The following is a 190,889-nucleotide window of genomic DNA, read 5'->3' as shown; positions in this document are numbered from 1 at the left end:
CGTCATATTTGGCAAGAGTACCTTGAGGAAGCAGATCATCTTCGTCATCACAAAGAGGTAAAAACGATATATGCGAAACGCAAAGAAACGATTGAGCGTGTATTTGCAGACGCAAAAGAAAAGCATGGTATGCGTTGGACAACGTTAAGGGGACTTAAAAAATTGTCGATGCAGGCGATGCTTACTTTCGCTGCCATGAATTTGAAGAAAATGGCCAACTGGATATGGAAAGGTCCGGAAATGGCCTAGTAGATGAGGATGAGAGAGGTCAGCATACACCCAAAAAGGTAAAAAAGTAAGAACAAAATCAAAAGGGGTTCGGAATGTGACCATTCCGAACCCCTTTTGTCTACAATCTGAATGCAGAATAATAATTCTGCATTTTTTCATATATTTATTTTGTCCTGTTTTATTGAAAGTCATCTTTATTTGCTGATATAGGAGAACCAGTAGAAGTGTGAGTATTCATCCAATTCAACGATACTTGCGAAACACTGGACCAATTTGGAATTTGGGCTTGATGCTGTTCGACCCAGCTCATGCAATATTGCGGGTCAATACTATATTCCTCGCATCCTGCTAAAAATGCTTGAATAGTCTCTTCCGTACAATTTTGCCAGGAACCACATGTATCAACCCAAACCTTTTCCATTTTAGACTGTACGGTTGGATCATTTACAAAATGACTAAATTGATTTTCATTCGTCATTGATTGTACCTCCTTTTTGAATATGGACAACATCATTAAGTATGTCCAAGGTTCTCTAAATCAAACGATTGAAAAGAAAATAGCACTATCAAAAAGGTTTTTTACAAGAAGTGTTGAAATACATATTTGAGGATCAAAAAAGGGGTGTAGAAATGAGTAATATTGTTTTAGATGTAAAAGACTATATTGGATATGTAACGCTTAATCGGGCGGAAGCGATGAATGCTTTTAATTATGATACTTTATGTGAGCTTGCAAATGTAGTGGAATCTATTAGGTCGAATCCTGAAATCAGGGTAGTAGTTTTTCAAGGGGCTGGCGAAAAAGCATTTAGTGTAGGAGCAGATTTGAAGGAAAGAAAAACACTTTCTGAGCAAGAGGTGCGCCGAAATGTATATAAAATCGGGGAAGTTTTTTCTTCCGTTGAAAAACTGCCGCAGCCTACCATTGCGGCAATGAATGGCTACGCGTTTGGCGGCGGGATGGAGCTTGCGCTTGCCTGTGATTTCCGGATTGCTGTGAGTGATGCAATAATGGGGCTGACGGAAACAAGTCTTGCGATTATCCCTGGTGCAGGCGGAACACAGAGACTCCCACGTTTAATCGGAGAAGCGAAGGCGATGGAGCTTATTCTAACAGCCAAAAGAATGACGGCGGACGAAGCTTATCATTATGGTGTTGTAACAAAAACTGTTGAGCGGGAGCATTTTCATCAAAGTGTGAACGAGTTTGCTAACAAGATTTTGGCTAATGGACCAATCGCTGTTCAACAAGCAAAGTTTGCCATTAAAAACGGAATGAATGCGGATCTTCAGACAGGACTGGAAATAGAAAGAAAAGCATATGAAATAACCATTCCGACGGAAGATAGGATTGAGGCATTACAAGCTTTTTCAGAAAAAAGGAAACCTAATTTTAAAGGGAAATAATCTATTTTCGCGATACTATCAAAAAGTATCGCATTTCTTCTGTTTATAGAAATTTTCCCCTTGTGATTAAAAATAGTCTCAGATAAAGAAGGATTGAATATATAGAAGTATGACTAATTTATCCTGAGGGTGAACAAATGAAGGCAACAACTTTTATACATTCAAATGAATTCTTAAGGTATTGTGCAATAGGTGACTCGCTGACGGTTGGAATAGGCTCTACCTATTTTATAAAAGGGTTTATCACGAAATATTTGTGGCTATTGAGAAGATCGCAGAACTTGCCCATTGTTCCGTATATATACGGGAGAAGCGGAGCAACCACTGCAAATATTTTGAAAATGTTGCAGCATCCTTTTGTTAAGGAAGGAATCATTCGTTCAAACATTATTACGATCACGGCAGGCGGGAATGATCTTATTGATGCTGCACAAGTCTTCTTGAAAAATAAAAATGAAAAGGATTTTTTTCTCGCTGTTGAACATGGAAAAAAGAACCTGGCCACCATCATTGATACGATATTAAAAATGAAGAATGGCGGGGTGCCATTTATCATTCGAATGATGAATCTGTACGATCCATTTGAAAATATCCCTGGGACAGATAAATGGGTGGAAGCTTTTAATCTGGGGATTGAACAGCTTTCTTCTCCACCGGCTATAAAGGTAGCAAATGTACATGACCGTTTTAAAGGAAGGACGAATGAATTATTGGCAAATGACCATGTTCACCCGAATAATAGGGGGTATGAAGTAATCGCTGATGCATTATTTGAGCTCGGGATTGATCCATTATAAGGGCAAGCATATATCTTGTCCTTTTTGCCGTTTTCATAATATCCACATTAAATCCCACATATGTTGGGTATATTTTTACTATAACTTTAAAACTTACTAAAAGCTGTTCTATTCCACGCGATTTTTTCTACATTTATATAAGAGGACAAGAAGGGAGGAGTAGCTAATCATGTTAAGAAAGTGGGCTTTTCGTGCCGTAATCGCTTATTTGCTTTTTGGTATATTGATGTATGTGTATCTATTTTTCATAGCAAATTCTACCATTCCTGCGGATTTAAAAGGGACAAGCGTCGACCCATCTACTTTTTTAAATGGCAGAGAGTTAATGCTTAGTGAGGAATACTCCAAAATAAGGAATTTGTTATTTTTTCTTTCGACTCCATATGAATGGCTCTTTTATTTTCTGGTGCTAATCTTTGGAGTTTCAAGAGGGTTTGAAAGATGGGCAAAAAATACATCCAGATTTCATATTATCCAATCCGCAGTGTTTTTGTTTTTGTTGTATCTTTCAGCTTATCTTGCAACGTTTCCACTGGAGTTTATTTCGTATAAGTTTTCCAAAATGTATCATATCTCTAGGCAAACTTTTACCGGATGGATGAAGGATGAGGTAATTGATTTCTGGGTAAATTTAGCCACTATGTTCATTATTGTGACGGTTCTTTACGCCTTAATGAGAAAATTTAAGAAGAAATGGTGGATTCCGGCATGGCTTTTATCGATTCCATTCACTATCTTTATGATGTTCATCCAGCCGGTTGTGATCGACCCCCTATATAATGATTTTTATCCGCTTAAAAATAAGGAACTGGAGGCAAAGATTCTTGTCTTGGCAGATAAAGCAAATATACCCGCCAAACATGTTTATGAGGTCAATATGTCCGAAAAAACAAATTCCCTTAATGCATACGTGACCGGGATTGGTTCTAACGCCAGGATAGTTTTATGGGATACAACCCTCAATCAATTAAATGATAAAGAAATTCTATTCATTATGGCTCATGAGATGGGGCATTATGTCGAAAAGCATATATATTTTGGGATTGCAGGATATTTATTACTATCCTTAGTTGGGCTATGGCTGACTTCCATCTTGATGAATAAAATTGTGAGTAATAAGGGTGAACAATTAAAAATTAGCGGTGTTTCTGAATTAAGCTCATTGCCTTTGTTCTTACTTATCATTTCCATCTTACTGTTTGCAGTCAGCCCTTTAACAAATTGGGTTTCACGCTATGAGGAAACACGCGCAGATCGCTATGGAATTGAAATGACGCATAATCAAAAAGCGGCTATTCAAGCATTTCAGGATCTGACCAAATCGGGGTTAAGTCAAGTAAATCCACCTTTATTAGTAAAAATTTTTCGTTATGATCATCCGACCATGTTAGAACGGATGGAGATGATTGAACATTATCGGTTTAAAAAGAATCCATAAACACGGCAAACGAAATACCCTCTGGAAATATCGCCAGAGGGTTTTTTCTAAGAAGTTATAAGTTGTTTGTCTTTTAAATTATTTATCGAATATAGACTTTGTCTAGCGCAAGCAGCCATTGGCTAGCGGATTTCTCCGTCTCCCCGTACTTTTCTACGAGCCGAAGCGTTCTTCAAGATCCTTCAATTCATTTGTCAATTTCATAAATTGCTCTTTTTCTTTTTTATCTAATGCATCATCAATTTCGCGAAGGATTTGTTCCTTTTGCCTCTTCAAAATTAATTCGTTTAAAATCATATCTGAGTAAATATGCATCATCCATTTTTCATTTTGTAGCTGTGTCATCGCATAATCCTTCATTAATTCTGTGTAAGATTTCTTTTTTTCCATCGATGATCACCTCTTCTGCTTTTAAATATTATAGCAGAAAAGAATTGGCTAATCAACAGAACAATTGTAATTTTCTGATAAAGGACACTGCAGCTGTCAATTAATAAGAGACATATTTCGGTTAAATTCAACATTTCTCTCTGGAAAGTTCTGATTTTTTAGAAAAAATAAATGACAAAATTGGAAGTACATGCTATTATAGGGTTGTACATGGAAAATATTGTAGAAAGGAAGCGAAATTATGGGAGAGAAAAGTTCATTAATTGAAGAATATGAAATCAATCCTTATACAATGGCGATTATTCCAACACAATATGGATCGCGAACCTATACAGAGGTTTTGGAATCGCAGGATCGTTTTATTTCACCATTTAGACCCATTGACATTGTCAAGAAAAGCTGTGAATACTTCGGGGCGTCCTATTTAGGAAGGAAAGAAGGGACCAAGCGTCTTATAGGTATTACACATAAAGCACCCATCATCGTTGACCCCCATACATCAATTTATCTATTTCCTACGACATCACCGACAAATCCGCATTGTATTTGGATCTCACACGATCATGTAATGAAACAGGATAAGGCAAGCTCTAATTCTACTGTGGTTACATTCCGTAATAAACAGACATTGACTATTCCTGTATCTATTAGTTCCTTTGAAAATCAAATGTACCGAACATCCCTGCTACGTATCAGATTTACCCAGCATATTCAGCATATGGAGAAGAGAATCGGTCAGCCGAAAAGCTTTATCATGCAATTAGAAGCATCTGAAAGAAAGCGAAATTATGAATTAAAAAATGATCATTTGCTGTAAGGAGGAGGAGCAATCAGAGTTAAAGATTGCTCCTTAAGCCTCTTTTGGTGTATTTAGTGAAGGATTTAAAAAGCGTTGATAAAGGTAGTATCTTAGTAATTCTTCCGTACGATTTCTGAGCCTTGGATTAAAATAATTATGATGCTCCTCATATCCTTTGTACAAAAACATATACATAGTAAAGGTATCATCTGATTGGAGCCGCTCTACTTTAATTTGATGCTTTCTCATATATCGTTTAACCTCTGCCAGTTCTTTCTGGATGAATCTCATGGTCTCCTCAATCCATTCAAGATATGGTTTCTTTAATTTAAAAGGACTTTTATCAATTATGGTTAAGTCACGATTTAATACCGTCAAAACCATAGGCAGATAAATTGCCTGTTCGATAATATCACGATCCTGATCAGGTATTTTTGTCATCTATAATCCCTCTTTTCTAATATAGAACACATGTTCTTATTATATATTACTTTATTCCCAGTATGTATTTCAAGTGACACAAAGAATAAAATTTTTTTATTATATATTATTAGTCCAGTGAGGTCTGTCTAGCACAAGCTGCCTATCGGCTAGCGGATTTCTGCCATCAGATAAAATTACAGTTCAAATTTTACTCGGTGAAATTTGAAGTGCGGAGCTCCGCGCTTTTCTAATTTTCCCTTCTTATTTTTAATCCATACAAATCGGTGTAAGTGTTATTTTAGAAATATTTTTAATTTTGGAAGGGAAAATGTTTTGGGTGTCGAAATAAATAACATGGTGATAACATTTGCCGATATTTTGGCGGCAATATTTTTATAGTGGAAGGTGATAGGGAATGGAAAAGAGACAAGGTATTCAAGCACAGGATTTATATGAATTAAAGTCAGTTACCGATCCGCAGCTTTCTTCCAATGGAAAAGATGTTGTATACACACAAACACATATTGATCGGGAAAAAAATGAATATGTATCCAATTTATATTACGTAAATGTGGAGGAAAAACAGCCCGTACAATGGACGTTTGGAAATCATCGCACCAATTCGCCGCGTTGGTCTCCAGATGGAACCAAGCTGGCATTTGTTTCGAATCGTGAAGGCAAACCGCAAATCTTTTGTTTAACAAAGAGTGGCGGGGAAGCAAAACAATTAACTTTATGCAAAAATGGGGCAGGGAGTCCTGTTTGGTCACCATGCGGGGAAAAAATAGCATTCTCGGTAACGCTCGGCAAGGATGAAACGATTCATGATCGCGAAAGTGAAGAAAAGGAAAAGAAAGAATTAAAACCGCTTATCGTAGAAAAAATGAAATATAAATCAGATGCAAGTGGATTTTTAGATTTAGATCAGTATTCACATATCGGTATTGTAAATGTAGAAACAGGAGAAGTGGAGCAACTAACCACTGGCGAGCAGGATTACCACTTAGGTTCATGGTCGCCTAATGGAAAGTATATTACATATTCGGCAGATTTAGCGGAGGACAGAGATTTTTCCTTTAACTCCGACATCTTTTTATACAATATTGCAACAAAAGAAACACAGCAAGTAACAAATAGTACAGGCGGATTTTGGCAAACCTCATGGTCTCCAAACAGCCGATATCTTTCATTCCTTGGAAGTGAACAGGAGTTTAAAAATGCGACGCATTCCAAAGTATGGATTTATGATGTCGAGGAGAAAAGTCTAAATTGCTTTACCAGTGATCTAGATGCGCCGGTTGGTGACTATGTAGCAGGTGATTTCCAGCAAGGAGCGACGATTCCTGGCGTTCAATGGGCGGATGATAATGAAAGCTTTTATTTCATCGTTTCGGACCATGGAAGCACCCATGTCTATTATGGAAATCTTTCAGGTGAAATTTACCCTGCTTTGCATGAAGCTCAACATGTATATGGATTTAGCTTAAATAAACAAACACATCAAGCAGTTGTAGCAATCAGTAAACCGACACTACCCGGTGAACTTTTCTTGGCAAACCTGCAAACAGGAGAAGTGGAGCAGCTGACACATACAAATGATGTATTCTTAAAGGATAGAGAATTATCAGATGCCGAGCCAATTGAATACGAAAGTGCAGAAGGCTGGAAGGTTCATGGCTGGATCATGAAACCTGCAGGCTTTGAAGAAGGCAAAAAGTATCCATTAGTACTTGAAATTCACGGCGGTCCACATGCCATGTACGCGAATACGTACTTTAATGAATTCCAAGTATTGGCGGCTCAAGGATTTGCTGTATTATTTGTGAACCCTCGAGGCAGCCACGGTTATGGCCAAAAATTCGTAGATGCGGTACGCGGTGATTATGGCGGCAATGATTATAATGATTTGATGGCGGCTGTGGATTATGCATTGGAAACATATGATTTCATTGATAAAGAGAGATTAGGGGTAACAGGAGGAAGCTACGGTGGTTTTATGACGAACTGGATTGTGGGACATACAGATCGTTTTAAGGCTGCAGTTACACAACGTTCCATTTCCAACTGGATCAGCTTCTACGGAGTAAGTGATATTGGCTACTATTTCTCTGAGTGGCAAATTCTTGCAGACTTAAATGATATTGAGACACTTTGGAAGCATTCGCCGCTTGCATATGCTAAGGATATTAAAACACCGCTTTTAATCCTCCATAGTGAAAAGGATTATCGTTGTCCGATTGAGCAAGGAGAACAATTATTTATTGCATTAAAACGTCAGGAAAAAACAGCGAAATTTATCCGTTTTCCTGAATCCAATCATGAGCTTTCAAGAAGTGGAAAGCCAGAACTGAGAATAAACCGATTGGAATATATTAGAGATTGGTTCTTGCAATACGTTTAAAATAATGGGTAATAACCGATTCTAAAAAGTAACCTCAGTTTTAACAAGAGGTTACTTTTTTTCTTGGAGTACATAATAAAACTTTTTTGTGTTGGTAATTCCATAGAGGAACCTTTTTACGTGTATAAAACCAGAGATGGAAGAAATCATCCACTCACAAAATGCTACTTATTGCGATTAAGCTTTTTTGGAAAAAGAGCCGTATTCTGCCTAAACTCCGTCATGCTTATATGCTATACTTCACATAGGAAATATTCTGATACATAAAGAATAGGGGAAATCAGATGGATTTTCATACTTTAAAAGATTGGTTCACTGTAGAAAATATTATGCATTTAATGGAACAATATCGCTCGCTAGGTCCATTACCGGGTATTTTATTCATTGTATTAGAGGCGTTTTTCCCCTTTATCCCATTGTTTTTAATCGTCATGGCAAATGCGAATGCTTTTGGATTTTGGCTAGGCTTTCTAATTTCGTGGATTGGCTGCAGTATAGGAGCGATTCTCGTATTTTTAGTCATCCGTAAATTTGGAAAAACGAAAGCACTTGCATTTCTTTATAAAAATCAACAAGTGCAAAAGGTGATGAGCTGGGTAGAAAGACATGGATTTGGTCCCGTATTTTTAATGATGTGTTTTCCGTTTACTCCTTCAGCAGTCGTGAACATAGTGGCAGGTTTATCAAGAATCAGCATTTTACAATATACACTGGCTGTGTTCGCAGGAAAAATGGTAATGGTATTCTTTATCAGCTATGTCGGTTATGATATTTTCTCATTGGTGAAAAAACCTTTAAGAACTGCAATTGTACTTGTTGCAATCTTTATTTTATGGTTAGTTGGAAAAAGAATAGAAAAAAGATTAGCGAGAAAAACGGAAAAGGAACAAAGACAGGCTTAACGATTAACTGCCTCTCTCCCAAATATAAGTTGAAATGTGATAAAATATTTTAAAAAGTCAGTTATTAACTTCGGGGAATAAATAAAATACTATAAGTTTTTATTCTATAATGAAATTACAAGATTAACTTGCCTAGCGCAAGCGGCTGTCGGCTAGTGGATTTCTCCGTCCCCTCCCTGCGATAAGTCAACATTAGTTCGTGAGCAACCTCAACACGGTTGCCTTTATCTCAGTCGAAGACTACGAAATCCATATGCCGATGAGCAAGGCGCATGCGCATTGCTAAACTATCAATGAAAGAGGGGAGGATCATTGAATACGAAACTTACCATCGTAGATACAAAATTGATGCCGCCGCTGATAAAAAAGACCCATATTCGTAAGTCTTGCCTCATGAGAAAACTAAAAACGTCAGTTCAATATTCCTTAACGATTGTTCATTCCGGTGCTGGGTATGGAAAAAGCTCTGCTTTGAGTTTATACATTCATGATGTCAGACAAAATTTTTGCTGGTATACCATATCGGGAAATGATGATGATATTATTCCTTTTGTAACCTATATCGTTTATTCTTTAAGAAAGCGCTATCCTTTTTTGGGTGCAGAATTAATGGAATATATGAATACAATGGATAAATATATTCGAGATGAAGAAATCTATTCCCTTTGTGCTTTGTTCATTAATGAAATATCCCATATTCAGAATGAAACGATTTTAGTCCTCGATGATTTTCATTTAGTAGACCATTCTTTTACTATAAATCAATGGCTTGAAAGGGTAATCGAACATTTACCGGGTTTCTTTCATATTGTCATTTCTACTCGAAATAAACCAAAATGGAATCTATTAACAAAATGGAAAGTATCCGGAAAAGTATTGGAGATTTTGGAAGAAGACTTAACCTTAGATAAGGAAGAGGTTGAACTGCTTTTTCAAGATTTTTATGGGCTGGAAGTGGAGGACACGCAACTTCAATCCATTTTTCAATTAACCGAAGGCTGGGTGATTGCACTTAGCATGATTGCCGAGCAAATAGAAAAAGGCACATCTATCCAAGAAATTTTACATTATCATCATTCTTCCATGGAAGAATTGTTTCACTATTTAGCAATAGAGGTTTTCTCGAAACAATCTCCCATTATTCAAAGCTTCCTTGAACAGACCTCCATCTTCGAAGATATTACACCTCAAGTTTGTGATGAAATTCTGGGAATTCAAGGTTCAGATTTAATGCTGGAACAACTAGCAGAACGAAATGCATTTCTGCATAAAATTTGGGGAAGCAAACAATATCGCTTCCATGCACTATTTAGGGCATCCTTGCAAAAAAAATTAAAAGAAGAGCAGGCAAGCCTTTATCGGCAGCTTCATGAACGCTGTGCTAGATACTATGAAAAAATAAATCTATGGGAACAAGCCGTTTACCATTACGAACAAATACATCTGTTTGAGCCGATTGGCTATTTGTTGGAAAAAAACGCGAATGATATGTTACAAAGCGGACGCTTGGAAAGCTTGTATGAGAAATTAAAAAAATTACCGGATGAGGTTAAGGATCGGTACAAAATATTATGGTTTTACGAAGGAGAGGTTCTTAGGTACCAATCCTTTTATGAGAAAGCGGAGAGATGTTATCAGCATTTAATTAATGCTTCGGTTGGGAATGATCATTTGAACTTAATCGGAAAAGCGTATGAGGGGATTGCCAAAATTTATCTGGACACGATACAACCTGGAAAGGCAGAGAGATTTTTGCAATTAGCCATAGAGGCAACGGAATCTCACCCTGATGCAGAAGAATCAGAGAAGCAGCATTTGTATTTTTTAATGGCTGAAAATTTCGTTAACTCCGGTCAGGCAAGCAAAGCGGAAAAGTATTACGAGAAAGGAAAAATGCAAAACCAGCAGCTTCATGATGGAAATTTGGATGCGCGGCTTTATTTGCGAACGGGCAAGCTGGAAATGGCAAAACGAGTGCTTACAGGACGCCTAAGTACTGAAGTGAGCATCTTGCCAAAATCACATAGAGAAACAGATATTCTGCTTTCTTTCATTGAAGCATGTATGGGAAATGCTGAAAAAGCAAAAGAGTTGGCGCAACGAGGAATCGAAAGGGGTATCCGCTATAAAAGCTCCTTTGTAGAGGCATGCGGCTGGATGAGGATGGGAAGTGCTGTTCAAATACTTGATCAATATGAAATCCAGCTTGCTGAACAATGCTATATGACCTCCTTAAAAATGATGGAGGAAATGAAAATTTCTCGCGGAAAAGCTGAGCCATATATGGGATTATGTATTTTATACAGCCGCATAGGAGAGTATGAGAAGGCAAAAGAATTTGGAAAAATGGCATTGGAGGAGACGGAAAAGGTTTACGATTTATGGTTGTCTTCCTTTATCCAACTATGCATGGGAATAGCCCATTTTTTTAGTGATGAGCTTGATGATGCAAGAAGGTTTTTAAGCGATGCAAAGGAAAACTTCGTGCAATGCGGGGATCCGTATGGGCTGATGCTAACAGAGCTTTGGAATGCATTCCTAACTTTTGAAACGAATGAGGAAGAACAGTTTTATAGTGCTATTTCTTCCTTTCTAAAGGAAGTCCAGCTTGGAAACTATGAATTTATTTTTTTGCGAAAAACCCCGTTTAGCCCAAAAGATTTACAATCTATTATGCCATTACTTATAAAAGCGAAAGAGTTGAATGTACATTCTGCCTTTACATACAGAATTTTAAAGGAAATGGGATATGAAGAATTAGACTCACATCCTGGATATACCTTAAAAGTAGAAACACTTGGAATTTTTAAAGTGTGGCTAGGAGATAGATTGATTGACGAAAAAGACTGGCAACGTGGAAAGGCAAAGGAATTATTTCAATTTTTTCTTACCCATCGCGGGAAGTGGTGGAGTAAGGAGGAAATTTACCAAAAGATTTGGCCGGATGCAGACGATAAAAGCATGGACCAAGAATTTAAAGTACTATTAAATGCATTGAATCGGACCTTAGAACCCCATCGCAAGGCAAGGGCAAATCCATTTTTTATCCACCGCCACAACAATACTTACTGTTTAAATCCGAAAGCGGTTATCGATGTGGATTTCATTCAATTTGAGGAATGGATATATGCTGGATTGGATGAAAAGTATCCCAATAAGGCTAGGAATATATTAAAAAAAGGACTAGAGCTTTATAAAGGGGATTTTTTGTCTGAAAGACGTGATGTTTGGTCCACTACAGAACGGGAAAGGTTACTAACCGTTTTCTTACGAGGGGCTGAAAAAATGGCCCAATTATGTGTGCAAAACAATGATCCGAATGAAGCTATTATTTGGTGTGAGCGAATATTGAAAATGGATTCCACTTGGGAAGAGGCTTACCGGCTTGTTATGTATTGTTATTATCAGAAAAATAACCGGCCACAGGCGATAAAATGGTATAAAAAATGTGAAAGTATTCTAATGAACGAATTAGGGGTAGAGCCAATGGAACCGACAAAAAGGATATTTGAAATGATATTGATAGGTTCTGAAAGTTTTTCAATATAGGTGTACAGTCTGGAAATAATATTTACAAAGGTAAGTCCATTATCAGTAAAATTTTTAATGGGGCTTGAAGTGTGTATAGATCTTTAATTTAGTAGCTGAAAATTTCCACTATATGGTTTAATGGCAATAACAGTATTACAGCAAGGTGAGAAGTGGTAACCTCCAATAATTAAAAAGGGGTGCTACTGTTGATTACTTAAAAACGCACTAAGTTGATGAAAGGATTCAACTCTCTAATCGTTGCAGTAACGCAGTTAGATACACAAAAAAGGCACCCCGACCTTAACCAGATAAGGTAAGGTAGTGAAGTTACTCTTCTAATGCTTGCTGGTAGCTTGAAGGTAGATTACGTACATTAACTAATAAGGTGAACTAAATAATATCATTTTAATTTCTTTCAAAGAATGAAGAAACTGAAGATATAAACAAATATTCTTGATAAGAAAGACAAATCATAATACGTTTCGTAAAAAAATATATACTTACAAATATATTAAAACATACTCCCTCGTGATTCGATTCGGTACCTTTAGTAAATAAAGCCTATTTTATTTAATTTTATAAAAATTTTACCAATTCAGCCAATTTTATGTTAAAATTCAATTATAAATGATAAGGACGGTGATAGATATGTAAATATTAGCTTTGGATCCAATCCCCTTTACCTTCCAAATAAATATATACAAAAGCATTCTTATTTAACTACATAAAAATTCATCCTCTAAGAAAAGAATGATGTTGACTCAATTTTAGACTAAGGTATAAAAACCATTCAGTCAATTGTCGGAAGGTTGCAGTGTAACTGACTATTTTTTTGTAAAAAATCATATGTAAGTGGGGATTCATGAATTATTTAGTTTATGTCTGTGTAATTAGTAGCAATTTCTTTTAGGTACCTTTTTATTTCCTTTCTAATTTTGTTCATCTATTGCCTCTTATAAAATATCTTTTTCAACTTCTAGTCTCTACTAACTTTTCTTGTCATTTACTTTTCGTTCTAGTGAATTAATAGTTCTTATAAACCTATTAATGAAGACAAACTAATAAATATTACTTTATATGTTTAAAAAAAGAGGGAAGATTATAATATGAAAAGACTATTTTATTCAATTTGTGCATTGTTAGTTTTATTTATGCTGTCTTCGTCTTATAATGCTTTTGCCGATGAAAAGAATAACAAATTGAAGAAGGAGAAAGAAATTACAGATATAGATACTCTTTATGAAAGAGCACTTAATGGAATCACAGATAATGAAGAAATTGATGGACAATTAAATTCAACAGTTATACTTTCAGGAGATAAGGGGACTTTTTCTACAAATGATGTATTAAGTACTACACAAAAACTAACATCTGAACAAACAGATGAGAGCTTAGAAGAAAGTTTTGTCACTACATCTTTTGCAACACTAGATTTAAATAATGACGATAATATGTTCAACATTCAAGCTACTGGGGATAAAGGGGATGATAATTTCGACACTCCATCAAAAAGTGTAAAAGCTTATTCACGTATATATTATACTACTAGTACTAAAAATTCATTAACCCATTATGCAATAACTAAAGTTACTGGCGGTTGGACCAGTTATGATCCATATGTATTTTTTTAAAACACCAATGTTACAATTGCACAGCAAGGAAAAACCTTTTATACAGGATGTTCTAAAAATCTTTGCGGCGAACAGATGACAACGAAATCCGTAAGTGGTTCGACATTTTGATACTACGTCAAGAAAATAGACACAGATTTTTCTACCGCGCTTTCGCTTGGTTGCCTTCATAAAAAAGTTTAAATAAAGTGCGATTTAAACTTTTTTATGAAGGTAAAATCAAGCTGCAGATTTTCTATACATTCGCTCAAATTCATTCGGCGTATAGTATCCCAACGTTGAATGGATCCGCTTTGAATTGTAAAAGAACTCGATGTATTCGAACAATGATTTCTTCGCTTCTTCTCTAGTTTTATATTTTATTTGATACACTAGCTCACGTTTAAGAATACCGTGAAAGGACTCGATACAAGCGTTGTCATAACAGTTTCCTTTTCGGCTCATGCTACCAACCATATGGTATTTTTTTAATAGCTTTTGATATTCAGAAGAAGCATATTGAACACCTCTGTCTGAATGATGAATAACACCTTTTCCGGGTTTTTGACGCTTGTAAGCCATCTTTAATGCAGAGATAACCAATTCCTTTGTCATGGTTTTGCCCATTGCCCAACCTATTATTTTACGAGAATATAAATCCATTACACTTGCTAAATACAACCAGCCCTCATTGGTCGGGATATAAGTTATATCCGTTACCCACACTTGGTTTGGTTTACAAGGTTTAAATTGTCGATTTAAGACATTTTCACTTACTGGATGTGCATGTTTCGAATTGGTCGTAGCCTTGTATTTTTTGACTATACAAGACTTCCATTGGTTCTTTGTCATAATACGTGAGACCGTACGCACACTTACTTTTACGCCACGACTATTGAGCGTTTTAGCAATTTTAACACTGCCGTAACGTTGCTTGAATTCTAGGTGGGTCTGTAAAATCTTTTGTGATAATTTCTCGTGTTGTTTCTTCCTGTTACTTATCGGTTGTTTTAACCATTTGAAGTAACCACTTTTAGAAACTCCCAGAACGCTGCACATCTTCTCCACTCGGAATTGGGAGCGATTTTCATGAATGAATTCATATTTTACCGAGGGCTTTTTGCGAAGTAGTGCATCGCCTTTTTTAAAATTTCATTCTCCTCCTGTAGATCACGAATTTCTTTCTGAAGGGCCCTTAATTCAGCTGATTCTGAGGAAAAAGATTTTACAGCTTTAATCTCTGGTTGTTGGCCGTATTTCTTCAACCAGCTATATAAAGTATTTTCATTGACCCCCACTTCTCTAGCAACTTGAGCTACAGACTTATGGTTTTCATTGATATACTTAACTGTTTCAATTTTAAATGCCTCTTCGTATCGATTGCCGTTACCTCTTGCCATCCTGACACACCTCGTTATAGTTGATATTTTTATTATAACAATCTGTGTCTACTATTTAGTCTAGCATCATTTTCATATACATCACCAATGAATAGTTGGATTCCTATTGCTTACCATGCTGATTTATTCAATTTATTTACAAAACAAACAGCAACTCTGTATGACAGCAGTTCATCATGGAATTTTACTTTTGAAAATAGGTTGCCATAAAGATCATTTATTTTAAATAAGACTTTATTTAAAAAAGGGGGAATATTTAATATGAGAAAACTATTTTATTCAATTTGTGCATTGTTAATTTTATTTATATACTCTTCATCTTTTGATACTTTTGCCGTTGAAAAAAGTAATATTTTGAAGAAGGAGAAAGAAATTACAGATCTAGATACACTTTATGAAAAAGCACTTAATGGAATCACAGATAATAAAGAAATTGATGAACAATTAAAGTCAACAGCTATACTTTCAGGAGATAATGGGACCTTTTCAACAAACGATGTATTAATTACTACACAGGAATTAATATCTGAACAAACAGATAAGGGTTTAAAAGAAAGTTATGTTACTACAACCTTTGCTAGTGTAAACCTTGATGAGTTAAGAAAAGAATCTAATATTCAACCCTTTGCCGATAGGGGGAAAGAGGATTACGACCCAACTGGAAGTGTTAAGGCTTATTCACGTATATACTATGACATAACTACTAAAGATGGGCAAACACATTATGCAATAACTAAAGTTACTGGAGGTTGGACCAGTTATGACGCATTTATATCTTTTAAAAACACCAAAGTTAAAATTTCACAGACAGGAGCTACTAAGTACAGTGGGTGTAACGCAGGGTTCTGCGATGATCAAATAGAAACTAAAACTGTAAGTGGATCCACCTTCTCATATACATCTCCAATGACAAGTTGGAAACCAGTTGTTAATACTACTTATACTATGATAGGGGTAAAACAAACAGCAACACTTTATGACAATAGTTCATCATGGAATTTCACTTTTGACAATATATTATTTAGATAAGCCAATATATTTCTTGGGTTTAAATTCTTTAAACGGGGGCCGGGCCAACTATGAATCATCATTCTTTTGAAGTTAAAATGAAGAAGATTTTATTACCGATTGGATGTCTTATATTATTGTTTATACTTGGGGCATGTACGAGCGATAAAAGTTCAAGTCCGTCAGAATTTAAAAAGCAATATTTTGAAGGAAAAAGCAATAATTGGTATGTAAAAATGGAATACGAAACGGATAGTTTTATGCGTTACGTCATCTCTTATATTGGAGAAGGAAAAAAACCAGTAAATTTTAAATATGAAATATATCAACCTCAAAACTTCCCAACTTCCGGGGATGGCGAATTTAAAAACGAAGATGAATTTGAAATTAATGAAAATTGTGGTGGGCAATGTGGTTCACTACCTAAAAGTATTCCGATTCAAATTCAATGGGATGGGAAAAAAGAAAAAGTAGTAATTAAGAATAATAAATAGAATTTACCAATAAGAGCATTTGTCCACTGAAATGTTCATGTTTGGTATTGATCGCAATCACTTACACCTAATCGGGTTTTCTATCTGGAGCTTTTCTAAAGTATGAAAAAAGTCCAATTTCTCTATTTAATACTGGGAAATTGGACTTTTAAATTTTTATTGCCAAAATGGTGTATTTTTGGCATTTCAAACGCTGACACGTCCGGGGTGAGAGTATTTCTATCTATCGTAAGCAACTAGAGGTAAATTTGTATTTTAAATTCACTCATCCTTACGTCAGTGGCGAGATACCACTGCTTTTCTTAATTGTAACTACTGTGTAACTCTCTCCATATACGATGAAATCACGGAAAAAGCTTTATTTTGTAAAAAATACTGGGGGGAGAAATTTGAAAAGGTCAACAAAAAGATTTTCGGTACTAATTAGTATTGTAATAGCTGCTTTATTATTGACGACTGCCTGCAGCTCTAATAAAGCAAGCGGGGGAAAAGATGACAAAGGAACCATTAAGATTGGGGTTCTTGCATCTTTAACAGGCGCCTTAGAATCCTATGGGAAGCAAACGAAAAATGGTTTTGAAATGGGGCTTGATTATGCAACAGATGGAAAACGGGAAATTAATGGGAAGAAAATTAAAGTAGTTTATGAGGACACTGAAACAAAGCCTGAGGTTGCAGTAAAAAAAGCAACAAAGCTGTTAGAAGAAGATAATGTGGATTTTCTTGTCGGATCATCTAGCTCAGCAGATACGTTAGCTGTGCTGCCTTTAGCAGAAGAGTATAAAAAAATCATGATCGTAGAACCAGCTGTTGCAGACAGTATTACAGGAGCAGATTTCAATAAGTATATTTTCCGAACAGCAAGAAACTCCTCCCAAGATGCGGTAGCGGGCGCAGCTGCGATAGCAAAACCAGGCGTGAAAATTGCTACTCTTGCACCTGATTATGCTTTTGGGCGTGACGGTGTTGCTGCTTTTAAGGAAGCGGCTGAAAAACTTGGGGCGAAGGTTATTCGTGAAGAGTATGCAGATCCTGCAGCTACAGATTTCACCTCTAATATTCAAAAAATTATAAATGCAAAACCGGATTACTTATTTGTAGTATGGTCTGGTGCTAATTCACCTTGGAAGCAAATTGCCGATATGAAGGTTCAGGATAAAGGAATTAAGATTTCTACAGGTGCACCAGATATTGCAGCATTATCCACCATGGAACCGCTTGTAGGAATGGAAGGATTCTCCGTTTACTACTATGATCTACCGAATAATAAGATAAATGAATGGCTCGTTAGCGAGAATAAAAAACGATTTAACGGAGAAGTTCCTGATCTTTTCACACCTGGCGGAATGAGTGCAGCCATTTCCATTGTAGAAGCATTAAAGAAAACTGATGGAAACGCAGATAGCGACAAGCTAATCAAAACAATGGAAGGCATGAGTTTTGATACACCTAAAGGAAAAATGACCTTCCGTAAAGAGGATCATCAGGCACTCCAAAGCATGTACGCGATAAAACTAGAGAAAAAGGATAGAGTACCATATCCTGTTCCGGTACTAATCCGTGAGCTATCGCCTGACGAAACAGCGCCTCCCATCAGGGTTAAGAAATAAAAATAACAGGAACTTCGGAAAAAAGTTTCCGGAGTTCTTCTTTTAAAAGATTGGATCTAAAAAGTTCCAAAACGAGGTTATTTTGCGTGTCAATTCGTTAATTATGTCTGCTTCAGCGCCTATGGGCTAGCGGATTTCTTTGAGGACGGTGACAAAAGTGGCAAACATTTTAGAAACAAAGCAGCTAACCATTCAGTTTGGGGGGCACCTTGCAGTGAATGAGGTGGATTTCTGCGTTGCGGAAAAGGAATTTAAATCTATTATTGGACCGAATGGTGCAGGGAAAACAACTTTCTTTAATCTATTAAGCGGACAACTTACTCCAACAAAAGGAAGTATTCACCTTAAAGGAGAGGATATCACCTCTATGCCCCCACCGATGAGAACAAGAAAAGGGATTGGAAGATCCTTTCAGATTACGAATGTATTCCCTAATTTAACGGTGTTAGAGAATGTAAGATTAGCAGTTCAATCGCAAATGGCGATACGGTATCAAATGTTATCTCATTTTAAAAAATATAAAAAAGTAACAGAGAAGTCATATGAATTGCTTAAGCAGGTTCTTTTAGAGGATAAGGCGAACGCATTAGCAACAAATTTAGCCCATGGTGAAAAACGAAAGCTTGAAATCGCCATGCTGTTAGCACTTGAAACGGAAATTTTGCTGCTCGATGAACCAACTGCAGGAATGTCTCTGGAAGAGGTTCCCGCGATTTTGAAGGTAATTCGAAATATTAAGGAGGAAGGGAAAAAAAACATCATTCTAATTGAGCACAAAATGGATATGATTCTCGATCTATCAGATTCGGTGACCGTTCTTTTTAATGGCACACTGCTCGCGGATGGTACTCCTAAGGAAATAATGGAAAATGAGACCGTTCAAACAGCATATTTAGGAGGTATGCACAATGGACACTCTGCTTAAAGTAGAAAATCTCCAAACTTATATTGGACAATATCATATTTTACAAGGGATTTCCTTTGAGGTGAAAAAAGGGGATGTAACGGTTTTATTGGGCAGAAATGGCGCCGGAAAAACGACAACATTACGCAGTATTATGGGGCTGAATCCTCCCTCACAAGGAAAAGTATGTTACAAAGGCAGTGAAATACAGGGATTGTCAACCTATAAAATTGCAAATCTAGGGATTGGTTATGTTCCTGAGGATCAGGGAATTTTCAAGGATTTAACCGTTGAAGAAAATATGAAAGTAGCGATGAAAAAACAGGATACAGAAACGTTGGAAAGACTGGAATGGATCCTTCAGCTATTTCCTGACTTGAAAAAGTTTTGGAAAAAGCCTGGCGGATTATTAAGCGGCGGACAGAAGCAAATGCTATCAATCGCTAGGGCGTATTTAAATAATAATCAACTATTGTTGATTGATGAACCGAGTAAGGGCCTCGCACCGATTATGGTAGAAAAAGTAATGGAATCGATTTTAGAAATGAAAAAGCAAACCACGATTGTATTAGTGGAACAAAATTTTATGATGGCAAGTACACTTGGAAATCGTTTTTTTATTATCGATGATGGCAGGACCGTATATTCGGGAGGGATGTCAGCATTAAAAGAGGATGAGCAGTTAAAAAGAAAATACTTGGGAATTGCATAAACAGGAGGTGAGTCCTTTCATGGCATTGTTTTTGAATTTAATGATTAATGGTCTTGCTACTGGTATGCTTGTGTTTTTACTGGCAGCAGGGCTGACGCTAATTTTTGGTTTAATGGATGTATTAAATTTTGCTCATGGTGGTTTTTTTGCCTGGGGTGCTTTCAGTGCTGTTTGGCTTTATTCCTTATCAGGCAGCTTTTTTGTGGCAATTTTAGGTGCACTTGCGACAGGAATTATTTTGGGAATCATTACGGAAAAAGTCATTATTAAACCTGTTTATGGAAACCATATTCAGCAAATTTTAATAACATTAGGATTTATGCTGGTTCTTACAGAATTCATTAAAGTGGTTTGGGGGCCGAATCAAATGGCTGCAAAAACCCCGCAAGTTTTAACCGGAAGCTGGGAACTGGGGAATGTCATCCTTATTAAATATCGGGTTTTTATTATTATTGTTGCTTTAATTGTGTTTACCTTGGTTCAAGTTGTATTAAAGAAAACAAAAATAGGATTAATCGTTCGTGCGGGAGTTATGGATAAAGAAATGGTGCAGGCACTCGGCATCAATATAAAAAAAGTATTTATGTTTGTATTTATCGTGGGGTCAGCAATGGCTGCTCTTGGTGGTGCTTTAATGGCTCCTTATTCTGGAGTTGTTTATGCAGAAATGGGGATGGAATATGCAATTTTAGCATTTATTGTCGTTGTTATTGGCGGAATGGGAAGTTTTTCAGGTTCATTGTTCGCGGCAATATTAGTCGGCTTATCCGGTTCATTCATGGCATATTTCGTTCCAGATCTTTCTCTTGCCGTTAATATGCTATTGATGGCCATTGTCCTAATCTTTAGACCACAAGGCTTGTTCGTATCTAGGGGGTGAAAAGGATTGAAAAGATTAGGAAGTATCTCACAAATATCCCTCATCATTATCTCTGTTTGTTTAATGGTAATTCCATTTGTTTATGAATCAAGAAGTACGCTGATTTTATTAACACAAATCTTTATTTTTGCTATTTTTGCGATGAGCTATGACATATTGCTTGGATTTACTGGGATTGTTTCATTTGGTCATGCTATGTTTTTCGGAATTGGAGCCTATACAACCGGGATTTTACTCCAGCGAACTGAACCGACAATGGGGCTTTTTCTCCTATCTATAGTCGTTGGAATAGTAATTTCTGCAGTGGTAAGTTATATCGTCGGGCTAATGACACTACGGCTAAAAAGTCATTTTTATGCGATGCTAACCTTGGCTTTTGCCAGTCTTTTTCAGGTTGCTTCCGAAAAATGGCGCACCCTTACATTTGGGAATGATGGATTTACTTTCAGAATTCCGGAAGTACTGATTGACCGAACAACATTTTATCTCATTTGCCTTGTCCTAATGATCATCATTTATTGTGTGCTCCAGCGTTTTACGCATTCTCCAATGGGAAGTGTTTTACTTGCTATCAGGGAAAATGAGCAGCGTGCAGAATCTCTGGGCTATAAAGTGCTTCATTATAAGATAATGGCAAGTATTATTTCAGGCGTTACGGCATGTCTTGCCGGTTCTTTATATACCACATCCTTACGTTTTGTGAATACGAGTGTATTTACAATGGATACTACGTTAGATGCATTATTAATGACCATTATCGGCGGCGTTGGTACATTGCTCGGACCTGTAATCGGTGCGGGATTAATTGAAATTGCCCATCATTGGTTAAGCGGTTTGGCAGAAAAGTACCCAATATTCGAAAGATGGATTATCTTCTTTGGGATTATTTATATATTAGCAGTTATGTTTTTTCCAAAAGGGATTGTTGGGTCCATTCAAGGATGGAAGGCTGAAAAGCGTGTTAAAAGGGGAGCCAATGTGAAACAAGAGAAGAAAATAGCAGGGTAATGCGAGGTGGTAAGAATGAAAATCGGAATATTGAGCACAGGGATTTATATTCCAGAACAGTTTATAACAGGAGAAGAGATTGCAAAACGTGCAGGAATCCCACCAGAAGTGGTAGAAATGAAAATGGGAATCAAAAGGAAGCCTATCCCTGGAGACGAGGATCATACATGTCAAATGGGCATTCTTGCTGCTAAGCAGGCAATTGATAGGGCAGGCATTGATCCTAAAGATATTGATCTCATTATCTATATTGGGGAGGAGCATAAAGAATATCCGTTATGGACTGCTGCAATTAAAATGCAGGAGGAAATAGGAGCTTACCATGCTTGGGCTTTTGATGTGGCTCTGCGCTGCGGAACAACAATCATGGCCATGAAAGTAGCGAAAAGCATGATGATGGCGGATCCTGCTATTCAAACCGTGCTTTTAGCTGGAGGTTATCGTAACGGAGACTTTATCGATTACGGAAATGAGCGTACAAGGTTTATGTTTAATTTAGGTGCCGGCGGCGGGGCAATGCTTTTACAGAAAGGATTAAAGAGAAATATTTTATTAGAATCAGAGATTATGACAGATGGATCTTTTTCGGAAGATGTAGTCGTAACAGCGGGGGGCACAAAGCAGCCAATCACATATGAAGTTTTAGAAAAGGGCCTATACAGGCTTGATGTTCTCGATCCGGAAGGAATGAAACGCAGACTGGAACAAAAATCGATGGATAATTTTTTGAAGGTAGTTCGCGGGAGTCTTTATAAAAGCGGATATACGGAAAAAGATATTAATTATGTCGCTATGCTCCATATGAAGAGATCTGCACATCAATATGTGCTAAAGGAACTTGGATTATCGGAGGACCAGTCTATTTATCTTGAAAATTATGGACATATTGGGCAGATCGATCAAATATTATCTTTAGAGCTGGCAGAAAAGGAAGGAAAACTTCACGGTGGGGATATTGTTGTTTTAGTAAGTGCAGGAATTGGATATGCATGGGGAGCAACTGTTATTAAGTGGGGAAACAGTTTAAATAAGGGGGAATAAGGGATGACTGTTGTGATGAAAAAGGTTGAATTGCCAAATGGAGAAACATTGAGTTACCGGGAACGCTCAGGTGGTGAAGAACTAGTATTACTCATTCATGGGAATATGACCTCCTCCAAGCACTGGGATGTCCTAATCGAGAAAATGGATTCTTCCTATAAGCTTATTGCTTTGGATCTTAGAGGCTTTGGAGATTCAACCTATAATAAACGAATAAATGGCATTAAGGACTTTTCAGACGATGTGAAGCTGTTTGTCGATGCTTTAGGGCTCAGCGATTTTACTATTATAGGATGGTCAACAGGTGGGGCTGTTGGGATGCAATATGCTGCGGACTATCCTGATGATTGTGGGAAGCTTATCTTGTTAGCATCAGCTTCTACACGCGGGTATCCTTTTTTCGGAAAAAAGGAAGATGGAAGCCCGGATTTTGAAAGACGGTTGGTCAACATAGAGGACGTCGAACGAGATCCCGCAACAATTGCTGTTCAAGCTGCATATGACAATAATGATCGTGAATTTTTAAAAGCACTTTGGAATGCATTGATTTATACACATAATCAACCAGATGCATCCTTGTATGAAGAATATGTCGATGATATGAGAACCCAAAGAAACTTAGCAGATGTGTATCACGCCCTGAATACATTTAATATAAGTCCTGTTCACAATGGTTTAATCGAGGGTACCAATAAGGCTGCAGCCATCCAAATCCCAGTTCTTATTTTACGAGGGGAAAGGGATTATGTGGTAAGTGATGAAATGACAAAAGAAATTATTCAGGACATAGGGGATAATGGAAGATTTGTCGAATTAAAGGATTGTGGACATTCTCCATTAATCGATAACTTAGATTTATTAGTGGATACAGTGGAACAGTTTTTACAGGAGTAGGAGGAAATGAATATGCGTTTAAATGAAAAAGTAGCTATCATTACCGGCGCTGCAGGAGGAATTGGTTTTGCTGCAGCGCAAAAATTTGCAAAAGAAGGGGCAAAGGTTGTCATTGCGGATTTTAATGAGGAAGAAGGAAATGCAAGAGTAGAGGAATTAAAGGCTCATGGACTTGAAGTGAAATTTATTCAAGTAGATGTATCAAATCGCGAGAGTGTCAATCAAATGGTATCGGAAGTGCTGGAGACATACGGTAAAATTGATGTTTTAATCAATAACGCGGGTATTACAAGGGACTCTATGCTGGTAAAAATGAAACAAGAGGACTTTCAAAAAGTACTGGATGTTAATTTAACTGGTGTATTCAATTGCACGCAAGCAGTCGTTCCAACTATGATTGAACAAGGAAAAGGGAAAATTATCAGCACATCTTCTGTAAGCGGGGTATACGGGAACATTGGGCAAACTAATTATGCCGCAGCGAAAGCCGCTATTATTGGGATGACAAAGTCATGGGCGAAGGAGCTTGGGCGCAAGGGAATCAATGTGAATGCAGTCGCACCGGGATTTACGGAGACCAATATGGTTGCAACTGTTCCGGAAAAGGTGATTGATTCCATGAAAGCAATGATTCCTTTACAACGTTTAGGGAAACCGGAAGATATCGCAAATGCTTATCTATATTTAGCATCGGATGAATCCGACTATGTTCATGGTACTGTTCTTCATGTGGATGGCGGGATTATGATGTGAAAATGAGGACCAATCTTAAATGATTGGTCCTTAAATATCCTTTTTTACTTTTTATATGGAAGTAGATTTATTAACTTGAGAGCATACCGGACACCTGTTCCGTTATATGTGACAAAACGGGCTAATTCCCTATGTTTGCGGACAGAGGATCCGTTATTTAGCAAAAAAGTAGTTTTTTCCTTGTGTTTTTACATGAATAACGGAACCAGTGTCCCCTTAATCCTTAAAAGTAGGGCATTTAATCAAAATTACGGATTCTGAGTCCGCTTAAAATATTGTAGTTCCATTTTTATAATGTTTTTCTAAAAATTCCTTCAAGATTCCTTTATGACTTCCGATCATTTGAGCTGGTAATTCCTCAGGTTTAAAATATTGAAGCTGTAGGGATTCATTTTGATCCATGGTTATATTTCCTTCCACCTTATTTGTGTAATAAGCAACTGTTACAACATAAAACTCATCACCATTTTCAGCGACGGCAAAGTGGTTTGCACCGGAATATACATTAATCAGGTTTAAATCATGGACTTTTAAGCCTGTCTCTTCCAAAACTTCTCTGCAAGCGGTCTCTTCGACGGACTCTGCCAGCTCCATTAAACCACCGGGAAGTCCCCATACCCCATTCGGATATGTACGCTGCTGCATTAGAATTCTTTTTTGTTCATCTAAAATTATTACCACTGCACCAACAAAAATAAGCGGCCGATGCCCAACAATAGCTCGTAAATCTTCAATATAACCCATTTTATTACTCCTTATTTTCGACTATTTATGATTAGTATCTCATGTTGTAACTACTTTGTAACTCTTCTTTTTACAATAAAAAGAAAGAGAGAAGGGAGAGTCAGCGGTGGAATTGGATTGGATTTCAAGTCGGACACGATTAACGCCTAATAAAATGGCATTAATGGATGTTACTAATGATACATCTTTAACATATAGCGAATTAAATGAAAGAGCAAACAAATGGTCAACCTTTTTTGCGGAAAAAGGGATTGAAAAAGGTGACAGGGTTACATTGCTTGCTTCTAATCAAAAAGAAGTTTTTGAGATTATGTTTGCGTGCGGCAAGCTAGGAGCGATTTTTGTTCCTCTTAACTGGAGATTATCAGTAGATGAATTAAATTATATTCTTGAAGATTGCAATCCTAAACTTCTTCTTTATAACGAAAAATTTTCAGAAACTGTTTCACATTTAAAAAATGTAAAGAACAACTTTGCATTGAGGGATATTATACAATCAGATATAAGAATAAGTCAGCCATTTGACATTTTGCTTACAGAAACAGATCCATGGCTGATGATTTATACAGGGGGAACAACAGGTAAACCAAAAGGGGTTATTTTATCCCACCAATCGATTATTTGGAATGCGATTAACACAATTATCAGCTGGGGATTAACGAGTGAAGAGGTTACCCTTAACTATCTCCCGTTGTTCCATACTGGAGGAATAAATGCCTTATCTGTTCCAATTTTAATGAATGGTGGAACGGTAGTGATCGGCGATCAGTTCCATGCTGAGGAGGCTGTTCATTACTTAAATAAATATAAGTGTACGATAGCATTGTTTGTTCCGACCATGTACCATATGATGGTCGGAACGAAAGGATTCCAAGCATCAACGTTCCCAAGTATGAAGGTCTTTCTTTCCGGAGCAGCCCCATGTCCTTTATCCATCTATGAAAAATTTTTTGCGAAAGGACTGCCATTTAAAGAAGGTTATGGTTTAACAGAAGCAGGGCCGAATAATTTTTTCATTTCTCCTAATGATGCAATATGGAAAAAAGGTTCTGTAGGAAAACCGATGGCGTTTAATCAAATTAAGCTTATAAAGATAGATGGAACGGAAGCAGGTACTGACGAGGTTGGCGAAATTCTTATTAGGGGGAAACATGCTTTCAAGGAATATTGGAATAATCCAATAGAAACAGCGGAAGCCTGGAAGGATAGCTGGCTTTATTCAGGCGATTTAGGAAAAAAAGATAGGGATGGTTATTATTATATTGTCGGCCGTAAAAAGGATATGATTATCACTGGCGGAGAAAATGTGTATCCGCTTGAAATTGAGCACTGGTTATGTGAGCACCCTGATGTGGATGAGGCAAGTGTCGTGGGACTATCAGATGAAAAATGGGGTGAGCGAGTGACTGCATTTATTGTCTTGAAAACTGACCGAATTGGAAAGGAAGAAGAGCTGAAAATTCATTGCTCTCAAAAATTAGCAAAATACAAAATCCCGAAGGAGTTTGTATTTTTGCAGGAATTGCCAAAAACGCATGTCGGGAAAATTGACAAAAAGTATTTAAAGGAACAATACGAACACAATTGGAAGAACGCTTAGTATTAGGCGTTCTTTTTAAAACGTAAGAAAAAATGAAACATTTTCGCCACAAAAACAGTTAACAATATTAGCAATTCCAATCCTCAATATTTTAAAATTATATTATGACCAAGAAAATGGAGGAAAATATATGAACAACCATGAAATTGATTACAAAATTTATGGCGATGATATGCAATTTGTCGAAGTGGAGCTTGATCCCGGGGAAACAGTAGTAGCAGAAGCGGGAAGTTTAATGATGATGGAAGATAATATTCATATGGAAACAATCTTTGGTGACGGCTCCAATAGTTCTTCCGGTTTAATGGGCAAGCTTTTTAGTGCGGGAAAAAGAATGCTGACGGGTGAGAGCTTGTTCATGACAACCTTTACGAACGAAGGATATGGTAAAAACCATGTTTCCTTTGCTGCTCCGTATCCGGGAAAAATCATTCCAATGGATTTAAGTGAATTAGGCGGAAAAATTGTGTGTCAAAAAGATGCTTTTTTAGCGGCAGCTAAAGGAGTATCGGTCGGCATTGAATTTCAAAGAAAGATTGGAACAGGCTTCTTCGGCGGTGAAGGCTTCATCATGCAAAAGCTGGAAGGAGATGGCTTGGCATTTATTCATGCTGGAGGGACGATACATAAAAAAGACTTAGCACCTGGTCAATCGCTGCGTGTTGATACAGGCTGCTTAGTAGCAATGACAAAGGATGTTGATTACAGCATTGAATTTGTGAAGGGAGTAAAAACCGCATTATTCGGAGGCGAAGGACTATTTTTCGCTACCTTAAGAGGACCGGGCACAGTTTGGGTACAATCCCTTCCATTTAGCCGTCTTGCTAGCAGAGTATTTGCAGCAATGCCGCAAGTTGGCGGTTCGAAGGATGAAGGCAGCGTAGCGAAAGGATTATTTAATTTATTTGATGGTGATTGATGAGTAGGGCGATAATAGCCCTATTTTTTTTATGTTTAGGAAATAGAACTTTTGTTCCATTGTATTGCTTCAGATAGTAATAATTGATTTTTCTCTGTCTTTATCCAGTTAGCATAAATACTTCTAGTAATAATTTTTCCATATTTGTTCAAAATACCTCTAAAAGGAGGTTATTTACTTGAATCATGCTAAAGCATTTATCTTAAAATTTATTGCTACATTTGTTGTTTTGTATATTATTCTTGGTGTAGTATACAACATGGCGTTAAGAGATGTTTTCTTTATCTCATTAGTTTTAGGTGTAGTTGCATATATCTTAGGTGATTTGTTTATTTTACCTAGAACAAACAACACAATGGCCACCATATCTGATTTTGTCTTATCTTTAATTGTGATTTGGGTATTAGGTAAGGCTTTAGGATATGACCGAAATTTATTATTAATCTCTTTCATTAGTTCTTTGGTCGTCACTGTATTTGAATTTTTCTTCCATATCTATGTTGCCAAGTTATTTGATACCGGTAGAGAGCGAAGAGATGAAATAAACACAAATCAACGTAATTTGAAATATCAAACAGAGACATCAGAAGAAATTTACCCAGTTAGTCCAAATCAGGATAATGATACAGATAAAGACAGATAAGTAATCCTTCTAATACCCAATTTTATTGGGTATTTTTTATGGAAGTGAAATCGAAGGATTGTCTGAAGAAATTTTAAGCATGGATCCATGTCTTATGATGTTCTGTCCTATTAGAGTCTTGCTGCATCATTTCACAGTGGATAAGGGTATTACTATTTTTGTCAAAGACGACGAAATCTGTACGTTAACGCAGCGTCGTCACGCAAAAAACATCCGATAAAAAATTCCGTAACTCTGGAATAATTCCGGGAATACGGAATAATTGTTCTGTCAAATTTCCGAGTTTTCGGAATCTTTAACGATCCTTTTACCTAATATAATAATTATTCTCATATTTCACCCTGAATTTTACGATTGGCATAAAAATTGCATATTAATTATGAGCTGGGAGTTAAGCAGTGGAGGTGAATGTATCACTGAAATGTAATCGCTTTCTGAAGAGCTGTTAATCACGAATCTTAGGGAAAATTTAACTTAAAAAGGGGATATCTGATGGAAATAATTATTATTCTTTTAGCACTCGGCCTTTTAATGTTTGTTGCGTACCGAGGCTTTTCGGTCATTTTATTTGCTCCGATTTGTGCGTTGTTTGCTGTCTTATTAACGGATCCTAGTCATGTTTTACCGTTCTTTTCTAATGTCTTTATGGAAAAAATGGTTGGGTTTATCAAAAATTATTTTCCTGTCTTTTTACTTGGCGCCATTTTTGGAAAGGTGGTCGAAATGTCCGGACTTGCCGAATCCATTGCAAAAACAATCGTCAAGATCGTTGGAGCAAAAAGAGCTATTTTTGCTATCGTCCTTTTAGGAGCCATTTTAACCTTTAGCGGAGTAAGCTTATTTGTTGCTGTTTTTGCCATCTATCCATTTGCAGCCCATTTATTTCGCGAAGCCAATATTCCGAAGCGCTTAATTCCAGGTACGATCGCACTCGGCTCTTTTGCCTTTACGATGGATGCTTTACCAGGGACACCGCAAATTCAGAATGTTATTCCAACCTCTTTCTTTAAAACCGATATTTATGCGGCGCCAACCCTAGGGATTATTGGATCTATTTTTGTCATAATATTAGGTCTTTTATATTTGGAATCTCGAAGAAAGAAAGCAGAAAAAGCTGGGGAAGGCTATTTAGGTTTTAAGAATGAAGAATTAGCTGCTGCGAAGGAATCTGGTTCTCCTTTAGCATATGAACCTAATTCGATGCCTGATTTACAATCAAACACATCTGTTGCCCGTCAAATACTGGCCTTTGTTCCATTAGTACTAGTAGGAGTTATGAATAAAGTATTTACCATTTTCATTCCAAAATGGTATCCTAATGGTTTTGATTTTTCCGCTATCGGTTTGAAGGCGTTTGGAACGGTTGATGTATCTGCGGTTGCGGCCATTTGGGCGGTAGAAATGGCATTGATCGTTGGGATTATTTCAACCATTCTTTACGATTGGAATAAAGTGAAGACTAATTTTAAAGAAGGACTTAATACCAGCATTGGCGGGGCATTATTAGCAACCATGAACACTGGTGCAGAGTATGGATTTGGCGGAATCATCGCTGCCTTACCGGGATTTACTTTAATCAGCAACGGAATATCACATACTTTTACAAATCCATTAGTGAATGGTGCCGTTACTACGACTACATTAGCAGGTATTACAGGATCCGCTTCCGGAGGGATGGGAATTGCGCTAAGTGCGATGGCAGATAAATATAACGCAGCAATCGCCCATTTTAATATCCCGCCAGAAGTAATGCACCGTGTCATCGCAATGGCATCAGGCGGTATGGATACGCTCCCTCATAACGGAGCAGTTATAACTTTACTAGCCGTAACAGGATTAACACATAAACAATCGTATCGAGATATTTTTGCTATCACGATTATCAAAACACTTGCAGTATTTTTTATTATCGCACTTTATAGTATAACTGGTCTTGTCTAATAGAAAATTTCAAATAAATTAATCATCTTAAGGAGGAGCTACAGTGGAAAATAATTTATCTGGAAGAGTCGCTTTTATAACTGGTTCAGCTAGTGGAATTGGTTTAGAAATTGCGGAAACCTTTGCACGTGAAGGTGCTAAGATTGTTATTTCAGATTTAAATGAAGAAAAGAGCGATACAGCAGTTCAAAAACTTAAAGAGCAAGGATACTACGCCACCTCTTTTCCATGCGATGTAACAAATGAAGAGAAATTAACCGATGCACTTGACCAAACGATAAAGGAATTTGGCAGACTAGACATTCTTGTCAATAATGCCGGCTTACAGCATGTTTCACCGTTAGAAGAGTTTCCTACAGAGAAATTTGAATTAATGATTAAAATAATGTTAACGGCCCCTTTTACAGCTATTAAACATGTATTTCCGATTATGAAAAAGCAAAAATTTGGGCGGATTCTTAATATGGCCTCAATAAATGGATTAATTGGATTCAGCGGTAAAGCAGCATATAATAGTGCGAAGCATGGGGTGATTGGTCTTACGAAGGTAGCAGCGTTGGAGGGAGCGGAATACGGAATTACTGTTAATGCCTTATGTCCCGGTTATGTTGATACCCCGTTGGTTCGCAATCAGCTGCAAGATTTAGCCAATACGAGAAATGTCCCTTTTGAAAGGGTAATTGAAGAAGTAATCTTTCCGCTAGTCCCGCAAAAAAGACTGTTAGACGTTTCTGAAATTGCGGATTATGCAGCCTTTTTGATAAGTGAGAAAGCAAGAGGGGTGACAGGTCAAGCGGTTGTACTAGATGGTGGCTATACGGTACAGTGAAAATTTGAAAAATAAAAAAATTCTCCCCTCCTTTGCTATAATAGTTAATATAAAATCTTGAACGGATGGGGAGAAATACGATGAATTTAGGAATCGGCAGACTTCCATTTAAGTGGCTGGATGAAATCGTCAATCTTGCAGCTGAAAGAATTGTCGTTGTTGATCGCGACGGTATTATTCGTTATATTAATCCAGCTTATTGTGAATTTCTTGGAACAACAGTTGAGAAAGCAACGGATCAACCGGTACAGGATATTATCGAAAACTCACGAATGCATATTGTAGCGAAAACTGGTCAGGCTGAATTAGCCGCAATTCAGCCTATCAATAACAGTGAAATGATTGCAAATCGCTATCCTTTGTATATAGAGGAAGAATTAGTTGGCGCCGTAGGAACTGTAATGTTTAAAAATCCTCAAGAGTGGTGGGAGTATTCGAAGAAAATCCAGCCAATCCTCGATGAACTAAACTATTATAAAAACAATTTTGAAAAAGGGTTAACTAGTAAATATACATTCTCTGATTTAATTGGGACAAGCCCCGAATTTATAAAATCTAAAAAGCTAGCTGAAAAAATATCGGTCAATCATTCAGCTGTATTATTAATAGGAGAATCGGGAACCGGCAAAGAATTATTTGCCCATGCCATACACCAAAATAGTCCAAGGCAGCATTTCCCATTAGTCCGTATTAATTGCGCTTCCATACCTGAACATCTGCTGGAATCAGAATTATTTGGATATGAGGAAGGCGCTTTTACGGGAGCGAAAAGAGGAGGAAAAAAGGGAAAATTTGAATTAGCAAACTATGGAACTATCTTTTTGGACGAAATAGGTGATATGCCATTAGCTATGCAAAGCAAACTGCTTCGGGTTTTACAAGAAAAAGAAATCGAACGGGTAGGCGGGCAAACACCGATATTTATTGATGTAAGAATTATCGCTGCAACTCACCGAAATTTAGAGAAAATGGTAGAAGAGGGTAAATTCCGTCAAGATTTATACTATCGGCTAAATGTGATAAGAATTGAGATTCCGCCTTTAAAAAATCGAAAGGATGATATACCCGCAATCGCAACAAATCTCCTAAGAAAACTAGAAAATAGATTCCATCGGCAAGGGGTGGAAATGTCTTTCGAAGTCTTAAACAAACTTATGAACCATAAATGGCCGGGAAATATACGCGAATTAGAAAATGTGCTGGAACGTGCCATTAATGTTTTAGAGGGTACCAACAAAATAGAAATGAAACATCTCCCATTATATTTACAAGACGATCAAATCTATATGAATGGATATCAGGTTTTACATAATGAAAATAGTCAAAATAATATAGATGGAATCGAAACTGTTCGTCCATTAAAAGAAACACTAGCCTTTGTGGAAAAACAAGCTATTTTAAAAGCCTTGAAAATTACAAACGGAAATAAGCAAAAAGCAGCAAAGCTATTAGGAATCGGAAAAACAAAATTATATGATAAATGTAAATGGTATCAAATTAAGTAGCATGAAAGGTTGTGCTACTTTTTCTTTTTGAAAAAACATTGAATAGGTTAAAGCGATCCTCTTTTTAGCAGCAAAGCAGGTAAATCGATACTTCATGATCGTTCTGTTATTATTGTGGTTTTAAAGGAAAAATAGTAATCTATTAATAAGAATATATGTTCTGATACGTATTATATCCAGTATTTTTCTCAAATATTGGCGGATGATTATATTATAATAGATACATATCTAGGAACGGTTTGTTTTGAGAGGAGATGAGTAAATATGTCTGTTCGTTTTGTGATTGGGCGTACTGGTACGGGAAAGTCGAAGCTTTTTATGGATGAAATAACGGAAAATCTTAAAGAATCCCCTAGTGGAAATCCGCTTATTTATATTGTTCCGGATCAGATGACATTCTTATCGGAATATCGTCTCATTAATACCCCGGGATTAAAGGGGATGATTCGAGCTCAAGTATTTAGTTTAACGAGGTTGGCTTGGCGAATTTTACAAGAAACTGGCGGTATCAGCAGAACGCATATTTCTAGTGCCGGCCTCAATATGCTTATTCGCAAAATAGTGGAGGATAAGAAGGACCACTTGAAGCTTTTTGGACGAGCAGCAGATAAGACAGGTTTCATTGAACATGTAGAAACGATGTTAACGGAATTCAAACGATATTGTATTAAGCCGGAAGAACTTGCAATAGAAAATCAGGAAGCACCTAATTCATTGAAGGATAAATTACATGATTTAGAGTTGATATATCACCATTTTGAAGAAGCATTACAGGGAAAGTATCTAGATACGGAAGACTATATGAGGCTATTAGCGGAATCTATTGAAAAATCTACTTATCTACAAGATGCAGAAATATATATTGATGGTTTTCACAGCTTCACCCCGCAAGAATATATGGTGATTGGCCAATTGATGAGGGTCTGTAAACGGGTTTCTATTGCTTTAACACTTGACCAGTCATTTCGCACGGAGGAACCGGATGAATTACATTTATTCCGTATGTCTGGAGAGGCATATCAAACACTCTATAAAATGGCGCTGGATGTGCAGGCAGGGGTAGAGGATGATGTTCTTCTTACTTATCCACATCGCTATGAAAATAGGAGTATCCAGTACTTAGAATCTGTATTTGAGAAAAGGCCAGCAAGACCATTCTTAGAGGATACAAAGATGCGTATTTTCCATTCTGCTAACCGCCGGGCGGAAATAGAGGGGATTGCACGAGAAATCCGCAGGCTAGTAAGGACAAAAGGCTATCGCTATATGGATTTTGCTATTCTAGTTCGGAACGGACAAGATTACCAGGATGTGATGGAGACGGTTTTCTATGACTATGAAATTCCTTATTTCATTGATCAAAAGAGACCAATGTTTCACCATCCTTTAATAGAATTGATTCGTTCAACTATAGAAACTATTAATAGTAATTGGCGCTATGAGTCCGTGTTTCGCGCAGTAAAAACCGATTTGCTGTTCCCATTAGAAAGTAATCATCATGACCTCCGAGAAAAAATGGACCGTCTTGAAAACTATGTAATTGCTTATGGGATAAAAGGTAATAAGTGGGTAAGCAAGGAAAGATGGGTATACAGAAGAATCAGGGGACTTGAATTAGAAAATGTTCCCCAAACAGATGCGGAAAAACAGATGGAACATGAGCTAAATGAATTGCGTTTATTTATTTCAGCACCTATAAATCGATTATCCAGACGGTTAAAAAATGCGAAAAATGGACAAGAGCTCTGTGAAGCCCTATTTCTCTACTTAGAAGAGCTTGATATCTCTGCTAAACTAGAAAAACTCTGTGTCCTAGCGGAAGAAAAAGGCGATCTCGTATCAGCCAGAGAGCATGATCAAGCTTGGAACGCCGTTATCGATTTAATCGATCAATTTGTTGATATATTCGGAGAGGAAAGCATTTCCCTAAAGGAATTTGCTCTCATAATGGATGCCGGATTAGAGGCTATGAGGTTTTCACTCGTTCCGCCTGCAATTGATCAAGTTCTTGTTGCGAACCTTGAATTATCTCGGCTTTCAGATATAAAAGCAGCATTTGTTATTGGTCTTAATGATGGGGTAATGCCGGCAAGAATGAGTGAAGAAGGAATATTAGCTGACTCAGATCGTGAAGCCTTACTTCAAAATGGAATTAAGATAGCACCTAGCAGCAAAACAAGGCTTCTTGATGAGGAGTTTATTGCCTATAAAGCATTTACGACACCTTCCAATTATTTGTACTTGTCCTATCCCTTAGCAAATGAAGAAGGCAAAGCATTATTGCCATCACCATATTTGAAAAGAATGAAGGAGCTCTTTCCGAATGCACAAGAAACGGTAGTTGTGAATGATCCATCTGAAATAAATTTCTCAGAACAGCTAGAATATGTCTCTCATCCAAATACAGCTATAGCCTTTTTAACTTCACAGCTGCAGCAAAAGAAACGCGGGTACTCTGTACCAGATTTTTGGTGGGATGTTTATAACTACTATATAAAGAGTGCAAAGTGGAAACAGCCAACGGTCCATATCTTATCGAGCCTTTTTTATCAAAATAAAGCTAAGCAGATAACGGAAAAGACATCTAAGGAACTTTATGGTGATAAAATTTTAGCAAGCGTATCAAGGATGGAGCTTTTCCATGGATGTCCGTTCTCACACTTTGCTACACATGGACTGAAACTGAGAGAAAGACAAATATATAAATTGGAAGCACCTGATATCGGTGATTTATTTCACGGTGCATTAAAATGGATATCCGATGAGATTAGGAAGCACGGATTATCATGGTCTTCTTTAACAAAGGATCAATGTAATGCTTTAGCTAAAGAGGCGGTTGCATATTTGGCTCCTAAGCTCCAGCATCAAATCCTTCTTAGCTCTAACCGCCATCATTATATTAAACGAAAGCTTGAGCAAGTAATTGGACGTGCTTCCCTTGTGTTAAGCCAGCAATCGAAGCAAAGCGGCTTTGTACCTATTGGGATGGAGCTTGATTTCGGCGCTAAGTCTGAATTGCCTCCTCTAACCTTTACGCTGAGGAATGGAACAAAAATGGAATTGCAGGGGCGTATTGATCGTGTTGATAAAGCAGAGGATGACAATGGGGTTTATTTAAGAGTAATTGATTATAAGTCAAGCGCTCGAACTCTGGACCTGACAGAAGTGTATTATGGACTGGCATTACAAATGCTTACCTATTTAGATATTGTAGTGACAAACTCCAAAACTTTAGTAGGTACAGATGGTGTACCTGCCGGAGTATTGTATTTCCATCTCCATAATCCGATTGTTAAGAGCAATAAAATTTTAACACTGGAGGAAATAGAAGAAGAGATTTTCAAGAGCTTTAAAATGAAGGGTTTAATGCTAGACGATGCAAACGTGGTTAAATTAATGGATCAATCATTGGAAAGCGGCACCTCAAAAATTGTATCTGCAGAGTTAAAAAAGGATGGAACATTATCAGCTCGATCACAGGTTGCTGGAAAAGAGGATTTTAAAATCCTTCACAACTATGTTCGAAATCTTTATGAAAAATCAGGGAATGCCATTTCTTCCGGTGTTGTGGATATAAATCCATATCAATTGAAAAAACGAACACCTTGTGAATTTTGTTCGTATAAATCCGTTTGCCAATTTGATCAATCTTTAGACGATAACCAATACAGAATTTTAACACCAGAAAAGCCTAATGATTTGCTGAATTTAATTCGAGAGGAGGTTTTGAGTGGTGAAAACAATTATTCCAATTAAGCCTGTAGATTCCACTTGGACGGATGATCAATGGAAGGCCATAATGGCAAAGGATCAAAATATATTAGTTGCCGCTGCAGCCGGATCTGGCAAAACTGCTGTACTAGTGGAAAGAATCATTCAAAAAATCATCGCTAAAGATGATCCGATTGATGTTGATCAATTACTAGTAGTAACGTTCACGAACGCTTCTGCTGCAGAAATGCGTCATCGTATTGGTGAAGCGTTGGAGAAGGAAATAGAAATCGATCCGACCTCAAACAGGTTGAGGAGACAGCTGACATTGTTGAACAGGGCGTCTATTTCCACACTGCATTCGTTTTGTTTGGAGGTTATTCGCAAATATTATTATTTAATAGATATAGACCCGGGTTTTCGAATTGCCGACGAAACAGAAAGAGAGCTGCTTCGGGACGAATGTTTAGACGACTTATTTGAAACGGAGTATGGAAAAGAAAATAATGAGGCTTTCTTCCATCTAGTGGATACTTTTACCAATGACCGCAGTGATGCTGCGTTGCAGGAATTAGTTTGCAAATTGTATGATTTTTCACGGTCTCACCCAAATCCGGATATATGGCTCGATCAATTAGTAGAAATGTATGATGTTTCAGAGGGCATGGATATTGATCAACTTCCGTTTATGGAAGCACTTCGTTTTGATATTTCCTTGCAACTTGAAGGAGCTAAAGGAATGCTCGAGGAAGCATATGAAATGACGAAGCTGCCCGGGGGCCCTGCGCCTAGAGCGGAAAACTATTTGGATGATATTGAAGTCATAAGTAAAATCTTGAAAGTGACTGGCGGTTCTTGGAATCAGCTTTATGAAGCAATGAATAATTGGTCATTCGGGCGGGCAAAGCCATGTAAAGGCGATGAATATAACAAAGACCTAGTAAAAGAAGCGGATGATCTAAGAAAAAAAGCGAAAGAAACAATAGAGAAAATTCGTGATGAACTGTTTTCGCGTAAACCTGAGTATTTCTTAAAAGATATGCGCGAGATGAAAGATGTTATTTTTACCCTCGTTTTGACAGTAAAAGAATTTGCCAAAAAGTTTGAGCAAATGAAAATGGAAAAAGGAATGGTGGATTTTACAGATATAGAGCATTACTGTCTTGGCATATTAGGAAAAATGACAGAAACAGGAGAGACCTTAGAGCCGTCTGAGGCAGCGCTTGATTATCGCAACCAATTTAAAGAAGTGTTAGTGGACGAGTATCAGGATACGAATATGGTACAGGAGACCATTTTGAAACTTGTCACTCGTGTAGGGGACGAAAATGGAAATTTATTTATGGTTGGCGATGTTAAACAATCCATTTATCGCTTTCGATTAGCTGAGCCGAACCTTTTTTTAAATAAATATAACCGATTTTCCCCGTCGGGAGAAAACACAGGATTAAGAATCGATTTGTCCAAAAACTTCAGAAGCAGACAAGAGGTATTGGCAGGAACAAATTATCTCTTTAAACAAATCATGGGGGAAAATGTTGGGGAAATAAATTATGATCCTCAAGCCGAGCTTGTAAAGGGCGCTTCATATCCGGAAGATTCCCAATATCCGATAGAATTGGCTTTTATAGATCTGGAAGATAGTAAAGGCGATGATTCGGAAGAGTACACGGAAATGAATGATGAGTTTGATAAAATAGATTTAGAGAAATCTCAGCTTGAGGCGCGTTTCATGGCGCAGAAAATTAAGAAACTAATAAGTGAACAAAAGGAAGTATTCAATCCTAAAACGGGCACCTATCGACCAATTCAATATCGGGATATTGTTATTTTACTTCGTTCAATGTCGTGGGCCCCAGAAATTATGGAGGAGTTTAAGTTAGCTGGAATCCCGATATATGCAAATCTTTCAACGGGATATTTTGAAGCAACAGAAGTGAGTATTGTTATGTCTTTGTTGAAAGTGATTGATAACCCATTTCAGGACATTCCTCTTGCAGGAGTGTTAAGATCTCCTATTGTTGGGTTAGATGAGGAACAATTAGCAACGATTCGTATTCATTCAAAGCAAGGGACATATTATGAAGCGCTTGTATCATTTTTAAAAGAGAGGCCGACAGAAGAAACGGAAGAGATATATGAAAAGCTCAACCGCTTTACCAAAAAGTTAAGTATTTGGCGAGATAATGCAAGGGTGGGTGCCTTAACTGACTTAATCTGGCAAATATATCGGGATACTCATTTTTATGACTTTGTCGGTGGATTACCTGGAGGGAAGCAACGACAGGCAAATCTGAGATCTTTATATGATCGTGCTAGGCAATATGAGTCAACCTCTTTCAGAGGCTTATTCCGATTTTTGCGGTTTATCGAAAGAATGCAAGAAAAAGGAAATGATCTTGGTGCTGCAAGAGCAATAAGTGAACAGGAGGATGTGGTCCGAATGATGACCATTCACTCCAGTAAAGGATTAGAATTTCCAATTGTCTTTGTTGCCGGTTTATCGCGAAAATTTAACATGATGGATATACAGCATTCGTATTTATTTGATAAAGAATTTGGATTTGCGTGCAAGTATATGAATGTTGAGAAAAGAATTACCTATCCATCATTGCCTCAGCTTGCTTTTAAAAGAAAGAAAAAATTGGAAACTTTATCCGAGGAGATGCGTGTTCTTTATGTCGCATTAACGAGGGCAAAGGAAAAGTTATATTTAGTCAGCACCTTAAAAAGTGCTCAAAAATCGATTGGAAAATGGAAAAAGAATGGATTACATGTTGATTGGCTGTTGAAGGATGACGTAAGAGCAAGAGCAACATCCTATATTGATTGGATAGGACCTGCATTAGTTCGTCATCATGATTCACCACTTGCTGATGGGAAGGAATGTTTGGTAGAGGAAATCTGGAACCATCCATCAAAATGGAAAATTATGATTCATTCAAAAAAAGAATTCATGCAAATGGAAACGGTACAGGCTGAATCGTTGAATTGGAAAGAAACGGTGAAACATGGAGAGGCTATGAGCATACAGACGGAAAATAAAGAACAAATTTACAAAAGGTTGGATTGGTCCTATTTCCATGCTGCTTCCACAATTAGACGTTCGAAACAGTCCGTTTCGGAAGTGAAACGTATGTATGAGGTTCGCGACGATGCTTCTAGTTCGGAAGTAGTGAAAGCTTTTGAAAAGCCAATATCCGGACGTCCGAGATTTATGCGGGAGAAGAAACTTTCTCCAGCTGAAAAGGGGACGGTATTGCACATGGTAATGCAACATGTACCATTACATGAAATGCCGACGATTCATTCCATTGAAATACTACTCGAAGACATGGTGAAAAAGGAGCTTCTCACAAGTGACCAAATTAGTGTGGTGGAGCCGGAAAATGTCGTTCGATTTTTTGAAACAGAGCTAGGACAGCTAATGTTAAAATCGAAAATGGTAAAAAGGGAGGTTCCTTTCAGTTTAGCAGTACCTGCTTCTGAAATGTATCAAGATCATACATTAAAGGATGAGTCTATCCTGATTCAAGGGGTTATCGACTGTTTGATAGAAGAAAAGGACCATATTATTTTGCTTGATTATAAAACAGACGGAATTTATGACCGATTTAAAGGTGGTTTTGAGGAGGCAAAGCCTGTTTTGGAAAAAAGATATAAAACGCAGCTCGATTTTTATGAAAAAGCCCTGCAGGACATTTTACAAAAGTGCGTAAAAGGCAAATATCTTTATTTCTTCGACGGCGGCCATCTCTTACAGTTGGGATAAGGGGACCTGTCCCCCATTCCCACGAAAAAAAAGGCTTTGATCACATGAGGCAAAGCCTTATTAATTATTTCCGATGATCGGTTGATCCAGTACTGAATAATTAAATGTAGTATTTAGGCTGAGAAAATTATTGTTTATGACTATTACTCCTGTTGTAAAAGCTCCTGAACCAGAGGATATTTTTGTATTTGATTTTGGAGAAGTAAAGGCAGAATCTCCGAATTGCGTAACTCCGCCGCTCATATTGACAATCTGTAATGGCCCGATAATTGCAGGCATGAAAAACATCCTTTTTCATTTAGTCTTCATGTTCCACATACTATGCGGAAAGTTTCAAGGACGTTCTCCTTCATGAGTGCTTTTTAGCTGACGAACATGATGTGTTCTTGCTTCTAGATAAGCATCTCCAATAGTGCCTATTTGAAAAAGAGAAGCGGTGGATATACCGATAATTCTTACACGATCAACTTTAATTACTGGGTCAATGTTATAACGGTGAAATTGTATATTTTCGGTAATTGGAGGAATCGGAATCAATTCACTAAAAATAGGGAAGTCCTCAAAGGAAGCTTCAAATCCAAAAAATAATTCTTCCTCGCGTTGGACGGCAAAGGCTCTCGAATTTGCTTTAATATGAGTGGTATCGCCTACATGAACATTCGAGCTAAAAGCGACATCATTAATTTTACATTCCTGAACGACAGAACTTCTAATTCCTTCCATTTCGCTTATCCTCTTGGAACAAATGGCACGAAAGGTCCAATAATAAGCGATTCTGCAGGTGTATCAAATGTGGAGGCCTGCTGAATACTTTCTGCATCTCCGATAATAAAAAGGGAAGAGCTGGCAATCCCGATAATTTCAATATTTTCAACATGTAATTCTCGATTAATAACATTAAGTTCCATTCGAATTTCCTCCATTCAAGTTGTTTGGAAGCTTGGAGATAAACATAAAGACTGCCTGATCTATATCAGCCTTCATTTTTTGATAAACTTGGTTTAATAAATCTTCTTTGGATGTATTACCAAGATTTTGCCCGGCCAGGATATTAAGATAATGATCCACTCTTTGCGGAATTTGTTTCTGGAGATCATCAATAATAAAATCTTGATATTGCTGATCCAGTGTCATTCCTAATTGTTGTTCAGTGTCATTAATAACCATGTGTATATCGTTTCCTGCATAATGATTTAGTTTACTTATTAGTTCTTGTCTAAAATCGGGGTCTGAAACTATTGGTGGGTTATGCGGATTATTTTGAGGTATATCCATATCCTCAATGGTTTCCGTTAAGTCTGCTGGATTTAATCCGATGTTTAAAGTACCATCCAATTTTTCAATTTTTAATTGATCAAATTTATATTCTAATCTTTCCACATTAATGGGAGGCTTTTCTTTTAAAGCTTCCACCTCTTTTTTCAATTCCTTCAGCATTTTTTCAAATCGGGATATTTTTTTTTCTTGATGATGGATATATTGATAAAGTTGTTGTATATATGCATGAATATCTACCATTGTGATAACCTCTCTTTTTATCAATATTTATCCCTTTAAAAAAATAAAGGATGTATAATGAAATCAACCCTAAGACGGTAAGGTGTTTCTATAAGCAATTTTTTATCTAGGCCCTCCGGAAGTTTGAAATGGTACCACAAATGTAGTGGGCTGTCCTCCAGTAGTTGTTGCTGTGCCGGGAGTCGGAGCAGGTCTAATAAAACCTCCAGTATTATATAAATAGGAAGCTGGTTTAATGATCCCTGCACTCCCAATCTGAAAAACGGAAGAATTGGAAATACCTCCGATTTTTATCATGCGAATTTGAATAGTTTGTTGTAAATAAATTTTCATGGGTACCACCTTTTTGTGCAAGTATAGAATTGTATTAAAATGTTTTTATATAAATTATTTGACTAGTGTAGTCTTTATCTAGCTTCGGAGCCTATCGGTTGGCGGATTTCTGCGTCTTCTCCCTACGATAAGTCAACATTGACTCGTGAATTACCTCGCTGTGATTCCCTTGGTCTCGCCTGCGACTACGAAATCTGCACGCCGATGAACAAGGCCCTTACTTTGTGATTAGAAATTCAAATAATTTCCTTGATCTAATCCGTCTATGTCAAATGTATTAGTCGCCGATTGCTGATTTTGAATCGTTAACGTTTCTCCTGTGTTAAATGATCCCGCGCCAGCAAACGTTTTAACAGATGCGTTTGGAATAATTTGAAATACATCACCAATATTAAATACACCGCTCGAACCAATATTCATAATTTGAACGGCACCAACAAATCCAGGCATCACCGTTCACATCCTTTTGATTTAAATTTATTGCGTAGAAATAGGCATTTCACTTATATTCCATATCATATGAGTGATTTAATGAAAGGTGATTAATTAGCCTAAATGTACATCACGTTGTAAAATGGAATGGTGAATAAATAATAATGCATGAGGTAAAAATATGAAGTTGCAAATGGAACCGTTACATAAAGAAAAAAGAATTTCCACTTTAGATGTATTAAGAGGAATCAGTCTTTTGGGAATTGTGATTGTAAATATAATTTCTTTTAATGCGCCTGTCCTATACTATAATCCATATGAATGGTGGAAGGATGGTGATGCAGCGGTTTACAAGTGGGTTGAAATTATATTTCAATCAAGCTTTTATCCCATCTTTGCGATGATGTTTGGATACGGAAGCGGTATTTTACGTGATCGAATAAAGGAGAAAGGACTAACCTTTTCAAAAATATATATAAAAAGGTTACTATTCTTGTTATTGATAGGGTTACTTCATGCCTTTTTAATTTGGTCTGGCGATATATTGGCAAATTACGCAATATACGGAATGCTGTTAATGGTTTTATTAGAATTATCAGGAGAAGTGCTTATGATCAGCGGTATTATGCTTTTTCTGATTCCAAATTTATTGTTCATTTTATACATATTGGTAAATGCGCTAATCGATCCGAATACGACATTAATGTATGCAGATATTGCGAACGTAAATAAAGCTTTCAACGCGTATACCACAGGAAGCTACTGGGAAATCACGAAGCAAAGGGTGGAAGATTGGACAGCTGTAAATGGATCATCTAATCTTTTTTTCTCCGTTTTCTCTATCTTGCCCTTAATGATGATTGGAGCCGGTGCTTCTAAAATGAAATGGCTACAAAATGCAAAAACACATAAGCGGAAATGGTTGTTCCTTTTTATCGTATCTTTTATCGTAGGAATCTTTTTAAAATCCTTGCCAGTAATAATTGATTCTAATCTTGCTTTTAAGCTTGTACAACAATCAATTGGGGGAACGATTTTTAGTTTTGCGATTGTGGCTTTCATTGTTCTGCTGATGACGAATCGTATTTGTGAAAAGATTTTACGGCCAATAGCAGCGGCAGGAAGAATGTCTCTGACGATTTATTTAGTTCAATCGATTGTAGGGTCGCTGATTTTCTATCATTATGGACTTGGCTTGTATGGAGGGCTTACTCTGCTATCCTGTGTAATGATAGGGATATTTATTTATATTATTCAAGTGATTTTAGCGGAAATTTGGTTTATAAAGTTTCAATATGGTCCATTGGAGAAAGTATGGCGTATGGTAACATACGGGAAAAAATAATAGAGGAATTCACTGAAAAAGGCAGAATATTTAACAATAAAATAATAAAATTAAAGGTGGAAATAGTATGAAGCTGTTAACATTTAAAAAAGAAAACAAGGAACAATTTGGAGTGCTGAATGAGAGCACGGGAGATATATTAAATGTTTCTCAGTTAGCATTAAATGGCCATCCATCCTTACCTGCCTCCATACTAGAGGCAATTGAAAAAGGCGACCAATTTATTATGAATATGAAGGAATTAATGGAGAAAGAAGATTTATCCTCTTTTTATGAAAATGTGGATTCCATTGAGTGGCTTTCCCCAATCCCGAAACCTCAAAAAAACATAATGTGTGTAGGGAAAAATTATCGTGATCATGCGATTGAAATGGGGAGTGAGGCAGATATTCCTAAGAATGTCATTGTCTTTACGAAAGCGCCAACTACCGTTACCAGTCATTTATCAGAGGTAGAATCCCATAGTGAAATTACCAATCAATTAGATTATGAAGGTGAGTTAGCTGTCATAATTGGAAAGAAAGGACGAAGTATAAGCAGGGATGAAGCGCTTGAATATGTATTTGGCTACACGATAATTAACGATGTAACTGCACGCGATATTCAAAAGCGTCATAATCAATATTTTATCGGTAAAAGCTTAGATGGAACATGCCCAATGGGACCTTGGATTGTTCATCATTCTGCAATAGAAAACCCGAATCAATTAAATATTGTTACAAAGGTGAATGATGAAGTCCGCCAAAATTCTAATACAAAACATTTCATTTTTCCAGTCGAAGAAATTATCTCTGTACTTTCAAAGGGAATGACGCTGGAACCAGGTGATATTATTGCTACTGGAACGCCAGCAGGTGTAGGAAATGGGTTCAATCCTCCGAAATTTTTAGCATCTGGAGACAGAATCGATATAATAGTTGAAGGAATAGGAACTTTGACAAATGTGGTAAAATAATCTGTAAAATATATCTATTGATCTGGCATTATGATAATATTGGATGAGTCATATAATGCTTATTAATAAAAAAATGTTAGGAGGTTAAAAAATGCTTACTCGTACAGATGCCCATGTCACTACTTGGGTCATTGCGATTATTCTTTTTATCGTGGCATTGCTTTTACATAAGGCTGGTAGAGAAAAGGCAGCAAAAATCGTTCATATGATTGTTCGCCTATTCTACATTTTAGTTATTATTACTGGTGCGTTACTGTTCTTCAATAACCAATCCATAAATCCGGGACTATACGGTGTTAAATTACTTGTTGGATTACTTGTTGTCGTATTAATGGAAATGATTTTAGTAAGAACGGTGAATAAAAAAGGTACCGGACTTTTATGGGTGTTGTTTATCATATTATTTCTAGCTGTACTTTATATTGGATTAAGGTTGCCAATGGGCTGGCATCCATTCGCATAAAGAGGAAGTCGCTCTGGAATGAGCGGCTTTTATTTTTGGGTAAATATCGACAATATATTACAAATATATTACAATAATAATAGTATGAATATTTTAATTATTGTCAAGTCAAGGTGGTGAGCAATTTGGCAAAATCGTTTCAGTCTTTATTCGAAAATCAATCTCAGCTCCAGTCATTTATCGAAGAAAACGAACTTCCGCAGTATCCTGTTTTATGCGTTCACATATCCGCCGGTAAAATGGATTTAACAGAAATCGGGAATCTAATTACATCTATTAAGCATTTACTTCCACAAGCTGTAATTGTGGGATGTAGTTCTGCTGAGAAGATATTACATAATACTATTCTCTCCGATAAGCCTGTGATCACTTTCACCACCTACGAGAAAACAAAAGTCCATTCCGTAATTCTTGAAATGAACAATAAAATAGATTTGCTAGCAATTGTGGAAAAAATAACCGCAGAATATGTAACCTCTGAAACGAAGATGATACAGCTATTTACCAATCAGAAATTAGGGGATATTGACATTATATTAGATGATTTTCACAGGCTGAACCCCGATGTCTTCATCATTGGTTGTAATACCTCTGATCTAATAAAGGATAATTCCTATATATTCACGGATAAAGGAATAGTGAATAATGGAATAGTGTTTCTATTATTTGATAATCAGGATTTGCTAATTGAAACAATGGAAAATGGAGAGTGGTCAGAAATCGGCTTCTCTTTTAAAGTTACAAAAGCTAAAGGAAATTTATTATATGAAATAAACGGAAAGAAGTCTCTACATATATTGAAACAGTACTTGGGGAAACCGTTTATTCAGCGTCTCCCTAGTTCAAGCTTTCATATTCCATTTTTAATCTATCGAAACGAAAGAAAACACATTGCTTTTATTCGTAATGTCTATGAAGCAAGTACGATTGAATTATCTATCCCTGTTATAGAAGGGGACAGGATATCATTTGCGATTCAAAATTTGGAGGAACTATTTTCGACCTCTCAAAAGGGGTTAAAAAGGCTGAAAAAAAAGCCAGCGGACACCATTCTTGCTTTTCATTGTGCTTATAAAATAGATGGCATGGAGCATCTAATTAAGTATAATAGAGAAGTTTTAAAACAGAATGCTCCTGTAACAGATTTTTATTGCTATGATGATATTGGATATCGATCGAAAAATCAGCCTAAACCATTATCACCATCATCTATTTATTTAGCGATATCCGAATCAAATGCAGTGAATAAGCTGATGCCAGAGAATCCATTTATAATACCCGCTGCAACACATTCCATCACAGCATTAACAAATCTTGTCAATGAAACGGCAAAGGATGTTAAAATATACCAAGAGAATTCCAGGAATTTGGAAGCCTACTATCATGCTTTATATGAAAATAATATGGATGTAGCTTACACACTGGATTTAAAGGGTAACTTTACCAGTGTAAATCAATCCTTTGAAAAAGCAATAGGATATACGTCGGCCGAACTAAAGGGAAAAAGTTCAATAAGGCTAGTTACGGATAATGATATCCCAAAGGTAAAACGTCATTTTCGCAGAACAATTAGCGGAAAAATACAATACTATAAGGTAAGTATAAAAACTAAAATGGACAGAATAGAGTCTTTTCATATTAAAAATATCCCAGTTATGGTGAATGGTGAATGTGTAGGTGTATTCGGAATTGGGAGGGACATTAGCGAAAATATAAGATTTGAAGAGAAAATTTCGCAGCTGGCAAACTATGATGAAGGAACAGGATTGCCTAATCGAACAAAATTTAATGAAATTTTGGAAGAAATGCTGCGAAGGGCAAAGAAGAAGCGGCGTGCTCTTGCTATTCTTTTTTTGGATATCGATCGCTTTAAAATGGTGAATGACACATTAGGGCATTATGCAGGGGACTTAATATTAAAAGAACTTGCAATTAGGATGAAGAATGAACTTTCTAATGGTGCTTACCTTGGTAGATTTACTAGTGACAAGTTTAGTATTTTATTAACGAAGGAATCAAATCCGGAAGCGATCATTCAAATCGGAAAACAGTTATTAAAGCTGGTGGAGAAGCCTTTTTCTTATCAAAAGAAAGAATTTTTCCTCAGTGCAAGCATTGGGATTAGCATGTATCCTTATGACGGTGATCAGAGTGAGCATTTATTGAAAAATGCTGATATAGCCTTAAGTCGAGCAAAATTACTAGGTGGAAATGGAATGGTCTTTTTCTCCGATGAAATGAATCAGGAAACACTTCATCGTGTGGAGATGGAGAGTCAATTAAGAAGGGCGATAAAAAATAATGAATTATTTCTTACCTTTCAACCAATTATTGACAGTTCAAGTCATCAAATGAAATCCTGCGAAGCGTTAATTCGGTGGAAGCATCCGGAACGGGGAATTATCCCACCATTTGAATTTATCCCGCTCGCAGAGGAAACTGGACTCATCCATTCAATAGGAAAATGGGTGCTGAAAACAGCTTGCAAACAAATGAAAGAGTGGCATAATGAAGGGTTGACAGATGCTAGTATTTCTATTAATGTTTCCGCTTCGCAATTTCAAAATAGATGGTTCATAGAAGATGTAAAAAATGCTCTGGCTTATTCTGACCTGGATTCCAAATATCTACATCTTGAACTTACTGAGTCTGTAATGTTGAATGATTCCATTAAAACGATTGATACAATGCATGCCCTGCGGAATATTGGGGTAAAAATATCGATTGATGATTTTGGAACTGGATATTCATCCCTAAGTTATTTACGCCATTTGCCAATTCATCTATTAAAAATAGATAAATCATTTATACAAAATTTAGATGTTCAAACCCCGGATTTTGCTATTGTTCATTCTATTATGACGATGGGGCAAGGACTTGGACTCGAGGTTATTGCAGAAGGCGTCGAGACAGATAAGCAGTTTGCTATTTTAAAGAACATGAACTGCCATTATATCCAAGGGTATTTAATTGAAAAACCAATGGATTCTGCCCGAATGAAAGAGTGGCTGCAAAATTATCGTTATATTGGTCAAAAATAGCGAAAACGTCTATCTTGAGATAGACGTTTTTTATAAATTTGAGACTTTTTCAACAATCGTTCTTTTCCCTGTACTTAATGTAAATTCAAAACGATCTTGGCACTCTTGTTCGTATGTAAAATGATGCTGTACATTGCAAATGCATTCTCCATTGTCGAATATCAAAAAATTAACGCCGTTTCGGTTTTCCTCTTCATCAAGATAGGATAATTGATTATGACCATAAATACAATCATAAATGGAGAAGTCCAATAGGTTCAGGTTATAAATAAAATAAAATAGTACATCGTCCGTGAGTTCATTTAATAATATTTCCAAAGCAAACGTAATTTGTTTTCGTATTCTAATTTTCATTTTATCTTGGAGGAAAAGAGTGGAAGTAGGCAAAGTGATTTTTCCATCCTCCTCTAATATACCTCTCAACCACTGATGCCTATGGAAGATTTCTACCTCTTGCAAGGAATATTGCTCCAGCATAAACGCTTCATCAGTTTCTTCATCAAAGAAAACCCACTGATCATTGATGTTCTCAATACTCCCGGTGATAAAGGCACGATTTTGGTTTTTGATTAGATGATTTCTTTGCTGTTGGTCCATCGATTACCCTCCATTCGTCAACCTTGCTATATATTCTTTGTTGACAAAGCGAGGGTAATTCATACCTCTATTTCTCTTGTGGTCAAATAAAAGTCAAAGAATATGTAGATATTTAAGAATTAACTTTAGAATTGTTTGACTATCTGTACTATTAAGGGATAATCTTATTTCATGAGGCTATTTTTTAGGAGGAACGGGGTATGTTGAAAAAGGTTTTAGCATTTTGCATCATTCCGTTGCTCATTTTTTGTGCAGTACCTGCGAATGCTGCGGGAAAAGAGCAACGAGATTGGCAGAGTCAAAATGTGTACTATTTAATCGTCGACCGCTTTAATAATGGGGACGATTCTAATGATTACAACACGAATACAAAAAAAGATTTAAGTTTTCAAGGCGGCGACTTTCAAGGGATTATCGACCGACTCGACTACATAAAAGATTTAGGTTTTACAGCCATTTTACTAAATCCCATTTTCGATAATGACTCAAATGGCTATGCCGGTGATCGAATAACCAACTTCTTTAAAACGGACGAACATTACGGATCCATGAAAAAATTTCAGCAGCTTGTGAAAGAAGCTCATAAGAAAAAGATGAAGGTCATGCTCAATTTTGTAACAAATCAAATAAGTCCTGATCATCCATGGGTTAAGGATCCAACAAAAAGCGATTGGTTAAAAGGTAAAACCAAAGATGGCATGATTGTCTTAAATCAAAATAACCCGGATGTGAACCAATACTTTATTAAAGCAGGAAAATGGTGGGTACAAAAAACGGGCATCGATGGTTATTATTTAAGTAATGTAGAAGATGCACCAATCAGCTTTTGGAAGGATTTCAATTCTGCAGTTAGATCGGTGAACAAAGATTTTTTCTTACTGGGCGATGTCCATACTAATAATGTCAAGACGATCAAAACATACGAACAGGCTGGATTTGATGGTTTTTATGATAATCCTCAGAATCAGCCATTGCGAAATGCATTCTCAAATATTAATGAGTCTGCAACGTCTTTGATGGATATAGTGAAGAAAAACAAACATACATATAATTCAGACACAATAAATGCAATTTATTTTGATAATCCATATATGACGCGCTTTACACGTGACATGGTGAACGCTAATAAATATCCAGGCACAAGATGGAAGCTTGCATTAACGTATATGTATACGCAGCCGGAGATGCCTGTTATGTATTATGGATCAGAAATCGCGATTGATGGCGGAAATGCACCTGAAAATCGCAAAATGATGAATTTCCGCGCGGATAAGGACCTTATGGACTATATGACGCAAATTTCCGATTTAAGGGCGAAAAACCCGGCACTGGTAAAAGGGACATTCACACCGCTTTATGATAAAAATGGAATGACCATTTATAAAAGGGAATATAAGGGCGATATCAACATCGTTGCAATCAATAACACAAATTCCACTCAAGGTATTTCCATTGATGCTTCCCAGTTTAAGGGGGATAAAGAATTGCACGGACTTTTGGAAGGCGGAATTATCCGGACAGATAATGGTAAATTTAAGCTTGTTCTCGAACGGGAAACCTCAGAAATATACAGAGTGGTTGATAAAACGGGAATTAATTTCGGCTTCATCAGCGTATTAGTCATTGTTTGGGTTCTTTTCTTTGCTTTTATTATTGCTGCGAAGAAAAGGGGAAAACGAAATGCCAATTAAATAACAGAAAAAGAGGTTGTCTTCAGTGTTTATACACTTTAAGGGTAACCTCTTTTTCATTCTATATTTTATCCATTTACAATCGTTCCGCCATTCACATGAATCATCTGCCCCGTTACATAGCTGGAATCCTCTGATGCTAAATAAACGTATGCTGGTGCAAGCTCATATGGCTGTCCTGGTCTTCCAAACGGCACATTTCCACCGAATGTTTCGACTTGTTCCTCAGGGAATGTAGAAGGAATAAGCGGGGTCCATATAGGTCCAGGGGCAACACCGTTCACGCGAATTCCTTTTTGTACTAATGAGAGAGCTAATGAGCGGGTAAAGGTAACAATTGCACCTTTTGTAGCCGAATAGTCGATTAACTGCTCATTCCCTTGATATGCTGTAATGGAAGCCGTATTAATGATTGCACTTCCCTTTGAAAAATGGGGAAGGACAGCTTTTGTCATGTAAAAGAATGAAAAAATATTCGTTTGAAAAGTTCTTTGTAATTGATCAGCTGTTATATTCAAAATGCTTTGCTGTGGGTGCTGTTCTGCGGCGTTGTTCACTAGAATATCTACTTTTCCAAACTGATCTACCGCTTTTTTTACTGCATCCATGCAATGCTGTTCATCACCGATATCTCCTGGGATAAGAAGACATTCCCGATTTTCTTTTTGAATCAGCGTTAATGTTTCCTTCGCATCGTCATGTTCGTTTAAATAACAAATGGCAACATCGGCGCCCTCTTTAGCAAAATAGAGTGCAACAGCCTTGCCAATCCCGCTGTCCCCACCTGTAATAATCGCTGTCTTTCCAGCTAATTTTCCGCTCCCCTTATAACCAGGATTCATAGATTTTGGCAAAGGATTCATCTTCGATTCAGTACCCGGCTGTGTATTTTGATGTTGTTTCGGCATCGTTTTTTTCGGCTGATTTTGTCCAGTACTCATCATTTCAACTCCATCCTAGATGTAATCTTCCATTATTCTTTACATATAGGAAATAGTTATGAGTGAATTCTTGCATCAAAAAAACAGGTGGGACCCACCTGTTTCTATCGGTAATTTACAAACTGTACATCTATTGTTAAATCTGCTTCTCTTATTGCTGCAATAATTTTTTGCAAATCATCACGGCTTTTTCCAGTTACACGAACTTGGTCATCCTGTACTTGGCTTTTTACCTTAACTCCGCTGTTTTTAATAATAGTATTAATCTTTTTGGCGTTTTCCTTATCAATGCCTTGAATCAGCTTTGCACGTTGTCTGACAGTTCCTCCTGAAGCATTTTCCACTTTCCCGTAATCCAGATTTTTCACGGGTACACCGCGTTTAATTAATTTGCTGAACAATACATCCTTTACTTGACCCAATTTGTACTCATCATCGGAAACTAGAACAAGTTCTTCTTTATCTAGTTTAATATCACTTTTACTTCCTTTAAAATCATAGCGTGTTTGGATTTCCTTCAACGCTTGCGTTATCGCATTTGTAACCTCCGAAAAATCAACTTGGGACACGATATCAAACGAGCTTTCTTTTGACATAATTAACCTCCACCGTTACGTAATATTAACAATATTATAGACAAACGAATGGAGGGAAACAACTTTTTTGCGGTAATCACGATAAATAAAAAAAGACAAGGAATGTTCCCTGTCTTACAAGTGATTGGTTTTCTTTGAATATTGGTGTTTTCCAGCCTTGCGATTTTTTTCTCGCATCATATTTTTTTCGTGTCTTAGAGCATTGTTGTCTTGTGCTTTTTTATCATTATCAGATGTATGCGACATGAGATGATTTCCCCCTTCAAATTGTACATCCTTAATATGACCAAGGCAGGAGAATTTTATGAGCTAACGGCGCTTATTCAAAAAGAAAACCGCTAATGTTCCAGGTCCAGCATGAGAGCCAACAGCAGACCCAATGATATTGATATAAAACTCTTTTACTCCAAAACGCTCTTCAATTAAATTCTTTAGGTTCAAAGCAGCTTCTTCATCATCCCCATGGCAAATTCCGATACATTGATCCTGTAGTCGCTCGCCTCTTTCCCCCATCAAATCAAGCATCCGCTGAAGTACTTTTTTCTTTCCTCTTAATTTTTCAAGTGGAATAAGCTTTCCGTCCTCCACATGAAGAAGCGGTTTAATATTTAAGAGTCCGCCTAAAAACGCGGAGGCTTTCGATAATCTTCCGCCCTTTGCGAGATAATCTAGATCATCTACTGTAAATAAATGCTCCATATGTTGGCTGTTAAAAATGGAAGCTTCAATAATTTGTTCTTTTGTTGCATTTGCCTTTAACATACTGGCAGCATTCTTTACTACGAGTCCATAGCCGACTGAAGCACACTTGGAATCAATGATCGTTAAATCTAAATCGGGGTACTCCTCTAATAATTGTCCACGCACCATTTCAGCTGTTTGGTAAGTTCCTGATAATGCAGAAGAAAAAGCAATGTATATCCCTGTTTGTTTTGATTTAGCAAGATCAGTAAATACCTGCTCAAATACCTCCGGTGATGGCTGGGAGGTTTTCGGAACCTTACCTGAACGAATTCCATCAAATATCTGTTTCGGATTAATAGTTTTAATATCTAGATATTCCTTGTCATCCATGTAAACATTGAGTGGAATTAAAGTCACATTATTTTCTTCAAAAAATTCGAGTGGTAAATCACATGCACTATCAGCAAACAACTTAATAGCTGTCATTTCATTTTCACCTAAGCTTTCGATTTATATTTCCTTTAATTTTATCTATTTTGCCTAAATTTCACAATCGTTTTGGTATGAACTTCCTCTAATTAGGTGAATAGTAAGAATGAGGAGGATTTTTTTATGAAAAAGGAACTTCTAATAGAACATGGTAAAAAAATAGTTGTCGTTCTAGTAGGTGCTATTTTAAATGCATTTGCCATGAACTATTTTTTAAAACCAGCAAATGTCTACTCCAGTGGGTTTAGTGGAGCTGCACAGCTTTTATCCAATATTTTTAACCAATATACTCCATTACATTTGTCGATGGGATTGCTTTTGTTAATATTAAATATTCCAGTTGCCATCCTTGGATGGCTAAAGGTCGGAAAGTTATTCACATTGTATAGCTTTGTGTCCGTCGTTTTAATGTCTGTCTTTTTAGAGATTATTCCCGTACATAAAGCTTCCGGAGATATTCTGTTGTATGCAGTATTTGGAGGCGTCCTGACTGCAATTGGTGTCGGAATCACATTAAAGTTCGGAGCATCGACAGGTGGCCTCGATATTATTGCTATGGTTTTATCAAGGATGAAAGATAAACCGGTTGGAATTTATTATTTTGCTTTAAATGCAGTCATTATTGTAACAGCGGGATATTTATACGGATGGGATAAAGCACTTTATACGCTTGTCTCATTATATGCATCGACAAGGGTTATTGATGCTATCCATACACGCCATCAAAAATTAACGGTCATGATTATTACGAAAATTCCTACAGAGATGAAGAAGGCCATCCATGCTAAGCTTGTGCGCGGAATTACATTAATTCCTGCTAAAGGAGCGTTTTCAAATGAGGATCGGGAAATGTTAATGATTGTCATTACTCGGTATGAATTATATGAGATGGAACATATCATTAAAGAGGTAGATCCAAATGCATTTACAAATGTTGTGCAAACAGCGGCAGTTTACGGGTTTTTTAGGAAGGATTAATTTCGGAAGGATGGAACATACTATGTGGTGAGATTTTTCCATTTTTGGAAGGGAGATCACCATGAAAAAAATTCTTCGTTTTCTTTGTTTGATGATGTTAGTTTTACCTGAATTTGCGTATGCCACGGGGGAGGATAGTACTTCTATGGTATCATGGGATGCTAAACTAAAGGCCTATGCTGATCATTTGGAAATAAAATTAATTGTTCGGAATAATTCTGATAAGGATGTGAAATTGGAATTTCCGACAAGTAAGCTATACGATTTTTCTATAATGGACGGAAAGAGAGAAGTTTTTCGTTTAAGCAAAGGAAGGTTTTATTTACAAGCATTTCAATATGTAAATATACCAAGCGGAAAGGAAAAAGTCTGGACCATTAATTGGGATTATAAAAGCAATGGACAAAGAATTTCTTCCGGAAAATACACTTTAATAGCAGAATTATTGCCATCTAAAATAAACGGCATTCCTAAATCCACACAATATGTAACGAAACAAGAATTTACGGTGCCTTCTTTGCATGACATCCAAATCGAAGGCAGGGCTGGAAATTACACCATTAAGGGTGTATTAGAGGATTCTAATGAAAAATATTATTATACAGTTGATGATGGGCATCGAATTATATTGAAGAAAAAAGCCATACGAATTTCTGGGGATACAAACACATTTCAAATTACACTTCGTCTTCCACATGAAATTTTTGCACAGAACGAGTCACTGATTTTTTCCATCTTTAATTCAAAAGACGAACCGATTTTTATTCAAAATCTAAAAAAATAGCTGCCAAAAACCGGCAGCTATTTCAATTGTTCTAACTCATTTTGCATTTCACTTAATTGATTTTGCTCGGCAATGGTAGAATTTGCGAATGCGGAGGAAAGTGCATTCTTTGCCTTTTGCATCGCTTGTTCATCATTAGGAGATCCTTTTGCTCTTTCAACAAAAAACTTAGCTTGTTGAAATAACCTATTTGTCATTATTCGACTCCTCCTAATGAAGATTCCTTCATGAACTCTAGCTGACGTTCTTCTGCTTCAGCATATGTGGATCGGTATGGAAAGCGCTCATCATGCTTGGATACTGCATCTTTTCCTTGCTGAACAAAACGTTTCGATTTGTTTCTTTTACCCAAACGAAACACCGTCCTTCGCTAGAATTAAACGAATAAAGATCCGTTCTTTAAATAGTATGGATTTCACACCGCATTCAAATCAGGTAAAAAAATGGAATGATTGTTATTTAAGCTTGAAAAATTCTTCCAAAAATACAGAAACTCCGTCTTCCATATTGCTTGCAGTAACATGATTTGCTAAATCCTTAAGCGGCTTAATGGCATTGCCCATTGCGACGCCAATTCCCGCATATTCAATCATTTCAAAATCATTGTCCTCGTCACCAAAAGCAATAATATTCTCCTTAGGGATGTTGTAATAATTGGCAACTCTTTCAATGCCATTTGCTTTACTCAATCCGTATTTAACAATTTCAATAATATGCCAAGGTGCGCCCCAACGTCTATGGTCAATCACTTCAGCATGAACATCTGACAGAGTCGCGCGAATTTTTGGTACATCTTTTTCTTCAGCATGGATTAATAATGAAGTTGGATTATCCTGTAGGAAGGAAAGTAAATTTCCTGTTGTAACTTTTGGACTTTCATAATGGAATATTTCCAATAACTTTTCATCATGATAGTGCAAATAGACATGGTCCAGTACTTCCGCAATAATATTATGGATATTATATTGATGACAAGTGTCGACGATATCTTTTGCAATATCAATACCAATAGGTTGATGGTACATGCCCCAATCTGCTTCTAATGGATGATGAACAAATGCGCCATTAAAATTGACGATAGGGGATTTCAAGTTTAGTTCCTGATAATATCTTTTACTGGATCTAAATGGTCTCCCGGTTGAAATCATGACAATATGGCCTTGCTCCTGAAGCTTATTTATAGTGCGGGCATTTCTTTCCGAAATGTTTTTGTCATCTGTAAGAAGGGTGCCATCCAAATCTAAAGCAATTAAGTGCGGTCGTTGTGACATTTGATTTCTCCTTTGCTGATTCTTATCTTTGGGAAAATCCAAGTAAATTTGATAAACTGTCTTTGGGAAAGGCTCTTTTCTTAGTGCTGCATGTGTAGAATGAAACTCATTTTTTATAAGTGAATGCCTTTTTAAGAAAAGATGCCCTAAACTAAATATACAATTTAGCCAATCGAAATATTAAAAAAATGTTTGTAGTTTCAATATACTAAATAATAGTAATAATTAGAAGGAATATGTGTCAGAAGGAGCCATCACTGTGATTCAAATACAAAAAGAAATGATAGAAGATATACCAGTTTTACATGTTGGGAAGGATCAGGTTTTTAAAGAAAAAGCCCCTCTTGTAATTTTTATTCATGGGTTTGAATCAGCAAAAGAGCATAATCTTCATTACGCCTATTTATTAGCTGAAAAAGGTTTTAGAGTAGTTTTACCTGAAATTTTGTTTCACGGTGAAAGACAGACAGAATCGTCTCAAATGGAAGTGTTGTTTAAATTTTGGGAGATTATTTTAAAAACAATCCATGAAATTAATGTAATTAAGAATTATTATGTGAAAAGCGGTAATACAGACCCAGATAGAATTGGACTAGTTGGAACGTCCATGGGCGGGATTATTACATCTGGTGCCTTAACAAAATACGATTGGATTAAAGCGGCAGTTATTTTAATGGGAAGTCCAAATTACGAGGCATTTGCTCTTGAACAAATTCAAAAATTAAAGAATAACGGCATCAAAATTCCACTGACCGATAAGGAATTGCAGGACCAAATATCCGCTTTGGAGGAATATGATTTAAGTAAACATTTAGAATTAATTAAGATGCGTCCTATTTTATTCTGGCATGGTGTAAAAGATAACATGGTTCCTTACCAGCCTACATATGATTTTTATAAAAGGATTCAATATTTGTATGCTGAAGCTCCAGAACGATTAGAGTTCATAACAGATAAGAATTCAGGGCATAAGGTTTCTAGAAATGGCTTGTTGAAAACAGTGGATTGGTTTGAAAGATGGCTTTAAAGATGTTTAATTTCTTTTTTTACGTCAAGTTTGCTATGATATGATTAAAGATATGAAGGAGTGAATTAGAATGGATGAGGAACTAAGAGAAAGTATTCTTGGTGCTTTAGAACAAGTAATTGACCCCGAGCTTGGAATAGATATTGTCAATCTTGGGCTTGTATATGATTTAGATTTAGATGATTCTGGGAAATGTACAGTTACTATGACATTAACTGCAATGGGATGCCCGCTAGCTGGTGTTATAGTTGACCAGGTTCAAACGGCACTGCGGGATTTACCTGAAGTGAAGGAAACAGAAGTGAACATTGTCTGGAATCCGCCATGGTCAAAAGACCGCTTGTCTCGTTATGCAAAAATCGCTTTAGGCATTAGCTAAGCCCTTTTCTTAATTTGAAAACTTAAAATAACAGCCTTTTTTGGGTTAAAAATAAATAAAATTTATTCAAAACGATGCCTTGTAATCAATTCGGTTTAGGATTTATTACAAATGAAGAAGGCAAAAACAATGAAAAAAACTGCATAAGCTAAAATGGAAAAAACATACGCTTATGTCCCTTCTGAAATGATGCAAAATAGTATTGACGCTACTTTAAGGAGGGAAAACCGTATGGGACAACGACGCCGATTTCATTCCGGAGATAAAGCTCCTAATAACGGAGTGTATGTGGAAGTTGGAGAAAATGGCAGTATGGTGATTAATCCGAAAAGTATCAGACTAAAAGCGGGAGATCATTTCCCGGAAACCTCAAATGATGAGCGTCATTGGACATATAAGCGCAAACCTTAAGCCATCCTGATTTGGATGGCTTTTTGTATGGACTGATGTGTTTGACTGTATTATTTTGAGTAGTGCTTGAATTATTCGGAGAAGTGCTTGAATTATTCCAGGAAGTGCCTGAATTAATTATATTTCACATAATAAACGAATAATTTTCCGGAAACAATTTGTGAGGTTATTGAAACATTATTGATAATCCATATGTAAAACACATAAGCAACCTACAATTTTGCTCTTTGGTAATATATAGCATAAAATAAACTTAACATTATTCACACTTGGGGTGATGAAAAAGTGGATATAAATAAAATGACATTTTCCGTACAGGAAGGCTTGGCGGAAGCCCAACAAATTACAAATAATCTGCAGAATCCGGAGGTAGATATCGTCCATTTATGGAAAGCACTCGCGGAAAAAACGGATAGCTTGTTGGTTAGTATTTATGAAAGAGCAGGCATCGCCAAACAGGATTTGGAAGCCTTAATAGATGAGATAATAAAGAAAAAACCAAAAGTATCCGGCACTAGTACCGGAGGGCAATATCTATCATCCAATTTACAAAAGCTATTTTTAGATGCCGAAAAGGAAGCAAAACAATTAGAGGATGAGTATCTTTCCGTAGAACATTTAATTCTTGGATTAACGAACCAACAACATAATGAGATATCCAGTTTTTTAATAAAAAAACAAATAACGAGAGATAAATTACTTTCGGAAATCATGCAAATAAGGGGGAATCAAAAGGTGACATCACAAAATCCGGAAAGCTCGTATGATGTTTTGAAAAAATATGGACGAGACTTAGTAGCTGCTGTTAAAGAGGGAAAAATTGACCCTGTAATAGGAAGAGATAGTGAAATACGCAATGTAATCCGAATCTTATCAAGGAAAACGAAAAATAATCCTGTTTTAATTGGCGAGCCTGGTGTCGGAAAAACTGCGATTGTTGAAGGTTTAGCCCAACGTATTGTTAGAAAGGATGTACCGGAAGGGTTAAAGGATAAATCGATTTTTGCCTTAGATATGGGATCTTTAATTGCTGGAGCTAAATTCCGAGGTGAATTTGAGGAGAGACTGAAAGCAGTTCTTCAGGAAATAAAAAAGAGTGAAGGCCGTATTCTTTTATTCATTGATGAATTACATACCATTGTTGGAGCTGGTAAAACGGAAGGTGCGATGGACGCAGGGAATATGTTGAAACCGATGCTTGCAAGGGGAGAACTTCATTGTATTGGTGCGACGACCCTAGATGAATATCGCAAGTATATTGAAAAAGACCCGGCCTTGGAAAGAAGATTTCAACAAGTACTGGTACAGGAGCCAACGGTGGAAGATACTGTTTCTATTTTACGCGGGCTTAAGGAACGGTTCGAAATTCATCACGGTGTAAATATTCATGATCGTGCTTTAGTTGCGGCAGCAACATTATCCAATCGCTATATCACCGATCGCTTTTTGCCAGATAAAGCGATTGATCTTGTTGACGAGGCATGCGCAACGATACGGGTAGAAATAGACTCAATGCCTAGCGAATTAGATGAGGTAACAAGACGTGTGATGCAGTTGGAAATTGAAGAAGCTGCACTGAAGAAGGAATCTGATGAAGCGAGTAAGGAACGTTTAGCAATTTTGCAAAAAGAATTGGCGGATTTCAAAGAAAAAGCGGATGCGATGAAAGCGAAATGGCAAGCTGAAAAAACTGAATTGTCAACAATTCAGGAAAAACGCGAACAGCTTGAAAAACTGAGGAGACAACTGGAGGAAGCAGAGAACGATTACGATTTAAATAAAGCGGCTGAATTACGTCATGGGAAAATACCAGCAGTAGAGAAAGAACTGAAGGAGTTAGAGGGTACACTTGCAGAGCATAAAGGAGAAAATAAGCTTTTACGTGAGGAAGTCACGGAAGAAGAAATTGCTGACATCGTTGCCAGGTGGACGGGAATACCGGTTTCCAAATTAGTGGAAGGGGAAAGAGAGAAACTTTTGAAACTAGAAAGTATCTTACATGAGCGAGTCATTGGACAGGATGAGGCAGTTCGTGCTGTGAGCGATGCAGTGTTGAGAGCTAGAGCTGGGATTAAAGATCCAAATCGGCCAATAGGTTCCTTTATTTTCCTCGGACCTACGGGTGTTGGAAAAACAGAGTTGGCAAAAGCATTGGCACAAGTGCTATTTGATAGCGAAGAGCAAATGATTCGAATCGATATGTCGGAATATATGGAGAAGCATGCTGTATCCAGACTAATTGGGGCGCCTCCAGGATATGTAGGTTATGAGGAAGGCGGCCAATTAACGGAGGCAGTTAGAAGGAAACCTTATTCCGTTATTTTGATGGATGAAATTGAGAAGGCACATCCGGAAGTATTTAATATTTTATTGCAGGCATTAGATGATGGGCGAATTACCGATTCTCAAGGAAGAACGGTCGATTTTAAAAATACCGTAATCATTATGACATCCAACATCGGATCCGCCTTCCTGTTGGAAAGAGAAAATAACGAAAATGAAATTGATGAGGGAACGAAAGAAAAGGTATTAAAACAACTTCGTGCATCCTTTCGACCTGAGTTCTTAAATAGAATCGATGATATTATATTATTTAAGCCATTGAACATGAAAGATATTAAAGGAATAGTTTCGAAGCTAATCGATGAACTTCAAAAGAGATTGAGCGATCAATATATAAATCTTGAAATGACAGATGAAGCAAAAGGCTGGATCGCAACTTCTGCATATGATCCAGTCTATGGTGCCCGTCCATTAAAACGATTCATTCAACAACAAATCGAAACAAAATTAGCTAGGGAAATTATTGCAGGTCATGTTCATCCCCACAATACAATTGAGATAGGATTAAATAATAATCAAATAAAGGTTTTCATAAAAAAATAACCTCGCGATTGCGAGGTTGTTTTTTACTCTTCTGTAGCAGGTGAATTAGGAATAACAGATGACAGGATAAAAATCATAACTGTTACGACTACGCTTAAAATCGACATAGTACCAATAGAATATTGAGTATCAGTCATTGCACTTCCTACATATCCTAACATTTGTACAAGTAGAAATGTCCAGAACAAAGTCCAAAAATATTTCATCTATAACACCTCAAATCTGCTGAAATTTATGTATATGAAAAATATTATTATCCGCTTACATCTTATCATAGCTTCTCACATTTAGAAAGTGAAAATTCTAGGAAGTTTTAAGCTTAATATTTCATGAGTTGCCCTTTGTCTAACACCATAGGCTATCTTCCAGAGGATGAGCAAGGCGCTTTTCTTTTCTTATTTTCTGCCCAATTATGGAATAATTGGGCTTTTCTCCTTACATTTTTTTAACGCTGGGAATACATTGTATTGAAATATGACAAATGCCTTAGAGGAAAAGAGGCAATGTTTTGTATTTACTTTTAAGGAGAAATCTTTATGTTTAATGAAACATTTCAATTCGAACAAGAGTGGTGTATGATTCACTATCCCGAAAAACCAAATGGTTTTGCTATTTTCATTATTGGTGACACTCAGCATTATGTGAATGATGAAACAAGTTTTTGGTTAGAAAACAAAGGCAGGGAAATGATGATAAGTGCATTTACAAACGAAGGATATTTGGTTTACTATTCCAATCTTTTTGGACGTAATTGGGGAAATGATATTGCAGTAAAACATGCTTTTCGATTATATCAATATATAATTCGTCAAGAAATATTAAATAATAAGATTCATGTTTTAGGGGAGGGAATGGGAGCATTGGCGGCAATTAAGCTAATTCCGTTTTTAAAGGAGAATATAAGGTCCCTTGTATTAATCTCTCCTTGTGTATCATTAGAAGCGCATATGAATCAAGAGCAAAGACGAAAGTTTTTTTATAAAAAGTTGCTCAGAGAAGTACAATTTGCCTTTCAACAACAAGGAGAAGGAAATCCGGAAGAGTGGCAAGAAGATATTACAACTAATCTAGTCGAAATGAAGAAAGGCTTGTGTATTTTTCAAAGGATTGATAATAACAGCTATAAAAGTCAAACAGAACGATTAAAGGAAATAATGGAGCAACGAAATAGGAATCATTCTCCATCAACATTCCATTTTGTTTTATCTGATCAGCAAATGAATATGACGAATAAATTGATTTCTTTTCTAAAAGAACAAGAAAACGACTTGTAAATATTCATGAAATAAATATGTGTGCATACGATACATGTATATGAAAGGGGGAACAGGATGGAAAGTACAATCGTTTGTGGTGCAATGCATTTTGTCGGATTTGAAATTTGTAAGGAACTATTAAATCGCGGATGCAGTGTTATTGCGATAGATAATGAAGAGCAGGCAGAAAGATTTCATTTGGAAAAATGGTTGGAAATCGGGAGAAATGCTAATTTAATGCGACTATCAATAGAAGAAATAAGGGATGAAATAGATTCTGAGACAGTTTGTTTTATCCCTTTTATTGATTTTCTACGGTCTTCTGAAAAAATGAATGATTTACTAAATACTGTTGAAAATCTAATTCAAATGGAAAACATTACAGAATATCACATCATTTATCCAAGTCAATATTATCATTCATTTTCAGATATGGATAAAAGAAAATTGCATACAATTTTTCAAAAAAACAATAGAATAAAAAAAGTGGTAGAATATTATGCTCCGACTTTATATGGTCCGTGGCAGCCTAATACTTATTTATTTCAGCAATTGATTGAAGGGAAACCGACAGATGATTATTTAGATGATCAGCGGGATGCTATTTTTATTGAGGATGCTGTAAAAGAAATTGTAGGCAATACGAAAGCAACTGAACATGGGCAAAGCTTATTGCTGAGAAATGTGCAATCTGATACTTGGCGGAATTGTATCCTTTTTCTAAATGAATCCTTTTCAATGCCCGATGAAAAAAAAATGATCGATAATAGTGATATACAAATAATAAATGTTAAAGAACAGCGTTCCTATCAAGAAGGATTAATCATGCAAATGGAGTGTTTTAAACGATTTTATGAATGACACTTCCCAATTTGTGCTTTCAAGGGTAGAATAAAGTGGAAATCTAACCATTCATTCTGATAGAATTTGTAGGTGGAAATTTCTTATTTTTACTTCGGCATAATATTTAGGAAATTAATTTTTTGGACATGGTGAGAATATGTTGCAACATAAATAACTAGCAATATTGTGTGCATATTCATTTGGTCAGCTTATAATGAAATGCAAACAAAAATAAAGCTTATAACAAATGCCGTTAAAAGCTTGAAAAGGGTATTAAAAAGGGAAAACTTCCAAAAGATATGGCAGGAGGAAAAAGCTCAGATGAACCAAGATAAATCATTGGAATTTATGCAAATAGCAATGAAATATTTACCTGAAGCAAAAGCAAAACTTGATGAAGCGGGAATTGAATTATCCTTTGAAATGTTGTCTCCTTTTATGGAACTATTTACAAATGTCATGAATGAAGCGTATGAATTAGGAAAAAAGGATGCATTAGAGGAATAGTGAAAAAGATAAAAATCAGCAAAAGAATGCTGATTTTTATTCTTTTTCTTTCTGTATAAAACTTTGAATCATTGGTGCGACTTTTTTAAACATAGGTTTCAGTTCATTTAAAGAAACAATTAATTGATCTACATGGGTCATTAATTCATCCATATTAACATTGCTCAAATGTTTATTATTAAGAATACTGTTTAACCATCCATCCATCTGAGGTGAATCATTTGTTGCAGGCTGGCTGCGATTTTGCCGGTCATTACGATTTTGGCGGTTTCTATTCCCAAAAAACATTGAATCGAATGGATGTACTGGCCGTGTATTTTGTTCTTGTTCTTGTCCTTGTTGTTGTCCTGTTTCTGCTTTCATTTCTTCACCAGTCTGATTAAGTTCCTCCTCACTCATCAATAGACACCTCCTATCATGATACGATATGCATAAATTTGATTGGGAGAATAGACGATTGACACAGGTAAACTATCAGAGTGACAAAAATGGGTCGTCCTGCTATAATTAGTAGCAGGTCATAATAATTGATACTTAATTTTTTATCGCTTTTGAAGCATCATAAGTACCATTAGGGTTTAGATTATGAACAGTCTTAGAAAAGACGGTTTAATAATATTTTCGCAGAAAGAAGGGAAGGCAACTATGAATGCAGGAATAATTGGCATTGGTAAGTATAGTCCAGAAAAGGTATTAACGAATTTTGATTTGGAAAAAATGATGGACACCTCAGATGAATGGATTCGAACTCGTACTGGTATAGAAGAAAGACGAATTGCGTCTGATGATATAAATACTTCGGATATGGCTTACGAGGCAGCCTTAAAGGCATTGGAAAATGCAAATTTAACAGCTGAAGATATTGATCTCATACTAGTAGCAACAGTAACACCAGATATGCCCTTCCCATCTGTAGCTTGCCTCCTCCAGGATCGTCTCGGTGCAACGAAAGCAGCAGCAATGGATATTAGTGCTGCTTGTTCGGGATTTATGTATGGAGTTGTAACAGCAAAACAGTTTATTGAAACCAATACGTATAAACATGTGTTAGTCATTGGTGTTGAAAAGCTTTCGAAAATCACAAACTGGGAGGACCGAAACACGGCTGTTCTATTTGGAGATGGTGCTGGTGCAGCTATTATTGGACCTGTATCAGAAGGAAGAGGAATATTGGCATTTGACTTAGGTGCAGCTGGTGTCGGAGCAAAGCATTTATACGAAAATGAGCATGGTCATATTATTATGAATGGCCGTGAAGTATTTAAGTTTGCAGTAAGACAAATGGGAGAGTCCAGCGAAAAGGTAATTGAAAAAGCAGGACTAAAAAAGGAAGATGTAAATTTCCTAATCCCGCATCAAGCAAATATCCGCATTATGGAATCTGCAAGACAACGCCTTGAACTCCCTATTGAAAAAATGTCTAAAACAGTTAATAAATATGGGAATACCTCTTCGGCCTCCATTCCAATCTCACTTGTGGAAGATGTAGAAGCAGGAAGAATTAAAGAGGATGATGTAGTAGTTCTTGTTGGTTTTGGCGGTGGCCTTACTTGGGGTTCAATAGCTCTAAGATGGGGAAGATAAGATTACTAATAAGAAGATTAAATGGAAATTTGGAAAATATAAAAATCTTCTTGGGTTATATAAAAAGGAGATGGATTTAAAATGAATAATAGACGTGTTGTTGTAACAGGTTTAGGAGCAGTCACTCCTGTGGGGAATGATGTAGAGACTGCTTGGAAAAATATTCTTGCGGGAAATTCAGGGATTGGTCTATTAACAAGACTAAATCCAGATGATTTCCCTGCAAAAGTGGCTGCGGAAGTAAAAGATTTTGATATTGAAAATTTTATTGAGAAAAAAGAAGCTAGGAAAATGGATCGTTTTACACATTATGCTATTGCAGCTTCCATGATGGCTGTGAAGGACGCAGATTTAACGATCAATGATGAGAATGCTTCACGTGTTGGAGTTTGGATTGGTTCAGGGATTGGCGGAATGGAAACATACGAAAATCAATTGCGAGTATTCATGGAAAAAGGATACCGTCGCGTGAGCCCATTTTTTGTTCCAATGATGATTCCTGATATGGCTGCAGGACAAGTTTCTATTTTTCTTGGTGCAAAAGGGATTAACTCTTGTACAGTAACGGCTTGTGCAACTGGAACAAACTCAATTGGAGATGCATTTAAAGTTATCCAACGTGGAGACGCTGATGCTATGATAACAGGTGGTGCTGAAGCGCCAATTACCAATATGTCTGTTGCTGGCTTTAGTGCCAATAAAGCACTTTCTACAAATCCGGATCCAAAGACAGCTAGCCGTCCTTTTGACTTAAACCGCGATGGTTTTGTCATTGGCGAGGGGGCTGGAATCATCGTTCTGGAAGAATTAGAACATGCCTTAGCACGCGGTGCGAAAATTTATGCTGAAATCGTTGGTTATGGCGCGACAGGTGATGCTCATCACATCACAGCACCAGCACCAGGCGGTGAAGGCGGAGTTCGCGCTATGAAAATGGCTATTAACGATGCAGGGTTAAACCCAGAGGATATCGATTATATTAATGCCCATGGAACAAGTACAGATTACAATGATAAATTTGAAACAATGGCAGTAAAAACTGTTTTTGGCGATTACGCTTATAAATTACCGATAAGCTCAACAAAATCCATGACAGGACACCTCCTTGGCGCAGCTGGCGGTGTAGAAGCAATATTCAGTATTTTAGCGATAAAAGATGGTATTCTTCCTCCAACTATTAATATTGAAACTCCTGATCCAGAATGTGATTTGGACTATGTGCCAGGTGAAGCTCGTAAGCAAGAAATTTCTGTTGCCATGAGTAACTCTTTAGGCTTCGGTGGTCATAATGCAACGATTGTATTTAAAAAGTTTGAGAAATAAATCGTTAAAGAGATAGGTTTTCACAGCCTATCTCTTTTTTTGTGCAAAAACATATACTGTAGTGGATAGGGAGGTGTTTAAAAATGGGGTAATAAGGACGGATAAATGGTTAGAAGAATCTTTTAACACTCCGGAGGAAATTTGTTCAAGAACAAGAGGAACCTCCAATTTAAGAAAAGACCGTGGTTTCTATCAGTATTTAAAAAGCTTCGGAATGTACCAGCCTTCCAGTTTTAATAAAAATATTTTTGAAGCATTAAAAGAAGGGTCTTACTGGCAAAAAGTAAATCGATTATATGAAAAATATAAAAACTTATGGAATGGACCTGAAGTTAATATATATATATTCCCTATAAATGGTGTAAATCGCCAATTAATGAGGCAAACAAATGGAAAATCAGGTGTTACATTTGAAAAAAATCTGTATTTATTTCTTTCTCCTCTTCAAGATTTGAAGGAGTTGGAAGCACTTTTTGTCCATGAATATCATCATGCAGCAAGAATGAATAATCTTCAAAAGATGCCTCTTGACTACACATTATTGGATTCGCTTATACTGGAAGGATTAGCAGAAACGGCAGTGGAAGAGTATTGTGGTGAAAAATATCTTGCCGAATGGACAAGAGGCTATTCTGAAAAGCTATTAAAGCGATTTTGGAAAAGTGATTTTAAAGAAAGGTTAATGATTAACAGAAGAAATTGGATGCATGATGATCTTCTTTTCGGCAGAAAATTTGTTCCAAGAATGATGGGATACGCGCTTGGGTACAAAATCATATCTGAGTATAAAAAGAATCATCCATTCTCCATCGAAAAAACATTAGCAACTCCCTCAGAAAACTTGCTCATAGACGATTTTTTAGAATAGAAGACAGCGAGGAAAACTAAAAACACGCCAAGCTCTAAGCTTTAAGCGGACACAGAATCCGTTATTTTTAAAAAGTGGCCTAATTTAAAGGTTAAGCGGACACAGAATTCGTTATTTGCAAAAAAACAGATGAAAATCACTGTTTTTTAACATAATAACGGAACGTGAGTCCGGAATCATACGGAAATAGACCATTTTGTCACGCATAACGGAACTGGTGTCCTCTAAAATTATGTTTATAGGAACATTAAGAGTATCTTGAACAATAATTTCCAAATGAACAATAATGTCGAAGGAATAATTTAACTCCTTGCTGCCTATACTGTTTGATAAACAGTTATGAAGCGAGGGGTTAATCAAATGCTGTATCTTCATGATGTATGGGTAAATTGGTTCGAAGGGGAAGAAAATGGTTACAATGTATGCCATTTTCACGAATGGCGTCGAGATGATGTTATTGAACTATTAGATCAAGTTCCACTGCTGCTGATTGAGTCCGTATTGTTTGAATACATAGAGAATGATTTAGGAGAGCTTCCACAAGGACTACTAAATGATATTTATCAGAAAGCCTATTTACGAAAAAATCATGAACGAATTCAGGTAGATTATTGTTTTGTCGTAACAGATGGCAAAGGGATATTAGCAGTGGATACAATCGGTTATCAAATTCCGATTCGTAAAAGCCGTTTAATTCCAAGACAGGAACAGTTAGTATATGATATGATTCAAGACCATGAACCAATCTCTTATAAATTTGAAATAAAGAAAAATGAAAAGGGATATCATATACTTTCCCCTGAGCCATTTTTAATGAACGGATTAACAAGAAAGGAAAGACAGTTAAAACAGCTCCTTTTTATGGCATTAGACCAGTTATATTCGTCCAAAAATACAGCAGAGATTCGTTATTGGTACACTGAATGGGCACCAGAATGTTATCAGGAAATTCAAAGTATGAAATTTGAAACAGTATGGGAGAGACTCTATACAGAGGTAAAGCTTGGCTGGTCAGAAAAGCATGCTAATCTATGTGAAAACCTGATTAAAGGACAGCCATTCTTTGAAAAACTTTGGGAGATGGAAAATGGCTCCAAAAGTGAACTCCTATAGATGAAAAAAAGAACTGGACAAGCTTCCAGTTCTTTTTTTATCGTTGTGCGCCCGGCATGGGTGTAGTCTCTAGGGTGAAAGTCCCGAACTGTGAAGGCAGAAGTAGCAGTTAGCTTAACGCAAGGGTGTCCGTGGTGACGCGGAATCTGAAGGAAGCGAGCGGCAAACTTCCGGTCTGAGGAACACGAACTTCATACAAGGCTAGGTATCATTGGATGAGTTTGCAATACAAAACAAAGTCCTTTCTGCCGAAGGTGATACAAAGTAAATGAAGCAGATAGATGGAAGGAAAGATTGCACTCTTACCCGGGGAGGTCTGGTTGATACGCCAAGTACACTTGGTAACCTATCTAGTAATGGATAGCTGAACAATCAGAAGTCAGCCGAAGTCGTAGTACTTGGTTTGCTCGAGAGAATCAAGGAAGGACTGAACCATTTTAGGAGAACAAACACTCGGCAAACGGTTCTTTATGTATGAAAGCAGAAAATTCTTACGGAACCTACCTGAAAGGAAGAAATGGTGAATTCCATGGGGGACTTCGGGAGGGCTTAGTAAAGAACCCACTTAATGAGAATGTATTGTTCACGTAGAAAGGATAAATCTCAATGTTAATGGAACGAATGCTGTCACGGGAAAATCTTTTACTGGCATTAAAGCGAGTAGAAAAGAACAAAGGAAGTCATGGAGTAGACAATATGTCCGTAAAAGACCTACGAAGACATATTCTCGAAACGTGGGATACACTTAAAACATCCTTAATGGAGGGTACTTATCAACCTTCTCCTGTCCGTCGGGTTGAAATCCCAAAACCGAACGGTGGAGTAAGGTTATTAGGTATCCCAACCGTGACAGACCGTTTCATCCAACAGGCGATTACTCAGATTTTAACCCCTATCTTCGACCCGACTTTTTCAACACAGAGCTATGGTTTTCGACCAAACAAACGAGGTCATGACGGTGTTAGACAAGCGAAGAAATATATCGAAGAGGGATACCGATGGGTAGTCGACATGGACTTGGAGAAATTCTTTGATAAAGTCAATCATGATAGATTAATGCGGACTCTATCCAAAAGGATTCAAGACAGAACGCTCCTATCACTAATTCGGAAGTATCTACAGTCTGGCATTATGATTAATGGAGTCATAACGAAATCCGAGGAGGGTACGCCCCAAGGTGGACCATTAAGTCCTTTACTCTCCAATATCGTTCTAGATGAACTAGACAAAGAGTTAGAAAAGAGAGGGCACAAGTTTGTCCGATACGCAGATGATTGTAATATCTACGTAAAATCGAGAAGAGCCGGAGAGCGAGTAATGGACTCGATTACTACTTTCATTGAATTTACTCTAAAACTAAAGGTGAATCGAGAAAAGTCAGCTGTAGACAGACCTTGGAAAAGAAAGTTTTTAGGTTTTAGCTTCACATTTCATAAGAAACCGAAGGTGCGGATGTCAAACCAAAGTATTCAACGTGTCAAGAAACGGATACGAGAATTAACTTCAAGGTCAAAACCAATTCCAATGGATTATAGAATAGAGAAGCTGAATCAATATTTGATTGGCTGGTGCGGATATTATGCATTAGCAGATACACCCACTATTTTCAAAGAATTAGACGAATGGATTAGAAGGCGTCTCAGAATGTGCCAATGGAAAGAATGGAAGAAACCAAAAACCAAAGTAAGAAAACTCATTGGATTAGGGATTCCAAAAGAGAAGGCATACGAATGGGGAAACTCTAGAAAGAAATATTGGAGAATAGCCAGAAGCCCAATCCTACAGAAAACCCTCACAAACTCCTATTGGGAGATGCGAGGGCTGAAGAGTCTTTATGTGAGATATTCTCAACTACGTCAGACATAAATGGAACCGCCGTATACGGAACCGTACGTACGGTGGTGTGAGAGGTCGGGGGTTAGTCACCTCCTCCTACTCGATTTCTACCTAACCCCATAGCATTTTCCATCTTCTTTAGCATTTTTTTTGCTACTGTATTTGCTTTTTCTGCACCCATATCTAAAATATCATCTAATTCTTGAGAGTCGATTAGGGAATAATATTTCTCTTGAATAGGTGTTAAAGCTTCCATTACAACATTTGCTAAATCCCGTTTAAAATCACCATATCCTTTTCCTACATATTTTTCCTCTATCTCATGAATAGGCAGACCGCCTAAGATGGAGTAAATGGAAAGTAGATTGGAAATTCCAGGTTTATTTTCTTTATCGTATTTTACAACCCCATCCGAATCTGTAACAGAGCTTTTAATCTTCTTTTCAATCGTTTTAGCATCATCAAGCAAGGAAATATATCCCTTTGAATTTGGATCCGATTTACTCATTTTCTTGGTTGGATCCTGTAAGGACATAATTCTGGCACCAACTTTCGGGATGCTAATCTCCGGAATGGTAAAAATATCATTATATTTTTTGTTAAATCTTTCTGCTAAATCTCTCGTTAATTCCATATGCTGTTTCTGATCTTCGCCGACAGGCACCAAATCGGTTCCGTATAGGAGAATATCAGCAGCCATTAGCGGTGGATATGTTAATAGTCCTGCTGAAACGGCTTCCTTTCCTGCTGATTTATCTTTAAATTGAGTCATTCTTTCCAGCTCACCGATATAGGCAATACATTGAAGCATCCAACCTGCCTGGGCATGTGCAGGCACTTCGGATTGAATAAAAAGGGTTACTTTATTCGGATCTAATCCAACCGCCAAGTATAATGCTGCAAGGCTTTTAATATTTTTGCGTAATTGTAAGCGATCCTGAGGAACTGTAATGGCATGCTCGTCTACAATGCAAAAATAACAATTATATTCTTCCTGTAAATCAACAAATTGTTTTAATGCTCCGATGTAATTTCCCAGAGTGATCGTTCCGCTAGGTTGAATACCTGAAAATATTGTTTTCATAAAGTTCCCTCCAAATTTTTAAACTTTTTAAATATTTCATTCTTATACATAATAATAGAGAATTAATGCGAAAGCCATTAGAAGCAACATTATTAGAGCGTTATAAAACATAGGCTTATAATTAAATGTAATTAGCTCTGAAACTGGCCTCATTTCATCAAGTTCTTCCTTTGATAACTTATTTTTATTAAACACCCGTCTAAATCCTTCAGCAGTAACATCGAAAAATCCAGTATTAAGAATGAAGATTGATATGGATATAAATAGTAGAATTCCCCCAATAATGAAAGAAATATTTATATATTGAAGCAATCCAATAGCGTGGTATCTAATAAAAGATAACAGAAACACTAATATTTGTGATGGAAAAAACCACCAAACAAGTCTTTTTATCAAAAATATCACCTCTATAGTAAAAGAATAAATAGTATGGAACAAATAATCAACTAAGTAAGTAATGAGGGTAGAAATGCAATAATTTCGCTATTTCACAAAATTTAATTAACCAAATGACAACTGTTAAATCGTATATAATTTGGTAAAAATAGGCGCTTAAATATTTTGAATTTTATTTTTTTAATATAATTTATGTACAAATTCAAAAAAAAATGTATAATAGACAATGTAGAAAGTTTTCAGAAAAATAGGAAAAGGGAGGAAGATTATGAGAAAGACAAAAGGTAGATTAGGAATTCTACTTGCACTGTCATTAGTTCTAAGTATGATTCTTGGAGCTTGTGGAAGCAAAAGCTCTGATAGTAGCAATTCTAGTGCATCTAAAGGTAATGCAAGTGGTAAAGAAGTTCTGAATATTATGGAATCTGCAGAAATTCCGACAATGAATACTTTTATGGCACAAGATGCCGTATCCTATAATGCAATGAACCAAGTATTCGAGGGATTAATGAGACTTGGCCAAGATGGAGTAACTCCTGTACTTGGTATGGCTGCAGAAAAGCCAACTGTAAGTAAAGATCAAACTGTTTATACTTTTAAACTTCGTGATGCAAAATGGTCTAATGGAGATCCTGTAACAGCAAACGACTTCGTTTATTCTTGGAGACAAGCAATCGATCCTAAAAATTCATCACCATATGGTGCATATATGATGGGCGGCGTTATCAAAAACGCTAGCGAGATTGCAGCGAAAAAGAAAAAACCTGAAGAGTTAGGTGTTAAGGCAATCGATGATAAAACTTTAGAAGTAACATTGGAACATCCTATTGGATACTTCGAATCATTAATGACATTCCCGTTATTCTACCCAATGGATCAAAAATATATTGAATCTAAAGGGAAAGAATACGCTTCTAACAGTGACAACATGGTTTACAACGGTCCGTTCACTTTAACAAAATGGAACGGAACTGGAGATTCTTGGACATATGAAAAAAATCCAAACTATTGGGATAAAGATTCTGTAAAACTTTCTCAAATTAATGTAAACGTAGTTAAGGATCCTGGAACAGTTATCAACCTATATGACACAAATAAACTTGACTGGGGTGTACTGAGCGGTGAATATGCGGCTCAATACAAAAGTAATCCGGATTATAAAGTATTATCCGATCCAAGTGTTTACTACCTTAAATTCAACCAAGAACGTTCAAATCAAAAAACTGCTCTAGCTAACACAGATATTAGAAAAGCAATTTCAATGGCATTTGATAAAGAAGCAATGGCAACAACCATTCTTGCAAACGGTTCTACCGCTGCGAATGGCTTGTATCCAAAAGATTTCCTTAAAACTCCAGGCGGGGAAGATGTTCGTAAAGCAAATGGAGATTTAGTGAAATATAACGCAAAAGAAGCTAAAGCTCTTTGGGAAAAAGGTTTAAAAGCAATTGGCAAATCCAAAGTGTCATTAGAATTATTAAGCGGCGATACGGATTCTGCTAAAAAAATGGATGAATACCTAAAAGGTCAATTAGAAAAGAATTTACCAGGCTTAACTATTACATTAAGCGAACCGCCATTTAAAGTTCGTCTAGACCGTGATAATAAACAAGATTACGATATTGAATTTGCTGGTTGGGGTCCAGATTATCTTGACCTATACACATTCTCTAACTTGTTCCTAACTGGTGGAGATCAAAACAGAATGAGCTATTCTGACCCTGAGTACGATAAGTTAGTAAACGATGCCTATTCTAAACTAGGCAAAGGGGTTACGAAAGATCAATATTTCCAAATGCAATTAGATGCTGAAAAAATTCTTATCCAAAAAGATGCAGCGATTGCTCCAATTTATCAAAAAGCAATTGCCGTTTTACAAAAACCATATGTAAAAGGAATTGTAAAACATCCATTTGGTCCTGATTACAGCTACAAATGGGCATCTATTCAAAAATAAATTTATGTAACAAGTACAGATGGAAAGAGAGTATATAAACAGATGTACTCTCTTTTTCCCTACTTTAAAATTGTCGAACTTTGACGAATTTTTAATTTTTATTGAAGGTTTTTTAGGAGGTGCAGTAATGGCGAAATACTTTGTCCAACGTGTTATTTATATGATTATTACATTATTTCTCATCGCTTCGATCACGTTTTTCCTCATGAAGCTAATGCCGGGAACTCCTTTTAACGCTCAGGGAAAATTATCACCTGAACAGATTCACATTATGAATGAGAAATATGGATTAAATGATCCAGTGCCTGTACAATATGCCCATTATATGTTGAATCTATTAAAAGGTGATTTAGGTACTTCTTTCCAATTAGATAACCGCGATGTTTCCACCCTTATTGCCGAACGTATCGGACCATCCGCAACTTTAGGTATTGAAGCATTAGTTTTTGGTACTATAGTCGGTATACTCTTAGGTGTATTGGCAGCATTGAAACAAAATACTTGGTTAGACTACGGAAGCACTTTAATCGCTGTTATTGGAAAATCGATACCATCTTTTGTATTTGCAGCCGTTTTACAATTATGGATTGGTGCAAAGTTACAATGGCTACCTGTTGCTTATTGGAACGGATTTTCCTACACGATTCTTCCGTCAATAGCATTGGCCATGTTCCCAATTGCGATTGCAGCAAGGTTCATGAGAACCGAAATGATTGATGTGTTAAGTTCCGATTATATCGTTTTAGCAAGAGCAAAGGGTGCAAGTGCCTTTGAAATTGCCTTCAAACATGGATTTAGAAATGCATTAATTCCATTGATTACGGTTATGGGACCGCTTGCAGTTGGTTTAATGACAGGCTCCCTTGTAATTGAAAATATTTTCTCAATTCCGGGAATTGGGAACCAATTCGTTCAATCGATTACCACAAATGACTACGGAGTCATTATGGGTACAACATTATTATTTGCCATTATGTTAGTCGTCATCATTTTAATCGTCGATTTATTATATGGAGTGATTGACCCACGTATCCGTTTATCGGGAGGGAAAAAATAATGATAGTAGAAGAAAAAATTTCAGCAGAACAATTTCAACCCGCCCATATAGATGCAGCAAAAGGGGAAGTTATTGAAAAGCCAAGCTTATCATTTTGGCAAGATTCATGGCTTCGTGTTCGTAAAAATAAGGGTGCTATTGTGAGTCTGGTTTTGCTTGTATTATTAATACTGATGGCATTTATTGGGCCGCATATAAACCATTATGGATTCAATAATCAAAACCTTACAAAATCTAACTTGCCTCCACGTATTCCTGGAATAGAAAAACTTGGGATCTTTGACGGAACACAAAACGTTGGAGGACAAAAAGTAAATCTTTACGAACAAAAGGGCATCAAGGATTATTATTGGTTTGGAACAGACTCATTAGGACGCGACCTTTTCACACGTGTTTGGAAAGGAACACGTATTTCCTTATATATAGCATTTCTTGCTGCAGCAATTAATATGGTTATTGGTGTTGCATATGGAGCTATTTCCGGTTATTACGGCGGCAAAGTAGATAATGTTATGCAAAGGATTATCGAAGTATTATCCGGTATTCCTGATCTAGTTGTCGTTATCCTCATGATATTAATATTGAAGCCGGGGATCTTATCTATTACAGTTGCTTTGAGCATTACCGGTTGGGTTGGTATGGCCCGAGTCGTTCGCGGGCAAATCCTAAAGTTGAAATCTCAGGAATATGTATTAGCTGCAAAAACATTAGGAGCTAAAGATGGAAAGATTATTTTCAAACATTTAATTCCTAATATGGCCAGCGTTATTATTATCAATACAATGTTTATCATTCCGAGTGCTATATTTTTTGAATCTTTCTTAAGCTTTATTGGTTTGGGTCTTGAAGCACCTAAAGCTTCATTAGGTACCCTAATTGAGGACGGATATAAAGTGTTAAGATTCCTTCCGTATCAAATGCTATTCCCGGCTGCTATTTTGAGTATTATTATGATTGCGTTCAACTTATTAGCCGATGGTCTTCGTGATGCACTAGATCCGAAGATGCGTGATTAAAAGTGGGGTGAAATAAATGGGAAAAATATTAGAAGTAAATGATCTTCATATCTCATTCCATACCTTTGCTGGTGAGGTCCAGGCAATTCGCGGTGTCAACTTTGAATTAAATGAAGGCGAGACACTTGCAATTGTGGGAGAATCTGGGTCTGGAAAGTCTGTAACCACAAAGACAATCATGAGATTATTACCTAGCCATAATTCCGAAATTAAATCGGGTGAAATATTATTTGAAGGTAAAGATATAACGAAATTATCCGATAAGGAAATGCAAAAAATTAGAGGAAAAGAAATATCTATGATATTTCAGGATCCAATGACATCGTTAAATCCAACTATGACAGTTGGAAAACAAATCATGGAGCCTTTGATAAAACATCAAAACCTAAGTAAGAGTGAAGCAAAAAAACGTGTCATAGAGCTTTTGAAAATGGTTGGTATTCCGAAAGCAGAGATTCGTTTTAAACAATACCCTCATCAATTTTCAGGCGGGATGAGACAGCGTGTCGTTATTGCAATCGCACTTGCTTGTAATCCTAAAATCCTTATTGCAGATGAGCCTACCACAGCACTTGACGTAACTATTCAGGCACAAATATTAGAACTAATGAAGGATTTGCAGAAGAAAATTAACACTTCCATTATCTTTATTACACATGATTTGGGAGTAGTGGCAAATGTGGCTGACCGTGTAGCGGTTATGTATGGCGGAAAAATTGTGGAGGTTGGAACGGTAGATGAGATTTTCTACAATCCTCAGCATCCATATACTTGGGGATTAATTAGTTCGATGCCTAGCTTGGATACAGATGATGAAGAATTATATGCAATACCTGGTACACCACCGGATTTATTACATCCACCAGTTGGCGATGCCTTTGCACCTCGTAATGCATATGCGATGAAAATCGACTTGGAGAAGCAACCGCCAATGTTTAAAATATCTGAAACTCACTATGCAGCAACATGGCTATTACATCCAGATGCACCAAAAGTAGAGCCGCCTGCTGCAGTTAAAAAACGCATGCGTAAATTTCATAATGAGGCAGATACCTCTCTGAATAAGGAGGTCGTAAAGAATGTCTAGCAATGAAAAATTATTAGAAATAAAACATCTAAAGCAATATTTTAATAAAGGAAAAGCAAATGAAGTAAAAGCTATTGACGATATTTCATTTGATATATATAAGGGAGAAACGCTGGGACTTGTTGGTGAATCCGGATGCGGGAAATCGACTACAGGCAGAACCATTATTCGGTTATATAACGCGACAAGTGGAGAAGTACTATATAATGGTGAAAATGTTCACGCTAAAAAATCCCGTTCTGAATTAAAAAAATTTAATCAGAAAATGCAAATGATCTTCCAGGATCCACAAGCATCATTAAATCCTAGAATGAAGGTTGCAGATATTATTGCGGAAGGTATCGATATACACGGTCTAGCAAAGTCTAAAGAAGATAGAATGAATAGAGTTTATAAGTTACTTGATACAGTTGGTTTAAACCGTGAACATGCTAACCGGTATCCTCATGAATTTTCTGGTGGACAGAGACAGCGTATTGGAATAGCACGGGCATTAGCAGTAGAACCTGAATTTATTATTGCCGATGAGCCAATTTCTGCGCTGGACGTGTCCATTCAAGCCCAAGTTGTTAACTTATTGAAGAAACTTCAAAAAGAAAAAGGGTTAACCTATTTGTTTATTGCCCATGACCTATCTATGGTGAAATATATTAGTGACCGTATCGGAGTTATGTATTTCGGAAAATTAGTAGAACTAGCTCCTGCTGATGATCTTTATAATAATCCGTTGCACCCGTATACACAATCATTACTTTCAGCGATACCACTTCCGGATCCTGATTATGAGCGTTCTCGCGTCAGAAAAACGTACGATCCGAAAATCCACCAATACGCGGAGGGTGAAGAGGTAAAAATGCGGGAAGTTGCACCTGGACATTTCGTTTATTGCTCAGAGAAGGAACTAAAACAATATAAAGCTTTATATAAATAAAAAAAAATCGATCCTTTTGGGTCGATTTTTTTCATAATTAGGCAAAGCATGTTCGTTTTTTTTAAGGAAAGTACTTTTCAACAAGTAAATAATTTAATAAGTTTAATTTTATCTAGTGTAAGCAGATATCGTGCGTACGGATTTCCTCCGTCTTCTCGCTACGATAAGTTAACATCAGTTGAAAATGGAAGTGCTATTTTCACTTGTTCGTGAACTACCTCACTGTGTTTTCTTTATCTCGAGGTGAGCGACTACGAAATCCGTACGCTAGTGTTGCGGCGCTTACGCTTTTTTTATAACCCAGGAAATTTCGACAATTTTCAAATATTAAATGAAATTGAGAATCATTTTAAGGTTATTTTAATGTTTAGTGTATATAATATGTTTAACGTTAACGAAAAGGAGGTATATATACCTAAGGCAAATTCACAAAAAAGCCATGTTTTTATGATGGTAACATCAATTTTTCAAAAAATATATTCATGGAAGTCCAAATAGTGTATAATACATAATATAGATTTCTTTATTAAAGTAATTTTAAATTAAGAATGGTAACCGGAATTGGTGAATCATTAAATAATATAAGGAGTGTGGAATGATATATGGTAACATTATACACTTCACCAAGTTGCACATCATGTAGAAAAGCAAGAAGCTGGCTAGAAGAAAATAATATTTCATATAAAGAACGCAATATTTTTTCAGAACCACTTAGTCTTGAAGAAATTAAAGAAATTCTTCGAATGACAGAAGATGGTACAGATGAAATAATTTCTACAAGATCTAAAACTTTTCAAAAGTTAAATGTAGATTTAGAAACATTGCCTTTACCAGATCTGTTTAACTTAATTCAAAAGAATCCTGGTCTACTTAGAAGACCGATCATTTTGGATGAAAAAAGATTACAGGTTGGATATAATGAAGATGAAATTCGGAGATTCTTACCTCGTAAGGTTCGTACATTTCAGCTGCGTGAAGCTCAAAAGCTTGTTAACTAATAATTGCAGACTTTGTCTACTAAATAACGCCTTTTATTCATGAGAATAAAGGCGTTTTCTGTGTGCAAAGATTGATTGGAAATGCGGAAATAATACTGCATTTGCATATACTTTAGGAAAGCGGGTAAACTGTTCCTAATTTGTTTAAAAAGGGTATTTTGATTTTCATTTTTGCTTCTCGTATACTTTATCTAGCCATAATTATTTTCGGCACATTCCTAAAAATAGGTCTTATAAGGTATCTGTCTATAAAAACAATTTTAGGCATTTTATCTTGAAAATTTTCTGAATTTCCGTTAAAATAAGCAGAATAATATTTCATTCTAATCAATAGGGTAAGACCGTTCACGCAATATGTTTAAAATCCAAAAGCCGATGTTCATTTGTTACTTCTTGTCATTTGATATAAATCCAAAGTAGGCTTTATTTCGAGACATCTTTTCTTATCAAGTAAATTCAGTATTAACCAAATAAGGTTTTTACCCAGAATAGCGTATACAAAAGCAATATAGTTTAAGAAAAGAGCTATAGGTAGACGCGGATTTTTTTAAATTGGAAGTAATTTTATTTCCATTTATCACACTTTTATCATAGAATAAGAGTACAAGGTGTAAACATTTTTAATTCACGTCATAACTAATCTTTATTAGGTAAGATGTCCGTTCAACACTTTTAAATAGAAGGGAGAGTTGATGTATGGATATCGAAAGAATTAATGAAAATACTGTCAAGTTTTATATATCATATTTGGATATTGAAGAAAGAGGCTTTGATCGCGAAGAAATTTGGTACAATCGCGAAAGAAGCGAGGAATTATTCTGGGAAATGATGGACGAAATTCATCATGAGGAAGAGTTTGTTCCAGAAGGTCCGCTTTGGATTCAAGTTCAAGCAATGGAAAAAGGTTTAGAAGTGCTTGTTACAAAGGCTCAGCTCTCAAAAGATGGTCAACGATTTGAACTTCCTATCCCTGAGGATAAGCTAAAAGACTTTCCTATCAATGAGCAGATTGAAGAATTTTTAGACGAACATTTTCAAACGAGACCATTGCAGGAAAATGATGATGATTTATTAGAGTTTATGGTATCATTTAAGGACTTTGAGGATGTCATTTCACTATCCAAAAGAAACGGCCTGGATAAGTTAAAAACTAAATTGTTTTCCTATAATAACAAATATTATTTATATGTTGAATTTATTGATGAACTTTTCGAAGAAGAGGATATTGATAATATTTTAAGTATTTTACTCGAATATGGAGAAGAATCAACATATACTGTACATCGTTTAGAGGAGTATGGAAATACCGTTATTGACAGAAATGTTTTTGAAAAAATAAATGAGTACTTTAAATAAAATCAAAATCCGATTTTTTTAGAAAATCGGATTTTATTTTTTGGGGGAAATATAAAGTTTAACCATGTGAATAACTTTTGAAAAAAATATCTATGACTAATTTCAGCGCTTGCGCATTTTTTTTTTGATTTTTATAAAGGAAAATAAGCATGTTTATGGAATATAGATAAGAAAGGAGGGATGTAATGCTTACCGCATTAACAAAAGAAGGAAAAGTGTATAATTTAGCGGGTTGTAAGGATGATTATCATTTAGATAATCTAAAAAAGAAAGTCCAATTTTATTGTCCTGTTTGTCAGGAACCGGTTATTTTACGAGCAGGCAGTCAGAAAATTCCCCATTTCTCACATCAAAAATCCTCTAATTGTGCATCAATATCAGAACCGGAAAGTTTACGACATATGCAAGGAAAAAAAGATTTATATTTATGGCTTGTAAATCAAAGGTTTAAAGTGTACTTGGAAAGATATTTGCCAAGGTTAAAACAGCGACCGGATATTTTGTTCAATAAAAATGGGAAGTGGTTTGCTGTTGAATATCAATGCTCACCTATTTCGATAAAATTATTAACTCAGCGCACAAATGGTTATGCAAAACATCATATTTCTCCAATTTGGATTATGGGTGGTTATCCTTTTCAGCATAGAAAGGATGCATTTTTTCAACTAAGTGATTTTCATTGGTCTTTCATTCAAGCAAGTGAAAAAATTGGTCTTACCCTTTTCAGTTATACCCCTCATTCTCGGTATTTCCATTTCTTAAGCAATATATCTCCGATTTCTTCAAGAAAAGTCCAAGGTACTTACACAAAAATATCTCTTGATCATATGACATTCCCCATTCTTTTATCCAATACAATATCGCAAAAACAACCAATCAATGCATATTGGTTTTTACAAAAACGAAAATGGCTTCAGAATAAAATTATATATAGTAAGGCCTTTCAGGACCCATTTTTAATATCTTTATATGAGTGTAATAGTCATCCTTCGCTATTGCCACCTGTTATTGGATTGCCTGTAGATTATATGGGTGTATGCAAAACACATCCAGTTGTTTGGCAATTTTATATTTGGCATGACTGTTTACGTTTTTTAAAAACCGGGGATCGAATGACCTTTAAACAAGTGCGTAATGCGATAGAAAGCCGGAAAAGAAGCCAGCATATCCAATTTAGATGCCTTCCTTTTGTACCAACTTCCTATCAAAACAGAATGATTTATCTGTATTTACAAACGCTAGTACATTTTTCATATTTAAAAGAGGTAAAGAAAGGGACATTTGTACTGCATAAAATGATAACCTTTCCAAAAAATATGGAAGAAGCACTTCTTTTTGATAAAGAATTTCTTCATGAATTGGACGATAAATGACGTAAAAACAGCAGGAATTTTGTAAAAGATAGAGAATTTATTACTGTAAGGATTTTTCGTATCACGAAGGAATGGAGGAAAGACTATGACAAATGAAACAGCTACTGTAAAATCATTACCTAGTCGAAAAGATATACCGGAAGAATTAACTTGGAGATTGGAAGATATTTTTCCAACAGATGAAGCATGGGAACAAGAATATCAAAAGGTGAAAGAGTTAACGGGTGATGCCCCTAAATATAAAGGAAAGCTTGGAGAAAGCGCAAATGATTTATATGAAGCACTTAAGTTTCAAGATAATGTCTTTGAAAGATTAAGCAAATTATATACATATGCACATATGCGTTATGATCAGGATACAACAAATTCTTTTTATCAAGGCTTAGATAGTCGAATGAAGAGCTTGTATGCGGAGGCTGCTAGCTTATTTGCATATGTTGTGCCGGAAATTCTCTCAATTGATGAAAATACATTGAAAGAATATCTGAAAGAAAACAAAGATTTACAGTTATATGAACACTCCTTGGAGGAAATTAATCTCCAAAGACCGCATGTGCTTTCTGCAGAACAAGAATCATTGCTTGCCAGTGCATCAGAAGTAATGAATGCATCAAGTACTACATTTGGGATGTTGAATAATGCGGACTTGGAATTCCCTACTATTAAAGACGAAAATGGCGAAGAGGTGGAAGTAACACATGGACGTTATTCCCGCTTCCTTGAAAGTCCAGATCAAAGAGTTAGACACGATGCATTTAAAGCAGTATACGAAACATATGGTAAATTCCAAAATACTTTTGCCAGTACATTGAGCGGCCAAGTAAAGAAGGATAATTTCAATGCAAAAGTTCGCCACTATGACTCAGCAAGACATGCCGCTCTTTCCAATAACAATATTCCTGAGAGCGTATACGATAATCTTGTAAATACTGTAAATAAGAATCTTCATCTTCTTCATAAATACGTTAAACTTCGCAAAAAAGTGTTAGGTGTCGAGGAATTGCATATGTATGACCTTTATACACCATTAGTTAAAGAAGTTGAGATGAAAATTCCTTACGAGGAAGCAAAAGAAATCGTATTGAAAGGCTTACAACCACTTGGAGAAGATTATTTGAATGTATTACGCGAAGGATTTGAAAATCGCTGGGTAGACGTCGAAGAGAACAAAGGGAAGCGCAGTGGTGCATATTCTTCCGGTACTTACGGAACAAATCCATATATCCTAATGAATTGGCAGGATAATGTTAATAACCTCTTTACACTCGCACATGAATTTGGACATAGTGTGCATAGCTACTATACAAGAAAAACACAGCCGTATCCTTATGGAGATTATTCCATCTTTGTAGCAGAGGTTGCATCAACTTGTAATGAAGCATTATTAAATGACTATCTTTTAAAAACAATTGATGATGAAAAGAAACGAATTTATTTATTAAACCATTATCTTGAAGGGTTCCGTGGAACTGTATTCCGCCAAACTATGTTCGCAGAATTTGAGCATTTAATCCATCAAAAAGATCAAAATGGGGAAGCACTAACTGCCGAATTGTTTACGAAGGAATACTATGAATTAAATAAACGTTATTTTGGAGAAGAAGATGTTATTATTGACGAGGAAATTGGATTAGAATGGTCCCGAATCCCTCATTTCTACTATAATTATTATGTATATCAATATGCTACAGGTTTCAGTGCTGCAACAGCTCTAAGCTCGCAAATTTTAAGTGAAGGTGAACCTGCAGTAGAACGTTATTTAGGATTCTTAAAGGCGGGTAGCTCCGATTATCCGATTGAGGTATTGAAGAAAGCCGGTGTCGATATGACTTCAGCTGAACCTATTGAGGCTGCGCTTAAAGTCTTTGAAGAAAAATTAAATGAGTTAGAACAGCTGCTTTCTTAAGGAAAAGCGGAAGTGCCTTGCTCATCGTCGTATGTATTTCGTAGTCGCTCACCACGAGTTTAAAGGAAAACGTGCTGAGGTGTTCACAAGCTGGTAAAATCGGCACTTCAAATTTTATGTTGACTTATCGTAGGGAGGATACGGAGAAATACACTAGCCGATAGGGCTGCAGCTAGACAAAAGACTAATTAGCCAGGCATATAGCCTGGCTAACTTAATGAAAACCTCGAAACGTATTGCGCCCATTAAGGTGAACTAGCAACAAAAATAAAGATAAAAATAAAATGGGAGAGGTAATATAGATTGGAATCAGCTTCATTAAACCAAGGATATTAAGAAAGAAACTGAAAAATATAAAAAGTATAAGGAAGAATACTGTGTACTTTTTCATAACCGTTTCACCTTTCACATGTAGTATTTTAGTAGTATATGAAACATGCCCCTATGGTGAAATATATTCTCATTTCCGGCATTATATAACAGGATTTTGACAATATTGTGAAACAATTAACAATCCCTTGCATCATTCTGCTTTAACGTGCTATAGTATAGATGTGAAGTTGATCACAAGCAAACATATACCCCTTTGTTTGACCGTGAAAAATTTCTCCCATCCCCTTTGTTCGTGTTGAAAAAGGCCTTGCATTTGCAAGGCCTTTTTCTTATGCAGAAAATTTGCAGCGTCTTCTAATGAAAAATAGATAAAAAAGAATTTGGCGCAAGTTGCCAAATTCTTTTTAATCGATAAACTTCCAAAACGCCCCGTATTTACCTGGTATTTTTTGAATCTTTTGTTGTAGTATCCACTTTTTGAGCTCTTTTTCGACCTCTGCAATAGTCATATTGTATACGACAGCAATCTCTTTTGATGCCACTACACCGTAATACTTAAGAAACCGTTCAATTGGCGGAAGGGGGGCAGGCTCTGGTTTTTCCCCTAATAACTCATAAATAATTTGAACGTATACTTCATATGGATAAAGACCACTTATTTTTAATCCTTCATCCTCAATATTTTCATTGAAAAATACGAGTGAGGGAATTTCAGTTACTTCCATTTCTGATGCAATTTTCAAATCACATTGGAAAGCCTTTGCTGCACTTGAAGAATGAATATCATTTATGAATTCCTCAATATCAAGATTAACGCTTTTGGCACATTCCACAAGCACATCCATACTAGAAACATTTTGTTTTTTTAAAAAAATTAATTCCTGTATTTTTCGCAAAAAGCGCATGCCAGCACGTTTACCTTGTAATTCAGCGGCTTTAATAGCAATAGATGCGAGATACGGTGATGAAATGGGATTATCAAACCAAAGGCTTCCATCACAGGACATGCCCGTTCTGCTTGCTGTTTTCTCCCAAAGCTGTGCGATCGATTCATGCTTTTTCGCGCTAAGATTCAGTGTTGAAAGTTTACCACTTAATACATGTCTTAGTCTGAAAAAAGACCCATATTCTATAAATAGTTTCTTCATAATTGGTTCCAATGCCCAACATTCGGGACATAAAGGATCGACAAAAATATATATTTCCAAAGGTTTCTTGTCTTGGTTACACAATTCAAGCATATTTATTTCAGTTTTAAAATCTTTCAATGTTCCTCACCTTTAGTTGTGTCAGGTGTGTTCACCATATGTTGTGCCGTTAAGACTAATCTCGAAAAAAATTGTTCCCGAATTGGTCCCTCTAATTTGACCTCGTCCATTGCTGCACTCATACAGGATAACCATGCTTTAGCACGTTTTGGTGTAATCTCATGAGGTAAGTGTCTTGCTCGCATCATGGGATGTCCGTGCTCATTTGAATAAAGAGTTGGTCCGCCTAAAAACTGTGTTAAAAATTGTTTCTGTTTTCTCGCCACTTCAGATAAATCCTCAGGAAAAATGGGAATTAAATCTGGATGTCTTGCCACTCTGTAATAAAACGCATCGACTAATTTGTTTAACGTTTCTTCCCCTATGATGTCATACGGTACTATACGCTTCTCTACCATATGATAATTACCCCTTTTATTAACGGCTCTTTTCATATACTTTATTGCTGCTTTGTCGAAAATCAAAAAATTTCTCCGGGTAAGATAGAATAACTTTTTATAAGAAATGATACCCCGAAATGAAACGTTAGAAAAAAAGCAGCATTTGTATAGAAAATAACCTTAATAGTTGTATTATGTATACTTATTTTAGCAATGACCTATTAATAACACAAACAAATAGCTTATAATTGTTTTATTTTTTACAAATATCTATACGTTATACTTTCTTCAAGGAAATTCAAATCATAAAAAATACCGCTGCACAATTGTTACAGCGGCTATACTAATTGACTGGTTATACGTCTGACATAATTTTGTGTTTCCTTAAATGGAGGTACTCCATTATATCGTTCGACATTACCTGGACCGGCATTGTATGCTGCAAGAGCTAATACGATGTTTCCATCAAATTTGTCCAGCATACTCCTTAAATATTTTGATCCTGCATCAATATTTTCAGCCGGGTCAAATATATTCGTCACACCGAGACTTTTGGCCGTAGATGGCATTAATTGCATCAATCCGGAAGCACCGGAACTGCTAACAGCTTTTGGATTAAAATTTGATTCTTGTTTAATAACGGACTTTATTAGATTTTCGGGCAAGTCATATTTATTCGCTGCATTCTTAATAAGGCTGTCCAGATCTTTGGGAACACTATCATTATTTTCGATTGTGTTTAACAACGGAAGAGTATTAATATAATTGGCAGGGGATGATAATCCACTTATTGTATTCATACCCGTTGAGGAATTGTCCGATAAGTCTTGTAATGCATTAGCTAAAAGCTCTTGAAATAATGAACTGCTGTTATCTTCTGTTGAAGCTAGTGTGCTTGCAGACGATAGATTTTGCAAAGCTTGTAGTTCCATTATCGTTTTAAGCTGATTTACATTCATCTTTAAAGTGCCTCTCCTACTTTTAGAATAGAACATTTAATTTTTTTCGTTAAACTCGTGAGCATTGTTGTATCGCCATAATCATACAATTGTCGGATACATAAAATTAATGTCCATTTTTTCATTTCTTGTACTCTCGATAAAATCTAATAACTTTATTTTCCGATAGTCTAAGGGGTATTTGAAAATGCTCCAGTAATTTGCGAAAATTTTCTTCCCCCTTATTCTTATCTGTTACTTCATATTCTATCTCATAATCCTCTTTATTTAAATAGGAACTATAGTCAAAAACTAATAATCCCCCTAAATAAGCAATTTCAGCCCTTTTGGTAGTTAGACTTCCGAAGCAAGAAAGGGTGTTAAAATCAATATTTAAATCTGTTAATGTATTTTTCACTTCACCATCAGGGAGATAGCCTGTTTCAATCATTTTTAGTGCTGCTGGTTCTTCAAGATTTTCATTTGTTTCCCAATTACCATCCTTCACAGGCTGTTTTAAAGTCAGCTCATAATCCCCTTTCTTTTTTCTGATTCTGAGAGCACAGCTTATATTTTTTATGTCAAACTCTGGAGTATCAAAATAATAGTTTTTTTGTATGACCATGTCTTCCTTTTTGATGTTAAATTCATGAATCAATTTCGTGAATTCGTCCACTGTCACTAGGTTTTTAAATTCGATTTCCAATTCACTGCTCATAAATGATTAGACCCCTTTAATAAAAATTTCCACGCAATAACCGTATTTTATCAATGCTAATATTTCATTCGCAATAACCAAGCATTATAAGATATAATAAATGTTGAAAAAAAGGGATTGGGAGTCTTAGATGTCAATATCAAATACATAAGGTTGTAAGAGCCTGCACTGCTCTTAAAAATTCAACTATAGAATACATCGCTTGGAAACAAGAAGGGGGTTATGCCTAATGAATCATTGGGACCAATTTCTAGCTCCGTATAAGCAGGCAGTAGATGAATTAAAAGTAAAATTAAAAGGAATGAGAACACTTTTTGAACAGGAACATATACATTCACCGATAGAATTCGTCACCGGCCGAGTAAAACCAATATCAAGCATACTTGATAAGGCAACGCAAAAGAAGATACCGCTTGACAGATTAGAAGCAGAAATGCAGGATATAGCTGGCTTGCGTATGATGTGTCAATTTGTGGATGATATAAAAAAAGTTGTTTCTCTTTTAAGATTAAGAAACGATTTCAAAATAGTAGAAGAACGAGACTATATTACTAATAAAAAATCAAGTGGTTATCGGTCGTATCATGTTGTCATCGAATACCCCGTCCAAACAATTCATGGTGAGAAAAAAATACTAGCTGAGATACAAATACGAACATTGGCAATGAATTTTTGGGCTACCATTGAGCATTCCCTAAATTATAAATATCGTGGTCAATTCCCTGAAGATATAAAAATGCGCCTGCAAAGAGCTGCAGAAGCAGCATTTCTTCTAGACGAAGAAATGTCAGAAATACGAGAAGAAATTCAAGAGGCACAGGCTTTTTTCACAAAAAATAAGGAAAAAAATAAATCGGATAAGGAAAGCAGGAATTAAAAAAGGCTCTTTTCTAAAACTAGACGAAGCCTATATTTAGATTAAGAATAAATGAAAAAATGACCTGAAACTCAGTCTACATTAGGATTTATAACAATGTACGAAAAACAACGATCAATACGAATACAGTATTTCGAATGAATAGTTGTTAGTTTGGAAGGAAGGTGTAATTACTTGAAATTTTCAATAACCTCAAAAGGAAATGCACAATCAAATGCATTAATGCACAAAATTCGTACATATTTACAGGATTTTGGTTTAACATATGATGAATCGCAGCCTGATATTGTAATTTCCGTGGGCGGAGACGGGACGCTTCTTTATGCCTTTCATCGTTACAGCTCAAGATTAGATAAGACGGCATTCGTTGGAATTCATACAGGGCATCTTGGTTTTTATGCAGATTGGGTTCCAGATGAAATTGAAAAACTGGTAATCGCTATTGCTAAAACCCCTTATCAAGTGGTGGAATATCCGACTCTTGAAGTGATTATTCGATATCAACACGGTGGAAAAGAAACAAGATATTTGGCTTTGAATGAATCTACCGTTAAATGTGTGGAAGGTACATTGGTAATGGATATTGAAATTAAGGGTCTGCACTTTGAACGATTCAGAGGAGATGGTCTCTGTGTTTCCACCCCATCAGGCAGCACCGCTTATAATAAAGCCCTCGGTGGTGCCATTATCCATCCATCATTGCAGGCCATTCAATTGGCGGAAATGGCATCGATTAATAACAAGGTATTCAGGACAATCGGCTCACCATTGATTTTGCCATCGCATCATACCTGCACATTAAAGCCTGTTCGAGATCAGGATTTCATGATAACGATTGATCATTTAACATTGCTGCATAAGGATGTAAAATCCATTCAATTCCGTGTGGCGAATGAAAAAATCCGGTTTGCAAGATTTCGTCCATTACCTTTTTGGACAAGGGTACATGATTCTTTTATTGCAGATAAAGATCAATAAAATATTGATTTTGCGGGCCCTATTTTTTCACTTTAGACAGATAGTGGATTTCGCAAAGATGATAACAGTGGAGGGGTCCTGTGGCACCATTTAACTTACACTGGGTAATTGAGGAGAAAGACGCTGATAAATGGATCAAACAATTTTTGGCGGAGCACGAAATTTCCCGGAGAGCATTAACAGATATTAAGTTTAACGGCGGGAATATTTCGGTAAATGGGAAGGAAGAAAATGTTCGATATAAGCTGAGAACTGGAGATAAATTAGATATTGTTTTCCCGCCGGAAGAGCGAAGCGAGACATTGGTAAGTGAAAATATACCATTAAACATCGTTTTTGAGGATCCATCCATTCTAGTTATTGATAAGCCTCCTTATATGAGTACCATCCCTTCGAGGGAGCATCCGACAGGCAGTTTAGCAAATGCATTAATGGGCTATTATGAGAAGCAATCCATTGAATCATCTGCCCATATAGTTACAAGGCTGGATCGAAATACGTCTGGGTTGGTACTCATTGCGAAGCATCGATATATTCATCATCTATGCAGCTTGTTACAGCAAAAAAGGCAAATCAAACGAACATACCAAGCATTAGCAGAAGGTTATTTTACAGACAATTTCGGAACAATAGAAGCTCCAATTGGGAGAAAAGAAACAAGCATCATTGAAAGGGAAGTCAGGCCGGACGGTCAATATGCGTGCACTCATTTTGAAGTGCTGGAACAGCATGTGGGTTTTAGCCATGTGAAAGTGTGGTTAGATACTGGAAGGACACACCAAATTCGTGTCCATATGTCCTATATCGGTCACCCTTTGTTAGGGGATGACCTATATGGTGGGAACACAACTCAGTTTACAAGACAAGCATTGCATTGCAGTGATTTACACTTTATACATCCGATAACGAAAGAGGAAATGACGTTTCACAGTGAAATTCCGGAAGATATCAGGCCGTAATGTAAGCAGCACTTTTTAATTAGTGCTGTTTTTTTTATAAAAAAACTAAAAGGTAAATACCTCAGTTTCAGTTCTGAGAATGTACATTCGAAGCCATATTATGGAAATTAACTGGGATGTTGGAGTTATGAAGGACCGGGTATTGATAGAAAACAAGGGAAGTGTCCTTCATCAGGGCTATGAAGGACAAGAAATAGAAAGAAAACAAGGGAAGTGTCCTTCACGGGGTTATGAAGGACAAGAAATAGAAAGAAAACAAGGGAAGTGTCCTTCATCGGGGCTATGAGGGACAAGATAGTGATAAAAAACAAGGGAAGTGTCCTTCATCGGGGTTATGAGGGACAAGATAGTGATAAAAAACAAGCAACGTGACCTTCATCGGAGTTATGAGGGACAAGAAAAAGATTGAAAATAAGCGAAGTGTCCTTCACGGGGTTATGAAGGACACTTCGTGTGGGAAAATGATCGGGTATGATGATAGATAGGAAAATGTTCATCGCTGCCTTCTTAATTAAGAATCAAAATGGTTAAATTTCTCACCAACAAACGGCAAGGAAGATGGCACAGAAATTGTTTCCATCTCCGGGTACTTAAGGGCAGTCAATTTTCCTCCAAAAACCGCTCCCGTATCGATATTAACTGTATTACGGATAAACCTTGGTTCTAAAACCGGTGTATGTCCATAGACAATGGTTGGTTTACCATTGTACAATTTTGCCCAATCTCTTCTTACAGGTGAACCATCCGGGTGTTTTTCCCCTGTAATATCTCCATAAAGAACAAACGTTTTTACTTTACTATTCATTTTTCCAATAAAATCTTCACGAATTCCAGCATGTGCAATCACAAGCCTGTTATTATCTAACAGCAAATAGAGTGGTGAGTTTTCATACATTTCCACAAAAATATTTCTGTAGTGTTTTTTTTGTTGATCAGTACATGCAGATAACTCCGCAACAGTTGTTTCAAGTCCATGGGTTACTTGCACCTTGTTTCCTAAAAAATACCGATATAGTTTATTGCAGTGATTTCCCGGCACATAATATGCTTGTTTTTCTTTCCACAGCTGGTAGACAATATCAATTACCTTTAGCGACTCCGGGCCACGATCCGTTAAATCACCCACAAATCCAAGACAACGGCCGCTTGGATGAACTGGAATCCCATCCTTCCAGACATAACCTAACTGTATAGTTAATTGATGAAATTCACTAAAACAACCGTGAATATCCCCGATAATATCCATTTTCATATGAATCCTCCTTCCCATGGGTAAAATAAATTTGAAAAATGAATAAGGTTATTATTAGCCAAAAGTAAAGAATCTTGTTAGGATAGAAACTAACAATTTTTTTAATTGTGTTTTAGCCGAATAGGGATAATTTACGAATAATCATTTCGCGGTGATTATCACCGGAACTGGCGGAATAATCACCAGAACTGGCGAAAATAACACTAGAAATAGTTATAGCAATGGCTCGGCAGGCTAAATGAAATTAGCGGCAAATTTAGGGAATTAACGGCTATTTTTTCCCATTCGGCTCAGGTTAACTCTTGATATTAGAGTTGAATTATTTTAGAAGGGAGATGAACAATGGCACATACATCTGTTGCTTCATTATTGATTGTAATTGTGGCTGCGTTTTTAACGCCAATCCTTTTACACCGATTAAAACTATCCTTTATACCTGTCGTAATCGGTGAAATTATCGTAGGGTTAATTATTGGAAAAAGCGGGTTCGATATAATTGAAAAAGACACTTGGCTTAACACATTATCCACTTTAGGGTTTATTTTCTTAATGTTTTTAAGTGGAGTTGAAATAGATTTTTCAGCATTTGTAAGCAGAAAAAAGTCAGTAACATTGCCGAACGGGAAGAAAGAACCAAACCGTTTAAAGGTAGCTATTATTATCTTTATCGGCATATTTATCGTTTCTGTTATTCTATCCTATGTATTTGTCTTTATCGGACTAATTCATAATGCATTCCTTATGACATTAATTATATCCACTATTTCACTTGGTGTTGTAGTGCCAACCTTGAAAGACGCACATATTATGAAGACTGGAATAGGACAGATTATCTTATTGATAGCTGTAATCGCAGATTTAGTTACGATGATTTTATTGGCAGTCTTTGTTTCTCTCTCAGGCAAAGAAACAAGCAATATGTGGCTATTATTGATTTTGTTTGCAGGTGGAGTTCTGTTATATTTTATTGCAAAGGGATTTAAAAAAAGATCCTTATTTAAAAAGCTTTCCACAGGAACAGTGCAAATAGGAACAAGAGCTATTTTTACGCTAATTATTATTTTAGTTGCGTTATCGGAATCTGTTGGAGCAGAGAATATTCTTGGTGCCTTCCTAGCGGGGACACTCGTGTCCTTATTATCGCCAAATCAAGAAATGGTTCGGCAGCTTGATTCTTTTGGATATGGCTTTCTCATCCCGATTTTCTTTGTCATGGTTGGGGTAGATTTGGATTTACATTCCATGCTGAGTGATCCAAAATTGCTAATGTTTATTCCACTTTTAATGATTGCCTTTTTTATTTCGAAAATTTTTCCGGTCCTGCTTTTAAAAAAATGGTATGATACGAAAACGGTTGTATCCTCTGCATTTTTGCTGACCTCGACCCTTTCGTTGGTCATTGCGGCAGCCAAAATTGCGGAACGTATAGGAGTTATTTCGACAAGCATGAGCGGTACGCTAATATTAGTGGCAGTCATTACATGCATTATTACGCCAATTATCTTTAGAAAGTTATTTCCAAAAGAAAATATTCAAGTACGCAAATTGAAGGTTGCGCTTGTCGGGGCAAATCAATTGACCATGTCAGTTAATAGGGAATTAAAATCATCCTTGTATTCGCCAACCTTGTATCACACGAAATTAGATAAAGCGGAAAATCAAATTGCTGATTCCCTATTTGATGTCATTGAAATTGAAAATTATGAATCAGATTCACTGGAAAAGGCAGGGATATTTGAAGCTGATATTGTCGTTATTATGACAGGAAATGAGGAAATTAATTCTGAATTAGCAGGGATTGCTAAGCGCAAGGGGGTTGAAAGAGTGATTGCCCGTATTGAAAGTCCAAGTCTTGAAGAATCAACGACGGAACAGGGGGTAGAGTTTTTTTCTACATTGCTGTCCACACAAGCATTGTTACGGGCATTCATTGAATCACCGGATATAATCAATTTATTAACTAATAAAGAGACATCGCTATTTGAAATCACGATGTTAAATCACGAATTTGAAGGAATGACATTAAGAAGGTTCCCATTCACAGGAGATATTATTTTCGTACGGATATTCCGCGGAAATGACTCTATTGTGCCGCATGGGGATACACAGTTGCATTTACATGATCGTTTAATTATTACAGGTTCAAAAGAGTATGCAGATGAACTGAAGCGGGAGCTTGAATTTTGCGAGTAATACGATGAAATTGAATAAATTTAGGGGTGATTTTGCGTTCAGGGAGAATAGGGAAATACACATATGAGTGGATTTCTCCTGACCAAATCACCCTAAAATAAAAATGAAGTGTTTCAAATATAGTAACAGCTGCTAAAACCAGGTATAATATAAAGAGAAACATAATATTTTGTTGGAGGATAAAATGGAAGATTTATTAAAACTAAAAGATAAAAACATTGTAGTCATGGGTGTTGCAAATGAACGCAGTATAGCATGGGGAGTAGCACAGTCTCTTCACAATGCAGGGGCAAACTTAATTTTTACATACAGATTGGAACGTTCACTAGGAAAATTAACTCAACTGCTTGAAAAATATAATTATCCTAAAAGCTTGGTTGTTCAATGTGATGTAAATAATGATGAGAGCGTTCAAAATGCTTTTAATGAAATTGGTGAAAAAGTAGGAGTGATCCATGGTGTTGTTCATTCCGTTGCCTTTGCTCATGCGGAGGATTTAAAAGGTGATTTTATTGATACTTCCAGAGAAGGATATGCATTTGCGCAAGATACTAGTGCCTATTCATTAGTAGCTGCAGCTAAGGCAGCGAAGCCTTATATGACAGAAGGCGGTTCTATTGTTACGATGAGTTATCTTGGGGCTGCTCGTGCAATACCAGGGTACAATGTAATGGGAGTAGCAAAAGCAGCGCTTGAATCCTGTGTAAAATATTTAACATTTGATTTAGGAAAAGAAAATATCCGTGTTAATGCTATTTCTGCGGGACCAATTCGTACGCTTGCTGCAAAAGGTGTACCTGGATTTAATGACATTATGAAAATGATTGAAGAAAAAGCACCATTAAAGAAAAATGTTACGGCGGAAGAAGTCGGAGATATGACAGTTGCTTTACTCAGCCATTTATCAAGAGGGGTAACTGGTGAAGTGATTTATGTAGATTCAGGTTATAATATTGTAGGATAAAAAAAAACCTCCATTTCACATTTGAAATGGAGGTTCTTTCTTTATTAATACGCTAAGCTGAATAACGCTTTTATGTGAGATAAGTAACGGATATTACTTGCTTCTTTCATTAGTGATGCTGGCATACCTTTAAGAGGTATATTGTTTGCTCCGATTGTAGCAACAGCATCTTTGCGTCCCAAGCTAGCTAAAGTACCCGAGTTTACTTGAGTAAATGTCTTCATTGCTTTGTTTTCTAAATAAGCATATAAGTTATAGCCTGTTTGTTCTCCCATTTGCCAAGCAATTTGAGCTGTTGGAGGGTATGGACGGTCGCCATTTGCAGGGAAGACAACAGCGCTGTCACCTACAACAAATACGTCGTTGTGGGAAGTAGATTGCAGATATTCGTTTACGGTAGCACGTCCACGGTTTACCTCTAATCCGGATTCTCCTACAAGTGGATTTCCTTGAACTCCACCTGTCCAAACGAATGTATTGGATACAATTTTTTGTCCGTCCTTAAGTTCAATTGTATTACCTTCAACGTTCGTTACTGGTAGTCCAGTTAAGAATTGAACACCGCGATCTTCAAGGCTCTTAGTGGCGCGTTCAATTAAATTTTCCGGTAATACTGGAAGAATTTTTGGACCTGCTTCAACTAGAAGTAGTTTAATTTCTTTTGGATCGATACCATACTTACTTGTAAGTGTTGGGAGTTTATCTGCGATTTCACCAACTAGTTCAACCCCAGTTAAACCGCCTCCGCCAATAAGGATAGTTGCGTCTGCTTCATTTTTTGTTTTTGCGTATTCTTGAAGGCGTCCCTCAATATGGCTTTTAATCTTATTAGCATCAGCTGCAGATTTTAACACCATGCTGTTTTCTTCTAATCCTGGAATACCAAAGTATGCCGTTGTACTTCCTAGTCCAACAACAAGTGCATCATAAGTTAATAGTTCGCCATTAGATAGCTTTACTTTTTTATTATCAACATTAAAAGATTCTACTTTTGCGATTTTAAGATCAATGTCTTTTCCTTTGAAAAGTTTATCTAGAGGCAGAGCAACTGCTTCTTGAGTAGCGCTCCCTGCAGCAAGACGATGTAGTTCTGTAATGATTTGATGTGTAGGATATTGATTAATAACAGTCACTTGTGCTTGATCTTTATTTAAATACTTGCGAATATTCAATGCCGTAAGTAGGCCGCCATAACCTGCGCCTAAAATGACAATTTTCTTTGACATAGTTTCTCCTCCGTCCTTAGTAATAAAATAAGAAATTAGTTATTGGATTTCTCTGCTGTAACTTTAAGATAAGCATCAACAAAACGGAAAAGTTTTTGTGCTTGTGGATCTTTGAGCATTCTTAGCAAACCAAATAGACCGATAGTTTCATTACTAACTTCTGCACGGTCTTTTGCTTCAATCACAGTAGCTGCAACACTTTTTGCTGTGTCTTTTACTGGTTCTGCAATTTCTTTAATTGCTCCAATCGTATCGCTCTTTAAAATTTCATCTGTAGCAACTTTTTGCACAAAATCAAATGATGTTGTAAGGAAACTCACCATTTCTGTTAATTTTGGGAGTTGCTCCACTAATGTGTTCAATGATTCTTGAACTTCCGGCTTTAATAATTGATCCAGAATATCTAATTTTTCCTGGCTTACCGTTACGTTTTTTGTTTTTGCATTTTCAACTACTTCTGCCATAACCTATTCTCCTTTACACTAAGTTTTATAAACAGTTAAAATAATGTCCCATTGCATTATACCTCTTATTTGCAAAAGGGAAAAGTATATCGAACGAATTACTTGTGAAATTTGTTCATTTTCAATTTTAAGGGAGAGATAGTATGCGCATTCATTATTTATATTGTTCCATTTCTACTTTCATTAATGCGAAGAAGGATGGATTTATTAAACAAAAAAGTCATTAATCAATAAGGATTCGGCATATTTATATAAGCAGATGATGAAAAAAGAGGGGAAAAACCGTGATCAATTCTTGGCTTGTATTGTTTTTATTTTCCTTAGCAGCTTTCCGCCTCACTCGCCTGCTTGTATATGATAAAATTACTGCATTTATTCGAAGCCCGTTTCACGAAGAAGTAGATGAAACCGATGAGAATGGTACAACGGTTACATACATTAAAATAAAGGGAAGTGGTTTGAGATCATGGATAGGTGAATTATTAAGCTGCTATTGGTGTACAGGAGTTTGGTGCTCCGCTTTTATATATATATTATGGTTAATTGTACCTGCTATAGCACAACCTCTCATTATTTTATTAGCAATCGCCGGTCTTGCAGGAATTTTCGAAGCGGTGCTAACCAAATTCATGGATTGACAATACGAACTACAAGTTTCTTTCCTTCATATAATGGCTAATGGTATAAAACAACAGGAGAGGATGACGACCGTTGAATATGAGAAAACCCATTATCAGAACTCCAGCAATGCCCCCATATGCAAGACCATTGATTACAACGCCTACTGTAAAAAAAGTAAAAAAGAGCGGCTGTGGCTGTGGAAAGAAAAAAGTAAAGTAAGCAGGCAAATAATATATGCCTGTTTTTTTATTTTTTAGAAAAACGAGTGAGTGAAACCTAAGTGAATTCATTAAAGCGACAATTCGCATCCGTTATTCATAACTCCACTCGCAAAGAGTCACAATCCTTCAAGCATTGTTTTGATTAAAAAGATCCTCCTATATTTTCCACTCTGTCCGTTCTCATAAAATGTTGATTTCTGCTAAAAATAATCTTTAGACAATTGATTCTATAGGAGAGGAATGCGGTATGAACAAAGGATGCAAGCACATTTTTATCATCTTTTCCGTCCTGTTGTTATTAGTTGGCTGCAGTAATCAAAACGATAATAAGAAAAGCAGCATGGCCTTAATTAAAACTACTCAGCCAACTCCGGTGAAGCTTAGCAATAAAAACAATGAGACACTTCCAGTCAAAGTAAAAAAAGAAGTAGCAAATATAAAAGAAATCTATGATGTTGCTGTAATCGAAGGAAATAAAACAATCTTAGTAGCCTATAAAGTCAAACATTTATATCGTTTTCGTATGAAAAGTATTGAAAAGAAATTAACGGATCGATTAGAAAAAGAGTATCCAAATGAAAAATTTGTTGTATCCAGCGATTATAAAATATTTCTGGAGGCTGTCCGATTAAGGGAGGCACTAAAAGCCGGAAAGATTTCCAAAAAGGATGCAAGAAAAAGATTTAACGACATCGTAAAATTAAAAGAAGAATTAACATAGAAAGTGTGAGTGTATATGGCCAATAAAAACAAAACAAAAACACCAGAACAAATTCAATATGATCAATTACAAAAAAAACATGAACTGAAAAGACCAGTATTAAAAAATTGTATTCGTGCCTTTTTTATTGGAGGGATTATTTGTTTAGTAGGACAAGCTGTTACATATTTTTATATCTACTTTTTCAACTTTACAGAGCAGACTGCTGGAAATCCAACCGTTGCAACGATGGTTTTTCTTGCCATGCTGTTAACAGGCTTTGGTGTGTATGACCGAATGGGACAATTTGCAGGTGCCGGAAGTGCAGTGCCGGTAACAGGATTCGGCAACGCCGTCATCTCTTCTGCCATCGAACATCGAACAGAGGGGTATGTTCTTGGAGTTGGGGGAAATATGTTTAAATTAGCCGGGTCTGTTATTTTGTTTGGTGTCTTTTCCGCTTTTATTGTGGCCTTGGTTAAAACCGTCCTTACCATGTGGGGGGGATTGTAATGTTAAATGGTGCACAAACATGGGTCTTTAATAGCAAACCTGCCATTTTATCGACAGGTGTAGTAGGAGGGCCATTTGAAAAAAACGGAAATCTTGCCAATGATTTTGACAAATTTCATGAAGACCTATGGATGGGACAGGATTCCTATGAAAAGGCGCAACGAATCTTAATTGAAGACGCTGTAGATATTATTTTAAAAAAAGAAGGGATAAAAGAGGAGAAGGTTCAATTTTTTATTACCGGTGATTTAATTAATCAAATAACCCCATCAAGCTTTGCTGCAAGAACGAATCAAATCCCTAATCTAGGCTTATTCAGTGCATGTGCTACTTCGATGGAGGGGTTAGCCTTATCCGCCTTTATTATTAATTATCAAGGTGCAAATAAAATTATTACTGGAGCATCCAGTCATAATGCTTCTGCAGAAAAGCAATTTCGTTATCCTACAGAATATGGCGGACAGAAACCCCCTACAGCTCAATGGACAGTTACAGGTGCAGGGTTTGCGCTAATTGGTTCAGGAAATGAGGCTGCAGAAAAACCGCACCCAAGAATTTTATCTGCTACTATTGGGAAAGTAATTGATTTAGGAATATCTGATCCCTTTAACATGGGCGGGGCAATGGCTCCTGCGGCAGTGGATACGATTGAGAGACATCTCCAGGATCTTCAAATTGATCCATCTTATTATGATCTAATTGTGACGGGAGATTTAGCTACCATTGGAAGAAATGTCGCATTAGAGCTTTTTGAACAAAAAGGTATTCCAATTAAGGAAGAACAATTTAAGGATTGTGGGTTACTCATTTATAAAAAGGATCAGCCAGTACAATCAGGAGCGAGCGGTCCGGGGTGTTCAGCTACCGTCCTTTACGGTCATCTTCTAAACCAGATGAAGAGCGAAAAATTAAAAAGGATTTTAGTGGTAGCAACAGGTGCGTTACTTTCACCCCTTTCCTTTCAACAAAAGGATACTATTCCATGTATTGCACATGCGGTTGCGATTGAATATTTATAGGAATTCAAAAAGAAAGGGTGAACATTATGCTTGCAATGTTTTTTTGGGCATTTGTCATTGGCGGTATTATTTGCGTGATTGGTCAATTATTATTCGATGTCGCCAAATTAACACCAGCACATACTTTAAGCTTACTTGTTTCCATTGGTGCGATACTTGCAGGTCTTGGCTTATATGAGCCACTCATTGATTTTGCTGGTGCAGGTGCCACTATTCCAATCACTAGCTTCGGAAACTCACTAGTACAAGGAGCTATGAATGAAGCAGGAAAGCATGGACTGGTCGGTGTTTTGACAGGAATGTTTGAAGTAACCTCCTCAGGTATTTCTGCTGCAATTATCTTTGGCTTCATTGGGGCATTGTTATTTAAGCCAAAAGGATAAAGAAATGTAATTGTTGTTAATGGAAAACCCAAAAGCCCATACACATTTATCCCGCGTTTCATACTCTATAACGAGTAGAAAAAAAGCGAGGTGAGGTTGTATGTTCGGTTATGGAGGATACGGATACGGCGGCTGCTGTGGATATGGATACGGCGGCGGTTATGGCTGCGGAAACACTTTTGTTTTAATTGTTGTGCTGTTCATATTGTTAATTATTGTTGGAGCATGTTTTTGCTAAACAATGGTCCTCATAAAGATGGAGTAAAACATAGTGGTTTTGCTCCATCTTTTATGTAGAAAATAAATTTTTCACTTTCAAAGATCTCCAAGCTCGGATTTCTCCGTCTCCTCTTACCATAACTACCTCACCTTATTTCCCTTTATCTCGAGGTGAGCGCGAAATCCGTACGCTGATGAGCAAGGGCCTATCACATTTCTATATTGTCCGCCTTTTTCTTTCACCATTTATGAATTTCTTACATAACATAATGTAGTTGAAAGGGAGGGCGAGACGTTTATGGATAATCCTTTATTTAAAAATATTGAAAAGAAAACAGGCGTAAATATGAAGGAAATCTTAGAATTGGCGAACTCTTTGCAAAATGCCAATTTTAAGGATGAGAAAACAGTTCGAAGTATTATTCATAGAGTATCAGAAATTGCAAATAAGAAGGTTCCAAAGGAATTAGAAGATAAATTGGTAAAATCTATTACACAAGATGGAAAGAATTTAGATTTTAACACATTATCAAAAATGATGAATACTCCTAAAAAGAAATAATTTATTTCTAAGGGCTTGCCAGGTCGCAAGTCTTTTTTTCTTTTCCATCACATATACTTTAATATGCATCTATTCAAAAGGATGAGGGAAAAATTGGGCTATATCTTGCCAATTACGCAATATTCGCCGCCTGGAAGGAAAATAGAGAAGGAACCATTGAAATTATTTCCATCCGAACGGCCAAACCTTCTATTTCAACCATATAAGCACACTGCTTATATGGCTACGGAAAAGAAGGAAAACCACATCTATAGCGAAATGATAGTTTCTGTTGAACAATATTATAGATTAACTGGAAAAGGAAAACATATAAATGTATTAAAATAAAAAAAATGCCTAAAAAGGCATTTTCTACAATGATTTCTCCATTGTTTTGTGAGGAATTCCAGCATCAAGAAATTCATCGGATACTACTTCATATTTTAATTTTTCATAAAATGGAATGGCATGTGTTTGAGCATTTAATTTTAATCTAGTTAATCCCTGTTCAGAAGCGTGCTGTTCGATAGCTTCCATAATGATTTTCCCCGCACCTTTTCCTCTGTAGGAAGAGAGAATACAAATTCTCTCTACTTTTCCTTTTCCATCTACTACTCTAAAGCGGCCAGCACCTATCGGCTTATTATCGTCATATAATACAAAATGATCTGCTGCATCCTCGTACTGATCAATTTCCTCTTCTTCGGGAACCTGTTGCTCCTCTATAAATACAATTTTTCGAATCGTAAATGCGTCCTTTAGTTCATCCTCTGTTGTCACTTTAACGATGTTCACTTCATTTATTCCTTTCCTAAATGATATGTTTCATATACGGTCCAAGAACCATTATCAAGTTGATATAAAAGGTGAAAGCGATCGATAACTTCTTCATGGTCTATACCAAGCATTCTTAATTGACCATAAATATCGGAATGTTCATCACTGGATAGCTTTTGTCCAATCGTAATATGTGGAACAAACGCATATTCCGATACTGCGTCAGGTAATAATTCTTCTAAATTCTTTTGTAAATTCTGTAATTCAGATGTAGGCTCCACTTTGAAATAAATTGTATTATTAACTGGTTGAAAGGAACTTACCTTAGAAATCTTTAATGGAACGGGCCGGTGATTTTTTGCAATCTGATTTAGTTTTTCAGAGTAAGTTGCAATTTCTCCATCAGATAATTCAAAAGCGGCTTTCAGTGTTAAGTGTGGAGGAATAAGAGCATAGTGAGGATCGTAACGCATTCTGTAAGAATTGGCGAGATCTTGTAGTTTTTTAGATGGGAACATAACTATTCCATATTTCATTAGTTTCAACCTCCTTATTCTTTACGAACATAATACTATTATAACAAATTTTCTAAATTTTTTATATAGCCAAATAGGCACACAAAGATTAAAACATGTATTTCAAAGCTCTCTTTAAATCCGGTTGCCAATATTTCCAGGTATGTTCCCCATCAAATTCCTCATAAAAAACCGAAAATTTCTTTTCCTTAAACAATTGGTGTAGTTTTCGGTTTGGAGTAAGAAAATCCTGAACTTGCCCATTTGTCGTTTTTACTTTTGTTTCGCCTTTTCCAATTATATGATAGACAGAAAGTAAGGATGGATCAGGGTGTTGTTCCACTGTCTCTAGCACTTTTTCATCCACCATAGGGGATTGTAAAATAACCTTTCCGAAAATATTAGGGTATTTCGCCGCCGTTAAAAGAGATACAGTCGCAGCTAATGAATCGCCTATTAGCACTCTTCCCATTCCCATATGAAAAGTTGGAAATTCTTTATCTAAATAAGGTACAAGTTCATGAGCAAGAAAACGTATGTAAGCTTGATTTTGTTCTCCATCCGGATGGTATTTCTTACGGCGATCATGTACATTTTGATAAGGAATCCCTACTATTATCAGGTTTTCTATCTCATGGTTCTCCAATAGCTCATCTGCAACTCTGGCAATTCTTCCAAGCTGAAAATAATCCTTCCCATCTTGGGCAATTAATAGATGATATTTATATAATGGCGAAAAGGTAGCAGGGAGATAAATAAGGATAGTTAAGCTTTCCCCTAATTCTTTACTTTCAAACGTAAGTTCTTTAATAGTACCTCTTGCTTGTGTCATTGCTGTAATCCTCCATTTTATGGTGTATAAGTTAATGGCTATATTTTATCATAATTCGCAAGCAAACAATTAAAAATTAAATACGATAACCTTCCTTAAACTTTTCCGAAAGGCACTTTTCCATTTAAAGGCTGACAACCATATAACTATTGGTTCCTTTAATGGCTGAGGTTGTATTACTCTATAAAAAGGTAATTTAAAAAATAAGAATGGATAGGATAATTAATCCTGATATTATTTTATACTTCCGTAGTATTTTTTAATGTAAAAAAGATATCATATTTGGTAATGTGGCTAATATTATATGATGAATATTTAGCCACATTACCGGATCCTTGGGGATATTTCCAATACGGATGGTGGAAGCTTGGGTATTCAGGAATTTTAGACATTGTATTTTTGATCATTTTAGTAAGATTTTCCAAATGGATGTGTCGGGTGGGAGATAAGATGCATTTGTCCAATGGACTATTAAATGGCGGTAATAAATTATTGCCGTAAGATACAAACTAACCTTTGTTTACTATTTACATCTTGGATCATTCATTATTAATCGCTAATTTGTTCCGGAGTAATTCTCTGTTTTGCAGGATTCTTTTATCATTTGGACGATATTGAAAGGCTTTCTCATTATGTTCATAGGATTTTTGAAAATCACCTAAATAATAGTAGCAAACACACATTTGTAAATGCGGATACCAGGTATAATAGGCTGGGTAAGAAAAGCTCCATTGATCTGAGTCCGGCGGAAGTTGTGTAGCAAGTCCATACCAAAATACAGCGGTACGGTAATCTCCTTTTCGCTGAAAGTTATACCCTATTCGACTGCAGCTTTCCGGCCTAGGAGTCTTTGAAAATTCAAATGATTGGAATAAACTTTTTAGTTCATTTTCGGAATCCCCAAGGAATAAATAACAATCAGCCTTGTTAATACAGGCATAAAGCTTATCCTCAATCCAACCTGATGTTAATTCGATATTCTTATTGTAATTTTCTATTGCTTTTTCATAGTGACCGTTTTCTCTTAGTTCATTCCCATAATAGAAATAGTCTCTAGCTGTAAAAATGTCTCCTCTTTCAATCTTACTTTGATAAATATTTAATGCTCTTCCAACGGAATGCCGAATTTTTTTATGAGTAACGGAAATATCAGAATTGATGATTTTTCCATAGACATCAAGATACTGATGACAATCGCCCCGCCACTTATAATACTTATCTCTTTTCACTAATCGGTTTCTTCGATAGCGCAATGTTACGTTCCCGTATTCGTCGGTACCAGCATCATAATACATGGAAACGGAATCAACTGAAGGATCCAGTGATTGTTTTAATTCCATTAATTTTTTTTGATCTTCTTCCAATATTACATCATCGGCATCCAGATATAGAATATAGTCCTTTGTGGCATATTTAAAGGATTCGTTTCTTGCTGCAGCAAAATTTCCTATCCATTCAAAGAAAAAGACCCTGTCCGTATATTCTTTTGCAATTTCAACGGTTCGATCTGTAGAACCGGTATCTACGATATTGATTTCATCCACAATGTCTTTAACACTATCAAGACATCTTGCTAATACTTCTTCTTCGTTTTTAACTATCATACATAAGCTGATAGTGATCAACTAAAGCACGCTCCTTTGTAAAAATTGTTTAAGGTCTATATAGCATACTCATAAACACTTAAAATGTTTGGATAATGCACTTAAAAACTAGAAACCTTTTATATTAGTGAAAGAGATAGCCAATAGGCTACCTCTTTCAACATATTAACTAATTAAGCTAATTTTTCAATTTGAATATGAGCGTTTGTTCCAGTTGATAGTGATAAAGCTACACCAGTAACGACGATGGAAACTGTAACTGGAGCAGTTGTTACATTGACGATTGTTTCTCCAATTAATGGTGCCCCAACCGCCGCAAGTGCGAAGTCACCTGAAACAGGAGTTCCATTGACAGTAATTTCAGCACCGCCAAGTAGGCTTACTGCAGTTGTATATAAGATGAATCTCACAGAGTAAAAACCAGGAGCATTTAAACTAAAGGTTGTTGTTGTTGGTTGGGTTATATCGGTTCCGAATGATGTTTCTGGTGTATTAAATGGTACAGCTCCACCAACACCGACCGTAATACCTCCTTGATTTCGTGCACTAAATCCAGCTGCTAAGCCTGTACCTGTAGCTCCAGTTGGTCCTGCTGGCCCGGTAACACCTGCTGGTCCGGTAGCACCTGCTGGTCCGGTAGCACCCGCTGGTCCCGTAGCACCTGCTGGCCCGGTAGCACCTGCTGGTCCCGTAACACCCGCTGGTCCCGTAACACCTGCTGGTCCGGTAGCACCTGCTGGCCCCGTAGCACCTGCTGGTCCGGTAGCACCCGCTGGTCCTGTAGCACCTGCTGGCCCGGTAGCACCCGCTGGCCCCGTAGCACCTGCTGGTCCCGTAGCACCCGCTGGTCCTGTAGCACCTGCTGGCCCGGTAGCACCCGCTGGCCCCGTAGCACCTGCTGGTCCTGTAGCACCTGCTGGTCCGGTAGCACCCGCTGGTCCGGTAGCACCTGCTGGTCCGGTAACACCCGCTGGCCCGGTAGCACCCGCTGGTCCGGTAGCACCTGCTGGCCCCGTAGCACCTGCTGGTCCCGTAACACCCGCTGGTCCGGTAGCACCTGCTGGCCCCGTAGCACCTGCTGGTCCTGTAGCACCCGCTGGTCCGGTAGCACCTGCTGGCCCGGTAGCACCTGCTGGTCCGGTAGCACCCGCTGGTCCTGTAACACCTGCTGGTCCCGTAACACCTGCTGGCCCGGTAGCACCTGCTGGTCCTGTAGCACCTGCTGGTCCCGTAACACCCGCTGGTCCGGTAGCACCTGCTGGTCCTGTAGCACCTGCTGGCCCGGTAGCACCTGCTGGTCCCGTAACACCTGCTGGTCCCGTAACACCTGCTGGCCCTGTAGCACCTGCTGGTCCGGTAGCACCCGCTGGTCCGGTAGCACCCGCTGGTCCCGTAGCACCCGCTGGTCCGGTAGCACCCGCTGGTCCCGTAGCACCTGCTGGTCCGGTAACACCCGCTGGTCCGGTAGCACCCGCTGGTCCGGTAGCACCTGCTGGTCCGGTAGCACCCGCTGGTCCGGTAGCACCTGCTGGCCCTGTGGCACCTGCTGGTCCGGTAGCACCCGCTGGTCCGGTAGCACCTGCTGGTCCCGTAACACCCGCTGGTCCCGTAGCACCCGCTGGTCCGGTAGCACCTGCTGGTCCGGTAACACCCGCTGGTCCGGTAGCACCCGCTGGTCCTGTAGCACCTGCTGGCCCTGTGGCACCTGCTGGTCCGGTAGCACCCGCTGGTCCCGTAGCACCCGGTGTTCCTGGAGGTCCCGCTGGTCCCGTAGGTCCTGCCGGTCCTGTAGCACCTGGAGGTCCCGCTGGTCCCGTAGGTCCTGCCGGTCCTGTAGCACCTGGAGGACCTGTTGGCCCTGTAATTCCCGGTAATCCAGTATTTGTTGTGTCTAATAGTTGAATATCGTCTACTAAAATATCTGCGCTTCCTGGAAATGGCAGTTTATTGATGACAACAAGTGCTTGAGTTGTCCCTAAAGGAGCTGGACTTGTTTCATGATAGATTTCGAGCCAATTGTCATTATCTGCTGAAGGAAGAGCGCCAGGCGGAATATTATCTATTAAACTATAGCCAAGGTAATCTAGAGCATTATCATAAAAAACTACGAGAAGTGCTACAGGTGGAGATGGGTCAGAACCAACTTTTGCTAATGAGGCAAGAAATTCAAAACTTTCACCAGGATTCGCATCTACAAATTGTACTAAATAGGAGTTAATATCCCCGCCAGCTAACCTGGCAGAATAATAACCTGAATGAGAAAATTCAGTGGTTATGGCAGCATTCTCTTCCAGCCAATTATCAAGGGATCCATCTTCAAAATCTCCGTTTACAATAAAATTTCTTATAGCCAATTTTCTTCAACCTCCTTTACAATGTTGCTTCTTCTTTTTAAAGTTTTATTGGGTGATACGGTTATAATACTGATTTATCTTTAACAAATATGAACCTTTAGTAATTCTCGGCGAGCTAATATCAGCTTTGTTTAACATTATCTTTAAAAAGAAGAAGCTTACCACATACTATGGAACTATCGAACTTATCGTATCCACCATTGTTTTAAAGCAATCACACATTTATTTAAGATTTTGAGACTGTCATCACAAGTTTTGATAAAATTGGTATAAAAGTCCAGGTGAGTGATAAGAAGTACTATAAAAATATGTTTCACCTAAAAAAAGGAGTCACGTAAGAATGAAAAAAAATTCTTATGAGACACCCTTTTCATTAAGCCAGTATTAAATTTTTTGTCCATCACCAAGTTTAATAACTCTTGCATTTCCTTCAAAAGTACCGGTCACATTCCTTGTATCAAAAACTAGTGATGCATGAGTTAAAATTTGCTCTAAAGGTATTTTAGAGTGATCAGCCAAAATAATGACACAATCAGATTGTGATAAAAGACTATCTGTTAAATCAACACTTGTAAATAACTCATCTCCAATTTTTATAGAAGGAATATATGGATCATGGTACAGAACGTTTGCACCTTTTTGCTTCAATTTATCGATAATCAATAAGGATGGTGAATCACGGGTATCTGCTACGTCCTTCTTGTATGTTATGCCATAAATTAAAATAGTAGAGGAGTCAAATGGTTTCTGGTCTCCCAGCATTTCTTCGGTCCTATTTACAATATAGTCTATGATTTTTTGGTTAGTTGAATCGGATAATAAAATAAATTCACTATTAGTATTTAACTGTTGTAATTTCCATTGAAGATATAGCGGATCAACAGGAATGCAGTGTCCGCCAATACCGGGACCAGGGTAATATGGTGTGAATCCATATGGTTTCGTTGCAGCAGCTTCTATAACTTCCCATATATCGGTATTTAACATATCACTTAAAATCGCCATTTCATTTATAAAGGAAATATTAATAAATCGATAGGTATTTTCCAATAATTTCGTTAACTCAGCTGCTTCAGATGTAGAGACTGGTACTACTTTTTGATATATGTCGCCATATAAAGAGAGGGCTTTATTTTTACATTCATCTGTTATTCCACCAACAACTTTTGGTATTTCATCTACTTTATATTTTTTGTTTCCCGGGTCAATTCTTTCTGGTGAATTTGCCAAGTAGAAATCGATTCCTACTTTTAAACCGCTTTTTTCTAGGATTGGCAATAACACTTCTTTTGTTGTACCTGGAAAAGTGGAGCTTTCTAAAATAACTAATTGGCCCTTTTGGAGTCTCTTTTGAATAGCCTCTCCGGCACTTACGATAAAACGTAAATCAGGCTTATGCTCAGTAGTTAGTGGTGTAGGCACACAAATAATAATTGTGTCCACTACTAATAGCTCATCAAAATTGGTAGTTGCTTTAAAGCGATTGCTCAGATTGGCTTTTTGTAGTCGATTATCAGTAATATCTCCTATATAGCTCTTCGCATTATTTAAGGAAGTAATTTTTGCTTCATCTAAATCAATCCCTATAACATCATATCCCTTTTCCACAAGCATGATAGACAACGGAAGTCCTACATATCCTTGACCAATCACGGCAATTTTATTGTTCATTAACCTACCACCTCGTTTCTAAATATAAATTCCTTTTACACTATTCAAAGAATGGGAGGCAGGGATAGACAAACAACACCAAATGTGGAAAAAAGGCAAATGCATTGATTTAAGTGTCATAGAATGCACTAAAGGGACAAATAACTAATAGGGCGTTTGCTGATAGAGCAAATATAAATATAGGTTTTTAAATCATTATGGGGAGAAAGTATAGAAAAACAAAAATATAGTGTTTCCTGCCGTGACTTTATATAATATCCGCTCATAAATTATGGAGAATATAAACTTTTTACTAATTAAAATGATCCTAATGGCATGAGTTCATTATGGACCAAGATTATTTTATGTAGAGTCAGGGAGATGAATTATGATTAATCTAGTAGACTTAGGGCGTCAATTTCAACATGTTAAAGAGGAAATCTTACTTGAGATTGAGAAGGTAATTGACAGTGGTAACTATATCTTAGGATCGAAGGTGGAAGAACTTGAGAAAAAAATAGCGGAGAAACTAAATGTTACAGAAGCTGTTTCCGTCGCTAATGGTACAGATGCGCTTGTGCTTACATTAGAAGCACTTGGAATCGGTAAAGGTGATGAAGTCATCACAACGCCATTTACGTTTTTTGCAAGTGCGGAAAGTATATCACGTATCGGGGCGACACCTGTTTTTGCAGATGTGAATCCACATACATTTAACCTTGATCCTTCTGATATAGAAAAAAGAATTACTTCAGCGACAAAAGCAATTATTCCTGTTCATTTATTCGGGCAACCTGCAGACATGGACGAAATAAATAGCCTGGCTAAGAAGTATGGTCTTCTGGTTATTGAAGATGCTTGTCAGGCATTCGGATCCACCTATAAGGGAAAACCTGTAGGAAGTCTTGGAGATGCAGCTTGTTTTTCCTTCTTTCCGACGAAAAATTTAGGAACGTTGGGGGATGGGGGAATAATTACTACCTCTAATGTAAAACTTGCAGAAAATCTCAGGAAACTGCGCGCACACGGAACAACAAAAAAATATTATCATGACAGGATTGGGTATAATAGCAGATTAGATGAATTACATGCAGCTATTTTACTTGTAAATTTAAACAAAATAGAGGAATGGAATTCCAAGAGAAGAGAATGGGCGGAGCGTTATAAGAAATTCCTTTCGGGTGCCGCTCATATCCAATTACCAATGGAAGAAAAGGATCGGAAGCATATTTATCATCTGTTCTGCATTAGGTCCAAACAACGTGAACAAATAATGAAAGCCCTCAAAGCTCATGACATACAAACGGGAATCTACTATCCGTGCTGCCTCCATCTACAGGAAGTCTATAAAACCTTAAATTACCAAGAAGGAGATTTTCCTGTAGCGGAATCTTTATCTAATGAATTATTTGCCATTCCAATGCATCCTTATTTAACAGAAAGCGAGCAGGATTATATTATTTCCATTCTTCTTCAGGATGGAGGTAACTAAATGAATATTCGGTTTGGCTTAGTTGGTTGCGGGTTTATTTCAAAAAATCATTTGCATGCATTATCGAAATGCAAACAAGCACAGTTATCTGCTGTAAGCGATATTGAAAAAGTAAGAATGGATGAAGCAGTCAAATATTATCAATCGGAAGTAAATTCACTGGAATATGTTCAATGTTACGAGGATTATGAGGAAATGCTGAAGAGTCCAGAAATAGATGCGATTATTATCGCTACTATTTCCGGTTTTCATTATGAAATGTGCAAAAAGGCTCTTCTTGCCGGTAAGCATGTCATTCTTGAAAAGCCGATGGCATTATCAATAGAGGATGCAGACAATTTAATAAAAATCGCAAAACAACAAAATAGAAATTTGATGATATGTCACCAACTGCGATTTCGACCTATTATGAAAAAAATTAAATCTGTCATTACGGATGGGAAAATAGGTAAGCCGATTTTGGGAGTTGCCTCGATTCGAATTAACCGTTCCCTAGACTATTATAAATCTGCATCATGGAGAGGTAGCTGGGAAACGGATGGAGGTATGCTTATTAATCAAGGGATACATTTAGTCGATTTACTTCAATGGTTTTTAGGTGATGCAAAGTCAGTTTATGGTGAAATTAGCAGTCATACCGATGTAAAGGAAACAGAGGATGTGGCCGTTGGCATTATACAATTTCAAAATCAAGCGAAAGGAATGGTTGAGGCAAATATAGTTACTCAGCCTAATAATCTCGGATATTCATTATCTATTTTTGGAGAAAAAGGAACGATTTCTGTGGATGGCCGATCATTAAATAAGATTTCGCGGTGGTATATCGAAGGAGAGGATGCAGATCCCGCTGCTTTGTCTAGTCTCTTAGAGGATACGAATGAAGAGGTTTATATGTATGAGAATTTTATAGAATCAATAAATGACCAGGAAAAAAGCCTATTAATAGATGGAGCCGAAGGAAAAAAAGCCTTAGAAATCATTTTTGGCATATATGAATCATCGCGAATCAATAAAACGGTTTTCCTTCCACTTGAATCATTCTCCACTGCAGAAATGGCTAGAAAGGAGGAAACTGAAATATGAAGTTCACAAATGTTTTAGTAACTGGAGGAGCAGGGTTTTTAGGTTCACAGCTCGTGAAGAAATTACTGCCGATTAGTAACCATATATATGTAATCGATGATCTTTCAACAGGGAATAGGGCTGCAGTTCCGCTGTCTGAAAAAATAACTTTTTATGAGGATAGTGTAACGAATGGACGTATTTTAGAGGAAGTATTGCCAAAGGTGGAATATATTTTTCATTTCTCCTGTAAAAATCTCGTTCTTTCTGTAAAGAATATGGATGATGATTTTCATACGAATCTGTACGGCGGTTACTTGCTGCTCCAAAAGGCACAAGAATTTTGCCCTAATCTAAAGAAATTCGTCTATGCATCTACTACTTCCATCTATAGTGAATCTCCTATTTTGCCAACACCTGAATCCTATTACAATATTAAACTCCCATATGCGGCAAGTAAATTCTCGATGGAGCATTATTGTCATGTGTATTATGAAATGTATCAAATGCCAATCACTATTTTGCGTTTTTCCAATGTTTACGGACCTGGTCAGCTTTCATCGAATCCATATTGCGGAGTGGTGGCAAAGTTTTTCGAAGCTGTGGAACATAATGAATCGATGATTATCTATGGAGATGGAACGCAAACAAGAGATTTCACCTTTGTAGAAGACGCCATGGATGCCGTAGTAATCGCTGCTAGTTCGGAAAAATCAATCAATCAAGTATATAATGTTGGAACAGGTGTAGAAACGAGTGTATTGGATCTTGCTAAGGCAATTAAGAAAGTGACAAACCATGAGAATATTAAGTTGAAATTTGAACCAAAACGAAGAGTGGATGTAGTACAGCGCCGTTGTATACATGCTGAGAAAATTAAAGAAGAGTTGCATTGGCATAACCGCCATTCGTTAATTGATGGGTTAGTAAAAACCTACATTTGGCTTAACGGTGGTGAGGATTAAAATGAAAATATTTCATGGCACTATTGAAATCGCAGGTCAGATGGGTATTCTTAGTAGTGCATTAAAGAAAAAGGGGTATTATTCCATAGGCTATAATACCTTTCATAGCTATCTTGGTTATGAGGATTGCTTAGTTAATACGGATCAACCCGGAATCGAAGAAAAGTTTGAAGAAATTATTGACACCTTTGATCTTTTTCATTTTCACTATGGCAGCTCACTTTTCACCGATTTATCAGATCTGCCAGAGCTTAAGAAGAGAAAGAAGAAAATGGTTATGCATCATTGGGGGAACGATGTGAGGTTCCATGAGCAAGCAAGAATTCATAATCCATATGTTTACACAGGAGATTCGCCTCCGAATGAAGAAATCCATGAAAAGCTGATGAAAATTACTCCATATATTAAAGATGCAATTGTCCAGGACTACGAAGTTTATGATTATGTAAAGGACTATTACGAAAAAGTTCATGTGTTGCCGATTGCCATAGATTTAAATTTCTTTCAGCCGAGTTATCCGTCTTTAGAAAAAAAACGGCCAGTTTTGTTACATGCTCCAACTAATCGAGAATTTAAAGGCACGATTCATGTTGAAGAAGCAATTGAAAAACTGAAAAAAGACTATGACTTTGATTATGTAATAGTGGAAAAAATGAATCATGAGGAAGCGATAAATCTTTATAAGGATGCGGATATTATTATTGATCAATTCTTATGTGGATCTTATGGACTTTTTAGTGTAGAAGGAATGGCCCTCGGAAAACCCGTTCTAGCTTATATTCGTCCAGACCTTGCAGCAAAATTTCCATCCAATTTACCTATCGTAAATAGCAATCCGGATACATTATATGATAATGTAAAATTCCTTCTAGATCATCCCGAATTACGCCAGGAATTAGGGATAAAAGGGAGGAAATATGTGGAGAATGTCCATTCACATGAAGTAGTGGTAGAGAAATTACTCGATATTTACTGCCAATTAGAGGTATAAAATCCGCCATATAAAATGAACAGTGCACGAGAGGGTTAAAATCCTCTCGTGCACTGTTTATTTTGTAAAAGTTTATGCGGGGAAAGCAGCAGTCGGATAAACCGGCGTATAAGTCTTTCTGGTAAAGGAGTATAGAGCAATGTATTCATCAAGATTGTTTTCATAAATTTCACGCATTGTTTGGTTTGGAAACTGATATACCAATAAGCTCTCATTCATATAATTATTGTAAATTCCATAATTTAGATAGTCGTATAAATGTCTTTCTTTGAACATATCACCTTTCCCAAAGAAGATTTGCATTCCTATACGATAATAATTTGCAAAGACAGTTGAATTGGCTATCCATGAAAAATCATGGCCGGAATTTCCATAGAAATTAGGATTTGTGCATGATGCATCAAAACCAAATTCCTTCCAATCCACACACCCGCAAGAACCGTACTGTTGTAACCACAAGGATAGCAACCCATTACTGTGGATGAAATTGTTAACATTTTTCACAAGGTTTATATCATTGCCACTTATAGAAACCCTTTGCCACACGAAGCCCTTAAAGGTAAGGAACTCATGAAGTGATGTAGATTGGTCCCACATATTTTGAAAAGAGGAAATCCACCATTTTACCGCTTCTTCTCGATCCTCCTCATTTTTGAAATTAAGTTCTCTGCCATCTACTAATCCAAAATTAGTTTGGGATGGATTTGGATATGGGATTGTTACCCATATATCTGTTTTAAAACCAGGCTTTGTATTGATAGCAAGAGCATCTAAATTATAGTTACTTACAAATAAATTATTGAGAGCAATTTGCCAATCTTCTTTATCTGCCAATTCGCCAAAATCTGCATACATTGGGTGAATATAATGGCCTTCTCTCCCGTTGATTGGATTGAAAATGAATCCTCTAAACAATCGATCTGCTGAACGACCATTCACTAAATATGACTGATAAGGTTTTAAATCTGTCGTTGACCATAGAACTTTACCGGTATCTGAATTTTCCCCGTAAGGTAAAACACATATGTGATTTTGGATGCCGAGCTCCTTAGCGGTCATATATCCGTTTTCCACCAAAAAATCCCTCCATTTATTTAAATTCCGTATAGTATATGTAAGGAAATATGAATTCGTATAGTCACTACTCTATTAGTGAATTCAACCAAACAAAAATTTATGTCATGAATACAATATAGAGGAAGGAGAGATCAATATGAAAATAGTTCATGCACCTACTGAAATAGCAGGTCAAATGGGAATTCTAACCCAACAATTAAGAAAAGAAGGTCACAAAGTAGCTGGATTCAACGGGTTTCACACTTTTCTAAATTACAAAGAGGGCATCATTAACACAGATGGATTTGAGGTATTGAAAGAATTCCAATTCCTCTTAGACAATGTGGATATTTTCCATTTTTATAACTCTAACACGTTTTTAACGGATTTTATTGATATTCCTATGTTAAAAGCAAAGGGAAAAAAATTAGTGATGCACCATTGGGGCAGCGATGTTCGTAAAGATGGAATGGTAAAGGAATTAAATCCATACCCGCTGCCGCCAACTTATTACACAGATGAAGAAATAGATAAGCAGCTTACGTTTCTTTCACAATATATTGATGTAGCAATAGTACAGGATTATGAGGTATATCAATATGTAAAAGATTATTATAAAAAGGTATTTATTCTGCCACTTGCTTGTAATGTAGATGACATTCAACCTGCCTATCCGTTAGTTACGAACAATAATCCATTAATCATTCATGCGCCGACAAATCGAGAATTCAAAGGTTCGGATTATGTAGAAGCAGCTATAGAAAAAATTCAAGGGAAAGCTCCGTTTACGTATCAAGTTCTGGAAAAGGTATCGCATGAAACTGCGATGCAAACTTATATGAGCTCAGATATTATTATTGATCAGCTGTTATGCGGATCTTATGGCATGTTAAGTGTAGAAGCCATGGCTATGGGGAAACCGGTGGTTGCTTATATTAGAGACGATATAAAAAGTCATTTTCCTGCGGATCTTCCAATCGTTCAAGCTACCCCTGATAATCTTGATGAAGTATTGTTGAATTTAATTCAAAATCCGACATTGCGAAATCAAATTGGTATTGCAAGCAGAGCATATGTTGAAAAGAATCATTCTGTTAAAAACGTTGTAGATGAGCTAATCAAAATTTATGAACAACTATAAAAAAATATGGTCATAAATTCATAGGTGAAAACTAATTTGCTTTGGTAGTTAAAAGGAGAATGTTCATGGTTAACAAATCTGTGCGACTAGGAAATAATGTAGAGATAGGGGAAAATGTAGTAATCGAAGACAATGTATTTATTGGTGATAATGTTGTGATTGGGCATAATGTAGTGATCAAAAAGGATACGATTATCGGAAGTGGAGTCCAAATTGGTGATTTAACTATATTGGGAAAATCAACTTCTTCGAACAAAAAAATGGCAAGGAAGCCTGAAAAAAACCTTTCTCCTTTAGTCATAGAAGAGGATGTTACAATTGGATGCAATAGCGTCATTTACCGTAATGTTCAATTGAAAAGAGGAGTGTTCGTAGGAGATTTATCAAGTATCCGTGAAAAGGTGGAAGTAGGGGAAGATAGCATTGTCGGTCGTAATGTAATGGTCGAAACCAACACTCAAATTGGCCAAAGAGTGACGATTCAAACTGGCTGCTATATTACTGCTGACATGAAAATAGAAGATGATGTATTTATTGGTCCTTGTTGCTCGAGTTCGAATGACAAGTATATGGGTATGGGAAATTTTGAACATCAAGGACCAATCATCAAGAAAAATGCAAAAATCGGAAACAATGCGACGTTGCTGCCAGCTATCGTTATTGGAGAAAATGCTATTGTTGGAGCGGGAGCAGTCATTACAAAAGATGTTCCTGCAGGTAAAACCGTTGTTGGTAATCCAGGAAGGATCATTCGTTAACGCCTAAAGTTTCATATATTTTTTTGCCATATATACAAATAAAAAAGTCATCTGAAGAGTATGCCCTAAATTTTTTTTTGTAACTTATTGTTTAGATAGAGATTGGTAAATTTCGAGTACTTTCAGGCTATTTTTGTTCATGTCGTGATATGCCTCTGCATATTTGCGCCCTTTTATGCCGATTTCCTGCAACTGATCTTGGTTTTTTAATATACTTTCCAATACTTTTGTAATCGTATCCGGATTTGCTGAAATGATCGGTAAATCATTTGGATAGTTCTCTTTCATAAAATCACTAATCCAGCATATGACCGGCTTTCCCATCGCCATAGCTTCCACTGCTAAAAGCCCGTAACTTCCTATATGAAGCTGGTCAATAATTAAATCTGCTTCTTGATAAATTTTCATCGCCTCTTGATGGGACATTCCTTGAATTAATCGAAAATCAAAATGGTATTGTTTTTTTAGAGTGTCAATAGCTTTCAAAATATACTGTGTTCCTTTTATATAAGGAGAAGTAGGGGCATGAACAATTAGTGGTTTTTGACTTCTCTGATTTCGTTTGATCGGAACGTATGAGTCTAAATTAATCATTGATGGTATAACAAATACATTTTCATAGTAATCTTTCACATATTGATACAATTCCATATCTGGAACAATGCAGTGCTTAATAGAATCAGACAAACTTGTTAACATATAGTGTATCTGATTTTCGTTTTGATTTTTAACTAGACTATACGGATTGTTTTCCATTGCTTTAGATAATAATCGTATATCACTTCCCCAATGTTGCATGATTACAGGTTTTTCATATTTTATATATAATGGGAGGTCGGAGTAATCAAACGTCATGCTTGTGCCGAAATGGAAATGAAAGAGATCAAATTGTGGGAGAAATTGTTCAGCAAGTTTTTTTTGTTGTTGATTTAATAATGGAGAACTTCTAAAACCAAGCAAAGACCATTCATAGTCCGACTGGTAATTTAAATAATATGGATAATAATTCAACGTTTTGGAGTAAACGCCTATCTTTGATAAAGCGTCCGATAATGTATTCATTTGATTAGCAATTTCAATTGTTCCTTGCATGACTCTAAGCAGATGATTTGAAGATTGTGATGCTGTTTGTGGGTTAATTTCATCTTCATAAAGATTTGCAGGAATAATATTGGTAAAATTTTTATTTTCGAAGCCAAGCTTGCTTAACTGCTGAAAGTAATGATCAGCTTCCTTATTCCTCCCTAGAATCTTTAAGATGTCGCTCATCAATTTGTTCAAGCCAGGGTCATTTGGAAAGTCATAAAGTCCTCTCCATAACCAAAGCCAGGCATTATCAAAATTTTTTATTTTAATGAAATACAATGCGTTCAAAAAATAAACGTCGGAAGTTGATTTAGCATTTTGTTCTAATTGATCAATCAGTTGTTTAACCTTTTCTAATTCCTCTTGTTCTATTAAGTTTATAATTTTTTGTTTCATTTCCTCCATCTGTTTCTCACCTCTTGACATGTTAAAACATAAGGAATATATAATATACTTTTATCATATGAACAGGGGATGTGTATCGAAACGGTGAAGTGACATATAGAGCTTAATTTAACTTTTATTCACAACTGATGACCATATAAACCCCAAAAAAAATAACTCCCAGAAAATGTTTAGGGAATTATTCAACGTTTTATAATCCAAACTCTACCGGTTGGTTAATATTTGACTCCAACTCCTTACGAATCGTTTTCCTGTTGTTTAATTTTAAGTCGTGAATATTGCTTTAAAGATTAATGGATATATAGTAAAAAATAATAGTATATAGAAAGAATTATCCAATTATCATTGACATTTTTGGATTACCAATATATATTAATAATTACCCAGTAATAATATGATGATTCTGTAGCTCAGCTGGGAGAGCACCACCTTGACAGGGTGGGGGTCGCTGGTTCGAGCCCAGTCAGAATCATACACAAAACCCTGGAACCATAACGGTTCTAGGGTTTTTCATTTTCGTTGATATTCTACAAAAAGAGCATTTAATGACGAATTGTTGACGAAATATTTAAATGCTCTTTTTTTGAGGTGAAAAAACATTGTCCAATTTATTCGCTGCTTCCTTATCTGTAGTTTGAAGAGCATACCCATAAGTGTCCATAGTAATTCGAATATCAGCATGCCCGAAACGTTCCGAAATGATTTTTGCATGTACCGATTGATTAAAAGCGTAGCTGAAGTATGGCGTAAATCATTTAGTCGAATATACTGAACCTTCGTACGCTTAATAAAACTTCTCCAATCACGTTGTAGGTGTGGAAGGGAAGAAGTGCATACCCGTCTTCTTTACAAAAAAACCATTCAAGTTCTTTTTCAATTCAACTTTCACCAGATCTTAGTTTTTCAATGAGTATGAAACTTTTTCAATTCTTCAATTGGAAGGCGGTATATATACAATACGTTTAGATTTTTTGACTTTGTACCTTTAATAAGTGGCCTTCCGTTTTCACCTTTAACAATTACCTGTTTAATATTTATTGTACCTTTTTCAAGTTCAACATTGGCCATTCGAGTCCTAGCATTCACCACGTCTTAATCCAGCCGCTAAAGCCAAAGTGATGAAGATTCTCCAATAAAAAAACTCGTCTTGAACAAGAGTAAAAAGTTGTTAAACTTCTTTTTCATTGTAAACATTTGCTTCATGATCCTCATTATCTTTTGGCCTTTTTTCCACAGCTACTGGATTATATTTAATAATTCTCCAGTCAACGGCGCGCTGAAAAACGTTTCTTAATGCTATATAAATGTATTGTTTAGTTCCTACTGAAATAGGTACATCTTGCCCATCTTTTCTCTTGATTTGATTAAGAAAATTAATAATGTGAAATGGTTTTACTTGATCTAACGTTTTTCCTCAAAAACCGGCAATATGTGATTGCGTAAATTAAATTTATAATTATCTAATGTACCTGAGAAAGTTCATCTTTTGCATACCTGATTTCCCTCTCCTTTACGAATTCATATTTGTGAATAAATACAAGTTAATCGCCTCATTGTAGGCATGTTCTGTTAATGGTTTAATAGAAACTCCAACCATCGGAAGGAGGTATAAAACTTTTAAAGTATAATTTTATTTTCTTATTCCTTCAATTTCACAAGTGGCTATACATCGACATGTTTATGTACATCTAGCATAAGAAAATAACTCGTAAATTTAATTTAGGATGGTAAAACTAAGAAGAAACGTTAATCTTCTCAAAAAAATAATATGAAAAACAAACGTTTCCAGCTTTATCAATTTAATATTTATATTTCGCGTAAATGGAGTTTCTCCTTCAATTAAAGGAGTACATCTTTTTTCGCGTACCATTAAAAAAATATTTGAGTTAGATTAGCCAAGATTTACTTTTGTACCTATATAAAATTTTGGTTTTCAGTAGAGCAGGAAATAATGGTATGTGGACAATATGGATTATCCATTTTTAATAAACCAAGGCAAGATGATGTTTTTGTATTTTGCAACCATCCAAATAAATAAAAAGGAAACTAATAATGCAACTACTAACCCAAGCAATTTCTTAAGGTCTTTGATTAACATACAAATTCCCTTTAAAAAAGCATATTAAAAAGCTAGGATTCCTCTTGACAGCCTATTATTATATCATGGGAGGCTACCTTATGAGACTAAAAGACATGGAAATTAATCCTAGTACTATGAAACTAGAAATTGATATAATGGAACAAAAGGGAAGCTTTTCCATAGTTGTTTGTGACGGGAAGGCTAGGATTGGTCCTCTTCTGGAACATGGTAAAACGAAGATTATGACATATCAAGGAAAGATTAAGCGGATGAAGTGGGATGAGGGGGAAGAGTTTTGATTTTCAGCAATGCAGAAACGTACAAAAAATATTATTTACCTGTAAATATAGTGATTACATTTTTATTAATATGGAGTTTATATAAATTGCATTATTTTCATTTTTTTATAGGGATAATATACTTTTCGTTCATTATTTATCAAATTTTTTTCCTTTACAGAAAAAAAGGAGATTTTAACTCTATTAGATTTTTTTTTAAAATAATGAGAGAAATTACTTTCTGTCTATGGTTTTCTACAGCTTTTATTTATTTTAATACAACAGATAAGGTTTGGGTATGGCTAAATATATCTTTATGGTTTCTAATTTTAGCTATTTCCTACCAATATATAAGAATAATACTAAATACTTGGTGGAAATACCTAATCTTGTTTTTTTGTATGTTTTTTATCAATTTTTTCATTGCGGGATTAGGGTTAATTATTCTCCAAGAAGCGTATAAAATTAGTGATAGAGACATGTTTACTATTATTTATGTGTTAACGATATTTATACCGATACTATTAACTAGTTTGGAGACGGATGAATTAAGATTAAAAGTTATAAAAGTTGCAATTTACGCTTGGGTAGCTTTAATTACTTCCCTTTCTACAATTGTCTTTTTAATTAAAGACGATGTGGAAAAATTTATTTATAAAGACGTTATTCTTAATGAATTAAATATTAGAGATGAAAGGCATCTTGAAGATATCTTAAAAAACAAAAAAAATGTAGAACAATTTGAAAAAATGATTAATGAAATGAATTTATCAGAAAAAATTACTTTAAGAGGTGAGTCAGGAAGCTATTTGTCAAGTAAAGAAATCACTAGAAATATAATTTTGCAATTTAAAGAACAAAGTAGTGCATGGACTGAAATGTTATTTTCATTATTCTTTTTACCACATATTATTGGTGGGGTCTGGTGTACCTTTGTCGTAGAGCTGAAAGAAAAAAATATTTTTTTTAGTGATATGAAAAATAAAAATATTTAATGTAGATTCGAGTGGAATTATTATTTAAATAATTTGATGCAGTACTTGGAAAAAAATGTGTTAATAAACGACCTAAAATTTAATGATAAATGGGATGAGGGGGAAGAGTTTTGAACTTTGTCTTAGGGTTTTTTGTAAACTGGACTGCAATTGGAGCAATAGCTTCTGCAATAGCCTCCACAGCAGCTTTAATAACTATCATCATTTCAATTAAGCAAAGTAAAAATAAAGATAAGGAAAAACATTATGGTGCTCAACCATGGTTTCATGCAACATCGATTGAACGAATGGGAGAAAAAGCTCCAGTAAAAATTATCGTTTTAAATGATGCTACGCCCACTATTAAAATTGATAAAGTTGAAATGATTGTAAAGGAATCTCAAGAAATAATAGAATTAAAATATAAGTATTTAAAGAAATCGGATCGTTTTATTGAAACAGGAAAATGCTTTGGAATAGAAATTCCGAACAAAGTATCACTCTTTGGAAGAGTAGCTTTTATTGAAATTCACTTTACGAATCTATATAAAAAAAGTATGGTCGCAAGTTCTCCGGAATTTGAATTTTATGATAGAGAGGGAATGGACACTCTATTATATATTAAAAAAGAAGGATTTTTGTACAAGCCTTTTAGTAATTCAATTAAATAATATGTTCTATCAGTCAACTGGAGGACACTAAACGAACGCAATTTAGTGTTTGTTTGGTGTCTTCTTTTGATGGTTGTTTTGAAATAGAATCTAGTCCTATATAACTAGTGTTTGATATAGTAGTAATATAGGGGAGTATTTCCATATGATATTGTTTGTTAGGAAGGCAAGAATAGTCCCATTACCGGAATCCCGGAATATGGTGAAACAAAGATTATTACACATCAGGGGAAGATTAATCGTGTGAAGTGGGATGAGGGGGAAGAGTTTTGAAACTATTAAAAAAGCTACTTAAAGAGGCAGAAGGATCTTCTGAATTAATATTTAGGAAAGTATTTCATGATGAAAAATCGAAGTTCGATGTCTATGATGGTGTAATTAAAGGATTTTTTGAAGATATGATCAAAAAGACAGAGGGTATTAGTTTTTTTGATTGAAAATGATAAAGTAGTTTTCAACTGATTCAATTGCCAGAAATATTCTGGAGAACTATGTATATTTGAAAACAATATTTTCTAATATTATAAACTATATGCATCATGGCCGGTAAATAGAATTTTGATGAAGAATCCCACCTTTCGGTGGGGTTTTTAAATTATTATAAATATCTCCGATATATTATTTGGGGGTGTTGATTTGGAAAAGATTGATTTTAGTCCATTTCATGGACAAATGAATCATATGGTTTTACAACTTACTCTATTATTAGGAATTCCATTAGTTATAGGATTAGTTGTTAAATGGATTCTCAGAATAATTAAGATACCAAACAGTATATCAAATATAATTTCAGTTCTAATATTCTTATATGTGTTTATTAAAAATATTGGTATTGTACTGGGATAATATTTGAAGGGAAATATCTCCTTTTGACAGAATCATATACAATGAAAAGCCCTAAACCTTTATTTTTAAGTGTTTAGGGCTTTTCATTTATCCATTACAATGCATTGTTTATTTTGTTCTAACTTACATATCCAGTTGTAATAAAATAGCAGTATCAGTAGTAATATTGGATCCACAATAGCAGATAGCCAGAGCTTCCACCAACCATTATGAAAGTATGCCCAAGGTTCAGGAATTAAAGTTATAGCCTCATATAATAAAATGAATCCTACAAAAATGAAAATATACATAAAGCGGATAAAATGCTTTTTCTCAGATGGATACCAGTTCAAAAACATTAAATTAACCGGGGGAACGATAAAAAGATGAGGAAGGAGTCCTTTCCAGTCTATTCCTTTCCCGAAATACCAATACCCGTGATATTTAAATTCAACGAATATATCGAAAGTTTGTTGGAAAGCAATCGTAAACATCCATATATGGACTATTTGACTTCTACTTAGTTTTTTATTAGTTAGGAATGCAGTTAAATTGAATGTAATAATAGCAATAGTTAATCCTATCATAAAATAATCCTTTTTACTTTTAGCATGGACCATTATGGAGAAATAATACAATTAATTCATCAACTAATATTTTGTTCTAATGGAGCACCAGTACATTTTAGGGTGAATGAACCGGATACTTGAGTTCCTTTAAAAGTAATTTCAGTGACTTTTTATAATATAATGCCAGGAATGGGTACTAAAAAATACTTAAGAGTAAAATAGTTTAAAATTAGGCCAATCACAATTTAATTAACATACGTTTCATTTTGATCTAATTTTCGTAACTAGCCACAATAATACAAACAAAATAGGAATGTAAATATACCCCAAGAAAAATCCCAAATCATTAATGATCGAATTTAAAATATCTATTTCCGATCTGGTTTTTATAACTATACATCCAAATAAGATAAGAGTACATAAAATGGGTACGCTATATTTTAGATTTAATTTAATCGTTCTTTTAAGTAATCTACCTGCACACCAAATGGACAAACAAATACTAGGTAATATAATTAAACACCAGTTTGCTATTCCGATGAATTCAAAACGCTCCACAACTGGTAATTTTACAATTTTATAAGCAGTTAAAGTTGGCCAAATTTCCTTTTTCAGTTCTGTTTGCGCAAAGAAAGCAAAGGTAAGGAAGGTCGTGAATAAATATAATATGGTCGTAAAGATGATGGAAAGTTGTCCCCATTTTCTTGCCTTATTTGGGCTTTTTATATATGGATAGAAAAGCAAGAGTGTCTCGTAACCCGAATTTGCTAATGACATGTTTTCGGCTGACTTCATTACATCACCCAGGGAATGATCAAAAACAGGTAAAAAGTGCCGGAAATCAGCAAAGTGAAGAGTAAATCCCTGGATAAATATAATATAGAACGGAAGAACGAAGGAAAAAAAGCGATTCCAACGATTGTTCGGATACCTCCGTGAATAATATAGATACATAATAAAAGATAACCGGCCGCAAACCAAAAATTACTTAAATTAGGGAACATCCAGACCTGTACGAATTCAATATAATTCCTTAAGATGGTTATCGCATACCATAAAAAATAAATAGCAATTAGAATATTGATAAGATTACCCAACCATTTTCCAAAAATTGTCCAATGAATATCACACATATCTCCATTTACCAATTCTAATTGTTTAAACATAAACCACATGATGATATTCATTGTTACTCCTGCAATAATTACCGATAGCCAAGCATCATATCCGGCAAAGAGAGCGATAAATTTTTGAAATCCCAGTATTCCTAAGCTTATTTGCATAGATTGAATAAGAAAGAAAATAAGAAATGGCGAGAATTTTATGTACTCAGGAATCGTTTGCGGCTGCATTTAGCTACCTCCAGCAGGTAAATCTTTATTATTTTGTCCGCACGAAGGTTAGTGTTACCAATTGAAGGGGAAATATGAGGAAAGAGCATATTAATATAGGAAATAACCGTGAAAGATAGAAAGTGTCAAAAAACACAATTCATTGACGTATTTTGTACGTCTTCGGATTGTGTTTTTAGAAATCATTCGGGCTTACGAGAATAGTGTCCGTGAACCATAGCCCATTCATTTTGATCGTTTTCATAGAAAACATCCGTTTCGCGTCTATGTGCTTCCCAAGGTGAAAGTTTTCTTATCTAATTGGATGAGACGGTTGACGGCAAGTTGGAACCGGCATGCGAGGAAGTAAAGTTGGTAACAGACATCATCGGTACCACATTTTTGGACAATGACGCATTTACCATCTGCGTATCATTATTGACAAGGTTTAAAGTTCCATCTTCGCGTCTATATGAAAAATGGCGGAGAAGTGTTACAGGGAATCTCAGGTCGGGACTTGCAGCCAAACTAGTCGTGAACAGCACACCATTCGTAACGAACAAACCTTTGTCCAATAAAATTCCCTGGTTAATGACAAATATTTTTGGCAAGATTATATATAAATAAATTCTACTCCTTAGACGAAAAAAATATAAACACAACTAAAAGAGATAAATACCATTTTAAAGGGTTTGCATTAATTTATAATGGAAAAAATTATTTTTATTAATAAGCAAATAAAAAGTCCAATTGGCATCAGAAATTGGTTAAGCATGTTGCAAATAACGTTTAAAGTAACGATTGGAGTGAGTACCAATGACAACTATCTTTGAAGCTGTAAAAGATTTTTTACAATTGAATTTGGATAACGAACCTAAAAATCCTTTACATGTTGGGGAAGTAATGAGTTGTTGGTATTATTTAGCCTTAATGGATGAAGCCACAATATATATCCAAATTGGACTAAATACTACAAGTGATGATGATGTCCTAAAAATTTTAAAGGAAAGCTTAAAGCAATGTGATACCCAGGGGACAAGATTTAAAGACTTCATGAAAAAGGAAGGGATACATCTTCCGCCAACTAGTGAGCAACGTCCAAACTCTGACCCAAATGGGGTTCCACTTGGAGTAAAACTTACACATGATGAAATCATGAATGGTTTAAGCATTAAGACTGTAGCGGCCATTACTACGTGTGCTACTTCTTTAAGTCAAAGTATTCGAAATGATGTAGGCGCATTATTTACACAGTGTATGTTAGAAAAAATGAAATTTGGATCTTCATTAAAGGATTTAATGCGAAAGCGAGGATGGATAAGAGTTCCTCCATATTATTATGCACCCGGACTACCAAAACAGTAGTACACATTATTTTATGTAATAGAGGCTGGGACATAACTAGCTTCAAATAGTGAGAAAGGTGAATTTGAGGGAACTCAAATTCACCTTTCTCTATTTTTGCGTTTAAATTTTCTATTACCTTAGTTGTTTGGCAGTGAATTTTCTTAAATTCACTGCCATTAACGCAAGGCCCATTTCGTTTTCTACCTTCGATTTTCCTCGTACAGAAAATCGAGCGAAACGCAAATTAGCCTTCAAGAATCCAAAAACTGGTTCCACATCGATTTTGCGTTTTCGATAGATGGCACTCGTTTTCTCTTCTGAAAGCTTCGCTCTTACATATTCTTTTTGCTGTTCCCATTTTTCATTCACCATTAGTTTTCGATTGTTGCCTTCTTTTGCTTTTGTACAGGATGAACGGAATGGGCATCCCGAACAGTCTTCGCACTCGTAGATTTTGAACTTCCGTTGGAAGCCTGTACGGTCATTTCGGACTGAATGATATTGATATTCAAGACGTTTCTGATTAGGGCATGTATAGGTATCTGTTTCTTTATCATACTTCCAGTTGTCGGGATTAAAAGTGTTTTGTTTGTACTTTTTCTTTTGTTCCTTCAAATACATATTATATGTAATAAGTGCTTCTCGTTTTCTTTTCAAAAGGATATCATTAAAGTTTTGTTCACTACCATAACCTGCATCTGCGGCAATGTGTTTCGGTAACTCGAAATAATGCTGCTCGATCTCATCTAAAAATGGAATTAACGTACGCGTATCTGTTGGGTTTGAAAATAAACTATAGGCAAGCGCGTATTGGCCCTCCGTTGCGATTTGTACATTGTAACCAGCTTTCAATTGTCCGTTTTGCATATAATCATCTTTCATTCGCATAAATGTCGCATCTGGATCTGTTTTAGAATAGCTATTACGCGTGCCAAAGATTTCAATGTCTTGTTGGTATTTCTGTTTTCGCAGGACAAAATCAATCAACTGTTTTCGCACTTGTTTTGGGTATTTCCGTTCATTTCTTAAAGCTTTTCGTTCTGGAACGTCTGATGATGCTTCTATTTGTTTATCATACTCGGTTACGACATCGTCCACTTTTTGAACCAATTGAGCGAGTTCTTCCAATGATAACTGTTCATCGCTTTCACGTTCCATTTCAGGTATAATTTCATTTTCAAGCAGTTCATTGTATAGCTGGTTTGACTTTTCAATTAAACTTTGATGATATTTCTCAATCGATTTCTTCCAGACAAACGTAAATTTATTCGCATTCGCTTCAATCTTTGTACCATCGATAAAAACCGCTTCTTGATCGATAAGTTTTTCTTCGATCAATTGGCAACGAAATTGGACGAAACATTGGCGAATTAAATCTTTCACTTCTGATTGAACACGGAATCGGTTGATGGTGCGGTAGCTTGGTTGATAACCTTGAGCTAACCACATCATACGGATACTGTCTTTTAATAGGGCTTCCATTTTGCGTCCTGAAAAGATAGATTGCGTGTAAGCACATAAGATAATTTTAAGCATCATGCGTGGATGGTAGGCAGGGCAGCCATTATTTCGCAGAAATGGTTCGAACGCTTCAAGAGGGATGCTTTCAACTAAATGATGGACATGGAAGGCAATATCATTTTTTTGTAATTTTACTTCTAAATCTAAAGGCAAAACTAATTGATTCATGGTATAATTTTTAAACATAAGGATCCTTCTTTCTGTATAATTTTGTTGTGGTGACTTAATTTTATCAGAAGCGGTCCTTATTTTTATTCAAAAAATAATCAAAGCCGGTGAAATTTTACTTGTCGTAAAATTTCACCGGCTTTTTCATCTCAGAGGCGGGTTTTGTCCCAGCCTCTTTTCGTTTAAAATAGGTTATTCAGATTTTAGTAAATCATTTAATTCTTGGATCATAATTATAATCAATTATTTATTATTTGCTTTTTTACTTTCAAGCCGAAATAGTAGTTCGTTAGCCATTCTTTTATTTAATTTAAGCGTCTTGTTGTTTCCTATTTTATCCGCATATTTTTGAATCTTATTCATTTGTGTTATAGTTGGCGGCTGTGTTTCGATGAGTTTCTGATAATTTTGATATGCTACTTTCACTGCTGTATCAGGTGTCAATAAGTCAATGGTTTCGTAAATGGCGTTAACTGCATTGTCATATCCCACACCGAATCCCCCATCGGTTCCAAAGACAAATTTATCCGGATATTTTTCCATCAAAGGTATAAAGTCTTTCAATTTATATTGACTTGATTCATCATACTTTGTATATCCTGCAAAAAAGTCAATATAAAGATTATCATATTTTGCTAGCAGTTCCTTAATTCGATCTGGAGAATTTGCTACATTCGCATGTCCAAAGATGATATTTGTTTGAGGGTGTTCTGTTAATGCCATTTTTAAACCCTCAATAGGTGCTCCTCCCGGTGGATCGATATGAAGTAGTACCGGTACTTTATATTTTGCGGCGAGGTTATATATTTCACCTAAATTACCAGACGTAGGGTCCTCACCTTTCCAAGGCAGGATAGAAACAACAGGTGAATAAGTGGATGCTGCCGCAAGTTCACCAATCGCCAAGTACCCTTTTTCTAAGTTATCCTTCGTATATTTGATTCCCTCTTTATCATAAATATTAATTCCAGCAAAGGAAGGATATATGAGATCAGGCCGTAGTTTAAAATCATCCCAAGCTAAGCGATCTGTATTCATTGCGGCAGGCTCAGAAATATTTCCGAATATAACGGTTTTATCTACGCCTAGTTCCTCATATGTACTAGTTGGAAATTCAGATGCTTGATGGTTGTGGACATCTATTAATGGTAAGTCTTTGTATACCTTATATAATGGTTCATCTGATTTTTTATTTTTTCGCATTTCTTTTACTTTTTCTACCATATTTTCATCTGGCTTATACTCCGTTACAGTAACAATATTCACTTTCTTTTCAACATATTGATTCCCATCTACTTTATTATCACACCCATATAATAAACAACAAGCCAATAAAGAAATTGAAAACCCTCTTTTTAAACCATTCCATTTCATAGTGAAAAGCCCCCTTTATATATTTTTTTGCAAACGTTCCCGAAAACTTAAAAAACACCTACCTCAACCATATGAAGCTATTCTTGAAATATATTAACTATGTAATTTATTTAAATATTATTATAAGTCATTTCATTTTGCAATTCACTTTACGAAATAACTTTTAAAGGGTAGATTAAGAATAAAGATAATTGGGAACGTTCCCTGATTAAATAAAGGAATGAGTAATTATGACGAAAGCATCCATAAAAGATATTGCAAGAAAAACCAATCTTTCAACGAGCACAGTTTCAAGGGCTTTAAATTCTCAGTATGGAGTAAGTAAACAGACTCGTATTAAGGTGATGGAGGCGGCTAAAGAATTAGGGTATGTACCGAATTTATTAGCAAAAGAATTGGTTCATAATAAAAGTAATTTGGTTGGTTTACTTATTAAGGACAGTACTATGGGGGAAGCACGTCCAGCTTTTTTTGAAATGCTCCCATATATTAATAAAACATTAGCGCTTTATGGTAAGAATACCATCATATCAGCAATTGATCCTCTTAGTATGGAGGACAATGAGCTGGAGACCATTATTAAGACGCGAAATTTATCTGGTCTAATTATTTTTCCGGGTCTTCAGTATAAATCAATTTTAAGTCAAATAAAGAAATCAACGCTTCCAATTGTCATTATTGAGGAAGATCTAATGTTAAAGCATTGTTCTTGTATTGGAACAGACGAATACCATGGTACTGAGTTAGCGGTTAAGAAATTATTTCAATTGGGTCATAAAGAAATTGGCTTTATTAATGGACCTGATAATATTGGTATATGTCAAAAAAGACTAATAGGGTTTAAGAATGCTTTAGAAAAGTACGGATTGCAATTTAAGGAAGAAAGAGTGATTTATAGTGACTTTTCGGGTATTGGTGGTGGAGAAAGTGCTTTATCGTTAATTAAAGCTGATTCCTCTATTTCTGCTATTTTCTTTGCGAATGATTTAATGGCAATGGGGGGAGTATCCACTTTAACTGAACAGGGTTTTAATATTCCAAAGGATATATCTATTATTGGCTATGATGGGTTGTATATGACGCCTTATTACAATCCTTCGTTAGCAACCATTAAAATTAATAATCAAGAATTGGGAATCAAAACTGTAGAGGTATTGATAGAACTTATAAACGGGGGAAAAGGAAAATCTTTATCCATCAAACCAACTTTTCAAGATGGAAAGTCAATTAAGTCGTTAATATAACAATTTTATAAGAAAATTTATATAAACAAAGAGTATTGATAATGGTGCCAACCCCCCCCAATGCATTTAATCGTAACCTCATTGGGGGGCAAAATATACAGACAACCTATATTTTTAAAACTTCCTCGACAGTAAAAGAAACACAAGGAATGCATTCTGAGGTAACGGTATCTCCTGCATCAAAAATATGGAGTAGTTCATATGGATGGTTTTGTGCTGTGAGGACATATTGTTCAATGGTCAAGTTAAAGGGATCGACAATCCAGTATTCCGGAATACCAAAACCTGCATAGCTTTCCCTTTTGACTGTTCGATCTCGCTTGGCGCTATTTGGTGAAAGAATTTCAATAACTAAATCGGGTGGCCCAACAACTGCATGCTCCTCAATAATGTGCTCACGGCTGCGATGAATCATTAGAATATCCGGCTGTCTCGTTTCATTTTCCGATAGAATTACATCAACAGGGGCATACATTACGATATACTCGTTCTCGCATGTATCAACCAACCTTCGTTCTAAACGTTGACTCAAGCGTTGGTGAGTCGTCGAAGGTGAAGGCTTAAGTTCGAGTTGTCCGTGAATAATCTCGTATTGGTTGCCGTCTTCCGGTAATTGATAATAATCTTCCACCGTCCAACCTGTTTCTTTGACGATGTTGTGTTCAGTACGTTTCTTTTCTTTCATTCAATTTTCCTCCCTATTAGATGGTTTTATTTGAGTCTAAATGGTAGGTTATTTTAAATAAATTATCGCATTTATATAACCCTCAAGCAATCATCCTTTGAGAGAAATACATAAGAGTAGACGTTGAAAGAGGAATTTTTCCTGAGATGCAGTTCGAACTAAAAATAAATTTTTTTTTTTGGGACCGTATGGTTTTATAAATAATTTCCGTCTTATATAGTGAATAGATATTATGAGAGGTTGACAATGAACAAGAACGAAGAATTATTTTGTGGGATATAACGACGGTTGAAATGGAAGATGGTTACATTGTAAAACACAAGAGCTATTATTTTTGCAAGGAATTCCTTTCTTTGGCAGCAAAAGAGCTTAAAGTGAGACTGGACGAAGATAATGAGTTATTTGGACATCAATGGTAGGTTAGATAAAAAATGAACCTTGGGTGGACCAAGGTGGGGGTCTTTGGAAAGAGTTTGCAGTTATGGACCCTGACGAATATTGTAATGCATTTGGTGGTACAAATGGACAAAAAGATTAATGGTAAATTTAGTTTTTAATGCAATATTAGGAACGGGGCATTCCTTAACAGGGGATGCTTATTCTTATTTTATAAACAAGTTTTTTTTATAAAAAAGTACAAAACCCTTGTTACTTCTTAAAGTTTAAACGAATAGGTTGTAGATTCCCAATGCTTAGAGCTCGTTTTTTTCTTGCCATTCAATCCTATTTTTTTGAGTTCCTTTCCTATCATCATATTAAAAAATCCATGCCCAACCAAAACCACATTATTATGTTCTTTGGCACATTCAACTAAAAACGCTGAAGCTTTTTTTGCCCTTATTTTAGCATCTTTTAAGGACTCGCATCCATTTGAATAACCGCTAAACCAAAGACATCTCAAAATGGCCGCCCAAATATTTGGATATAATTTTAATCCCACTAATTTTGCTAACGGAATAGGTAATTCTGTTTCACGAAATAAAGGGTCTGAAATAGCTGATATGTTGGGGTTTAATAACTTGGCGGACTCAACAGCCCTTTTCAAATCACTCGTCAGGACAATATTTGCTGTACCTATTTTTTCAAGAGTTTCCGAAGGGTAAGATTTCTCTTCAAACACTCCATTGCTGTCATATTTTTCAACCCAATTTTTAAAATCCTGACAAGCTATTGGTTTATTTTCAATCCACAAAGATTTACCATGCCTTACTAATGTAATTTCCATATAAGACTCCTATTATCCAGTTCACTCATCATTTATTAATTCCTTTTCTAGTAGGCTAACATGTTAAAAATTATAATGCTACTCAGAAATTGCACATTCAATAAAACCAATAATTACAGTGTGAACATAATAAAAGATTGATAATTTATATTTAAAACGAAATAAAGGTGGAAAAAATGCATAAAATTTTTATTTTGCTTAAAGGGAAGACCCAAACTTTTCACCCTTTAGTTTGGGTACTGCTATTTGGTACATTCATTTCAAGAGCAGGTTTTTTTATGAGTATCCCTTTTTTAGGGATCTATCTTCACGAAATTAAGGGGTATGATAACTCAATTACAGGAGCAATTTTAGGGATAAGTTTTTTTATTAGTACTTTCAGTAGTTTTTTAGGGGGAGCATGGTCGGATCGTTTTGGAAGATTTCCAGTAATAATTGTTTCCATGTTACTATGGTCGATGATGTTTATAGGATTTGTTTTCGCAAGTGAAATATGGCAGTTCTTTTTACTAAATGCACTTAGTGGTTTTTGCAGAAGTTTATTTGAACCTACTGCACGAGCCTTATTAGTGGATGTAACTCCTACAGATAAGAGAATAGATGTGTTTAATACACGATATTTTGCCATTAATATTGGCGGTGCAATTGGACCTTTAGTTGGTCTATCTCTAGGATCCTCCAAGAATCCGCAGATGTTTTTCATAACAGCCATTATATTCTTTATTTGTGGGTTATTGCTTATTATTAGCAAAACAAAGTTTACTTTTTCCGAAAATAACATATCGCATTCCGAAAAATTCACTCTCAAAAGCAGTATGAGAATAATTGCATCGGACAAAGTATTTAAGTTCTTTCTTATTGGAAATATATTTACAACCGGGGCATATGCACAATTAGATACTACACTTTCTCAATATTTAGGTACAGAAAATGTCGGTGTTTATTCCTTTCTATTTGCTGCTAACGCAATAGCTATTTTAATTCTGCAATTTCCGATTGTTAAAATAATGAAAAAATATCAACCTCTAACAGCATTAAAATTAGGCAGTTTTCTTTTTGCTTTAGGCATTTCTGGATTTGGTTTTTCAAACTCTATGATTTTATTGGTTCTATCTGTCGTTTTTTTTACTGTAGGGGAAATATTATGTTTTATCATTGGTGATGTTTTAATTAGCGATATTGCCCCGAAGCATTTAAGAGGAGCGTATTTTGGAGCCTCAGGACTGCAATTTTTTGGTCAAAGTGCAGGAGCATGGTTGGGAGGGATGTTACTAAGTATTTTAGGAATAAATAATGGAATCTTGATATTTGGAATCCTTTCAATATTAACATTGAGTGCATATCCTTTCTTTCAGCATGGGGAAACTCTTCTAAAAAAGGAAGTAGATATAAGGCAAAATACTAAAATTTCATAATACAATACATCATTCAAAAAATTATAGGAGGCTTAAAATGCAAATTTATAATTTTAGCAAGGATAATGGTAAAAAGATAGGAATATTTAATTCGAATTTTATTATGTCCCGAATTATTGAAACGAATAAAGGTGCGCACATAGGATGTATGTATTTGGAGGAAAATGGGATAATTGGTTATCATCAAGCAACCATTCCCCAACTTCTTTTAATTTTGGATGGAGAAGGATACGTATGTGATGAAAAAAAGGAATATTTTAAGGTACGATCCGGTGACTCTATATTTTGGGAAAAAAATGAATGGCATGAAACAAAGACAGAAACTGGTTTAACTGCAATTGTCATTGAAAGTGAAGAATTAAACCCATCACTGTATATGCCAAAAAAACATTGGGACGTTTCTTCTGTGTCTTTTTAAGAAACAGAAGAAACGTCCAGGTGTATTCCAAGATGAGCTGGGGTATTAGCAATGAAAAAGAATGAATATACTTTCCGAATGAATAAAGTAATCGATTATATTAATCAGAACTTGGATTCCGACCTATCCTTACAAGCATTAGCAAGAATTGCAACTTTTTCCCCATACCATTTTCATCGGATTTTTAAAGTGGTTGTAAGCGAATCAGTACATGATTTTGTAAATCGATTACGTATGGAAAGAGCAGCGAAATTATTAAGACATCAAAAGAGCCAAACTGTAACAGAAATTGCGCTTCAATGTGGTTTTTCCTCTGCTTCAACTTTTTCAAGATCTTTTAAAGAGTATTTTGGAGAATCTCCAAGCCAATATAAAAAGACAGTGCCTAAAGTTTTCCAGAAAAATAGCAAGAATTGCAAAGTGTTTAGCAAGAATGGGAAAGAATCAAGTGCAAACTTTTTATACGATATACATAGAAAAGCGGATGAATCAGGAGTGGCTCATATTCATCGTAATAGATTTATAGTGGAGATTTGTACCCTTCCAGATTTTTATATTGCATATGATAGGATCCTACATGGGTTCAATAAAGGAATCTATAGCGAACGTATTACAAATGCATTTGAAAGGTCATTTAACTGGGCTGAAGCGAATGAGTTATTAACCTCTCATTCCAAAGCTATTGGGATATTATATGACAATTTTGATGTAACCACCTCATTAAATTTTAGATATGATGCTGGGGTATCGATTAATCAACATGTGGATTTGTTAGATGGAGAAATTGCTATTCAAAAAATTAGTGGTGGCAAGTATGCGATTTGTAGGGTTGAACGCGAAAATATAAATAGTCAGTCATTCAATGTGGCGATTGCAGAGCTCGGTCAAGCAGCTGATTTTTTATATGGCGAATGGTTACCCGACAGTTTCTATCAATTAGAGGATAAGCCATGTATAGAAATCTATCATTCCGCTAGATCTGATTCAAAAATTACGATTGATTTTTGCCTGCCAGTCATTCCGCTTTGAATAAAGCGCTTTTCGAAAAAACTTGAATAAAGGTAGGGAGAGATGAAGAATGACAGTGTACTATAAGGGATCTGGCCAGTATTGCTATGCAAATTCATTGGCTATGGCATTATCAAAAGAAGAGGAGTACGATCCAGGTTATTTAGAATGTTTAACAGGCGTTGCTATAAGTGCTTTTCTTACTGAAGATGGTTTACCGTTTTTTAGTAGTAAGTTCAATGCACCGGACAAAGGAATTAATCATGCACTCGACCATTTAGGCTACAATTATACTCACTATTTCAGTAAAATGGATGATAGGTTTGAAGGGGACAAGGCTTTTCAGGAGCTGGAACTACTTATGGAGAGCGGCCCAGTGATAGTAGGGCCAGTAGACATGGGGAAATTAGTATATATACCAAATCATGCTTATTTGGGTGGTGTAGATCATTATATCGTTGTTCACTGTGTCGATCGAAATAATGTCTACATACATGATCCTACTGGATACCCATATATGAGTTTAACAAGGGAAGAATTTATGAGGGCATGGAAAGCTGAAAGTATTGAATATAAAATGGGCTCCTATTCAATTTGGGGAAATTTTGAGAGAATTAGTTGTCCTTCTCATGAAGAACAATTTTTAAAAGCGGATAAGCAAATAAAAGATAATTTGTTGGTGGAAAAAAGTGCAAACGACGAAAATGTCGGTCCAAAATCTATTCTAAAAATTGCCGAAATCATTTCGAAAGGAAACTTATCTGATTCTTTAAAAGGACATTTATCCTTCTTTAGCCTTCAGTTAGGTGCCAGAAGGTGCTCCGATTTTTCTGCATTTTATAAGCCTTTTGATAAAGAGAGATGTTTGATCAAAGATTTGCAGGGACTGCACTTTGGATCTGCTCATGTAGCCTTAATGAGAAAGAACTGGAAACAAATGTGGGAGGATTTAAGAATGATTGCTGATTTAGAGGAGCAATTTCAGGAAAAGTGCATGCAGGTAAGTGTCTGACAACTTCATTTATACGTTTAATCAAAATCTATAATAGGAGGTTTCATCATGTGGAAAAAAATAGAATGTGTTGCCATTTATTCAGAGGATATTGATCAATCAATCGAATTCTATACAGCATTGGGTCTTATTAAAGCTTGGGATACCTTCCAAGATAGTGAGCAACGATTTAGAATAGTAGGCATGAGTTTTCCTGAGGGAGATTCGCAATTAGTGTTAAAATCTAATCCCGATCTAAAATTTATAGAGACGGAGATTATGGTAGAAGATGTATGCACCCTTTATGAAAAGTTAAAAGAAGTTAATGGAGTGAATTGGATCAGACCTCCTTTTTCAAATCCGCTTGGGGGGCATGTAGCTGTTATGGAAGCTCCGGATCGAAATGTATTTGTACTAGTTGGGAAATGAAATTAAGCGTGAACTGCACCCGAATTGTTAAGCAAAAACAACAATTCGGGTGCAGTTTTTATGACTAAAGATGCAATGAAAAAAATTATCGTTATCATTCGTTTCTATTTAAATAGTGGGAGTTTTAAGGGTGTAATCAGATTTTGCTAACCCTTTCCGCTTCTTTTTTAAATATCTTTCAGTCAATGAAAGATTAATGATTATGGAAATGATGATAGCAAGCGGAAAACCTACAGAAAATCCTAGATGAAGTAAAAATACAGTAATAGGCATTAACAGCCGGAAAGTAACAAAAACTAATGTGATTGCATAGCTGCGTATCATCCATCTTTGATGACTTTGAATTTTCCTTTCTCGAATCCTTTTCAAACCGATAAATGTTGTTGCGAACCAGAAGATATCAAGAATGAGAAATCCAATAGTACTCCCAATACCGCCAGTCGCATAAAAAGCAAGGTATATTCCAACTGGAACACTTAGGAAAATCGATGTGACATAAATCTTCCCAATCGACCGATGTATGTGGATATTTTTGCGGCTCTTTTTTAATAATTGAAATGGGCCAAGGATTAAAGCAATAGCACCTGTAACAATGTGAAAGTAAAAAAATATCCTCCATGTATTAAATGAAAACTCCGGGTTTTCAAATTTTCCGGATACAATACCTGCTTTTCGTGAATCGTTAAAGCCGTACGCAAGTAAAATATACCCGACAAAGGCTAGAATGCCTAAATAACAAAGCAAAACAGCCCAACTTAATTTGCGTTTGTTCAAATTATGTCCTCCTTTTGGAAATGGCGTTCATCATTTATCTAAATACCTTTGAAAACCAATATATTATTATATAAGGTTCAACCCGTCCTATATGCACTTAAAGTATTGTGTATTTTTATAAAACTTATAGACAAAAATGCATGTAATTACCCCCCAGTTGTTAAAGAAGGGAGGTTGCGCTTTTTTAACTTAAAAATTCTGTTACTAATTCATTTACGATATCTTTTTGCTCTGCGGGCAAACAATGAGAACTATTCGGAATTAATTTCGTTTTAATTTTAGGGAAACCGGATGCATTCTCAATGGCTTTTTTGGTTGAAGAATAGACAACTTCTTGCTCGCCGATTAATAAAAGCGTCTCTGGTTTTAACCGCTCAATATCCTTTCTGTCAAAAACTTTGGGCACAACCCTTAATTGAATCTTTCCATATTTATATCCGTTTAGAAATTGTTGATACAGTATCTCATCAGGTTCATTTCCCTTGGCAAACATCCAATTATATAAAACCCTTATAAAGAAAGAGTTACGAAACCATAATGATGGAAATAATTTAATAGGGAATTTCCAATTTAAACTAGCGAAACTCATAACGGGTGAAAGCAAAACTAATTTTTTTATACGGTCAGAATGTAAACTGTATTGTAAGGAAATCCAGCCTCCCATCGAGTGACCGACTAGGAAAATATCATTTAGTTGTAAGGCATCAAGTACTTCATTTAACCAAACATCAATATGTTCAGCAGAAGAAATTGGTTTCGTGCATTCGCTTTTTCCAAAGTCCCCAATTATATCAATAGCAAATACTCTAAAATTTTGACTCCAAAAAGATGCATTCGCAAACCACATGGTTGAGCTTACCGTCATACCGTGAATTAATACAAGGGGAGGGGCATCTTCTGGACCACAAGTAATGACATGCGTTTTTCCGAAAGAAGTATCAATATAAAAACTTTCGGTTTTAACTTTCCATTGTTCTAGTGATCTATCATAGGTCTCATAATAAATTCGTTTCTTTTCTTCATTTTTAAATACAAAATAGGACATATTACACCCGCTTCATCAATTTATATTTACCATTCATTAATCCTTTATCTAAAAGGCTAACCTTTTTAAAATTATGATGCTCTTCAGAAATTGTTCTTTTTAAAAAAGCAATAATTACAAGGAGAAAGTAATAAAAAATTGATAATTTATATTCATAAAAATACTTAAGCGAAAAAATATTGTTTCGAAAAGTAAAGGGGAAATAAAAATGTTCTTTCTCCATATATTAGCATTCGTGTTACCTCTTGTGTTTCTTGGATACCAAATGGTAATAGATTTTGTGAATTTATATCCCTTTAATGATATTCATTCTCGGGATAAGCGGTTACGTAAATACGAAGTATTAGGAAATTATCCGCCACTTGTCGTTATCGCAGCATGCTTTTACTCTAATAGCGTGATTTGGCATTGGGTAGGTTTTATCATGACCAGTATTATAATGGTTATGCATTTATTTGCATGGTGGATTCCTTATTTTACAGGATTTCCGAACCAAGTACGCACGGATTATGAAAAATACTTCAGTGAAACATTTAAGTTTTTACCTGCAATAAAAAAACATATCATTCCAGATGCAGAGCATGTTGGAGTTGGGGTGCTTTTGTCCGCCACTTTGGTAGTTCAAAGCATTTATTTATTCAGCTAACATTGTAGATAGAATTAACGAAGCCCCACAGTGTAAAATTCACAGTGGGGTATGGTATATATGGCCAAATCCTTTATTGGATTGACCTCGATTGATCATTTCCGAAGCCATGGTTGAACCAATCCACCATATATTCATAAAAGGTAGAAAATTCGTTATTTAAAGGAGGAATTTCGATGAAAAAAATCGGTGTTGGAATTATTGGAGCAGGCGGTGTTGGGAAAAGGGTATTGGAAGCTTTCCTAAAACATCCAAAAGTATTTATCGTAGGGATCTGTGATGTGAATGAAAAAATATTGCAGGAATTATCAGAAAGTATTGGGGAGGTTCTCCTTAGTACGAACCATCTCGACATCATAGAAAACGAACAGATAGATTTAGTGTATATAGCGGTACCACCAAAATATCATTATCCAATCGTAATGGAGGCTCTTGAAAATAATAAGCATGTGTTATGTGAAAAACCATTGGCGAATTCCCTTCAAGAGGCAGAGGCAATGTGGAAGACTGCGGATGAAAAAGATTTGGTGCATGCGATGAATTTTCCTACTTATTACCGAAATGCATTTAAAACAATGAATCAAATCATCGAATCAAATCGTTTAGGTACCATTCAACGGATTCAAGTGAAGTCTCATTTTCCGGATTGGCCAAGGGAATGGCAAAAAAACAATTGGATTAATACGAGAGAACAAGGTGGCTTTATAAGGGAAATAATGCCACATTACATCCAATTAATTCAGCATCTATTTGGGAGAATTCAAGATCTTCATTCAATTGTTACATTTCCTGAAAACTGTAGACAATCAGAAACGGGATTGATTGCAACAGGACAATTAGAAAATGGTATACCTTTAATTTTTGACGGGCTAAGCGGAACAGCTGAAAATGAATTGATGGAGTTTACGATTTATGGATCATATGGAATTGTGACATTAAAAGATTGGAACAATGTTTTTTTTGGAGAAAAGAATCAAGCTTTAACAAAAATAGAAGACATAAGTCCAATTAATCATCTTCTTGATTTAGTAGACAATGTATTGAAAGCGATTAATGGTGATCCAGCAACCTTAGTTACTTTTAAAGAAGGATATGAAGTTCAAAGAATCCTTGAAAATTTGTTAAGTTACAAAGAAACAGAATTGCAAACTATATAATGTAATCGACCATTTTTGTTTTTAACTAATCTAAGATGCAAGTCGAGAAATAGATAAGTATAACTTATAGAAACATATTGATATTTTAAAATTTTCTTACTCAACTTTTAGCATTGTGATGATCATTAGAAGGAACCAATTTACTTTATTTTAACCAAACTAGACAGATAATTGTTCTATTTACAATAAAAATTAGGATAGGAAAGAAAGCGTAATTGTAGTGAGGAAATATAAAAAAATGATAATTTATCATTAATGACTAAATATATAGGTGGGAATAAATGAATAAACTTTTCTGACTGACTAAAGGAAAAAACCGGACCTTTCACCCTTTGGTTTGGGTACTGTTATTTGTTACTTTCATTTCAAGAGTAGGCTTTTTTATGAGTATCCCTATGATCTATCTTATGAGATAAAAGGGTATGACAACTCAATTACAGGAGCCGTTTTAGGGATAAGGGGGAACATATGTCTAAAAAGGAAATGCACTCGAAAATTATCTTCCTTGAGGGTTTACCATCTACTGGGAAATCAACAAATTCAAGAATACTATTATCTCAATTTGAAAGCAATGGATATCACGCGAAATGGGTTCATGAAATGGCGAGACCGCATCCAACCCTTTTCTTTTATGAATCATGTTTAACCTATAATGAGTACCAATCGCTAGTTCAGAGATATCCAAATAGCTCCAATATATTAAATCGAGTAAAAAGAACAAGAAATAAATATATTGCATTTGATTTATTAGAAATAGAATGGAATAGATTCCTTGATGAAGAAGTGCTGCACGCATTAAAGCAATTTGATGTATGGAATTTTCCATTAGAAAAGTACATAGATGTTGCATTGGATAAATGGGAGGATTTTGCCCAGCAAATTAGAAAGCAAGACCAAATTATATTGTTAGACAGCAGTATTTTTCAGTTTCAAATTTATACCTTTTTATTGGAAAATGCATCATTTTCACTTCTTGAAACATTTCTATCCAAAATTTATGGTTTATTAAGAGAATTTAACCCGGTTCTTATCTATTTTTATAGGGATAACGTTAATGACACCATTACCTATATGGAAGAAGACCGAGGAATACAATTTTTTATAAATATATGGGAAAGAGATCAACATCTGCCTTATTATCAAAACCGTCCAAAAGGCGCTAATGGATACAAGGAATTTTTACGAGATTATCAGAAAACTGCGGAAAAGTTGTTCGAGATATTTCCATTTAAGAAGCTCCCATTTGAAATATCTGAGGGCAATTGGAGCAAATATGTACAAATGATTCTTAGTGAACTTGAAATCATACTTACGGAAATATCTGTTTCTTCGCTACCTGTGGGAAAATATGTGAATGAAGAACTTGGGTTTGAAATTAGGTTAGAAGGTTCCTTTATGATTGACCCAACTGGAACACGTAAGTGCCTCTATAAAAAAACGGAAAATGAGTATTACATAGAAAATCTCCCTGTTATTCTTTATTTAGAAACACCGGATAAACTAGTGATAAAGGGAGAACAATTATGTGACCGATGGACAACACTAGGATTGGTATATAGAAGAATTGACTTTTAAAAGTCATACAAATTAAAGAAAGGAGGTAGGCACGTAATATTTTGGTTTATCGAGGAAGGCTCATCGCCTTTAATGAAATAACATTTACAAAAAAATTTTTGAAAATGACAATAAATCTAGTTGGAGTGAAAACATGGTAAAACTAGTAAAAGTTCTATCAGAACAAAAACCTATCTTGGAAAACCTTATGCAATTTTATATCTATGAATTTAGTAAATATATTCCTGAAATTACTTTAGAGGAAAATGGATCGTATAAACCCTTTGATTTAGATCCATATTGGGAGAGCCCAGATTTACATCCTTTTTTCATAATGCTCGAAAATGAATATATTGGTTTTGCTTTAATTGAAAGTGAAAAAGATGGTCACCCGAATACAGTAAAGGAGTTTTTCATTATACAAAAATACAACGGAAAAGGATTTGGCAAAAGGGCGGCCATTCAGTTATTTCAGATGTTCCCTGGTAGTTGGAAGGTAACACAAATTGCTAAGAATTATCCTGCTCAGGCTTTTTGGAGAAGTGTCATCTCCGATTTCACGAATGGGGACTACACAGAATTCTATGATGAAAATAGAAAATCCGTACAAAAATTCATTGTTTAAGTCTCTATTCATAAACTTTGTTGCTTTTGGGACAAAGATACGAAAATCTATATGATTATTCAACAAAGGCATAAGAGGCAATGAAAGAAGATATTGAGACACGGAAAGCGGAAAGAAAAAAACTTAATAAACTGCATGATGATGTTTTAATCAAAAACAAGGGGAAATTAAAAAACAAAAAGCTAAACAAAAGCCTAAAGGACGTTAGATTGATGAATTCAACAAAAATAACAATTCTTAGGAATTAATTAATGCAATGTTAAATTTAAAAAGTCGATTTCTGTACGTTAAGGAATCGACTTTTTATTTTGAAGTTTTGTTATAATTCTTTTTATATAGGTCACCAGAAAATTAGCTTCTAGAATTCTAATGATTCCCCTTTTTCATACCGAACAAATCGCAGAATAGAAAAAGGTTCTCCATTGTTTTTTTCATTCAAAGCTTTTATCATATCCCCTACTGTTTTGTCTGGATCCATGACGAAATCTTGTTCTAATAAACAACTATTTTTGAGGTACTTCTTTAGTTTTCCCTGTATAAATGTTTCAAGTATGTTTCCGGATAAACCCTCATTTTCTGCTAAAGTTTTTAGAATAGCTTTCTCTTTATTTAAAACATATTCGGGAATTTCCTTCTTATCCAAATATTTTGGTTTTGTTGCGGCTATATGCATTAGCAACGTTCTAATAAAAGATTTAATTTCAGGGTTGAAGAGTGCATTAAAAGATGTTTCCACCAATACACCAATCTTACCCTCCGTTAAATAATCATCATGGATATAGGCATGAATCACACCATTTCCAGCTGCCTCAAATCTTGTAAAGCGTTTAATCATTATATTTTCGCCGAATGTATTTACCAAATTATGAAGCATATTTTCTACTGTTTTGTCTCCCGGTAACTTTAGTGAAAGTAAACAGTTTAGATCATCTGGGTTCTTTTCAGCTACAAGTACGGTTATTTCTTTTACAAAATTTCTGAAACTGTCATTTTTCGCTACAAAATCTGTTTCGCAGTTTACCTCTATCATTGCAGCAATTCTTTGATTCGGAGCAACATAAGCATGTACTAGACCTTCTGAAGTTGTACGACCCATTTTTTTGTTTGCTGTGGAGAAACCCTGTTTTCTAAGAATCTCAATAGCCCCGTCTAGATTTCCGTTTGATTCAATCAAGGCATTTTTACAATCCATTATTCCTAACCCTGTTTTTTTCCTTAATTCTTTAACTAAAGATGAACTTATAATATTATTCATCGCGCTTTCCTCCTTTTTTTATTGAACAGTGGTCAATAAAAACCAAAAAATTAAATTTGTTGATTTTTTATTAAAAAATCAACAAATTGTTCTGCAATAGTCATTCCGCGGTCTAAAAACTGCTCACTTCTAAGATGGTATGAGACAAAACCATGAAGTGAGACAAATATGAAATAAACTTCTGAAGAAATAACATTAAACTTCATTACTTCATCTTCAAATCTTTTGTAACTATCTAAAGGGGCAGAATGTAGTAAGAATGCGTCCTCTTTTGTAATAAACATAATTTCATAATGGTGTGGGTACTTAAAGCCAAAGTCCACAAATCCTAATAAAATATCCTTTAGACTATGTTCATCACTAACAATATTTTCCATTATTGAATCGAGTAAATTAAACCCTGCCTGGAGCAGTTGATTAAATAATTCAATTTTGTTTTTAAAATGATAATAAATTGCACCATGACTGCATCCTAATTCTTTAGCAATATCACGCATGGAAACCTCTTGAAATCCTTTTGCCGAGAATAAATTGCGAGCGGCATTAAGAATTTGTTCCTTTGATAATTCTTTTTCAACTGATTTTCTTGGAGACATTAAATCACCTTCTAATTTTTAATTGACCACTGTTCAATAATATAATGACTTGCGTTAACTTTGTCAAGCACCGAAAATACCTAAACTTAATGTGTCTTTTTTTTATTGAAATAAGTGGGAGGGAAATCTAGGTTTTATAGCGACTCAACAGGTTCAAATTTTTTAAATCTATAAAATACTTTGCAACAGTAATCACCATTTATTTTAAAAAATAAACAACAATTTCTAAAGAGAAAGCCCTTAGAAAAAGTGTAAAAATATTATCATCATCTCCCTTAAAAGGAAGGAGAAACGGTATGATGATAAATAATACTAATCTAAAACAATATATAAAGGAAATGATGGATTTTACAAGCATTCCAAACAATGTTTATGACCCAAATCAAATAAGAAATAATGCCGAATTCTTAAAGTCCATTATGGAAAGAAAAGGAATAACTACGGAACTGTTGGAAACACCTACAAATCGGCCTCTAGTATTCGGGGAATTAATTACTCCAGGTGCAGAGCAAACCATTTTAATTTATAGCCATTTTGATGGGGTTCCGGTTGAAGAAGAGTCATGGAACTCTCCACCTTACAAACCAGTTCTAAGAAAAAGCTTAGATGGTGAATCATTGAACATTGAAGACATTCCGAGTAATAACATCCAAAATTATAGAATTATTGGTAGATCTATTGCAGATTCAAAAAACTCCATTATTGCATCGCTAGTAGCAATTGACATACTTCGTCAAGAAAACATTTTTCCTAAGATTAATATTAAATTCCTTTTTGATAGTGAAGAGGAAGTGGAATCCCCAAGCCTTAAAGAACTTCTATCTTTACACGAAGATAAAATGAAGGCGGATTTGGTTATCTCGGCTTCAGGAGAAACTCATCAAAGTGGTTTGCCAACAATAGAGTTAGGGTTTCGAGGCATCTTACAATTTAATATAAGTGTATATACGGGAGCGGTAGACTTACACAGTGGCCACTTTGGAAACTTCCTTCCTAATGCTGCTTTTCAACTTTCCACTCTTATCTCCTCCATGAAGGATGAAAAAGGGAAGGTATCTATTAATGGGTTTTATGATGATGTGACTCCAATGACCGCAATAGAAAAGAAAATAATAAAGGAAATACCACAGATTGAAAACGATATAAGAGGTATGTTTGGTATCAAAAAACCTGAAATGGATGGGTTATCCCTTCAGGAATTAATTAATCTGCCAACCTTAAATGTTAGAGGTTTATCTGGAGGTTATGTTGCGGAAAGTGGGAGAAATATTATTCCAAGCCAATCCACGGCTGAATTCGATGTCAGGCTTGTGAAAGGAATGGATCCTGATATAATCCTTCATTTAGTAAAGGTTCATATTCTTGAGCAAGGGTGGACTTTAATGGAAGAAAACCCTACTTTAGAAGATTTGCAAGCTCTCGGTAAGATTGCAGTGGTAGAACAAAAAGCTGGATTTCCTGCAACCAAAACGAGTTACGATTCAAAAGAAGCACAATATGTAATAAACGCAGTTAAAAAAGTTTTTGGAAATGATATTGTCATCATGCCAACGGAAGGAGGAAGCCTGCCACTGTACATTTTTGAAAATATTAATATACCAGTGATTGGCTTACCTACATCTAATTTTGATTGTAATCAGCATACTCATAATGAAAACTTACGAGTGGACTTCTTTAAAAGAGCCGTTGAAACCTTTCTTTCCTTGTATACATGTTAATGGTGTATTTTTAGGATTTAAATTTCAAAAAAGTTAAATATGAGTAAAAAAAGGTGACGGTATCCCTTAAGGTAAATCTTTTGATCACTCGATAACGGACCCATGTTTGAAGGGGGATCAGGTCGCATTGTAAAAATTGTTCTATTAATTAAAGCAATTTTTAATGAGCGGTGTATATAAAGTACTGATACATTTATAAAGAAAAATTATTCACTTCTATACAGTATGTATTGGCAAAGTCAGGAGGAGGTATTTCAATGAACACTAATATCATAAATAATCAAATGGAAAAAGAACTAATTAAGTACCACAGATGTGCAGAAGTAGATATTGATTTAGTTTTTTCCGCATTCTCCAAAGGATTTTCGGATTATATTATTAAAATAGAAATGCCAAAAGAAACATTTATAAAGAACTTTTTTGGACCTGAAGGAAATAGCCTGGAACACTCATTTATGGCTACTTATGATGGCGAACCAATCGGTGTCATCCTTGGCGGTATAAAACACTACGAGGGCATTAAAACCATGAGGTGTGGTGCCTTGGCTGTTAGCCCTGATTTTAGAGGAGAAGGAGTAAGTAAAAGGCTTTTTGAATTGCATAAAGAAGAAGCACTCAAACATAATTGCAAGCAGCTGTTTTTAGAGGTAATTGTTGGAAATGATCGAGCTATTAATTTTTATAAAAGACTCGGTTATGAAAAGATATATAATCTTTCTGTTTTCTCCTTATCTGATCCATCCCAATTACCAGAGGCGAAAATACTGGAAAATGTCGACTTCAAAAAAACGAGTTTCATTGATTATGAGAAAGCAGCAGTGAATTGGGACTATCATATTAATTGGCAAAATGATGTGGACTATATTCGATTAGCTGAAAATTATCATTTCTATGGTGCTTATGTGAAAAATGCAATTGTCGGGTGTTTATGTGTCAGTGGTACCGGAAGAATTAGCTTTTTAATGGTGGATAAAGACCACAGGGGATATGGTATTGGCATCGCTTTATTAAATCAAGCCAAAGCGGATTTTGATTTAAAGAATATGACGACATCTTTTCCGAATAACAATAAGCTAGAAGGTTTTCTTAAGCGCTTAGGATTTAAAAGAAATAATCTAGCACAATATGAAATGTACTATATTTTATAGTGGACTTTTCTGTACTTTAAAAATAACAATGCTAACTCAAAATAGATGGGCGGAAGTATTACTATGAAATTAATGGTTGGAGTCATTCTTATTTTAATAAGTGTTGTGCATGTTATATATGGGGAGAAAAAATTAGTAAAGGAATTAATGGTTTTAAAAGCTGATAACAGTTTAATTGGGTCTTTAAGAGTAATGTCACTACAAGGTGGTGTTTTACTGTTATTTGTAGGTTTAATTGAATTAATGATCTATATCGGTGCCATTACGCTTTTCGGAATTTCCAGATTTTTTCCCCTTGGAATCATATGCTTAAATGTAATTTGCTGTTTAATCGTTTCTATTTTTAAACATCGCGAATTAATAAAAGCGATGATTCCTCAACTATTAATCTTTTTTATTATTATAATTATCCAATTATTAAGTATTCGTTAATTGAACAATCTTAAATGTGAGAGTTTATATGGGGAGTGGATTGCCCGCCTCCATTTTTTGTTTGTTATCAGGATACTTATGATTAAACTTTCAGGTTGATTTCTTTAATAGAGCGATTAATACTATCCTCTCTAAATATATGACCTTTAAGAATAAAAAGGATGTGAAAAAATGACTCATAATAAATCTGCCTTGTTGACCATAGATTTACAGATGGGGCCATTATGGGGCACTTTTAAAAAGGAAGAAGTCATGTGTTCAATGAAAAATTTAATACAGAAAGCAAAAATAGAAGAAGTTCCAATTATTTATACTCAACATGAAGAACCAGCTGGAGGCATATTAACCCGAAATTCTCCATATTGGCAATTTGTGGACGGTGTTTCTCCCAGATCGCAAGATATAGTGATTAATAAATTGGCAACGGATGCATTTAATCATACAAAACTGCAAGAAATACTAGGGGAGTTGGAGGTAACTCATTTAGTTGTAATGGGTGCAAGAACGGAATATTGTGTAGATACTACATGTAGAGCTGCCATATCATTAGGCTATGATGTTACATTAGTAAAGAATGGACATACAACCGTGGATGGAATAATTCCAGCGGAGGAAATAATGGATCATCATAACTATCATTTAAGCACTATTGGAAGCCCTGATCGTAAGATAAAAGTGGTGAAAGAATGTGATATTGAATTTTTAAAACAGCAATGAAATATTTAGATAATACGGAGTGAAATGATGAAGGGTAGGACAATTTATAAAAGCGCTGAAGGGAAAACATACATTGTCGGGCACTATGAAAATTATATGCAATCATTTAAATTTGATGTTGAAAGGTACTATATTGACACAAGCTATGGAAAAACTCATGTTATTGTATCTGGTCCAAAAGTGGGAAAGCCTATATTTATATTCCAAGGTGGGAATTGTATAAATCCAATGACTTTATCTTGGTTTTCGTCGCTTACAGATGAGTATAGAATATATGCCCCAGATACAATTGGTCATCCCGGATATAGTGAAGAAATTAGGATTTCTGCGAAAGATCATAGTTTTGCGCAATGGATCCTAGAATTAATGAACCATTTTAATGTTGATCAAAGTGCCTTTATCGGTCCATCCTATGGGGCGGGAATTATTTTAAGATTGGCAGCCTTTATGCCAAATAAAATAGATTGTGCAATATTAATTTCTCCAGCGGGAATAGGTTTAGGATCTAAATTGAAAATGATGAAAGATGTCTTATTGCCTTTAGTCTTATATCACGTTACCTCTTCAGAGAATTATCTTAATAGTATTGCAAAAGCATTATCAGATAATAGAATGAAAGAAATAGATAAAAAAATTATTGGCGATATATTCAAATATACCAAGCTTGAACAAGAGATGCCCAAATTGACGGAAAAAAAGGAGCTCGTTCATTTCAATTCTCCTACTTTAGTTATTTCGGGAAAAAGGGATATTTTTTTTCCAGACAAAAGAATAAATAAAATTGCTAATGACATTATCCCAAATTTGATAGATTTAAAATCCTATGATATGGGTCATTTCCCTTCAGAAGAATACCTAGTAAAAATAAATAGCGATATAAAAAAGTTTTTGAAAAAACATAATTAAAATTAAACATTTATCATAAATTTTATATTAAATATTAGGTCCCTAATATCTTTAATAAAAATAAGTAAGTAGGTGTTTAAAATAGAATGTGAATTTATTGAAAAACTTACACAAAATCAGATAATAGATTTACATCATTTATTTCAATTGGAATGGTGGACAAAAGGGCGCAATTTAAACGATGTTAAACGAATGGTTGATAATTCTGATATAATTGTTGCCTATTGCTTACCCGAAACGAACGAACTGATTGCTTTTGCAAGGGTCTTAACTGATTATGTCTATAAAGCTTTGATTTTTGATGTAATGGTAAAAGAATCTTATAGAAAGAAAGATTTAGGTCGAAGATTGGTAGATAAAATTATGAAGCATCCTTTATTAAAGGATGTAAAGCATTTTGAATTATATTGCAAATTAGAAATGCTGCCGTTTTATAGAAAATGGGGGTTCACTGAGGGTATTGGCGAAGTAGTTTTTATAAGAAAGGAAAATTATTAATCTTCCTCAAAAAACATCCAACCAACACATTCAACCAGTTAAATAGGGGAATAAAAAAATGGCGTATAATTATCCATACGTCATTTTTTTAATTCACTTAACAAGTGAAGCTGTGTTTCTTTTCTTCAAGTTATCTCTCCACTGCAAATAAATATACTCCCTATAACAAGCGAACAAATAGAAAATATATTCATATAGATGAATTGATTAATTTTTTTATAATGAAAATTTGTTTATGAAAATGTATAATGTATTTGTAATATTAGGAAAAACAAGTGGGGGAATGCGTCCTGAGGTATGTGAATTTAAAATTACCCAACACAAAGCTTATGTTGTCCCGTTTTGATTCATATTCATCAGACCCAGTTGAACATGATCATGGGGATGATTATCAAATTACCATCCCATTAGAGGGAAGTACTTTTTTGGATCAGAATAAAGTAGTAAATAAAGTGGAATCAAGCAAGCACTTTCTAACATTTCCCGGAGAAAAACATTTTCATTTCACAGAAGAAGATAAGAGTCGGATATTGTTAGTAAATATAAATAAGCATTTTCTTGATCACGTTGTTTCAACAAAATTGAATAATCATGTAAATGATATAGAATTCTTTAACCAAATTGATTACTCCTCTGAGAAATTAATTAAAACTGCGGATGAATTAATTAAACTTAACCTCTTTGATAATAATCATCAAATTCAAACAGAAGAATTGGAATGGGAACTAGCGGAAATATTTTTATCCATTCAAAAAGGATCTCACTCGGAACTATGGGAAAAGGAGTACATGGTAAATTGCAATCCAATTATAAAAAATGTCATTCATTATATGGGGGAAAATTACCATAATGATTTATCATTAGATATCTTGGCTGATCACTGTAAGATGAGTAAGTTTTATTTAATCAAGCTCTTTAAGGAAGTTCTAGGATGCACACCAAGCCAGTACCTATTAGGAATTAGATTGGAGCATGCTAAACATCTATTACTAAAATCGGATTGGGATATTACAAAAATATGCTTTGAAGTTGGATTTGGAAGTCTAAATACTTTTGAAAGAGTATTTAAAAAAAGATGGGGGATTACCATTTCGGAATTTAGAAAAAAATACAAGATTTGAACGTATTTTTCAAAAGCGTGTTAATACTAATATGGGTTTACTTGTGAGGTGCAATGCGGTAAATAGCTGGCCAAATCAAATAGCAAATCACATAAAATTCACAGTATATTTCAAAGTCAAAAGGCTTAGAGATGCCAATATCTCTAAGCTTTTTTATATTTTATTTTTTTCACGAAATCACCTGAAAGTTGTAAAAGTTCATTAGATGCTAAAGCGAGTTTGATAAATAGTAAGCCCGAAATATAAAAAAATAGCGCACCTTTACGGTACGCACGACGAATAGCCAGCCATCTGATATTTTTTTCGGATAGTTGGCTATTTTGCACATGTGGCTTGGATATTTTCTGACCAAGGCATGTAGTTATGTAAAAGATCCGACTGCTGGTGAATTGGTAAAGTTGGCAGCTCTGTTAGTAGCTTGACTAAATATTGATAAAAATCGATACCATTTGCTTTTACTGTTTCAGCTAAACTTAGACAAATAGCGTTCGCTTTTGCACCTGCTTCGCTTACAGAGAACAGCCAATTTTTGCGACCGATTACGTTGGGACGAATCGCATTTTCAGCAAGATTATTATCGATTTCTAAATGGCCATCATCAAGAAATGCTTTTAATCCTTCTGCTCGGCTCAACGTATATTCAGCTGCTTTCGCCAACGCATTTTTACCGAAGAACGGTGAGCGATCAATCCAAGCGAAAAATTCATCTACGATGGGCTTCGATTTTTCTTGTCTTATTTGTTGGCGCTCTTCTGGCGAAAGGTGTTTAATTTTACGCTCAATCTGATACAACCGGTCGCAGTAATCGACGCCTATTCGCCCGTTTTTACTATCAGCTTTTAACCAATAACGCCTCGTGTGCGCCCAGCAGTTGGCGAACTGCACGTCAGGTAAATGACCGTAAGCTGAATAGCCATCGCAAATCACCGTTCCTTTGAACCCGGCTATCAAATCTTCTAATACAGCTCGACTTCTAGATAAGGCGCTTTTGAAAAGGACAATGATAGGACCTTGACTTGGTACGCTACGACATACCCAGTTATAAGCGTTCGATTGACCGGATTTTCCGTCGGAACGATTAATGATTTGCGCATAGGTTTCGTCCACATGGAGCACTGACTTGGCTGTTAGTACTTGCTTCATCAAATCATAAATTGGTTGAAGCCAATCTTCGGCAGCGCGAATAACCCAGTTAGATAGGTTCTTATCATTTGTAAGTAGACCATATCGTTCCCATTCTTTCACCTGGCGGTAAAGAGGCAAGTACTGAATAAACTTATCGTAGATAAGTTTAGCCAAAACAGTTGGTCCTGCAATGCTACGTTGAATGGCAGTTTGCGGTGCTTTCCCACGCTTGATTTGTGCTTTTTGAGTGGTATCTTTTTTGCACACCGTGCACTCATAGGCATGCTCGATATGTTGCACACGCTTCATTGTAGCTGGAATGAATTTTGCTTCTTCACGTGCTATTGTTGTACCTACTTCTGTCATTTGATGAAGACAACAATCACATAGCGTATTAGCTGGATGATGGTGAATTTCTTCTATCTCAATATTGTTGCTAAATGAATCGTTTCTCTTTTTCTTTGATACTTTACGGACAACGGTATAGCTAACTGTTTCTGTGCTTTGTTCTTCTGTCTGCTCAGAATCGTTAAAAGACGGATCGTCTTCAAATAAAGAGCCTTGACCGTCTGGTACTTAATACTTTGATTTTTCTGATTTAGAACCATATAAAGCTTTGGTTAATTGACGAATTTGTTCGGTTAATGCCTCGTTCTGTTTTAAGGCCTTATCGAGTTTTTCCGAAAGCCTATTGTTTTGTTGATTGGAATTGGTCAATTGCGTTTCAAGAAGCTGAATTAATTTTTCATATTGTGCCCCATTATTTGAAGAAACATTAACCATTCGTCTCACCACTTTTCGCCCGTTTTCGTTACTTATAGTATACCATTTGGGACAAAAAAAATGAAGCTAAAAACGGCTGTAAATCAATGTTTTGATAGATTTAGAACGCCCCTTTCAGTGATGATTTTATTGCTTTTGGCTGCTGAATGGATAATCCTTCTAGGAGCCAGCGAACCTCCTTTTGTGAAAGATTGCGTACTTCGTTTTCATCCTTGGGCCATTGTAGTTTGCCGTTATCCAAACGCTTATAAAGCATGGCGAAGCCATCACCATCAAAGTATAAACATTTGTAACGATCTTTACTCCATCCAGAGAATAAGAAAATGGAATCGCCGTATGGATCCAGTTTGAATGTATCTTGAATCAGTGTGGCAAGGCCATCAATTCCTTTACGCATATCGGTTTTTCCACAAATAATGTAAATGTTTTTGACATTTGTATAATCGTGCTTCACGTATGTTTCAACTCCCTCATAATGGTTCGAATTACGTACTCATCTACGCCGCTATGAAGGGAGATTTCAACGTTTGCCATTTTGATTGTGCAAATGCTAGTTAAAGATTCTTTTGGAGAAGTGGGTGGTAAATCCTTTTTACTTTCGGTATGAAGTGTGACGGGGACGATGGTTAATTTTTGTTGTGGCATAGAAAAAGCACCTCCTTTGATTGATATAAGTATCATACCAAGTGGTGCCATATGTTTGAAATGCGTGGTTTGAATGGGGGCTTACTGTTAAAACAAGATATTATAAATTCAATATTTGAATTTGCAAAAAAAAAAAGGTCGAACAACGAAAATTATCATAATTCTTTGGAATTAGAGTATCAAAGAAACAAACGGCGTGTAACAAATCCTTCCCCAAAGGAAGTAAAAGTACCTGTACACTGGAAAGTCGATAGAAAGCACAATCCTTATTATGTGTTAAAGCATTACAAGAAAATAGGTACCTCGATATTTAACAAGCTAATTAATGGTGAATATAAAACACACCAACCTTATATAAACTATGTTGATAAAAAAGGTGGTGGAAAAAGAGAAGTATATATATTCCAAATACCGGATGAAGCGGTATCCAATTATTTTTATAAAAAACTATTAAGTAAAAACAAACATAGATTTAGCTCGTTCTCGTATGCCTACAGAAATGACAGAAATGTACATTATGCGATAAATGATATTGGACTTGATATAAAATTAAGCCCCAGAACATTTGTAGCCGAATTCGATTTCAAAGATTTTTTTGGGTCGATTAATCACGATTATTTATTTGATCAATTCAATCAAAATGGTTTTTTAATAAGTGAATTTGAAAAAGGTATTATTAAGTTATTCTTAGTAAATATGGTAAAGGGAAAAGGTATACCCCAAGGAACATCCTTATCACTTTTTCTAGCAAATATGGCATGCTGGAAGTTGGACAAAAAATTAGAAAAAGAAGGTTTAAGATTTGCAAGATACGCAGATGATACAATTATTTGGGCAGATGACTATGGAAAGATAACTAAATCATTTGAAATAATTAATATGTTTTCTACAGAGGCAGGGGTTAAAATTAACGCTCTTAAATCTGATGGAATTAGTATCTTATCTAAAAAGAAGGAATGCCTTCCGAGCTAGCTTCTTACAAGCATTATGTAGAATTTTTGGGGTATAAGCTTTCGAATGAACATATCAGTATTAAACCTTCCTCTGTTAATAAGATAAAAAAACAAATAAGCTATATTCTTTATAGAAACTTAATTCAACCATTAAATGGGGAAACTCTTAAATCGGTCATGATTCCAGGAAATGACGAAGATAGGGACTTTGTAACTGCTATAATGCAAATTCGTCGTTATTTATACGGTAATCTAAATGAGAGAATGCTTAGAAATTATCTTAATGGATCTTATAAAAGATTAAGATTTAAAGGTATTATGAGTTTTTACCCATTGTTAGATGATGAAGACCAGCTAAGGTACTTAGATAAATGGCTTATCTCTACAATTCTAAATACGCTAAAAAAAAAGAAAAAAACTTCTACTTAAGTGGGGGCACTTAAGGGATGATCAATTCCCGTTTAATGTTAACTGTAATGATTTGATACAAGAATGCAAGAGTAGAAGAATTAAAGGCAAAAAAGGAATAATGGAAATACCGAGTTTCTTAAGAATATATCAAGCAATAAGAATGAATGTCATTACCGTTGGGATTGAAAGGACAATGAATCCAGATTCTAATTCCTACGATTATTAATAACTATTTTCACATCTAAGGAGCAGTAAAAATTTTGTTGACCGGCTATTTTTGATAACGATTAAAGGATACATATTTAGAAGATGCAGCACAGAATGCGTATGATAAACTTTAATCATTTGTTTTTAATTCCAAAGAAGATGTGTACGGATTATCAAATAAACTAAAGCAATTGCTACTCTTATTATCAGAAGTGGAGAAAAAGTTTAATATGAGTTCTGGTCACCAAACTGGTCACACACTAAAAAAAACATTAAAATATACGAGGAAATGAAATAACATTAAACAATCCCCAAACCCTTGATATCAGTAGGTTTGGGGATACCTTGAGAAATTAGCGGTAACTTACAAATGTGAATTGACAGGGTGGGGGTCGCTGGTTCGAGCCCAGTCAGAATCATACCAAATGATGAGCTATAAACCTTGATACTATAAGGTTTATAGCTTTTTTAATATCTTTTCATCATCATTGGTAGAGTGCTCTGGCAGTTTCAATCCTGTATGCGTTACTGTTAAAGAAGCTATAGATCTGTTCCATGGCATCTATAAAGATGGCCTAGAGGCGTTGCAACAAGCATTCTTAGATTGACCGATAGAAATCGATTTAGAAAGAAAGGTTACTTGACTTGAGAAAAATCTAAATCTTTAACATATCGTCTTTTATTTAAGTAAATCTAGAGATATCAAAGCAGCCAAGCGCTTTTAAAAAAAAGCCTTGGCTGTTACATGTTTCGGGTACAACAGCTGTTTTACAGATTTCCTTATATGCATTAGGGGGCAGCTTTATGTGTAAAGTCAAATAAAAGATAAGAAATTTTAGTTCAGTCGGTAGATTGAAACCAGCATTTAACAGTTGACTAAATGAACTGTAAAGTTTAAAGTTACAGTATGTTGTTGGAAATAAATTTGCCATCGCTTGTAAAATTTAGTTAAACAAATGCCTTATCGTGAAGTTAAAGTAATTTTATTGAAGTAGAATTGTAAATCAAATAATATTAATAAAATATGAATAGTTCAGCTGAGAATAAAATAAATATTGTTGAATAGATAATAGTACGTGTTTTTGATTGTGAACTGTAACTTTTTTTAATACATTTAAATACCCCATTCTTGAAACAGTCTGGCAGTGTACATTTGACAAAAAATATTAAAGGAGCGTGTAAAAATATGGTAACTCTATTTACGACCCCAAGCTGTGGTTCATGCCGGAAAGCAAAAGCCTGGCTCGAGGAACATCATATTGATTATATTGAAAGAAACATAGTAGCAAGTCCTATTACTGTTGATGAACTTAAATCGATTCTTCGATTAACAGAAGATGGGGCTACCGAAATTATTTCGACTAAATCCAAAACTTTTCAGGAATTAAATATAAATATTGAGGAACTTTTGCTTAATGAATTCTATAATTTAATAATCGAGTACCCTCTAATGTTACGTCGGCCAATTATCCTAGACGAAAAAAGATTACAGGTTGGTTATAACGAGGATGAAATTCGTAAATTTTTGCCTCGTAGGATTCGAACATTTTTGAGCATTGAATTGCAAAAAATGGTTAATTAATAAGTAATATACTTTGAGGTAAATTTTTTTGAAAGGAGGAAGAAGGAGATGATTGAAGTATTTGTTACAGTTAAATATAAAAATAGTAATTATCATACAAATGTCATTGTGAGTAAAGAGACGATGTGGCCAAAAATTAGACAGTTGGCAGAAGAACAAGTTAAGAAACAATGGAATCTTTAAAAGTTTATTTTCAGACTTAAAAGCAAAGATAAAGATAAAAAGGTTTTTTGAATCAAATTATTCAAAAGTAATTAAATACAGCCTGAGCATAGGTGAGCTAGAATGAGATATAAAGGAATTTATTTCTTCATTAAGAATAATTCATATATATCTTAACGTTTAACAACCTATCTGTAATATTTACTGCTACAGTATGTTATTATATAAGAAAAAGTACTTTTCAACGTATAAAGTGATTAGCAATTTATATCTTAGGAGGAAAACCATGAACAGCGATTTTACACTTGCCATTCACAGCTTAACTTTTCTAGCTTTACAGCCAGACCGCATGTCAACAAGTAATGCTATATCAGAAAGTGCATGTGTTCACCCAGTACGCATTCGCAAAGTGCTAAGTTTGTTAAAAAAGCACAAGTTTATACAATCAAAAGAGGGGACTGGCGGCGGGTTTATTTTTGTTTTGGATTTAAGTGAAGTTAATCTCTGGGATATTTATAAGATAACCTCAGAGGGTGCTTTGCAACCTAAGTGTCCTGAAGCAAATAATCAGTGTATTGTGGGTTCGAATATGCAAAAAGTCCTGTTTACTATTTTCTGCGGTGCTGAAGAACATCTAGGGGAATATTTAAAGAACTATACATTGAAAGAGGTTGTTGATCTTATCAATCAAGAACGGTAAGCGGCTTGATTGTAATAATTCCGAGAAGTTCTTATTGCTTAAATGTAACGAAAAATATTACAGTTTTATTTGGTTTGTATGCCTTGCATGCTGTCACTAAAATTTCTTAATAAAATTCAACTAAAATCATTTTTTAGAAGGTGGAAAAGTATGATGTCAAATAATAATCCCGTTTTAAATATAGGAGATTGGGTTCGAGGAAAATCAAGTGAGGGTGAATTAATAATTGGTTACATTGAATCACTTGATACTATAAGGGGAGTAGTTAAGGTAACCGTTGTTAAATGTGATAACAAAGACACGATAACCAAAACCATTTCAATTTTAAGTAAACACGTTAAAAAACTACCTGATTCAAAGGCAATAAACAAGGAACAAATCCGTTTTCTAATAGACTTGGCAATATTAACAGGAGATGAAGAGTGGTTTATGGCGCTTTCTTCAAAATTAAACTCGATGAAACAGCTCGTTGATGGAATGCTGTGAAATCTTTCAATAAATATAATCTCTTTCGGTATTTTTAGTTACGGAAAAAATCAATGGTATGGTTAATTTTGTCTGCACTAGGATTTGATTTTGTTTAAGGTCATTAATAAAAGGAGCAATGAAAATGGCTATTACTAATTAGGATCCAGAAATATATGTCGAATTTATTAAAGAAGGTTTTACAATTTTTCTTTAGTTGTATTTATCTTAATAATGTTTATAAACGGTTTTTATTTAAATGACTTCTCCTTAGTTTTGATAATACTTAAAAATATGCAATACAGAGTAAATACCTGCTTTTAAAGTGGGTATTTTTTTTTGAAAATAGTTAAATCTACCATAATTGGGGGGATTTATTGAAAAAGAAAAACTTAAACGCCTAACTGTTCACGCTTAATACATACGATTTCAGAAATTGTGCAAGTAATTAGCTGTTATTTGATTTACTTATTAGGGTAATCCGTTTATGATTGCTCTTCCGTCCTTAGGACAAACTGTTTTTTAAGAGCAAATTCAAATGTTAAGAATTCTTAAGGATTTTTGCTCCTTTTTCTTCAGATTTGGATTTTAAAGTATGATTATAAATTAAAATCCATGGAGTGATTAAAAATGAAGCGATGGTTATTTTTATTTCAATATATAGTTAATCCAAGAACAGTAGGTGCAATACTTCCTAGTTCAAGGTTTCTTGGAAGTAAAATGGTAGAAAGAATCAATTTTAAGAATGTTAAATATATTGTCGAGTATGGACCAGGAACAGGTGTATTCACGGAAAAGTTGCTTGAAAAACGAAATCCACAGACCATTATTTTATTAGTGGAAAACAATAAAGAATTCTATTTATTGTTGAAAGAAAAATTTAAAGAAGAAAAGAATTTATTCATTGTAAATGGATCTGCTGAAAATATTGGTAAGTACTTAAAGGACTATCGTATTCCTTATGCGGACTATGTTATTTCTGGTCTTCCTTTTGCAAGCTTGCCAAAAAACGTTTCCATAAAAATTTTAATAAATACCGCGAAAATCTTAAAAAAGGATGGAGAATTCATTACTTTCCAATACACTAAACTTAAGAAAGCGTTTATTGAACAGTTTTTTACTAAAATTGATGTGAAAAGAGAAATTAGAAATTTGCCGCCAGCATATGTCTTTAACTGTTCTAATCCACAAAATAATTGGGAGGGATAAAATGGAGTCTAAAATTCTTATTGTTGATGACGACAAAGATATTAGAAATCTTATTTCCGTTTATTTGGAAAATGAAGGTATGTACACTCAAAAGGTAGAGGATGCTATTGAAGCTTTAAAACTATTGGAAGAAAAAGAGTTTGACCTCATTATATTGGATATCATGATGCCCAACATGGATGGCATTGAAGCGTGTATGAAGATTAGGCAAGAACGAAATATGCCTATTATCATGCTTTCTGCAAAATCGGAAGATATAGATAAAATACAGGGGCTAGCTTCTGGTGCCGACGATTATTTATCAAAACCATTTAACCCATTAGAATTAATTGCCAGGGTAAAATCCCAATTAAGAAGATATAAAAAATACAATACAGAAACAATCAACACCAAAAATGTCATTGAAATTGGTGATTTGACCATAAATACAGATACTCGACAAGTGTGGGTTCGGGGGAAGGAAGTAAGGCTTACTCCAAAAGAATTTGAGATACTTGAACTTCTTTCCAGAAATAAAGGAATTGTTCTTAGTGTCGAAAAAATATATGAAAGAGTATGGAAGGAAGACTTTTTTAAATCTGACAATACAGTGATGGTCCACATTACAAAAATTAGAGACAAAATAGAAGAGGATCCTAAACATCCCATTTATATCAAAACAGTATGGGGAACAGGATATAAAATATGAAGAGATTTGGAAATAAGTTAATAGTAAAGCTTCTTGTTGCGATAGCAATTAGTTTTGTTGTTTCATTATGTATGATGACCTTGATTACTTTTTTTTACGTGTATCTGAGTAAGAAAAATGAAGCGACAGAACATAGTTTACTTATTAGTTATTTATTAATGTTACTTCAGTATTCGGTTGGCATCTTTACTTTTATTGTAGTTTTTTTGTTAATGGTTCGGAAAAAAATAGTATATTTGAAACGCATTTCTGAAAGTGTTCACCAAATTGCAAATGGAAAACTTGGCTTGGCCATTAAACTTGAGAGTAGGGATGAATTGACTCAGCTTGCACAAAATATCAATTACATGTCCAATCAGTTAGAGAATAAGTTTGAACATGAAAGACAATTGGAGAGGGCAAAAAATGAACTTATTACAAATGTTTCCCACGATTTAAGGACGCCATTAACATCCATTATCGGATATTTGGATTTATTAAAAAAAGAACAATACGCAAGTAAAGAACAATATCAGGAATACCTTGAAACTATTTATTCAAAATCGAAAAGATTGAAATACTTAATTGACGAACTATTTGAATATACTCATTTATCGAGCCCAGATGTTTTGTTAAACCTAAATGAAGTAGACTTATCAGGTTTATTAGAACAAATAGTTGGAGAGTACATTCCAATTTTTGAAAATGAACAATTAAGTATTCAAAAGTCAATAACAGAGGAAAATGTACCTGTTTTTATGGATATTGAAATGATGGTTCGTGTGTATGATAATCTCTTTATGAATGCGATAAAATACAGTATGAAACCATCTGAAATACAAATAAGTCTTGACATATTTAGCAGCAAAGCAATTTTGAAAGTATCAAATAGAGCAAAAAAGCCTCCTGTAGAGGAAGTGAATAAATTGTTTGAAAGGTTTTTCAGAGGGGATAAAGCAAGAAAAGATAATCAAGGATCCGGACTTGGACTTGCGATCTCCAAAAGAATTGTTGAACTTCATAATGGTAGTATTCATGCGGAATATAAAGAAGGTTGGATGAGCTTTATTATTGAACATCCAATACATTTATAATGGCTTGTGGGATTAAAAGTTCTATAAGCTTTTTTTCTTAATAAAAAAACTTAAGAATCCTTAAGAATTTTATGGAGTGTTTCTTCATTCTCATTGCTTATCATGAATGTATGGAAAGCGAGGAGAGTGAAGAAATTGAAAAAGAAAATTTTCATTGTAGCTATATGGATTATAGCATTATATATATTTAAGCAATTTCATTTACTGTCACTGGATATGAGTGTGTTAAAAGAATTTATATCTGGAAATAGCAAGTATGCAATGTTGCTATTTATTGCTCTGTGGATAGTGAGGCTGTTTATGTTGATACCAGGTGCAACTCTAATGTTTTTAGGGGGAATATGCTTCAATCCATTACTTGGTTTTATATTATCAATGGTTGGCATGGTTTTAAGTGAAACCTTAGTTTATATTTTCTCAAGAGTTTTTTCCAGTGAAAGAATCAATCAGTATTTAGAGAGTAAATATCCACAATTAAAAACTTTATTGGAGACTTACAGTTATAAGTTTTTAGCACTGGGAATCATTTGTCCAATAGCACCATCAGATGCAATATGTTTTTTGGCTGCAGCAGTTGGGTTAAAATATTCTACTTACATTTTAACCATCATTATTTCGAATATCCCTTTAATGATATTATATAGCATTATTGAAATCAGCCTTAGTGAGTCTTTAGTGGGTATAGTCTTAATTATCATATCGTTTGTTTTGATTGCAATTGTATCTATAAAAATTTGGAACAATCTTAAGCAGATGCAAAAAATATAGCTGCAATAGTGTTAATGCAATAACACAGCTGCAGGGACGGGATGCATGGAGGTTCTGAAAGAATAAGAAAACAAGGGAAATTGACAATATTCACATTTTGCATGGATAATATTATAGAAGAAAAAAGAGAACGTAATAAAAAACTACTGGAGAGAAAACGTCATGGCTATTCATTTTATTAAATTAACTGACCCTAATACTAGTGTTGTAGAAGTATTCAATAAATGGGAAAACGACCCAGCCTTAAAGGTGTTAACTCGTCCTAACAAAAATAAATCCGAATTGGAACGTCAAGAAAAAATAACCGTGGATGACTTATCAAAACGCTTGGAAAACCAACATATTTTCCTAATTTATCTGGACGACCAATTGATAGGTGAAATGAATTACATGGTTGATCCGAGCCACCTCTACAAAAAAGAGCCTGGGACTGCTTGGTTAGGTATTACAATTGGTGAGTCCATAGGACGAGGGAAAGGTATAGGCTATGCAGCCATTCAATATTTGGAGGAGCAAATAAAGGAAAGCGGAATGAAACGTATTGAATTAGGTGTATTTGAATTTAATATCCAAGCGCAGAAGCTTTATCAGAAGCTGGGCTACAAGGAAATTGGCAGGATCGAAGACTTTACATTTTGGCAGGGCAAAATGTGGAATGATATTCGGATGGAGAAGTTTGTATAAAATCAAAAATGCCTCGGTGAATTATCTTAAAAATAATAAATTATGTTAAACAATCAGTATACTCAGTGTTTAAAGAAGGAAAAATAAAGAATTACGTAAAGCTGTCATTATTTAATTTTTTGGACCCGCTTATTGTTGTTGTCTTTTATATCAATTAATTTGCAGATTCTGATTGTTTGTCCTTGTAAGGGGTTCTGCATCAAAACGCGAATAGTGGACGTGTTTTGATACAGAATCCCCTTATTGTAATATGTGGGCATATAATTTGAAAAGTAATCCAAAAAAAATACAAGTCTCCTGTACTTAAATCATACTTTGCACAGGGGCTTGTATGAAAATCAGAAATGCTAAGTAAAATTCATTTATCAACGATATGGCTTTTCGGAAGTGTTTGTACGAAAACATCTATAAACATTGGAATCCACGTCCTATTCTTATTAATGTTTATCTTTTTCATTTGCCACCCTTTGTTGTACTAAATCAGTTATCGATTTATTCAGTCGTATCAAATACTCCTCGAATTGTTTGCAGTCGTTTTCTGGCCAATTAGCCAATAGATCACGATAAAGTTCTTTACGTGCTATTCTGACTTCATGAAATATTTCATGTCCAATGGGAGTAACCTCAAGCAGGCTGATTCGACCATCTTTTGGATCTGGAATGCGGCGAATATATCCTTTGGATACTAAAGCAGCGGCCTGTCTGCTCACTGTTGAATTATCCAATTGAAATTTGTCCGCTAAATCGTTAATTCCCATCGGTCCACTCTCCTCCAGCTCCGTTAATAAGCGAAAAGCGGAACGATCTAGCTGACCTATTTTTTCATCTTTTCTTCTTGCAAATTCTATATGTAAGACAAGCTCACTTATTGCGGATTGAATATTATCAAATGTATCTTTTTCCATATTATTAACCTCTCACATAGTCAATTTTGTCCCTTCAAGATTAATCAAGGTTTCACTTTCATTATAATATGTTTTTTTATTTTTTCTAATAAATCCTACACTTGACTGTAACAAAAAAAGGTGTATAATGCAAATAGTTGTATGTTGAAAGTAGTTGTATTATACAATTGTTGTATTATGCAATATATTTTTTATTTACTATTTCCTTAATTAATATATATCAAGAGAGGTGTTTGCATTGTCAAATCAAATACATGCGGATCAAGTTCCAATGGAACCGCGTCGAAAAAAAGGCAGTTTTCGTCAACCGAAGGCAACTTGGGCGGTAGCCTTTGCTTGTGTGGTTGCGTTTATGGGCCTTGGCTTAGTTGATCCGATATTGACGTCCATTGCAAAAGAATTGCATGCAACAGCCAGTCAGGTTGAACTGCTATTTACAAGTTACATGCTTGTAACAGCTGTCATGATGCTGATTACTGGTGCAGTGTCAAGCCGTATCGGTCCAAAAAAGACATTGCTTTTCGGACTTTTAATCATTGTGATTTTTGCAGTATTAGCGGGATTATCTAGTACTGTTACGCAAATTATTTGGTTCCGCGGCGGATGGGGCTTAGGAAATGCGTTATTCATCGCAACTGCCTTGGCAGTAATTGTAAGTGTCTCCATAGGCGGTACTGCAAAAGCAGTTATCATTTATGAAGCATCGATTGGTCTTGGATTATCCGTTGGTCCATTACTCGGCGGATGGCTTGGAGGAATTACTTGGCGTGCGCCATTCTATGGAGTAGCGATATTGATGGCCATTGGATTCTTAGCTATTTTATTCTTACTGCCGAACATTGCAAAACCAAAACAAAAAAGTTCCATTCTTGATCCAATTCGTGCATTGCGTTTTCCGGGTCTACTATCAATGGCTTTTACAGCTTTCTTTTATAATTATGGTTTTTACACATTATTTGCATATACGCCGTTTGTATTAAATATGAGTGCCATGAATCTCGGCTTTATATTTTTCGGCTGGGGTATTGCTTTTGCCATCTTTTCTGTTTTTGTTGCACCACGAGTTGAAAAAAGGTTTAATTTGCGTCGAATCATGTATCTAATGCTATTCCTTATCGCATTAGACCTACTCGTAATGGGCTTAACAGTGGCTTCCGGCAATCCGACCATTCATGTTTTGGGTATGAACTGGTCTGCGCAAGCCATGATTATTGTGGCGGTCATTATAGCAGGAATTTTTATGGGAATTAACGGTACATTAGTCACAACGGCTGTTATGGAAGTTGCACCGGTAGAACGTTCTGTAGCTTCTGCTGCATATAGTTTTGTCCGTTTCTTAGGGGGAGCAATCGCACCATTTTTGGCTGGAAAGCTCGCAGAATGGTTTAGCCCAAGCGTTTCATTTTACGTTGGAGCAATTGTAATGGCTGTTGCTATTATTGCACTTTTTTGCGGAAGAAAATATGTTGGTGCAAAGGAAGCAGCCCACACAACTAATGAAAAAATGGATTCAAGTGCACAAGTTGCTGATGAGTTGGAAGCAGCAGTGGGTATTGAAACGGTTAGTCAACCAACCACTAACAGTTATGCTGAAAATAATGCCGATTTTGATTTCCGCAAGGCTATCCAAGAAATCCAACGGGGAACGTTCCGTTCAAGTGGTCACAGGGAAAATGGGGACGGAATTATGAATGATCAAGAATTCCGCGAAGCTCTTCGTGCATTTATGCAAAATGAAAAAATAGCAAATGCAGACGAACCTATGGATGATAAAGTTTTTCGTGCTGCTCTTCGGGAGATGCAGAAAAACTCTTACAAATAAATTTAACGGAGGAGAAACAACAATGAAAATTTATGTCGTATTTGACAGTGAAAATGGACATACAGAAGCATTAGCAGAAGCCATTTCCGAAGGAGCTCGAGGTGTTGATGGTGCAGAAGTTTTTGTAAATCATGTAAGTAATGCGAACGTCAGAGACCTTGAAGATATGGATGCCATTATTTGGGGATGTCCCGGTCACTTTGGCACCATAAGTGCAGGATTAAAAGCTTGGATTGATAAATTAGGTTATCTTTGGGCTCATGGAAAATTAGTAGGAAAAGTAGGTGCATGTTTCTGTACAACTGCCACTACTCATGGAGGAATCGAGGCTACAATGCTAAATCTGATTACTCCAATGCTTCATCAAGGAATGATAGTCGTTGGTTTACCTGGGAATATTCCTGAAAATGCGGTCTATGGTTCCTATTACGGAGTTGGTATTTCATGCCCGGTTGATGAATCAGACGGCATACTTACAAAAAATGATATAGCTTTAGGAAAGGCTCTAGGAAAACGAGTAGGAGAAATAACTAAAAAGCTTGTTGGGGCGCAGTCACCTGTGGTGCGATAAAAACTTAATTAATCCCATGATGAAGGTATGAGAGGAAGGATAGATATGTATAATAAAATTTTAGTAGCATTTGATGGCTCAGCTGCTTCTGCGCGTGCCCTTCACCATGCAGCAAAATTAGGGAAAACCGTCGGAACGGAAAAACTGACGATTTTGCATGTGAATAGAGAGATTCCAATGCCGGAACCAGCTCTAAATATCGATTTGGATCAACTGTTAGATGAGGAAAATCAGGAAATATTAACTCCGGCAATCCAATTCCTTTCAGAATCTAACGTTAATTATGAGGTTCATACATTTCATGGCGAACCGGCTCATGTGATTATCAACTATGCTTCAGAACATCATTACGACGTCATTGTGATGGGAAGTAGAGGAAAGGGACTAATCAAGGAAGCACTATTAGGCAGTGTAAGTAATAAAGTGGCACATTCCGCGCATTGCCCTGTACTTATTGTAAAATAACTATTAATGAGCCAATGGAGAGTGCAGAAAACGGCACTCTCCATTTTTTTACCCCTATACAATAAACTATTATTTTCTAACTTACATATCCAGTTGTAATACAATAACAATATCAATAGTAATATTGGGTCCAAGATAGCTGATAGCCAGAGCTTCCACCAACCGCCATGAAAGTATCCCCAAGGTACGGAATTAATGTTACAGCCTCATATAATAAAATGAATCCCACAAAAATGACAAAATAACCTCTAATATTTTCTGGTTCTCCAGTTAGAACTAAATCACCCATTGGAGTTTTTTGAAGTGCTTGAACAAATTTCCAGAAAATCATTTGATATTAAGAAAAGAGACTATAAATCTGTTAGAATAAGGAAATCGTTTCCCCAGTGCGGATAGATTTTCTGATATTCATAACAACTGATAATGCTTTTTTTGCTTCATTTGGACCAATAATAGGTGGGGTGTTGTTGATAATCGAGTGAATAAAATGTTGAATTTCAGCCTGTATGGGTTCAATAGGAGGGACTTTAATGGTTTCGATGGAATTTTCAATTTCGTTAAAGGTTTGTAAATCGGAAGCTGTTTTTTTATAGATTTGCAGTTCTCTAGTAATGTAATTTGCAGTAATTACACGTTGTTTTTCTGTAATAGACAATGTTCTTAAAGATTCTGTTGAAACCCGATTCGCGATAAGATTGGCTATGACTCCATTTTGAAATGTTAATAGGACATGTACGATATCCAGGTGTGTTTGATTATTATCGGAGAATGATCCCTTTGCAGTAATGCTCCGTAAATCACTTTTCACCAAATTCAAAATAATGTCTATGTCATGAATCATCAAATCAAGTACGACATCAACATCAAGATTTCGTTCTGTTTCGGAAAGTCTTCTTGCTTCTATACTTATAATGTTTGAATCATCTATGGAATTATTAATAATTTCAATAACTGGATTAAACCTTTCGATATGTCCAACTTGAATTATGCAGTTATTATTCTTACTGTTTAAGGCGATTAGCTTTTCGGCTTCTTCCAATGTATTTACAAAAGGCTTTTCAATTAAAATATGTTTACCACTCTTAATTGCTTTTTCAGCATATTGATAATGAAATGTTGTTGGAACAGCGATAATGACAGCATCAACTGCAGAAAGCATTTCGATGTATGAGGAAAAAGGAGTAACGCCATAGGAGACTGCTACTTCTTTACATTTATCTGAATCAATATCATAAACTCCAATAAATTGACTACTTTTTAATAAATTGACTACTTTGCAATGATTTCTTCCCATGTGGCCAACCCCAGCAATACCAATTTTAACTTGCCTCAAAAATTCTCACCTCTCATTATCAATGATATACATTTCTTTTTAGCAATTCTAAAATTCCGAATAACATTTTAATAATCATACATGATTAAGTGCAATGTATTTAATTCAATTTGCTCAATAGTTGAGTATTCCTTAAGCACGAAATTCTCACACGATTTTAAATCATTTTATTCGAACTATTTATGATGGAAACGCTGTAAGTCCAATTGTGTTTGAAAATGTGTTAATACATAATAACACTGGCAATTTATTAAGCACATTTATCAAATCATTACTCTTATGTTCTTTTTTTAGCATTTTTTCGAAGAATAATAATCATTTATTTTTTGATCCAGTTGTTTAATGAGTGCTTGTTCTTTCTGTACATCAATATTCCGGTAATGATGTAAATTTCCGGGCTGTTTGTCCTTTTCATCTGCTAAAGTTATAACTTTTTGTAATGGAGTTAATTCAATTTCCCCTTTTGGAAGCGCTGATTCTGTATGAAATAAAATAGCATGTGCAATTTCTTTTGCTGCATATTTGTCTTCCCCTAAACGAACCAATAATTTGTGTGCTCTCTCAGCGCCTTTAATCGGGTGGATATCATAATCTCGATAAAGTTTATAATCCCATTTTCCATTTCTATACCATTCATAATGTCCAATATCATGTAAAAATCCCGCTTTAGCTGCCCAATCAGGTCGAACGCTGTATTTCTTTGCGAGATGAAAAGAATGGTAGGCTACGGAAATAGCGTGAGCCATACCTGAACGTCGAATATATTTTTGTGAAATAGGATGATTATAAATATCTATTAAAGTAACCAACTATTATTCCTCCTTTAAAACTAGTAATTAAGGCTAAATTATCGATATATTATCATCTCTGCATACGAAAATCAATTCCATATATTAAGAAAAAATTGTTCTTGTACAGCAGTTTAAAATAGGTTACCATTATAGAGGTAACCTGTAAAGAAAGGAGTTAGAATATGGATAAACGTGTATACTTATTAACCATTGTTTCGTTTGTTGTAGGAATGGTTGAATTAATTATTGGTGGTATCTTGGATTTAATCTCAAAAGATTTACATGTAAGTTTAGGAAAAACAGGATTTCTGATCACCATATTTTCACTCGTATATGCAATTGCAGCACCCGTGTTATTAACCCTCACATCGAAAATAGAACGGAAGCGTTTAACGATTGCAGCACTATTTGTATTTTTAATAGGGAACGTTTCAGCTTTTATTAGCTCGTCCTATAGTATGTTATTAATTGCACGGATCATTTCTGCAGCAAGTGGATCTTTGCTTGTAGTATTATGTGTAACAATCGCTTCCAATATTGTTACTGAAAGATATCGTGCTCGTGCAATCGGGGTAGTATTTATGGGAATTAGTGCTTCCCTTGTATTGGGAGTTCCAATTGGGTTGATATTAGGAAATGCTTACGGATGGCGAGCTCCGTTCATTTTAATTTCCGTGTTAACCGTGCTATCTATGGCAGGGGTGTATTTCTTTATGGGGAAAGTAGAGCCAAAATCTTCTATCCCAATCAGAAAGCAATTACGGACGCTAAAAAATAGAAAAATACTTTTTGCCCAATTAACTTCATTTTTATTTTTAGCAGGTCATTTAACATTGTATGGATATTTTACTCCATTCCTGAAAACGGCTTTAGGTTTGAATGGAACATGGGTTAGTATGGTCTATTTAATTTTTGGTATTGCAGCAGTCGTTGGAGGAGGATTAGGGGGATGGCTTGCAGATCGATTTGATCTTAAACTAACGATTATTGGTGTAATTATTATCTTTGGCATATCTATTATTTTGATACCTTATACAACATTTGCTTTTCCGTTGTTTCTAGTAGTAATGATCATCTGGAGCATGCTAAGCTGGGCGATTACTCCAGCTATGCAAAGTTATCTCATAGAGCTTGCGCCTGAAACTTCTGAGATCCAGCAAAGTTTAAATAATTCGGCTCTTCATTTTGGGATTGCATTTGGTTCTTTGGTAGGTGGAATGGTAATTGAACAAACAACAGTGGAGCACAATGCAACCATAGGTGGTGTGTTTATCATTTTTGCCTTAGGAACAGCGGTGATCTCTATGGTTAAAGGTAAAAGTGCATCCAATGTAACCATTGAAGTCGCGAATAAAACCAAATAAATTTCTTTTTAAAATTCAACCAAGGAGGTGAACCCATTACAATTAGACTTGCTTTAATTTGTAATGGTAAATTCATGAGTGTTCATATAAATGCTAAACAAGGTGACATTGCAGAAAATATTCTATTACCTGGTGATCCTTTACGTGCAAAATATATTGCAGAAACCTTTTTAGTGGATGTCATATGCTATAACAATGTCCGAGGAATGTTAGGATTTACAGGTGTATATAATGGAAAGCGTGTTTCCGTACAAGGTACAGGAATGGGTATCCCATCCATCTCCATTTATGTTAATGAGTTAATTCAGAGCTATGGTGTGAAAAATTTAATTCGTGTCGGAACATGCGGGGCTATTCAAGAAGATGTTCAAGTCCGAGATGTAATCTTAGCAATGAGTGCATGTACCGATTCTAATGTGAATCGTGTTACATTTCCTGGTATTGATTTTGCTCCATGCGCAAATTTTGATTTATTAAAAAAGGCGTACGAAGCAGGATTAAAAAAAGGTTTACACTTAAGAATGGGAAATGTCTTTACAGCAGACGCATTTTATCGAGACAGTATGGAGATAGTAAAAAAATTAGCGTCATATGGAGTTCTCGGTGTGGAAATGGAAACAACAGCATTGTATACACTGGCTGCAAAATTTAAAGTCAATGCATTATCTATTTTGACGGTGAGTGACCACATCTTCACTGGAGAAGAAACGACTGCAGAAGAAAGGCAAACCACCTTTAATGACATGATTCTCATTGCACTGCAAGCAGCAACAGAAGAATAACGATTAAAAACGAATATTAAGCTGAATCAAAAATCTTTTGAATAAGATTTTGATTCAGCTTTTTTAATTATTATTTTAGTACCGTAGTTTCATTAGAATATTTCTTATTTCCTCATCATTCATCAATAGGTCAAAATGTTTTTCATTGATTTTTGCCAGTGCAACATCATGATAGAAGAATTCAGTAAAGACTTTGATAAATGGTTTAGACATTGTTTTTAGTGCTTGCCACGATTGATTTTCCATCCCTGCAAAGATGACTTCTTTATCATCAATAATAATTAGGCGAAATCTTTCTAGCGTTTGATGTTCAACAGCAGGAATTAGAGTGTGTATATGGGATAAATTTGTTTCCAAATTACCTACTACAAGTACTTCCACTTCGACACCATTTTCTTCTTTATCTTGTAAGATAGGCAAATATTCAATTATGTCATCTTTCCAACCTGAAATGAGAATAGATTTTTTTGCTTCTTGAACAAGTTGGTTACTTTGAGCACGAATCGATGATTCCATTTTTAAGCTCCAAACATGTTCATCGTAAAAAGTTCTTTTGTATGTATTATTTTCTAATTGTTTCACATTATCTTGAAATTCGGATGTGAGTTTGTTGATAACAAGCGGTAATGGAAGTGCAGTATATAGTTTTTTCTTTTCGGATATAGAATCCAGCACCATTCCTTTTTCAATTAGTCGTGAGATTACTTCATATATTTTTGCTTTTGGAACCCCAGAATATTTAACAATATTAGTAGCATCCATAGGATCCTCACTAGAGGCAAGAACTTCGAATACTTGACTTTCGTATTGCGAAAAACCGAATTTTTGTAGCATATTTCCTCCTAAATAATTGTATATAATAAGACTTTTGCATTTATTGTATCTACTAACCATAATAAAACAAAAAATAAGCTAATTCCATTAAACAAATGATTTGAAAGTCAGGGCAAAGGGTTAATCATAATATGAATTACATATTATTTCCATGTGAGAGTAATCGTTTCAAGGAAACTACTAGACAAAAATTATTTTGCAATTAGCTTTCCGAAATAATTTATAAAGGGTAAATTAAGATTATAAACGATTGGGAACGTTCCCTAAAATGGATAAAAGAATGGGTGATGATGAGGAAAGTATCCATAAAAGATATAGCAAGGGGGCAAATTAATATGTTTATTGAAGAACGATTAGCAAAATGGGTGGACTCATATGAAAGAAATGGCTATTTGCATGGTTCCATTTTAGTAGCATCACATGGAAATATTCTTTTAAACAAAGGGTTTGGTATGGCAAACTGGGAGCATAAGGTACCTAATAAACCTACAACAAAATTCCGTATTGGCTCTCTTACAAAAGCATTTACAGCACTTGGAATCTTTCAATTGCATGAGAAAGGGAAATTAAGTATTAACGATTATCTTGATAAGTACTTTCCTGATTTTCCGCACCATAATCAAATAACTATCTTTCACTGTTTAACCAATACGTCAGGAATTCCCAATTACACTAGCTTTCCAGATTTTTGGTTCACAACTATGCGATTACCCATGACATTACAGCAAGTGATTGACTCGTTTAAAAATCTTGAATTAAACTTTGTACCGGGAAGCAGATTTGAATACTCCAATTCTGGGTACGCATTATTGACGGCAATTATTGAAAAGGTTTCGGGTATGAGTTATGGGGATTACATACTAGAAAAAATATGCCGACCTCTTGGTATGTATCAAACAGGGTGTGATGATGGAAAAAAGATTGTTCCAGACCTAGCCTCTGGATACACCTTCTGGGAAAAACCAGTACATGCAGCTTATGCCGATTTAACTTCCCCTCTAGGTGCATACGGTCTATACTCCACTACAGAGGACTTACTCCTTTGGGACCAGGCGTTAAAATCATCTCAGATCCTTAACAAGGAATTGATGGAGAAAATGTTAACGCCGAATCTTCAATCATATGCTTGCGGCTGGGTGGTTTCTGAAAAAATGGGCAGAAAATGTTTCCATCATTATGGAGACATTAGCGGATATTGCAGTGATTTTTTTAGATTTGTAGATGATGAAATTACGATTATTTTCTTAAGTAATATGAACGTTACTCCGGTATCCCATTTAACAAATGAAATGGCAAAGCTTATGTTTGAAGAAGAGGCATCGCTTCCGGTTCCAGCTGTACCGATCAACTTTACTAATAAGAAAGGGTTGGAAGGGAAATATTTTATAGAAGATGATCGAAATCTCCTGTTCGATATTTCTATTAAAGATGGAAAACTTTATTTAACGATGTCCAAAATGTACGGTGTATTATATAAATTTAAACTTTTACCTGTATTTTCTGAATTAACCAAAACGATCTTTATGACTGAAATGATCAATGAAATGCTTATTTTTCATACTTCCGTAACTGGTGAGATAGAATACGTAGAGTATACTGATTATTATGGAAATAAATATAACCTTATAAAGGGAAATAGTATTGATTTGAAGTAATAGTATAACGGAGGGGACATATATGAAAATGATAAAAACAGAAAGATTAATTTTAAGGGATTTGTCATATGGGGATGCGGAGAATATCGAGGAATTGGCAGGGGACTATGATGTAGCGAAAACAACATTAACTATTCCACACCCATATCCAAAAGGAGTTGCCCAAGAATTTATTGCTTCTATGAAGATCGCAGAAAGCGAAGGAAAAGTTGTTATATTTTCCATTGAAAGAAAAGAAGATTCCTCTTTCATTGGGATAATTAATATAAATATACAAAAAAATTATCATCGTGGAGAACTTGCATATTGGATTGGGAAACCGTATTGGGGAAAGGGCTATGGTACTGAGGCAACAAAAGCGATTATAGAGTACGGGTTTGAAAAATTGGATTTAAACAAGATATTTGCCACTTCTTTCACCAATAACCCCGGATCATGGAGGATTATGGAGAAATGCGGTTTAAAACACGAGGGGATATTGCGTCAACATGTTAAGAGATTAGGAGAATATATTGATCTTACATATTATGGACTCTTGAAAGACGAATATCTTAATACTAACAAGTGACAAAGACCCCTTCTGAAAAAAAGGGATTGTAAAAAAAATCAAATGTTACTTTATCATAAAATCATAAGTCATCTGTTATACCTTTAGCAGATAATCAGCATTAAAGAGCGAAAGCCAGAGTAATAAAACTCTGGCATTTTATATAACTTAGACGTCACTTGAAAATTGTATATACTGAATCCATTGGAACAAACTTGAATAAATTTCCTTTTTAAAAGGAATTAAAAAGTCATTTATAGAAATACACAGTATAGCAAATCTAGTTTGTTGATAACTGGAGGATTTTGATGAATAAACTATCTTTACTCACTCCGAATCTTCAAAAATATGGTGATCATCCACTATATTTACAATTGTTTTTATTCATTAAAAATGAAATAGAAACAGAAAAGCTTTTAGAAGACACACGTTTACCATCTATTAGAAATTTGGCTGATTATCTTTGTCTCAGTCGTAATACGGTCGATCTTGCTTATCAACTATTAATACAAGAAGATTTTATTCGATCAGTAAAAGGAAGTGGATTCTTTGTAAATAAAGTTCATGAGCATAAGAAATTTTCTCAAGGATCCATTCCATCTTTGAATAATCCACCCATACGTTATGATCTTTATCACAAAGCTGTTGATTATAATGAATTCCCCTATACAACTTGGAATCAAATTGCAAAAACAAATTCCTTACTAAGTGGTTCGGATGACACTCATGTGATGGACCCGAAAGGAGAAATCTATTTAAGAAAAGAAATAGTCAAATATCTTTATTCGACAAGGGGACTACATTGCACTCCTGATCAAATTGTGATCGGAACAAGCTCTACCCAATTATTACAAATTCTTTTAACATTAACAAACCCTATGCCACATGGAGATACTGTAGTTTATTTTGAAGATCCTGGATATGATGTAGTCCGTAATTTTTTTATTCATCAAGGCTTTGAAATCAAACCAATTAGAATAGAAGCTGACGGTCTATGCATTGAAGATTTAAAGAAGCATCAGTCAAATGCATTTCTCTACACCAGTCCGTCTCAACAGGTTCCATTAGGAAGCATAATGTCCCTATCAAAAAGACAAGCGTTAATGAAGTGGGCAGAACAAAATCAAGTTTATGTGATTGAAGATGATTATGATTGTACTTTTATCTATGAACATTCACCCATACCAGCTCTTCAAAGTTTCGATCAAAATGAAAAAGTGATTTATTTCGGAGGATTCTTTCGAATTCTCTGTCCTGAAATCTTATGTAGTTACATGGTACTACCACCTCATTTATTAATAAAATATAATTTGACAGTGGCCACCTATTCAATGCCTGGAATTTCAATTCATCTGCAGAAGCAATTGTATACCTTTATGTCAGAGGGGAATTTATATAAGCATACTAAGAAAATGAAGATGATTTATCAACAAAAACATAAAAGAATAAATAAATTAATTGAACAGCATTTTGGACCTGCTGTAAATGTTATCGACACAGGAGCAGGAACCCATTTGATTCTTGAGCTATTGACAAAAGGGATAGAAGAAGAAGATGAGTTGGTTCGGTTAGCCATAAGTTCAGGTATTTATATAATATCTACGAAAAAATACCGTTATCGGTATATACCTGAAAATCCACAATTTTTATTACACTATGGCGGCTTACAAATGGAGGAACTTGAAGGAGCTATTGTTCTCCTGAAAAATGTTTGGTCAATAGAATATTAAATAAGGGAAGGGTGTCACCTTCTTTTTTTGTATTTGGAACTAAAGAGGTACAATTTTTTTGTATTCATATATTAATTGTACCTTTTTAAATAAAATAAATATTGTTACCATTTACATAAATTTAAGACACTAAGAAAGGTGGAGCATGTAATGAAGGATTTCGCTATGGAAGACACTTACCAAATACTAAAACAGTTAGTGGAAATACCCAGCCCAGCAGGAAATACTTTTGAAATTATATCTTTTATTGATGAATATTTACATGCATTGGACATTGAAACAAAACGGAATAACAGAGGAGCTTTAATAGTAACTTTGCCAGGGAAGGACACACATCATCACCGCTTAGTAACAGCCCATGTAGATACATTAGGTGCTATGGTTAAGGAAATCAAACCCAGTGGTAGGTTAACCATTGATTTAATCGGTGGTTTGACTTTTAATTCCATCGAAGGGGAAAACTGCAAAATAGAAACTTCTTCAGGTAGGGTCTACACAGGAACCATTTTAATGCACCAAACTTCACTACATGTTTACAAGGATTCTGCAAAAGCAGAAAGAAATCAAGCAAATATGGAGATTCGAATCGATGAAAAAGTAACAAATGCGGATGATGTGCGGTCATTAGGGATTAAAGTGGGAGATTTTATTTCGTTTGAGCCAAGAATGGAGCTTACCCCATCAGGTTTTATAAAGTCCCGGCATCTTGATGACAAAGTATGCGTAGTAATAATGCTTCAATTACTAAAGAAACTTCATAAGGAAGAAATCTCTTTACCATATACCACTCATTTTCTTTTTTCTAATAGTGAAGAAATTAGATATGGAGGAAATGCAAGTGTCCCATCAGAAACAGTGGAATATCTTGCGCTTGATATTGGTGTTATAGGTGACGGCCAAGCATCTGATGAGTATACCGTCTCAATTTGTGCCAAAGACTCTAGTGGGCCATATCATTTGGGTTTAAGGAAAAGTTTACAGCATCTCGCAGAAAAAAATAATATCGCTTACAATCTTGATATTTTTCCTTTTTATGGATCAGATGCTTCCGCTGCTATCTATGCTGGACATGATATTGTTCATGGCTTAATTGGGCCAGGAGTAGATGCCACACATGCTTATGAGAGAACACATTTATCGTCCATTCAACATACATCTTCTTTACTCTTTTACTATTTACAATCCAATTTGATGGAAAATGATAGGAAGTAAAATTGATAGGAAAAACATTATTTTCTAAACACTTATTAGGGATTACATGCTAAATATTTCTTACTAAAGACGGATTTGGATATTACAAGAATATGCTTTGAAGTTGGGTTTGGTAGTCTTAATAAATATGAACGAGTATTTAAAAAAAGATGGGGGATAACTATCTCGTAATTCAGAAGAAAATACAAAATTTGATTTGATTTTTCAAGAGCGTGATTCAATCAGCCACGCTCTTTTTATATTTTTACAAAAGAGTTAATAGTGTCGATTTAGAAATCAATTATTCTAATTTTACATTAATTACTAAAACCTTTAACAAATAAAATAATAAAGCAAACCATTTTGGAGAAGGTAAGTTTGGATTAACTAACAATGATTTATAATTTGATATCGCTTTGATTTCCTTTTCTTACTTTCAACTTAATCAAAGCAAGCAACAACAATATTAAAGGAATGAGCGCTCCCATAAGAATATTTAAAGGGACATAGGACTCAAAAAGAAACGAATTAAGTTCAGCGAAATTTTTAATAAACAATATAGTTCCTACACCAATTAACCATGCTAAGGGAATAATTAGTGGCTGATAGGAAGGTAACTTAAGACTTTGGGCGAGTCCCAAGCAAAGCCCGTAAAAGAAGACAGAAATGCGAATCATCAAGCCTACCGTCCAAAAAAGCACTGCAATGACATCAAAACGGTTTATAACGTCGCCGGAACTTATGTATTTTACCTCTGAAAAAGTTGGAAAGGTCATTTTTGCTGCCTCTACAGGACCAAACAAAGCTATAGGGCCGGTAACTGGACCAAGAAAAAATATACAAGTTACAACCGCAGCCCAAATACCTGTCTTCACTAACTTTTTAGGCTGTTGGACATAAGGAAGAATCATACCTAAAACGACAAATTCTCCAAACCAGCCCATTACGGATAAGGAACCCTTTCCAACTGGCAGGTAACCGTTACCGAAAATAGGAAGTAAATTGGTGTAATCCTTTTTTTCACCCATAGTTAAGAATACTACCGCAATTGCAAAAATGACTAATACAGGCAACATGATTTGGTTGAGTCGACTGAGTGTTTCCAATCCGGAGTAGACAATATACGCTGTGAGTAAGATGATAACAATAATAAAGGCCGGAAGGGGAGTATCTGGCATAATTATTTTATAAGTCTCTCCATACAATCTGACTGCTAATGTAACCATCAGAAAAAAATAGAGTAGATATAATACTCCAATTATTTTACCAACCCAGGAAAAATGGTGAAATAGAATTTCAACAAGTGTCAAACCCGGAAAACATTGTGATAATTTAACAATGGATAGGATTCCTATTAAACCAAGTATGGTGCCGATAATTGTTGCCATCCAACCATCTTGACGACTTTGTTGGATGACAACGGTAAGCAATATTAAATGTCCGATGATTGTTAAAGAGGTAATGGCCAGCATAGCTGCTTGTATATTTGAAATTCGTCCTTTTTCAATCATTGTAATATTCCTCCATTTCCTGTCCCAAGAGGGCTCAACCTATTAAGAAAATAAGCAAGGGAAGGGGTGTTTTCATTGTAAATAGCCATTATTCCACCGATCATGGCTATTGCCATTATGACGATCTGTACCCACATCGTTTTTCGATCGCCTTTTTTCCAGACGTAGAAAAGTTGAAGTCCAGTCGTAACAAAAATAAGAAGTATTAATATTATGCTAAATAATATTTTCATCGCCTACTTACCTCGATTCATTTGCTTTACTTGGTTCCGTTGTAAGTCCATAGCGGGAAATATTTGCATCAATGTTAAGAACGACGTTCAAATTTTTCAACCCACCATTTCTCCAGGATGCTGATAGCTTGTCCCATTCGGATGGATGTTTACGGTATATGGCTTTTCCAAATCCAAATATATCGGTTTCCCAATTTTTTTGAGCTAATAATAGGGTTTGGGTTACTTCTTCCTCTATTTTTTCACGAAAATAACGGTTTAGATCTTTCATCTGGTGCGGATTAAGTTTTTTATTTTTACATGAAATCTCCATTATAGTAGCATCCGCTTTTATTTTGACTGTCATTTTTTTGTTATCGTTCGATGGAATCATAGATGAATCAGAATTTTGAATTTGCAATTTGATTGAACCATTGTCGGAGTGATTAGTGCAATCTATTTCCTCACTAGAATTTTTCATCTTACCGCGAATCCACATTAATCCTTTTGTCTCACTTTCATTTAAGTAACCGATTAGTTTACTTCCTTTAAAAACAGCTGTATCTTGTAATTTTAATACGTCATGTTGTGACTCCTTTGTTTGTTGAGAGGACTTTATGCTTTTAAGGGATTTTTTTTGATTTTTATTTGTATCTGTATCTGTATCTGTATCTTGATCTAAAGTCATATTTATTACACCAGTTATTGGATCTATCGTATTACTGGTCATGCTTTCCGTAAATTTACTTAAATCTTCCACTGTTTTTGTACCTGAAAAGATGTTGTTCTTGAATAAATCATACATTTCTGTACCAAGTGTTGGATTAAAGTTTGGAGCTGCTTTAATCACATTTTCAGCTAGACCCTTTGTTACAAAAAAGAGTATATTTGGCCGAAACTCGTTCTCCCTTTTAAAGAAATCCAAACTCTCTTCCATTCCCCCTTGAGCGGCCTTTTCTCCAAATACGACGACATTGACATGACCAAGATATATTTTATCTGCAATGGTACTCGAGAGCTTTTCCATGGCATCATACAATGTTTTACCGCTAGCCGATTCAACAAGGAAACTATCCTCTTTATCTTCACGTACTGTTGACTCTTGCGGAAATAGGTTGTTAGGTTTAATTACAGCAACAGATAAAACGATTTCACTCTTTTCATTCTGATCCACTCCTATAGCATTAATGATAGCTATATTGTTGATTTCCTTAGAGCTCCAGCAACCACTGAGCAGAAATGTAATCAAAAAACATAAAAAGATTTTAATAGAGGTTTTGGTTTTATTCATGGTCTTTCTCCCCAATTTTTGGTGAATTTGCTTTATTGACACTGCCGGCACGGTCTTGATTCGTAATATCTAGTCCTGGTGACCGAGTATCCATAGCCCACCAAGGTGCCCGAATAAACACGTCTTTCCATCCTTCTTTACGTGCTGGAGAAACAGGGGAAAAATAGGGAACCCCAAACGAGCGTAAGCTGATTAAATGGGTTAATCCAAACATTAAGACTACAATTATTCCCATAAATCCGAATAAACCTGCAAAAAATAAAATGGGAATTCCACAATACCGAATTAGCTGTTGAAAATCGTAAGATGGAAATATAAAGGACGTTAAAGCAGTCACTGAGATGACGATTGACATTACTGACCCAATTATTCCTGCTTGAACAGCAGCTTGACCAATAAAGACTAGGCCTAGAATCGTAACCACAGATCCTCCAAATACTTTTGGCATCCGTATACCTGCCTCCCGTAACAATTCAAATGTAATCAACAGGAAATAGCTTCAATCATAACTGGATAAGGCAATGCCTCTCGACTAGCAGCAATTCGAATTAAAAAAGGAGTCTGTAATAAATCTTGATGAAACGAGGTTAAAGCAACATAAAAAGCAGGAAGAATTAACGTAACAAATAATCCTAAAAAACGAACCCATCTAACAATCGTAGCTACAAGTGAGCTATCATAATAATCATCACTGGAATGGAAAAATTCCACGAACATTACTGGCACCAATAAAGCAAAAGGTGTTCCATCAATTAATATTGCAACTTTCCCATCTAATAATTGTCCGCATACACGGTCAGGTCGTTCTGTACTTAAAACAGTCGGAAATGGAGACTTAGGTGAATCCTTTATCATAGATTGAATGTAATGACTTTCTAAAATCCCGTCTATTTTAATTTTCGATAATCTTTTTTTAACTTCATCTACAATATCTTTATTAGCTATGCCGTTCATATAAACAATACTGAGATTTGTTTTTGTTTTTTCACCTAGAATAAGATTCTCTACTTTTAGGGAAGGTGACTTTATTTTTTTACGTATTAGATTAAGGTTTTGATCAATATCTTCAATAAAACCTTCCTTGGGTCCTCGTGCAGTACGTTCTGTTGTAGGTTCTGTAATATTTCTTCCTATTTTATTTTTGGTATTGAATATGTAAAATTTCTTTATTCCGTCTATTAAAAGAAGGGAATATCCAGACAAGATTTTATATGAAGCTTGCTCTAATAAATCTGTATCTTCAACTTTAACCCATGGGAAAAGGGTAGAAATTATCTTTGAGGGCGAATGATAATTTGTGTTGTTAGCCAAATAATGATGGATATTTTTTTCTATCTCATCAAGGGATTCTTGGTTTACTAAATCCGAGATATAAATCAAATATGCCTGTTCATTTAAAATACTAAGCTGTTGGAAGACAATATCATCATTATTTTGATATATGTGCTTTAAAACTTTTATATTTTCGCCAAGAGTTTTCAATTACATCACCTCCATTTACATAGGTTTCACCTTTTTTAAGGAAACATTCTAAGTTTTTTTAAATAAATAAGGAATTTGCTAGTTAGGATGATGATAAGCAAACCAGATATTCTCCAGCTTTTAGGGATTTAAGGCTCTTGTCCTCATACAAAGAAGAAAAAAAGTTAGGTATGAAAAAATAAAAACCCTTATGCTGCTCCGAGACCTAAAAGTTGGATAGTATTAATTCAACTAATGGGGGGTCACATCGTTGCGTAAGGGTTTTTATCCTTTTTATTACAAACAAACGATTTATTGCATGTCTATAAAACAAGTTCCTATTGATAACTATTTTAAAATTAAGCATTACCAACTGTTGGCTGTTCGACTACACTAGTATCCAGTGTATTATTAACACTAATTAATTGGTTGCTAATGTTAAATGCTGCAGTATCTCCGCCACTTCCGCCAATCGATTCTTTTGTTGCTGTTTTTGGAGAATGCCATGCTAGATCTCCAAATTGGACATTGGCGGTACCTGCAATATTAAAAATTTGTATAGCACCTAAGAAAGCTGGCAATAATATCAGTCCTTTATAACTTTTTTATATGCTATTCAAACCATTTGATATATGAATAGGCGAATATCCTTTATATTTGAAAGAGGTGAATAACTAGAAGCCCCCAACAAATTTTTCACTATTTATTACCCTCTATTTCTTGATCGGCAATGCTTGAATTTAGTGTCTTATTTAAACTTAATAAATTGTTGTTTATGTTAAGGCTGGCAATATTTCCGCCACTTACGCCGTTTGTATTATTGGTAGCTTCTTTCGGAGAAAGCCATTTGGTATCCCCAAAATGTACATCGGCAGTGCCGCCAATATTTAATATTTGTGCTTTACTTAAGAATGCTGGCATACCATTCCATCCTTTATTAATTATTTTTAAAATATCCTATTCAAAACAGAACAAAATGGGTGGGCGCAAATAAATGAAATGAAAAAGCATTTTTACATGTGTAATTAAAAATCTTTTGCTGGATTAATGGAACAAGATATAAATTACGGATATTTTTCCCTAATTGGGGAAAAGTATGACCATTATTATCGAATATAATAGGTCGAGGGGAGATGGTGAAATGTCTATTGCTGTGATCTGCTCAGTGACCTGGTTAGTTATCAGTGTGTTTGCTATTGTTCCAAAGAGGTTTACTCTTGTTGATATGGTTTTTATATATTTCGTAAGTACAATACTTAGCTGCACCATCTTTACCATTTTAGATATCAATTTGCAATGGGTTCCAGCAAGTAGGGAAACGGAAAAAGCACTTGCTTTAAATATCGGCCGTTTTATCGAAATACCACTCATCCTTATCATGGCTGCAGATATATTGAATTCAAGGTTAAGAACTCCTAATCGATGGGGGATAGCTTTAGTGATTTGTTTGTTCTTAACTATTAACGACTGGATATATTTATCGCTCGATATTGTTGAATATAGAAAATGGAATTACATATATGCGTTCATCGACTATGGACTCTTTATTGTCATCATAGCGTGGATAGCCAGGTGGTTTGTCCTATTACATAGAGGGGGCATGGAAAAAGTTTGAAGGAAATTATATACGATAATCATTTTAATGAAAACGAATGGTTTGTGCTAATCTCATTTTGTATAGGTGCTATGTTAGTGTATTGTCTGCCGCGGCGATTTCCTAAAAAAATTACCAATGTTTTTCTTATGTGCGGAGTTTTTTTGGGTATTTTTTTTGATCACACTTTGAGTGTTGTACCAGTAAGTTATTATGATATTGGAGATACATCACATCTGGAATTATTTGATTTAATTTCCCAGTTTAATTATGGACCATATAGTTATTTATTCTTTTATTTCTATGACCGGTTCCGCATTAATCCTAGATTCTCTCCAATTTATATCCTATTTTGGTCATTGTTTAGTATTGGCAGTGAGCGATTGTCTGATGCATTTGGGGTTTACCATTATACAAATGGGTACAATATTTATTATTCGTTTGCAATTTATTTATGCGTTTTTAGTTTTTGGGTTCCATTATATTATGTAATCATGGCTTATGGTCAGAAAAGTTTTGGGAAAGAATACGACGATTCTTCAACGGTAAATACTCATAAAAAAAGCAGGGATTCTGATTAGATTATCATTCTTTTTTAATACCGCCTACATCCTTCTTATCCAGAAAAAAATATCAATTATTCTACCTCCTAGTTTGTTATATATTCGCTCCGGAAAAATTAGTATTAATACCATATGTATATGTGAGAAATTGATATTGCATTGTTTTCTAAAAAAGAGATAATTGGCTCACTATTTATTGTAGGTGGATTTTGCTCTCTACCTATCAGCATAAAAGGCTTAGGAGCAATATAACATCAAATAAATAAGAAGGAAGAGATCCTTAAAGATCTTCTTCCTTGGAATATTTTCATTAAGAAGTTTGTCCGCCTTGTTGCGCTTGTTGATTTTGTTGCTGTCCTTGTTGTCCGCCTTGTTGAGAAAATTGCTGAGCTTGTTGTATGGCTTGTTGCATTTGCTGCATTGCTTGATTTGCCTGAATGCCTTGAAGCGCTTGATTTAGTCCTTGGGCAGCTTGTTGGATATATTGTTGTACTTGTTGATCTGTTTGTTGCATTTGTTGTTGTGCTTGTGAACTGAATTGCTGTATTTGTTGCATTAATTGATTAGCCGCTTGGTTTGATTGCCCGGATTGACTTGATTGTGAGCTTGATTGCCCACCTTGTTGTTGCTGTGAAGACTGCATTTGGGTGACAGTTTGACTTAATTGTGAAAGTTGTTGCTGAATGCTGCCGAGCTCTTGAGCTAACTCCGTATCTGTAATATTTTTACCTAGGATTTCAGAATGCTTTTGTTTTTGATTTTGGTGTTGTTTAGACATAATGTAAAATCCTCCTTTAAAGAAATAATCAACACACAACTATATAATTGTCTGTTTTGACACAAAAGATAGGAGGGAATTTAAGGGAAATTGTTAAAGACCTACGATTACGCCAGGACTCAGTCCTTTAAAAACCTCTTTATGTATTCATAAATTTCATACGGCCGTTCCTCGGGAATGGCATGGCCGGTTTCTTTGAGAACGACGAGTTCTGAATTTATGAGGTCATTTTTAAGTCGCTCACCAACATGGAGAGGTTGTGACCTGTCGTGCTCTCCCCAAATTAAAAGGCAATTTGCGTTAATTTGATTTAATACTTTTGAAGGTAAATCCCCTTCCCAATCACGAATCATTCTCGTCATGGCGGAAAAAATTTTATTTTGTAAGAATGGCTGTAAATAGCCATCAATCATTTCATTATTGATTAAAGAATGATTATAAAGGGTATCCTGAAGGTTTTTAACAACGCCAATTCTCGCAAGCCAAAGTTTTACAAATAATGAGGAAAATGGGACATAACTGAACATTCGAATGGTCCATTTTAATCGTTTTAGATAAGATGAACTGGAAAGCAACACTGCTTTTTCTGCAATTCCAGGCATAAGGTGAAGGATATTCAAAACCACTTGTCCTCCCATTGAATGACCAATCAAAACGGGATCTTTAATGCTAAAATAATCGATCATTTGAATAACAGTTTGAGCTAAATTTTTATAAGAGTATACATAACGTCTTGACTTTTCACTTTTCCCAAATGGAGGTAAGTCTATTGATAACACTTGATAGTCACTGACTAATAAAGGGATTAAATGACGAAAGGTAAAAGTCGAGGAAAGAAAACCATGCAATAACACTACTGTTTTTGCGTTTTGATTCGGATAAAATTCATAATATACATTTCCTCCATTCACTAAGCGGTGTCCGGTTACAACAGATTGCTCCATGATAAATCCTCCGATTCATGTTGTAAATTTAAGTTAATTTTCCCGTAACAAACAATTTTTACACATGAATAAATGTATAACTATTTCATTCGTACAGGTGAATAATTTCTCTCAACAAACCTTAATAACAAAATGAAAATGGGGGGATTTAATTGAGTTGTAATTGTAAATCAAACTGTAAATGCAGCCCTCTACGTAAATGTTCGCGATATTGTATTTGTAATGCAAGGTTTAAGTGTAATTATTGTAGATGCCATACACAATGTGGTCGTGGATCTAAATGTTGTCAAAGATAGTGTGGAATTATCAATAAGCTTGTTTATTTAATCTTCCCGGGTAATGCTTTTCCAATTGGGCAAAATATGATTGTTGGAAAAGCAAGGAGGTGAGATGAAATGGCAGATAACAAGCGTAATCGTGATGATATCGATACTAGTGAGGCAGTAGGAACTGGTGCTGGAGCCGTCGCAGGTGCTGCAGTTGGTTCAGTATTTGGTCCGCTTGGTACAGTTGCAGGAGCTATCGCTGGTGGTGCGATGGGGAACAAGGCTGGTGAAAATGTCGATGATGTTGACAATCCTTCAGACCGTGAGGAAGAATAGAATTGCTAATTTTTCCTCTTATATAAATAAACGTAAAAGAGACTCCTAAAAAAGGGAGTCTCTATTTATGTTAAATACAGTGTTGAAACATAAGATGTGGATAAAATAAACTCAGAAACTTTTTTAAGAATTGAAAGGTGGCACTTATTGATGATTAATCAGCATGATATTCCCATAAAGAAACAAATAGCCAGATTTAACATAAACCGAAAAAAGAAGGTATTAGTTTTTCTATGGATTAATTGGGAGAGAATGTTTAATAGGCTATTTCGTATTCAGCCGATTGATAGGAATAATCCACTATTAATGGTAAGGGTTAGAACTTATTGGGGTAAAACAATTCAATTGTTAGACGGAGAGAAAATTCAAAGAGGAGATCGAATATTGGAGATACATTTTAATAATGAAATGCTATTTAACATGGGAATCCATGCACGTTCATCTTTTCAATTGGCTATTCAAATGATCAGATCAGCGGAAAAGCTATTGCCGAAAACACTCCCTATCATCTTAAAACATCCAGATTCTGAAAAGATTAAAGCACTGTATGGAATATCCATGATCTATCAAGGGACCAATCAATTCGGGTTTACCGTTAATAATGTGCCAAAAGGGCCGTTCTCTTTCTTTACCAAAGTTTATTTACGCCTATTATTATGTATTGTTCATCCACAGGGTTATGAAAGATTACAAAACAAAATGGGTCAATTTGTTCCAAGGATGATGATCATGACGAAAAAGGAACTTATACGAAGATATTCCATCGAAAACCTTTAGATAGTTTGTCTAGTAAATCGCTTGCTGCTTAGTTTTTTATTACATCTTAGAGGTGAGAAGAGTTGGATATCACGGTTATGACCTATAATATACACCATGGTAAAGGGAGCGATAAACATACAGATCTTTATCGAATTGCGGATGTTATTAAAAAAAGTAAGGCAGATATTGTTGGTCTAAACGAGGTTGACAGAAATTTTTCTTTACGGAGTAACTATGAAGATCAAATTTATTGGCTTGCAAAGCAATTAAACATGTATCAAGGGTTTAGTCCGGCGATTTCCTTATCCTCCCCAAACCGTTCGCATGTTCGAGAATATGGAAATGCTATTTTGTCTCGTTATCCGATTAAAAGGAATAATAGTTATACATTTCATTTAAAATCAGGCCTTGCTGAACCAAGGTCTTTACATGAAGCTTTCATTCAAATAAATGAAAGGCAAGTTCGATTTTATGTTTCACATTTAAGTTTAAATACATTTCTTCATCGAAAACAAACGAATTTTATCCTTCAGAAGTTTAATAAGTCTTCATATCCAACGATAATTATGGGGGATTGGAATATGAAGCCTGGATCAAAAAAATGGTGTCATATAACGAAATCATTTCAAGATGTTTGGGAAATTGCTGGTAGTGGGACAGGCTTTACATATCCATCACAGAAGCCAAGATTAAGATTAGACTATCTTTTTGTGAGCAAAGAGGTTCAAGTAGTTAATGTAGAAGTTTTTAACTTATTATCCATATCATCTGATCATTTGCCTTTAAAAGCAACACTTTCCATTTATTAATTAATGATTTGTCCTGTACCCCAATATTCATATGAATCCGTTATTTGTTCATACTAAAAGCTATACAAAATTCATTCTATGGAAGGAGAAGGATGAATGGCATCATTACAATCTCCGAAAAAAAGAGTTATTTTACTTATGATTGATACATTAATGGATTCTGCATTACAAGCAGCATTAAATTCAGGAAATGTTCCTGCTTTTCAATTTTTTATGGAAAGTGGTTGTTATTATCCTAATGTTGTCAGTCCGTTTCCAACCATGTCTGTTAACGTGGATAGTACATTATTAACAGGTGTTTACTGTGATAAACATAACGTACCAGGACTTGTCTGGTATAATCAAAAAGAAAAAAGAATTGTTAATTATGGCAGTCATGTGAGAGAACTTTATAAACTTGGACTAAAGCAATCCATGGAGGATGTATTTTTTAATTTAAATCATGTTCATTTAAACCAACAACATAAAACCATTCATCAAATCCTGCATAATGAAGGATTGAAAACGTCATCTATCAATGCACTTCTATATAAGGGAAATCATCCAACTGTTTTAAAAACACCATTTCTTTTATCCAAGATAACAGGAATGGAACGGAGAATGGAGGTCGGGTCACCGGAACTATTTTCATATGGAGCTTTTCAATGGTTGAATCCCGTCAAAAAATATGCTTCCTCGTGGAGAAAATATGGTTTTAACGATAAATTTTCTGCAAATGAAATGGGTTATCTTATTAAACAAAACAAACTACCGAATTTCACAATTGTTTATTTTCCAGATTTAGATCAAAGTGTGCATAAAAACGGAAGAACAGATATAAAAGGCATACAAAAGGTAGATAAACAATTACAAAAGATCCTCAATCAATACTCATCTTGGGAGGAGGCTTTAACTAACAACATATGGATTATTTCTGGAGACAATGGTCAATCCTGGATTAGCGGCAATAAAAAAGAAGCGTTGATAGATCTTAGGGATCTTTTGAGTTCTTACAAAATCGTCAAATTAAAAAACGGGGTTACATCCCAGGATGAAATCGTACTAGGTGTGAACGAAAGAATGACATTTATTTATAGCCTTGATAATCAAAAAGCACCATTACAGGAAATCGCCAAAATCCTAAAAAATGATGATCGGATTGATGTGATTGCCATTAGAAACGGAAAAACTATTACTGTAACCTCAGGATTACATGAAGGAAGTCTTCAATTTTATCCAGATGGAGAATTTGTCGATGAGTATGAACAAAATTGGTTCTTAGAAGGAAATACAGAAATATTAAATCTATCTATTACGAATAAAAAAGTAACATATGGGGATTATCCTGATGCATTAGCAAGATTATATTCTTCCTTTTTCTCACACGAAGGGGAGTACCTCATTGTAAGTGCAAAACCAGGGTACGAATTTATCGGTGAAGGTTCTCCTACACATGTGGGCGGTGCAAGTCATGGCGGTTTACACAAGGAAGACTCCCTGGTGTCTTTGATTGTTAGTGGCACCACTTCCATGCCCAAGCACTTACGTATCATTGACTATAAGAATTGGATTTTGTCAATGATGGTCAATTGTAACAATCAATGAGGTATAATTTTGAAAAATAAAAGGGTCAGAGTTTATTATTAGAATTTATCTCTTTCAATTGTAATAGTAGGATATATAATACTTCGGAAGTAGCCCAATTTCTAAGTAATTGCTTAGCGTAATTGGGTTTTTATCGTTAATTAAACCCTTCTTTAGGTGCATTAAAGTGTGTACAAAATAAAAAGAAGCCTATTAAAAGGCTTCCTTGATAAATTATTTTTCCGTCGATAACAAACAAGAGTCTAGCTTATCTTAAGCCCAACAAACTGCTCCAACAATAATTAGTAGAATAAACAGCACAACGATAAGGGCAAATCCGGCACCCATACCAGTTGGAGCTGGTGTATAAGCGTATCCTCGATATCTACATCCACCGCACCACATAAAAGTCACCTCCATTTATGAAGTATGATTATTTTTTAGTAATATCCCATACCACCGCCATAGCCGCCACCAACAAAAGCAGCACCAACAATGATAAGCAGGATAAATAATACAACAATTAGAGCAAAGCCTGCTCCATATCCTCCGCCGTCTGACATTCATAAAACCTCCTTTTTGTTCGGATAAAATAGGATATGTCATATCAGAAAAAGGTGGAAAGGCATCAAACTAATTTTGAAAAGTAAAGTAAAATATGATGATTTAGACCAAAAGGCTTAATCGAAAGGATATAAATTCCCTTTATAAAGCAAAATAAAGAAAAAGAGGGGAGTGTGACAATGAGAAAACTATTGTTATCGTTTTGTATATTTATTCCAGTTAGCTTTAATGTTTTCTATACTAATGGGAATGCGGAATTAGCTGGCCAATCAACAGTGAAAAAAAATATAATTTCAGAAAAACAAGCGGAAGATATTGCTTTAAAAAGAATAAAAGGGGATGTTTTAAATGTTGAAATGGAAAAAGAAGAGGGGAAAACCTACTACGAGGTAAAAATTATAACTTCTAACAAAGTACTTTTTGAAGTTGAGATAGATGCACATACTGGTAAGATTGTAGAAGTAGAAAATGAAGGCAAGCATAGTCGCAAAAAGGATAAAAAAGTGAAATAAATTTTGACTGCATATCATTTACGATGTGCAGTTGCCACCATGGATGCATTGTTAAAATTGGTGCCATCGGGGTATGTTTTTAACGATACATTAATATTTGTATCGAATGGATTACATCAGTAAATCAAAAAATACAAGAAAACAACTGAAGTTGTGGTCTTCTTGTATGAAAAACAGTTATTATTTTTTTGATTGCTGTTACCTCTATATGAACAGTATTGTTATTGTTCCAGTGTTTCAGTTTTAAAAGAAACCTTTTGTTTGGACTGTAAGAAAAACCAAATAAGAGCCAGGAATAGAAAAATACTAGCGACTCCAAAATAAAGATATAAAAATCCAGATTTAAAGCCAATAAAGAAATAACCAATAAAAGGTCCTAATGCTGCGCCAATATCTTGCACTACGGAGTAAAGTGTTAAGAAAGAAACAGCGTTGGATGATTTTGCAATATCCCCTGCTAATGCATCTATTAATGTCGTGATTCCGGTTGCAGAGACCATGAAGATAAGAGTAATAAATATCCAAGAAGTAATGGTAATTTGGATGGATAGAAAACCATAAGAAACAGCTGCTAAAAGTAATGATCCGATAAATAATGGTTTTCTTCCTTTTGGCCCATCAGACCATTCTCCAATTCGGCTCCCTAAAAAGGGTTCCCAAACCCAGCGAATAGATTGAAGGACACCGGAAAGTGCTGTAACACTGATTATTATCCCTGCTAATTGAATGCTTTTTCCATAATGATGTTCAATTAAGGAGCTCAAGGTTGAAGTGAATATCCCTTGTATGAACATAGTAATGAAAAAACTGCTAATAACTAATATGGCTATGTAAGATTTTGACTGATAGGATGAGCGTATATTTATTTTATGTTGTTTCTTTCGGGACTCGAGAGACTTTGTTTGTAAATATTTATATATCAATGGAAGTCCCATTAAAGAAAAAATCCCGAAAATAATGGAGACAACATGCAATCCAAGGATTGGAGCAAGAATACCGCCAATCAACATTCCGACTAAACTTCCCGTTCTATACAATCCATTATATAGTCCCATTGCTTTGCCGCGATCATGATCATTAGAATATTGGACAACTACTGCTAATCCGCCTATTCGAAAAAAGGACCATGCGATTCCCCATAAGCTGCGTAGAATAATCCATCCAAGAAACCCTTTCACGACCCCGTACCCTAATGTACTAATTGAACCGATGATAATAGCAAAAATTAATCCACTTTTTAAAGATATCCTATTATAAAGCCAACCTATTAACGGATTTGCGGGTAGCCGCACAAAACGATTGATGGATAATAGAAAACCTACCTGCCATAAGGAACTAAGTCCTGCTTCTTTCCAAAAAATCGGCAAGGTAATATATAACATGGAGTCTCCCACTAAGCTCAATGCTGTCACTATCGAAACGATCTTTATTGGAAGGTGAACATTTTTCATCTTTTCTCCCAATTACTTCCTCCCCCTTTATATACATTTTCGATATTGTAAGTATAACAAGAAAAATTTTTCTATTGCGAAAAAGATTAAATTCTATATGGAAACTGCCTCGAAATTGCAGAAGCGAATAGTATTGCCATTTGTCCACATAATAAGATGAAAAGGGATAAGGAAGTGAAATTAGATGAAGGGCAGAAAGAAAAACACTGACAAAGAAGAAATTTCTTATACAGATGTTTCGACTGTTGAAACGAGAAAAAATTTTATTATATTTGAAGAATATCCAGAAGGCGCCTATGGAGCTGTTCGAGGGGAGGATGATCCAGTTCAAGGAAAATCTACTCCATGGAGAGAAGGGCAAAGACCATACAGTAACTTTAACTATGAATTTAAATCATTCCATCAGGATCTTCCAAGAGAATATCCAGGTGCACATCCAACACATGATGATCCGGATGAAAATCAAGAACCACCATATGATGAAAGTAATTAAGTGAACTTGGGAGGAGAAGGAAATGTCCAAAGAGGGCCAATTTCAAAGTGATCAAAAACAGTATCAAATGTGAAATGTGCTTCATCAAAAAAAAGAAACAAAGTATCAGAATTCCAGTACTGGAATTGATACAGTGGATAAAAATAATACTATTACAAAGTCTGATCAGTAATTGGGGAGCTGTCAAAAAATTGGCAGCTTTTTTACATAAAAGATTGGGGGATGACTATGAGCAATCGCACATTTATCGGAGCTTTTCTATTTGGGATGGGAATTATCGGAATGCTGGATGGAATTTTACTGCACCAAATATTTCAATTTCACAGTGTATATATGTATACGAATCGATTTAATCAAATTGTCAGCGATGGTTTATTTCATTTTTTTGTAACGATTATTGTATTTATAGGCGGATATATATTATGGACAAGTGAAAAGGAAAAGCTAAACCATCCAAAGCTAACATTTTGGGCAGGATTTCTGTTAGGAGGGGGAATATTTAATCTTGTGGAAGGAATTATTGATCAT

The 190,889-nt window shown here is 35.5% G+C and carries 199 protein-coding genes, 1 tRNA gene and 4 pseudogenes (1 of these 204 running past the window's edge); 133 read left to right on the top strand and 71 right to left on the bottom strand.

The annotated features are described in order from the left end of the window. On the top strand, positions 1–249 hold a 249-nt coding region (locus AN964_RS17085; protein ID WP_200915599.1), incomplete at its 5' end, for a transposase. Between the two features lie 160 nt (positions 250–409). On the opposite strand, the gene AN964_RS17080 is transcribed toward AN964_RS17085, so the two are convergent. Continuing rightward, positions 410–709 carry a hypothetical protein gene (locus AN964_RS17080; protein WP_055740842.1) on the bottom strand — a complete coding sequence of 100 codons (300 nt, stop codon included), beginning with the start codon at positions 707–709 and terminating at the stop codon, positions 410–412. Between the two features lie 152 nt (positions 710–861). Here AN964_RS17080 and AN964_RS17075 point away from each other — a divergent pair, with 152 nt between their 5' ends. From AN964_RS17075 to AN964_RS17065, 3 genes are all read left to right on the top strand, one after another. After that, on the top strand, positions 862–1,638 hold the full coding sequence (locus tag AN964_RS17075) for an enoyl-CoA hydratase-related protein (RefSeq protein WP_055740841.1): 777 nt from the start codon (positions 862–864) through the stop codon (positions 1,636–1,638). A gap of 137 nt (positions 1,639–1,775) precedes the next feature. Beyond that, entirely contained in the window at positions 1,776–2,435 is a 660-nt protein-coding gene (locus AN964_RS17070) for a GDSL-type esterase/lipase family protein (RefSeq protein WP_055740840.1), read from the top strand. A 169-nt stretch (positions 2,436–2,604) separates the two neighbouring features. Then, a complete protein-coding gene (locus AN964_RS17065; protein WP_055740839.1) occupies positions 2,605–3,873 on the top strand; it encodes a M48 family metallopeptidase in 1,269 nt (422 codons plus the stop codon). A gap of 153 nt (positions 3,874–4,026) precedes the next feature. Here the strand turns inward: AN964_RS17065 and AN964_RS17060 are convergent, their stop codons facing one another. Next, the gene (locus AN964_RS17060) at positions 4,027–4,263 is read right to left on the bottom strand and encodes an IDEAL domain-containing protein (RefSeq protein WP_055740838.1); all 237 of its coding nucleotides are present in this window, start codon (positions 4,261–4,263) and stop codon (positions 4,027–4,029) included. Positions 4,264–4,504: 241 nt separating this feature from the next. Between AN964_RS17060 and AN964_RS17055 the strand changes: the two genes are divergently transcribed. After that, positions 4,505–5,080, top strand: coding sequence for a competence protein ComK (locus tag AN964_RS17055; protein WP_055740837.1), 576 nt, complete (start codon positions 4,505–4,507; stop codon positions 5,078–5,080). 33 nt (positions 5,081–5,113) lie between these two features. Here the strand turns inward: AN964_RS17055 and AN964_RS17050 are convergent, their stop codons facing one another. Next, a complete protein-coding gene (locus AN964_RS17050) occupies positions 5,114–5,503 on the bottom strand; it encodes a YhjD family protein (RefSeq protein ID WP_055740836.1) in 390 nt (129 codons plus the stop codon). A gap of 397 nt (positions 5,504–5,900) precedes the next feature. On the opposite strand from AN964_RS17050, the gene AN964_RS17045 reads away from it, so the two are divergent. The 4 genes from AN964_RS17045 (at position 5,901) to AN964_RS17030 (ending at position 13,950) form a co-directional block, all read left to right on the top strand. After that, positions 5,901–7,886 (top strand): S9 family peptidase, encoded by a 1,986-nt coding sequence (locus AN964_RS17045; RefSeq protein WP_055740835.1) that lies wholly within the window; start codon positions 5,901–5,903, stop codon positions 7,884–7,886. A 284-nt stretch (positions 7,887–8,170) separates the two neighbouring features. After that, positions 8,171–8,788, top strand: coding sequence for a TVP38/TMEM64 family protein (locus tag AN964_RS17040; RefSeq protein WP_055740834.1), 618 nt, complete (start codon positions 8,171–8,173; stop codon positions 8,786–8,788). A 312-nt stretch (positions 8,789–9,100) separates the two neighbouring features. Beyond that, entirely contained in the window at positions 9,101–12,337 is a 3,237-nt protein-coding gene (locus AN964_RS17035) for a winged helix-turn-helix domain-containing protein (RefSeq protein WP_235950807.1), read from the top strand. A 1,088-nt stretch (positions 12,338–13,425) separates the two neighbouring features. Continuing rightward, positions 13,426–13,950, top strand: coding sequence for a hypothetical protein (locus AN964_RS17030; protein ID WP_055740833.1), 525 nt, complete (start codon positions 13,426–13,428; stop codon positions 13,948–13,950). 219 nt (positions 13,951–14,169) lie between these two features. On the opposite strand, the gene AN964_RS17025 is transcribed toward AN964_RS17030, so the two are convergent. After that, positions 14,170–15,329 (bottom strand): IS3 family transposase gene (locus AN964_RS17025; protein ID WP_200915597.1). Its coding sequence is split into 2 segments (ribosomal slippage): positions 14,170–15,068 and positions 15,068–15,329, totalling 1,161 coding nucleotides; the frame shifts between segments, so codons are not numbered across the junction. A gap of 261 nt (positions 15,330–15,590) precedes the next feature. Between AN964_RS17025 and AN964_RS17015 the strand changes: the two genes are divergently transcribed. The 10 genes from AN964_RS17015 to fabG all read left to right on the top strand — a co-directional run bounded on the left by AN964_RS17015 (position 15,591) and on the right by fabG (position 24,633). After that, complete coding sequence (locus tag AN964_RS17015; RefSeq protein ID WP_055740831.1) at positions 15,591–16,358, top strand: hypothetical protein; 768 nt, start codon at positions 15,591–15,593, stop codon at positions 16,356–16,358. 50 nt (positions 16,359–16,408) lie between these two features. Further along, positions 16,409–16,831, top strand: a complete 423-nt coding sequence (locus AN964_RS17010) for a hypothetical protein (protein ID WP_055740830.1) — start codon at positions 16,409–16,411, stop codon at positions 16,829–16,831. A 449-nt stretch (positions 16,832–17,280) separates the two neighbouring features. Next, positions 17,281–18,441 carry a substrate-binding domain-containing protein gene (locus tag AN964_RS17005; protein WP_437177119.1) on the top strand — a complete coding sequence of 387 codons (1,161 nt, stop codon included), beginning with the start codon at positions 17,281–17,283 and terminating at the stop codon, positions 18,439–18,441. 157 nt (positions 18,442–18,598) lie between these two features. Next, positions 18,599–19,366 (top strand): ABC transporter ATP-binding protein, encoded by a 768-nt coding sequence (locus AN964_RS17000; RefSeq protein WP_055740828.1) that lies wholly within the window; start codon positions 18,599–18,601, stop codon positions 19,364–19,366. Continuing rightward, positions 19,350–20,057, top strand: coding sequence for an ABC transporter ATP-binding protein (locus tag AN964_RS16995; protein WP_055740827.1), 708 nt, complete (start codon positions 19,350–19,352; stop codon positions 20,055–20,057). Before AN964_RS17000 ends, AN964_RS16995 begins: the two co-directional genes overlap by 17 nt. Positions 20,058–20,076: 19 nt before the next feature. After that, positions 20,077–20,937 carry a branched-chain amino acid ABC transporter permease gene (locus tag AN964_RS16990; protein WP_055740826.1) on the top strand — a complete coding sequence of 287 codons (861 nt, stop codon included), beginning with the start codon at positions 20,077–20,079 and terminating at the stop codon, positions 20,935–20,937. A 63-nt stretch (positions 20,938–21,000) separates the two neighbouring features. Then, entirely contained in the window at positions 21,001–21,945 is a 945-nt protein-coding gene (locus AN964_RS16985; RefSeq protein WP_083489463.1) for a branched-chain amino acid ABC transporter permease, read from the top strand. 15 nt (positions 21,946–21,960) lie between these two features. Beyond that, positions 21,961–22,986: a 3-oxoacyl-ACP synthase gene (locus tag AN964_RS26130; RefSeq protein ID WP_055740824.1), complete on the top strand. Its 1,026-nt coding sequence runs from the start codon at positions 21,961–21,963 to the stop codon at positions 22,984–22,986. Positions 22,987–22,989: 3 nt separating this feature from the next. Next, positions 22,990–23,880, top strand: a complete 891-nt coding sequence (gene phaZ / locus AN964_RS26125) for an intracellular short-chain-length polyhydroxyalkanoate depolymerase (RefSeq protein WP_055740823.1) — start codon at positions 22,990–22,992, stop codon at positions 23,878–23,880. Positions 23,881–23,892: 12 nt separating this feature from the next. Then, positions 23,893–24,633 (top strand): 3-oxoacyl-ACP reductase FabG, encoded by a 741-nt coding sequence (fabG, locus tag AN964_RS16970; protein ID WP_055740822.1) that lies wholly within the window; start codon positions 23,893–23,895, stop codon positions 24,631–24,633. A 267-nt stretch (positions 24,634–24,900) separates the two neighbouring features. Here the strand turns inward: fabG and AN964_RS16965 are convergent, their stop codons facing one another. After that, positions 24,901–25,377: an NUDIX hydrolase gene (locus tag AN964_RS16965; RefSeq protein ID WP_055740821.1), complete on the bottom strand. Its 477-nt coding sequence runs from the start codon at positions 25,375–25,377 to the stop codon at positions 24,901–24,903. A gap of 106 nt (positions 25,378–25,483) precedes the next feature. Between AN964_RS16965 and AN964_RS16960 the strand changes: the two genes are divergently transcribed. From AN964_RS16960 to addA, 8 genes are all read left to right on the top strand, one after another. After that, complete coding sequence (locus tag AN964_RS16960; RefSeq protein ID WP_280513070.1) at positions 25,484–26,977, top strand: acyl-CoA synthetase; 1,494 nt, start codon at positions 25,484–25,486, stop codon at positions 26,975–26,977. A 130-nt stretch (positions 26,978–27,107) separates the two neighbouring features. Beyond that, positions 27,108–27,896, top strand: coding sequence for a TIGR00266 family protein (locus AN964_RS16955; protein ID WP_055740820.1), 789 nt, complete (start codon positions 27,108–27,110; stop codon positions 27,894–27,896). Positions 27,897–28,074: 178 nt separating this feature from the next. Beyond that, positions 28,075–28,539: a YndM family protein gene (locus AN964_RS16950; RefSeq protein ID WP_055740819.1), complete on the top strand. Its 465-nt coding sequence runs from the start codon at positions 28,075–28,077 to the stop codon at positions 28,537–28,539. Positions 28,540–29,031: 492 nt separating this feature from the next. After that, on the top strand, positions 29,032–30,480 hold the full coding sequence (locus AN964_RS16945) for a GntP family permease (protein ID WP_055740818.1): 1,449 nt from the start codon (positions 29,032–29,034) through the stop codon (positions 30,478–30,480). Positions 30,481–30,523: 43 nt separating this feature from the next. Then, the gene (locus AN964_RS16940; RefSeq protein ID WP_055740817.1) at positions 30,524–31,309 is read left to right on the top strand and encodes a 3-hydroxybutyrate dehydrogenase; all 786 of its coding nucleotides are present in this window, start codon (positions 30,524–30,526) and stop codon (positions 31,307–31,309) included. A gap of 80 nt (positions 31,310–31,389) precedes the next feature. After that, entirely contained in the window at positions 31,390–32,814 is a 1,425-nt protein-coding gene (locus tag AN964_RS16935; RefSeq protein WP_055740816.1) for a sigma-54 interaction domain-containing protein, read from the top strand. A gap of 264 nt (positions 32,815–33,078) precedes the next feature. Beyond that, positions 33,079–36,570, top strand: coding sequence for a helicase-exonuclease AddAB subunit AddB (gene addB, locus AN964_RS16930; protein ID WP_055740815.1), 3,492 nt, complete (start codon positions 33,079–33,081; stop codon positions 36,568–36,570). Continuing rightward, a complete protein-coding gene (gene addA, locus AN964_RS16925) occupies positions 36,548–40,297 on the top strand; it encodes a helicase-exonuclease AddAB subunit AddA (RefSeq protein ID WP_055740814.1) in 3,750 nt (1,249 codons plus the stop codon). The genes addB and addA overlap by 23 nt, the downstream gene beginning before the upstream one ends. A gap of 60 nt (positions 40,298–40,357) precedes the next feature. Here addA and AN964_RS16920 read toward each other — a convergent pair whose 3' ends face one another. The 6 genes from AN964_RS16920 to AN964_RS16895 form a co-directional block, all read right to left on the bottom strand. After that, positions 40,358–40,576: a spore germination protein gene (locus AN964_RS16920; RefSeq protein WP_055740813.1), complete on the bottom strand. Its 219-nt coding sequence runs from the start codon at positions 40,574–40,576 to the stop codon at positions 40,358–40,360. Between the two features lie 54 nt (positions 40,577–40,630). Further along, entirely contained in the window at positions 40,631–41,020 is a 390-nt protein-coding gene (locus AN964_RS16915; RefSeq protein WP_055740812.1) for a spore germination protein GerPE, read from the bottom strand. 5 nt (positions 41,021–41,025) lie between these two features. Continuing rightward, positions 41,026–41,205 carry a spore germination protein GerPD gene (locus AN964_RS16910; RefSeq protein ID WP_055740811.1) on the bottom strand — a complete coding sequence of 60 codons (180 nt, stop codon included), beginning with the start codon at positions 41,203–41,205 and terminating at the stop codon, positions 41,026–41,028. Beyond that, positions 41,195–41,815 (bottom strand): spore germination protein GerPC, encoded by a 621-nt coding sequence (gerPC, locus tag AN964_RS16905; protein ID WP_055740810.1) that lies wholly within the window; start codon positions 41,813–41,815, stop codon positions 41,195–41,197. Before gerPC ends, AN964_RS16910 begins: the two co-directional genes overlap by 11 nt. Before the next feature lie 102 nt (positions 41,816–41,917). Beyond that, on the bottom strand, positions 41,918–42,148 hold the full coding sequence (locus AN964_RS16900; RefSeq protein WP_055740809.1) for a spore germination protein GerPB: 231 nt from the start codon (positions 42,146–42,148) through the stop codon (positions 41,918–41,920). Positions 42,149–42,376: 228 nt separating this feature from the next. Continuing rightward, positions 42,377–42,598, bottom strand: a complete 222-nt coding sequence (locus tag AN964_RS16895; protein ID WP_055740808.1) for a spore germination protein — start codon at positions 42,596–42,598, stop codon at positions 42,377–42,379. A 163-nt stretch (positions 42,599–42,761) separates the two neighbouring features. Here AN964_RS16895 and AN964_RS16890 point away from each other — a divergent pair, with 163 nt between their 5' ends. From AN964_RS16890 to AN964_RS16875, 4 genes are all read left to right on the top strand, one after another. Continuing rightward, on the top strand, positions 42,762–43,925 hold the full coding sequence (locus AN964_RS16890) for a DUF418 domain-containing protein (RefSeq protein ID WP_083489386.1): 1,164 nt from the start codon (positions 42,762–42,764) through the stop codon (positions 43,923–43,925). A 67-nt stretch (positions 43,926–43,992) separates the two neighbouring features. Then, positions 43,993–44,880: a fumarylacetoacetate hydrolase family protein gene (locus tag AN964_RS16885; RefSeq protein ID WP_055740807.1), complete on the top strand. Its 888-nt coding sequence runs from the start codon at positions 43,993–43,995 to the stop codon at positions 44,878–44,880. A 91-nt stretch (positions 44,881–44,971) separates the two neighbouring features. Further along, complete coding sequence (locus AN964_RS16880; protein ID WP_055740806.1) at positions 44,972–45,343, top strand: YisL family protein; 372 nt, start codon at positions 44,972–44,974, stop codon at positions 45,341–45,343. 125 nt (positions 45,344–45,468) lie between these two features. Continuing rightward, positions 45,469–48,384, top strand: coding sequence for an EAL domain-containing protein (locus AN964_RS16875; protein WP_055740805.1), 2,916 nt, complete (start codon positions 45,469–45,471; stop codon positions 48,382–48,384). 30 nt (positions 48,385–48,414) lie between these two features. Here AN964_RS16875 and AN964_RS16870 read toward each other — a convergent pair whose 3' ends face one another. Beyond that, a complete protein-coding gene (locus AN964_RS16870) occupies positions 48,415–48,981 on the bottom strand; it encodes a DUF2777 family protein (RefSeq protein ID WP_055740804.1) in 567 nt (188 codons plus the stop codon). A gap of 200 nt (positions 48,982–49,181) precedes the next feature. Here AN964_RS16870 and AN964_RS16865 point away from each other — a divergent pair, with 200 nt between their 5' ends. Next, positions 49,182–50,672, top strand: a complete 1,491-nt coding sequence (locus AN964_RS16865) for an alpha-amylase family glycosyl hydrolase (RefSeq protein WP_055740803.1) — start codon at positions 49,182–49,184, stop codon at positions 50,670–50,672. Between the two features lie 68 nt (positions 50,673–50,740). Here the strand turns inward: AN964_RS16865 and AN964_RS16860 are convergent, their stop codons facing one another. The 4 genes from AN964_RS16860 to AN964_RS16850 all read right to left on the bottom strand — a co-directional run bounded on the left by AN964_RS16860 (position 50,741) and on the right by AN964_RS16850 (position 53,379). After that, a complete protein-coding gene (locus tag AN964_RS16860; RefSeq protein WP_055740802.1) occupies positions 50,741–51,613 on the bottom strand; it encodes an SDR family oxidoreductase in 873 nt (290 codons plus the stop codon). A 104-nt stretch (positions 51,614–51,717) separates the two neighbouring features. Continuing rightward, complete coding sequence (locus tag AN964_RS16855) at positions 51,718–52,209, bottom strand: YajQ family cyclic di-GMP-binding protein (RefSeq protein ID WP_055740801.1); 492 nt, start codon at positions 52,207–52,209, stop codon at positions 51,718–51,720. 114 nt (positions 52,210–52,323) lie between these two features. Then, positions 52,324–52,455, bottom strand: coding sequence for a DUF3941 domain-containing protein (locus AN964_RS25690; RefSeq protein WP_083489385.1), 132 nt, complete (start codon positions 52,453–52,455; stop codon positions 52,324–52,326). A 63-nt stretch (positions 52,456–52,518) separates the two neighbouring features. Further along, positions 52,519–53,379 (bottom strand): DegV family protein, encoded by an 861-nt coding sequence (locus AN964_RS16850; protein WP_055740800.1) that lies wholly within the window; start codon positions 53,377–53,379, stop codon positions 52,519–52,521. 126 nt (positions 53,380–53,505) lie between these two features. Here AN964_RS16850 and AN964_RS16845 point away from each other — a divergent pair, with 126 nt between their 5' ends. Next, positions 53,506–54,360 carry a YitT family protein gene (locus AN964_RS16845; protein ID WP_055740799.1) on the top strand — a complete coding sequence of 285 codons (855 nt, stop codon included), beginning with the start codon at positions 53,506–53,508 and terminating at the stop codon, positions 54,358–54,360. A gap of 61 nt (positions 54,361–54,421) precedes the next feature. Then, the gene (locus tag AN964_RS16840; RefSeq protein ID WP_055740798.1) at positions 54,422–55,144 is read left to right on the top strand and encodes a BsuPI-related putative proteinase inhibitor; all 723 of its coding nucleotides are present in this window, start codon (positions 54,422–54,424) and stop codon (positions 55,142–55,144) included. 17 nt (positions 55,145–55,161) lie between these two features. On the opposite strand, the gene AN964_RS16835 is transcribed toward AN964_RS16840, so the two are convergent. From AN964_RS16835 to AN964_RS16830, 3 genes are all read right to left on the bottom strand, one after another. Further along, positions 55,162–55,341 (bottom strand): DUF3813 domain-containing protein, encoded by a 180-nt coding sequence (locus AN964_RS16835; RefSeq protein WP_055740797.1) that lies wholly within the window; start codon positions 55,339–55,341, stop codon positions 55,162–55,164. Continuing rightward, complete coding sequence (locus tag AN964_RS26770; protein WP_163258612.1) at positions 55,341–55,496, bottom strand: hypothetical protein; 156 nt, start codon at positions 55,494–55,496, stop codon at positions 55,341–55,343. Before AN964_RS26770 ends, AN964_RS16835 begins: the two co-directional genes overlap by 1 nt. A 103-nt stretch (positions 55,497–55,599) precedes the next feature. Beyond that, positions 55,600–56,415 (bottom strand): Cof-type HAD-IIB family hydrolase, encoded by an 816-nt coding sequence (locus AN964_RS16830; RefSeq protein ID WP_055740796.1) that lies wholly within the window; start codon positions 56,413–56,415, stop codon positions 55,600–55,602. A gap of 259 nt (positions 56,416–56,674) precedes the next feature. Here AN964_RS16830 and AN964_RS16825 point away from each other — a divergent pair, with 259 nt between their 5' ends. The 4 genes from AN964_RS16825 to clpB all read left to right on the top strand — a co-directional run bounded on the left by AN964_RS16825 (position 56,675) and on the right by clpB (position 61,118). Continuing rightward, positions 56,675–57,442 carry an alpha/beta fold hydrolase gene (locus AN964_RS16825; RefSeq protein ID WP_055740795.1) on the top strand — a complete coding sequence of 256 codons (768 nt, stop codon included), beginning with the start codon at positions 56,675–56,677 and terminating at the stop codon, positions 57,440–57,442. A 70-nt stretch (positions 57,443–57,512) separates the two neighbouring features. Next, a complete protein-coding gene (locus tag AN964_RS16820) occupies positions 57,513–57,821 on the top strand; it encodes a metal-sulfur cluster assembly factor (RefSeq protein ID WP_055740794.1) in 309 nt (102 codons plus the stop codon). Between the two features lie 231 nt (positions 57,822–58,052). After that, positions 58,053–58,232, top strand: coding sequence for a YjzC family protein (locus tag AN964_RS16815; RefSeq protein WP_055740793.1), 180 nt, complete (start codon positions 58,053–58,055; stop codon positions 58,230–58,232). A gap of 285 nt (positions 58,233–58,517) precedes the next feature. Continuing rightward, positions 58,518–61,118: an ATP-dependent chaperone ClpB gene (clpB, locus tag AN964_RS16810; protein ID WP_055740792.1), complete on the top strand. Its 2,601-nt coding sequence runs from the start codon at positions 58,518–58,520 to the stop codon at positions 61,116–61,118. A gap of 23 nt (positions 61,119–61,141) precedes the next feature. On the opposite strand, the gene AN964_RS16805 is transcribed toward clpB, so the two are convergent. After that, positions 61,142–61,324: a YjzD family protein gene (locus AN964_RS16805; RefSeq protein WP_055740791.1), complete on the bottom strand. Its 183-nt coding sequence runs from the start codon at positions 61,322–61,324 to the stop codon at positions 61,142–61,144. Between the two features lie 330 nt (positions 61,325–61,654). Between AN964_RS16805 and AN964_RS16800 the strand changes: the two genes are divergently transcribed. From AN964_RS16800 to AN964_RS16790, 3 genes are all read left to right on the top strand, one after another. Then, positions 61,655–62,392: an alpha/beta fold hydrolase gene (locus AN964_RS16800; protein ID WP_055740790.1), complete on the top strand. Its 738-nt coding sequence runs from the start codon at positions 61,655–61,657 to the stop codon at positions 62,390–62,392. A gap of 57 nt (positions 62,393–62,449) precedes the next feature. Further along, entirely contained in the window at positions 62,450–63,235 is a 786-nt protein-coding gene (locus AN964_RS16795; RefSeq protein ID WP_055740789.1) for a Rossmann-fold NAD(P)-binding domain-containing protein, read from the top strand. 303 nt (positions 63,236–63,538) lie between these two features. Further along, complete coding sequence (locus AN964_RS16790) at positions 63,539–63,724, top strand: ComZ family protein (RefSeq protein WP_055741274.1); 186 nt, start codon at positions 63,539–63,541, stop codon at positions 63,722–63,724. A gap of 36 nt (positions 63,725–63,760) precedes the next feature. Here AN964_RS16790 and AN964_RS16785 read toward each other — a convergent pair whose 3' ends face one another. Next, positions 63,761–64,123, bottom strand: coding sequence for a hypothetical protein (locus AN964_RS16785; protein WP_055740788.1), 363 nt, complete (start codon positions 64,121–64,123; stop codon positions 63,761–63,763). Positions 64,124–64,369: 246 nt separating this feature from the next. Between AN964_RS16785 and AN964_RS16780 the strand changes: the two genes are divergently transcribed. From AN964_RS16780 to ltrA, 5 genes are all read left to right on the top strand, one after another. Continuing rightward, the gene (locus AN964_RS16780; RefSeq protein WP_055741273.1) at positions 64,370–65,308 is read left to right on the top strand and encodes a beta-ketoacyl-ACP synthase III; all 939 of its coding nucleotides are present in this window, start codon (positions 64,370–64,372) and stop codon (positions 65,306–65,308) included. An 81-nt stretch (positions 65,309–65,389) separates the two neighbouring features. Next, a complete protein-coding gene (fabF, locus tag AN964_RS16775; RefSeq protein ID WP_055740787.1) occupies positions 65,390–66,631 on the top strand; it encodes a beta-ketoacyl-ACP synthase II in 1,242 nt (413 codons plus the stop codon). 73 nt (positions 66,632–66,704) lie between these two features. Then, entirely contained in the window at positions 66,705–67,499 is a 795-nt protein-coding gene (locus tag AN964_RS16770; RefSeq protein WP_055740786.1) for a DUF2268 domain-containing putative Zn-dependent protease, read from the top strand. Between the two features lie 360 nt (positions 67,500–67,859). Next, on the top strand, positions 67,860–68,612 hold the full coding sequence (locus tag AN964_RS16765; protein WP_055740785.1) for a YjbA family protein: 753 nt from the start codon (positions 67,860–67,862) through the stop codon (positions 68,610–68,612). Positions 68,613–69,218: 606 nt separating this feature from the next. Beyond that, positions 69,219–70,478, top strand: coding sequence for a group II intron reverse transcriptase/maturase (ltrA, locus tag AN964_RS16760; RefSeq protein WP_055737770.1), 1,260 nt, complete (start codon positions 69,219–69,221; stop codon positions 70,476–70,478). Between the two features lie 52 nt (positions 70,479–70,530). Here the strand turns inward: ltrA and trpS are convergent, their stop codons facing one another. Continuing rightward, complete coding sequence (gene trpS / locus AN964_RS16755) at positions 70,531–71,532, bottom strand: tryptophan--tRNA ligase (RefSeq protein WP_055740784.1); 1,002 nt, start codon at positions 71,530–71,532, stop codon at positions 70,531–70,533. Positions 71,533–71,574: 42 nt separating this feature from the next. After that, positions 71,575–71,928, bottom strand: coding sequence for a DUF3899 domain-containing protein (locus tag AN964_RS16750; RefSeq protein WP_055740783.1), 354 nt, complete (start codon positions 71,926–71,928; stop codon positions 71,575–71,577). 268 nt (positions 71,929–72,196) lie between these two features. Between AN964_RS16750 and AN964_RS16745 the strand changes: the two genes are divergently transcribed. The 9 genes from AN964_RS16745 to pepF all read left to right on the top strand — a co-directional run bounded on the left by AN964_RS16745 (position 72,197) and on the right by pepF (position 83,609). Further along, the gene (locus tag AN964_RS16745) at positions 72,197–73,885 is read left to right on the top strand and encodes a peptide ABC transporter substrate-binding protein (protein ID WP_055740782.1); all 1,689 of its coding nucleotides are present in this window, start codon (positions 72,197–72,199) and stop codon (positions 73,883–73,885) included. A 127-nt stretch (positions 73,886–74,012) separates the two neighbouring features. After that, complete coding sequence (gene opp3b / locus AN964_RS16740; RefSeq protein WP_055740781.1) at positions 74,013–74,942, top strand: oligopeptide ABC transporter permease; 930 nt, start codon at positions 74,013–74,015, stop codon at positions 74,940–74,942. Beyond that, entirely contained in the window at positions 74,942–75,958 is a 1,017-nt protein-coding gene (gene opp3C / locus AN964_RS16735) for an oligopeptide ABC transporter permease (protein ID WP_055740780.1), read from the top strand. The genes opp3b and opp3C overlap by 1 nt, the downstream gene beginning before the upstream one ends. A 16-nt stretch (positions 75,959–75,974) precedes the next feature. Then, positions 75,975–77,045, top strand: a complete 1,071-nt coding sequence (locus AN964_RS16730; RefSeq protein ID WP_055740779.1) for an ABC transporter ATP-binding protein — start codon at positions 75,975–75,977, stop codon at positions 77,043–77,045. Continuing rightward, positions 77,038–77,976, top strand: coding sequence for an ABC transporter ATP-binding protein (locus tag AN964_RS16725; RefSeq protein WP_055740778.1), 939 nt, complete (start codon positions 77,038–77,040; stop codon positions 77,974–77,976). Before AN964_RS16730 ends, AN964_RS16725 begins: the two co-directional genes overlap by 8 nt. Positions 77,977–78,578: 602 nt before the next feature. After that, positions 78,579–78,974 (top strand): transcriptional regulator SpxA, encoded by a 396-nt coding sequence (gene spxA / locus AN964_RS16715; RefSeq protein WP_055740776.1) that lies wholly within the window; start codon positions 78,579–78,581, stop codon positions 78,972–78,974. A 696-nt stretch (positions 78,975–79,670) separates the two neighbouring features. Then, positions 79,671–80,330, top strand: coding sequence for an adaptor protein MecA (gene mecA / locus AN964_RS16710; RefSeq protein WP_055740775.1), 660 nt, complete (start codon positions 79,671–79,673; stop codon positions 80,328–80,330). A 185-nt stretch (positions 80,331–80,515) separates the two neighbouring features. Beyond that, positions 80,516–81,703 carry a competence protein CoiA gene (locus AN964_RS16705; protein WP_055740774.1) on the top strand — a complete coding sequence of 396 codons (1,188 nt, stop codon included), beginning with the start codon at positions 80,516–80,518 and terminating at the stop codon, positions 81,701–81,703. Between the two features lie 85 nt (positions 81,704–81,788). Then, entirely contained in the window at positions 81,789–83,609 is a 1,821-nt protein-coding gene (pepF, locus tag AN964_RS16700) for an oligoendopeptidase F (protein WP_055740773.1), read from the top strand. A gap of 214 nt (positions 83,610–83,823) precedes the next feature. Here pepF and AN964_RS27675 read toward each other — a convergent pair whose 3' ends face one another. From AN964_RS27675 to AN964_RS16680, 6 genes are all read right to left on the bottom strand, one after another. Beyond that, positions 83,824–84,000, bottom strand: coding sequence for a hypothetical protein (locus AN964_RS27675; RefSeq protein WP_496197016.1), 177 nt, complete (start codon positions 83,998–84,000; stop codon positions 83,824–83,826). Between the two features lie 346 nt (positions 84,001–84,346). Then, the gene (locus AN964_RS16695) at positions 84,347–85,183 is read right to left on the bottom strand and encodes a ClpXP adapter SpxH family protein (RefSeq protein ID WP_055741272.1); all 837 of its coding nucleotides are present in this window, start codon (positions 85,181–85,183) and stop codon (positions 84,347–84,349) included. Positions 85,184–85,206: 23 nt separating this feature from the next. Continuing rightward, positions 85,207–85,608 (bottom strand): globin domain-containing protein, encoded by a 402-nt coding sequence (locus AN964_RS16690; RefSeq protein ID WP_055741271.1) that lies wholly within the window; start codon positions 85,606–85,608, stop codon positions 85,207–85,209. A gap of 320 nt (positions 85,609–85,928) precedes the next feature. Then, the gene (locus tag AN964_RS16685; protein ID WP_055740772.1) at positions 85,929–86,549 is read right to left on the bottom strand and encodes a lytic transglycosylase domain-containing protein; all 621 of its coding nucleotides are present in this window, start codon (positions 86,547–86,549) and stop codon (positions 85,929–85,931) included. 2 nt (positions 86,550–86,551) lie between these two features. Further along, positions 86,552–86,674: a hypothetical protein gene (locus tag AN964_RS27335; protein ID WP_280513069.1), complete on the bottom strand. Its 123-nt coding sequence runs from the start codon at positions 86,672–86,674 to the stop codon at positions 86,552–86,554. Continuing rightward, the gene (locus AN964_RS16680) at positions 86,671–87,246 is read right to left on the bottom strand and encodes a CYTH domain-containing protein (RefSeq protein ID WP_055740771.1); all 576 of its coding nucleotides are present in this window, start codon (positions 87,244–87,246) and stop codon (positions 86,671–86,673) included. The genes AN964_RS27335 and AN964_RS16680 overlap by 4 nt, the downstream gene beginning before the upstream one ends. Positions 87,247–87,475: 229 nt before the next feature. On the opposite strand from AN964_RS16680, the gene yjbM reads away from it, so the two are divergent. From yjbM to AN964_RS16665, 3 genes are all read left to right on the top strand, one after another. After that, positions 87,476–88,123, top strand: coding sequence for a GTP diphosphokinase (gene yjbM, locus AN964_RS16675; protein ID WP_055740770.1), 648 nt, complete (start codon positions 87,476–87,478; stop codon positions 88,121–88,123). Positions 88,124–88,297: 174 nt separating this feature from the next. Beyond that, positions 88,298–89,101, top strand: a complete 804-nt coding sequence (locus AN964_RS16670; protein ID WP_055740769.1) for an NAD kinase — start codon at positions 88,298–88,300, stop codon at positions 89,099–89,101. Between the two features lie 80 nt (positions 89,102–89,181). Further along, positions 89,182–90,060: an RluA family pseudouridine synthase gene (locus AN964_RS16665; protein WP_055740768.1), complete on the top strand. Its 879-nt coding sequence runs from the start codon at positions 89,182–89,184 to the stop codon at positions 90,058–90,060. Positions 90,061–90,571: 511 nt separating this feature from the next. Here AN964_RS16665 and prpE read toward each other — a convergent pair. After that, complete coding sequence (gene prpE / locus AN964_RS16660; RefSeq protein ID WP_055740767.1) at positions 90,572–91,312, bottom strand: bis(5'-nucleosyl)-tetraphosphatase PrpE; 741 nt, start codon at positions 91,310–91,312, stop codon at positions 90,572–90,574. A 342-nt stretch (positions 91,313–91,654) separates the two neighbouring features. Between prpE and AN964_RS16655 the strand changes: the two genes are divergently transcribed. Then, positions 91,655–93,505, top strand: coding sequence for a monovalent cation:proton antiporter family protein (locus AN964_RS16655; protein WP_055740766.1), 1,851 nt, complete (start codon positions 91,655–91,657; stop codon positions 93,503–93,505). Positions 93,506–93,689: 184 nt separating this feature from the next. Next, a complete protein-coding gene (gene fabI, locus AN964_RS16650) occupies positions 93,690–94,469 on the top strand; it encodes an enoyl-ACP reductase FabI (RefSeq protein ID WP_055740765.1) in 780 nt (259 codons plus the stop codon). Between the two features lie 44 nt (positions 94,470–94,513). Here fabI and AN964_RS16645 read toward each other — a convergent pair whose 3' ends face one another. Beyond that, positions 94,514–95,695: an NAD(P)/FAD-dependent oxidoreductase gene (locus tag AN964_RS16645; RefSeq protein WP_055740764.1), complete on the bottom strand. Its 1,182-nt coding sequence runs from the start codon at positions 95,693–95,695 to the stop codon at positions 94,514–94,516. Positions 95,696–95,730: 35 nt separating this feature from the next. Further along, complete coding sequence (locus AN964_RS16640) at positions 95,731–96,159, bottom strand: helical membrane plugin domain-containing protein (protein ID WP_055740763.1); 429 nt, start codon at positions 96,157–96,159, stop codon at positions 95,731–95,733. A 284-nt stretch (positions 96,160–96,443) separates the two neighbouring features. Between AN964_RS16640 and AN964_RS16635 the strand changes: the two genes are divergently transcribed. The 9 genes from AN964_RS16635 to AN964_RS16600 all read left to right on the top strand — a co-directional run bounded on the left by AN964_RS16635 (position 96,444) and on the right by AN964_RS16600 (position 100,724). Then, positions 96,444–96,797: a DUF1360 domain-containing protein gene (locus tag AN964_RS16635; protein WP_055740762.1), complete on the top strand. Its 354-nt coding sequence runs from the start codon at positions 96,444–96,446 to the stop codon at positions 96,795–96,797. Positions 96,798–96,870: 73 nt separating this feature from the next. Further along, positions 96,871–96,999 (top strand): hypothetical protein, encoded by a 129-nt coding sequence (locus AN964_RS27330; RefSeq protein ID WP_268888416.1) that lies wholly within the window; start codon positions 96,871–96,873, stop codon positions 96,997–96,999. A 249-nt stretch (positions 97,000–97,248) separates the two neighbouring features. Then, positions 97,249–97,722 carry a YhcN/YlaJ family sporulation lipoprotein gene (locus AN964_RS16625; protein WP_055740760.1) on the top strand — a complete coding sequence of 158 codons (474 nt, stop codon included), beginning with the start codon at positions 97,249–97,251 and terminating at the stop codon, positions 97,720–97,722. Between the two features lie 15 nt (positions 97,723–97,737). After that, positions 97,738–98,214 (top strand): stage V sporulation protein AC, encoded by a 477-nt coding sequence (gene spoVAC, locus AN964_RS16620; RefSeq protein WP_055740759.1) that lies wholly within the window; start codon positions 97,738–97,740, stop codon positions 98,212–98,214. After that, the gene (gene spoVAD, locus AN964_RS16615; RefSeq protein WP_055740758.1) at positions 98,214–99,233 is read left to right on the top strand and encodes a stage V sporulation protein AD; all 1,020 of its coding nucleotides are present in this window, start codon (positions 98,214–98,216) and stop codon (positions 99,231–99,233) included. The genes spoVAC and spoVAD overlap by 1 nt, the downstream gene beginning before the upstream one ends. A gap of 26 nt (positions 99,234–99,259) precedes the next feature. Continuing rightward, entirely contained in the window at positions 99,260–99,616 is a 357-nt protein-coding gene (gene spoVAE, locus AN964_RS16610) for a stage V sporulation protein AE (protein WP_055740757.1), read from the top strand. A gap of 100 nt (positions 99,617–99,716) precedes the next feature. Further along, positions 99,717–99,854, top strand: a complete 138-nt coding sequence (locus AN964_RS25685) for a YjcZ family sporulation protein (RefSeq protein WP_083489383.1) — start codon at positions 99,717–99,719, stop codon at positions 99,852–99,854. A gap of 279 nt (positions 99,855–100,133) precedes the next feature. Next, positions 100,134–100,397, top strand: coding sequence for a sporulation-specific transcription regulator SpoVIF (spoVIF, locus tag AN964_RS16605; RefSeq protein WP_055740756.1), 264 nt, complete (start codon positions 100,134–100,136; stop codon positions 100,395–100,397). A 93-nt stretch (positions 100,398–100,490) separates the two neighbouring features. Then, a complete protein-coding gene (locus tag AN964_RS16600; protein WP_055740755.1) occupies positions 100,491–100,724 on the top strand; it encodes a hypothetical protein in 234 nt (77 codons plus the stop codon). A gap of 24 nt (positions 100,725–100,748) precedes the next feature. Here AN964_RS16600 and AN964_RS16595 read toward each other — a convergent pair whose 3' ends face one another. The 3 genes from AN964_RS16595 to AN964_RS16585 all read right to left on the bottom strand — a co-directional run bounded on the left by AN964_RS16595 (position 100,749) and on the right by AN964_RS16585 (position 102,500). Then, positions 100,749–101,171: a GNAT family N-acetyltransferase gene (locus AN964_RS16595; RefSeq protein WP_055740754.1), complete on the bottom strand. Its 423-nt coding sequence runs from the start codon at positions 101,169–101,171 to the stop codon at positions 100,749–100,751. Positions 101,172–101,176: 5 nt separating this feature from the next. Further along, entirely contained in the window at positions 101,177–101,689 is a 513-nt protein-coding gene (locus tag AN964_RS16590; RefSeq protein WP_055740753.1) for a YjcG family protein, read from the bottom strand. Positions 101,690–101,777: 88 nt separating this feature from the next. Further along, positions 101,778–102,500, bottom strand: coding sequence for an alpha/beta hydrolase (locus AN964_RS16585; RefSeq protein WP_055740752.1), 723 nt, complete (start codon positions 102,498–102,500; stop codon positions 101,778–101,780). Between the two features lie 282 nt (positions 102,501–102,782). Between AN964_RS16585 and AN964_RS16580 the strand changes: the two genes are divergently transcribed. Continuing rightward, positions 102,783–103,001, top strand: coding sequence for a hypothetical protein (locus AN964_RS16580; RefSeq protein ID WP_055740751.1), 219 nt, complete (start codon positions 102,783–102,785; stop codon positions 102,999–103,001). A gap of 38 nt (positions 103,002–103,039) precedes the next feature. Here the strand turns inward: AN964_RS16580 and AN964_RS16575 are convergent, their stop codons facing one another. The 3 genes from AN964_RS16575 to AN964_RS16565 form a co-directional block, all read right to left on the bottom strand. Then, the gene (locus AN964_RS16575) at positions 103,040–104,125 is read right to left on the bottom strand and encodes a glycosyltransferase (protein ID WP_055740750.1); all 1,086 of its coding nucleotides are present in this window, start codon (positions 104,123–104,125) and stop codon (positions 103,040–103,042) included. Between the two features lie 152 nt (positions 104,126–104,277). Then, on the bottom strand, positions 104,278–106,458 hold the full coding sequence (locus AN964_RS16570) for an NTTRR-F1 domain (protein ID WP_055740749.1): 2,181 nt from the start codon (positions 106,456–106,458) through the stop codon (positions 104,278–104,280). Between the two features lie 384 nt (positions 106,459–106,842). After that, on the bottom strand, positions 106,843–108,129 hold the full coding sequence (locus AN964_RS16565; protein ID WP_055740748.1) for a nucleotide sugar dehydrogenase: 1,287 nt from the start codon (positions 108,127–108,129) through the stop codon (positions 106,843–106,845). A 367-nt stretch (positions 108,130–108,496) separates the two neighbouring features. On the opposite strand from AN964_RS16565, the gene AN964_RS16560 reads away from it, so the two are divergent. From AN964_RS16560 to AN964_RS16545, 4 genes are read left to right on the top strand one after another with little or no spacing between them, the layout of a single operon-like run. Continuing rightward, complete coding sequence (locus tag AN964_RS16560) at positions 108,497–109,600, top strand: DegT/DnrJ/EryC1/StrS family aminotransferase (RefSeq protein ID WP_055740747.1); 1,104 nt, start codon at positions 108,497–108,499, stop codon at positions 109,598–109,600. Then, positions 109,601–110,683, top strand: coding sequence for a Gfo/Idh/MocA family protein (locus AN964_RS16555; RefSeq protein ID WP_055740746.1), 1,083 nt, complete (start codon positions 109,601–109,603; stop codon positions 110,681–110,683). Beyond that, complete coding sequence (locus tag AN964_RS16550; RefSeq protein WP_055740745.1) at positions 110,680–111,627, top strand: NAD-dependent epimerase/dehydratase family protein; 948 nt, start codon at positions 110,680–110,682, stop codon at positions 111,625–111,627. Before AN964_RS16555 ends, AN964_RS16550 begins: the two co-directional genes overlap by 4 nt. Before the next feature lies 1 nt (position 111,628). Further along, the gene (locus AN964_RS16545; RefSeq protein WP_055740744.1) at positions 111,629–112,618 is read left to right on the top strand and encodes a glycosyltransferase family 4 protein; all 990 of its coding nucleotides are present in this window, start codon (positions 111,629–111,631) and stop codon (positions 112,616–112,618) included. A gap of 72 nt (positions 112,619–112,690) precedes the next feature. On the opposite strand, the gene AN964_RS16540 is transcribed toward AN964_RS16545, so the two are convergent. Further along, entirely contained in the window at positions 112,691–113,692 is a 1,002-nt protein-coding gene (locus AN964_RS16540) for a DUF4855 domain-containing protein (RefSeq protein ID WP_152982398.1), read from the bottom strand. A gap of 139 nt (positions 113,693–113,831) precedes the next feature. On the opposite strand from AN964_RS16540, the gene AN964_RS16535 reads away from it, so the two are divergent. Both AN964_RS16535 and AN964_RS16530 read left to right on the top strand, forming a co-directional pair. After that, complete coding sequence (locus tag AN964_RS16535) at positions 113,832–114,815, top strand: glycosyltransferase family protein (protein WP_055740742.1); 984 nt, start codon at positions 113,832–113,834, stop codon at positions 114,813–114,815. Positions 114,816–114,880: 65 nt separating this feature from the next. After that, the gene (locus tag AN964_RS16530) at positions 114,881–115,573 is read left to right on the top strand and encodes an N-acetyltransferase (RefSeq protein ID WP_055740741.1); all 693 of its coding nucleotides are present in this window, start codon (positions 114,881–114,883) and stop codon (positions 115,571–115,573) included. An 84-nt stretch (positions 115,574–115,657) separates the two neighbouring features. On the opposite strand, the gene AN964_RS16525 is transcribed toward AN964_RS16530, so the two are convergent. Then, entirely contained in the window at positions 115,658–117,055 is a 1,398-nt protein-coding gene (locus AN964_RS16525) for a glycosyltransferase (RefSeq protein WP_244885877.1), read from the bottom strand. 408 nt (positions 117,056–117,463) lie between these two features. Here AN964_RS16525 and AN964_RS16520 point away from each other — a divergent pair. Next, positions 117,464–117,536, top strand: a tRNA-Val gene (locus AN964_RS16520). A gap of 1,500 nt (positions 117,537–119,036) precedes the next feature. On the opposite strand, the gene AN964_RS27325 is transcribed toward AN964_RS16520, so the two are convergent. After that, positions 119,037–119,162 carry a hypothetical protein gene (locus AN964_RS27325; protein ID WP_268888417.1) on the bottom strand — a complete coding sequence of 42 codons (126 nt, stop codon included), beginning with the start codon at positions 119,160–119,162 and terminating at the stop codon, positions 119,037–119,039. Positions 119,163–119,242: 80 nt separating this feature from the next. Between AN964_RS27325 and AN964_RS16515 the strand changes: the two genes are divergently transcribed. The 6 genes from AN964_RS16515 to AN964_RS26885 all read left to right on the top strand — a co-directional run bounded on the left by AN964_RS16515 (position 119,243) and on the right by AN964_RS26885 (position 121,913). Then, positions 119,243–119,443 (top strand): XtrA/YqaO family protein, encoded by a 201-nt coding sequence (locus tag AN964_RS16515; RefSeq protein WP_055740739.1) that lies wholly within the window; start codon positions 119,243–119,245, stop codon positions 119,441–119,443. After that, positions 119,440–120,417 carry a hypothetical protein gene (locus AN964_RS16510; protein ID WP_055740738.1) on the top strand — a complete coding sequence of 326 codons (978 nt, stop codon included), beginning with the start codon at positions 119,440–119,442 and terminating at the stop codon, positions 120,415–120,417. Before AN964_RS16515 ends, AN964_RS16510 begins: the two co-directional genes overlap by 4 nt. 110 nt (positions 120,418–120,527) lie before the next feature. Beyond that, complete coding sequence (locus AN964_RS16505) at positions 120,528–121,067, top strand: hypothetical protein (protein WP_055740737.1); 540 nt, start codon at positions 120,528–120,530, stop codon at positions 121,065–121,067. Between the two features lie 180 nt (positions 121,068–121,247). Further along, entirely contained in the window at positions 121,248–121,340 is a 93-nt protein-coding gene (locus AN964_RS27525; protein WP_367591793.1) for an XtrA/YqaO family protein, read from the top strand. Continuing rightward, complete coding sequence (locus tag AN964_RS26460; RefSeq protein ID WP_161809269.1) at positions 121,337–121,504, top strand: hypothetical protein; 168 nt, start codon at positions 121,337–121,339, stop codon at positions 121,502–121,504. The genes AN964_RS27525 and AN964_RS26460 overlap by 4 nt, the downstream gene beginning before the upstream one ends. Before the next feature lie 199 nt (positions 121,505–121,703). After that, the gene (locus AN964_RS26885; protein WP_055740736.1) at positions 121,704–121,913 is read left to right on the top strand and encodes a hypothetical protein; all 210 of its coding nucleotides are present in this window, start codon (positions 121,704–121,706) and stop codon (positions 121,911–121,913) included. A gap of 83 nt (positions 121,914–121,996) precedes the next feature. On the opposite strand, the gene AN964_RS16495 is transcribed toward AN964_RS26885, so the two are convergent. The 3 genes and pseudogenes from AN964_RS16495 to AN964_RS26765 all read right to left on the bottom strand — a co-directional run bounded on the left by AN964_RS16495 (position 121,997) and on the right by AN964_RS26765 (position 124,367). After that, a complete protein-coding gene (locus AN964_RS16495) occupies positions 121,997–122,479 on the bottom strand; it encodes a hypothetical protein (protein ID WP_055740735.1) in 483 nt (160 codons plus the stop codon). 243 nt (positions 122,480–122,722) lie between these two features. Further along, positions 122,723–123,744: pseudogene (locus AN964_RS27140) on the bottom strand (GerAB/ArcD/ProY family transporter). Positions 123,745–124,109: 365 nt separating this feature from the next. After that, the gene (locus AN964_RS26765) at positions 124,110–124,367 is read right to left on the bottom strand and encodes a hypothetical protein (protein WP_183102073.1); all 258 of its coding nucleotides are present in this window, start codon (positions 124,365–124,367) and stop codon (positions 124,110–124,112) included. Between the two features lie 241 nt (positions 124,368–124,608). Between AN964_RS26765 and AN964_RS16480 the strand changes: the two genes are divergently transcribed. After that, entirely contained in the window at positions 124,609–125,157 is a 549-nt protein-coding gene (locus tag AN964_RS16480) for a DUF3231 family protein (RefSeq protein WP_055740733.1), read from the top strand. A 114-nt stretch (positions 125,158–125,271) separates the two neighbouring features. Here AN964_RS16480 and AN964_RS16475 read toward each other — a convergent pair whose 3' ends face one another. Both AN964_RS16475 and AN964_RS16470 read right to left on the bottom strand, forming a co-directional pair. After that, entirely contained in the window at positions 125,272–126,846 is a 1,575-nt protein-coding gene (locus AN964_RS16475) for an IS1182 family transposase (RefSeq protein ID WP_055737850.1), read from the bottom strand. Between the two features lie 225 nt (positions 126,847–127,071). Further along, positions 127,072–128,202, bottom strand: coding sequence for an amidohydrolase family protein (locus AN964_RS16470; protein ID WP_055740732.1), 1,131 nt, complete (start codon positions 128,200–128,202; stop codon positions 127,072–127,074). Positions 128,203–128,432: 230 nt separating this feature from the next. Between AN964_RS16470 and AN964_RS16465 the strand changes: the two genes are divergently transcribed. Then, the gene (locus AN964_RS16465; RefSeq protein ID WP_055740731.1) at positions 128,433–129,446 is read left to right on the top strand and encodes a LacI family DNA-binding transcriptional regulator; all 1,014 of its coding nucleotides are present in this window, start codon (positions 128,433–128,435) and stop codon (positions 129,444–129,446) included. Between the two features lie 106 nt (positions 129,447–129,552). On the opposite strand, the gene AN964_RS16460 is transcribed toward AN964_RS16465, so the two are convergent. After that, positions 129,553–130,131 (bottom strand): Uma2 family endonuclease, encoded by a 579-nt coding sequence (locus AN964_RS16460; protein WP_055740730.1) that lies wholly within the window; start codon positions 130,129–130,131, stop codon positions 129,553–129,555. A gap of 269 nt (positions 130,132–130,400) precedes the next feature. On the opposite strand from AN964_RS16460, the gene AN964_RS26455 reads away from it, so the two are divergent. Continuing rightward, positions 130,401–130,550 (top strand): hypothetical protein, encoded by a 150-nt coding sequence (locus tag AN964_RS26455; protein ID WP_161809268.1) that lies wholly within the window; start codon positions 130,401–130,403, stop codon positions 130,548–130,550. Positions 130,551–130,786: 236 nt separating this feature from the next. On the opposite strand, the gene AN964_RS16455 is transcribed toward AN964_RS26455, so the two are convergent. Beyond that, the gene (locus AN964_RS16455; protein WP_055740729.1) at positions 130,787–131,356 is read right to left on the bottom strand and encodes a histidine phosphatase family protein; all 570 of its coding nucleotides are present in this window, start codon (positions 131,354–131,356) and stop codon (positions 130,787–130,789) included. A 176-nt stretch (positions 131,357–131,532) separates the two neighbouring features. Between AN964_RS16455 and AN964_RS16450 the strand changes: the two genes are divergently transcribed. From AN964_RS16450 to AN964_RS16430, 5 genes are read left to right on the top strand one after another with little or no spacing between them, the layout of a single operon-like run. Then, entirely contained in the window at positions 131,533–132,771 is a 1,239-nt protein-coding gene (locus AN964_RS16450) for an MDR family MFS transporter (protein ID WP_055740728.1), read from the top strand. Between the two features lie 37 nt (positions 132,772–132,808). After that, positions 132,809–133,189: a cupin domain-containing protein gene (locus AN964_RS16445; protein WP_055740727.1), complete on the top strand. Its 381-nt coding sequence runs from the start codon at positions 132,809–132,811 to the stop codon at positions 133,187–133,189. Positions 133,190–133,240: 51 nt separating this feature from the next. Beyond that, positions 133,241–134,218 (top strand): AraC family transcriptional regulator, encoded by a 978-nt coding sequence (locus AN964_RS16440; RefSeq protein WP_055740726.1) that lies wholly within the window; start codon positions 133,241–133,243, stop codon positions 134,216–134,218. A 49-nt stretch (positions 134,219–134,267) separates the two neighbouring features. Further along, positions 134,268–135,209 carry a YobF C-terminal domain-containing protein gene (locus AN964_RS16435; protein ID WP_055740725.1) on the top strand — a complete coding sequence of 314 codons (942 nt, stop codon included), beginning with the start codon at positions 134,268–134,270 and terminating at the stop codon, positions 135,207–135,209. Between the two features lie 48 nt (positions 135,210–135,257). Further along, the gene (locus AN964_RS16430; protein WP_055740724.1) at positions 135,258–135,617 is read left to right on the top strand and encodes a VOC family protein; all 360 of its coding nucleotides are present in this window, start codon (positions 135,258–135,260) and stop codon (positions 135,615–135,617) included. A gap of 108 nt (positions 135,618–135,725) precedes the next feature. On the opposite strand, the gene AN964_RS16425 is transcribed toward AN964_RS16430, so the two are convergent. Then, positions 135,726–136,391, bottom strand: a complete 666-nt coding sequence (locus AN964_RS16425; protein ID WP_055740723.1) for a DUF2306 domain-containing protein — start codon at positions 136,389–136,391, stop codon at positions 135,726–135,728. Between the two features lie 184 nt (positions 136,392–136,575). After that, positions 136,576–137,436 carry an alpha/beta fold hydrolase gene (locus tag AN964_RS16420; protein WP_055740722.1) on the bottom strand — a complete coding sequence of 287 codons (861 nt, stop codon included), beginning with the start codon at positions 137,434–137,436 and terminating at the stop codon, positions 136,576–136,578. Positions 137,437–137,644: 208 nt separating this feature from the next. Here AN964_RS16420 and AN964_RS16410 point away from each other — a divergent pair, with 208 nt between their 5' ends. From AN964_RS16410 to AN964_RS16395, 4 genes are all read left to right on the top strand, one after another. Next, positions 137,645–138,082 carry a hypothetical protein gene (locus AN964_RS16410; RefSeq protein ID WP_055740720.1) on the top strand — a complete coding sequence of 146 codons (438 nt, stop codon included), beginning with the start codon at positions 137,645–137,647 and terminating at the stop codon, positions 138,080–138,082. A gap of 176 nt (positions 138,083–138,258) precedes the next feature. Then, positions 138,259–139,239 carry a Gfo/Idh/MocA family protein gene (locus AN964_RS16405; protein WP_055740719.1) on the top strand — a complete coding sequence of 327 codons (981 nt, stop codon included), beginning with the start codon at positions 138,259–138,261 and terminating at the stop codon, positions 139,237–139,239. A gap of 468 nt (positions 139,240–139,707) precedes the next feature. Continuing rightward, entirely contained in the window at positions 139,708–140,814 is a 1,107-nt protein-coding gene (locus tag AN964_RS16400) for a P-loop NTPase family protein (protein WP_055740718.1), read from the top strand. 133 nt (positions 140,815–140,947) lie between these two features. Next, positions 140,948–141,418: a GNAT family N-acetyltransferase gene (locus AN964_RS16395; protein WP_055740717.1), complete on the top strand. Its 471-nt coding sequence runs from the start codon at positions 140,948–140,950 to the stop codon at positions 141,416–141,418. Positions 141,419–141,776: 358 nt separating this feature from the next. Here the strand turns inward: AN964_RS16395 and tsf are convergent, their stop codons facing one another. Continuing rightward, complete coding sequence (gene tsf, locus AN964_RS16390; RefSeq protein WP_055740716.1) at positions 141,777–142,673, bottom strand: translation elongation factor Ts; 897 nt, start codon at positions 142,671–142,673, stop codon at positions 141,777–141,779. Between the two features lie 50 nt (positions 142,674–142,723). Beyond that, positions 142,724–143,269, bottom strand: coding sequence for a TetR/AcrR family transcriptional regulator (locus tag AN964_RS16385; protein WP_055740715.1), 546 nt, complete (start codon positions 143,267–143,269; stop codon positions 142,724–142,726). A 296-nt stretch (positions 143,270–143,565) separates the two neighbouring features. Between AN964_RS16385 and AN964_RS16380 the strand changes: the two genes are divergently transcribed. From AN964_RS16380 to AN964_RS16350, 7 genes are all read left to right on the top strand, one after another. After that, entirely contained in the window at positions 143,566–144,987 is a 1,422-nt protein-coding gene (locus tag AN964_RS16380) for a M20/M25/M40 family metallo-hydrolase (RefSeq protein ID WP_055740714.1), read from the top strand. A gap of 284 nt (positions 144,988–145,271) precedes the next feature. Next, entirely contained in the window at positions 145,272–146,135 is an 864-nt protein-coding gene (locus tag AN964_RS16375) for a GNAT family N-acetyltransferase (protein WP_055741270.1), read from the top strand. A 63-nt stretch (positions 146,136–146,198) separates the two neighbouring features. Next, the gene (locus AN964_RS16370; RefSeq protein ID WP_055740713.1) at positions 146,199–146,567 is read left to right on the top strand and encodes a hypothetical protein; all 369 of its coding nucleotides are present in this window, start codon (positions 146,199–146,201) and stop codon (positions 146,565–146,567) included. A 171-nt stretch (positions 146,568–146,738) separates the two neighbouring features. Further along, on the top strand, positions 146,739–147,284 hold the full coding sequence (locus AN964_RS16365) for an isochorismatase family protein (RefSeq protein WP_055740712.1): 546 nt from the start codon (positions 146,739–146,741) through the stop codon (positions 147,282–147,284). A 96-nt stretch (positions 147,285–147,380) separates the two neighbouring features. Further along, a complete protein-coding gene (locus tag AN964_RS16360; RefSeq protein ID WP_235950579.1) occupies positions 147,381–148,190 on the top strand; it encodes an alpha/beta fold hydrolase in 810 nt (269 codons plus the stop codon). A gap of 72 nt (positions 148,191–148,262) precedes the next feature. Continuing rightward, a complete protein-coding gene (locus AN964_RS16355) occupies positions 148,263–148,688 on the top strand; it encodes a GNAT family N-acetyltransferase (RefSeq protein ID WP_083489378.1) in 426 nt (141 codons plus the stop codon). A 299-nt stretch (positions 148,689–148,987) separates the two neighbouring features. Beyond that, positions 148,988–149,809: an AraC family transcriptional regulator gene (locus tag AN964_RS16350; protein WP_055740710.1), complete on the top strand. Its 822-nt coding sequence runs from the start codon at positions 148,988–148,990 to the stop codon at positions 149,807–149,809. A 315-nt stretch (positions 149,810–150,124) separates the two neighbouring features. Here AN964_RS16350 and tnpC read toward each other — a convergent pair. The 3 genes and pseudogenes from tnpC to AN964_RS16335 form a co-directional block, all read right to left on the bottom strand. Further along, positions 150,125–151,717, bottom strand: a pseudogene (gene tnpC, locus AN964_RS16345) (IS66 family transposase). A 100-nt stretch (positions 151,718–151,817) separates the two neighbouring features. Continuing rightward, positions 151,818–152,171: an IS66 family insertion sequence element accessory protein TnpB gene (gene tnpB / locus AN964_RS16340; protein ID WP_143252667.1), complete on the bottom strand. Its 354-nt coding sequence runs from the start codon at positions 152,169–152,171 to the stop codon at positions 151,818–151,820. Continuing rightward, the gene (locus AN964_RS16335) at positions 152,168–152,362 is read right to left on the bottom strand and encodes a hypothetical protein (protein WP_055740709.1); all 195 of its coding nucleotides are present in this window, start codon (positions 152,360–152,362) and stop codon (positions 152,168–152,170) included. Before AN964_RS16335 ends, tnpB begins: the two co-directional genes overlap by 4 nt. Positions 152,363–152,413: 51 nt before the next feature. On the opposite strand from AN964_RS16335, the gene AN964_RS26760 reads away from it, so the two are divergent. The 12 genes and pseudogenes from AN964_RS26760 (at position 152,414) to AN964_RS16285 (ending at position 161,264) form a co-directional block, all read left to right on the top strand. Continuing rightward, entirely contained in the window at positions 152,414–153,334 is a 921-nt protein-coding gene (locus tag AN964_RS26760) for a reverse transcriptase domain-containing protein (RefSeq protein ID WP_200915595.1), read from the top strand. Further along, a complete protein-coding gene (locus tag AN964_RS26755) occupies positions 153,319–153,744 on the top strand; it encodes a hypothetical protein (protein WP_200915593.1) in 426 nt (141 codons plus the stop codon). Before AN964_RS26760 ends, AN964_RS26755 begins: the two co-directional genes overlap by 16 nt. 668 nt (positions 153,745–154,412) lie before the next feature. After that, positions 154,413–154,541, top strand: a pseudogene (locus AN964_RS27130) (SRPBCC family protein); the annotation flags it as partial. 578 nt (positions 154,542–155,119) lie between these two features. After that, on the top strand, positions 155,120–155,515 hold the full coding sequence (gene spxA / locus AN964_RS16325) for a transcriptional regulator SpxA (protein ID WP_055740708.1): 396 nt from the start codon (positions 155,120–155,122) through the stop codon (positions 155,513–155,515). A gap of 48 nt (positions 155,516–155,563) precedes the next feature. Beyond that, complete coding sequence (locus tag AN964_RS16320) at positions 155,564–155,698, top strand: BA3454 family stress response protein (protein ID WP_055740707.1); 135 nt, start codon at positions 155,564–155,566, stop codon at positions 155,696–155,698. 265 nt (positions 155,699–155,963) lie between these two features. Further along, the gene (locus AN964_RS16315; RefSeq protein WP_055740706.1) at positions 155,964–156,377 is read left to right on the top strand and encodes an RrF2 family transcriptional regulator; all 414 of its coding nucleotides are present in this window, start codon (positions 155,964–155,966) and stop codon (positions 156,375–156,377) included. A 153-nt stretch (positions 156,378–156,530) separates the two neighbouring features. Further along, complete coding sequence (locus tag AN964_RS16310; protein ID WP_055741267.1) at positions 156,531–156,863, top strand: IDEAL domain-containing protein; 333 nt, start codon at positions 156,531–156,533, stop codon at positions 156,861–156,863. Positions 156,864–157,472: 609 nt separating this feature from the next. Beyond that, positions 157,473–158,051, top strand: a complete 579-nt coding sequence (locus AN964_RS16305) for a class I SAM-dependent methyltransferase (protein ID WP_055740705.1) — start codon at positions 157,473–157,475, stop codon at positions 158,049–158,051. Between the two features lies 1 nt (position 158,052). Beyond that, positions 158,053–158,739 carry a response regulator transcription factor gene (locus AN964_RS16300; RefSeq protein WP_055740704.1) on the top strand — a complete coding sequence of 229 codons (687 nt, stop codon included), beginning with the start codon at positions 158,053–158,055 and terminating at the stop codon, positions 158,737–158,739. Next, positions 158,736–159,812, top strand: coding sequence for a HAMP domain-containing sensor histidine kinase (locus AN964_RS16295; protein WP_055740703.1), 1,077 nt, complete (start codon positions 158,736–158,738; stop codon positions 159,810–159,812). Before AN964_RS16300 ends, AN964_RS16295 begins: the two co-directional genes overlap by 4 nt. A gap of 135 nt (positions 159,813–159,947) precedes the next feature. Beyond that, on the top strand, positions 159,948–160,580 hold the full coding sequence (locus AN964_RS16290) for a TVP38/TMEM64 family protein (protein WP_055740702.1): 633 nt from the start codon (positions 159,948–159,950) through the stop codon (positions 160,578–160,580). A gap of 162 nt (positions 160,581–160,742) precedes the next feature. Then, positions 160,743–161,264 carry a GNAT family N-acetyltransferase gene (locus AN964_RS16285; protein ID WP_055740701.1) on the top strand — a complete coding sequence of 174 codons (522 nt, stop codon included), beginning with the start codon at positions 160,743–160,745 and terminating at the stop codon, positions 161,262–161,264. A gap of 437 nt (positions 161,265–161,701) precedes the next feature. On the opposite strand, the gene AN964_RS16280 is transcribed toward AN964_RS16285, so the two are convergent. After that, the gene (locus AN964_RS16280) at positions 161,702–162,169 is read right to left on the bottom strand and encodes a MarR family winged helix-turn-helix transcriptional regulator (protein ID WP_055740700.1); all 468 of its coding nucleotides are present in this window, start codon (positions 162,167–162,169) and stop codon (positions 161,702–161,704) included. A 238-nt stretch (positions 162,170–162,407) separates the two neighbouring features. Here AN964_RS16280 and AN964_RS16275 point away from each other — a divergent pair. The 3 genes and pseudogenes from AN964_RS16275 to AN964_RS16265 all read left to right on the top strand — a co-directional run. After that, positions 162,408–163,637 (top strand): annotated as a pseudogene (locus AN964_RS16275) (MFS transporter); the annotation flags it as partial. 376 nt (positions 163,638–164,013) lie between these two features. Then, positions 164,014–164,562, top strand: coding sequence for an NAD(P)H-dependent oxidoreductase (locus AN964_RS16270; protein ID WP_055740699.1), 549 nt, complete (start codon positions 164,014–164,016; stop codon positions 164,560–164,562). A gap of 45 nt (positions 164,563–164,607) precedes the next feature. Then, positions 164,608–165,027, top strand: coding sequence for a universal stress protein (locus AN964_RS16265; RefSeq protein WP_055740698.1), 420 nt, complete (start codon positions 164,608–164,610; stop codon positions 165,025–165,027). A gap of 361 nt (positions 165,028–165,388) precedes the next feature. Here AN964_RS16265 and AN964_RS16255 read toward each other — a convergent pair whose 3' ends face one another. Next, positions 165,389–166,360 carry a Gfo/Idh/MocA family protein gene (locus tag AN964_RS16255; protein WP_055740696.1) on the bottom strand — a complete coding sequence of 324 codons (972 nt, stop codon included), beginning with the start codon at positions 166,358–166,360 and terminating at the stop codon, positions 165,389–165,391. Positions 166,361–166,650: 290 nt separating this feature from the next. After that, positions 166,651–167,169: an HD domain-containing protein gene (locus AN964_RS16250; protein WP_055740695.1), complete on the bottom strand. Its 519-nt coding sequence runs from the start codon at positions 167,167–167,169 to the stop codon at positions 166,651–166,653. 164 nt (positions 167,170–167,333) lie between these two features. On the opposite strand from AN964_RS16250, the gene AN964_RS16245 reads away from it, so the two are divergent. Together AN964_RS16245 and deoD are read left to right on the top strand one after the other, a co-directional pair. Then, positions 167,334–168,515: an MFS transporter gene (locus tag AN964_RS16245; protein ID WP_055740694.1), complete on the top strand. Its 1,182-nt coding sequence runs from the start codon at positions 167,334–167,336 to the stop codon at positions 168,513–168,515. A gap of 74 nt (positions 168,516–168,589) precedes the next feature. Then, positions 168,590–169,297: a purine-nucleoside phosphorylase gene (gene deoD / locus AN964_RS16240; protein WP_055740693.1), complete on the top strand. Its 708-nt coding sequence runs from the start codon at positions 168,590–168,592 to the stop codon at positions 169,295–169,297. A gap of 75 nt (positions 169,298–169,372) precedes the next feature. Here the strand turns inward: deoD and AN964_RS16235 are convergent, their stop codons facing one another. Next, a complete protein-coding gene (locus AN964_RS16235; protein ID WP_055740692.1) occupies positions 169,373–170,131 on the bottom strand; it encodes a TrmB family transcriptional regulator in 759 nt (252 codons plus the stop codon). 290 nt (positions 170,132–170,421) lie between these two features. On the opposite strand from AN964_RS16235, the gene AN964_RS16230 reads away from it, so the two are divergent. From AN964_RS16230 to AN964_RS27520, 5 genes are all read left to right on the top strand, one after another. Beyond that, positions 170,422–171,786, top strand: a complete 1,365-nt coding sequence (locus AN964_RS16230; protein WP_244885875.1) for a serine hydrolase domain-containing protein — start codon at positions 170,422–170,424, stop codon at positions 171,784–171,786. A 22-nt stretch (positions 171,787–171,808) separates the two neighbouring features. Continuing rightward, entirely contained in the window at positions 171,809–172,354 is a 546-nt protein-coding gene (locus AN964_RS16225) for a GNAT family N-acetyltransferase (RefSeq protein WP_055740690.1), read from the top strand. Positions 172,355–172,641: 287 nt separating this feature from the next. Beyond that, complete coding sequence (gene pdxR / locus AN964_RS16220) at positions 172,642–174,063, top strand: MocR-like pyridoxine biosynthesis transcription factor PdxR (protein WP_055740689.1); 1,422 nt, start codon at positions 172,642–172,644, stop codon at positions 174,061–174,063. A 150-nt stretch (positions 174,064–174,213) separates the two neighbouring features. Then, positions 174,214–175,275, top strand: coding sequence for a M42 family metallopeptidase (locus AN964_RS16215; RefSeq protein ID WP_055740688.1), 1,062 nt, complete (start codon positions 174,214–174,216; stop codon positions 175,273–175,275). Between the two features lie 75 nt (positions 175,276–175,350). After that, a complete protein-coding gene (locus AN964_RS27520; protein WP_152982396.1) occupies positions 175,351–175,446 on the top strand; it encodes a hypothetical protein in 96 nt (31 codons plus the stop codon). Between the two features lie 206 nt (positions 175,447–175,652). Here AN964_RS27520 and AN964_RS16210 read toward each other — a convergent pair whose 3' ends face one another. From AN964_RS16210 to AN964_RS16180, 7 genes are all read right to left on the bottom strand, one after another. Continuing rightward, a complete protein-coding gene (locus tag AN964_RS16210) occupies positions 175,653–176,765 on the bottom strand; it encodes a GerAB/ArcD/ProY family transporter (protein ID WP_055740687.1) in 1,113 nt (370 codons plus the stop codon). Then, complete coding sequence (locus AN964_RS16205) at positions 176,762–176,998, bottom strand: hypothetical protein (RefSeq protein ID WP_055740686.1); 237 nt, start codon at positions 176,996–176,998, stop codon at positions 176,762–176,764. Before AN964_RS16205 ends, AN964_RS16210 begins: the two co-directional genes overlap by 4 nt. A gap of 7 nt (positions 176,999–177,005) precedes the next feature. Next, positions 177,006–178,268, bottom strand: a complete 1,263-nt coding sequence (locus tag AN964_RS16200) for a Ger(x)C family spore germination protein (protein WP_055740685.1) — start codon at positions 178,266–178,268, stop codon at positions 177,006–177,008. Further along, the gene (locus AN964_RS27670; RefSeq protein WP_055740684.1) at positions 178,261–178,716 is read right to left on the bottom strand and encodes a spore germination protein; all 456 of its coding nucleotides are present in this window, start codon (positions 178,714–178,716) and stop codon (positions 178,261–178,263) included. Before AN964_RS27670 ends, AN964_RS16200 begins: the two co-directional genes overlap by 8 nt. Positions 178,717–178,751: 35 nt before the next feature. After that, complete coding sequence (locus AN964_RS16190; RefSeq protein WP_055740683.1) at positions 178,752–179,750, bottom strand: spore germination protein; 999 nt, start codon at positions 179,748–179,750, stop codon at positions 178,752–178,754. Between the two features lie 338 nt (positions 179,751–180,088). Next, positions 180,089–180,310: a spore germination protein gene (locus AN964_RS16185; RefSeq protein WP_055740682.1), complete on the bottom strand. Its 222-nt coding sequence runs from the start codon at positions 180,308–180,310 to the stop codon at positions 180,089–180,091. A 118-nt stretch (positions 180,311–180,428) separates the two neighbouring features. Beyond that, the gene (locus tag AN964_RS16180; protein WP_055740681.1) at positions 180,429–180,650 is read right to left on the bottom strand and encodes a spore germination protein; all 222 of its coding nucleotides are present in this window, start codon (positions 180,648–180,650) and stop codon (positions 180,429–180,431) included. Positions 180,651–180,825: 175 nt separating this feature from the next. Between AN964_RS16180 and AN964_RS16175 the strand changes: the two genes are divergently transcribed. Next, positions 180,826–181,344, top strand: a complete 519-nt coding sequence (locus tag AN964_RS16175; RefSeq protein ID WP_055740680.1) for a hypothetical protein — start codon at positions 180,826–180,828, stop codon at positions 181,342–181,344. Beyond that, a complete protein-coding gene (locus AN964_RS16170; protein ID WP_200915592.1) occupies positions 181,341–181,904 on the top strand; it encodes a hypothetical protein in 564 nt (187 codons plus the stop codon). Before AN964_RS16175 ends, AN964_RS16170 begins: the two co-directional genes overlap by 4 nt. 292 nt (positions 181,905–182,196) lie before the next feature. Here AN964_RS16170 and AN964_RS16165 read toward each other — a convergent pair whose 3' ends face one another. Both AN964_RS16165 and AN964_RS16160 read right to left on the bottom strand, forming a co-directional pair. Beyond that, complete coding sequence (locus tag AN964_RS16165; protein WP_055740679.1) at positions 182,197–182,664, bottom strand: hypothetical protein; 468 nt, start codon at positions 182,662–182,664, stop codon at positions 182,197–182,199. 119 nt (positions 182,665–182,783) lie between these two features. After that, positions 182,784–183,608, bottom strand: coding sequence for an alpha/beta fold hydrolase (locus AN964_RS16160; protein ID WP_055740678.1), 825 nt, complete (start codon positions 183,606–183,608; stop codon positions 182,784–182,786). Between the two features lie 395 nt (positions 183,609–184,003). On the opposite strand from AN964_RS16160, the gene AN964_RS16155 reads away from it, so the two are divergent. The 4 genes from AN964_RS16155 to AN964_RS16140 all read left to right on the top strand — a co-directional run bounded on the left by AN964_RS16155 (position 184,004) and on the right by AN964_RS16140 (position 187,362). Then, a complete protein-coding gene (locus AN964_RS16155) occupies positions 184,004–184,210 on the top strand; it encodes a glycine zipper domain-containing protein (protein ID WP_055740677.1) in 207 nt (68 codons plus the stop codon). A 150-nt stretch (positions 184,211–184,360) separates the two neighbouring features. After that, the gene (locus AN964_RS16150) at positions 184,361–184,987 is read left to right on the top strand and encodes a YkoP family protein (protein WP_055740676.1); all 627 of its coding nucleotides are present in this window, start codon (positions 184,361–184,363) and stop codon (positions 184,985–184,987) included. 62 nt (positions 184,988–185,049) lie between these two features. Next, complete coding sequence (locus AN964_RS16145) at positions 185,050–185,778, top strand: endonuclease/exonuclease/phosphatase family protein (RefSeq protein WP_055740675.1); 729 nt, start codon at positions 185,050–185,052, stop codon at positions 185,776–185,778. A gap of 96 nt (positions 185,779–185,874) precedes the next feature. After that, on the top strand, positions 185,875–187,362 hold the full coding sequence (locus AN964_RS16140) for an alkaline phosphatase family protein (protein ID WP_055740674.1): 1,488 nt from the start codon (positions 185,875–185,877) through the stop codon (positions 187,360–187,362). Between the two features lie 252 nt (positions 187,363–187,614). Here AN964_RS16140 and AN964_RS26745 read toward each other — a convergent pair whose 3' ends face one another. Both AN964_RS26745 and AN964_RS25665 read right to left on the bottom strand, forming a co-directional pair. Continuing rightward, positions 187,615–187,746: a YjcZ family sporulation protein gene (locus tag AN964_RS26745; RefSeq protein WP_083489376.1), complete on the bottom strand. Its 132-nt coding sequence runs from the start codon at positions 187,744–187,746 to the stop codon at positions 187,615–187,617. A 35-nt stretch (positions 187,747–187,781) separates the two neighbouring features. After that, positions 187,782–187,904 carry a YjcZ family sporulation protein gene (locus tag AN964_RS25665; protein WP_083489375.1) on the bottom strand — a complete coding sequence of 41 codons (123 nt, stop codon included), beginning with the start codon at positions 187,902–187,904 and terminating at the stop codon, positions 187,782–187,784. A 180-nt stretch (positions 187,905–188,084) separates the two neighbouring features. Between AN964_RS25665 and AN964_RS16135 the strand changes: the two genes are divergently transcribed. Then, complete coding sequence (locus AN964_RS16135; RefSeq protein WP_055740673.1) at positions 188,085–188,417, top strand: PepSY domain-containing protein; 333 nt, start codon at positions 188,085–188,087, stop codon at positions 188,415–188,417. 221 nt (positions 188,418–188,638) lie between these two features. Here AN964_RS16135 and AN964_RS16130 read toward each other — a convergent pair whose 3' ends face one another. Then, positions 188,639–189,880, bottom strand: coding sequence for an MFS transporter (locus AN964_RS16130; protein WP_235950583.1), 1,242 nt, complete (start codon positions 189,878–189,880; stop codon positions 188,639–188,641). Positions 189,881–190,052: 172 nt separating this feature from the next. Between AN964_RS16130 and AN964_RS16125 the strand changes: the two genes are divergently transcribed. Continuing rightward, complete coding sequence (locus AN964_RS16125) at positions 190,053–190,361, top strand: hypothetical protein (protein ID WP_055740672.1); 309 nt, start codon at positions 190,053–190,055, stop codon at positions 190,359–190,361. Positions 190,362–190,589: 228 nt separating this feature from the next. Continuing rightward, positions 190,590–190,889, top strand: the 5' portion of a protein-coding gene (locus AN964_RS16120) for a DUF2243 domain-containing protein (RefSeq protein ID WP_055740671.1). It continues 156 nt past the right edge of the window; the window shows 300 of its 456 coding nt (coding positions 1–300); the start codon lies at positions 190,590–190,592; its stop codon lies beyond the right edge, outside the window.

Source organism: Heyndrickxia shackletonii (assembly GCF_001420715.1).
In the GTDB taxonomy this organism is placed as follows: Bacteria; Bacillota; Bacilli; order Bacillales; family Bacillaceae_C; genus Margalitia; species Margalitia shackletonii.
The sequence above is the reverse complement of the archived record's forward strand: the minus strand, read 5'-3'. Positions and strand labels throughout refer to the sequence as shown.

What these genes read in the sequence shown, in the direction of transcription:
- AN964_RS17080 (WP_055740842.1), bottom strand. Translation starts at nt 709, where the DNA reads ATGACGAATGAAAATCAATTTAGTCATTTTGTAAATGATCCAACCGTA.
- AN964_RS17075 (WP_055740841.1), top strand. Translation starts at nt 862, where the DNA reads ATGAGTAATATTGTTTTAGATGTAAAAGACTATATTGGATATGTAACG.
- AN964_RS17070 (WP_055740840.1), top strand. Translation starts at nt 1,776, where the DNA reads ATGAAGGCAACAACTTTTATACATTCAAATGAATTCTTAAGGTATTGT.
- AN964_RS17065 (WP_055740839.1), top strand. Translation starts at nt 2,605, where the DNA reads ATGTTAAGAAAGTGGGCTTTTCGTGCCGTAATCGCTTATTTGCTTTTT.
- AN964_RS17060 (WP_055740838.1), bottom strand. Translation starts at nt 4,263, where the DNA reads ATGGAAAAAAAGAAATCTTACACAGAATTAATGAAGGATTATGCGATG.
- AN964_RS17055 (WP_055740837.1), top strand. Translation starts at nt 4,505, where the DNA reads ATGGGAGAGAAAAGTTCATTAATTGAAGAATATGAAATCAATCCTTAT.
- AN964_RS17050 (WP_055740836.1), bottom strand. Translation starts at nt 5,503, where the DNA reads ATGACAAAAATACCTGATCAGGATCGTGATATTATCGAACAGGCAATT.
- AN964_RS17045 (WP_055740835.1), top strand. Translation starts at nt 5,901, where the DNA reads ATGGAAAAGAGACAAGGTATTCAAGCACAGGATTTATATGAATTAAAG.
- AN964_RS17040 (WP_055740834.1), top strand. Translation starts at nt 8,171, where the DNA reads ATGGATTTTCATACTTTAAAAGATTGGTTCACTGTAGAAAATATTATG.
- AN964_RS17030 (WP_055740833.1), top strand. Translation starts at nt 13,426, where the DNA reads ATGAAAAGACTATTTTATTCAATTTGTGCATTGTTAGTTTTATTTATG.
- AN964_RS17015 (WP_055740831.1), top strand. Translation starts at nt 15,591, where the DNA reads ATGAGAAAACTATTTTATTCAATTTGTGCATTGTTAATTTTATTTATA.
- AN964_RS17010 (WP_055740830.1), top strand. Translation starts at nt 16,409, where the DNA reads ATGAATCATCATTCTTTTGAAGTTAAAATGAAGAAGATTTTATTACCG.
- AN964_RS16995 (WP_055740827.1), top strand. Translation starts at nt 19,350, where the DNA reads ATGGACACTCTGCTTAAAGTAGAAAATCTCCAAACTTATATTGGACAA.
- AN964_RS16990 (WP_055740826.1), top strand. Translation starts at nt 20,077, where the DNA reads ATGGCATTGTTTTTGAATTTAATGATTAATGGTCTTGCTACTGGTATG.
- AN964_RS16985 (WP_083489463.1), top strand. Translation starts at nt 21,001, where the DNA reads ATGGTAATTCCATTTGTTTATGAATCAAGAAGTACGCTGATTTTATTA.
- AN964_RS26130 (WP_055740824.1), top strand. Translation starts at nt 21,961, where the DNA reads ATGAAAATCGGAATATTGAGCACAGGGATTTATATTCCAGAACAGTTT.
- phaZ (WP_055740823.1), top strand. Translation starts at nt 22,990, where the DNA reads ATGACTGTTGTGATGAAAAAGGTTGAATTGCCAAATGGAGAAACATTG.
- fabG (WP_055740822.1), top strand. Translation starts at nt 23,893, where the DNA reads ATGCGTTTAAATGAAAAAGTAGCTATCATTACCGGCGCTGCAGGAGGA.
- AN964_RS16965 (WP_055740821.1), bottom strand. Translation starts at nt 25,377, where the DNA reads ATGGGTTATATTGAAGATTTACGAGCTATTGTTGGGCATCGGCCGCTT.
- AN964_RS16955 (WP_055740820.1), top strand. Translation starts at nt 27,108, where the DNA reads ATGAACAACCATGAAATTGATTACAAAATTTATGGCGATGATATGCAA.
- AN964_RS16945 (WP_055740818.1), top strand. Translation starts at nt 29,032, where the DNA reads ATGGAAATAATTATTATTCTTTTAGCACTCGGCCTTTTAATGTTTGTT.
- AN964_RS16935 (WP_055740816.1), top strand. Translation starts at nt 31,390, where the DNA reads ATGAATTTAGGAATCGGCAGACTTCCATTTAAGTGGCTGGATGAAATC.
- addB (WP_055740815.1), top strand. Translation starts at nt 33,079, where the DNA reads ATGTCTGTTCGTTTTGTGATTGGGCGTACTGGTACGGGAAAGTCGAAG.
- AN964_RS16920 (WP_055740813.1), bottom strand. Translation starts at nt 40,576, where the DNA reads ATGCCTGCAATTATCGGGCCATTACAGATTGTCAATATGAGCGGCGGA.
- AN964_RS16915 (WP_055740812.1), bottom strand. Translation starts at nt 41,020, where the DNA reads ATGGAAGGAATTAGAAGTTCTGTCGTTCAGGAATGTAAAATTAATGAT.
- AN964_RS16910 (WP_055740811.1), bottom strand. Translation starts at nt 41,205, where the DNA reads ATGGAACTTAATGTTATTAATCGAGAATTACATGTTGAAAATATTGAA.
- gerPC (WP_055740810.1), bottom strand. Translation starts at nt 41,815, where the DNA reads ATGGTAGATATTCATGCATATATACAACAACTTTATCAATATATCCAT.
- AN964_RS16900 (WP_055740809.1), bottom strand. Translation starts at nt 42,148, where the DNA reads ATGAAAATTTATTTACAACAAACTATTCAAATTCGCATGATAAAAATC.
- AN964_RS16895 (WP_055740808.1), bottom strand. Translation starts at nt 42,598, where the DNA reads ATGCCTGGATTTGTTGGTGCCGTTCAAATTATGAATATTGGTTCGAGC.
- AN964_RS16890 (WP_083489386.1), top strand. Translation starts at nt 42,762, where the DNA reads ATGAAGTTGCAAATGGAACCGTTACATAAAGAAAAAAGAATTTCCACT.
- AN964_RS16885 (WP_055740807.1), top strand. Translation starts at nt 43,993, where the DNA reads ATGAAGCTGTTAACATTTAAAAAAGAAAACAAGGAACAATTTGGAGTG.
- AN964_RS16880 (WP_055740806.1), top strand. Translation starts at nt 44,972, where the DNA reads ATGCTTACTCGTACAGATGCCCATGTCACTACTTGGGTCATTGCGATT.
- AN964_RS16870 (WP_055740804.1), bottom strand. Translation starts at nt 48,981, where the DNA reads ATGGACCAACAGCAAAGAAATCATCTAATCAAAAACCAAAATCGTGCC.
- AN964_RS16865 (WP_055740803.1), top strand. Translation starts at nt 49,182, where the DNA reads ATGTTGAAAAAGGTTTTAGCATTTTGCATCATTCCGTTGCTCATTTTT.
- AN964_RS16860 (WP_055740802.1), bottom strand. Translation starts at nt 51,613, where the DNA reads ATGAGTACTGGACAAAATCAGCCGAAAAAAACGATGCCGAAACAACAT.
- AN964_RS16855 (WP_055740801.1), bottom strand. Translation starts at nt 52,209, where the DNA reads ATGTCAAAAGAAAGCTCGTTTGATATCGTGTCCCAAGTTGATTTTTCG.
- AN964_RS25690 (WP_083489385.1), bottom strand. Translation starts at nt 52,455, where the DNA reads ATGTCGCATACATCTGATAATGATAAAAAAGCACAAGACAACAATGCT.
- AN964_RS16850 (WP_055740800.1), bottom strand. Translation starts at nt 53,379, where the DNA reads ATGACAGCTATTAAGTTGTTTGCTGATAGTGCATGTGATTTACCACTC.
- AN964_RS16845 (WP_055740799.1), top strand. Translation starts at nt 53,506, where the DNA reads ATGAAAAAGGAACTTCTAATAGAACATGGTAAAAAAATAGTTGTCGTT.
- AN964_RS16840 (WP_055740798.1), top strand. Translation starts at nt 54,422, where the DNA reads ATGAAAAAAATTCTTCGTTTTCTTTGTTTGATGATGTTAGTTTTACCT.
- AN964_RS16835 (WP_055740797.1), bottom strand. Translation starts at nt 55,341, where the DNA reads ATGACAAATAGGTTATTTCAACAAGCTAAGTTTTTTGTTGAAAGAGCA.
- AN964_RS16830 (WP_055740796.1), bottom strand. Translation starts at nt 56,415, where the DNA reads ATGTCACAACGACCGCACTTAATTGCTTTAGATTTGGATGGCACCCTT.
- AN964_RS16820 (WP_055740794.1), top strand. Translation starts at nt 57,513, where the DNA reads ATGGATGAGGAACTAAGAGAAAGTATTCTTGGTGCTTTAGAACAAGTA.
- AN964_RS16815 (WP_055740793.1), top strand. Translation starts at nt 58,053, where the DNA reads ATGGGACAACGACGCCGATTTCATTCCGGAGATAAAGCTCCTAATAAC.
- AN964_RS16805 (WP_055740791.1), bottom strand. Translation starts at nt 61,324, where the DNA reads ATGAAATATTTTTGGACTTTGTTCTGGACATTTCTACTTGTACAAATG.
- AN964_RS16800 (WP_055740790.1), top strand. Translation starts at nt 61,655, where the DNA reads ATGTTTAATGAAACATTTCAATTCGAACAAGAGTGGTGTATGATTCAC.
- AN964_RS16795 (WP_055740789.1), top strand. Translation starts at nt 62,450, where the DNA reads ATGGAAAGTACAATCGTTTGTGGTGCAATGCATTTTGTCGGATTTGAA.
- AN964_RS16790 (WP_055741274.1), top strand. Translation starts at nt 63,539, where the DNA reads ATGAACCAAGATAAATCATTGGAATTTATGCAAATAGCAATGAAATAT.
- AN964_RS16785 (WP_055740788.1), bottom strand. Translation starts at nt 64,123, where the DNA reads ATGAGTGAGGAGGAACTTAATCAGACTGGTGAAGAAATGAAAGCAGAA.
- AN964_RS16780 (WP_055741273.1), top strand. Translation starts at nt 64,370, where the DNA reads ATGAATGCAGGAATAATTGGCATTGGTAAGTATAGTCCAGAAAAGGTA.
- fabF (WP_055740787.1), top strand. Translation starts at nt 65,390, where the DNA reads ATGAATAATAGACGTGTTGTTGTAACAGGTTTAGGAGCAGTCACTCCT.
- AN964_RS16765 (WP_055740785.1), top strand. Translation starts at nt 67,860, where the DNA reads ATGCTGTATCTTCATGATGTATGGGTAAATTGGTTCGAAGGGGAAGAA.
- ltrA (WP_055737770.1), top strand. Translation starts at nt 69,219, where the DNA reads ATGTTAATGGAACGAATGCTGTCACGGGAAAATCTTTTACTGGCATTA.
- trpS (WP_055740784.1), bottom strand. Translation starts at nt 71,532, where the DNA reads ATGAAAACAATATTTTCAGGTATTCAACCTAGCGGAACGATCACTCTG.
- AN964_RS16745 (WP_055740782.1), top strand. Translation starts at nt 72,197, where the DNA reads ATGAGAAAGACAAAAGGTAGATTAGGAATTCTACTTGCACTGTCATTA.
- opp3b (WP_055740781.1), top strand. Translation starts at nt 74,013, where the DNA reads ATGGCGAAATACTTTGTCCAACGTGTTATTTATATGATTATTACATTA.
- opp3C (WP_055740780.1), top strand. Translation starts at nt 74,942, where the DNA reads ATGATAGTAGAAGAAAAAATTTCAGCAGAACAATTTCAACCCGCCCAT.
- AN964_RS16730 (WP_055740779.1), top strand. Translation starts at nt 75,975, where the DNA reads ATGGGAAAAATATTAGAAGTAAATGATCTTCATATCTCATTCCATACC.
- AN964_RS16725 (WP_055740778.1), top strand. Translation starts at nt 77,038, where the DNA reads ATGTCTAGCAATGAAAAATTATTAGAAATAAAACATCTAAAGCAATAT.
- spxA (WP_055740776.1), top strand. Translation starts at nt 78,579, where the DNA reads ATGGTAACATTATACACTTCACCAAGTTGCACATCATGTAGAAAAGCA.
- mecA (WP_055740775.1), top strand. Translation starts at nt 79,671, where the DNA reads ATGGATATCGAAAGAATTAATGAAAATACTGTCAAGTTTTATATATCA.
- AN964_RS16705 (WP_055740774.1), top strand. Translation starts at nt 80,516, where the DNA reads ATGCTTACCGCATTAACAAAAGAAGGAAAAGTGTATAATTTAGCGGGT.
- pepF (WP_055740773.1), top strand. Translation starts at nt 81,789, where the DNA reads ATGACAAATGAAACAGCTACTGTAAAATCATTACCTAGTCGAAAAGAT.
- AN964_RS27675 (WP_496197016.1), bottom strand. Translation starts at nt 84,000, where the DNA reads ATGAAAAAGTACACAGTATTCTTCCTTATACTTTTTATATTTTTCAGT.
- AN964_RS16695 (WP_055741272.1), bottom strand. Translation starts at nt 85,183, where the DNA reads ATGCTTGAATTGTGTAACCAAGACAAGAAACCTTTGGAAATATATATT.
- AN964_RS16690 (WP_055741271.1), bottom strand. Translation starts at nt 85,608, where the DNA reads ATGGTAGAGAAGCGTATAGTACCGTATGACATCATAGGGGAAGAAACG.
- AN964_RS16685 (WP_055740772.1), bottom strand. Translation starts at nt 86,549, where the DNA reads ATGAATGTAAATCAGCTTAAAACGATAATGGAACTACAAGCTTTGCAA.
- AN964_RS27335 (WP_280513069.1), bottom strand. Translation starts at nt 86,674, where the DNA reads ATGAAAAAATGGACATTAATTTTATGTATCCGACAATTGTATGATTAT.
- AN964_RS16680 (WP_055740771.1), bottom strand. Translation starts at nt 87,246, where the DNA reads ATGAGCAGTGAATTGGAAATCGAATTTAAAAACCTAGTGACAGTGGAC.
- yjbM (WP_055740770.1), top strand. Translation starts at nt 87,476, where the DNA reads ATGAATCATTGGGACCAATTTCTAGCTCCGTATAAGCAGGCAGTAGAT.
- prpE (WP_055740767.1), bottom strand. Translation starts at nt 91,312, where the DNA reads ATGAAAATGGATATTATCGGGGATATTCACGGTTGTTTTAGTGAATTT.
- AN964_RS16655 (WP_055740766.1), top strand. Translation starts at nt 91,655, where the DNA reads ATGGCACATACATCTGTTGCTTCATTATTGATTGTAATTGTGGCTGCG.
- fabI (WP_055740765.1), top strand. Translation starts at nt 93,690, where the DNA reads ATGGAAGATTTATTAAAACTAAAAGATAAAAACATTGTAGTCATGGGT.
- AN964_RS16645 (WP_055740764.1), bottom strand. Translation starts at nt 95,695, where the DNA reads ATGTCAAAGAAAATTGTCATTTTAGGCGCAGGTTATGGCGGCCTACTT.
- AN964_RS16640 (WP_055740763.1), bottom strand. Translation starts at nt 96,159, where the DNA reads ATGGCAGAAGTAGTTGAAAATGCAAAAACAAAAAACGTAACGGTAAGC.
- AN964_RS16625 (WP_055740760.1), top strand. Translation starts at nt 97,249, where the DNA reads ATGAACAAAGGATGCAAGCACATTTTTATCATCTTTTCCGTCCTGTTG.
- spoVAC (WP_055740759.1), top strand. Translation starts at nt 97,738, where the DNA reads ATGGCCAATAAAAACAAAACAAAAACACCAGAACAAATTCAATATGAT.
- spoVAD (WP_055740758.1), top strand. Translation starts at nt 98,214, where the DNA reads ATGTTAAATGGTGCACAAACATGGGTCTTTAATAGCAAACCTGCCATT.
- spoVAE (WP_055740757.1), top strand. Translation starts at nt 99,260, where the DNA reads ATGCTTGCAATGTTTTTTTGGGCATTTGTCATTGGCGGTATTATTTGC.
- AN964_RS25685 (WP_083489383.1), top strand. Translation starts at nt 99,717, where the DNA reads ATGTTCGGTTATGGAGGATACGGATACGGCGGCTGCTGTGGATATGGA.
- spoVIF (WP_055740756.1), top strand. Translation starts at nt 100,134, where the DNA reads ATGGATAATCCTTTATTTAAAAATATTGAAAAGAAAACAGGCGTAAAT.
- AN964_RS16590 (WP_055740753.1), bottom strand. Translation starts at nt 101,689, where the DNA reads ATGAAATATGGAATAGTTATGTTCCCATCTAAAAAACTACAAGATCTC.
- AN964_RS16585 (WP_055740752.1), bottom strand. Translation starts at nt 102,500, where the DNA reads ATGACACAAGCAAGAGGTACTATTAAAGAACTTACGTTTGAAAGTAAA.
- AN964_RS16565 (WP_055740748.1), bottom strand. Translation starts at nt 108,129, where the DNA reads ATGAACAATAAAATTGCCGTGATTGGTCAAGGATATGTAGGACTTCCG.
- AN964_RS16560 (WP_055740747.1), top strand. Translation starts at nt 108,497, where the DNA reads ATGATTAATCTAGTAGACTTAGGGCGTCAATTTCAACATGTTAAAGAG.
- AN964_RS16555 (WP_055740746.1), top strand. Translation starts at nt 109,601, where the DNA reads ATGAATATTCGGTTTGGCTTAGTTGGTTGCGGGTTTATTTCAAAAAAT.
- AN964_RS16550 (WP_055740745.1), top strand. Translation starts at nt 110,680, where the DNA reads ATGAAGTTCACAAATGTTTTAGTAACTGGAGGAGCAGGGTTTTTAGGT.
- AN964_RS16545 (WP_055740744.1), top strand. Translation starts at nt 111,629, where the DNA reads ATGAAAATATTTCATGGCACTATTGAAATCGCAGGTCAGATGGGTATT.
- AN964_RS16535 (WP_055740742.1), top strand. Translation starts at nt 113,832, where the DNA reads ATGAAAATAGTTCATGCACCTACTGAAATAGCAGGTCAAATGGGAATT.
- AN964_RS16530 (WP_055740741.1), top strand. Translation starts at nt 114,881, where the DNA reads ATGGTTAACAAATCTGTGCGACTAGGAAATAATGTAGAGATAGGGGAA.
- AN964_RS16525 (WP_244885877.1), bottom strand. Translation starts at nt 117,055, where the DNA reads ATGAAACAAAAAATTATAAACTTAATAGAACAAGAGGAATTAGAAAAG.
- AN964_RS27325 (WP_268888417.1), bottom strand. Translation starts at nt 119,162, where the DNA reads ATGTTAATCAAAGACCTTAAGAAATTGCTTGGGTTAGTAGTTGCATTA.
- AN964_RS16515 (WP_055740739.1), top strand. Translation starts at nt 119,243, where the DNA reads ATGAGACTAAAAGACATGGAAATTAATCCTAGTACTATGAAACTAGAA.
- AN964_RS16495 (WP_055740735.1), bottom strand. Translation starts at nt 122,479, where the DNA reads ATGATAGGATTAACTATTGCTATTATTACATTCAATTTAACTGCATTC.
- AN964_RS16480 (WP_055740733.1), top strand. Translation starts at nt 124,609, where the DNA reads ATGACAACTATCTTTGAAGCTGTAAAAGATTTTTTACAATTGAATTTG.
- AN964_RS16475 (WP_055737850.1), bottom strand. Translation starts at nt 126,846, where the DNA reads ATGTTTAAAAATTATACCATGAATCAATTAGTTTTGCCTTTAGATTTA.
- AN964_RS16470 (WP_055740732.1), bottom strand. Translation starts at nt 128,202, where the DNA reads ATGAAATGGAATGGTTTAAAAAGAGGGTTTTCAATTTCTTTATTGGCT.
- AN964_RS16465 (WP_055740731.1), top strand. Translation starts at nt 128,433, where the DNA reads ATGACGAAAGCATCCATAAAAGATATTGCAAGAAAAACCAATCTTTCA.
- AN964_RS16460 (WP_055740730.1), bottom strand. Translation starts at nt 130,131, where the DNA reads ATGAAAGAAAAGAAACGTACTGAACACAACATCGTCAAAGAAACAGGT.
- AN964_RS16455 (WP_055740729.1), bottom strand. Translation starts at nt 131,356, where the DNA reads ATGGAAATTACATTAGTAAGGCATGGTAAATCTTTGTGGATTGAAAAT.
- AN964_RS16450 (WP_055740728.1), top strand. Translation starts at nt 131,533, where the DNA reads ATGCATAAAATTTTTATTTTGCTTAAAGGGAAGACCCAAACTTTTCAC.
- AN964_RS16445 (WP_055740727.1), top strand. Translation starts at nt 132,809, where the DNA reads ATGCAAATTTATAATTTTAGCAAGGATAATGGTAAAAAGATAGGAATA.
- AN964_RS16440 (WP_055740726.1), top strand. Translation starts at nt 133,241, where the DNA reads ATGAAAAAGAATGAATATACTTTCCGAATGAATAAAGTAATCGATTAT.
- AN964_RS16435 (WP_055740725.1), top strand. Translation starts at nt 134,268, where the DNA reads ATGACAGTGTACTATAAGGGATCTGGCCAGTATTGCTATGCAAATTCA.
- AN964_RS16430 (WP_055740724.1), top strand. Translation starts at nt 135,258, where the DNA reads ATGTGGAAAAAAATAGAATGTGTTGCCATTTATTCAGAGGATATTGAT.
- AN964_RS16420 (WP_055740722.1), bottom strand. Translation starts at nt 137,436, where the DNA reads ATGTCCTATTTTGTATTTAAAAATGAAGAAAAGAAACGAATTTATTAT.
- AN964_RS16410 (WP_055740720.1), top strand. Translation starts at nt 137,645, where the DNA reads ATGTTCTTTCTCCATATATTAGCATTCGTGTTACCTCTTGTGTTTCTT.
- AN964_RS16405 (WP_055740719.1), top strand. Translation starts at nt 138,259, where the DNA reads ATGAAAAAAATCGGTGTTGGAATTATTGGAGCAGGCGGTGTTGGGAAA.
- AN964_RS16400 (WP_055740718.1), top strand. Translation starts at nt 139,708, where the DNA reads ATGTCTAAAAAGGAAATGCACTCGAAAATTATCTTCCTTGAGGGTTTA.
- AN964_RS16395 (WP_055740717.1), top strand. Translation starts at nt 140,948, where the DNA reads ATGGTAAAACTAGTAAAAGTTCTATCAGAACAAAAACCTATCTTGGAA.
- tsf (WP_055740716.1), bottom strand. Translation starts at nt 142,673, where the DNA reads ATGAATAATATTATAAGTTCATCTTTAGTTAAAGAATTAAGGAAAAAA.
- AN964_RS16385 (WP_055740715.1), bottom strand. Translation starts at nt 143,269, where the DNA reads ATGTCTCCAAGAAAATCAGTTGAAAAAGAATTATCAAAGGAACAAATT.
- AN964_RS16380 (WP_055740714.1), top strand. Translation starts at nt 143,566, where the DNA reads ATGATGATAAATAATACTAATCTAAAACAATATATAAAGGAAATGATG.
- AN964_RS16375 (WP_055741270.1), top strand. Translation starts at nt 145,272, where the DNA reads ATGGAAAAAGAACTAATTAAGTACCACAGATGTGCAGAAGTAGATATT.
- AN964_RS16370 (WP_055740713.1), top strand. Translation starts at nt 146,199, where the DNA reads ATGAAATTAATGGTTGGAGTCATTCTTATTTTAATAAGTGTTGTGCAT.
- AN964_RS16365 (WP_055740712.1), top strand. Translation starts at nt 146,739, where the DNA reads ATGACTCATAATAAATCTGCCTTGTTGACCATAGATTTACAGATGGGG.
- AN964_RS16360 (WP_235950579.1), top strand. Translation starts at nt 147,381, where the DNA reads ATGCAATCATTTAAATTTGATGTTGAAAGGTACTATATTGACACAAGC.
- AN964_RS16335 (WP_055740709.1), bottom strand. Translation starts at nt 152,362, where the DNA reads ATGCCACAACAAAAATTAACCATCGTCCCCGTCACACTTCATACCGAA.
- AN964_RS26760 (WP_200915595.1), top strand. Translation starts at nt 152,414, where the DNA reads ATGTTTGAAATGCGTGGTTTGAATGGGGGCTTACTGTTAAAACAAGAT.
- AN964_RS26755 (WP_200915593.1), top strand. Translation starts at nt 153,319, where the DNA reads ATGCCTTCCGAGCTAGCTTCTTACAAGCATTATGTAGAATTTTTGGGG.
- spxA (WP_055740708.1), top strand. Translation starts at nt 155,120, where the DNA reads ATGGTAACTCTATTTACGACCCCAAGCTGTGGTTCATGCCGGAAAGCA.
- AN964_RS16320 (WP_055740707.1), top strand. Translation starts at nt 155,564, where the DNA reads ATGATTGAAGTATTTGTTACAGTTAAATATAAAAATAGTAATTATCAT.
- AN964_RS16315 (WP_055740706.1), top strand. Translation starts at nt 155,964, where the DNA reads ATGAACAGCGATTTTACACTTGCCATTCACAGCTTAACTTTTCTAGCT.
- AN964_RS16310 (WP_055741267.1), top strand. Translation starts at nt 156,531, where the DNA reads ATGTCAAATAATAATCCCGTTTTAAATATAGGAGATTGGGTTCGAGGA.
- AN964_RS16305 (WP_055740705.1), top strand. Translation starts at nt 157,473, where the DNA reads ATGAAGCGATGGTTATTTTTATTTCAATATATAGTTAATCCAAGAACA.
- AN964_RS16300 (WP_055740704.1), top strand. Translation starts at nt 158,053, where the DNA reads ATGGAGTCTAAAATTCTTATTGTTGATGACGACAAAGATATTAGAAAT.
- AN964_RS16295 (WP_055740703.1), top strand. Translation starts at nt 158,736, where the DNA reads ATGAAGAGATTTGGAAATAAGTTAATAGTAAAGCTTCTTGTTGCGATA.
- AN964_RS16285 (WP_055740701.1), top strand. Translation starts at nt 160,743, where the DNA reads ATGGCTATTCATTTTATTAAATTAACTGACCCTAATACTAGTGTTGTA.
- AN964_RS16280 (WP_055740700.1), bottom strand. Translation starts at nt 162,169, where the DNA reads ATGGAAAAAGATACATTTGATAATATTCAATCCGCAATAAGTGAGCTT.
- AN964_RS16270 (WP_055740699.1), top strand. Translation starts at nt 164,014, where the DNA reads ATGAAAATTTATGTCGTATTTGACAGTGAAAATGGACATACAGAAGCA.
- AN964_RS16265 (WP_055740698.1), top strand. Translation starts at nt 164,608, where the DNA reads ATGTATAATAAAATTTTAGTAGCATTTGATGGCTCAGCTGCTTCTGCG.
- AN964_RS16245 (WP_055740694.1), top strand. Translation starts at nt 167,334, where the DNA reads ATGGATAAACGTGTATACTTATTAACCATTGTTTCGTTTGTTGTAGGA.
- deoD (WP_055740693.1), top strand. Translation starts at nt 168,590, where the DNA reads ATGAGTGTTCATATAAATGCTAAACAAGGTGACATTGCAGAAAATATT.
- AN964_RS16235 (WP_055740692.1), bottom strand. Translation starts at nt 170,131, where the DNA reads ATGCTACAAAAATTCGGTTTTTCGCAATACGAAAGTCAAGTATTCGAA.
- AN964_RS16230 (WP_244885875.1), top strand. Translation starts at nt 170,422, where the DNA reads ATGAGGAAAGTATCCATAAAAGATATAGCAAGGGGGCAAATTAATATG.
- AN964_RS16225 (WP_055740690.1), top strand. Translation starts at nt 171,809, where the DNA reads ATGAAAATGATAAAAACAGAAAGATTAATTTTAAGGGATTTGTCATAT.
- pdxR (WP_055740689.1), top strand. Translation starts at nt 172,642, where the DNA reads ATGAATAAACTATCTTTACTCACTCCGAATCTTCAAAAATATGGTGAT.
- AN964_RS16215 (WP_055740688.1), top strand. Translation starts at nt 174,214, where the DNA reads ATGAAGGATTTCGCTATGGAAGACACTTACCAAATACTAAAACAGTTA.
- AN964_RS16210 (WP_055740687.1), bottom strand. Translation starts at nt 176,765, where the DNA reads ATGATTGAAAAAGGACGAATTTCAAATATACAAGCAGCTATGCTGGCC.
- AN964_RS16205 (WP_055740686.1), bottom strand. Translation starts at nt 176,998, where the DNA reads ATGAAAATATTATTTAGCATAATATTAATACTTCTTATTTTTGTTACG.
- AN964_RS16200 (WP_055740685.1), bottom strand. Translation starts at nt 178,268, where the DNA reads ATGAATAAAACCAAAACCTCTATTAAAATCTTTTTATGTTTTTTGATT.
- AN964_RS27670 (WP_055740684.1), bottom strand. Translation starts at nt 178,716, where the DNA reads ATGCCAAAAGTATTTGGAGGATCTGTGGTTACGATTCTAGGCCTAGTC.
- AN964_RS16180 (WP_055740681.1), bottom strand. Translation starts at nt 180,650, where the DNA reads ATGCCAGCATTCTTAAGTAAAGCACAAATATTAAATATTGGCGGCACT.
- AN964_RS16175 (WP_055740680.1), top strand. Translation starts at nt 180,826, where the DNA reads ATGACCATTATTATCGAATATAATAGGTCGAGGGGAGATGGTGAAATG.
- AN964_RS16165 (WP_055740679.1), bottom strand. Translation starts at nt 182,664, where the DNA reads ATGTCTAAACAACACCAAAATCAAAAACAAAAGCATTCTGAAATCCTA.
- AN964_RS16160 (WP_055740678.1), bottom strand. Translation starts at nt 183,608, where the DNA reads ATGGAGCAATCTGTTGTAACCGGACACCGCTTAGTGAATGGAGGAAAT.
- AN964_RS16155 (WP_055740677.1), top strand. Translation starts at nt 184,004, where the DNA reads ATGGCAGATAACAAGCGTAATCGTGATGATATCGATACTAGTGAGGCA.
- AN964_RS16150 (WP_055740676.1), top strand. Translation starts at nt 184,361, where the DNA reads ATGATTAATCAGCATGATATTCCCATAAAGAAACAAATAGCCAGATTT.
- AN964_RS16140 (WP_055740674.1), top strand. Translation starts at nt 185,875, where the DNA reads ATGGCATCATTACAATCTCCGAAAAAAAGAGTTATTTTACTTATGATT.
- AN964_RS26745 (WP_083489376.1), bottom strand. Translation starts at nt 187,746, where the DNA reads ATGTGGTGCGGTGGATGTAGATATCGAGGATACGCTTATACACCAGCT.
- AN964_RS25665 (WP_083489375.1), bottom strand. Translation starts at nt 187,904, where the DNA reads ATGTCAGACGGCGGAGGATATGGAGCAGGCTTTGCTCTAATTGTTGTA.
- AN964_RS16135 (WP_055740673.1), top strand. Translation starts at nt 188,085, where the DNA reads ATGAGAAAACTATTGTTATCGTTTTGTATATTTATTCCAGTTAGCTTT.
- AN964_RS16125 (WP_055740672.1), top strand. Translation starts at nt 190,053, where the DNA reads ATGAAGGGCAGAAAGAAAAACACTGACAAAGAAGAAATTTCTTATACA.